Below are 201,521 nucleotides of genomic sequence, written 5' to 3'. Positions count from 1 at the left end.
CGGCGCGGACCTGCGCGACTCGGCCCTGCGCGAGTTCGCCCTCGTCACCCGCGGCCCCGAGCACGACGTGGTGGCGGTGGCCGACGAGGCCGGGCAGTTCGGCCCCAACCTCGTCTACAACACCGCCTCGCCCCGCCCCGTCGTCGGCACGCAAGGGCTCGTGCCCGCCGCCTGGGGCCGGGCGGTGGAGGCCTGGGCGGCGGTGCAGCTGCAGGAGCGCTTCCGCAAGCTCGCAAGCCCTGCCCGTGACATGCCTGCCCGCGAGATGGACCCGGTGGACTGGGCCGGCTGGATGGCGGTCCACGCGGTCGGCGAGGCGGCTGTGCAGCTGCGCTCGGCCGATCCCGACCGGGTGCGGGACCTCATCCTGTCCCCGGCCTTCGAGGTCGGCGGCTTCAAGGGGCGCGCCCTCGGCTTCCGGCCCTGGAACGGGCAGCTGCGCCAGCCCGTCTTCGTGCTCTGGCCCGGCGCCGTGGTGGCGGCCGCCCCCGTCGAGGGCTTCCTGCACAAGCGCACCGACCTCGACACGCTCGGCCTCGACGAGCCCGAGAGCGCCTGCCGGGCGATGCGCGGAGGAGACCGAGGCCCGTGATGATCCGCCCTGCCCTGCTGCTCCTGGTCTGCGCCCTGTCCTGCCTCCTGTCCTGCGCCGCCCCCGGCCCGGCCGCCGCGCACGAGGTCTTCGTCTCGAACGAGCGCGACAACACGGTCTCGGTGATCGACACCGCGACCTTCGAGGTCACCCGCACCTTCCCCGTGGGCCGGCGCCCGCGCGGCCTCGTCTTCTCCCGGGACGGGAGCCGGCTGTTCCTCTGCGCGAGCGACTCGGACGCCGTGCAGGTGATCGACCCCGCCAGCGGCCGGCTCCTGCACGACCTGCCCTCCGGCGAGGACCCGGAGCAGTTCGCCCTGGCGCCGGACGGGCGCACGCTGTTCATCGCCAACGAGAACAACGCCACCACCACGGTGGTGGACGCCCTGACCCGCAAGGTGCTCGCCCAGATCGACGTCGGCATCGAGCCCGAGGGCATGGCGGTGAGCCCCGACGGCACAATCGCGGTGACGACGTCGGAGACCACCAACATGGTCCACTGGATCGACGTGCCGAGCCTGACGGCCGTCGACGCGACGCCGGTGGGCCAGCGCCCGCGCCACGCCGAGTTCAGCGCCGACGGCCGCCGGCTCTGGGTGTCCTCGGAGATCGGCGGGACGGTCTCGGTGATCGACGTGGCGAGCCGGCAGGTGGTCCACACCATCGCGTTCGCGATCAAGGGGGTGTCGGGCGACCGCATCCAGCCGGTCGGCATCACCCTGTCGCGGGACGGGGGCCGCGCCTTCGTGGCGCTCGGGCCCTCGGACCGGGTGGCGGTGGTCGACACCGCGAGCTTCGCGGTTCTGAACTACATCCTGGTGGGGCGCCGGGTCTGGCACCTGGCGCTCACCCCGGAGGGCGACCGGCTGCTCACCACGAACGGCGTCTCGGGGGACGTGACGGTGATCGACGTGGCGAGCCAGCGGGCGATCAAGTCGATCAAGGTCGGGCGCTTCCCCTGGGGCGCCGCAGTGCGGCCGGACGGAAAGGCCGGGGACGACAAGCCCGCGGACGACAAGCCTACGGATGACAAGTCGGCCGGGGCGGAGCGGTGAGCCGGGGCGGACGGCTCCGTCCCTGCGGGGCGCACCCACCAGCCCCGTCATTCCAGGGCGCCGCAGGCGAGCCCGGAATCCAGGGGCGCCGACAGCGCCGGATCGGGCACCCGCGGCGGGTCTGGATCCCGGGCTCCGCTGCGCGGCCCCGGGATGACGGAGGGCGGGAGCGGGGAGCGATGCGGATCGTCGGGGGCCGCGGTTCGGCGGGCTGGGGGGCGTTTCTGCGGGCCCTCGTCCTGCTCCTGCTCGCCGCCCTCCCCGCCCGGGCCGGCACCCTCGACCGGGCGGCCCTGGAGCGGTTCTTCCCGGCCCCCCTCGTGGTGGGCGAGCGCGACGAGGCGCTGCCGGTCTGGCCGATCCTGAAGCAGGAGGCGGGCTCCTACGAGGTGTTCGCCTACGCCTTCGAATCCGGCGACTTCGCCCGCATCCCGGGCTTCGGCGGCACGCCCCCGAACCTGCTGGTGGCGCTGGCGCCGGACGGCAGCTTCCGCGACGCGCGGGTGCTCTCGCACCACGAGCCGGTCTTCCTCGAAGGCCTCGGCGAGGGGCCGCTCTTCGCCTTCGTGGAGCAGTATGCGGGCCTCTCGGCGCGCCGCGCCATCCGGGTCGGGCGGCCGAACGCCCGGGCGAACGGGGCCTCGCCGCAGGGCGTGGTCGACGGCGTCTCGATGGCGACCGCCTCCACGCGGGTGATCAACGAGACGATCCTGGCCTCGGCGCTGGCCGTCGCCCGGGCGAAGCTCGGCTTCGGCGCGGCCGCCAGCGCCGGCCTCCGGGTCGAGGCCAGGCCGGATTACGCGCCGCTCTCCGTGGCCGAGCTCGCGCGGCGCGGCTGGCTGAAGCGCTTCACGGTGACGAACGGCGAGGCCGACCGGGCCTTCGCGGGTACCGCCCTCGCGGGCATCGACGGCGGCCCGGCGGACGAGCCGCTGACCGACCTCACCTTCGCCTACCTCAACGTGCCGACGATCGGCCGCAACCTGCTCGGGGACGCCGCCTTCGCGCGGGTGATGCGCGAGCTCGGCCCCGGCGACCACGCGGTGCTGGTGATCACCGCCGGGCGCCTGAACCCGCTGGGGGAGGATTTCGTGCTGGGCTCGATCCCCGACCGGCTCGGCATCACCCAGGGCGGCCTGCAGGTGAACGCCCGCGACATGGCGATCGAGCGCCGCGGGATCGAGGAACTGCCCAAGGCGCTGGCGGAGGGCCCCTGGACGATCCTCAAGGTGGTGCAGCAGGCGGGCTTCGACCCCGCCGCGCCCTGGAGCCTCACCGTGAAGGTGGCGCGCGAGCGCGGCCAGATCTTCCCCGAGCGGGCCACCCGCGAGTTCTCCGCGGACTACGCCCTGCCGGCCGACCTGTTCACCCGCGAGGCGCCGGAGGCCGGGCCGAGCTGGGTCGATTCCTGGCGCCCCCGGGCGGCGGAGCTCGGAATCCTCGCCGCCATGCTCGGCGTGCTGGTGCCGGTGCTGGTGCGCCAGCGGGGCCTCGTGGCCGACAAGCCCCGCTTCGGCGCGTTCCGGCTGGCGTTCCTCGCCCTCACCCTCGGCTTCGTCGGCTGGTACGCGCAGGCGCAGCTCTCGATCGTGACCCTCGTCGGCCTCGTGCGGGCGGCGACGCAGACCCACGACCTCAGCTTCCTCCTCTACGATCCGCCCTCGCTCCTGCTCTGGGCCTTCGTGCTGGCGACCCTCGTGGTCTGGGGCCGGGGCACCTTCTGCGGCTGGCTCTGCCCGTTCGGCGCCCTGCAGGAACTCGCCGCCTGGGCGGCGCGGCCCCTGCGCCTGCGCCAGCGCGTCGTCCCGCCCCGGATCGACCGGCCCCTGCGGGGCCTCAAATACGCGGTGCTCGCCGTAATCCTCGGGGCCGCAGCGCTCGGCTCGCCCCTCGCCGACACCTTCAGCGAGGTCGAGCCGTTCAAGACCGCCATCACGCTCTACTTCGTGCGCGCCTGGCCGTTCGTGCTCTACGGGGCCGGGCTGATCCTCCTCAACCTCTTCGTCTACAAGGGCTTCTGCCGCTACCTCTGCCCCCTCGGGGCGGGCCTCGCGGTGCTCGGCCGGCTGCGCCTGTTCGACTGGATCCCCCGCCGGGCCGAGTGCGGCTCCCCCTGCCAGCTCTGCCGGGTGCGCTGCCGCTACGACGCGATCGTGCCCTCGGGCCGGATCGACTACGCCGAGTGCTTCCAGTGCATGGACTGCGTGACGATCATCCACGATCCCGCGCAGTGCGTGCCGCAGGTGATCGCCCGCCGGCGGGGGCGCGCGCTCGCGGTCGCGGAGGCCGCCGAATGACCGGCGCCCCGGGACCTTTTCGCCTCCGCCCCGCCCCGGAGCGGCGCCGGCTCCTCCTCGGGGCGGCCGGCGGCCTCGCCGCCCTCGGCCTGGGGCGGGCGGGCTTCGCGGCGCTCGCCCGGGCGCGCGGGCTCGTCGCCCGCACCCGCGCCGGCACGGCGCTCGGCACCACGGTCGCGCTGACCGTCGCCGGCCCGAGCGCCGCGGCGGCCGAGGCCGCCCTCGACGATGCGATGCGGGCGGTGCGGGCCGTCGAGGGGGCCCTGAGCCTGCAGCGGCCCGACAGCGCGCTGGCCCGGCTCAACCGGGACGGCCGCCTCGACGCGCCGGACCCGCTGCTCGACGAGGCGCTGGGCTTCGCCCTCGACCTCGCCGCGGCGAGCGGCGGCGCCTTCGACCCGACCGTGCAGCCCCTCTGGCCCCTCTGGGCCGAGGCCGCCGCCCGGGGGACGCGCCCGGACCCGGCCGCCCTCGCGGCGGCGCGCGCGCGGATCGGCTGGGGGCGGGTGCGGCGGGAGCCCGGCCGGATCTTCCTGGAGCCCGGCACCGCGCTCACCCTGAACGGGATCGCGCAGGGGCTCGCCGCCGACCGGGCGATGGCGGCGCTGACCCCCCACGCCATCGCGGACGCCTTCCTCGACACCGGCGAGTTCGGGGCGCGGGGGGCGCACGCCGACGGCAGCCCCTGGCGCCTCGGCATCGCCGACCCGCGCCGGCCGGGCCGGATCGCCGAGGTGCTCGACCCCTTCACGGGCTTCGCCGCGACGTCGGGCGACTACGCCACCGCCTTCTCGGCCGATTTTTCTGACCACCACATCTTCGATCCGGCCACCGGCCGCTCGCCCCGGGCGCTCGCGGCCGTGACGGTGCGGGCGGGGAGCGGCCTCCTCGCCGACGGCCTCTCCACCGCCGCGATGGTGCTGGGGCCCGAGGCCGGGGCGCGGCTCGTCGCGCGCTATCCGGGCGCCACCGCGACGTTCACTCTCAAGGCCTGCAACCTCAAGGCCTGACGGCGGGCATCGGGCCCGCTGTTGCAACCGGACGCTCGGCGCGACATACTTCGCCCCAAACTGAATGGCGGGCGATCGAATCCGCGCGGACATGGGAGGCGCGGCGTGGCGCACAGCACGCAGACGCGTGCGCATCGCTGCGGCGCGGTGACGATCTGGACCGATGCGGAGGCGGCCGAGGACGCCGCCGGGGCCGTGGCCCTGGCGCTCGCCGGGCGCGACATCGGCCAGCTCCTGGTGTTCTTCTCGCGCGACTACGGCCCCGAGGCCGTCAACGCCGCGCTCACCGCCCGCCTGCCCGGGACCGAGATCGCCGGCTGCACCACCTCGGGCGGCATCACGCCGGGCGGCGGCATCGACCGCGGCCTCGTGGCCCTCGCCTTCCCGCGGGCGGGCTTCCGCATCGTCTCGACGCTCCTCGGCGGCATCGGCGAGCACGACGTGGAGCGCACCGCCTCCGCGGTCCGGGCGCTGCGCCGCGGCCTCGACGCGGCCTGCCCCGACGGCGAGGACGAATGCCGCTTCGCCCTGTCGCTCATCGACGGGCTCACCAACGCCGAGGAGACGGTGGTCTCGGCGATCGCCTGGGCTCTCGACGGCATCCCCCTGGTCGGCGGCTCGGCCGGCGACGACCTCAACTTCCGCGACACGGTTCTGATCTGGGGCGGCGCCGTCCACCGCAACGCGGCGGTGCTGCTCCTCGTGCAGACGAGCTTCCCGATCCAGATCTTCAAGAGCGACAACTTCGCGCCGACGCCCAAGAAGTTCGTGGTCACCCGCTCCGACGAGGGCGAGCGGCGCGTGCACGAGCTGAACGCCGAGCCGGCCGCCCGCGAATACGCCATGTCGGTCGGCCTCGACCCCGAGAGCCTCTCGCCGATGAGCTTCGCGGCCTACCCGCTCGCGGTGAAGATCGGCGGCGAGTACTTCTGCCGCTCGATCCGCTACCTCAACGAGGACGGCTCCTTGAGCTTCTTCTGCGCCATCGACGAGGGCGTGGTGCTGACGCTCGCCGAGCCCCGCGGCATCGTGGAGACCACGCAGGCCGAGCTCGACCGGCTCGACGACGAGCTCGGCGGGATCGACCTCGTGATCGGCTTCGACTGCGTGCTGCGCCGCCTCGACGCCGAGATGCGCCAGGTCCGGCAGGGCATCTGCGACCTCTACCGGCGCTTCAACGTCGTCGGCTTCGAGACCTACGGCGAGCAGTACCGCTCGCTGCACCTCAACCAGACCTTCACGGGGGTCGCCATCGGCCGGGCCGGCGGCCGATGAGCCTCGGCGCGGCCCCCGACGCGCCCGACCTCGCGCGCCGCATCGAGAAGCTCGAGCGCATCAACGCCTCGCTGATGGCCCACGTGGAACGGACCATGGACCAGCAGGGCGGCGCCTACGCCCTGTTCCAGACCGCGATCATGCTCGACGGGCAGGTCCGCGCCCGCACCCGCGAGCTGACCGCCCTGATGGAGGCGCTGGAGCGCTCGAACGCCGCCCTCGTCGCGGCCAAGGAGGAGGCCGAGACCGCCAACCGCTCGAAGACCCGCTTCCTCGCCGCCGCCGGCCACGACCTGCTCCAGCCCCTCAACGCCGCCCGGCTCTCGGTCTCGGCCCTCTCGGGGCTGGCGCTGGGGCAGGAGGCGCAGGCGATCACCGGCCAGGTGGAGCGGGGCCTGCAGACCATCGAGGACCTCATCAAGGCCCTCCTCGACATCTCGAAGCTCGATGCCGGCATCGTCCGCCCGGCGGTGGCGCCGGTGCGCCTGCGCGACCTCGTCTCCGGCCTCGCGGCGAGCTTCCTGCCCTTCGCGGCCCGCAAGGACCTGCGCCTCGTCACCCGCGTCCCCGACCTCGTGGTGGCGAGCGACGTGGTGCTGCTCTACCGCATCCTCCAGAACCTCGTGTCGAACGCCGTGCGCTACACCGAGCGGGGCGGCATCCTGGTCGCCGCGCAGGCCCGCGGGGACGCCTGCCGCATCGCCGTCATCGACACCGGCCGCGGCATCCCGGAGCACGAGCGCGAGCTCGTGTTCGACGAGTTCCACCGCGGCGCCGCGAGCCCCGAGGACGGCGAGGTCGGCCTCGGCCTCGGCCTGTCGATCGTCCGCCGCATGGCGGCGGCCCTCGACCACCCCCTGGACCTCGCCTCGCGGGTCGGCCACGGCACCCGCGTGAGCCTGACCCTGCCGGTCCTCGACGGGGCGCCGGACGCGGTGAGCCCGGCTGCCCCCGTCACCACCACGCTCACGGGCGCCCGGGTCTTCGTCGTCGAGAACGACCCCGCCACCGCGGAGGCCCTGCGCCGGCTGCTGCGCAACTGGGACGCGGAGGTCCACGCCTTCCGCAGCCTCGCCGAGATGACCGCGAGCCTCGACGGCGGGGCCGCCGAGCCGCACCTGATGATCGTGGACTACCACCTCGACCACGGGCTGTGCGGCCTCGACGCGGTCCACCACATGCGGCGCGTGCGCGGCCGCCCGGTCCCCGCCATCGTGGCGACCGCCGATTACGGCCCGGCCATCGAGGGCGAGGTCCAGGCGCTCGGCTGCGAGCTCATGCTCAAGCCGATCAAGCCCGCCCAGCTGCGCGCGCTCCTCGCCTACATGCTGGCCTGAGGGCCGGCCTCCCCGGCCCCGGCCGAGCAAGCTCTCGTCCGCGCAACCTCACCTATACAACCTGGGATGTACAATGCATCAGCATACGTGTGCTGGTTGATCCCCTCCCTTAAAGCGCCATTAACTGCCAATAACGTAGGTGAATGCTGTGAAGGGTTCGCGACGACGGGTGTCGCGGCGCCGAGATCCGGACCTGACCATGCCTGCGAGCGTTCTTGCCGAGCTCGATACGCTCCCGGAGGCGCACGATTGCGAGGCCGGGCACGTGCCGGCCGAGCTGCGGGCCCTCAACGGGACCCGGGGGACCCTGGTGCTCGCGCCGGACGGGCGGATCCTGCGGGCGAACAACCGCTTCCTGCGCTGGTTCGGCTACGAGCTCGGCGACCTCGCCGGGCAGCCCCACGCGAGGCTCTGCCACCCCGAGGACCGCGCCGCGGCCGAGGACCTCTGGGCCGCCGTCGCCGCCGGCGCGGCGCACACGGTCCGCTGCCGGCGCCTGCGCCGGGACGGGTCCGAGATCTGGCTGCGGGCGACCTACACGCCGCTCGCCGGCGCGGACGGCCGCGTCGAGGAGGTGGTGGTGCTCGCGAGCGACATCTCCGCGACCCAGCTCCAGGCGGCGGCCGACCGAGGGCAGGTCGAGGCGATCAACGCCTCGCAGGCGGTGGTCCACTTCGCCCTCGACGGCACCATCCTGGACGCCAACGCGCTGTTCCTGCAGGTGATGGGCTACGCCCGCGAGGAGGTGGTGGGGCGCCACCACCGCATGTTCGTCGAGCCCGACTACGCGGAGAGCGACGAGTACCGGGCCTTCTGGGAGAGCCTCGGCTCGGGCCGCTACCAGGCGGCGGAGTACGTGCGCCGGGCCCGGGACGGGCGCGAGGTCTGGCTGCAGGCCATCTACACGCCGGTGCTGGACCTCGCCGGCCGCCCCTTCAAGGTCATCAAGCTCGCCACCGACATCACCCGCGAGCGCCTGCGGCAGGCCGACTTCCAGTGGCAGGTGGCGGCGATCCACAAGTCGCACTGCATCGCGACCTTCGACCTGCACGGCACGATCCTGGAGGCCAACGAGCGCTACCTCGCCGCCCTCGGGTACCGCCTGGAGGAGATCGCGGGGCGCCACCACCGGATGTTCGTCGACGGCGCCTTCGCGCACGGCGCCGAGTACGCCGCCTTCTGGCGGGCCCTCGAGGGGGGCGAGCACCAGAGCGGGCAGTACCGCCGGATCGGCCGGGACGGCCGGGAGGTCTGGCTGCAGGCGAGCTACAACCCGATCTTCGACATGAGCGGGCGCCCGGTCCGGGTCGTCACCTACGCGACCCCGATCACCGACGAGAAGCTCCGGCAGGCGGAGCAGCAGGGCCAGATCGCGGCGATCCACAAGGCGCAATGCGTCATGGCCTTCGCCCTCGACGGCACCATCCTGGACGCCAACGACAACGTCCTCGACGCGACGGGCTACCGGCTCGCCGACGTGCGCGGGCGCCACCACAGCCTGTTCGTCGAGCCGGAGGTCGCCGGGAGCCCGGCCTACGCGGCCTTCTGGGCGGCGCTCGCCCGGGGCACGTACCAGTCCGGCGAGTTCAAGCGGATCGGCCGGGACGGCCGGGAGATCTGGCTGCAGGCGAGCTACAACCCGGTCTTCGACATGAGCGGGCGGCCGCTCAAGATCGTGAAGTACGCCACCGACGTGACGCGGGAGAAGCTGCGGCAGGCCGACCACGAGGGCCAGGTCGCGGCGATCGCCAAGTCCCAGGGGGTGGTGACGCTCGCCCTCGACGGCACCATCCTCGACGTCAACGAGAACTTCCTCGCGACCCTCGGCTACGGCCTCGCGGAGATCCGCGGGTGCCACCACCGGATGCTGGTGGAGCCGAGCGTCGCGGCCAGCGCCGAGTACGCCGCCTTCTGGGAGACCCTGCGCGCCGGGCGCTTCCACACCGGCATGTACAAGCGGCTCGGCAAGGACGGCCGCGAGATCTGGATCCGCGCCTCCTACAACCCGATCCTCGACCTGAACGGGCGCCCCTACAAGGTCATCAAGTTCGCCACCGACGTGACCGCCGACGTGAGCCTCGCGGAGGCCTTCGAGGACGCCAAGCGCCAGGCCCAGCACGACGCCGCCACCGCCCTGCCGAACCGGCTGCGGCTCGCGAGCTTCATGGCCGCGGCCCTCGCCGCGCCCGGCGCGCGCCTCGCGGTGCTCTACCTCGACCTCGACCGCTTCAAGCCGATCAACGACAGCTTCGGCCACCACGTCGGCGACCGGGTGCTCGGCGAGATCGCCGACCGCCTGCGCCGGGCCCTGCGCAGCGACCAGATCGTCGCCCGCGTCGGCGGCGACGAGTTCGTGGTGGCTGCCCCCGACCTCGCCGAGGACGAGATCGAGCCGTTCTGCCAGCACCTCGTCGCGGCCGTCGGCCAGCCGATCGTCACCGAGGGCGGCGAGATCAAGGTCGGGATCTCGATCGGCATCTCGGTCTCGCCGAACGACGGGACCACGCCGGACGAACTGATGCGCTGCGCCGACACCGCGCTCTACCGATCGAAGCAGAACGGGCGGGGCACCTACAGCTTCTTCGCCCCGGAGATGAACGACCGGATCGTCTCCTCCCGGACGCTCGCCGACGACATGCGCCGCGGGATCGCCGCCGGGGAGTTCTTCCTCGAGTACCAGCCGCGCTTCGGCACCCGGGGGCAGCGCGTGAACAGCGTCGAGGCGCTGGTGCGCTGGTCGCACCCCGAGCGCGGGCGCATCAGCCCGGCCGACTTCATCCCGCTGGCCGAGCGCAGCGGCCTCATCGTGCCGCTCGGGACCTGGATCCTGCGGACCGCCTGCCGGGCGGCCGCGGCCTGGCCCGGGATCGGCGTCTCGGTGAACGTCTCGCCGATCCAGTTCCGCGACGGCCACCTCGTGGAGATCGTCACCGCGGCCCTCTCGGAGGCGGGCCTCGCGCCGGAGCGCCTCGAGATCGAGATCACCGAGGGCGTGCTGATGGAGGATGCCGAGCGGGCGCGCCGCCTGCTGGGCGAGCTCAAGGCGCTCGGCGTCAGGCTCGCGATGGACGATTTCGGCACCGGCTACTCCTCGCTGAGCTACCTGCGCAGCTTCCCCTTCGACGTGATCAAGATCGACCGGCAGTTCATCGCCGACATCGAGCACCGCGAGGGCGGGCGGGCGGTGGTGCAGGCCATCCTCGGGCTCGGCCGGGCGCTGGGCCTCTCCGTCACCGCCGAGGGCGTCGAGACGGTCGGCCAGCTCGCCATGCTGACCCTCGACCAGTGCAGCGAGGTCCAGGGCTACCTCCTCGCCCGGCCGATGCCGGACGAGAAGGTATCCGAGCTGCTGGCGCGCTCGGCCGACCTTGCGGCGGCCGAACCGCCCATCCGGGCCTGCGCCTGAGGGCCCCGCGCCCGCCCGCCGCATCTCCGGAGGCCGCACGCTCGCGTTGCATCGCGCGCGGGATGCGCGCAACTCTCAGCGGGTTCGTCCGCTGCGGAGGGCCCGATGACCGGCTTGCGGCCAGACCTGCGCCGAGACGCGCACCCGGACCTGCGCCGAGACGCGCACCCGGACCCGCGGCGGGATGCCCGGGCAGTCGGCCTCTCGCACCACATCCTGCCGACCGCCGGCACCATGATCGGGGTCTGCACCACACTGATCGGCCTCGTGAAGATCGTCGAGGCCCGCTCGGGCCCGAGCCACGTCGACGAGTACGCCGCCCTCGCCGCCATCCTGTTCCTGGCGAGCGCGGCCTCGTCCTACCTGTCGATGCGCCTGACGGCCGAGCACCGCTTCGCCCTGCGCCTGGAGCGCTCGGCCGACATCTGCTTCGTGGCCGGCCTGATCGGCCTGTCCCTGATCGCGATCCTGTTCGCCTACGAGACCATCTGATCCCGCCGTTCGATCGCTCTTGATCCGTATTGTAAAGACTTCGTTAAGGTTGAGATTGCGCTGTAGTCTTGACTGTTTTTCCTTGCGACCGAGAACAAGGAGACGAAACGAACATTGGATTCGGAACATGAGCGATCTACATCGATCTGAACCGTCGATGCCTGGTTCGGACAGGCTCGATCTCGCGGCCGGCCTCGTCTCGGCCTACGTCGCCGGCAACGCGCTGCCGGCCGCCGAACTGTCCCCGCTGCTGCGCCGGGTCCACGCGGCCCTCACCGCCCTCGACGGCACGGCGTCGACCGAACCGCCGGCCGCGCGGCCCGGGCCGGCCGAGATCCAGCGGTCGATCGGCCACGAGGCGCTGATCAGCTTCGAGGATGGGCGGCCCTACAAGGCGCTGCGGCGGCACTTGACGCTCCGCGGCCTGACCCCGGAGGGCTACCGCGCGAAGTACGGCCTGCCGGCCGACTACCCGATGACGGCCGCGAGCTATTCCGAGCAGCGCGCCGCGCTGGCGCGCCGGCAGGGGCTCGGCCGCAAGCACCGGGCGCCCGCCCAACGCCGGTCGGCGCCCGGCCGGGCGCCGTAGGACGCCCGGGGGCCTCCCGCACGGCTCCCGATCATCGGGCGGTCCTCCCCCCGCGCACGACGGCGCGGGAGGTTCGCGCGTGGGTCCCTAGTACGGATTCCCGTAGTACGGGCGGCGGGCGGGGCGCTCGTAGCTGCGCACCGGCCGCTCGTAGCGCGGATAGGTCTGGACGTAGGGGTCGAGGCGAGGGTCGCGGTAGTTGCCGTTGTTGACCCCCGCCGAGCGGTCGTTGCCGCTCAGCGCGGCATAGGGCGAGAGGCCGCTGCCGCCATCGCCGCCCCCGCCCCCGCCCCCGCCGCCCCAGGCCAGGGCCGCGCCGGAGAGCCCGAGGAGCAGGGCGGGCACGAGGGCCGTGCGGATCATCGTCTTGTTCATGGTGACCTCATCTGGCGGCCCAGCGGCCGTGCGCTGAGCGAACGGCCGGTCGGAACCGCGGGTTCCCTGACCTTCCCGCGCGCGGTCCGCGCGAGGGTCGATGCCGGTGAAATGGGGCGCCGGGGGCCGCTCCGGAACGCCGCCCGACCCGATGCCGCACCGCTCCGACCCGGACCCCGCGCGCGGGGCCGCCGCATCGTCCAGGATCTGCGAGGCGGCCGCAGCCGGGCTCAGTAGTTTTCGGGGCGCACGGACTGGTCGATCAATACAACCAAAGATTGCAATAATGGTTCCGGGATGCCTGAATGCCGCTGCGGGCACATCAAAAGGGGGCCGGGCATGCAACGAATGGACGAACGCGACGCGACAGACCTCGGGCGGCTGGCGACGTTCTTGGTACAGGCGAGCCTCGCCAAGGCGGTGGCGCCGAGCCCCGCCCTCGTCGCCCGCCTGCGCAGCCTCGAGCGGCGGGCGCTCGCCCTGCAGGCCGGGCCGCAGATCCTGCAGGTCCTCGCGTCCGGCCGCCGCCTCCTCGGCGACGCGGTCGCGGTGCCCGCGGTGCCGCGAAGCCGCCGCGCGCGGGGAGCCGGTGCGCCGCACCCGGCCCGGGGCTACGGCGAGGTCTCGGAGACGGCCTAGCGCACCGGGACCCGCGCCCTGCCCTCAGGGCACGCCCTCGGACTGCGCCGCCTGGCCCAGCCAGGCCCTCAGCTTCGCCGGCAGGGACCAGACTGCCTCCGGTCGCGGCGGCGGGGCCGCGCTCCGCGCGCCGTCCAGCCGGTCCTGCGCGTCGTCCAGGCCGAGCGGGTCCGCCTTGCGGCCGATGGCCAGGGCGCCTTCGAGGACGCGGATGCCCTCGTCGAAGGTGGCGTGGATCGGCAGCGGACCGTCGAGGTCGATGTGGGAGCGGATGAAGGCCGCCCGCCGCGCCTCGACCGCCGGGATGTCCGCGCAGGCGAGCCGGGTGACGAACGGGAGCAGGCGCTGGCGCTGCGCGTCGCTCGCCTCGTCGTTCAGGTAGAGCGCCAAGCGGCAGATCGGCCGCGAGAAGCAGGGCGGCATCGCGAGCGACGACTTGATCGGCCGGTAGGGGTAGCCGTGCGCCACCACCGCCGCCTCGTTGATGCACGTCCCGCCGTCAGGGCCCGGGAAGGGATGGGAGCCGCGCTTCAGCGTCCAGTTCAGGATTGGGTCGAAGTTGCTCATTGGCCACCTCGTGGTGAACCCCCGAGCAACCAAGCTCAACCCGCCGGCCCGCCCCTGTCAACTGTCTTCGTGGCCCCGCGCGACGCTCAGATCCGCGCGCCGTCGTCCCTCGGCGGCTTGCCGCAGCGGAAGCGGGCGACGCGCCAGCGGTCGTGGGTGTTCTGCCACTCCGCCATCTGGGGCTGGGCCACCGAGAGGCATTGCTGCGGGGTCGTCACCTCTTCGTTGAAGTAGTGGACCCGCGTGACGCAGTGCGTCGGGTTCGCGGCGAGGCACGTCAGGAAAAAGAGTCCGTAGAGCAACGGAAGATCCTCCGCGGCGTCAGATGGCGCGTCCTCCCCGCCTCCCCTGCCCCGCCCGGGTTCCGGGCGAGGCCTTCCGCGCCCCCCGGAGGGCTGCGGCTGACCCCTGGCGGAGCAAGGGTCGTGCCGGGCCAACCGGCGCGGCGGCCGCCGGGATCCGCCGCGTCGCCGGCGTGCGACGCGGCGCCCCGTCTCAGCGGGCGGCGGCGGCCTCGGCCACCACCTTGACGGCGGCCGGCGCGGCGGTCGCCGGCGCCAGGGGCTGCGGCGTGGTGGTCAGCTCGCCCGCCCGGCGGACCTGCTGCGTGGCCCGCGCCTGCTCGCGGTAGAGCGGGGGCGTGAGGTGGAACACCTCGTCCGCCCGGGCGGCATCCGCCGCGAAGACAGCCGATCCGATCAGGAGCAGGGTGAGGAGAGAAGCAGGGCGCATGGTCGATCTCCGAACTGGCCGCGGGACGCCGGCCGTTGAGGGGATTGAACCACGTTTTTGTGCGCTGCGATCTGCGCGTTTTGCAACGCACCATAGTGCAGAAGTGCGTCTGCCGCGCTGTTATGTTGCATTCGCTCGAAGCGCGCGAGGTTGTTGCGAAGCTCTCAGTCATGCGTCGGGCGGATGACTAGAAAATCTTGGCGGCGAACCAAAATTTTTTGCAGTGCAGTATGCTTCCCAGGTCTGCCCGGCGCGGCTCCGAGACCGGAAGCAAAGCGCCGATCGGCCCGTGTGCCAAACGGCACGACGGCCGGGGTCCGGCACCCCCAGATCATCCTCGTACAAGAACACACGGTCTGCCGCCCCGACGACGGAGACCGCGCTCGACGATCGGATCCAGTCATGACCCGCCTTGCTTCCACGGCCGCCGCGACGGCCCTCACCCTCGGCCTGTTCGGCGCGCTCGCGACCTCGGCCTTCGCGCAGAGCTACACCGCCCCCGCCGGCATCCCGGCCGTCACCGCGCCCGGCGGCCTCGCGGGCACCCCCCGCTTCGAGGCCCGGACCGGCGACCGGGACACCCTGACGACGGGCTCGCTCCGCGCCGCCCGCGGCCCGGCCTACCGCCTGTCCGGCCCGCATGCCGGCGGCCCGGCCGGCGATCTCCCGCGCGAGTAGTCTGCGGCGGACATCGCGCGCAGACGGAACCGAAGCACCCCGGGCGCCCGCGCCCGGGGTTTTTCGTGCGGCCCGGAGGCGGGTTCGCGGCTACGCCTTTTCGCCAGCCTTCGCGGCGGGCCGGACAATGCCAACATCGGGGCGAACGCCGGGCGGGGCCCGCGTCGCACGCCGCGCCGGATCCGCGGCGGACGGTCCGGGACGCAGAAGGGGGCGATCGTGGGAGAGTACGAAGGCGATCCGCTCTCCCGCAGCAACGCGCACTTCGCGAACCCGGCCGGCGCCGATCTGTTCGACAGGCTCGAGGCCTACGCGGCGTGGACGCGCGGCAGGGTGGCGAGCGGCCACTTCCCCTACGCCAGGACGCTGACGTCGCCGCCCGAGCCCGTGGCGAGCATCGGCTACCTCGGCGGCTCGCCGCGGACCGGCATCAACCTCGCGGTTCAGGACTACCTCGGCCTGACGGCGCACGAGGCGATCCGGGAGGCCGCGGTCCGGACGATCCGGGACTTCGGGATCCACAGCGCCGGGTCCGCCATGCTCCTCGGCAACAACCCCTACTCGCTGAAGCTCGAGGCCGACCTGGCCGACCTCGTTCAGATGGACCACGTCCTCCTGTTCCCTACCGGATGGGGCGCGGGCTACGGGCTCATCCGCGGGCTGATCCGCGAGCGGGACCACGTCGTCCTCGACGCCCTGGTCCAGGGTGGCCTCCAGGAGGGGGCGGCGGCCGCCACGCGCAACGTCCACCGCTTCCGGCACCTGAGCAGCGCCCACGCGCGGGAGATCCTGCAGGCTATCCGGGAGACGGACCGGGAGAACGCGATCCTGGTGGTGACCCAGGGCCTCTCCGCGATGGATTCGGACATCCCCGACCTCAGGAGCCTCCTCGACGCCTGCCGCGCCTACGGCGCGCGGCTCGTGGTGGACGTGGCCCACGATCTCGGCGCACTGGGTCCCGGCGGCACGGGCACGCTGGGCACGCAGGGGCTGCTCGGGCAGGTCGACCTCGTGGTCGGCTCCTTCTCGAAGACCTTCGCGTCGAACGGCGGCTTCGTGGCCACGAACGACGCGCGGGCGAAGGACTTCCTGCGCTGGTTCGCGGGCCCGCACGCCTTCTCCAGCGCCCTCTCGCCCCTGCAATGCGCCGTCGTCAGCCGGGCGGTCGAGATCGTGCGGTCGGATGCCGGCCGTGCCCTGCGCCTGCAGCTCGTCTCCGGCAGCAAGCTGTTCCGGCAGGAGCTCGCCCGGCGGGGCTGCACGGTGCTCGGGTCGCCCTCCGCGATCGTGCCGGTGCTGATCGGCCGGGAAGCCGCGGCCCGGGTCGCCGGCAGGCACCTGAACGCGAGCGGCACCGTCGCGAACACCCTCGAATTCCCGGCGGTCGGCCTCGGGCGGGCCCGGTTCCGCTGCCAGCTGATGGCCACGCACAGCGGGGCCCAGCTGGGCGCCGCCGCGGAGGCGATCGCGGGCGCGATCGCCGTCGCGACGGCGGGGAGCAGAGGGCAGGGCCTCTTCCCGGAGGCGGCGTTCACGGATTGAGGGCGCCCCCGCGGGCGGGCGCTCGCCGCGAGCCCCTCAGCTCGGCTGCTCCTCGACCTCCTCGAGATCGGCCTCGGGGATGGGCTCGGGCGGCTGCGGCGTGGGCGGGTTCGGCGGCGGGTCCCCCTCCGGGGTCAGGGGGCCGGGCATCGGGTCGCTGTCGGGCTCCGGCGTATCGGCTGGGCTCATCGTTTCCTCCTGTGGCGGAGGATCACGCGCGAGGCCGGCCTCTGTTCCGCCGGGCTTCACCCGGATCGCCGGGCGTCGCCAGGATCGGCGGCCTCAGGCGATCAGGCGGATCAGCAACCCGATCAGCACGATCGCGCCGAGGCAGCGCCGCCAGGGATTGACCCCGCGCAGCAGCTCGTCGCCGGCCCAGACCGCCAGCGCGATCCAGGACGCGATCGCGGCCCACCGGCCGACCGCCGTGTCCGGGCCGGCGAGCCAGGCGACGGCCTGGGCGAGGCCGAACAACCACAGGGGCGCGTTCGGCCACTGGCCGATGACGATGCGCCCGCTCGTGCGGTCGCGGAAGAACCAGGTGAGGGCCGCGCGCAGCATCGCAGGAGACAAGGGTGAGGGTGGGGGGACGACGCGGTATACCGCGTGCAGCGCGGGCGCCAAGCGGACCCCCGGCGCCGTGGGGGCGCCCGCGGCAGGCCGGAGCGCGTGGCGGGAACCCGGCCGCTACCGGGCCGCGGCCGTGGTCGGGGCCCTCCGGGACGTCTTGCGGCTCACCTTGTTCAGGACCCGGGAGATCTGCTCGGCGGAATACGGCTTGTGGAGGAGCTCGAAGCCGTGGGCGCCCTCCTCCGCCAGGATGTGGCTGTAGCCCGAGGCCAGCACCACGGGCAGGTCGGGAAGGCGTCGGCGCAGCGCCCTGGCGAGGGCGACGCCGCCCATGCCCGGCATGACCGCGTCCGAGAACACCGCATCGAACCCGGCGCCGTCGTCGCCGAGCCGCTCCAGGGCCTCCTCCGCGTTGGCGGCCAGTGCCGTCTCGTAGCCGAGATCCTCCAGGATCTGCGTGGCGAAGCGACCGACCTCCACGTTGTCCTCGACGACGAGCACGCGCCGCCCCTCGCCCCAGGCGAGCTCGCCGGCGTCCTCGGGCACCGGTTCCTCGACGGGGTCCACCTCCGGCAGGTACAGGGTGAAGGTCGTGCCCCGTCCGAGGGTGCTGGCCACGTCGACGTCGCCGCCCGACTGCTTGGCGAAGCCGATGACCTGCGAGAGGCCGAGGCCCGTACCCTTGCCGACCTCCTTCGTGGTGAAGAACGGCTCGAAGATGCGCCCCAGCAGCTCGGGATCGATGCCGGTGCCCGTATCGGTGACGCTGACGGCCGCGAACGCGTTGCGGGACGGGCTGTGGCCGCGGATGGCCGGCATCGCCGCCTCGGAGGCGAGCCGCAGGGTGAGCGTCCCCTCGCCCTCCATCGCGTCGCGGGCGTTGATGGCCATGTTGACGAGCGCCGTCTCGAACTGGCTGGCGTCGGCGCAGATGAAGCAGGGGCGCTCCGGCACGTCGGCGACGACCTGGATTCGGGCGCCGGTGACGGTGTCGACCATCTCCGCCACGGCCCGGAGCCGGGCGCCGACATCGAAGGTCTCGGGCTTGAGGGCCTGGCGCCGGGCGAAGGCCAGGAGCTGGCCCGTCAGTCTGGCGGCCCGGTCGACCGTGTCGGACACCGCGTCCATGTAGCGGGCGCGCCGCTCAGCCGGGAGGTTCGGCCGGCGCAGGAAGTCCACCGACGAGCGGATGATGGTCAGCAGGTTGTTGAAGTCGTGGGCCACGCCGCCCGTCAGCTGCCCCACCGCCTCCATCTTCTGCGACTGCCGCAGCGCCTCCTCGGCCTGGGCGAGGCTGACCTCGCGGGCGCGCTTCTCGGTGACGTCGCGGGCGACGCAGTAGAGCTGCCCGTCCACCGGCACCGCCGTCCACGACAGGGTCCGATAGCTGTCGTCGCGGGTGCGGAAGCGGTTCTCGAAGGCCAGCGTGGTCTGGCCTGCCGCGAGCCGCCGCACCTCGGCCCGGGTCTGGGCGCGGTCGTCCGGGTGCTCCAGCCATTCGGACGTGCGGCCGACGACGTCCTGCGCCTCCCAGCCCAGGGTCACGGTCCAGGCCGGGTTGACCGCCAGCCAGACGCCGTCGGCGTCGGCCACGCCGAGCATGTCGTGGCTGACCTGCCAGATCCGGTCGCGCTCGGCGGTGCGGGCGGCCACCGCGCGTTCCAGCTCCTCGTTGGCACGGCGCAGGACGTCGGCCGCCTCGCGCCGCACCCGGGCGAGCTGCAGGTTGGCACCGACGCGCGCGATGAGCTCGCGGGCCGAGAACGGCTTCGTGAGATAGTCGTCGGCGCCCGCGTCGAGGCCCTCGACCTTGGCCTCGTCGCCGGCCCGCGCCGAGAGCATCACCACGGGCAGGTCGTGCAAGCTCGCGTCGGCCCGCACCGCGGCGAGCAGGCCGAAGCCGTCGAGGCGGGGCATCATCACGTCGGTGAGCAGCAGGTCCGGTCGCGCCGCCCGGGCGGCGGCGAGCGCCGCCTCGCCGTCCGCCACGGCCTGGACCGCGTAGCCCTTCGCGGCGAGCAGGCGTGCGACGTGCTCGCGCATGTCGGCGTTGTCGTCGGCCAGCAGGACGCGGCCCGTGGAGGAGGGCTCGTGGCGGACCGGATCGGCGTCGAGGATCAGATCCTCCGCCCCGGCACCGCCGTCGATCCAGCGGCGGGCCTCGGCGACGAAGGCCTCGACCCGCGCCGCGGTCAGGCTCGGCGTGAAGGCCTCGCCCCCCGTGCCGACGCCCTCCTGCCAGAGGGGCAGCGCGACGCGGAACGCGCTGCCCCGGCCCGGCTCGCTCTCCACCCCGATGGTGCCCTGGTGCAGGCGGACCATGTCCTGCACGAGCGCGAGGCCGATCCCGGAGCCCTCGAAGGTCCGCCCCTGGGCGCCCTCGACCCGGTGGAACCGGTCGAACAGCCGCGGCAGCTCCCCGGCCGGGATGCCCGTCCCGGTGTCCGCGACGGTGAGCACGGCGCAGGCGCCGTCCCGCTCCACCCGCACGGTGATCCCGCCGTCCAACGTGAACTTGAAGGCATTGGAGAGGAGATTGAGGACCACCTTCTCCCACATCTCCGGGTCGAGCGGCACGAGGGCGTCGAGGGGCGGGCAGTCGACGGTCAGCGTCAGGTTCGCCTGCTCGCAGAGCGACCGGAAGTTGCCGGCGAGCTCGGCGGTGAAGCGCGGCAGGTCGGTGAGGCGGAAGGCGGCCCGGGTGCGGCCGGCCTCGACGCGCGAGAAGTCGAGGAGGCCGTTCACGAGGCGCAGCAGCCTGAGGCCGTTGCGGTGGGCGACGGTCGCGAGCGCCCGGTTGTCGGGCAGGACCCCGGCCGGCGGCTTGGCGAGGATCTCCTCCAACGGGCTGAGCATCAGCGTCAGCGGCGTGCGGAACTCGTGGCTGACGTTGGAGAAGAAGGCGGTCTTGGCGCGGTCGAGCTCCGCCAGCCGCTCGGCCCGGGCCCGCTCCTCCTGGTAGGCGAGCGCGTTGGTGACGGCAGCGCTCAGGTTGGAGGCGACCTGCTCGCAGAAGGCCTGATAGCGCTCGTCGAACCGCAGCCGCGGGCTGATGCCGATGACCGCGATGCCGCTGGTGCGGCCGCCCTTCCCGGCCGTGATGGGCATGACCCGCGCCTGGGTGACCGGCTCCGGCCAAGGTCCCCCCGGCAGGCCGGGCATCCGGGCGTCGAGCCCTTCGAGCAGCACGGGCATCCCGTCGGCGGCCACCCGGCCGAGGGACCACGGGTCGTCGGCGCCGCCGGCCGCCAGGGCGAGGTGGGGCGCCGCTTCCGCCAGGCCGACCTGACCCGCCAGGCCGACCTGACCCGCCAGGGTCAGGCGGTCGCCGCCCGCATCGAAGGTGTAGAGCAGGGCGAAGGGAACGTCGTGCGGGTCGGCGGTCAGCACCTCCGCGGCGACGGCGTAGGCCTCCTCCGTCGACTTCGCCTCGATGGACCGGGCGGCGAGATCGCGCAGCAGCCGCGTGCGGCGGTCGGCCAGCACCCGCAGCGTGGTTTCGGCGACCGCGGTGAAGATGCCCTCGACGCGGCCCTGCTCGCCGCGGATCGGGCTGTAAGAGTAGTAGAAGTAGCACTCCTCGACGTAGCCGAAGCGGTTCAGCGGCAGGAGCTGGTCGTCCGACCACGTCGCCTCGCCCGTCTCGAAGACGGCGTCGAACATCGGGCCGATGATGTCCCAGATCTCGGCCCAGACCTCGGTGCCGGCGCGTCCGAAGGACCAGGGGTGCTTGTCGCCGACGACCGGCCGCCACGCGTCGTTGTAGATCAGCGCCCGCTCGGGTCCGTAGTACAGCACCACGGGGAAGCGCGTGGTCAGGCAGATGCTCACCGCCGAGCGCAGCGCCTGCGACCAGCCCTCCACCGGCCCGAACGCCGTCTGCGACCAGTCCATGGACCGCATGAGGGCGCCCATCTCGCCGCCGCCGGCCATGAAGCCGGTATCGACCGCCGCCCCGGCGGCCTCGATCCGGACGCCGGCCTGCAGCAGCAACTCCCGGAGCCTGGCATTCTCGAGCGCCAGGTCGCGCGCGGGGTCTTGCGCGAAATCTTGCGCGGGGTCTTGCGCCAAGTCTTGCGCGGGGTCTCGGCTGGCGCCTGTCGCGCGCACGGAGGGAGGCACGGTGTCGGACAAGGGGTCCCGGTGGAGGCTCATCGGGTTGGCAACGCGGCCGGTATCGTTCCGGATACGAACGAAACTAAGGCCGGGCCCGCGGACCGGGGGGCCCGTCCGACGCCGGCCCTCGCGCCCTGGATCGCGCCTAGCGTCTACGGCGCCCCGACGCAGTTCGCGTAGAAGGTGACGGTCGCGGGCCAGTCGGAGAAGACGCCGATCACGCCGACGTCGCGGTAGAGCACATCGAGAAGCGACAGCATGTCGCCGTCGCGGTCGACGAGCGGCCGGATGGAGCGATAGTAGGAGCCGCCGCCGGCCTTCAGGGGGCCTGACCGCTCCAGCGACCACCCGATCAGGTCGAGGCCGGCCTTCCGGGCCTCGATCGCGTAGGTCGACGGCCTGATCGTCCCGTCCGGGCCGACCGTGACCAGCATCGAGAGCGTCGGCGCCAGGATCCGTACGCCCCGGCCGGCGATCTCCGCCATCGTGGGCCGCCACGTCTCTGGTCTCATGGTGTCGAAGGCCGGGTCGGTGTCGCCGCGCTCGTCGAGGAACACGGCCTGCCGGCCGAAGTCCGGCTCCCGCTCGATCCAGTAGAGGATGTCCCGGAGCTGAAAGCTCTGGGCGAACACCTCGGAGGCCGGCACCCCGGCCTGCCGGAAGGCGTCGATCATCGCCTGGGCGTACTGATCCTGACTGAAATCGCCGTCGAACGGCATCGCCACCTCGGGCTTCTTCAACTCGACGGTGAATTTCCGCCCGAGCGATCGCACCAGCGCGATGTACTCCTCGAGCGTCATCAGCGTGCCGGTCGTCGCGTAGAGGTCGGTGCGCCACCGCGGCGTCGCGTTCATGTAGCCCTCGAGCGTGGTCGCACTCGGGTCGGACGCGTCCATCTTGCCGTTGAGCGCCTTGAACTCCGCGAGCGTGAGGTCGCTCGTGCAGCAGCGCGCCTCCGCCTTGCGGCCGGTCGCCGGGTCGGCCGGCGTGAAGGGCGTCGTGCACTTCGCCGCGAGCGCCGGCCGCGCCAGGATGTCCGTCGTGGTGTGCAGGTCGCACTGGGCGTGCCGGCAGACCAATCGGCGATCCTTCGTGAAGGCGACGTCGCACTCGATGATGCCGGCGCCCATCCGGGCCGCCGCCATCACGCCCTCGCCGGTGTGCTCGGGAAACTGGAGCGGGGCGCCGCGATGCGAGATGGAGAACGCGCGGGTCGTGTAGGTCCTGTCCGTCCCGCAGGCCTTGAGGCGCTCCTTGGCGGGCCCCTCCCGCATGCTGTCGACGAGGTAGAACGGGCGGGGACCGAGCTGCGCGGGCGCGCCGCCCTGCGCGTGCGCGCCGGCCCCGGCGAGCGCCAGGAGGGCGGTCGCGCCGATCCTCAGCCGAGCCGTGGTTCGCATGGCCATCCTCCTCCGGGCATGCCGCTTAGCGGCCGGGTGTGACGGCGACGCGAAGGGCGGCCCGATCCCGGCCCGTCGGGCCGCAGGGTCCGCCGTCGCGAGGGGCTTCGTCAAACGGCGCGAAAGATCGACAACATATTGTCGTATTGACATCTCACTGTCTGTCGGTACGTTGCGGGGCATGCCACAGGTCCCCTCCCCGCCCTCGACCGACTCGCATCGGGCGAGGCTTGCCCTGACCGGGCTCATCATCGAGGTGTTTCGCCTGAACGGCGACCTGCTCGCCGCGGGCGACGCCCTCGTCGGCGACCTCGGCCTGACCAGCGCGCGCTGGCAGGTGCTCGGCGCCGTCGCCCTGTCGCCGGTGCCGCTGCCCGTCGCCCACATCGCCCGCAACATGGGCCTGACCCGGCAGGCGGTGCAGCGCGTCGTCGACGACATGCGCGCGGAGGGCCTCGTCCGGCTGGAGCCCAACCCCCACCACCGCCGCGCCGCGCTCGTGGCGATGACCGGGCGGGGCGCGGACGCCTACCGCGAGGCGAGCGATCGCCAGGCGGTCTGGGCGGCCGGTCTCGCGGCGGGACTGGCGCCGGAGGCCGTCGAGGCCGCCGGCACGCTGCTGCGCGAGCTGCAGCGCCGGCTCGACGCGGCGGAGCCCTCCCCCGCCATCCCCACCGCTTCCACCCCGCGAGGAGCCTGAGCCGTGCCGAAGTTCATCGAGATGGCCGACACCGTGACGCTGGCCGACCAGCTGGCCGATGCGGGGGACGGCCCCGTCATGCTGTTCAACGTCCTCACCGCCCCGCCCGAGGACACGGACCGGCTCCTGGAGGCCTGGGCGGCCGACGCCGCCCTGATGAAGCGCCAGCCCGGCTTCATCGCGACCCAGCTCCATCGCGGCATCGCGGGCAGCAACGTCTTCCTGAACCACGCCGTCTGGGAGTCGGTCGCCCGGTTCCGGGCCGCCTTCGCCGATCCGGCGTTCCAGGCGCGGCTCGCGGCCTATCCCGACACCGTCGCGGTCAGCCCGCACCTGTTCCGGCCCGTGGCGGTGCCGGGCATCTGCATCGCCTGAGCGGCGGCCGCGACCTGTCGAAACGGGCGCCGATGTGCGTTCGGCGGGGCAGCCCGAGCGTCGCCGTCGCGCTAGGATGCCCGGGCGTCGGGGTTGGGGCGATCATGACCACGGATCGATCGGAGGGCGCGGGGCCGCGCCGCGTCCTCGTGCTGGGGGCCACCGGCACGATCGGGCGGGCGACCGTGCGGGCGCTGGTGTCGCGCGGCCACGAGGTCGTCTGCCTCGTCCGGCGCCCGGCCGGCACCGCGACCCAAGCGGGCGCGGCGGAGCCGCCGCGCGGTCCCGCGGGGGCCGCCGAGCGGATCGTCGATCTCACCGATCCGTCGTCGGTGGCGCGCGACGGTGTCCGCGGTGAGCCGTTCGACGTCCTGGTGTCGTGCCTCGCCTCGCGCACCGGACTGCCCGAGGACGCCTGGGCGATCGATTACGGCGCGCAGGTGAGCGCCCTGCACGCGAGCCGGGCGGCCGGCGTGCGGCATGTCGTGCTTCTGTCGGCGATCTGCGTCCAGAAGCCGGTCCTGGCCTTCCAGCACGCCAAGCTCGCCTTCGAGGCGGTGCTGATCGCCTCGGGGCTCGACTACACGATCGTTCGGCCGACCGCCTTCTTCAAATCGCTCTCGGGACAGATCGAGCGCCTGAAGCGCGGCAAGCCGTTCCTGGTCTTCGGCGACGGAACGCTGACGGCCTGCAAGCCCATCAGCGACGACGACCTGGGCGGCTACCTGGCGGACTGCCTCGACGACGGCGAGCGGCGCAACCGCGTGCTGCCGATCGGCGGACCGGGCGCGGCGATCACGCCGCGGGCGCAGGGCGAGCGGCTCTTCGCCCTCCTGGGGCGCGAACCGCGCTTCAGGCACGTTCCGGTGGCGATGCTGGACGTGATCGTCACCGTCCTGGCGACGCTCGGGCGATGGGTGCCCGCCCTCGCAGCCAAGGCCGAACTCGCCCGGATTGGCCGCTACTACGCGACCGAGTCCATGCTCGTGCTCGACCCGGCGACCGGGCGATACGACGCGCAGGCCACCCCCTCGACGGGCTCGGAGACGCTGTTCGACTACTATGCCCGCGTGATCCGCGGCGAGGCGGTCGCCGAGCGCGGCGACCACGCGGTGTTCTGATGCGGGCGATCTTCCGCGCGGCGCAGGCCCGCTGTCCCGAGACCAATCACGACGATGTCGCTGGGTCCGGGTTCGGGCACGAACTCGACGTGAGTCCGGCAGGCGTCGCGGTCGATCGGCCCATCGCCGCGCGGGTCGAGGAAAGCCCACACCGTCCCGCGATCGAGCCAATCAGGCGGTTCGACTGTCCCTTGCGATCCACGCGCTGCGGAATGCTGATCGAACGGCGCTCAGAGCAGATCCGCGAGAGCCGGATTGTGCTTCACCGGCGTGAATTCGATGATCTCGTAACGCACAAGCTGCTTCTGGCAAAAGGGATCGGCATCCAAGATGTGCTGGAGGTCGGACCGCGATATTTGACCGCGAACGATGATAATGCCTCCGTCGCGTGGCACCTTGGGGCCGGATGCCAAGAAGATACCCTTCTGATAGTAGATCTCCAGGTATTCACGATGCACTTGTGTCGCGGCCTCGATTTCCGCCAAGGGCCGTTCGTAAATCAGGTTGACTACAAACATCGCCTCCTCCCTTACGGCTAGCGCACCAGGTTGACGGTCACGTTCTTGGTCTGCGTGAAGCTGTCGAGCATCCCCGACAGCGAGAACTCCCGACCGAGCCCGCTCTGCTTGTAGCCGCCGTAGGAGTGGCCGGGGAGTTGCCCGCCGCCCTGGTTGATCTGAACCCAACCGGCCTCGACGTCGCGCGCGGCCCGAAGCGCGCGTCCGATGTCGTGGGTCCAGATGTAGGCCGCGAGGCCATAATGGCTGTCGTTGGCCATGCGGATGACAGCGTCCTCGTCGTCCCACGGGATCGCGACGAGAACGGGCCCGAAGATTTCTTCGCGCGCGAGGCGCCAGTCGTTGTCCGCCTGGGCGAAGGCCGTCGGACGCATGAAGTAGCCGCGACTCAGGGGGCCGTCCGTGTCGGGAAGCCCGCCCATGACGAGGCGTGAGCCGGGCTGGCGCAATCCGTCCTCGACGTAGCCGCAGACCTTGCGGAACTGTCGCTCGTTGATGATGGCGCCGATGTCGCTCGCCTCGTCGAGCGGGTCCCCGATGGTCAGCCGGGCAGCCTTGGCCGCGAGCTTCTCCAGAAAGCCGTCGTAGATCGAGCGGTGGAGGAACAGGCGCGATCCGGCGGTGCAGGACTGGCTCTGGCGCGTGAAGCGCATCGCCGTGACGATGCCCTCGACGACCCAGTCCTCGTCGGCGTCCGGGAAGACGATCGACGGGCTCTTGCCGCCGAGCTCCAGCGAGACGGGGAGGATGCGCTTGGCGGCCGCCTCCATCACGAGCTTGCCGACCCCCGTGGAGCCCGTGAAGGACAGCTTCGACACCCGAGGATGATGGAGCAACGGGCTGCCGCATTCCGGCCCCGTGCCGGCGAGCATGTTCACGACGCCGGGCGGCAGGTGCGCCTGGCAGATCTCCGCGAGCATGAGCACCGCCAGCGGCGCATCCTCGGCCGTCTTCATCACGATGGTGTTGCCGGCGCAGAGGGCCGGCGCGATCTTCACGCTCGCCAGGATGAACGGGGCGTTCCAGGGGATCACCGCCGCCACGACGCCCAGGGGCTCGCGCTGCGTGTAGCTCAGAATGTCGTGAGCCAGGGGAAGCGTCTCGCCCTTCATCTCGCTCGCAAGGCCGCCGAAGTAGCGGAACATCTCGGCAGCCGTTCGCACCTCGGGACGGGCCTGGGTGCGCAGCGCGTTGCCGGTCTCCTCGGCGATGGTGCGGGCGAGCGCCTCCTGCCGGGCCTCGATGTCGTCGGCGATCCGCATCATCAGGCGGCCCCGCTCGCGCGGCGGCAGCTTGCGCCAGGACGCGAAGGCCGACAGGGCCGCATCGACGGCGCGATCGACGTCGGCGCCGCCGCCGCGCGGCACCTCGGCGATCGGCTCGCGGCGCGCCGGATTCTCGACCGTGATGGTTTCGCCCGACGCGGCCCAGACCCACTCGCCCCCGATCAGCATCGGCTGGCGACGGATGTCCTGGCGCGTCGTGGAAGCTGCGCTGTCCGGCATCGTCTTCTCCCGTGATGGTCCGGACGAAGCCTCGGTCGCGGCTTGTCCGGTGAGCGCTTCGGCCCGTTGCGTCAGGATGGCTCGCTCGCACTGCGCATCTGCGCGACCAGGTCCGCGAAGACGCGGCCGCCGGTCGTGAGATGCTCGTGCATCGCGAGGCTCGCCGCTTCGGCGTCGCCGCCCACGATGGCCGTCACGATCGCATCGTGATCGCGATAGGATTGCTGCATCCGCCCAGGCTTCTGGAACGGATAGCGGCGGTAGACCCGCAGCCGCGCCCGCGCGTCCTTGATGCTGGCTTCCAGATAGGCATTGCAGGCGCCGCGGTAGATCAGCTCGTGCAACTCGGTGTTGACGATGTCGTAGCCCTGCTGATCGTCGAGGAACCCCTCGCTGCGCGCGTGGACCTCCGTCAGTTGTCGACGCAGCTCCGGCGGCATCCGGATGGCCGCAAGCCTTGCGGCCATACCCTCGAGTTCCGTCATGACCTCGAACATGGCGACGATCTGCTCGGCGCTCATGATCGCCACGGTGGCGCCCCGCCGCTGCCTGAGATCGACGAGGCCGCGCGAGGCGAGCTGGATCAGGGCCTCGCGCACGGGTGTCTTCGAGACCTGGAACCGCTCGGACAGGTGGCGCTCCTCAAGCTTCATGCCCGGGGCCAGGGCCCCGGAATCGATCTCGGCGCGGATCCAGTTCGCGATCTCGCCCGTCCGGTTGAGCTTCTGCACCGCCACCGTGTTCCTCGAGCCCCGGCTTCCAGCCCGTCCGTCCCGTTGCTCGCCCATCCCTCACCCGGGTCGGGCGCTTCGACGTCGGCCGACCCTACATATTTTTTTGGCGTTGACGAATATTTTTTTTCGTCTGAAAAAGATGCGAGTTGGTTTCCTCGGGGATCCCTCGCGATGTCAGCTGACGCTTCCGGCGAGCTTCCGACCCTCACGATCGAGGAGGCCGTCGCGCGCATCCGCCTCAATCGTCCGCACCAGCACAACCGCTTCGAGCCCGCCGATGTCGCGGCCATCGCGGCCATGCTCGAACGCCTCGAACGCGACCGGAGCGTCCGCGTCCTCGTGGTGACGGCGAGCGGGCCGAGCTTCAGCGCGGGGTTCAATATCGGGGCGATCGGCAGCGCGGGTTCGTTCGAGCAGGCCTTCGCCTTCAACCGGCTCTGCGACCAGCTCGAAGACCTGCGGATGCCGACGATCTGCGCGCTCAACGGCAGCGTCTACGGCGGGGCCACGGATTTCGCCCTGGCCTGCGACCTGCGGATCGGCGTGCGGGGATCACATATGATGATGCCGCCGGCCCGCCTTGGGATCCAGTACGGCTACGGCGGCCTGCGCCGCTACGTGGAGCGGCTCGGCCTCTCGGCTGCCAAGCGCCTGATCCTGGCCGGGGAGACGATCGATGCGGAGACGATGCTGCGCATCGGTTTCCTCGACGAGCTCCTCGCCCCCGATGTCCAGGCCGAGCGCGTCGACGCGCTCGCCGCGTCGGTGAGGGCGCGGGCGCCGGATGCCGTCCGTGGGCTCAAGGCGTCCCTGAACGCCATCGCCCGCGGAACCGCCGATCCGAACGAGGTCCACGACCGCTTCGTCGCGGCCTTCACGACGCGCAACGCCCAAGAGGGCTTGCGGGCGTGGAAGGAGAAGCGTCCGCCGCTCTTCGCGGACGACTGACCCCGCCTCGCGAGGTCCCGCGCCCGCCGCAACGCCGGCGTCCCGCGAGCACGGGGAACCCGAAGCGACATCAGAACGGGCGCAGGCCCGCCTTCAGGGAGGTCGAAATGCCAGGAACGATCCGTGTCGCGGTCGCAGCCGCGGCCGTGATGATGCACGGCGCCACGAGTCCGCGGGCGGCGGACGCGCCGGTGCGCATCGGGGTGCTGAACGATCAGTCCGGGCTCTACAGCGAGTTCGGGGGCATCGGCTCGGTCGAGGCCGCCAGGATGGCGGTCGCCGATTTCGGCGGTACCGTGCTCGGCCGTTCGATCGAGGTGCTGTCGGCGGACCATCAGAACAAGACGGATGTCGGCGCGGGCATCGCCCGCCGGTGGTTCGACCAGGACAACGTCCTGGCGATCGCGGACCTGACGAACTCGGCGATCGCCATCGCCGTCCAGAACATGGCCAGGGAGCGCGGGCGGATCACCCTGGCGTCGGGGCCCGGAACGACGCGCCTGACCAACGAGGATTGCTCGCCCACCGGCTTCCATTGGCCCTGGGACACCTATTCGCAGGCTGTCGGGACGTCCCGCGCCGTGATCCAGGAGGGGGGTAAGACTTGGTTCCTGATCGGCGCCGACTACGCGTTCGGGCATCAGATGGCGGCCGACCTCACGAAGACGATCACCGAGAACAACGCGACGGTGATCGGCCAGGTGCGTCATCCGACGGCGACGCCGGATTTCTCCTCCTTCCTGCTGCAGGCCCAGGGGTCCAGGGCCCAGATCATCGGGCTCGCCAATGGCGGCGTCGACACGACGAATGCGGTGAAGCAGGCGGGCGAGTTCGGCATCGCCCAGGGCGGGCAGCGGATCGTCGGTCTCGCCACCATGATCAGCGACGTGCACGCCCTCGGCCTGAAGGCCGCGCAGGGGCTCGTCGCGACGACCGCGTATTACTGGGACCGCAACGACGCCAGCCGCACCTTCGGGAAGCGCTACATGGCGGTGACGGGCCGCATGCCCGACATGATCCAGGCCGGCGTCTACTCGTCGGTCCTGCATTACCTCAAGGCGATGCAGGCGGCCGGCACCGACGACGGGAAAGTCGTGGCCGAGACCATGCGCGAGATGCCGGTCAACGACTTCTTCGTGACGAACGGGACGGTGCGCGTCGATGGGCGCATGGAGCACGACATGTACCTGATCCAGGTGAAGGCGCCTGAGGAGTCGAAGGGACCCTGGGATTACTATCGCGTCCTGAGAACGATTCCTGCCGCCGAGGCGACCATGCCCCTGGCGGAAAGCAAGTGTCCCCTCGTCAAGAAGTAAGACACCGCGGATCAGGAGCGTCGCCATGACGAATATCGCCTTCATCGGTCTCGGGAACATGGGCCTGCCCATGAGCCGCCGCCTCATCGAGGCCGGTCACCGGGTTGCCGGGTACGATCGGGCAGCGGAGGCCTGCAAGCGCTTCGCGGCGCAGGGCGGACGGGCCGCCGCCAGCCTCGCCGAGGCCGTGGCCGATGCCGAATGCGTCATCACGATGCTGCCGACCGGCAGGCACGTCCGAGCCGTCTACGAGGCGGAGGGCGGCATCCTGGCCTCGGCACCCCGCGACGCCCTCCTGATCGACAGCTCGACCATCGACATCGAGAGTGCCCGGGCCGTCAGCGGTGCCGCCGCGGCGACAGGCTTTGCCATGGTGGATGCCCCCGTCTCCGGGGCGGTTCCCGCCGCCGAGGCCGGTCGGCTGACCTTCATGGTCGGCGGCAGCGCGGAGGCGTACGGCCGCGCCCGGCCCATCCTCGACCCGATGGGGGCGAACTTCTTCCACGTCGGCGGAGCAGGCCTGGGACAGGCTCTCAAGATCTGCAACAACATGATGGCCGGGATGAGCATGGTCGCCCTCTCCGAGGCGATCACGCTCGGGGAGAGGCTCGGTCTCGATCACCAGACCCTCTACGACGTGATGGTGAAATCCTCGGGCAACTGCTGGGCTCTGGAGAAGTACTGCCCGGTGCCCGGCCCGGTGCCGACCTCGCCCGCCAACCACGCGTATGCCCCGGGCTTCGCCCTCGCGATGATGCTCAAGGACATGCGCCTGGCGCAGCAGGCCGCCGGCGGCGTCGATGCCGCGACGCCGCTCGCGGGCGCAGCCGTCGCGCTCTACCAGATGGCCGCCGCGAGCGGCTACGCCGACCGGGATTTCAGCGCGATCTTCAAGCTCATCTCCGGCCGGGGCGACCAGCCGGGCGCCGGGGCGACGCACACTCCGGGTTGAGGGCCCCGCGATCCGCGAAGCTTCGCGGTCGGCCTGGGCCCGGCCGCACGTCCCGAACGGCGGGTTGAGACACCGATGTCAGACAACCTCTACGACTATCTGTTTCTCCCCGCACGGCACCCGGACGCCTTGGTGCTTCGAGCCGAGGACGGGACGCGATGGACGCGCGCGGGGGTCGAAGACCTCGCGGGTCGCTTCGCCACCCACCTGGGGCGCTCGGGCGTCGGCACGGGAGACCGGGTCGCCGTACAGGTCGAGAAGTCGCCCGAGGCCGTGTGCCTGTACCTCGCCTGCCTCAAGCTCGGGGCGATCTACGTTCCGCTCAACACCGCCTACACCGAGCCCGAGGCGCGTCAGATCCTCGGCGATGCGGGGCCCGCCGCCTTCGTCGGCGGGCGCGGGAGCGTGTCGGCCCTGACGCAGGCAGGTCTTCTGGAGGGGTGCGCAACCTTCGATCTGGACGCCAGGGGCGGCGGCAGTCTCCGCGAGGCCGCCAGGGGGATGACGCCCATGGCGTCGGCCGTCCCGCGCCAGGGCGGGGACGTCGCCGCCATCCTCTACACCTCCGGAACGACGGGGCGGCCCAAGGGCGCCATGCTGACCCACGCGAACCTGACCTTCTCGGCCGAATCGCTCGTCTCGCTCTGGGGCATGCGCGCCGACGACGTCCTGCTGCACGCGCTGCCGATCTTCCATGCCCACGGCCTCTTCATCGCCATCAACACGGCGCTGCGTGTCGGGGCCGGCATGGTGTTCCTCAGCCGGTTCACGCCCGAAGCCGTGATCGCGCAGATGCCATGCGCCACGGTCTTCATGGGCGTTCCGACGTTCTACGCCCGCCTCCTGGCCGACCCGCGCCTGGACGCCGCGCTCTGTGCCGGCATGCGCCTGTTCACCAGCGGATCGGCGCCGCTCCCGTCGGCGGTCCACGACGCCTTCCGGGCGCGGACCGGCCAGACGATCCTCGAGCGCTACGGCCTGACGGAGACGACGATCGTCGCCTCGAACCCGCTCGATGGCCCCCGCCTGCCCGGCACCGTCGGATACGCGCTGCCCGGCGTCGACGTGCAGGTGCGCGACAAGGACGGCAACGCGTCACCGGCCGACACGGTCGGCGAACTCGTCGTTCGGGGGCCGAACGTGTTCGGCGGCTACTGGGGCCTGCCGGATGCTTACGCGGCCGCCATGACCAGCGACGGTTCCTTCCGGACGGGGGATCTCGCGACCATCGCGCCGGACGGACGGATCGCGATCGTCGGACGCGCCAAGGACATGATCATCTCCGGCGGGTACAACGTCTACCCGCAGGAGATCGAAGCGGCCCTGAACCGGATCGAGGCGGTCCAGGATAGTGCCGTGTTCGGCGCACCCCACCCGGATTTCGGGGAGGGCGTCGTGGCGGTGGTCGAGCCGGAGGCCGGTCGAACCGCCCCCGCGCCGGAGGCCATCGTGGCGCAGCTTGCGCGGGAGCTCGCCCGCTACAAGCTGCCCAAGATCGTCGTGTCGATGCCCACGCTTCCGCGCAACGCGCTCGGCAAGGTCCAGAAGAACGAGCTCCGGCAGATCTACAGAGCTGCCTTCGACAAGGATGCGGCCATGGGCTGATCCTCCGGGATATCGGCGGATCGCAGGCACGGTGGCGGCCGGCACATCTTCGGTTCGGGGAGGGACTGATGCGGAGGTTCGTAGGCGCGAGCTTCGGCTCTCTGGACAGCTTCGGTCTTGCCGAGGCGGATGTTCCGCAGCCGGCGGCGGGCGAGGTCCGCATCCGGGTCGAGGCGGCCGCTCTCGGCTTCGTCGACGGCTTGATCGTACAGGGACGATATCAGATCCGGCCGCCGCTTCCCTACGTGCCGGGCGGCGAGATCGCCGGCGTCGTCGATGCCATCGGCCCGGGCGTCGAGACCGTCTCCCCGGGGGAGCGGGTCGTCACGTGGCAGCTCGGGGGCGGCCTTGCCGAGTCTGTCTGCGTCGACGCCGGCACCGTCGACCCGATTCCCGCCGGGTTGGCCCCTGCGACGGCTGCCGCCATGCTGGTCGATTATCAGACCGCACGGTACGCCCTCGTCGAGCGGGCGCGATTGTGCCGGGGCGAGCGGGTCCTCGTCCTCGGCGCCATGGGCGGGGTCGGCTCCGCAGCCCTTCAGCTCGCGGTGCGGGCCGGAGCGCTCGTGATTGCGGCCGCGTCCACGGCGGAGAAGCGCGACGCGGCGCGTCGGCTCGGCGCGCACCACGTCATCGACTCGAGCGCGCCCGACATGCGCGCGCAGCTCCAGGCCTGCGCGCCCGGGGGCGTGGTCGATGTCGTCGTCGATCCTGTCGGCGGAGCAGGCTTCGAGGCGATGTTCCGGTCCCTCGCCAAGGAGGGCCGACACTTGGTGATCGGCTTTGCGGGCGGAGACATTCCCGCTCTCCCGACGAATCTGGCGCTCCTGAAGAGCGCCGCTCTCGTCGGCGTGGAGATCCGGCACTACCTCGCGTCGCAGCCCGACAAAGCCCGTGCCGACCGCATGGCGCTGTTGAACGATGTGGCTGCCGGAGCACTCGAGGGGCCGCGCCTCGCGATCTACGCGCTCGACCGCGCCCGGGATGCTCTGGCGGCGACTTGGGCGCGGGACAGGTTCGGGAAGGTCGTCGTGCTCCCCGGCGACTGACCATGCGGGTACGACGGCAGACGACGGTCGCCTGAACCCTGCAAGGTCCTCGCTGCCGGAGCCTCGTTCCAGACCGCCGGACCCGCACGACGGCGATCGAGAGCGACGTCGGTCTGTTCGAGCGCAAGCCATCCTGCAGGCCGCGTGGCCCTGCACGCACGACCTGGCCGGTGCGGCATCGAAGAGGACAGCACCCAGAACAGCATCACGTTTGCTGATTGCGTCTATCAATTATGCTTGTTTGGCCATCGTATCTTTAAGGTCTAGGCTGTCCACCAAAGGCTATCGCTCCTCGCTCCTGCATCTGAAGGGCGTCGAGATCGGTGTATAACGCCGGAGGAAACATGCTGGACCTTGCTGCTGCACCTGCGGCTCGAAGCCGTCGATAGGTTGCGCCCATGCAGCCGAATTGGATCGTCCTCTCCCTGACGCTTGCCTACATGGCGGCGATGGGCCTGATCAGCTTCTCGGCCCGACGCTATGCCAAGAGTGCGGGGAGCTTCACGTCCGGGGGCACGCGCTATCCGGCGTTCCTGATCGGCTTCCTGCTGATGTCGGAGTTCATCGGCACGGCGACCAGCGTCGGCACCACGCAGACGGCCTACAAGGTCGGCATATCGGCGGCCTGGAACGTCCTCGCGCTCGCCATCGGCTTCGTGCTCTACGCCATCCTGCTGGCGCCCCGCTTCAAGCAGCTCGGCGAGAATACGATCTCGGGGGCGTTGGCCCAGGCCTACGGTCGACCGACCAAGCTCGCCACCTCGATCATCATGATCTTCGCGCTGCAGATCGTGGCGGTATCGACCTACGCGGGCGGCGGGACGATCCTGGCAGGGCTCCTCAACGTCGATCGAACCAGCGCCATCGTCATCACGGGCGCGATCGCGACGCTGTACGTGAGCGTCGGCGGCATGCGCTCGGTGATCTACACCAACGTCCTGCATGCTCTCGTCAAATATGTCGGCATCGCAACCGCCGTCGTGTTCGGGCTCACGCAAGTCGGCGGGTTCTCTGCCCTGAAGGCACGCGTTCCCGAGCAGATGCTCGCCGTGGATACGGTCGGCTGGCCGCAGATCTTCGCCTGGCTGGTGGCCGGCATCGGAGCGGTCTTCTCGACGCAATACGTGATCCAGGCGATCAACACCGTCGAGGACGAGCGCACGGCGCGACGGGCGAGCTTCTACTGCGCCCTGCTGCTCGTCCCGTTCGGCATCTGCGCTGCCCTGGTCGGTGTCTGCGCGGCGGCGATCCTGCCTGGCATCCCGGCGATTCAGGCTCTGCCAGGTTTGATCGCCCGGATGGACGACCTGCTCGCCGCCGTCGTCGTGGCGGGATTGGCCGGATCGCTCTTCGGGACGATCTCGGCCCTCAGCATCGGTGCCGCCACGCTCCTGTACAAGGACTTCTACCTCTCGCGCTTCCGCACGGACGAGAAGGCGTCGTCCCTCCGGTTCGTCCGGATCATGACGATCCTCGTCGGCCTGATCCCCATCCCGCTGGCGATCTTCGCGCCGGACATCCTGAAGGTGACGTTCCTGGCGAAATCCCTGCGGGCGACCCTCGCGGTGCTGGTCATCTTCGCCTTCTACGCACCGCGTTTCGGAAGTCCGCGGGCGGCAGTCGTCAGCATCCTCGCCTCCCTCGTCCTGACCATCGGCTGGTTCCTGGCCGGGGACCCGATGGGGATCGACAATGCCTATGTGGCGCTCGTGATCCCTCTCCTCGTCATGACGTTCGCGCAGGTCGGGAAGGGCGACGTGGCCCACACGAAGGCGGCGGCACCGTCCTGAGGCGATCGGACGGCCTGCTGCGCCCTCGCCGGTGGCGGCGAATTGGCGCCCCGTAATCCGTGTGGTAATTCGAGACGATGTCCGAAGCTCTCGAGATTGCCCACGGCGATTTCGGCCGGGTGGCCCTGCTCGACATGGACCGCGGCCTTGTCCGGCACGCGCATCACCACTGTCACGTCCTGCTGAAGGTCGAGGGCGACGACACGCAGTTTCTCGTCGGCGAGCGCGTCGTCCGCCTCACCGACGAGCAGGCGGTCCTCGTCAACGCCTGGGAAACGCACGCCTACCTGCACGATCCGGCGCGCGACAAGGCGATGATCCTCGCGCTCTACATCGAGCCGGCGTGGCTCGGATCGTTCCGCGACAACTGGGCGGCGAGCGGCGCTCCGGGCTTCTTCGAGCAGCCGGTCGGCCTCATCACGGCCCGGATCAGGCGGCTCGCCCGGGATCTCGCGGCCGAGATGGTCTACGCGCCGGACTCGCACCACATCCGCGAGACCCTGCTGCCCGGGCTGATGATTGCCCTGATCGAGCAATTCACGGCGTGGCGAGAGGCCGGATCCGCGTTGCGGGGGGCGAGCCGCCACCGCGACTGGCGCGTCCAGCGGGCCATCGCCCGGCTTCGGGCCGAGCCCGGGACCGAGACCGGCATCGACGCGCTCGCGCGCGAGGTCGGGCTCTCGCGGGCCCATTTCTACCGCCTGTTCGAGCAGACGACCGGCGCCTCGCCGAACGTCTTCAAGAACGCCATCCGGGTCGAGCGGGCGGTCCGGACCATCGTCGGCACCGATCAGGGCCTGACGGACCTCTCCCTCGGCCTCGGCTTCTCCACGCCCGCGCATTTCTCGCGCTTCTTCCGCGACCATGTCGGCGTCCCGCCGAGCGTCTTCCGCAGCATCGCGCGCCGCGGCGCGCTTCCAGGCGCCTGAGGGCCTCCGCGCCCCCGGGCGCCGCTTTATGAGACGTCTGGGTAAGTCGTGAGACGCGGCGGGATCCTCCGCCGTACGCGACGCGATGCATCCTCCTCGAACCGGGCCCGCAAGAGCCCCGGGCGAGGAAGCGAACGTTGGGCATCGAGCACATCCCGTTCGTCGGACGGTCGGTCGAGCGCGTCGAGGATGCGGGCCTGCTGTCGGGGCGCGGGCGCTACATCGACGATCTGGGCACGAAGCCGGGCACGCTGCACGCGGCGATCCTGCGCTCGCCCCACGCGCACGCCGACATCCGCGCGATCGAGTCCGCCGCGGCGCTGGCGCTGCCGGGCGTGGCGGCCGTCCTCACCGGGCGCGACCTCCTCGAGATCACCGCGGGCCTCGTCCCGGCCGTGCGCGCGGCCGTGGACGCCCGCGCCATCGCGGTCGACCGGGTCCGCTACGTCGGCGAGCCGGTCGCCCTGGTGCTGGCGCGGGACCGCTACCTCGCCGAGGACGGCTGCGACCTGATCGAGGTCGACTACCGGCCGCGCCCCGCGGTGGTCGATCCGCTGGCCGCCCTGGCGGGCGATGCGCCGGTGCTCCACGAGGGCGTCGGCGCGAACGCGGTGAGCGACCGCTCCTTCCGCTACGGCGACCCCGAGGCGGCGCTCGCGCGGGCACCCCGCACCCTGTCGGTGACGGTCCGCTACCCGCGCAACACCGGCTCGCCGATGGAGACCTACGGCGTCGTCGCCGAGTACGACCCCACCGACGACAGCTACGACGTGCTCGCCAACTTCCAGGGGCCGTTCAGCATCCACGCCGTGGTCGCCCGCGCCCTCAAGGTGCCGGGCAACCGCCTGCGCCTGCGCACCCCGCCCGATTCCGGAGGCAGCTTCGGCGTCAAGCAGGGGGTCGCACCCTACGCCGTCCTGATGGCGGCGGCCGCCCGCAAGGTCGGCCGTCCGGTGAAGTGGATCGAGGACCGCCTGGAGCACCTCGCCGCCTCGGTCTCGGCCACCAACCGCGTGACGACGCTCACGGCTGCCTTCGACGATGCGGGCCGGGTCGAGGCGCTCGACTGGGATCAGGTCGAGGATTGCGGCGCCTACCTGCGCGCCCCCGAGCCCGCCACGCTCTACCGGATGCACGGCAACATGACCGGCGCCTACGCGATCCGGAACGTGCGGATGCGCAACCGGGTGGTGCTGACCAACAAGACGCCGACCGGGCTCGTGCGCGGCTTCGGCGGCCCCCAGGTCTACTATCCCCTGGAGCGGCTGATGCAGCGCATCGCCGAAACCCTCGGCCTCGACCCGCTGGAGGTGATCCGCCGCAACCTGATCGCGGCCGACGCCTTCCCCTACCGCACCGCGACCGGCGCGCTCTACGATTCCGGCGACTACCAGCGGGCGCTCGACGTCGCCGCCCGGGACGGCGGCCTCGCCGACCTCGTCCGCCGCCGTGCGCAGGCCCGCGCCGAGGGGCGGCTCTACGGGATCGGCTACACCGCGGCGGTCGAGCCCAGCGTCTCGAACATGGGCTACATCACCACCGTCCTCACCGCCGCCGAGCGCGCCAAGGCCGGACCGAAGAACGGGGCGCAGGCCACCGCCACGATCACCCTCGACCCGGTCGGCTCGGTGACCGTTCAGGTCGCCTCCGTGCCGCAGGGCCAGGGCCACCGCACGGTGCTGGCGCAGGTGGTCGCCGACGTGTTCGGCATCGGCCTCGACCAGGTCCGGGTCACCGCCGACCTCGACACCGCCAAGGACGCGTGGTCGATCGCCTCCGGCAACTATTCGAGCCGCTTCGCCGCCGCGGTCGCGGGCGTGGCGCACCAGGCCGCCCTGAGGCTGCGAGACAAGCTCGCCGCGGTGGCGGCGGCCCAGCTCAACGTGCGCGCGGACGACCTCGTCTTCGCCGGGGGGCGGGTCAGCGCGCGGGCGAACCCGGACGCCGCGATGCCCTTCTCGCGGGTCGCGGCGACCGCGCACTGGTCGCCGGGTCTTCTCCCCGACATGGACGGCGCGCCGATCCGCGAGACGGCGTTCTGGACGCCGCCGCAGCTCACGGCCCCGGACGAGGCCGACGCGATCAACTCGTCCCTCTGCCACGGCTTCATCTTCGATTTCTGCGGGGTGGAGGTCGATCCGGTCACCGGCAAGCTGCGGATCGACCGCTACGTCACGATGCACGATTGCGGCCGCATCCTGCACCCCGGCATGGTCGAGGGGCAGGTGCACGGCGGCTTCGCGCAGGCACTCGGGGCGGCCGTCTACGAGGAGCTCAGCTACGGGGAGGACGGCGCCTTCCTGTCCGGGACCCTCGCCGACTACCTGCTCCCGACCGCGACCGAGATGCCGGAGCTCACGGTCCTCCACATCGAGAGCCCGTCCCCCTTCACGCCGCTCGGTGCCAAGGGCGTCGGCGAGGGCAACTGCATGTCGACGCCGGTCTGCCTCGCCAACGCGGTGGCGGACGCGCTCTCCCTCGACGCGATCGACCTGCCGCTGACCCCGGCCAAGCTCGCCGCGCTCGCGGCCGGCCGCGAGGAGCCGGCCCCGCCGGCCGGGCTCGCCGGGCCGCGCCACCCCTCGCGGGCCGCGAAGCCCGGCGACCGCACGATGCGCGGCGAGGGCGAGGCGCGCGTCGCGGCGCCGCCCGAGACCGTCTGGGCGATGCTGCTCGACCCCGAGGTCCTGACCTCGGTGATCCCGGGCGCCCACGGCGTGCGCAGGCTCTCGGACACGCACTTCACCGCCGAGGTCACCCTCGGCGTCGGCCCCGTGAAGGGCCGCTACAAGGCCGACATCCGCCTCTCCGACCTCGAGGCGCCGCGCGCGGCGACGCTCGCCGGCACGGTCACCGGCGCGCTCGGCAACGGCGGCGGCTCGGGCCGCATCACCCTGGACCCCGCCGAGGGCGGCGGGACGCGGATCGGCTACACCTACGAGGCCGCGGTCGGCGGCAAGGTCGCGGCGGTGGGCGGGCGCCTGCTCGACGGGGCCGCCCGCGTGATCATCGGCGGCTTCTTCTCGGCCCTCGCGCGGCGCGCGAGCGGGAGCGTGGCCGCTCCGGGCCTGCTGCGCCGCCTCCTCGCCCGCCTGGGGATCTCGGCATGAAGCCCGCCCCCTTCAGCTACCTGCGCGCCGCGAGCCTCGACGAGGCGCTCGACGCGCTCGCGCAGCACGGCGACGAGGCCCGCATCGTGGCGGGCGGCCAGTCGCTCCTGCCCATGCTCAACATGCGGCTGACGAAGCCCGCCGTGCTCGTCGACGTGATGCGGGTCGAGGCCCTGCGCGAACCGAAGCCCGAGCGCGGCGCGCTCGTGATCCCGGCGGGCGTGCGGCAGGCGATCCTGCTCGACCGGCCCGGCCTCGCCGACGACCTGCCCCTGCTCGCCGCGGCGCTCCCCTGGGTCGGGCACGTCCAGACCCGGGCGCGGGGCACCCTGTGCGGCTCGGTCGCCCACGCCGATCCGAGCGCCGAGATCCCCCTCTGCCTCGTGGCGCTGGAAGGCGAGGTCCGGCTCCGCGCGCGCAGGCGCCGCCGGTCCCTGCGCGCCGAGGACTTCTTCACCGGCATGATGGTGACCGAGCGCGGCGACGACGAGATGATCGAGGCGATCGCCTACCCGACCCGCGCCGCCGGGACCGGCTACGCCTTCGCCGAGGTCGGCCGCCGCCACGGCGACTTCGCCATCGTGGCCTGCGCGGCCGTGGTGGATGCCCGGCGAATGCGCCTCGCGGTCGGCGGCGTCGCGGACCGGCCGACGGCCCGGGACTTCCCCCCGCTCGACGGCTCCGCCCTCGACGACGCCCTCAACGCCTTCGCCTGGGAACTCGGCGCGGGCGAGGATCTCCACGCCACCGCCCGGTACCGCCGCGACCTCGTGCGCCAGCTCGGCCGCAGGGTGCTGGAGACGGCGAGACAGGACAGCCTTCGATGCCGCAGCTAGACGCCGGCGCACGCCACCGCGTGCGCTTCACCCTGAACGGCGCGCCCGCCGAGGTCGAGGTCGAGCCGCGCACGCTCCTCACCGACGCCCTGCGCCACGGCCTCGGGCTCACCGGCACGCATGTCGGCTGCGAGCACGGCGTCTGCGGCTCCTGCACGGTTTCGATCGACGGCGTGCCGGCCCGCGCCTGCCTGACGCTGGCGGTCGGGGTCGAGGGCTGCGCCTTGCGCACCGTGGAGGGGCTGGCGCCCGAGCCCGGCCGCCTCGGCGTGCTCCAGGAAGCCTTCCGGCGCCACCACGCCCTGCAATGCGGCTTCTGCACCGCCGGGATCCTGATGTCGCTGGACGCCTACCTGCGCCTGCGCCCGCGGGCGGGGCGCGCCGAGCTCACCGAGGTCATCGGCGGCCATCTCTGCCGCTGCACCGGCTACGCCCCGATCGTCGCGGCGGCGCTCGAAGCCGCCGCGACCCTGCGCGGGGACGATCCGTCCGAACCGGCGGTCCAGGCGGCGAACGAGAGGGAGAAGGCCCATGCTTGACCTCGGCACGAGCTTCCTCGCGAGCGTCTCGCGCGATCCCGCCGCCCTCGCCATCGTGGACGGCGAGACCCGGCTGACCTACGCGGCCTGGTACGACCTGATCTCCGCCGCGGTCGCGGGGCTCGACCGCCTCGGGCTGGGGCCCGGCGACCACCTCGTCACCGTCCTGCAGAACCGGCTGGAGGCGGCGACGCTGCACTGGGCCTGCCAGTTCGCCGGCCTCGTGCTGACGCCGATCAACTGGCGGGCGAAGCCCGAGGAGATCGACTTCGCGATCGAGAATTCCGACGCCCGGGCGCTCGTCTACGAGGAGGTCTCGGCGGCGGCCGTCCGCGCCAGCGCCGCCGCCCGGGCGCTGCCGCGGATCGCGGTGGGCCACGCCACGGGCTCGGGCGCCGTCGCCTTCGCGGACCTCGCCAGGCCCGGGGCGGCGCCGGCGAGGCCCCGCGTCGACGCGGACGCCACCTCGCTGATGCTCTACACCTCGGGGACGACGGCCAGGCCCAAGGGCGTGCCGCGCCGCCACCGCGCCGAGCGCGCCGCCGCCCTCGCCCACGTGGCGCAGAACCTCTACGCGCGCGGCGAGCGGACGCTCGGCGTCATGCCGCTCTACCACACGATGGGCGTGCGCTCGCTGCTGGCCATGTCGCTGATCGGCGGCGCCTTCGTCTGCCTGCCGCGCTTCGACGTGGCCGGGGCGCTCCGCCTGATCGCCGCCGAGCGCGTGACGAACCTCTACCTCGTGCCCACCCTCTACCACGACCTCGTGCACCACCCGGACTTCGCGCGGACGGACACCGCCTCGGTGCGCAAGCTCGGCTTCGCCGGCGCGCCGATGACCGACGGCCTGCTCGCCAGGCTGACCGAGGCGTTCCGCCCCGACCTGTTCGTCAACCATTACGGCTCGTCGGAGGTCTACACCTTCACGATCAACCAGGACGCCGCGAAGAAGCCGGGCTCCGCCGGCCGCGCCGGCCTCAACACCATGGTGCGCGTGGTGCCGCTCGGCGCCGCGGACCCGGAGGCGGTCGCCGCCCCCGGCGAGGAGGGCGAGATCGCGGTGATCGCGAGCGGCGACGAGGCCTTCGAGGGCTACTGGCGCCGCCCCGAGGCGGACGCCAAGGCGTTCCGCGACGGCTGGTACCTCTCCGGGGACACCGGCTTCGCGGACGCGGACGGCGACATCTTCGTCACGGGCCGCGTCGACGACATGATCATCACCGGCGGCGAGAACGTCTCGCCGGTCGAGATCGAGAGCTGCCTCTCCCTCCACCCCGCCGTCTCGGAGGTGGCCGTGGTGGGCCTGCCCGACGAGCGCTGGGGCAAGCTCGTCACCGCCTTCGTCAAGCGCCGCGACGGCACAGACGGGCCCGCCCTCGACGCCCATTGCCGCGCGGTCGGACTGGCGAGCCACAAGCTGCCCCGCGCCTACGTCTTCGTGGCCGAGATCCCGAAATCGCCGGTGGGCAAGCTCCTGCGCCGGCAGCTCGTGGCGGGCGAGTACGAGCGCGAGGCCGCCGGTGAGCCGCCGGCCGCCGCCTGACTTGGCCTGAACCCTTCCCAACCCCTTCCGAGAAGAGAGTGCCGATGACCGACGATCCCCGCCTGACGAACCTCGACGGCTTCCGCGTCGAGATCGATCCCGCCCGCGAGCGCGCCGACGTGATCCTGTGCCGGCCGCCGATGAACGTGATCGCGATGCCCCAGCGCGACGAGATCCGCCGGGTCTTCGAGGCGCTCGACGAGGATCCGCGCGTGCGCGTGATCGTGTTGCGGGCCGAGGGCGAGCACTTCTCGTCGGGCGGCTACATCAAGGGCTTCCTGGAGGCCTCGCCCGAGCACGTCTCGAAGCTCGCCTGGAACATCGCCGCGCCCGCCCGCTGCGCGAAGCCCGTGATCGCGGCCAACCGCGGCTACACCTTCGGCGTGGGCTTCGAGATCTCGCTCGCCTGCGACTTCCGCATCGTCTCCGAGACCTGCCGCTACGCGCTGCCCGAGCAGAAGCTCGGCCAGATCCCGGGCTCGGGCGGCTCGGCCCGCCTCCAGAAGATCGTCGGCATCACCCGCACCAAGGACATCGTGATGCGCTCCCGCCGCATCCCCGGCCGGCAGGCGCTCGAATGGGGCATCGCCACCGAGTGCGTGGCCGACGCGGACCTGGAGAAGGCGGTCGACGCCCTCGTCGAGGAGCTGCGGGCCTTCTCGCCGATCGCGCAGCGCACCGCCAAGAAGCTCCTCAACGACACCGAGGATTCGAGCCTCGCGATCGCCATCGAGCTCGAGGGCCACTGCTACAGCCGCCTGCGCCAGTCGGACGACTTCCGCGAGGGCGTCGAGGCCTTCCACGAGAAGCGCGAGCCGAAGTTCCAGGGCCGCTAGCCCACGCACCGCGAACCGACCGCCACGCCGGCTCCAAGACCGGCGGGCGGTGCAGGCTGGGCCGACGCCCGAGGGAGACGAAGCATGGACGCCACGACGACACTGGCCGCCCCCGCGGCCCTGCCGAAGCCCACGACGCGCCAGACCGCAACGGCGGCGCTCGCCTCGCTGTTCGGCTGGGGCCTCGACCTGTTCGACCTGTTCATCCTGCTCTACGTGGCACCGGTCGTCGGGGCCCTGTTCTTCCCGGCCGACAAGCCGATGCTGTCGCTCGCCGGCGCCTACGCTTCCTTCGCGGTGACGCTGCTGATCCGCCCGCTCGGGTCGGCCCTGTTCGGCACCTACGCCGACCGCTTCGGGCGGCGACGCGCCCTGATGGTGGCGGTGATCGGCGTCGGCCTCTCGACGGCCGCCTTCGGGCTCCTGCCGACCGTCGGCCAGATCGGCTGGGCCGCCACCGCGATCTTCCTCGCCTTCCGCCTGATCCAGGGCATCTTCGTCGGCGGCGTGGTCGCCGCCTCGCACACGATCGGCACCGAGTCGGTGCCCGAGCGCTGGCGCGGCCTGATGTCCGGCTCGGTCGGCGGCGGCGGTGCGGCGATCGGTGGCCTGCTCGCCTCGCTCGTCTTCTCCGTGGTCTCGCTGCTGGCGCCCGGGGAGGCCTTCGCGGCCTGGGGCTGGCGGGTGATGTTCTTCTCCGGCCTCCTCACCTCGGTCGTCGGGCTGATCTTGTTCCGCAACCTCGAGGAATCGCCGATCTTCCGGCAGCTCCAGGCCGCGAAGGCGGCCAAGCGCGCCGACACCGCGGCGGTCGTCTCGCCGGTCCGTGCGTTGTTCTCCGCCGAGCATGCCCGCAGCTTCGCCCTCGCGGTGCTGCTCTCGTTCGGCGGCGGCGCGGCCTACTACCTGACCTCCGGCTACCTCCCGACCATCCTGAAGCTCGTGAACGGCCTGCCCAACGCCACCGCATCGCTGATGCTGATCGGCGCGAGCCTCGCCGCGGCGGTCGGGGCCTGCGGCATGGGCGAGCTGAGCCAGCATATCGGCCGCAGGCGGAGCTTCCTTCTCATGGGAGCGGTGCGCCTCGTGGGCTTCCCCGTGCTGTTCCTGGCGCTCGGCCGGACGACCGATCCGGTCTGGATCGGGATCTACGCCCTGCTCCTGGCCTTCATCGCGAATGCGAGCTACGGGCCGCTCCTGATCTTCCTCAATGAGACCTTCCCGACGGCCTTGCGCGCCACCGGCACGGGCCTCAGCTGGAACATCGGCTTCGCGCTGGGCGGGATGCTCCCCACCCTCGTCTCCCTCACCGCCGACGGGCCGGGGCAGATCACCCTGGTGCTCGCGATCTTCTCGACCCTGGTGACGGTGGTCTACCTGATCGGCGCGGTGATGGTGCCGGAGACGCGGGGCAACCTCGAGCGCGGGTGAAGGTCCTCGATGCCGGATAACGCGTTCTGGGGTTTCTCCCTCGAACTCTACGGCCGGCCGGGCGTCGCGGCGGCCTGTCTCGCCCTGCAGGACGAGGCAGGCGCCGACGTCAACCTCGTCCTCTACCTGCTCTGGTGCGCGGTGACCGGCCGCGTTCTGGATGAAGCGGCGATCGCGACGGCGGACGCGCGGATCGCGCCGTGGCGCGCAGGCGTCGTCGAATCGCTGCGCGCCGTCCGGCGCGCGCTGAAGGCCGACCCGCTCCGGGAATTCGGATCCGAGGCCTTTCGCGGGCGGGTCAAGGCGGTCGAGCTCGAGGCCGAGCGCCTCGTCCAGGACGCGCTGTTTCGCGACGCTCCCGCGCCCGGGTCACCCGAAGGGCGGTCGACGGTCGCGAGGGACCACCTTCGCCTCTATGCCCGGCATCTCGGGCGGCACTTTCCCGAGGCGGAGCTCGCGGTCCTGCTCGGCGCGCTCGCGAAGGCCTGATGCCCGGACCACGGCACCCGGATCGCCGTCGATCCTCGCGGCGCAAACATGGGCGCGGCCGTGCCCGGTGACGGAGCAGGGAGGCGCGCCTCCTCTCCGCGTCGGGGGTTTCGCGCGATCGCGGGCCGTGAACGTCACTCCGGTTCGCTCTGCCAGCGCCGCACGCAGCCTGCCTCGATCTCGAACAGATCGAGGATGCGGCCCAGCGTGTGGTCGACCATCGCGGCGATGCTCGCCGGGCGTGCATAAAAGGCCGGGACCGGCGGCGCGATGATCGCCCCCATCTCGGAGAGCGCCGTCATCGTGCGGAGATGCCCGGTATGGAGCGGCGTCTCGCGCAGCATCAGGACGAGACGTCGACGCTCCTTCAGCACCACGTCGGCCGCGCGCGTCAGCAGGCCGGTGGTGGTGCCGGCGGCGATCTCCGACATGCTGCGCACCGAGCAGGGTGCCACGACCATGCCGCGGGTGCGGAACGAGCCGGAGGAGATCGCGGCACCGATGTCGGTCTGCGCGTAGGTCTTGGCGGCAAGGGCCCGCACGTCGGCGACCTTGAGGTCGGTCTCGTGGGCGAGGGTCACCTCGGCGGAGCGCGACATCACCAGGTGGGCCGGGATGTCGAGGTCGCGCAGGATCTCGAGCAGGCGGATCCCGTAGATCACGCCCGAGGCGCCGGAGATGCCGATCACCAGGGGCAGATTGCGGCTCACGCGCCCGGACCCTCGACGGGCCGCGGCGCCGGCCGGCAGCCGCCTCGCCCGGCCTGCGCGAAGGGCCCGTCGAGGCCGTCGATCCGGTGATGCGCGCTGCCGTCCATGGTCGTTTCCCCGCCCTCGCTCGCGGTTCCACCGCGCCCCGGGCGCCGGGCGGGCGGCTTGCGGCGATCGTAGGGGCGTCCCGATGGCGCTGTCGAATAAGGATGGTTGATGGACGCAATCAGCGGGACTGCAGGCCGGGGGCGCTCCGGGGGCGTGCGGGCTAGCCCGGTCAGGCCCCCGTCACGATGTGCGCCTGCAGTGCCTCCGCGGCCGCCGAGAGCGCCTCGGACAGCATCTCGATGAAGCGCAGGGCCGCCGTGCTCAGGGGATGCTTCGGGTGGTGGATGATGACGAGCTGGCGCGTGATGCGCGGCGCGACGATGCGGTAGGCCCTGAGGGTGCCCTCGGCGAGCTGCCGGCTCACGGCGACGCTGGGCAGGACCGTGAAGCAGCCCGAGCGCGCCACGAAGTCGGCGATGGCCGGCGGCAGGTCGAGCTCGAGCTTCGGGGCCAGCGCGATGTCCTCCAGGCCGACGCGCCGGTCGAGCTCGAGCCGCAGGCCGTGCCGCTGCGAGGGCAGGATCAGGTCGAGCTGCGGGAGATCGCGCATGCGGACCGGAACCGGGATCGGCAGCGGCGTGTCCCGGCCGCCGACCACCACCATCTCCTCGTCGAGCAGGGGGTCGACCAGCAGCCCGAGGCGGCGCGGCGGCTTGTTGATCACCGCGAAGTCGAGGCTGCCGTTGCCGACGCCCTCGATGAAGGTGCTGCTGTAGCCGTCCGCCAGCGACAGCTCGACCTGCGGATAGGCCTCGGAGAAGCGGGCGAGGACGCCCGGGACGACGCTCATCGCGAGCGAGGACAGGATGCCGACGGTGACGCGGCCGGACACGCTCTTGGACAGCCGCGCCATCGCCGCCCGGGCCTCGGCGACGTCCCGCAGGATCGGCTGGACGAGCTGGTGCAGCGTCCGGCCGGCGGCGGTCGGCACCATCGCCTTCGGCTGGCGGTCGAACAGGCGCTGGTCGAGCTCCCGCTCCAGCTTGGCGATCTGCATGCTGAGGGCCGGCTGCACCACATTCATGCGTTGTGCCGCGCGGGTGACGCTGCCCTCCTCGAACAAGGCGACGAAGTAGGAGATCTGACGCAGGTCCAACGCTCGTGCCTCCCGGGTCCGGCTCTGCGGCCGCACCCTCCTGGACTGGACCATGCCGGTGCCGACGAGGCAATTCAGACTGTCTGATCTCGGGCATCAGCAATCTTTATTTTGGCGCGCTTCGCGAACGCCCTAACCAGGGAGGAAAGACGCCGCCGAGCGGCGAACGGGAGGACATCATGAGCGACCCGGTTCCCGTGCGGTCCCTGCGCGACTGGCTCGACCGCCTCGGCGGGAGCGGACGCCTCAGCGTCGCGCGCCCCGGCATCGGCCTGCGCCACGAGGCGGCGGCGGTCGCCAACCGGCTGGACGGGCGTACCGCCACGCTGTTCCCGCGGCCGGGCGGCCAGCGCGGCACCATCGTCTCGGGTCTCGTCTCCAGTCGCGCCTGGATGGCCGAGGCGCTGGGCACGCACGAGGACCGCCTGATCACGCATTTCCAGCGCGCCTGCGCCGAGCCGCTGCCGTGGCGCGAGCGCGAGACGGGGCCCGCTCAGGCGGTGGTGCATCGCGGCGCCATCGACATCCTGCGCCTGCTGCCGGTGCCGACGCTGAACGAGCACGACAGCGGCCCCTACATCTCGGCCGGGCTGATGATCTCGCGCGACCCGGAGACCGGCGCGCAGAACGTCGCCATCCTGCGCTGCCAGATCAGCGGGCCGGACCGCATCGGCGTCCTCGTCCTGCCGCGCCACACCGACAACTTCTACCGCAAGGCCGAGGCCGCCGGCCGCGGCCTGGAGGTCGCCCTCGTGGTCGGGGTGGATCCGGCCTGCCTGCTCGCCTCGCAGGCGATCGTGCCGCTCGGCCACGACGAACTGGAGATCGCCGGCGCGCTCACCGGCGCCCCTCTCGACGTGGTGAAGTGCCTGACGAACGACGTGCGGGTGCCGGCCGAGGCGGAGATCGTGATCGAGGGCCGGATCCTGCCGGAGGTGCGCGAGCCGGAAGGGCCCTTCGGCGAGTTCCCGCAATATTACGGCGAGCGCGCCAGGCGCCATGTCATGGCGGTCGACGCGGTGACCCACCGCGAGAACCCGATCTTCCACATGATCGTCGGCGGCGGCCTGGAGCATCTCCTCCTCGGCGCGATCCCGCGCGAGGCCACGATCCTCGCCTCCCTCCAGCGCAACTTTCCCGGCGTCGAGGACGTCCACCTCTCGCTCGGCGGCGTCGGGCGCTACCACCTCTACGTCAAGTTGCGGAAGTCGCAGGAGGGCGAGGCCAAGAACGTGCTGCTCGGCGCCTTCGCGGCCCACTACGACATCAAGCACGCGGTCGTGGTGGACACGGACGTGGACATCCACGATCCGCAGGAGGTCGAGTGGGCGGTCTCGACCCGCTTCCAGGCCGACCGCGACCTCGTGGTGATCGCCGGCAGCCAGGGCTCGAAGCTCGACCCCTCGGCGCGGGAGGGGGTCGGCGCGAAGATGGGCCTCGACGCCACCGCGCCTCTCGACGCGCCTCCGATGAAGTTCACGCGCATCCGCGTGCCGGGCGAGGCCGAGGTGGACCTCGCGGCCGTGATCGTGCCCGAGGCCGACTGGCGCGCGGCGGCGGGCTGCTGACAGGCATGGGGAGCCTGCCCGATTCCGTCGACGTGCTGATCGTCGGCGGCGGCTCCGCCGGCTGCGTCCTGGCGAACCGCCTGTCCGCCGATCCGAGGCGCCGCGTCCTTCTGGTGGAGGCCGGGATCGACACCCCGCCCGGCGCCGTGCCGGAGGCGATCCGCGACAGCTACCCCATGCCGCTCTTCCACGGCGACACCTACATCTGGCCCGGCCTCGACGCGACGGTGACGCGCGGGCCGGACGGGCGAGCCCGGCGCCGGCTCTACGAGCAGGGCCGCGTGATGGGCGGCTCGTCGAGCATCAACGTCCAGTCCGCCAATCGTGGGCTGCCGCGCGACTACGATGCCTGGGCCGAGGCCGGCTGCCGCGGCTGGGCCTGGGACGACGTCCTGCCCTACTTCCGCAGGCTCGAGACCGACCGCGACTGCGACGGCCCCCTGCATGGGACGTCCGGCCCCCTGCCGATCCGGCGCCTGCTCGAGCCTTCCTGGCCGCCCTTCGCGCACGCCGCGTTCCGGGCCTTCGAGGCCTGCGGCCTTCCGCGGCGGATCGACCAGAACGGCGAGTTCTCGGACGGCCTGTTCCCGCCGGCCTTCTCGAACCGCGACGATGCCCGCGTCTCCGCGGCGGAGGCCTACCTCGATGCCGGGGTGCGGGCCCGATCGAACCTGATCATCGCGGCGCGCACCGAGGTCGCGGGCCTCCACCTTCACGGTCGGCGCGTCACCGGCGCGTGCCTGCGCGCGCCCGACGGGACTGAACGGGCCGTATCGGCCGGCCGCACCGTGGTCTGCGCCGGCGCCCTGCGCTCTCCGGCCCTCCTGCTACGGGCCGGGATCGGCCCGGCCGACCACCTGCGCGCCTGCGGGATCGCGGTGGCGGCCGACCGTCCGGGCGTCGGCGCCAACCTGCGCGACCATCCGGCCCTGACGCTCGCGCAGGTCCTCCCGCCCGGCCTGCGGCTTCACACGCGCCAGCGGCGGGCGAGCTTCCTGGCGATGCGCTACTCGTCCGGGCTGCCCGGCGGCAGCGCCTCGGACATGTACGTCACGGTCTCCGCCCGGGCCGGCTGGCACGCCCTGGGCGCCTGCCTCGGCCTGCACTTCCTCTGGGTGAACCAGCCGCACTCCGTGGGGTCGCTGCGGCTCGACCCGGCCGATCCGGCGGGCAACCCGGCGATCGACCTCGACCTCCTGTCCGATCCGCGCGACGCGGCCCGCCTCGCGGACGGCGTCCGCCGGGTCGTGGCGCTCGCGGTCTCGCCTCACCTCAACCCGAACCCCGCCGAGATCTTCCCGGCGAGCTTTACGCCGGCGATCCGGCGGCTGAGCCGGGTCGGCCGGCGCAACGCCCTGGTCACGGCGGCCCTCGCACGCCTCCTCGACGGGCCGCGCCCCCTGCGGCGGCTGATGCTGCGCAGCTTCACCGGTGGCCGCGACCTCGCCCGGATCGTCGACGACGACGCGGCGCTGGCGGACTTCGTGCGGGCGAGCGTCTTCGGGGTCTGGCACGCGAGCGGAACCTGCCGGATGGGCGATCCCGCCGATCCCGGCGCCGTGGTCGACCCGGCCGGAAGCGTCATCGGGATCGACGGATTGACGGTCGCGGACGCCTCGGTCATGCCGCGCCTGCCGAGCGCCAACACCAACGTTCCGACCCTGATGATCGCCGAGAAGATCGCCGATGGCATCCGAGCCCCGTGAGGCCGGAGGATCCGCCTCCGGCTTCCTCGACCTTGGTGCGCAGCACCTCGAATACCGGCGCGGCACTCCGCGCTCCGGGCGATCCCCCACGATCGTGCTCCTCCACGAGGGCCTCGGCTCGGCCGAGGGGTGGTGGCCGTTCGCCGACGCGCTCGCCGAGGCGTCGGGGTGCCTGGTCTTCGCCTATTCCCGGGTGGGCTACGGGCGATCGAGCCCCGTCACCCTGCCCCGGCCCATCGACTACCTGGAGCGCGAGGCGGCGGAGGTTCTCCCGCGCGTGCTCGACGCGGCCGGCATCCGCGACTGCATCCTCGTCGGCCACTCGGACGGCGCGACGATCGCCGCCCTCGCGGCGGCCTTCGGCGACCCCCGCATACACGCCGCCGCCCTGATCGCGCCGCACGTCGTGGTGGAGGCCGTGACGCTCGAGGGCGTCAGGCGTGCCGTCGAGGCGTACGAGACGGGCGACCTCAGGCGGCGCCTGGCATCGCAGCACCGGGACGTGGACGGCGCCTTCCGGGGGTGGAGCGACGCGTGGCTCGACCCCCGGCGGCGCGCATGGGATGTCCGGACGGCCTTGCGGCCCCTGACCGTGCCCCTCCTCCTCCTGCAGGGCGAGAACGACCGCTACGGCAGCGCGCTGCAGATCGAGGCCGTAACCAGGTCCTGCCCCCATGCGGAGGCTCATCACCTTCCTGAACTGGGTCATTCTCCCCAGGAGCAGGATCCCGCGCGCGTCATCGATCTGATCCTGAGCTTTCTGCTCAAAAGAGAAATATTGCCCCAAGATTGAGAACTGCCGCGGAAGTCCCCGTGTGTTAGGGTGTGAACCGAATCAAGCCGTTGCGGGCTTTGCCGTTTTGTAATTCCAGGCGGCCGTTTCGCGGCCTGGAGATAGCGATGGCGGACCTGTTCTGGCTTTCGGATGAGCCGTGGCGGTGATGGCCCCGTTCACGGCGAGCCGTTCGACTTCCCGACGTTGTTCGAGTTCGCGCCAGAGCACGAGGCTGCCTTCGATGCGCGTGTCGCGGCGCTGCGCGCCACCCGCGAGTGGACCTTCGTCGAGCGCGCGGTCGACATCCGGCTGACCCGCGACACGCCGGGCTGATCCAATGCTGACGACTGCCCTCGAACCGAGCGACGATCTGCTGCTGCCACGGCTGCGGCTCGGCGAGGAGGCGGCTTTCCGGATTCTCGTGCGGCGGCATCACGTGCGCCTCGTGGCGCGCAGCGCGCACCTGCCGCCGGACGCGGCAGAGGAGGCGGTGCAGGACGCCTGGATCGCGGTGATGCGCAACATCGCGAGCTTCGAGGCGCGCTCGTCCCTGTGTGTGGTTGCCCACGCCGGATGGCGCGCGGACGGATCGGAACAGCGGAATGGCTGACGCGATGCCCTTGCCGGGCGAGGAATCCGAGTGGCTGGAGGCCGACGGACTCGGCGGCTTCGCGTCGGGCACGGTGCCGGGCGTTCGGACGCGCCGCTACCACGCGCTCCTGCTCACGGCGGCGCATCCGCCGACCGCGCGGACGGTGCTCGTCAACGGCATCGAGGCGTGGGTCGAGACAGCGGCCGGACACACCGATCTCAGCACCCAGCGTTACTGTCCGGACGTGATCCATCCGCGCGGCTTCGAGCGGATGGTTGCCTTCACCCACGTGCCCTGGCCGTCCTGGACGTTCCGGCTCGCGGACGGCACCGAGATCACCCAGGAGCTTCTGGTCGATCCCGACGCCTGCGACACGCTGTTGCGATGGCGGCGGATCTCGGGCGTCGGTCCCTGCACGCTCGTCGTCGTGCCGCTTCTCTCGGGACGGGACTATCACGGCCTGCAATCGGCGAATCCGGCCTTCGACTTCACGCCACAGATCGGCGGCGCAGAGGTCGGAACCTGCGTCACGTGGCGCCCCTACCCGGATCGACCCGCGATCTCCGCCCTGACCACCGGCACCTATCGCCATGCGCCGGACTGGTACCACCAGTTCCTCTACGCCGCGGAGCAGGCGCGCGGGCTCGACTGCGTCGAGGATCTCGCCGCGCCCGGCAGCTTCCGCTTCGATCTCACGGAGGCGGAGCCGGCGCTGATGCTGCTGCGCGCGGGCGAGAGCGCGCCGGTCCGCGTCCGGGCCCTGGCCGACCGGATGGTCGCCGCGGCGCGGCTTGCGCGGGTCGGTCCGGATCTCCGGCGCAGCGCCGGGAGCTACCGGGTCGACCGGGGCCGTGGCAGCACCCTGGTGGCGGGCTTCCCCTGGTTCACGGATTGGGGCCGCGACACCTTCATCGCCCTGCGCGGCCTGCTGCTGGCGACGGGCGATCTCGAAACCGCCGAGGCCATCCTCACGGCCTGGGCCGGGGCGGTGAGCGCGGGCATGATGCCCAATCGCTTCCCCGATTCCGGCGAGCAGCCGGACTACAATTCCGTCGACGCCTCGCTCTGGTACGTGGTCGCCGTGCACGACTTCCTGGCAGCCTCGGGAGCGGCCCGGCGCACCGTCCGTTCCGAGCCGACGCTGCGGGCAGCCTGCCTGGCGATCCTCGACGGCTACGCCGCCGGCACCCGCTTCGGCATCCGCAGCGATGCGGATGGCCTGATCGCGGCCGGACAGCCCGGCATGCAGCTCACCTGGATGGACGCCAGGGTCGGCGATTGGGTCGTTACGCCCCGCATCGGCAAGCCGGTCGAGATCCAGGCCCTCTGGATCAACGCCCTCCATATCGCGGCCACGCTCTGGGAACCGCGCTTCTCCGGGATCGAGGCGATCGCGCGGGCGAGCTTCGCGCGGCGGTTTCCCAACCCGGCTGGCGGCCTGTTCGACGTCGTCGACGTCGATCACGTCCCCGGCACGCACGATGCAGCTTTGCGTCCGAACCAGATCTTCGGTGTCGGCGGGCTGCCGTTCCCGCTTCTGACCGGCGAGATCGCCAAGTCCGTCGTCGACGCGGTCGAGGCCAAGCTCCTGACCCCGCTCGGCCTGCGCAGCCTGTCGCCGGACGATCCAGCCTATGTCGGTCGTTACGGGGGCGAGGCACGGGCGCGAGACGGAGCCTATCACCAGGGTACGGTCTGGCCCTGGCTGCTCGGCCCCTTCGTCGATGCGTGGCTCTCCGTACGGGGCCGCAGCGAGGCGGCTCTGCGGGAGGGGCGGGCACGCTTCCCGCCGCCGCTGGAGCACCACCTCGGCGAGGCCGGGCTCGGCCATGTCAGCGAGGTGGCCGACGGCGACGCCCCCCACCGGCCCGGCGGCTGCCCCTTCCAGGCGTGGTCGCTCGGCGAGTATATCCGGATCCGCCGGATGCTCGGCCTCGAAGCGTTCTGAGGAAGGCCGTGATGCCTGAAGACCGGAACCCATCCTCCCTGTTCGAGACCGAGGAGGGGCGCCGCCTTCGGAACTGCGCCGCGGAGGGCTGGCATCGCTGGGGGCCGTACCTCTCCGAGCGGCAATGGGGAACGGTCCGCGAGGATTACAGCCGGGACGGCACCGCCTGGGACTACCTGCCCCATGACCACGCGCGCTCGCGTGCCTATCGCTGGGGCGAGGACGGCATCGCCGGGTTCAGCGACGACAAGCAGCTCTGGTGCCTCGCGCTGGCCCTCTGGAACGGGCATGATCCCATCCTCAAGGAGCGGATGTTCGGTCTGACCAACGCGGAGGGCAATCACGGCGAGGACGTGAAGGAACTCTACTGGTTCCTCGACAGCACACCGACGCATTCGTACATGCGGATGCTCTACCGGTATCCGCACGCGGCGTTTCCCTACGCCGACCTCGTCGCCGAGAACCGGCGGCGCAAGGGCCGCGACATGCCCGAGTACGAGCTCGCCGACACCGGTGTGCTGGCGGAGAACCGCTGCTTCGACGTCACGGTCGAGTACGCCAAGGCCGCGCCCGAGGACGTGCTGATGCGGGTCTCGGTCGTCAATCGCGGACCGGAGCCGGCCGAGATCCACGTCCTGCCCCACCTGTGGTCACGCAACACGTGGTCTTGGCGCCCGGATGCCAAGCGGCCGCTCCTGCGCCGCGTCGACGGTTCCTGCGTGGAGGCGACCCGGGCGGCGGGCCCCCGGCGGCTGTTTACGGCGCTTCAGCCGGCCGAGTTCCTGTTCTGCGAGAACGAGACCAACGCCGCTCGCCTCTTCGGTGCAGGTGGATCGTACCACCCCAAGGACGCGATCAACGACGACGTGGTGGCAGGGACCCGTCGGACCGTGAACCCGCTGCACGAGGGCACCAAATGCGCGGCGCTGAGCCGTCACAGCCTAGCGCCCGGCGCGACGATCGTCCTGCGTTACCGGTTGAGTCCGGCCGATGCGCCGAGCCTCGATGACGCGGGCTTCGAGGCGTTGTTCGCGCGCCGGATTGCGGAGGCCGACGCGTTCTACGCCGTCCTTCAGCAGGACATGACCGACCCCGACGCGCGCCTCGTCCAGCGCCAGGCGTTCGCCGGCATGCTCTGGTCGAAGCAGTTCTACCACTTCGACGTGCGCCGTTGGCTGATGGGCGACCCGACGCAGCCGGAGCCCCCGCCGGAGCGGCGGCGCGAACGGAACAGCGATTGGGCGCACCTCAACAACGCCGACATCGTTTCGATGCCCGACACCTGGGAATATCCCTGGTACGCGGCCTGGGACCTCGCCTTCCACTGCGTGACCTTCGCGCTGATCGACCCGGACTTCGCCAAGGGTCAGCTCGTGCTGCTGACGCGCGAGTGGTACATGCATCCCAACGGCCAGCTGCCGGCCTACGAGTGGGCCTTCGGCGACGTCAACCCGCCGGTGCATGCCTGGGCGGCTTTGCGCGTCTACCAGATGGATGCCGCCCTCACGGGGCGACCCGACCGGACCTTCCTGGAACGGGTGTTCCACAAGCTGATGCTGAACTTCACTTGGTGGGTGAACCGGAAGGACGCGGACGGACGTAACGTCTTCCAGGGCGGCTTTCTCGGGCTCGACAACATCGGCATCTTCGACCGCTCCGCGCCGCTGCCGACCGGCGGCACCATCGACCAGGCCGACGGCACCGCCTGGATGGCGATGTACACGCTCAACCTGATGCGGATCGCCCTCGAACTGGCCGCGGAGGACCCGGTCTACGAGGACATTGCGACTAAGTTCTTCGAGCACTTCCTCTACATCGCGGAGGCTATGACCGACATCGGCGGCAGCGGGGTCGGGCTCTGGGACGAGGCGGACGAGTTCTTCTACGACGTCCTGAACCTGCCGGACGGCCGGATGCTGCCGCTGCGCGTGCGCTCGCTGGTCGGATTGATCCCGCTCTGCGCCGTCGAGGTGCTCGACATCGCGTTGCGTGACCGCTTCCCCGGCTTCGCGCGTCGGGCCGAGTGGATGCTGCGCAACCGTCCAGATCTCGCCGCCCTGGTCTCGCATTGGAGCCAGGGTGCCGGCGAGGGACCGCCGCCCGGCCAGGACGGCGACCGGATGCTTCTGTCGCTGCTGCGCCGGCACCGCATGAAGGCGCTGCTGGCGCGCATGCTCGACGAGACCGAGTTGCTGTCCGACCATGGCGTACGCTCCCTTTCGAAAGCGCACGCCGCGCGTCCCTTCGTCCTCGACTGGGGCGGCGCGCGCTACGCCGTGGACTACGAGCCCGCCGAGTCGACGACGACCACGTTCGGCGGCAACTCGAACTGGCGCGGCCCGGTCTGGATGCCGATCAACGTCCTCCTGATCGAGGCTCTCGACCGTTTCGGGACGTTCTACGGGGACGACACCCGCTTCGAGTGCCCGACCGGATCCGGTCGCTACCTCAGCCTGCCGGACATCGCCGACGAGCTGAGCCGTCGGCTCTGCCGGCTGTTCCTGCGCGGCCCGGACGGCCGCCGGCCGGTGCTCGCGTCGTACGGCGCCCTCGCCGACGATCCCTGCCTGCGCGATTGCGTCCCGTTCCACGAATACTTCGACGGCGATACGGGCGCAGGGCTCGGAGCGATGCATCAGACCGGATGGACGGGCCTGGTGGCGCTGCTTCTCAGGCCCGGACGACTCGCCGCCCTACCGACCACCCGTGCCATCAGGTCCTGACGGTCGAAGGCCCCCGGGCGACGTCTTGGCCGGCGGGGGAGAGACCGCGTCACTGATGTCGTCCATCACGAGCTGATTGAGCGCGCAGATGAACGAGGACCGCCGGTAGCCGTCGTGACGCGAGAGCGCGTTGTCGAAGGCGCGCACGTTCCAGAACGGGTCGTTGCCGAGGGTGATCGGGGCGATGCCGGTCAGCGGCAGCCCGTGCTGGAACCGCACCGCGGGCGCGCCCTGGCCGTCGATCCCCGGCTCGGGCGGGGCGAGATCCGCGCTGTCCCATCCGAGACCGCCCTGCGCGGCGCGGCGGCGACGGGCGCGGCTCAGCCAGCGGTCGGCGCGCGGACAGTCGATGTCCGCATCCGCCAGCGCCCCATAGGAATGCCGCGCTTCGGTCGCCATAGCCGCGAGCCCCAGCATCTCGTGCGTGGTTCCGAACGGGGCTGCCGAGGGCTGCGCGTCGGCGAGCACGCCCGCGGCCGGCCGCGGCGGGTCGAGATTGCCGATCGTGTGGGATTCCTCGGGCAGGCTTACCTGGAACGGAAACGTCGCGGCGAGGTGCGAGAGCGCGCGCAGGGGCAACGTCCGCACGCCGTCGAGGAAGTCGGGCTCCCGCGGGGCTGCGCAGCTCATGCCGCGTGGCGGCACGCGCTCGAAGCGTGCGGCCGTGCGGTCCAGAAAGCCCGCGGCGGGTCGGAAGTCGAACTTGAAGGTCGGGAACAGGTCGTGGGTCGCCCAATCGTAATCGACGCCCGCACCGAACATCGCGTTCGTGCCGGCGAGAACGGCGCCTGTCAACGAGCCTGACGCGTGCGGATCAAGGCGTGGAGATCGTGCGGACACGCCGTCGGCCGCCTCACACGAGGGGGGGGCAGCACCGCTGTCCGAATGCTAAAAATCCGAAGCCGCGTTTCACCAGGAATACCTGGTGGTGGACGCAGTCACCTGCGAACCCGTCTCCAGCCGGGATTTTCGCGGTTTGCGCGAAGAAAACCGGGAATTGGCGATACGCGCTGCTCCTGCTGGTTCCTAGTTGTACCGGAAAGCGTCTGTGTTGCAATCACTTGAGGGTCATCCGACCGTGTTGGAACTGGGATTGCGCCGCTGAGAAACCGGGAACGAAGTGCTCCTGAACCGGGAATTTGGAGGCCCGAGCCGTGAAGCTGAACACGAGCCAGCTCGCGTACCAGCGATCGTGCATCGCCGATCCAGCTTGACGTAACGACGTCCGACGGGCAGTTTCCCGTCCGTTGTGTGGCTCGTATCGGATCTTCGGAGTCACACGAGGGCAATTCCGGCTTCGCGGTCGGGCAGTTCCCTGACTATTCCGAATCACTCGGCGCTCATGCGTTTGGGTGGGTGGAAGACGTCGGCGCTGCTCAGTCCGTGCGGAATCCCCATGACTCCCTCTGTTATCCTGCCCACCGCTCGCGTTCGGACGCGCTCAGCGCGTGTGCCGCAGCCTGACACAATCTCGACAGGCGGTGCCGCAGGCGCGCCGCTTCCCCTCCAGATAGTCTACCGTGCACCCGCAACGCTCAAGCCGGCCAGCCGGAAACTGCGCCAGCGCGGCCGTGGCCAAATCGAGCAACTTGCGGTCAACATACGCCGCTTCGGCTGCCTCGTGCCGATCCTCATCCAACCGGACGGCACCATCCTCGACGGCCATGCCATCTGGGAAGCCGCGAAGCTAATCGGCTTGGCCGAGGTGCCTACCGTCAGCATCGCCGATCTCACCGAGGCCGAGGCGAGCGCGCTGCGCATCTCGCTCAACCGCATCCAGGAACTCTCGAGCTGGGATGAAGTCGCACTCAAGTGCGAAATCGAGCTCCTGTCCGCGCTCGATTTCGGGCTGGTGGGTCACATTGGCTTTTCCACGCCGCAGATCGACGTCATCCTGTCGCCGCCCGTTAAGGCGCCAAAGCTTGATCCTGACGATCGCCCACCTCCCGCCTCCGGACCCGTTGTCTCCCGGCTGGGTGATCTCTGGCTTTTCCAGGGCGGCCATCGCCTCCTGTGTGCGGATGCGTGCGCGGCGAGCAGCTACATCGCTCTGATGGCTGGCGCGAAGGCGCGGCTGGCCGCCTGCGACATGCCCTACAACGTGCCCATCCGGGGCCATGTTTCAGGTCAGCCCGGAGCACGTGAGTTCGCCATGGCCTCGGGCGAGATGAGCGCCGAGGGGTTCGCGAACTTTCTGCGCACGATCTTCAGCCTCTGCGCGGCTCACTCCCTCGACGGCGCCCTGCACCTTCAGTTCATGGACTGGCGGCATGTGGCCGAGATGATGGCTGCGGGGACCACGGTCTACGGCGAGTTGAAGAACCTCTGCGTCTGGACCAAGGACAATGCCGGGATGGGCTCGCTCTGGCGCTCCCAGCACGAGCTCTGCTTCGTCTGGAAGGTCGGGCAGGCCGCCCACGTGAACAACGTCGAGCTGGGGCGTCACGGCCGCCATCGCAGCAATGTCTGGTCCTATCCCGGCGCCAACACGGATGCACGGAGCAAAGCGGAGGCGGGGGGCCATCCTACTCCGAAATGCGTCGCCATGATCGTCGATGCGATCCTCGACGTCACGCATCGCGGTGAGATTGTGCTCGATCCCACACTCGGCTCGGGCACGACGCTGGTGGCTGCTCACCGCACCGGACGGCGCGGATACGGGCTGGAGATCGATCCCTGCTACGTCGATACGGCTGTCCGTCGCCTCGAGCGGCTGACCGGAGTACCGGCGCGCCACGCTGCAACCGGTCTGACCTTCACGGAGACGGCGGCTGCCCGAAGCCGCGAGGATGATAGCGAGGTTGCGGATGCCGCGATCGCGCCCGCGGACGCGGCGTGAGGGCGGCCATGACGGAGCAGCAGGAGCGGGGCGGCGCGAGCCGCCCCTCGGACGGCTACACTGTCGGCTACTGCCGACCGCCGGCCGAACACCAATTCCGCCAAGGCGAGCCCTCGCGCAACCCTGCCGGTCGGCGCGGCAAGCGCCGTCCGGTCACCCCACCCAGCGAGCTGCCGGATTTTCTGGATGGCCAGGTGACGGTCGGCGTGGCCGGGAAACCGACGCTCATGACGCGCGACGAGGCGATCGACCACGCGCTGTTCCAGGAGGCGATAAAGGGCAACGTCCAGGCCTCGCGGCGCCTCGACGAGCGGCGGGCCGAGCGCGAGCGACGACAGCAGGCGGCGCGCTCGAGCTCGACCAACCCATCCGCCGCAGTCAGCAGTGAGGACGAGGCGCTGATCGCCGAAGCCTTGCAGCGGCGCAGCCATGCCTCAGCGGGAACAGCAGGCACAGCGCTGGGGAATGGGGTGAGCGGCCGGGGCGACCACGAACCGCTTGGGCTGGATGAAACACCGCAGGCCAACGAAGGCGCGGAGCAGCAAAGGGGCCCTGGCCATGTGTGAGCGCCCTCGCCTCTTGCAAGCACTCCTGCGCACCGACTTCCTCGCTTTCCTGCAGAAATGCTTCGTCACCCTCGAACCCGGCGTGCCCTATCAGCACAACTGGCACCTCGAGGCGATCGCCGAGTCCTTGCGGCAGATCACGGACGGGGAAACGCGGCGCCTCATCGTCAACGTGCCGCCGCGCTCGGGCAAGTCGATCGTCATCAGCATCGCCTATACCGCTTGGGTGCTCGGGCATGATCCGACGCGGCGCATCATCTGCGTCTCCTACTCCGAGGCGCTCGCCAAGGCGCATCACGCGGCCTTCCGCACCCTCGTCACCAGCCCCTGGTACCGCGCGCTGTTCCCCGCCTTCGCCATCCAGCGCGGAGGAGACCGGGAGACCGAGACGGTGACCACCGCTCGGGGTTATCGCTTCGCGGTTTCGCTCTCGGGATCCGTCCTCGGGCGCGGCGCCGACCTCATCATCGGTGATGATCCGATGAGTCCGGAGGCAGCGCTCTCGGAGGCGGTACGTCTCCGCCAAACCCAGCTCTGGATGAGCGCGCATCGCACGCGACTGAACAACAAGCGCACAGGCGCAATCGTGCTGGTGATGCAGCGCCTGCACGAGGCTGACCTCGTCGGGCATGTGATGCAGGAGGAGGCCTGGGAGCACCTCGTCATCCCGGCCACTGCCGAGGCGCGCACAAGCTACAAGGTCAGCCGTCAGCCAGGCGACCTTTATGTGCGGGAGGCCGGCGAGGTTCTGTTGCCGGAGCGTGAGCCTGCCGCGATTCTGGCAGAGACGCGTCGAGCGCTCGGCAGCCGGTACTACGCGGCGCAATACCAGCAGGATCCGGTGCCGCCTGACGGCAATTTGATCGAGCGGGGCTGGTTGCGCAGCTTTGCGGACGAGGCGGCGTTGGGTGAATTCGACTACGTGATCGCGAGCTGGGACACGGCCTCGACGATTGCTGAAACGAGCGACTATTCGGTCGGGCAGCTCTGGGGCGTGATCGGAGAAGACTTCTACCTGCTGCACGTCGAGCGCCTGAAGGTCGCTGCCCCGACCCTGCGAGCCGAGATCCTGAAGATGCACGAGGATGAGTACCTCCGGGTGCACCGGACGCTGATCGAGAATACGGGTCACGGACGGGCAATTGCGGACGAGCTGTGGGCGTCGGGTCGGCTGCGACCTGAAATGCGCACGGCCTCACGCGACAAGCGGGCACGGCTGGAGGCGGTGGCACATCTGTTTGAGGCGGGCCGGGTGCATCTTCCGCAGGACGCCGCGTGGCGCGAGGCATACGAGCGCGAGCTTCTGTCGTTTCCGGTCGGGCGGCACGACGACCAGGTGGATGCGACGAGCCAGGCGCTGCTCTACCTCGAGTGGCGACTTCGCGGGGCAAGGGCGCAGGAGCGGCGAAATCTGACGCGACGCGAGGTCCGGCCTCGCATCATTTCCCGCACCTCCAATCCGGGCTGATCGCTCCCCGTCAGCATGGGGTGATACGAACTTCGCACATTGGGCTGCGGCCGCTCCTGCGCCAACCGCGCCACGACAAGCAAGCGCGGCTTCTGGCGCAGTCGGCTCGCTTCGAAGCCGGGCAGGTTCGATAGCCTGTGGAAGCACCCTCGCTCGCAACCGACCTGTCGGAGCTTCTCGCCTTCCCGAACGGACGGCATGACGATCAGGTCGATGCGACGAGCCAAGCGCTGGACTACCTCACGAGCCGCAGCGTGCCCCCTCCCCCGCTCACACGTCGCAACCCCGTACGCTGCGAGGTCAGCGCGCGCCGCTAAGCCTCGGCGGCATGCGCCTTGCCCAGCAGCCAGTCGAGGACGGGCAGCAGCGCCTCCAATCGGCCAGGCTCGGCCCAGACCGACGCCTTGACGTTGGGCCGGCGCGTCAGGCCACTCTCCGGCAGGCCATACCCGATCGCGTTCAGGCGCTCGAGCAACTCAGTCCGTGTGACCTCGTCGCCGATCGCCGGCTTGCCAGCCAGGTATTGGAAGTTCACCGCGAGTGCGCCGTCACCCCAGATGCTGATCGGAAGCAGCTTCTGACCGGCGACCAGGATCACCGGCGTCCAAGCCGGAAGCTGGCCCTCCCCGTACCCCTCGCCCAGCCTACGCGCGTGGGCCCATGCCATGATGGTCCGGGCGCCCCGCACCGCCTCCTCACCAACCCGCTCGAGCTCCGCCAGCAGCGAGGCTTCGTCCCAGCGCCGCTTGACGCCCGCCCCCGTGGTTCGCCGCCTGCATGCGCTGGACGCCTCCGTCTGCCCGATGACGAGCGGAACCAGCGTGCGCAGCCCCTGCCCTTCGTACTGGCGCAACTCCACCGCCAGAACCTCGGCCGGCTGCATCTGCCGGTTGAGAAACTCCACCACCCTACGCAGCTCCAGCGGGATGCGGTCGGCCACGAACAGGAGCCGTACACGGCCCGCCTGCAGGTTCGTCCGCACACCGTTCCAGAAGGCGTCGGTGTCGCCCTCCGGGCCAATCAGCTCACGGAGCGCGACAGCGGCATCCTGTCCCTCCGCGTCGCAGCGAGCAGACAGGCGAGCCTGCAGGGCTTCCACCGGCCAGTGCAGGATCGCGTTGGCAGCATAGTCGAGCATCTGTCCGACGACCTCGCGCCGGATGCGCGTGTCCGTACTGCGCTTCACCTCGACCAGGGTCGGGATGCCGTCCTGATCGAGGAAGAGATGGTCGAGCGACCAGCGATCGCCAGCGCCCTCCTCGGCGGCGATGCCCTGCTCGCGTGCGACGAGCAGGAAGCGCCGCGGCTCCGCGGCGTCGATCTGGTCGCCGGCGAGCAGGGCCGGGAAGGCGGCGAGCAGGCGCTGGAAGTGATCCTCGGTGGCAAAGCTTGCGGCCTGCATGGGCACGAGGGTGGCCTCATCGCGCAGGAGGAACACGCCTGGGTCTGCCATGGAGCTGGTCTCCGCGAGGGCGCGGCGCCCTCCCCCGGTCGTGTCGCTCGGGTCGCGGCCGTAGTCCAGCGGAATATCCTATTTCAGGATAATTTCTGTGGCGCCGTTCACTCGATGTGAGCCGACCATATCCTGAAATGGGATTATCCTAAAATCGCTTGAAGCGTCTTGCGCCGTCGGCCCGGGTGCATGCGCAAGACCCTCCGTACCACTGATCACGCGCGCCTCGTCGAGGTGCTGAAGCAGGCGCGGCTGCGTCAGGATCTGACTCAGCAGGTGGTCGCGGACCGACTCGGTGTACCGCAGTCGTTCGTGGCCAAGTACGAGGGCGGGGAGCGTCGCCTCGACGTGATCGAGTTCATCGCGGTTGCTCAGGCGATCGAGGTCGACCCGATCGAGCTCTTGCAACAAGTCGTGGGCGGCGCGTGAGCGTTTAGGCGTGCTGACAGTTCTTCTGCTTGCTCAGCTAGGTGACGAGTAGACGTTGGTGTCAGGAGGGAAAGCGGACCTTCTGCTTCGCGCCCATTTCGGTCATTGAGCGGGCTGTCCCGAGATCCCGTAAGCGGACGCTAAAGATTGCGATCGGCCATTCGCATAAGGGTACGTTAGGGAACGACGCGGATTTGCGCGGCTGCGTGTACCAATTGTGCGTCCTAGGTGTTTAGTCCCGAGGTGAGATGGGTTGGATCGTGTCTGAAGCGGTCTGGATCGTCTGCCCAGGCTCGGCAAGTCGCCTCGTATGGCGTGAGGCCGCTTAGGGTTTTGGGCTGCCGGGCGAAGTTGTACGCATCTAGGAAGGCGGCGAGGTGTTCCCCCAGTTGGTCGTGGCTGTCGTAGTGGTACCGTTTGACGGTCGCGTCCTTGAGGGTCCGGTTCATGCGCTCGACCTGGCCATTGGTCCACGGGTGGTTTGGCTTGGTGAGCCGATGCTCAATGCCGTGCGCCCGGCAGATCTGGTCGAAGCGGTTGACGCGATACCGATGTCCCGCATCGCATCTGCTCGGCACCCTCCCCCACAAAGGGGGAGGGTTACTGTTGTGCCTCACATCGGCGGGGTCAGGCCGTCCTTGCCGACCGCCACGAGCTTGCCGTCGAGCTTGTCTCCGGCCTTATCGACCACCGCGAAGACCTTCGCGCCGGGCTTGAGGGCGCTGTTGTCCGCCGGCTCGAACGCGACGATCGGGGCCAAGGATGGGACGACGATCTGCTTCGTACCGTCCTTGCCGAAACCGACGGTGAGAGTCCGCTCGCCGCCCGTCGTCGCATCGGCCTTCACCGTACCGTTGGTCATCGCGCTCTTCACCTTCGAGCCGCCCGATGTCTCGGCCTTCACGGTGCCGTTGGTCATCGCGCTCTTCACCTTGGACCCGGCGCTGGCCGTGTGGTCGGTGATCGCATCCCAGGCGTAGTGGCCCTCGCCGGTGCCGCGCATCGCCTCGGGGAACAGCACAACTTCGAGGGCGGTCATCGGGTTCTCGCCCTTGGTGGCGGTCCCGATGAAGGTGCCTTCCTTAATCTGGTCGAGACTCGACGGCACGACCGCCACGACTTTGGCGCCGGTGAGCGCGATGGTCTCGGTGCCGGTCTCGGTTTTCAGGGTGAGGGAGCTAGCATCGACCTTGTCGATCGTGCCGCGGACGCGCTCCAGGGCGGAGGCGGCCGAGACGCCGGCCAAGGTGAGAAGACCGGCGGCGGCGAAGCGGGCGAACCCGGTAAGGGATTGCAGCATGAGGTGTTCTCTTCTGGTCGTTATGGGAATGAAGGCCGGGGGGGCTGGCCGAGGATCACATCCGCGGGAGACCGTCTTTGCCGACGGCTACGCGGGTGGTAGTGAGGCCACCCTCGGTTTTGGCGGCATCCTGAGTAAGGACCCATCGTTGGTTCGTGGAAGTCAGTCGTTCGCACTTCAATGGCACACCTATCGATGATAGACCTCAGTCGAGGCATTTTTTGAAGTACAGCTGCCGAATAGATTCCATAGCTCGGTAAGTGTCATCCGATCTGAACGTCATCATCTCCGGACCATCCGGGACACGACCAAAGGAACCTGTCGAGAGATCAATAACGAATCCCCTCTCGCCGCTGTATAGTCCATCGCGGTTCTTCACGTTGACCGATCCGCATATGACTGAACCTTCGCTGCGGCGGAGGGCCGTGATCTTCGCATCTGGGCTTTTCAAGTTCCGTCCGACCAACTCGATGACCGTGCGAGTAGCCGCTTGGCCAATGATGGCGTCAGACCCATCATCAACGCTTTGGGCCTGGACCCCAGATAGGCTGAGCGTCAGCTCAGCAAGGGATAAGATGAGCGCTAATCGGAACATACGAACAACAATTTATCATTGTAAACAAGCATTATTCACTCCGATGAGATTTGTACATCGGAGTGAATCAGTACAATATTTTTCAGCCGAACTTGATCTATTCGGCTCCCTTTTTAGCATTATTCTCTTTACTCTTCTGCGTATGAAGCTTCCTATTTACTTCGAAATCTGAAGACGCAGATGTTTGATTGTTTTGATTGCTCCGCGTCTCTTCAGCCTTAGGCTGAGGCTTCGACTGTGCCCAAGTGGTGGTCGGCATGCCTCCGACAGCGATCAGCGTCATGAGAGCAGCCGAGCCATTTCGAATATACGACATAGACGTTTCCTCCATTATTTAGTCTGAGGAAACGAACTTCCAAGATCGTTGTTCCAAAAACAACCTACTGTATGGACTTAAATATAAGATATTATTAATCAATGTTAGATTCTGAATACAGCCGATCGACAGTATTTTGGTTGCTTGATCGCGACCTCTGTGCAAGGTCAGGGGGCTAGAGTTGTGCCCGGGTGCGTTGCGACGGGTTAGCGGCTGAAGCGTTGAGGGGTGAAGGAGTCGCTGATGCCTTCACCGTTGTCGATGAATCTGCGCGAGCGCGTGGTGGCAGCCGTGGCCGAGGGCGCCTCGTTCCATCGGGCCGCGGCGCGGTTCGGGGTGAGCGTGTCGAGCGCCAGCCGCTGATCGGCGCGCTTTGCGCAGGAGGGCCACGTCGCGCCCATGCCGACGCACGGCGACGACAGCCTGCCAGCCATCGAGGCGCACGCGGATCTGATCCTGTCGCTCTACGAGGTGCGACCTGCGATCTTCCTGCACGAACTGCGCGATGCCCTGTCTGAGCACGGCGTGGCCACCAGCACGAGCGGCCTGTCGCGCTTCTTCGCCCGTCACACCATCACGCGCAAAAAGGGGCGCTTCACGCCGCCGAGCAGGAGCGGGCGGACGTGAGGACAGCCCGCCACGCTTGGTTCGACGCCTTGCCCGATTTCGACCCAGACCGGCTGGTGTTCCTCGACGAGACCACGGCCACGACCGACATGGCCCGCCGCTATGGACGGGCGCCGCGGGGCGAGCGGTGCCGACTGGCCTTGCCACAGGGCCACTACAAAACAACCACCGTTCCATGCGCGCCAGTGGCCTGTGCGCGATCGACCTCGCTGACGGCGCGACCAACGGACAGCGCTTCCGCGCCTATGTCACCGACACCCTGGTCCCGGTGCTCAAGCCCGGCGACACGGTGATCCTCGACAACCTCTCAGCCCACAAGGTCGCGGGCGTGCGCGAGGCGATCGAGGCGGCAGGCGCCCGGCTGCTCTACCTTCCGGCCTACAGTCCCGACTCCAATCCGATCGAGCAGATCTTCGCCAAGCTGAAGGCCCTGCTGCGCACCGCGGCGGCCCGCACCGTTCCCGAACTGTGGGCCGCCATCCGGGATGCCATCGCTCGCTTCACCGCCCAGGAATGCCGGAACTGCCTCGCAGCGGCCGGATACGACAACGACTTGGCCGTCGCTACGTGAGCGGGCACGGCTCTAACCTCGAACTGCGGCCTCAGCGCCGCTACAATCATTGCCGTTTTATACGCCTATATGAAACGCTTCCTCATCGCACTCTGATGGCGAGTTCTTGACGAGCTTGCTCCTTGATCCGCTCCAGGGTCGCCGGGCTATCGATCTTGTGACGAAGGCTCTCCTCCATGTGTCCGGAAAACGGCCGGTGAGAGGCCCATCGATCTCGGATCATCTTGTGAACGATGCCACCGAAGGCTAAGGGAAGCTTAGCAGTACGAAGAGTGCCGAGACGCGTACTACGCTTAATGATAGATCCCGTTAGAGCAGGCTTCCGATCCTTCGATTTACGTTTGGCCACTTCGATCGCTCCAGAATGCACGGCGGACATCCGCGGATGGCGGACGTTTCAGCCATAGCCTCCCTAGTCCGCTCAGTTGATCGAGCTTGGTTTGGCCCTTAACAGCAAATCAGCTGTAAAGCATTGTCCGTAATGACAAAACACGCTAAGGTATTCCTCATAAATTTATTAAATATTCATGAAGAACATAGAACTGAAGTTATAGAGCTATAATTACGCGTTGAACCACTTTTTGTTGCTTTGCGCCCTTCGCGCTGAAGGCGCGAAGGACAGTTTGGTGGTATATGATCGCGCCGATCTGACTAACTATTCTTAGTCTTGGTAGTCCGAGAGTCCTGAGTGGCGTTGCCGTCTGCTGCGGGGTCTGCGCCTGGGATAGCCGCATTCGGCGTCGAACCAGCCTTGTCATTCGAATGCATCTTATCGGCTTCTTTGCTCGCCGATGAACTGTTTCGAGATGTCGGCTGGTCACTCTGTGCCATTGCCGATCCTGTGATTGCAGCGCAGAGCGTAGCCGCAAGTACCAATGCCGAAAATCGCATCTGTTTCTCCCATCGTTATGCTCGAATAAACAGCCTTCGTGCGTACTTGTTCGGGGAATAACAGCTTTCTCCATATAATTCCGGGATTATTATTTTGAAATTATAAAGATGTGTCAGTATTTTATGGCCGTTCACAGAATCATCACAAATTATTTGTTGAAGTTTTAGAAATTAAGCCGGCCACCAGTTTTTCCTGGACATTAACCGCAAAACAATCTGGGTTTCGTTTGTGAAGATCTATACCACCATGCTCACAATCCTCGGGCTACGACGGCAATGTCCAGATGTGCGGCAAGCCGCTCCCGAATTGGCACGCAGCAGCGGCCGGGTAGGAGATCGAGGATGCAGCCGCGCTTCAGTTCGCACACAAGCGCACGGTAGCGTGAGCCGCGCTGCCGCGCCCAGTCGTTGATGCCGGCCACGCGCGGCGGCGAGGGTGGCGATTGAGGGCGCCATCAGGCCTGTAGCGGTGTCATCGCGGGGAAAACACGCCAGGGATGATCGTGCCGCTCTGGCCGAAAAGATCCTGGGCCCGCGTGCAGCTGCCCGGAACGTCCTGCTGATAAGCGGCCAGATAGGAACGCGCCTGAAGCAACAGGACATCGCGGTCTAGTTCAGCCGGATCGACGCCCATCGCCTGCACCGCCCCTTTGAAGCGATCCTGATCGGTCCTGAGCTTTTCGCAGTGCAGATTTACGAAGCCCACTAGCCCAGCGAGCTTGGCCGCGTTGCGCTTGGAGGTGGGGATGTCCGGCGCCTCTTGGGCGCGCAAGGTGGCCGTACCGAGACATAGGATGGTAGCCCACAGAAGGGTGTGGCGGTGCATAGCGGTGCTCCTTTTGGCCCGGCATCTGTGTCACCGGTCGATGCAGTTCTGTAGGTAGCGTGCTCGGGCGTGCTCCATGGCGGTGAAGTCAGCCATGCTCGCCGGGTTGCGCAGTTCCGGGTCGTCGGGAAGCCGCCCGAAGAAGCGCGTCTCCGGATCGAAGACGAACGGGCGCGCGCCGGTATAGGCGCCCATGCGGTTCCGAACCTCGACGGCACCACAGATCGCGCCTTGCCGGCCGCGTCGAAGCTCGCTCACTCTGGCGTCTGTGCTACGCAATGCCTGCCCAACCGAAGCGAGGATGGCCTGAGCATGCTCCTGTCCGATGGTCGCGCCCGATCCATCGACGATGCTCTGAGCGCGGACAGGTTGAGCGCACGCGGCGAGGACGGCCCCGACGAGCAGGCGAAGGGCGATCGCGCTGGTCGCTCGCGATCGCGAGATGGATGGCGGCCCTGCTCGCTCATGGTCGCGCCCTACGACCACAGCGCCCGGTGACGCCTGCCTCATGCTCCAGCGCCCTGGCGGCAGCGGCCACCGAGGTTCTTGTAGCGGATGCTGCGCAAACCCGCTTCGAACCAAACCGTACCCGGCTTCCGGGGATCGTAGCCGTAGAGATTGATCTGCATGTCGCCTTCCGGGGCGCGGATCGTGGCAGGACTGCTTGAGCCATCGAAGGCCCAATGCGGCGATGGCACGTTCGCACCTCCGAAATCGATTTGGCTCCCATCCTGCTCGCGCTGGAAGAGCAGCGAGACGACCGGCGCTGACTGCACACCCTCGATGCGAAAGTAGAAGCCGACGAGGGGCGTCTGGTCGGCGAAGTTGTTGAATTCGCAGTACAGGGTCGATGTCGACGTCCGGGGCGCTGTGATCGTGGGCCTGGCTTGCGTCGTGACCGTTTCCGTTCCTGATCGGTCTGACCGGACCATGAATGCGACTATCAGCGCTGCGAGGATCACAATCGAGGCGATCGAACCGAACAGGATGTGTTTCACGGGAGAGCGCCGCGGTTCGCCCACGCCGGCGATCCCATCACGCTCAAACGAGAGCGGCGGAAACCTGACAAGCTATTGATCATCAGAGGGGGAGGCGCCCTGCAGCGACACACATGTGCGGACCATGTCACTCAGCGTCAGCTGCTTCGTATCGCCGACATTGGCGGTCTCTTCCAGGCAATGCATGAAGTATTCTCGCGTCAGTTCGGGCGACAGGGCGCTCATAGCTTTACCCATGCGGTTCGTAAAATCGATCTTGTCGGACATCGAAGCCCGCGGCCATGTGGACGCTAAATCGTCTATCTTCAAACGCGCCCAAGCTGGACTCGACAAGATGATTGATGAGTATATTAAAATTGCCATAAATCTTGCCATCGGTTCGCCTCGCTCACTCCAGTGTCGCCAACGTATACTAATTGCCTGTCAAAACTTATTGGAAGACGCTGTGTCGATTCAGTGTTGAGCTCTAATTTACGCTGTTGTTTTGTGGCTGCGTCCGCGTCGATGGATAGACGATGTTGAGGCAACATAGATCCGGATCTTATTCGGGTGGATCTCCACCTTTCGGAGCGGCCCGGGTCAGGTGCCGAAAGGCCCTGGAATCCTTTTGCTCAGACCCTCAACTCGATGTGCGATTGAGCGACTTGGATGAGGTCGACCAAAGTCTCAACGCCAAGTTTTACCCGAATTTTCGACGTCACACTGATAAGCCTGCGATATTTGATCGGTAAGATCGCGGCAATTTCATCGTAGGACCTGCCTCGACCGATCAACGACAAGATCTGCAGCTCTCGCGGCGTCAGATTTGCAAAAGGCTTAAGGCGCTCTCGCGTGTCGAGCATCGCGATCTTCGTGGCAATCTCGTGTGGCAGGTATCCGCGCCCGGCCTGAACAGTCGCGAGCGCCTCCAGCAGCGTCGTGATGGGCGAGTGCTTGAGCGCGAAGCCGCGGGCGCCGACCTTGAGCGCGTGCGCGATGATGATGGGGTCGTCAGTCTCGCTGAATACCAGGATGTGCGAGGCTGGGTTCGAGGCACGCATCTGACGGATCAGGGTCAGGCCGGATAGGCCGTCCTCCTCGAAGTACAAATCCGTCACGACCAGTCGTGGCTTATGGCTATGGAAGACGGCATAGCCGGTGACGATGTCGCTCGCCTCGAGCACGTTGGCGATGCCAATATCTTTCGCGAGCCGGCGGAAGCCCTCGAAGATGACCGGGTGATCGTCGATGACGAGCAGGGTGTCCTGCTTACGTGGAGCGGCTCGCTTGGTACGTGGGGTCATCTCCATCACCGCGGTCATGGCGCCCTCCTGCTTTCACTCCGGCTCTCATCGATCGGTCGCACGTCGTGCTCGGTGAGATCGGCCAGGGCCGCCTCGTGGCCGAGGCCGCGGTTTCGCGTGTTGAAGTAGTGTTGGCACATCTCTCCGTAGAGGCGCTTGTGCCGACCGTGGCGAGCCGCGATCTGCCCGAGCCCATCGATCAGGGCACGATAGCTCTCGCCCTTGCCGACCTCCGCGAGCATCTGCCCGAGCTGGACCGTGCGGTTGGCGATCATGCGTGGATCCTCGATGAACCCGCCCGCGGCGCCATTCAGAGCTGTGCGCATCGCCCGAACCGGTTCCGTGTCGGCCGGTAGGGGGTGACCGGCCTCGCGGCCCGCGAGCCACCGGGCCGGGTCGGTGCCGTCGGTGGGGGTGAGCCAAGCCGGCAGTTCGGTCTCCGAGGTTCGAGCCACCACCACCGCTTGATCCGCGTTCTCGGCCTGGCTGCCGCGATCGCAGGCCGACACCATCAGCACGGCGAGGAGGGCGAGAACCGGTCTCATCGCGATGTTCCCGGCTCGGCATGACGAGCCAGCGTCGGCGCGTCGGCCGCTTGGGGCAAAGCTACGATCGAGCGCGGGCCTTCGGCGACGGAAATACGGCCGGTGACCGTCAGGCTTTCGAGATCGACGATTGACACGTCGTCCGAGAACCAGTTGGCGACGTAGGCGCGGCTGCCCAGGATCGCCACGCCCTCAGGGTATTTGCCGACCGGGATGGTTGCTACGACCTTGAGGGCTTCGGCGTCGATCACCGAGACTGCGGCGGCGTGCTGGTCGGTGACGATGACGCGGCCCCCGTCTGCGCTGACGGCTACCCCGTACGGGCTCGGCCCAGCTGGCATGGTCGCGAGGATCTGGCCTCCGGCCGTGTCGATCACCGTCATGTCGTTGCTGCGGACGTTGGCGACGTAGAGCCGGTGGCGGACGGGATCGAAGGCGAGGGCGAAGGGCCCGTCGCCGACGGGCAGGCCGGAGATGCGTTCCATCCGGTCGGTATCGACCACACCGACGGAACGGTTCTCCCGCTCGGCGACGTAGAGCCGTCCACCCTTGCCGAGGACGAGGTTGGTGGGATCGCGCCCGACGGCGACCTCATCCTCGACCGCCCCGGTCGCGGTCGAGAGGCGCACAACCCGATTGCCCGACCAGTCGCCGACATATATTGCCCGCCCGTCCGGCTCGACCGCCAACCCGAAAGCCTGACCGGCGAACGGCAGGCGGCGCGTCGCCCCATCCGGCTCGATCACCGTGATCGCGTGCCCATCCGGATGGCTGACGTAGAGGCGGCCGCGGGCGTCGGTCGCCACGACGGCCGGAGCGGGCGCCACGGCGAGCGCGGCCGACACGGCTCCGCCCTCGATCCGCGCGACCTGCGCCCCCTGTTGGCTCACGATCGCCAGGTTCCCGGCACCGGCAGATGTGCCGAAGGCCACCCCAGCCACCATCAAACACATCAGAGCCGAGCACCGGCGCATCCCCCGCAGATGGCGGGATGCGATCCGAGGAACATTCATTGCGTCGCCCCTCCCTCCACCTTGGCCTTCAGGCCCTTCAGCCCGTCGGCGAAGTAGCGGTTCATCGCCTCCTTGCCGGCCGCGTCGGAGAGTTCCTCGGGCGGCTCGTTGCCGGTGTCGCCGCGATAGAAGCGGCCCAACCACTCAACCTTCGACCCATCGCCGTCCGGCGTCACGGTCACGGTCGCCGAGTACGATGAGACCGGCAGCGCCTTCAGGTCCGGATCGGACATCCGGTAGGAGTAAGTCCGCGCCTCCGCCTTCCACTCGTCGAGCCCCTCGACCAGCGTGCCGCCCTTCTTTAGCGTTACCTTACGTACGCCGCCTTCGGCATCGCCGCCGGTAGCCTCGACCTTCGCGACGTCGGGGTGCCATCCGCCGATGCCGCCGAACGGGCCGACCACCTTCCAGACTGCGTCCGGGCTCGCTCGGATCGTGACCGTCTGATCGACCTTCTGCGGGGTCGGCCCATGGGCCAGGGCCGCGCCGGTCGCGAGGACGAACAGGATCGAGGGGACGATTCGACGCATGGTCAGGTACTCCGGGGACGCGGGACGAGAAGGCGGACTGGATTGCCGAGCGCGGACAGCGGCGCGGCGAGCAGCACGCCGAGCACGAGGAGCAGCGCGGCGGCACCGAGGAACGGCCGGGGATCGATCCGTCCAGGCAGGGGCCGGGGTGTCGCCGCGGCGAACAGCGGCGTGGGCAGACCGTCGGGTCCGTCGAGATGCACGTAGGCGAGGCCTGTGGCCGCCGCGAGGGTCTTCAGGTAGCCCTCGCGCACCGATGACAGATGCTCGGTTCCGTGCGCGGCGGCCGCACCAAACGGGGCATTGCGCGGCTCGTAGCCCTCTCGCGTCGCCGCATCCTCCGGGGGCGGCCCGAAGCGGTTCTCCTGCTGGACGTCGGCCTCGGCGTAGAAGCCGCGCTCGCGGCCGCGGTCGTCGAATTTGGGAATTGGTGATAGCCCGTACCCACCGGCGCCGACGATCAGGCCGCGCACCGCGCCCGGCTTCGCGTCGAAGGTCGGCGCCCGCCCGGCGGGCTGCGGCGGCGTCTCCTGACCGTCGGTGATGAACAGCAGGTCGACACCGAGGTCGGCTGCCATCGCGATGGCACGGTCGAGGCCGGCGGCGATGCGGCTGTCGCCTTCCCAGGCCATGCGCCAGTCGAGGGCCGACAGCTCCCCATCGAGCGGCGTGAAGTCGGCGCAGACTTCGACCGGCGTGAACAGCAGGAACGGGCGTCGCTCGGTGAACAGGCCGAGCGCCATCCGCGAGCCGCAGGGCAGGTCCGCCACGAGGCGGCGCAGCGCTGCCTTGACCGTCTCCAGACGGCTCTCAGGGTGACCGTCGACCGCGTAGTCACGGGTGTTCATCGATCCGGTGATGTCGACGACGGCGAGCACGGCGACGCCGGTGCGTGTCACCGGCAGCGGCGGGATCACCAGTGCCACGAGGGCAAGCGCGAGGGCGAGGGCGAGGGCCTGGAACCGGCGTCCGCGCAGGTTGTGCGCCAGGGGCAGACGGACGGTCATGGTCCCCCCTTCGGCTGGCCGGGAATGTCGGTCCAGATCTTCTTGGGATCGGCCTGCAACTCCTCGCCCTCCTTGCGCTCGAATTCCGGGTAGTCCCGGATCAGGCGCGAGGCGACATCGAGATTGAACTTGGCGTCCCAGAAGTCGGGCCGATCGTGCAGGGCGCGGCGGTAGTCTTGACGGGCGAGCGTGACCTGCGGTCCGGCCTTGTCGAGCTCGCTGCGGGTGATGAGCGTGAAGGCGTCGCGCACCCGCGCGTTGGCGACGAGGTAGCGTGCGCGCGCGGCGGCCTCAGGAGTGTTTGCCCGATCGAGGGCCGCGATCAGCGGCTCTGTTTCCCCGAGCCGATCACGCTGGGCGAGGAACCGAACGCGAGCCACCAGGACGGGAGCCGGCGCGTCCAGGCCGACCTCGAGGTCATTCTTGGCGTCGAGGGCCGCGATCGTGCCGTTGGCTCGCTCAGCCCGCCACGCCGCGACGCCGAAGCCGCCGGACGCGAGAGCGAGCACGATCGGCAAGGCGAGGAGCAGGTTCGAACGCGTGCCGATCCAGGCGCGGCGCAACACGTCTCCGGGATGCCGGGGCGCTGTCATGCAGCCCTCCGCGACGCACTCCGTACCGAAGACGCGGCCGCGTGCGGTATCGTGGATCCGCGGCGACTCGACAGATCTGCCTCGGCGAGCGCGGCTGCGACGAGGATCGCGAGGCTCAAGCTGGCCAACGTGTACGCGATCCAGGTCAGATCGTGCCGAGGGCGGACCTCGGTGTACGGGATCGGGTCGCGCTCCAGCGCCTCGATCTGCGCGATCGCGTCGGCGACCGCCTGCGGCCCCTCCGCCTCGAAGGCGCGGTAGGGCACGCCGAGGCTCCTGAAGAACAGGTCGAGGTGGCGCTCCGGGGCGGCCTGCGGGGTGTCCTCACCGGCCGGCCGGTCGTGGATCGACGGCGCGCCCTTGGTGCGCAGGAACAGCCAGTACAGGTTCGGCCGCAGCTTGGCGGAGGCGGCGCGGAGCTGGTCCTGCACCCGCGGGTCGATCACGGCAGCGCCGTCGGAGATGAACAGCAGCACCCGGGAGCCGCTGCCCTCCGGCCCGAACTGCGACAGCGCCATGGCGAGGCCACGGGCGACGTTGGTGTAGTCGAGGCCCGGCCGATCGATGGCTGCCACCGCCGCCCGCACCGCGTCGTGTCGGTCGGTCATCGGCATCACCAGCATCGGAGCGGTCGAGAAGGCCGTGACCGCGAACAGGTCGTGGCTGCGGGCCCCGACGAAGCCCGCGAGCAGGCGCCGGGACGCGGCCGCCTTCGATTCCTCCGCGCCCGAGGGTTGCCGCCCCGCGAAAGTCTCGTTCATGCTGCCCGAGCGGTCGATCAGCATGGAGACCTGCGCGCCGATGCCGATCCGGGTGATGCGCTCACCGACCCGATAGGGGCCTGCGAGCGCCAGGATGAGGCCGCCGAGCGCGAGGATGCCCGCCGTCGTCAAAGTACGGTTGATCCAGCGGGATACAGGATCGTGGGGAACAGCGGAGACGGCTGGGATCGCTGCCGTACGGCGGCCGGATGCGACAAGTGGGATCAGGGCAAGCGGCAGCAACCACAAGACCCAGGGGGTTGCGACTCCAAATCCGGTGAACCAAGCGATCAGTGGGGAGGTCGCGCCCATCTCAAGCCGCCCGCTCCACGGCCGCGAGGCGGCGCACGCTCGCCTCGACCTCGGCCCATGGCCACGCGACCTGAGCGGTAACTGTATCGCGGCCGAAGAACGCTTGGCGCGAGGCGGCGAAGAAACGGGCTAGCGCGGCACCCTCACCCTGAAACGCCGGGTGCCGGGCGAGAAACGCGGGTAGGTCGTCGGCGAGCACACGGCGCCCGTCGGTCTCGTCGAGGCCACGATGGATGAGGCGCAGAGCCTCACGGTATCCGCCGTCGCCATCACGCCCGAGGCGGTGCAGCGCTCTGGTGGCCCGGGTGAACGGACGCTTGCGCCGATGGCCGAACCAGGCCCGATCGTAGGCCAGCGCGGCCAGGGACAGGATGGCCAGGACGAGGCAGAGCAGCGAGGCCTGCAGGAGTGGCGCGGGATCGAGCCGCCCACCACGCCCGTCCGGACGCAGGTACTCGGCCGGGTCGTCGTGCTGAGGCGGCTGGATCTCGCGCAGGGACGACATGCCGAGCGACCAGCCCGGGACCTCGGCCTTGGCCGACGTCGTGCCACCCGCGGTCTGGCTCTCCAGGACCACGGAGAAACCCGGCACAGCGACCTGGCGCGTGTCGAGGGCCGCGTAGAAGGTCTGGTAGGTCAGGCGCAAGCGGATCCGGCCCGGCGCCTCCTCCACGTCGATGGCGCGCAGGTCGAGCCAGTACGTCACTGGTCCCGGCTGCGGCAGGGACGCCTTCTGCAATCTGAAGCCCTGATCGGTGGCGATGTCGACCTGGGTATGCACGAGGTCACCGAGGAAGTAGCCGAACGGCCGCGAGACGCGCACCTCGACGTCGCGGATCTGAGCCGTCGCAGCTCCTTGATGCAGGATAACGAGAAACAGGACGAGGAGGACGGAGGCGGGCAAACGCATGGTCACCTCGTCAGCAGGTGACGGCTGAGGAGGTCCGCGTCGAACCGGTCGGAGAGGACGAACGGGGTTCGCGCCCCAGCCGCTACCGCGGCGGTCCTCAGGCGCTCACGGCGCGCATGCTCCTGCTCGATCCAGCGCCGTCGAAGGCTCGGCCGCAGAAACACGAGGCGGCGGCCGGCGCCCTCGAGGTCGTCGAGTTCGGCCAGGCCCCATTCCGGCAGCCGCTCATCCTCGGCGCTGTCGGCAAGGAGCACCGGCACGGTGTCGTGGAGGGCCAGGGACGCGAACACCCGCGCGATGAAGGCGTCGGGCCAGCGGAAATCCGAGAGGACGAAGACGAGCTTCGGCCGGCCGATCAGCTGATGTGCGGCGTCCAGCATTCCCGTGGCACTGGTACTCACGCCACTAAGACGCCCCAGGCGGTCGGCGATCGAAAGCGCCGGACCACGACGCCGTGTGGCGGGTAAGTACAGATCTGCCCGAATCGCTTGATCACAGCCGATCAGGCCAAAGCCGTCGCCGATCCGGGTCGCCGAGGCGGCTAACCCGGCACAGAGATCGCGGGCGAGTGTCATCCGATCGGCCGTGCCCCGGTAGCGCATCGAGGCGGACAGATCGACGAGCGCCCAGACCTCCACGGTGGTGCGCGTCTCGAAGCGCCGGACGTGAATCCCCTCGAACGGGTCGCGGAGCGTCGCGCGGATGTCGATCCTGCGGGCATCCGGCAGGGTCAGGAACGGGACCTGATCGCGGTAGGTGCCGAGCCCGCCGGCGTCCCGCCCGCGATGGGCACCGACCCGGCTGCCGCGCGGTCGCCAGCGCGGCAGGTAGACGATCTCGGCGGAGGGCCGCCCGGTCACGGCGCCGGCACCGTCTCGAACACCGCCCGGCACAGGGCCGGCACGATCTCGGCCCGGCGGATCTCGTATATCGGCTCGAGGAAGACGCGGTGCGCCATCACCTCGGGAAAGACCGCCCGCACATCCTCAGGCACGAGCCAGTCCCGTCCTTCCAGCCAGGCGCGGACCCGGGCGGCCCGCACCAGGAAGGCGACGCCGCGCGGCGAGGCCCCGCCCTGCACGAGACCATCCATCTCGACGTCGGGCAGGCGGATGCCGGCCTCGGCCGGCCGCACCAGGGCTTCCCAAAGCGCGACCACGTAGGCCTCGATCTCGGGCGCGGCCTGGATCGCGTGCTGGATCGCCGCGCTGATGCCGCCGATGCCGGCATGGTCGAGGACGCCCGCGGTCACAGTCTCGATGAGCCGGTCGGTGTCGTGGAAGCGGGGATCGAACACCAGGGCGCGCCGCGCCGCGGGGTCGCCGGGGGCCTCCAGGCCGATCTCCATCAGGAAGCGGTCCCGGGCGGCGGCCGGCAGCTCGAAGGTCTCCTCGCGCTCGACCCGGTTGCGGTCGGCGAAGACCTGCAGGTTCGGGAACCGGTACTCTCGGTTGAAGGCCGTGACCGTACGCTCGGCCATGATCCGCAGCAGCAGCGCGTGCACCTGCGGGCGCGCCCGGTTGATCTCGTTGAAGAAGAAGACCGACAGGTCCTCGGCGCGCCGCAGCACCGGCCCGGGCTCGACCCGCGGCCGCCCGTCGTCGCCGAGATAGGTGTGGTAGATCAGGTCGGTCGGCATCATGTCGACCGTGCCCTCGACCCGCTCGTAGGCGCCGCCCAGCGCCCGGGCGACTGCCCGCAGAAGGGTGGTCTTGCCGACGCCGACATCGCCCTCCAGCATGACGTGGCCGCGGGCGAAGATGGCGATGGTCGCGAGGCGGATCGCCCGCTCCTGGCCGATCACGGCCTTGGCGATCTCGGCCTCGAAGCGCGCGGCCGCCGCCCGCCAGTCGGTGAGCATCGCGTCGCCGCAGCGGGGATTGTTCATGGTGGGGACTCGGGCGCGCTGAGGACCTGCACGGATCCGCGCGGGACGGGATCCGTGCAGGTGAAGAAGCTACTTCGCAGAGATCTTGCTGACGTCGTACTCGAATTTGCCGGTCTTCTGGGCATTGGCGATGCGCTGCTTGTTGCGCTCCTCCATTTGCTTGATGGACTCGGCCTGCTTGTTGACCTCCTTCGGGTCGTGCTTCGGATCGTACTTGGATCCGGCGATTTTCTCGGGGAAGCCGGGCTTCGGCTCCCAACAATTACCCGGTGCCTTGCAGGTCTGGCCGTCATACGCGAGGGCCGGCACCGCCAGGATCGTCCCCGCGGCCACAACCGCCGCCGTGATCATCATGCGCATCGTCAGGCTCCTTCTCTCCCTGGGTGGCCGGTCAGGCCGTTCGACCGCGTCCGGACTGGGCGCAGCATCGCGCGAACGCTCATTCCGTCAGCGGCTTGCACTGCCCGGGCGCGTCCTTGGCGAAGGTCTCGCCCTCCTTGAAGGGCGTGTAGGTCTTCTTCTGCTCGTCCGTGAGCCAAGCCGCGTCCTTCACCGGGCCCGTATAGAGATGCCGGATCCAGGCAATGACCTGCAGCATCTCGTCCGGATTGAGATCCTCGTTGTGCGGGCCCATCATGCCGTTGGCACCGCCCCACAGGGTGGAGAACAGGCCGACGTCTTCGGTGTTGGCCGGGTAGGTCCAGTAGTTGTCGTTGAGGCCGGGCCCGACCTTGCCCTCGGCGAGATGGCCGTGGCAGCCCGAGCACGAGGTCAGAAACAGGCTCTCGCCGTTGCGCAGGCAGGACTTGTCGTCGATGTAGACGTTCTTGCCGGTCTGGAAGAAGGTCTGGACGGCCTTGGTATCGCGCCCGCCGGGCTTGCCCTCGTTTGTGTCCATCACCTCGCCGGTGATCGTGTTGTGGAACTGGATGCCGGTCTGAGCCCCCGCTTGCGGTTGAGCCAGGACGACCCCGCCGACCGATACGGTCGCGAGACACAGACCGATCAGGACTGGAAAATACGGCTTGTAGTGGGACATGCGTGGTCCGAGACTCTGATGATGACGGGGGGCGTGCAGGCGAAGGCGGCTAATTCGTCGCCGCGACGGGCACGCCGTCCTGCTTGAGGATCGCCGCGATCTCCGGCTTCGCCTTCGTGATGGCCGCGTCGAGGGCGTCCTTCAGGGTCGGGTCGTCCTTGCGCACGCCCATCGCCTGGTCGAACATCTGCGGCATGGGACGTCCGTCGCTGCTCACCGTGTCGTTGGGCACGAGGGTGATGCGCAGGGGCACGGTTGAGGCCTTGACGTAGCGCGCCACGTCCGGGGCGAAGGCCACACCGACGTCGGCCTTGTCGTTGGCGACCTCGCTGACGATCCGGGCCGGATCGATCTGCGTGTACTGGTTGCGCGGCGATCGGAAGTTCACCAGCGAGTAGAGGTAGGCCATGTCCTCCTCGTAGCGGCCGATATCCTTGAGCATCGCCTCGCCCGGGGAGCCGAACGGCACCACCATGTGGTCGACGCTCTTCAGCCGCGGGTCGGACCACGACTTCACGTCGAGATCCTTGTCGGCGCGCGTGATGAAGACGTAGCCGCTGCGATAATACGGCTTGGTGGTCAGCACCCGCGGATCGTCGCTGTCGAGACCGACGACGACGTCGCAGATCTTTTTCTCCAGACCGTCCCGCACGAGGTAGATCGCCGGCTTGTCGAGCCAGACGAAGACCGGCTTCTTGCCCATTGCGTCTGCTACGGCGGTGGCGACCCGGTTCTCCAGTCCGGAACCGTCGCGCATCGAGAGCGGCGGCTGCTTGGCGGAGGCGCAGATGCGAAGGGACGCGGGGTCTGCCGGCGGGGCGGCGGGGGCTTTGCCCTGATCCGACTGGATGGCCTGGGCCTCCGATTCCTGGGCGATCCCCGGGACGTAGGCGAGGGCGAGGGCTGCGGCGCAGGTTGCCGCACGCAGGATCGATCGGCCGATCAGCGGCATCTGTTTCATTCCCTGATCTGATTCTTGTTCGGGTGCCGCGGTGCCGGACCATGGCGTGGTCCGGACGAAACCTCGTTCGAGGGTAGGGTCTGCCGACCCACAAGCCGGCAGACCCCGGAGCGTTCTTACTTCGCAGCAGCCTGCTGGTACTCGCCGACGTTCGGGTCGTCGTACGGGCCCTTACCGTCGAGCGAGAACACCATCACGCCGCCGCCCATCTGGGTGTAGTTGGCGAGCTTCTTGAAGGCGCCGACCGCGCCGAGGCCGGCGGTCGGATCCTGCAGGTCGAAGACGAGCCCGACGCCCGGCCAGCCGCCGACGCCGTAGTAGATGGCGACGTACTGCGTGCCCTTGTGGGAGTAGGTCATCGGGTAGCCGATGGCGCCCGACGGCAGCTTGAACTTCCAGAGGAGATCGCCGTTGTCGGAGTCCCGCGCCTTGATGTAGCCGTCGAGGGTTCCGTATAGGACGATGTTGCCGGCGGTGGCGGTGGTGCCGCCCCAGACCGCGAAGCGCTCCATCTTCTCCCAGTTGAACTTGCCCGTGATCGCGTTGTAGCTCTTGATCTGGCCAAGTCCCTCGTAGTTCTGCCGGTCACCCTTAGGGCCGGGATACATGTTCAGCGTCGCGCCGACGAAGAACTGACCCGCCCGGTAGGGCAGCATGAAGGGCTCCCAATCCATGCAGATGTGGTTGATGCCCATGAAGAAGGCTTCACGCTTCGGGTCGTACGAATCGTGGCCCTGGTTGTGGTAGCCCATCGCCGAGGGGCAGATGTCCTTGGCGAGGTGGTCCATCCGGGTGCCGTATTCCGGATCACGGACCGGGGTGCCGGACTTCAGGTCGACCGACTTGAACACGTTGACGGTGTCGTCGATCTTGTTGGCCGAGACGAGCGTCCCGTCCGTCCGGTCGAGGGTGTAGACGATGCCGTTGCGGTCCGGGTGGGTGAGGAGCTTCCTCATCTTCCCGTCCTTGTCCTTCTGCTCGGAGAGCATCATCACGTTGACGCCGGCATAGTCCCACTCGTCGTGGGGCGTCTTCTGGTAGCCGAACTTGGCTTCACCTGTATCGGCGTCGCGGCCGAAGATCGTCATGGTCCACTTGTTGTCGCCGGGACGCATCGTCTCGTTCCACGGCGCCGGGTTGCCGGTGCCGAAGTAGATCAGGTTCGTGCCGGGGTCGTAGGCGTACCAGCCCCAGTTGGTGCCGCCGCCGATCTTCCAGGCGTCGCCCTCCCAGGTCGAGGTGCCGAGGCCCTTCTGGCCGTAATGAGCGTTGTGGATATTGAAGTCCTTGGCGAGCAGCAGGTCCTGGTCCGGACCGGTCGCGTAGGCGCGCCAGACCTGGGCGCCGGTCTTCACGTCGTAGGCGGTGAGGTAGCCGCGCACGCCGAGCTCGGCGCCCGAGGAGCCGATGATCACCTTGTCCTTCACCACGTAGGGGGCGATCGTCAGCGTCGAGCCGACCTTGATGTCGGAGTTCTCCACTTTCCAGACCGTCTCGCCGGTCTGCGCGTTGAGGGCGGCGACGTTGCCGTCGAGCTGCGTCTTCAGGATCAGCGCCGGCGTCTTGCCGTCGCCGGGCCAGTAGGCCAGCCCGCGGTTGACGAGGTCGCAGCAGGCGACCGAGCGGGCGGCAGGGTTCTGCTTCGGCTTGTCCTGCCACAGGATGTGGCCCGGATCGTCGAGGCCGAGGGCGAAGGTGTTGTTGGGGAACGAGGTGTGGATGTACATCTTGCCGTCGACAACCAGCGGCGCGCCCTCGTGACCGTTGAGCAGGCCGGTCGAGAAGGTCCAGGCCGGCTTGAGCTGCTTGACGTTCGATTTGTTGATCTGCGTCAGGTCGCTGAAGTTGTTCGAGTCGTAGTTCTTGCCGGGCATTACCCAATTCTCGTCGCTCTTCGACTGCTCGATGAGCTTGTCGTTGGCAACAGCCATGCTCGCCATGGCGACCGGCGCCATCGCCAGGATCGCCAGGGTCGAGACCGAACGCGTGAGCCTTCTCGTCCTCATCATGCATCTCCTCACCGAGCCGTCCGGCCTCGCGGCTTCGCGGCCGTTGTCATTGTTGCTATGCGAGATAAACTTGAGAATACCTCGCCGGATGCGAAATTTTCAGAAATACATAAGGACAGTATTTCTTATGAAACATTTATTACATCCGTTTGTGCTCTCGACTCCTATCAAACAATGCTTGGCATGTCTCTAGGAATTCAGAGTTTTAGAAGCAGGATGATTTGGCAATGCAAAGCGGCGCGATTAGACGCATGGCGTCTGCTTGACCGCCGCTTATTGCCCGTCACGAATGGCCGGCCGACAGTACCGCGGCGCTCAGGAGGTCGTGATGAAATTTGCTCGGTTGCGGTGCCCAAGGCGGCACAGCTTTCTGCTTCAAGCCGTGGCGCTGATCACAACATTGTCCGCATTTGGCTCTGCTGCCGCCGAGCCATTCCGTCTGGCGGCCCTGTATCCACACGATGAGCGGCGTGATCTGACGAGCGCCGATTTTGAGCGCTACAAGGGCGCTGGAATGCTGTGGTGTCACCGGCCCGATGGCGTTCCGCAGAAGGCTGCCGCGGCGTGGCTGATCGCCGATCCATCGATCGTCGTGCTGAACGCCCATAACTTCCGTGATCGGAAGCTCGGAGTGACTCGATCAATCTCGGACTGCTACTTCCAAATCGCCGGGCGCAACTATGATTTCGTGCCTAGCAGCCTCCTACTCGGGACTGCGGCAAACGCACGCAGCCTGCACATTACCGACGACTGGGCGATCTTGCGGCTGACACAGCCAGCAGATGCCATTCCTCAACCTCTACCGGATCCCCATGATCTGCCGACCGGCGATGTGTCGCTGCCCGTCACCATAGTCTCGCCTGCGGGGCACGAGAATTACCGCGGCGCAACAAGCCTCGAGCATTGCATGATCCGCCGGATCGATCCGCCCAGCGAGGACGGGATCCGTCGAGTCCGACACGACTGCAACGACGGCTACGGTGGTTCAGGCTCGGGCTTGTTCGACGAGGCAGGTCGCCTCATTGCCATGCAGAGCGCTTCATCAGTGATGAACGCCAAGCGCGCCTTCGATCCCGAATTCCACTACGGTTCGGCTCTAATATTCGAAGGTCAGTTACTCTCGACCCTGCGCAAAGAAGCAGGCGCCCCGCTCCTTCCTTAATGAGCTTATTATGCCATAAACGATAATTTTAGATGAATATTTTAGTCACCGCACTGATGGTTAGAGAAAAACTCTCGATCGTAATTATCTATGATATTCAAATCCTGTCGCATGCGGCAAGCACCCGTATCAAATCGAGTTCACTGAAATAGTGGTAAAAACAGGCAGATCTCACGATCGCGAGTAGGCCAGAACATCAAAGGACCATAACAACGAGGTGATTGGCAATGCAGCCCCCCGGCTAATGGGTAGCATCGACTGTACATTTTCTTGTCCGGCGATCTGATACAAATCAAAATATCGACTTGCTCTCGGCCAGAGCACGGCCAGTGCGACAGCAGACCGGATTGATCTATAGTAACGAAAAAAGGGACGGGCTTACAACCCATCCCCTTAAGTCTGTCAAAACAAACAGCTCAGTTGAAAGTATCAATCTCAGCCGACTCGTAGCTGGTGACTTCCATGCCGACGCAAATTTCCTGAACGATTGGAGCAGTCCAAGCCATAATGATCTCCATGATTGACGACTGCCATCACTTAAGGACCGCGACGAGGCCTGCCAATAGGATCTAGAATTATTTTTCATTTAGAGTTCCTCTCGAAGCCGTTTTTAACGCGTGGATAGGAGACGGCGAGACCACCCCTTTCCGATGGTTTGTAAGTCGAATTTGTACTGCTGCTTCCGCGGGTGTCGGCCAAATTGGGTTCAGGCGGCAATGATTGCTGCCTTCCAGATGTGTTCGTGGCGCAGCAGTGCCCAAACGGCGAGGGTCATCTTCGCTGTCAGCGCAACGGCGGCTGTATTGGTATGCGCCCGCGCCAGCAGGCGTCGCAGCTACAAGTCGATCCGTGCACCGTTTTTGCGTAGGGGTCGGCATCGTGGCCGAGACTCACTGTTCTATTCCCCGAACTACTCAAAAATACAACTAAAAGTAGTGTAGATGTTAATGTCAGAAAACCGATCGTTTTACCGACAAATGCTGGCCATGTATGTTGCACCCGCCGAGGCTGCCGGATTCTGTCGAAAAACCGCGTCGGAAATTCAAACGTCGAGAAAACGTATCCGTCGGCAGCCCGCACGAGAACGCTGCGATGTCCGGTTTAGCGCCTCGCGCAACCGAAAGCCGCCAGACCGCTTTCGGCCAAACTACGTCACCCCGGATTGCCATCGCGCGCAAAACCGGACGTTCGGCTTGGCGCCCATACCGGACATTCGAGCCGGAGTGGCGTCCCCTCGGAGGGGGGCATTCAGCAGCAGGCTGCCTCGCACTGTGGGCGCGAGAAAGGCCTTCGTGGGTCGCCCGGGAGGCAACTTCCTCTATCCCTTTGACAACGAGAGTTCGGAAGCGTTCGTCTTTGCTTCTTGTAGCAGTCGAGCGGCGAGAGCCGTGCAAGCCCACATCACGTACGGGCGCCGCCTACTCAGCTTGCGTCCTCCCGACCGCAGCAGCCCTCGCCTGTGAAGAGAGGCGATTGTGCGCATCTGATCGCTGCTCACCGCCGTTAGAGAACCTGCTTCGGCGAGTTGAAACAGCATGGCTCTCTGACAAGGCGTCAGGTCTTGTAATGAGGACGTCCTACCCGAGAGCCAAGGTCGCATTTTGCTTTGGTCCAAATCACCAGCGATAAATCAGGCTGCCGATGACCCTCGCCGGCTGGTTGAAATTGCAGAAGCCGAACGAGCAGGTCGTGTAGTTCCGGTCGAAAATATTGTAGGCATTGATCTGCGCTCGGAAGCCCTTGTATTTCGGGTCCAGGGCCGCGAAGTCGTAGGCTAGCAGCGCGTCGTAGAGCGTTACGGCCGTATTGCGCACCGTGTTCTGATCGTCGGCGAAGCTCGTCCCGATGAAGCGAATGCCGCCGCCGATCTGCAGACCGCGCAGCGGCGACGAGGGGGGGAAGGCATACGTCAGGAACGAGGCATAGGTGTCCGCCGGAATGCCCGAGACGCGATTGCCGTTGAGGGACTCGCCGGCGAACGAGGTCGAGTTCACGAACCGGATGTCGACGTGGGTGTAGGCAATCGTCAGGTTCGTACCCGGCGCGATGTTGGCTGTGGCCTCGGCCTCGAAACCCTTCGAGCGTACGGCGCCGCCGGCAGTCTGGAACGCGATGTTGGTCGCGTCGGGGATCAGGATGTTCGACTGGTTGATCTCGAAGCCCGCGAACGCAGCCTGGATGTTGGTGCCGGGGATCAGGTACTTCACCCCCGCCTCAATCTGATCGCCGGTGGCCGGCCTGAACGCTTGGCCGTTCCTGTCCAAGCCGACCTGCGGCGTGAAGGTCGTGGCGTAGCTGGCGTAGGGCACGATGCCCGGTGCCAGAACGTAGCCCAGGCCGACGCGGCCGGTGAAGGCAGAATTGTCCTGGCGGGAGACCGCGCTGTCAGGTGTGGCGTAGCTGTTCTGGAAAACCCAATCGTGGCGCCCGTTCAGCGTCAGGATGAAATCGCCGAACTTGGCCTGGTCCTGCAGGTAGACGCCGATCTGGTCCTGGCTCTGGCGCGAAGCAGGTCCTAGGTCCGGCGTCGCGATGAACTGTTGGCCATAGTTCCGCGTGACGAGGTTCAGGTCCGGGGCCAGACCGAAACCGAAGCGCTGGCTCAGGCTGTACCGGGCGTAGTCGACGCCGCCGACCACGGTGTGGGCGATGGGGCCGGTGGCGAAGCGCGCCTCGAGCTGATTGTCCAGCGTCTGCTGCACCAAGCCCGCGCGGATGTAGCCCGTGTCACGCGTACCGATCGTGCGCGCTTCGTTGATGTTATTGATGTCGACGTACTTGCCCACGAGGAACAGTCCGTAGTGCCGGAAGTTCTGGCGGAAAATGAGATCCGGCGTGAACTTGTGCTCGAAGGCGTAGCCGACCCGGTACTGCGTCTGATCGAGACCGATGAAGCGCGGGTCACCCTGGTAGAAGTTGGTCACTCGGAAGCCCGGGTCGTTGTAGAAGAACGTCGCCGCTGGCGTGTTGGTGACCTGGAACTCGCTCAGGAACGTGAAGGTGGTGTCGGCTGACGGCTTCCAGGTGAAGGCGGGCGCGAGGTAGAGTTGGTCGTCGGTGGTGCCTAGGCCGATGAAGGTGCCGGCTTCCCGCCGCAGGCCGGTGAGGCGGTAGGCCAGGGTGCCATCCGAGCCCGGGACGGGGCCGCCGACATCGAAGTTGCCCTGGAAGCGGTCGAAGTTGCCGGCCTGGAACTGCACCTCGCCGAAGGGCACGAAGACCGGACGCTTGGTCGTAATGTCGAGGATGCCGCCGGGCGATCCCAGGCCGTAGAGGCCGGAGGCGGGGCCGCGCAGGATGGTTAGTGCCTCCGCGCCGTAGGGCTCGCTCTTCGGATAGGAGAAGCCGCTGCCGATCACGCGCAGACCATCGCGGTAGATGCCCTGGTTGGTGAGCACGTCGAAGCCGCGGATGAAGATCTGGTCGAAGCGCGGGTCGAAGCCCGACCGGGCGCTGATGGCGCCGGGGACGTAGTTGATCGCGTCGGTGAAGGTCTGGACGTTGCGGTCGTTGAGCTGCTCGCGGGTGAGGACGGAGACCGACTGCGGCACCTCGATCAGGGGGGTGTTGGTCTTCGTAGCGGTCGTGGCCACCCGAGCGACGTAGCCAGTAACACCAGAGGGACCGCCCCCGCCACCGCTCGTAGCAGCCGTACCGCCATCGCCCCCGCTGAGATTGACGCCGCTCGGTTCGCCCTGACCCGTGGCGACACCTTCGACCGCAATCTCGTTCAAACGGACTGCGGTATCTTGGGCAACGGCACCGGCGGCTGCAAACGGGGCAAGGGCAACAGCGGCCGCGAAGCGAGTGGAAGGGCGCAAGCGGGGCATAGGGAAACCTCAGACACGTACTCTTACGATCTGGAACTTTCCTGACCGGCCAAGCTTGATCTGACAATCGAAAATTCGCATTAATCCCAGTGAGTTAGAAGCGTTAAAATCTGAGGACCGGTTCCGCGGCGATTGTGGCTGATTGAACACAAGCGCCCTCACCGCGGCCGCAGCTCTCCTTGGTTCAACCGGGCGGCGGTCTGAGCCTCCACGAAGTTCTGCTTCTTTGGTTTCATTGCTAGGAGCAGACCAGTTGCCATCGGCCAGCATCGGCCGCCGCGAGGACCTAGGTGAACGTCTAAGTTGGGTTGGTTCTCTGCCGGTCCGCTTCCGAGCGGTAAAGGCGTTGGAGCGGACGTCGCGGTCCCGCCCGCCCACGTACCTTTTCGTACCGTTGGCGGTCAGCTTGAATGACTGTCGTGGTTAAGTGAGGCTATGCGGCACCGGGGCCGCTCCAAGGAGCGCAAGTGGCGTCTGAGAGCATTACTCTTCGTCCTGCCCATGAGAGTGACGTGCCTGCTCTCGTCCGGCTCTTGCGGCGCTCGTGGCTTGTCACCTGGGCTCCTGAACTTCCGTTCGAGGCGGTGCAGGCCTTCGCCTCGTTCGACCCCGCGCGGTTGCACGCTGAGAACGAGTGGCGAAGCTTCATCGTCGCTGTTCGTGACGATGTGCTGGTCGGGATGATGCACGTCGAGGCCGATCAAATTGCCGGCTTGCACGTCGATCACGCCTACTGGAATGGGGGTGTTGGATCGAAGCTGCTCAATGCGGCCGAACGGCAAGTCGCGCATGTTCATCCTGTGGTGCGACTGGAGGTGCGTGGGTTCAACACCCGAGCACGCGCGTTCTATGCTCGTCATGGTTGGATAGAGGTACGCAGCTATCCCGGCATGGAGTGCGGAAGCCCTGTTGAGAATATTGAGATGACGAAACGCGTCCAAGTCTAAGTCAACGCGTCCGGAGACTGGCCCAAGCCGATGTTGTTGGAACGTCGATGAATGGCCGCTTCAGGGAAGCGCCAACGACGGTCCGGAGGACTGGCATGGGTCGGGAGCAGGTGGGCTGCTCAGGGTGGTTATCTGCCAGTCCGCTTCCGCTCAATTCTGCAGCGTAAGCGGACAGTCGAGGGTTCGTGTCAGGCCGCTGCCCAGGCAACCGCATCAGCGCCGGCTGGCAGGAGCTTTGGGCAGGGTCGACGTATGCACGGCTTCCACGAGGTCAGGGCCGTCCTTGCCGCGGACGCGGCAGGTCCCGCCTCGGACCGGGCGCCCTTCACAGGGCGGAGACGGAGAGCCCCGTCCGCACCGCCGAAGCTGTAGCGTGAATGGGTCGGGCAACGGTGCCGTGGGGAACCGGCATCGCACCGGCAGATTGGATCTCCGAACCGGTGCCGAAACCGGCAGGAGGAACGCGATGCCGACGGATACCGAGAAGCACCGCGCGCTGCTGAGCGCTCTCAGGAACGCGCAGGGCAAGGGGGACGGCTCCTTCGAGCGGGCCGTGACCGATGCCTTCGAGCATGTCTTCGAGCACCTGGGCCGCCTCAACGACCACGTGTCGCAGGGTGGCCCCGATGGTGGCGACCCCCACCTCAAGCCCGGCGAGTCTCCGACCCTACGATAGGGGACGGGCCCGGCGGTAGGTTCGATCCGCCGCGTGGGTTCAAGGCTTGGTCGAAGCACCTTCGCCCGGCGTCGGCTCGGCGCCGGCCGCGGCCGGCTTGGGACCCTGGGCGGAGGAAAGCCGGCTGGCCCTGCCGAGGTCCGCCAGCGCGCCGATCATGCCCAGAAGCGCCCGACGCTCCGGCGTCCCGTGCCTGGAGGCAAGGAACGTCGGGCGCTCCGGGAGGGCGTACCGCCGGACGAGCCGTTCGGCTCGTGGGCAACGAACACGTCCTCGACGTTCTCCCCACGGCAAAGGAACTGCCGGTCGCCGTTCGACGAGGCGTATACCTGGGCTCGGACGACGGTCATGATGGCGGGCCGGGGGAAAGGGCGACGTCGCGTTGGGGGACGCGTACGCGCAATCCAAGTCCTGCCGGCTCCCCGTGTTCCCATCCCCGGCACTCGTCTAAGAGGCTCCGGCGCCGTTCGCATGCGCCTGCCATGACAGATGGTCCGGAGGACATCACGCGGTCACCTACGCTATTGGTAGGCATGCGTCGCTTCCCGCCTGAACGAATTGTCTGTCTCACCGAGGAAACCGTCGAGACCCTGTACCTGCTGGGCGAGCAGGACCGGATCGTCGGCGTTTCCGGCTACGCCGTCCGCCCGCCGCAGGTGCGTCGCGAGAAGCCCCGGGTTTCGGCCTTTACCAGCGCCGACATCCCCAAGATCCTCGCACTCGCACCGGACTTGGTCATGGCCTTCTCGGACATGCAGGCCGGCATCGTGGCCGACCTCGCCCGGGCCGGTGTCGCAGTCCATCTCTTCAACCAGCGGGACGTGGCCGGCATCATCGCCATGATCCGGACGGTGGGCGCCCTCGTCGGTGCGGGAGACAGCGCCGAGGCGCTGGCTCGTGGTTACGAGGAACGGCTGGCGACGGTCGCCGGACAAGCGCGCGGAGGTCCACGACCCCGGGTGTACTTCGAGGAATGGGACGGGCCGCTGATTTCCGGCATCGGGTGGGTGTCCGAGCTCGTAGGCATCGCGGGCGGTGACGACGTCTTCCCCGACCTCGCCAAGGAGCCGGCGGCCAAGAACCGCATCGTTACGCCGGAGGCGGTGTTGGCCGCCGCGCCGGAGGTCATCCTTGCATCCTGGTGCGGGAAGAAGGTGGCGTCGTCCCGCATCGCGTCGCGGCCCGGTTGGACGTCGATGCCGGCGGTCGTGGAGGGACGGATTGTCGAGATCAAGTCGCCGCTCATCCTACAGCCAGGACCGGCGGCGCTCACCGATGGGCTCGACGCGATCCTGCAGGCCCTTGCCCCCCGATAAGTCGTCGAACCGCGCCGAACTAGGTCGACGTTCATGGGCATGGGAATGGGCCATGACATGCTCGTGCAGGTTCCGCCGTCGATTTGGGATCGTGCCTGCCGACGGCGTGTGACCACCCGGCGGCCCAAACGGTCCGGCGGCGGCTTACCGAAACGAGGTCGAGCGTGACACCTCCTCCCAGGTAGTGATCTCGGCCTGCAGGGCGGTCATTTTGTCGACCACGAGTTGGGGCGCGTCCTCGCCGAGGTAGAGGGGCACGGGCGGGTGTTCGGCCGCCACCAGCGTAAGGAGCGCCTGTGCCGCCCGCGCCGGATCGCCCGGCTGGTTGCCGTTCTTGGCCTGCCGTGCCAACCGGATCGGGTCCATCACCGCATCGTGGTCGGGGATGCTGCGCGGCGTGCGCGCCATCGAGCGACCGGCCCAGTCGGTCCGAAACTGGTCGGGCGCCAGCGCCGTCACCCAGATGCCGAGGTGCCTCACTTCCTTGGCGAGCGCCTCGGAGATGCCCTCCAGCGCGAACTTGCTCCCGCAGTAGTAGGTGATGCCGGGCATGGTGATGAAGCCACCCATCGAGGTGACGTTGACGATGTGTCCTGACCGGCGCGCCCGCATGCCTGGAAGCACGGCCTTCGCCATGGCCACCGCGCCGTAGACGTTGGCGTCGAACTGGCGTCGCAGCTCTTCGAGCGAGGATTCTTCCATCACGCCCTCGTGGCCGTAGCCGGCATTGTTGCGCGAACGCGTCAGCGGGCCCGACGATATCCAGTGCCTGGGACCGGCGAGGGGCCACCAGGCCAACTGTCACGGTTCTCGTATCCATCGGAAGCCCCGCTCCCGGACGTGATCGGTCCTGCACCCGTGTTCGGGCATAGTCTGCCCGCGCATGGTGGTCGCTTCCGTGCAGGCGACGTGCCGCGGCTCAATGCTCTCCGGCTGTCGCACCATGTCTCGACGGACGCAGGCGTTCGCTCAGGGATGTCCTGGCGGACGGCCTGCTGCCTCAAGGATGAGGTCGGCGACGGCCTGCGGCTGCGAGATCAGGGACAGATGGCTCGCCTTGAGCTCCACAGTCCGCGCGTTCATCCGCTTGGCCATGAACCGTTCAAGGTCCGGGTCGATGGTCCGGTCCTCGGTCGACACCGCGTAGAAGCTCGGCTTCGACCGCCAGGCCGCCTGGGTCGTCTTGCCCATCAGCAGGGCCTTGCGAAAGGGCTGCTGGACCGCGAACAGCACCCTGGCCTTGTCCACCGGTAGGTCGCCGGCGAAGTCGTTCAGGAAGGCTGCTTCGCTGAGGCGCCCTTCATCTCCGTCGAATACGATCCCCGCCGAGGCGGGTGGCGTCGGGTAGGCTTTCGCCAGAGCCGTATAATCCTCGTTCGCGTCCGGCGCGCGCGCTGCGACGTAGACCAACGCCGACACCTTCGGGTCGACGCCGACCTCGGTCACGATCATCCCGGAGAACGAGTGACCGACCAGCACGGTCGGTCCCTCCTGCCGGGCCAGCACGAGCCGCGCGGAGGTGAGCGCCTCCTCGAAGGAGGTCAGCGGGTTCTGCACCGAGGTCACGTTCAAGCCCGCCGCCTGCAGCCGCGGGATCACCTCCGACCAGCACGAGCCATCGGCGAAGAGCCCGTGCACCAGCACGACGTTGCGGGCTCGCGGAAGATCCTCGGCCGACGCGGTTCCGAGAAGCAGCGCGGCAGCCGCGGTGGCGACCAGGGAACGGTTCACGCTTCGACGGCTCATCATGGCGGGTGTCTCCGATCCGGGATACTGGTGCAGGACTTGCCGTCCATATTCGTCGTCGACGCGGCGAGGATACGTCCAATGCTCGCCGGTGCTCGCCCATGAACGAGCCCCTGCTGCCCTGGTCTCCGATCAGTAGGCCAACCTCGCGCAGCGCCCGAAGGTGAAGGCAACATGCCGTCGAGCGAGAGGGCGGCTCAGTCGTGCTGCTCGCATCCGCAACCCGGTGCATGCGCGCCGCCGGGCCAGCGCGAGGTCCGGATCACGCTGCAGAAGTTCCCCTTGCGGAAGGCCGGCTCCTTATCGGCGATCACGTCGGCCTTGACGTTGCCGAAGGTGGTGTCCGGCTTGTGCCGGATGCCATCGTAGAAGGCCTGGATGATGTCTTCCTTGAAGTCGGGCGTGCGGGGGAAGGCCGAGACGACCGCCTCCCGCTCGGCGTCCGAATACTCGGCATAGGTCAGGCCGAGGACGTCCATCTCGACGCCGGCCGTGACCAGCGCGACAACCGGGTGCATGTGCACCGGGATGCCGGACGTGGTGTGGAGCGCGATGGCGGTCCAAACCGTGTAGACGTCCGCCTCCGCCACGTCGTGCGCCTTCAGGAAGTCGCGAGCCGCGTTGGCCCCGTCCACCTCGAAGCGCTCCTCGGCACTCCTGTAATCCGGCATCAGCCCGAGGTCGTGGAACATTGCGCCCGCGTAGAGCAACTCGCGGTCGAAGCTCAGCCCGCGATGGACGCCGGCGAGCGCGCCGAACTGATAGACCCGGCTCGAATGGTTGAAGAGCAGTTCGGTCTCGGTGTCGCGGACGAATTCGGTGATCGCCTTGGCGAGAGCGCTGTCGGGAACGGCAGCTTCGGACTGGATGCTCACGTCGGATCTCCTTTGCGTCGAGTGTCACGATGAGCTACGGAGCTTTGCGGATGTCGGCAATTGCCTTGTCACGATGATTCCTGCCATCGTGCGCGCATCTTCAGCCATGGAGCCAGCATGGTCCCCCGATCCGTCGCCGTCCTGGCGCTTCCCGGTGTTCAGCTCCTCGACGTGGCCGGCCCGCTTGACGTCTTCGCCGAGGCGAACGCCCAGAGCGGTCGGGAGGTCTACGACCTAGCCATCGTCGGGACGGAGCCTGGCCACGTCACCACCTCGTCCGGGCGCGGCTTGGTTGCGGATCTGGTTGCGCCTAGTGCCGAGCCGACGCGGCTCGACACCCTCTTGGTCGCAGGCGCACCCCGGATACAGGAACTGCAGGTCAGGGCCGATCTCCTGGACTGGCTCAGGCGGGCCGCGGCTGGCTGCCGGCGCTACGGCTCGGTCTGCAGCGGGGCCTTCCTGCTAGGGCATGCGGGCCTACTGGACGCCCGCCGGGTGACGACGCACTGGGCCGTGGCGGAGGCGCTGGCGGAGCGGTTCCCTGAAGCAACGGTCGAGCCTGACGCAATTTGCCTGTTCGACGGGCCTCTTCGAACCGCGGCCGGGGTCACGGCCGGGCTCGATCTCGCCCTGGCGCTCGTGGAGGAGGACCTGGGTGCAGAGATCGCACGCCAGGTCGCGGCTCAGCTCGTCATGTTCTTCAAGCGCGGCGGCGGCCAGATGCAATTTAGCCGTCGAGGCGTCAGCGCCCCGGTCGGCCGGTCGGCCCTGCAGGAGGTGCAGCGTTGGGTGGCCAAGCGCCCAGCCGAAGATCACAGCGTCGACCGCCTCGCCGAGCGGGCGGGGATGAGCCCACGCCACTTCGCGCGCCTGTTCAGGGCTGAGACTGGTCTCACTCCTGCTGCCTACGTGGAGAATGTCCGGATCGAGGCCGTCCGCCGCCTTCTCGAGAGCGACGATGCCGCTCTGAAGCAGGTTGCGGGTGCCTGTGGATTCCACGACGCCGACACGCTCCGGCGCGCCTTCATGCGCCGGGTCGGCACGACGCCGGCCGAATACCGGCGTCGGCACGCACTCGGCTGATAGGGGACTGATTGCCGAGTCAGCTGTGCGCAGCCGCTTCATCGCTGCGGCTACCCGGAAGCAGACCAGCTGCTTTCGGCCAGGATCGGCCGCCTCTGGTCGCCCGGATGAACGTCTCTGATGGGTGGGTTTCTGCCTGTCCGCTTCCGAGCAGCAGAGGCATCAGAACGGACGTCGCGCTCCAGCCTACTCAAGACTGCAGTTCTGTTCGGGCGGAAGGTTAGTTCGAACGGAGCCCGAGAGCCGTCGCGTAGGCTAGAATCGACAACAGAAGGAGGGTGGCCAGAGCGTCCCACAAGCCGTCGGCAATGAGCGCGCCGAGCAGGCCGACGAGCGTGGCGACGCCAAGGAGGATGGGGGCGGTCCAAGTCCGGACCGGTCGCCTCCCATGAGACCTCATTTCGAACCGACCCCGGGCAGGTTGGACACGCCAGTGGCGACGAGGTGCGCGCGCGGCGCCGCCGCACGCCTGCGGGCGAGCCAGAGATAGATGCCGCTGCCCAGCATGACAATCGTCGCGATATCGAGGAGCGCCCAGACGATCTTCAACGGCAAGCCGCCGTAATCGCCGAAGTGGAGGGGTTGAGACAGGAACAACCCCTGCACATACCAAGGCATCTCGCGCATGTCGGTCAGTTGGCCGGTACCAGCATCGATGAGCGCGGGCTTGAGCAGCCGCCCGGTCAGAGGCGTGTTGCCTGCCATGAAGACCGCGTAGTGATTGTTGCTGGAAAAGGCGGTGCCGGGGAAGGCGATGAGCTGGGGGCGCATCCCCGGCGCGGCCGCCTTCGCCGTAGCCACGGCGGCATCAAGCGAAACGAGCTTCTCCGGTCGCGTCAGGTCACGATAGGAAGCCGTCATCTCCGCCAGCTGACCGAACTGCCAGAGCTTGAGCATCAGATCGGCCCAGGTGTTGATGGTGCCGGTCGCTCCCACCACCAAGGCCCAGACGATCGTCGCAGCGCCGATCAGGTTGTGCCAGTCAAGCCACTTGATGCGGGCACTACGCATCTTGCGCACGGTCCCGAAGTCCAGCTTCTTCATGAAAGGTCCGTAGAGAACCACCCCGGAGATCACCGCGACGACGAAGAGTAGTCCCATCACGCCCAGGAACAGCTTACCGCCCAGGCCGAGAAACATGTCCGTATGAAGCTTCAGCAGGAAGTTCATCGGGCCTGCACCCGGTTGCGCGTCGGTCAGCACCTGCGCCGTGCGGCGATCGAGGTTGACGAAGCTGTCGCCCGGGACCTTCTGCAGGTTCGCGGCGAGGCCGACCAGCATGGTGTCGGGTTCGTCCTTCTCGAAGAAGACGAACTGCACGACCTGGCCTGGCTTCCTCGCCGTGGCCGCGTCCACCAACCGATCGAGCGGGAGTGATGGGGTGCCGACCGCGAGTTCCGGGACCGCCGGCTCGTACCCGAGCAGGTGATCGAGTTCGTGGTGGAAAATCAGCGGCAGGCCCGTCAGACACAGCATCAACAGGAACACCATGCTGATCAGGCTCGTCCAGGTATGGACGGCTGACCAGATCCGGAAGGCGCGCAGCCGCGGGGCTTCGGCGGTCATCAGAATTCGCTCCACTGCGTTGGCTACTTCATGGCGAGAACCTGGGTGAGGTTCAGAAATCGAGCTGTGCCGAGAGCAGGTAGGTCCGCGGCGTTCCGAGCGATAGCAGCCCGGAGAAGGCGGTGGAGTTCCAGTAGTTCGTGTTGGCTACGTTCACGACGTCCGCGCGCAGGGTGATCGGCTTGCCCCATGATCCGAGAAACGTGTAGCGCAGGCCGACATCGAAGCGCGTCCAGTCGGGGATGCTCTGCGTGTTGCCCTGATCATAATATTGCCTGGCCGTGTAGATCACGCGACCCGTCGCGGTCAGCCCCGGCAGCAGCCATGACGGCAGGTCGTACTCCCCGTAGAGGTTGAACGTGAGGTCGGGCACGCCGGGCGCGACGTTGCCGTCGAACGCGCCACCCGCCGTCCTCACGAGGCGCCCGTCGATCGCTGAGACGCCGCCGAGCAGGCGGATGCCTGGCACGGGCTCGCCGAAGACGTTGAACTCGATGCCGCGGTTGCGCTGGAGCCCGTCCGAGGAGAACGCGAACGTGACCGGATTGAGCACAGCATTCGGCCGATTGATCTCGAACAAGGCGAGGCTCGCGCCGAACGAGCCGAAATCGTACTTGAGGCCGATCTCCTTCTGGTCGGCAACGATCGGCGGCAGTACGGTGCTGGGAACGATCGGCGATACCGGCGGAGCAACCAGGGCTTCGACGTAGTTGCCGTAGACCGAGAGGCGCTCGGTCGGCTTCACGACAAGCGCGACCGCTGGTGATACGGCCGTATCGTTGTAGCTTGAGGTGGCAAGGCCGAAGGTCGGGGTGCCGGGCGTGAAGTTGAAGGCCTTTCCGGCGAGTTGCTGGACCCGCGCGCCTACCGTGAGGGACACGCGGTCGTCGAGGGACGAGAACGTGTCGGCGATGGCGATGCTCCGGTAGGTCTGCGACGTGCCGCGCGCATTGCCGATATTCCGGTCTACGATCGGCGGAACCGCGATCGGCACGGGGCCGTAGATGTTCGACAGCGCGGGACTGGGCAGGAACTGCACCGCAACCGGATAGCTTACCTCGTTCCAGTAGCCTGTGACTGCGAGCGAGGCGTTGTGCCGGATCGGTCCGGTATCGAAGCGAGTGCGCACACCGGTTTCGGCCGTGTAGGTCGTGTTATCGAACTTCTGCCGGACGAAGGTGTTCGAGAAAGTCCCCGCCGAAGACAGCAGGGTCTTAAAGTTTCCAACGTCATCCTCGTTGATCACGCCGGATCCGAAGGCGGCGTAGACGGTCGTATCGTCGGTCACATCGTACTCGAACCGGGTCGCGCCCAGGAACGAGCGCGTCTTCTGGTATTCGCCGGGTTGTTCGAGGTTGCGTGAAAGCCGTGGTGCCCTCGGGATCGTGAAACCCGGCGCCACGAACAGGAAGCTGCGGTTTCGATCGTAGGTCAGGTCCTGATAGGCGAAATCGAAGGAGGCTCGGAAGCGATCGCCGCGATAGTCGACCGCCAGGGAGCCGAAGCCGAGCTCCAGGCGCTCCTTGTCGATCGCCGTCTCCCCCTTCTGGTAGACACCGTTGGCGCGCACGCCCCACTCCCCTCGATCTCCGAAGCGCCGCCCGACATCGACCGCGACGCCGGCCTGGCCCTGCGAGATGAAGAAGGGGGTCACTCGGGTCAGCGGCTCGTCATAAGCGCGCTTGGGGATGATGTTGATACTGCCGCCGACGCCCCCGTTCGGGGCAGCGCCGTTGATCAAGGCGCTCGGCCCTTTCAGAACCTCGACGCGCTCCGCGTTGAAGATGAAGGGCCGCCGGAAATCGACGATACCGAACAAGCCGTCGAAGCCGAAATCCGCCGGTTGAAGAATGAAGCCGCGGATCGTGACCGACGACCCGTAGCCGTCGCTGAGCGAGCCGATCGGCCTCACCGAGGGATCGTTCTCGACCACATCAAGGAGGCTCTTCGCCTGCTGGTCGCGAATCAGCTTTTCGGTATAGCCCGCCACATTGAACGGCGTGTTGAACACGTCGCGATTGCCGAGAACCCCGAGGCGCGTGCCCGAGCCGACTTGGCCACCCGCGTAGGGCGCCGGGGGCTGGCCCACCGTGCCGGTGGGCGGAGGCCGGCCGCTGGCGCCCGGACCGGGCAAGCCGGCGCCGTGCCGATTGCTGTCGACTCGTTGGCCGGAAACGGAGATCTCGTCCAGCTGAACGGAAACTTGCGCCTGCGCCGCCTGCGGCCAACATAGGGCCGCAAGGGCGGTTCCAATCAGCCGTCGCGTACCGGGTACAGGTGACGCACTCATCGAAGGCCTCGGCGACGCAGTTGTTGGCCGGACCGTACTTCTTGAAGGCTTCACCCAAAATCGATGCGGATGGTCTTCTGTGCAGTATCTGCGCGGAAACAGGCGATTTCTGGCCGGGTGTTGCGCATTTGCACTCTGAAATTATTCTATTTATTAGCTGTTGCGCCTTGAGCCTGGTCTCTCTGATCAGTAACGTGAGGCACGGCGATTGTTGCCTGATCTCGATGCGCTGGCAGAGGGCATCGCCTGCACGGCCGATGTGGTCGGTTTAGCCGATGTCGGGATCGGTTCGGACATGTTGGCACTGGTCGGCTCGAGCGCATTGCCGAACTGCACGAGCCTGCCGGATTTGGCCGCCATCCTCCCCACATGCTTCACACCCGACAAGACTGCCGGCATTCTCGGAGGCAACCTCGCGCGCGTGGCCAAGACCTGCCTCCCGGCTTGATGAGCAGCTGACCGGTTGCTTTTGGGAAGCGCTGAGAGACTCAGAAGAGGCTGGGTTGGGTCGATAGGAGGCCGTCCGCCTTTCCGGCCTGCCTCCTCCGAAGCGGTCGTTCCGCTTTCGGCCAGCATCAGCCGCGGCGGATCGCGCGCGTGAGCGTCTCAGAAGGGTGGATTTCTGCCGGTCTCCATTCGGGTGCAGAACCGGAAAAGCGGACGGACTGCCAATGGCTGAAATTGGCCGAAACCCGCCGGTCTGCTTCGGAGACGAACAATCGGAAAAGGAGACAGCCTCCTAACGACCCAACCCAGTCATTGCTGTGAGGAAGCAGAGCTCCATAAAGCAGCCATCCGGTGCGTGCATCAGCACCGGATGGCTGCTGGTCTGGGAAAGCGGTATTAGGTCGACCGGCATTGAGCGCCGGGGCTCGCCTATGCCGAAGCCGACTTGAGATGGCTTCAGGCGCCGCGGGCTTGGTCCGGATGACGCCCTTCCGCAAACTCCTCGACGATCTTGGCGCAGAACGCTGGCAGGTCCTTAGGGTTGCGACTGGTGACGAGGCCCTTGTCGACCACCACCTCCGCGTCGACCCATTCCCCGCCCGCGTTGCGGATGTCGGTCTTCACGGTCGGGAACGACGTCAGCTTGCGCCCCTTCACAACGTCGGCCTCCACCAACGTCCAGGGCCCGTGGCAGATGACGCCAACCGGCTTGGCCTGCTGAAAGAAGTCCCGGACGAATCCGACCACGGCCGCGCTGCCCCGGAGCTTGTCGGCCCCCACGCTGCCGCCGGGGATGACGAGACCGTCAAAGTCTGAGGCGGACAAGCCGTCGATGACCTTGTCGACCGGATACTTTCCAGCCGGGTCGAGGTCGTTGTTGACCGTCTCGGCCTCACCCGCCTCAAGCCCGACCACCATTACCGTCGCGCCGGCCGCGAGCAGCGCGTCGCGGGGCTTTGTGAACTCCGGCTCCTCCGTTCCCCGGGGGGCGATCAGGATGGCGATGGTCTTGCCCTGAAGGGACATGGGTCGTTCCTTTCTGCGCGATGTGGGAAGGGGTGGGCTCAAGCCGGGATGCTCTCGGGCGAGGCGGTGTTCTCGGCGGTCACGCCGTTCTCCCGGTGGCGGAAGTCGCTCAGCGCCCGGTAGACCTGGAGCCGCGCCCGCATCACCGAGCCCAGCGGGCGGTGCGCCGCGAGGCTGTGCGCCGGACGGAAGGTCATCACCTCGTCGAAGTAACGCACCCGCTCGGGGGAGTAGGCGTCCTGCCGAGGTAGGCGGATCGTCGCCACCGTGCGGTACGGGCTGATCGAGACCGGCCAATCGACCGACGCGTCCTCAATGGGCTGGCGCTCGGCATCCGCCCAGAGCTGCGCCTTGAGCTCGAACACCACGTCGTCGTCCCGGAAGAATGCGACCGCAGCGTGCCGGAAGCCGTCCTCGTCCCCGTGCGGGTCGAGGCGCCATTCGGCGAGGTTCCGCTGCGCCTGCGTCGCGGGCACCGCGCCGAGCTTGGCCACGTAGTCGCCGAACCGCATCGGCGCCTGGCTGAAGTAGCTGTCCGCCAGTGGGTGGCTGTAGGGATGGCCGAAGAAGTCGGCCATGGCACTCTCGGTGCCGAAGGCGTAGAGCACCTTGTTGAGCGTGCGGGCGCCGGCCGAGACGGCGCTCTTTAGGCCCTCCGGCATTCCGGTCGACTTGCCGATCACCGTGCCGTCCCGCAGGAAGCCTGCCGCCGTGCCCGACGGGAAGGTCGTGCCGGTGGCGAGCACGAAGTCCTGGGTCTCCACATCGTGCCCGGGAAGCTTCTCGCCGGGCACGCCGAACACCTTGATCGACATGCCCCGGTGGGTGGACACCCGGTCGCCGAGGGTCTCGCCGGGACCCTGGGCGAAACGTACGGCCACCTTGTGCGTACCCGGGGTCGCGAACAGGCCTTGGGCCAGTTCCGGCGGCAGGCCGGCGGCAACCGTCAACTCGCCCGTGACGCAGGCCGAGCTCTTGGCGTGGCTAGCGCGCACGGCATGGTGCTCGCGCTTCTCCACCGTCTGCGACTGCTGGGTCATACCTTGAATGATGCCGTCGATGGTCTCCTGCTCGTTCGGGGCGGGCTGCTCGATGTCGGGCGCGAAACGCAGGTAGGTCATGCTCGTCCTTCACTTTCCGTCTCGCCCCCGGGCCAGGCGCAGAGAGGCTGCCGAGCTTCATCGAATGCGCGCCTTTCAGAAGCGGCACCGTTCAAGGCATGAGGCCACACGGTCGGGAATGCGCGTCCGGGCGGACCGTCGTCCTGACAAACGCCAGCCGGCTCGGACGTTCCCAACGGGTCGTTCACGGGCAATTGAGCGGCGCGCAATCCGGAACGCCGATCCGTCAGGCATGTTCTGGCCCGAGATGAACGACGAAGGACGACGAACCTTGCAAGCACCTGTCCGCTACAGCGCCGACGTCGAGGATGTGAAGCCCGACGAGGATCGGACCATCGAGCAGCTCAACGCAACCTTCGACACAATTCTGGAGACCGTCGCGAACGATTCCGGCCATGCGGTGCGCTCGGTCCACGCCAAGTCACACGGCATCCTGGAAGGCGTACTGCGCATCGACGCGGGGCTGCCTCCTGAACTTGCGCAAGGGCTGTTCGCGACGGCGGGCGAGCACAAGGTCTACCTGCGGATGTCGACCAATGCCGGCGACATCCTGCCCGATGCCGTCTCCCTGCCGCGGGGCCTCGCCATGAAGGTCCTGGACGTGTCCGGCGAGCGCCTGCCGGACGCGGAGGGAGCGACGCAGGATTTCGTTATGGTCAACGGCCCGGTTTTCCAGGCGCCGAACGCCGAGAAATTCCTCGGCAGCCTCAAGCTGCTGGCCAAGACCACCGACCGCATCGAGGGCGTGAAGGTCGCCGCCTCAATCGTGCTGAGCGGGGTCAACAAGGCGCTCACGGCGGTCGGCATCGAGAGCCCGACGCTGGGCTCGCTCGGTGGCGCGCCGAACGTCGATCCGCTCGGCGAGACCTACTACAGGGTCACCCCGTTCCGCTACGGCGACCACATCGCGAAGTTCTCGGTGGCGCCCGTGTCTCCCGCTCTCAGGGCGCTAACCGGCACCGAGGTCGACGCCTCCGGCCGCCCTGACGCGATCCGCGAGACCGTGCAGTCGGAGATGGCCGGAATCGAGGGGATCTGGGAGTTCCGGGTTCAGCTATGCCGCGACCTGGAGCGTCAGCCGGTCGAGGACCCGACGGTGGAGTGGAGGGAGGACGAAGCACCGTTCCAGCGGGTTGGGATTGTCCGGGTTCAGCCGCAGGACAGTTGGGACCCCGCCCGGGTCCAGGCGGTGGACGAGGAGATGCGCTTCAGCGTGTGGACCGGCCTCGCAGCGCACCGACCTCTCGGCAACATCAACCGCGCCCGCAACGCCCCCTACAGGCATTCGGCCGAGTTCCGCGAGCGGTTCAACCGCTGCCCGATCCACGAGCCGGGCGCGGTGAGCTGAAGCGACATCCTGAAATTGCAACTGCTGTAGGTATCGGGATCGGACGCGACGGCGATGTCTGCTTCATCGCTAATCCGCTCGAAGGCGGATCAGCGGAAATTCACCCCGAGCAGCCCTTCTGCTCCCGACCCAACCCAGCCGTTGGGCATGCCGGTTGCTCTTCTCCAAAGCAGTCCTTTGTCTCCGCGTTTGCAGCTGCAGATCGGGGCGTGCTTCTGCCAATCCGCAGCCGATCAGCGCAGCTACCGAAGAACACCTTGCTGGTCCGACCGGTCTTAATCGATTCTGTTGAAAAACTCGGGTGTTGCGACCTTAATCGTAAGGTGATTCACTCCTGTCGAGAGACGGGGATCGAAGCAGATGATGGGACCTCGGCAAGTCGAGCAGGGTGCTCTGTTCTACGAGTTTTCGCTCGACACACACGTCCCCGCCGACCATCTGCTGCGCGCCATCGAGCGCTTCGTTGACCTGTCGAGTCTACGGGCGCATCTGCAACCGTTCTACAGCTCGACGGGCCGGCCCTCGGTCGACCCCGAGCTGCTGATCCGCATGCTGCTCATCGGCTACTGCTTCGGCATCCGCTCCGAGCGCCGCCTCTGCGAGGAGGCTCACCTCGACCTCGCTTACCGCTGGTTCTGCCGGCTCGGGCTCGACAGCCGGGTGCCGGACCATTCGACCTTCTCCAAGAACCGCCATGGCCGCTTCCGCGACAGCGAACTGCTGCGGCGCCTGTTCGAGACCGTGCTCGCCCGCTGCATCGCCGAGGGGCTCGTGGGCGGAGAGGGCTTCGCGGTCGACGCCAGCCTGATCAAGGCCGATGCCAACCGGCAGAAGGGTGTCGAGGGTACGAACGGCCTGCCACTCGAGAGCGTCAGCCGCGCCGCCTGGGAGTACCTGGCCGTGCTCGACGACGCCGCGTTCGGAGCCGCGACGCCGGTCGTGCCTAAACTTGTTTCCCCCGCCGACCCCGCCGCGCGCTGGACCGGCGCGGACGGCGGGCTGGCCTACTTCGCCTACGCGGCCAACTACCTGATCGACCTCGACCACGCGGTCATCGTGGACGTCGAGCCGACCACCGCAATCCGGCAGGCCGAGGTCACGGCCGCCAAGCGCATGATCGTGCGCTCGCGCGAGCACTTCGGCCTCTACCCAGCCCGGCTCGCCGGCGACAGCGGTTACGGATCGGCCGCGATGCTAGGCTGGCTTGTCCACGAGCAGGGCATCGAGCCGCACATCCCCGTCTTCGACAAGTCCGAGCGCCGAGACGGTACCTTCAGCCGATCAGCCTTCACCTACGACCCTGGCGCTGATGCCTACACCTGCCCAGCCGGCAAGCAGTTGCGGCAACGTCAGAAGGTCTACAGGTCACCGCCCCCGCTCGTCGACGCAGACGGGATGCTGCGATACCGCGCGAGCAAGCACGACTGTGAAGCTTGCGCGCTGAAGCCACGATGCTGCCCCAACGCATCCGCCCGCAAGATTCCCCGCTCGATCCACGAGGGCGCCCGGCAGATGGCGCGCGACCTTTGCGCTTCGGAGGCGGGCCGTACCTCGCGGCGGGAGCGCAAGAAGGTGGAGATGCTGTTTGCTCACCTCAAGCGGATCCTGAAGCTCGATCGGCTTCAGTTGCGGGGGCCGGCCGGGGCCAGCGACGAGTTCCACCTTGCGGCCGCCGCCCAGAACCTGCGGAAGCTGGCCAAGCTGATCCCGCTGGGGCAGCCGAGACTAGAGGCTGTTACGGACCTGCTGGTGCGCCAGTTTCTGGGGGATGCAGTCCCGTCGCGCCTACCCGTCCGATGTCAGCGATGAAGAATGGGCCTTGGTCGCCCCTTACCTGACGCTTTTGCCCGAGACCGCCGCCCAGCGCGAGCACAGCCTGCGGGACGTGTTCAACGGGCTGCGCTACGTGGTGCGCTATGGCGTGGCTTGGCGTGCGATGCCTCACGACCTGCCGCCCTGGCACGCCGTGTACGATCAGGCCCAACGCTGGCTGCGGGCCGGCTGCTTCGAGAACCTGGTCCACGACCTGCGCGCCGTGTTGCGCCTAGCGGCAGGCCGGGCCGAGGAGCCCTCCGCTGTCGTGCTCGATAGCCGCACCTTGCGTTCGACGCCCGAGAGTGGCGCCCGCGCGGCTTGGGACGGACACAAGCGCACCCGTGGCTCGAAGCTGCACGCGGCCGTCGATACGCTCGGCCAAGTGCTGGCGCTGCACGTCACGCCCGCCAATGCCGATGACCGCGCTGCTGTAGCGGCGCTGGCCGACGCCGTGCAGGAGGCGACCGGTGACAGCGTCGACCTCGCCTAGGTCGACCAGGGCTACACAGGCGAGCGTGCGGCGAAGGCAGCGGCCGATCACGGCATCGCTCTGGAGGTCGTGAAGCTACCTGAGGCCAAGCGCGGCTTCGTCTTGCTCCCGCGACGGTGGGTGGTCGAGCGCGCCTTCGCCTGGATGGCCCGCTTCCGCCGCTTGGCCCGCGACTACGAGCGTCTACCTGCCACCTTGGCCGGATTGCACCTCGTCGCCTTCAGCGTCCTACTGCTCCGCAGGGCGGCCGACTTCGCAGCAGTTCGTAACAGCCTCTAGCCTGATCGGCCGGGGGAACCCCTCGGCCAACCCCCCCGATCAAACCTCGATCCAGGCCGACCGCGAGTTTTTCAACGAAATCAGGCGGAAGCAGTCGTAACGGCGGCCGTGCAGCTCTCGAAAGCAGGTGTTGCCAACGGCCAAACCAAGCAGTGTGCTACCTACCTCAGCTGCTCCGCGTCCGTTGTTGCGATCTCTAAATTGGACATCGATATGGAACACAAGTTTTGTGGATCGACGACGGGTCTTACCGTCCATTGAGGTTCCATCTCGTCCAATCTGTCCCCGCACTCAGGTGAAGTAACTGCTGGTGACCTGCTGGCGTGTGACGCCGTTCAACTCCACCGTGCCACCGCCCGAGAGTGTCAGCAGCGCGTTGCCGTCAGCGGCCGAACTCACACGATAGCTCTGTCCCTGCAAATCGATGCGGTCCCCCTCGCTCTGTCGGAACCCCAGGACCAAGTCGCGACCGGAGTTCCTGTCGAACACGTATCGGTCCGCCCCCGCACCGCCAGAGAGCATATCGTCGCCAAGATCTCCGTACAGGATGTCGTTGCCCTGATCACCGAAGAGCACGTCGTTGCCTTGGCCCCCGAACAACACATCGTCGCCTTGACCGCCGTAAAGCGTATCTGTGCTCTGGTTGCCGAACAGGATGTCATTGCCGAGATTGCCGAAAATCAGGTCAGCCCCGTCGCCGCCATAGGCCGTGTCCGAGCCCGAGACCGATTTTATGAGGTCGTTGTAGACGCTTCCCTGCACATTCTCTGAACTGTCCGTGCCGTTGATGAGATACTGATGATTCGGGTCCAGCCGGTATATGGTCACATCTTCCGGATTGGTGTGGAGCCAGTACTTGACGTCATGACCCCTGATGTAGTGGTTTGGGTTGTTTACGCCATCATCATTGTCGTAGACCGGCAAGAACCCTGTTTGGGTGAGCTCGCCGGTCACGGTCGTCGTGTGATGGCCCTCCGTATTCCAGACCATGCGTATGATATCGCCCGGCTGCGTGAGCGTAGACCAATCCTGAACCGGATTTGTGGATTGGGTGCCGCGATAGGCAATTCTCCAGAAGCCGCCCTCGACGTTCATGTCCGGATCGTTCGAATAATTGGCATAAGGCATCACTGCCCCGGCAGCGGCGGCCACGTTGTCCGCGATCCAGTTGCAGTTGTTCACGTTCGAAATCTGGGGATAGACGCTTGCAAAAAGCGCCGCGGACTGAACGATGTCGCTGGGGTTCAGAGCGTTGCTCATGAAATGGCTGCCCTGCACGGCGGGCTGCGACGTCCAGATGTTGTACGTGCGGTAGATCTGGCCTGCGCTCGCGCTTCCGGTCACCGGCACGCTGAAAGCCGCCGTGTTCATCATGCTGTTGCCGATGAACATCGTGATGCGGCCGATGTCGGCAGCCGAGACCGTCGTCGTTTCCGTCAGTCTCCTGCCGTCGAGGAGCCAATAGGAATCCAAGGCATTGCTGCCGGTGCCCCAATAGGATGTTTCGATTGTACCAGGGCCGCCGTTAGGCTGGTTCTGATGCAGCGTCGAGAGTTGATACTCGCTGAACCCTTGAGGTGCCTCAAGACCGAACGACTGCCTGAGCATCTGCGCCAGGGTTATGGTGGAACCTGGATTGCCGACGACCGCGGTCGGGAGCGAGTCTGGAATGAACTGCGAAGCCACGGATGCAGAGTTCGGTTGAGAGAGCATCGTTTGCGGTCCCGGCGAAACACAGTTTGAGGTTGTGCCCGAGAATTCTAAACAACAAGAAACAGTCCGTCCACCCATGCGGCCTCGTCTTTTAAAGCTTCCGTGCCGCAGCGGCCGTGTTGCTTGAGGTGTTGCCTCAGGAATCGTAGTTGCTGCTCGCTCCGAACGTCGCGCGCGCGGCGCCTCGTCGCTGCGCCTCCTCAGGGCGGCAGGCCAGGGTTCCTGCCGCAGGGGGACATTTCAGCTCTCTACCTCTCGCTCGGGCAGCGCCAAGTAGATCAAGACTCCCAGCACACTCATGGCGAACCGAAACGCGGCCTCCTGACCGTTCCAGGTCTTCGACAGAAACATCGAAAACCATTCGCCGCCGATGCCCAGGAAGCCGCCCTGCCAGACCAGGAAGCCGATGCTGAGGCCTGCGATGGCGGGGGCCTTCGCCTGCGCAAAGCGTGCCGCTGGGGCACTCAGCCGAACGACCATCAGCGCGACGCCAAGACATGACAGCAACGCTGCCAACATCTCACCTGTGACGATGAACATGAATGCCGCCCGCTGCAGCATGGAGTTTTGGATAGCGCGATCTTGAATCTGCGCGCCGGATTCGACCGTATCCATCGACAGAACGTGACGCAGGAATTCGTAGTTCGAGTCTGGATTGACGATATTGTTATACGCGGAGAGGGCGCATGTGAGCGCGACAGCAGCAACCAGTATGATCTTTGACAGGCGAAGGACGGTCATTGCATGCGGGCCCGTGGCAGGTGTGAGGCGATGATCGACGTCGATACGCCTATCTCAGATTGATGCCCAACTCACCTCAGTTCCTTGGTCCATTCCTTTGTCAATCCGAGGACTGATGCGCTGCGACCGCTGCAGGTTTCCGGCTCAGTCAACTCAGCCAAAGGCGATGCTACCGCATAGATTGGCGATCGATGGGCACAGAAAGGCATAGATAGGCCTGAATAAATAACGTCAGCTGGACTGGCCCTAAATAAAAAGCCATATATCGGCTGATGGATTACGGCCTTGAACCGAGCGCAAAGTTGATTTTGCACCTTCCGTTTGAGAAGCGGTGGAGTCAGCCTGTTCCTTCACGTTCAGGCGGCTGCGGAACCCCTTGAGGGTGTCCGACCTCTCTCGCGGGCTTTGCGTCGCGAGGCCGCGTTTCGGGGGGCCCGCCGAGCGCGACACCAAACTGTCTGCAGCGCTTGCCGAATTTCGTTGCCCATGCTCGGATTTAATCCCCATCGCGACGTGTGAGCCGACACGTCGCGGCGGAAAGCCGTACCCCATCTCCTTCTCATGCAAGTCGAAGCGGACCGGGTCAGCCGGACGCTTTGCAGGAAAGAGATTGAGGAAGACCATGAAGATCCGTTCCGCCGCCATGCTCGCTACCATCGTCCTCGGTGTTGCCGCCCCGACGGCATCCGCGCTAGCGTTCACCTACGATGCCCCGCGCGGGCGCTACATGGCGATCAGCCCCTACGAGCTCGACGCCCCCGGCGGCTTCGGCGCCTTCGAGAACCGCAACCCCGCGACCTGCCGCATGAGCTCAGCCGCCGAGGGGAACGCCAACCAGCAGAACTTCCCGGTCAAGCAGTACGGCCAGACCGCTGGCGGCAACCGCTGCTGATCGGCGGGCCCGATGAAGGTGTTCAACTACGTCATGATCGGGATATTCGCCTGCGGCGTGGCAGCCGTCGCCATCGGCTCTGGCTGGCGGCTGCTCGGTCCTTGAGGCACGGAAGGTGGCGCGGAGGCACTGCTTCGCGCATGAACATCGGATCCGGCGGCCCTGCGGAAGGCGCGCCCGGACAAGCGGCCGCCCATCACCGGTCGGCCGTCCCTCCATCGTCTCTATGGACGGAACATACGACGCAGGCCCTTCGGGTTCGGGCGCGCGGCGTGCTTGATCCGCGGCCGCGCGACCGAACAAATGGGGCATGGCCCGAAAGCGTAACTACCTGACGACCGACATCCTGGCCGATACCCTGCATCGGCTCGGCATCGGAGCGCCTGAGGTCGATCGCGAGGCCCTGCGCCTTCGCATGGGCTTGCCCGAGCATGACGGTTTCGTCGAGGACGAGGCGGTCGCAGCCGCTCTCCGGAATGGCGACGCACGACGCGCCTTCGCCGAGACGGGCGTCGCTGCCCTTCGTTCAACCATCCCGGCGCTGCGGTCCGAGCCTGGGCGCGACTGCGACCTCGTTTGGCGGTTGCGGGTGAGCCTCCCGCTCCTGAACGACGGCCGCCTCGATCTCTGGCTCGACGTTCCGCCCGGCGAGGCGGCGGCGGAGATCTTGGAGGAGATGGCGTTGGGCAACGACCCGGCCCGACGCTTGGACGACCTGCGCGCGGCTCTTGCCGCGACCGCCGGACAGCGCGAAGGCACGTTGCGCCGGACGGTCGCCCGGCTGTGGTGATGATGACCGCGCCCGTGATGCTCGCCGTCGTCAATTTGCTCGTCCTGCCTGCCCTGCAGGTGCAGGTGGCCCTCGCGCTCCTCGGCGTTCGGCTCGTGTTCTGTCTCCTGACGCTGCCCGTCGAACTCGACGCGAGCTTCCGCCGGGCCCTGCCAATCCTGGAGACGGGCCGTTTCCTCGACGCCGGCGACATGCTCGGCGCCCGCACCGTCCTGCGCGCCGCGGCCCTCACCTACGTCGCCTCGTCCCTCGTGGCGCTCGTGAACATCGCCCGCCTCCGGCGACTCCTTCCGTTCTGAAACCTGCAAGGCGCCGCCGAATTCCTGCTCTGCTCCCTAACCCCGCCTTGATCGGGAGGGGGTCGCGCCGGCTTTCGCCCCGATGGTCAGGCTGTCCGGCTTGCCAGGACTTTGTCGATCCGGCGTCCGTCCATGTCGACAACCTCGAAGCGCCACCCGCCAGTCTCGAAGGCATCACCCGCAGTCGGGATCCGACCCAACTGGAAGATCATGTACCCGGCCAATGTGTAGAATTCGTCCGAGACCGGATCCTCGGATAAGGCAAGCCGCTCGAACGCCTCGCGGGCCGACATCATGCCGTCGATCAGGAGTAAGCCGTCCGGACGCTCGACGACGTCGGGCTCCTCACCCACTTCCGGGATGTCACCCGCGATGGCCTCCAGCAGGTCAGTCTGCGTGACGATGCCCTCCAGGCTGCCGTACTCGTCGACGACCACGGCCATCCGCATCGGCTGGCTCTGAAAGGTCTCCAGCACCGCCAGGATGGTCATGCTCTCGTGCACGACGATAGGCGGCTGAGTGGCGGCGGCGATGTCGATGGCCCTGCCATCGAGCACTTGGTCGAGCAGGTCTTGCTTGCGCACCACGCCGACAAGTTCGTCCACCGCGCCTCGGCTGACCACGACCTGGGCGTGGTCGAACGCGCGCATGGCTCTGAGAACCGCGTCGGTCGGGTCGTCGGCGTCGACCCATTCGACCTCGTGGCGCGGGGTCATGATGTCCCGGACTTTGCGCTCGCCGATGGCGAAGATGCGCTCCACCGCTTCCTGCTGCACCTCGCGGATCAGGCCCGCCTCCTGGCTTGCCTGGATGAGCAGGTTGAGTTCGGCCGTGGAGTGAAGCGAACCCTCGCCGTGCCCAGGCTTGAGGCCGAACACACGCAGCACACCGTTACCGAGCCCGTTCAGCAACAGGATCGCCGGCCGGAACAGGAGCAGAAACAGGCCCAGCGGCCGGACGACCGCGAGAGCGGTGCGCTCGCTCCGCTGCAGGGCCAGGCTTTTGGGGGCCAGTTCACCGAGCACGATGTGCAGGGCGGTGATGATCGAGAAGGCGATCACGATCGCGACCGTGTGGGATGCGACAGTCCCCAAGCCCAGTGGCAGCCAATCCAGCGCCGGCTCGATTAGGTGCGCGAGGGCCGGCTCGCCGATCCAGCCGAGTGCCAGGGAGGACAGGGTGATGCCGAACTGGGTTGCGGCCAGATAGGCGTCGAGCCGATCCGTCGCCCGCTGGAGGGCTGTCGCGTTCGTCCGCCGTTCGGCGACCAACTCGGCAACGCGGCTGCGGCGCACCGAGACCAGAGCAAACTCGGCCGCCACGAAGAACCCGTTGGCGAACACCAGGATCAGGACCGCGAACAGTCCCAGCGCCGTCGACCACGCATCGTCGGAAATGGACGTGACCCTTCTCGAATGGACGCCCCGGCCTACCAGCTCGGACGGTCCGGTGCCAAACACGTGCGGTCAGCGACCTCGACAGGGTGATGCTGGATGCGAAGCGGCAGGCTGGATCTGGCCGAAAGTCGCCGGTCCGCTTCGGAGGTGGCCGGACGGAAAAGCGGACGGCCTCCTACCGGCCCACAATAACCGCTCCGCACAGCCACGAGTGCCAACCGAAAGCAGACAAATCTGGCTCGGGCCGGGTGAGTCCGCCCAAGCCGCCCCGAAAACTCGGTGAGACGAAACGGCGGGATAAGCACCATCCCTACCTCTTCACCGTAAAACAGAAGTGCGAGGCGCCACGGGTCTATGCCGTTCTGACATCACCGCCAGAGGAAGCTTTGGCGGCAGTTCAAAGCATGGCAGTCGAGGGGGCGGCGGTTGAGATCGCTGGGCAGTTGACGAGCCGCATGGCACGCGCATTGAAACTACGGCCGGGCGAGTTCCGGTTGAGCTAACCGATACGCCTACGCCTGGGACACAGCCATGCTCACACAATCGATCATCGGAATGGCCCGGCGCCGCTGGCAGGCTGAGCGGCCATTTGAGGGGCACACCAAAGAAAGCCTCATCCGCAAAATCCAGAGTTCCGCGATCCGGGAGGACGTGAAGGAGCAGATCCGACGCGAGCTGCAGTTCCGCGATCAGCGTGGGCTTTGGAGCTGAGCCCCCCTGGCATTGCGTAAGCTACCGTCGCTTCAGCCGAAGCTCGCCGATCCGTATGTTCGAACGGTATAATCGCCAAAGAAAAAGCCTACGCCGATGCCGGTAACGCTGGCACTCTTGTCAACGACCAGCGGTCCGTCCTTCATGACGTAGATGTCCGGCCGCAGGTTGACCACGACATTCTTGATGATGTGCAGCCCACCGCAGTAGGTGCCCAGGTTGAGATCCCATGTCGTGCTAACCACGCTGCTAGAGCATTTTCCATCTACTCCGGTTCGTATCCCGCGGCGGCGAAGTAGTTGGCGCACTCGGCTGGCGTGAAGGCGTCGAGGAGATCGCCGACCACCATCCAGAGCCGATCGACCGTGCGCTCGGCTGCCTTGCGCAGCAGCGACTTGAGCTTGGCGAAGGCCATCTCGATGGGGTTGAAGTCGGGCGAGTAGGGCGGCAGGAACTGGAGCCGTGCTCCGCGTGCTTCGATGGCCGCCTGGATCGCTGCGCCCTTATGAGCGGGCAGGTTGTCGAGGATGACCACGTCGCCGGGCGTGAGAGTCGGGGCGAGCACCTGCTCGACGTAGGCGAGGAACCAGTCTCGCGTCATCGGTCCGTCGAGGACCATCGGTGCGCTCATCCCCGTCAGGCGCAGGCCCGCCACGAAGGTGGTCGTGAGCCAATGGCCATGCGGGATGCCCGAGCGCAGGCGCTGACCGCGGGCGCAGCGTCCGCGCAGGCGCGCCATGCGCGTGGACAGGCCGGTCTCGTCGATGAAGATCAGGCGCTCGGGATCGAGGTCGGGCTGAGCCTCGAACCACGCCGTGCGCGCGGCCGCCACGTCGGGACGATCCTGCTCGGTCGCGTGCGCCGACCTTTTTTCCACGTCACGCCTTGGCGCGCGAAGAACCGCCACAGCGTGCCCAACCCGGCCGACACGCTGCGCTCGGCACGCAGACGCTCCTGCATCTGGGCGAGCGTGATGTCGTCCTTCTCGTCGATCAGCGCGAGCAGGAAGGCGGCGTGGGCATCAAGCTTGGAGCCGGGTGGGCGGCCCTGGGGCTGCGCCCGCGTCTCTCCCGTCGTCGTCGCGTGCGCGGCCCAGCGGATCACCGTGGCGATGCCGACCCGATAGCGCAGGGCCGCAGCCCGGCGTGACACACCCGCGCTCACAGCGTCCAGGACGCGAACACGCAGATCGTGACTGTAGGCGCGGGCCATGGCGACCTCCCTGACAGAGCCTCAGGGATCAACGCTCGCCCTGCCACAACGACTCACAGATCGTGGAAAACGCTCTAGCTTGTGAGCCTTCCCATTCGCGCTGTAACAGCAGCGCATAAACGGAAGCCATCGGCGAACCTTCAATTCGGAAATAGAAGCCGACGAGCGGCGTCTGGTCGGCGAAGTTGGTGAACTCGCAGTAGAGCGTCGGCGCTCCCGGCGACGGTGAGGGCTGCACGCGATTGGTCGATACCATACTTGAGCCCCGTGACGGGGTAGGAATGGTTGCAGACCGGTCGAACCGAACGAGAGCTGCAACCGCGAGTCCAGTCAAAGCTGTAGCAGCGATGACCGAGGCGCCGAGCGTTCGTATCATGATAGGTCTCGACGACCGAACGATTCACCTTGCGCCGGCAAGCGCGGCATGCCGGAGTAGCTCGATGTCAATGGGTCGCAGATCGCAGACTATTCTTCATTCTGCCCTGGCTGGGCATGCAAAGAGATGCAAGTGCGCACCATGTCGCTCAACGTCAATTCCTTCGTGTCGCCGATATTCGCCGTTTCCTCTAAGCATTTCATGAAGTAGCGGTCGTCTAGATCCGGATCCAGCGTGCGCATCGTGTTGCCCATGCGGTTCGAGAAATCGATCTTATCGGCCGCGGGGGCGCCGGACCATAGCGAGGCCCGATCGTCCATCTTCAGTCGCGCCCAGGCCGGCGACGATATAAGAACAGCATAAGAGCAGAAGATCAGTAGCGCACACCGCATATTGCTTTTTCCTCGCTGGAAGCGCGACAATGTAAGCGCTGCGCTTGGTTTAATGGCGTCAATTCGACACCTTGCGCCGCCGGATCGTCAATCCATGAATGATCTCTGCGACGAAGTGCCGTTGGTGGCTGTCTGCTACCCCCTGGTTGGCAAGGCTTGAAGCATCAGAAGTACAACTCAGATGAAGAGCATCTCGACATCGGCGCTTGTCAGCGAGCGCAACAGCTGCACGCGTCAGTACGGACAATATACGATAGACAGCCTGAACAATAAGCTTTGCTGTCCAAACGTCAGAGAGTCGATAAAGGACTACATCCGTGCGGAACTGCAGTCACGAATCAGGGTAAAGCGACGACGTATCAATTCCCCATGACAAAATTTTGATAGTCGCTAAACCAGAGTTCGTCTGTAATGACTCTGCGGACTGCCGTTCGGATCGATGGGGTTCGAAGGTTGTGAAGCATGCTGTCATCGCTGTAGCCAGCGAAGGGCCGCTCCGACTTCCATCGGTTACGGACGATCGCGGGCATCGAAGGCTTTGTAGTAGGCTTCCCTATCCACCTATGGTTCGAAGTCGTCCTGTCGTGCTGCCTTATGATTTTGTGCGTCATGGCGGGCATCCGCAGAAATCCCTGTCTGATCACTGACGAAGATGCTCAAACATGAGATCCAGCCACCCCTCGCAGCTCAGAAACCCGCCGCCGGCCCTTATCGGTTCTTAGTCCTGGTGGTGCGGGAGTCCTGGGTAGCGTTGCCATCCTCGGTTGGATTGGCCCCGGGTATGGACGAGTTCGGCGTCGACCCAGTCGTTTCACCAGAACGCATCTTGTCGGTCTCTTTAGATGGCAAGGCACTGTTACTCGGGGGCTTGGCCTGATCCTGAGCCGAGGCTGATCCGGCGAAAGCGACGCATAGCGTCGCTGCGAGGATGATGGGGGTGGCTCGCATGCGTCCTGCTCCTTTTGTCGTTTGGGTAGAACCGCCCCATCCCTCACTTGTTCATTTTCTTAGGCGCAATTGCGCAAAGATGTTTCATATTATTATAAATTATTATCAAAATAAATTAACAGATTTGCTATTTGAATGGTTTCGTATACATGCGTCCTGCGAGCCCAGCGGCCTTCATCAAGATCAATCACCCCCCTCGCGGTAATTGACTGCATAAATTTCGCTGATCCTGAGAAATTGATCTGGGCGTTAGCGTTAGGGATCGCCTGTGCGCACCTGCAAGGAAGGCTTCCGCAATTCATGGCCCGAACTGCCTCCATCCTGTACCTGTTCGCACTGACGATCGGCCTGTCCGATGCTCGCGCTCAGAGCGTCGACGATGGATCGGACAGGATCATTGGGCAGGCGGCCACTCGCACCGTCATCGCGTTAATCGCTCGGCACCTGAACAGCCCCGATGCTAAGATTACCGCACTGCGCCGGAGTACGGGCTCGTTCGTCTGTGGCTCCGTCAACGTTAAGAACCGCGACGACCTTTACAGCGGTGAACGCGGCTTCGTGATCGACCTTTCTGATGCTAGTTTTGGTCGGGTTCCCGACGGCCCGGAACTCCTGACCTTTAGGCCGGGCGAGGCGTATCAAGAAATGGAGCGCGTGCGGCAATTATATTTCAAGATATGTTTAGACTGATTTGTGGTGCGTTAGAATAAACTTCAAAGTTTTTGAGCCATTTCAGAAAGTCGGCCATTGCAAAAATCCTTATCAAATGAACGATTATGTGATCGTCGGGTGCAAATTACAAATATTTGCGACTTACACTCGGATTATTTAGGTTTTCATGAGCTAAGACACCGGATGTAGCGGCATTAAGGGAAGCATTTTGCAATTATTTACTTGAATAAATTCGCGATCGGTAAATAAAAATAACAATCGTCACGAAGTTACCGAGCGCAAATCTCTCAGCTTGGCTCCGGACAAGCGAGGTAAGGAAGCTGACAGGCGGGAACGAATTCTAACAAGCTATAGCACATCTATAGGGCCGAGAGGACGGGGAACCGGTCCGCTTCGACTTTCGGCAGGAGATGCATGACCGAGCGCGCATACTCGTAGCGGGCGACCGCGATCTGATCCGCCCAGACCGGCAGGGGACGCGCCATGATCTCCGTGACGTCGAGCCCCTGCTCGAAACCAGCTTCGATCGCGGCGTCGACGGCGTCCAGCCAGGCGAGCGTCTGATCGATGCCGCGGCGCCCGACCTCCGCCGGACCATGCCCCGGAACGAGCAAGCGAGCCGGGACGTCGGCGACCGTTCGCAGGGCGGCGCGCCAGCGCGGCAGATCTGCATCGGGCGTGGTGGCAGCGCGGTCGAGAAAGACGAGGTCGCCCGGGAACAGCAGGCCGGAGGATTCCTCGAATAGGCAGAGATCCTCCCGGGTGTGCCCGGAGAGGCGCAGCAGGCGGAAGCGCCGGCCCCCTACCTCCTCAACGCCTGCCTGTGCCTCGACCGCGGGCTTGGGCACGCCAGTTCCCCGCATCCAGTCCCCCGCGACCCGGTACATCCCGCTCGCGAGGTCGTTGCCGAACCGCGCGAGGTCGGCCCGCAAGCCAGGTCCCGCCCAGAGCACAGCGTCCGGAAAGGCTGTGGCGCCGAGGCTGTGGTCGGCGTGGAAATGCGTGAGATAGACGCGGACGACCGGCTTGCCGGTGAGGTCCCGCGCCAGGGTGTCGAGAGCCGTGCCGTAGCGATGCGAGGGGCCCGCATCGATGAGGACGCAACCCTCGCGCGTGTCGAGCATGGTGACGTTGGCGATGGCACCGCCATTCTCGGCGGTGATTGCTTCCTGGACGCCGTAGATCGTCCAGACGCCCTCGGCGATCCGGACGGGATTAAGGACATAGTAGCGCGGGGCCGCCGCCACGGGAATCGGGCCGCAGGCCGCCGCGGCAGCCGAGAGCGCGAGGGCAAGGCCGGTGCGGCGCGTGAGATCGCGGGATCGTTGTTGTGCCATCACGGCCTCCCTTCCGCTTGCGCGGCTCGTGCGTCCGCCGGAGGCACCAGGGCCCGGGCGCGGAAGTCGTTGCCAGCCGTGTTGCGCGCGGCGACGGTCAGAGCCCTGGCCCCACGCCCCGAAAGCAACAGCGTCAATGTTGGATCGTCGGCGATCGCTTCGGAGAGGGTGAGGCCGGCGAGATGGCGGCCAGAGTCGTCCGAGATCGCCAGGGTCTCGACGATAAAGAGCGGTACGTTGGCGATCATTCCGTTATCCATCGGGTGGGTCATGCGCAGGCGCAGCCGAAGATTGTCGCCCTCGTCCCAGACCCTGCCGCGCATCCGGCCGAGATTCTTCCAGTCCACCTTCTTCTCGACCACGGGCGGAACGGAGCAGCCGCCACCGGCCGCGTCGAGGTAGCGCCCACCGACATGCCAAAGCCCATCCAGGCGCGCGGCGGCGCGGATCGGCGTGCCCTGCTCGATCTTCATGCGGAAGGCGACGAAGGCCTGCGCGGCGGCGGGGGCGAGGCGCAGGGTAAGGGGGAACGGATTGAGATCGGCGATGACGAGGAGTTCCTCGACCGAGCCGAGCGCCCGGGCATCGACCGTGACGGGCACCTGCGTCTGGTCCTCGGTGACCGGGGGCAGCGCGACGGTGACGCGGTCGTCGAAGATCGCTGGCAGGCCGCCGAGATAGCGCTCGGCCATGCTTGCCCACAGGGGCGAGCCGAGGGGATCGCGCGTAGTGCTGGCGTTCGGCTGCGGCTGGCCGGCGGTGGTGCGGATGAGGCGCGGTGCGGCGGGGTTCGGCGCTGGCATGGCTCGGCCTCAGGGCGTGGCGGCAAGGGGCGGGACCGGGGGCGGCTCGGCCGGTACGAGCGGGCGGTCGGCCTCGCTCCACCCGTCCGTGCCCTCGGCGAACCAGTAGACGCGCCGGTAGCCGAGATCGGCGGCCCGGCGCACGGCGTTCCAGGACATCCAGCAATCGGCCATGCAGAAGAAAACGAGCGGATGGTCACGGTCGCCGCCGCTCAACCGGTCGAGCCAGGTCGCGAGGTAGGCGGACAGGCGCGGCTCGATCGTGCCGCGGCCGGTCTCGGGCAGCCAGACCGCGCCCGGAATGGTCTCCCGGCGGTCGACCGCCCGCCAGGCGCCGCTGCCCGGGTCGAAGCCGCCGCGCTGGGGCATCACGTCGATCAGCGCCGCGCCCGCGGCCCGGAGGCGGTCGACGTCCGGCAACTCGACCCGAGTGCCGCCGATCACCGCACGGGTCACCGGCGCGCGATAGTTGCGCAGGCGCAAGCCGGTCCGGAGATCCATGTCGGATGGGTCCTGCGCGGCGGCTCCGGTCTGCTCGGCCCGTGCGGGCGCAGGGCCGAGGACGAGGAGGGCGAGGAGCAGGGCAGTCCTCACGGTCTGCGTCCCAGCATACGCCGCAGCGTGTCGTCCCGGTCGACGAAGTGGTGCTTCAGGGCAGCCGCCACGTGGAGCGCGACGAGCCCCACGAGCATCAGCGCGAGCCCGTCGTGCAGCGCAGCCGCGCCCGCGTAGAGCATCTCGGGCCGCGTCGCGAAGGGCTGCGGAATCAGGAGGACGCCGAACACCGAGAGGGCGCGCGGATAGGCGAGCGAGCGCGCGATGCCCGAGAGCGGCATCAGCAGCGTCGCGGCGATCAGTGCGGCGTGCACGGTGCGGGCGGCGAGGCGCTCCCACGGGGCGTGCCGCGCGGATGAGGCCGGCATGCCCTCGCGCCAGCGCCAGAGGGCGCGCACGACGATCAGCACGAGCAGGACGACCCCCACGGACTTGTGCAGGCGAATGGCCATTCCCCGGACCGCGCCCTCGGGCAGCTCCTGTAGCCGGAACCCATAGGCCAGCATGCCCAGGATCCCGAGTGCGACGGTCCAATGCAGCAATCGCGTCGGAAGGCTCAGGCGGCCGGGCGGCGGGTCGGCGATCACCGCTGCAGCGCCCGCAGGTGCGGGAACTCGCGCTTGGCCGTGAGGATGCGGCAATCGCGGTCGTCCTCCGTGTTCGGGCAGCGGATCTCGACGCCGTCCGGGTAGTGGCTGAGATTCTCGCAGGTCGCGAGGAAGCGGCTCGTACCGTCCGCCAGCGCGTCGGCCTGCAGGGCGCTCACGGTGCATTCCGTCCGCAGCATCAGCAGGCGCCGCACCTGGTACTCCTTGATGCCCTCGGCTCCGGCCGGGCCCGAGGCCGCGACGCCCGCGAGCAGGAGCAGCGCCGCGCGCACCATGACCGCAGCCGGTCCCGCTCACTTCGCCTGGTTCTCGACGTAGGTCCGGATCGCCCAGATCGCCTCCTGGCTAAGGATCCCCTCGAAGGGCGGCATCCGGTAGCGGTCGTCCTTCTTCGCGCCGTGCAGGACGCGGGTGATGAACCAGCCGTCACCGGCCTCCCCTGCCTCGACCTCGCGCAGATCCGGCGCCATGCCGCCCGACTTCGCGTCGAGCCCGTGGCAGCGTGCGCAGTTCTGGTTGTAGCCGTTGGCGCCGATTTCGATGGCCCGCGCGTTGCCCTCGTAGGGGTTCGCGGTGCGGATGTCGTCGCCGAGCGCCGGCAGACCCGTAGTATCAACGGGCTGCGGCGCCGCGTCGCCGTGAGCGAGGGCTTCGAGCGACGGCGGGAGGACGAGCGGGAGCGCGAGCGCGAGCGTTCTCAGGAGCTTGATCATGGAAACATCGGCCTGTGCGGGAGGGACGGCGTCAGCGCGCGGGATCGAGCCAGACGCGCCAGGTTTCGGAGCCGCTGACCTGAAGCGAGTAGGTGCCAGGCGTCTCGATGACGTAGGTGGCGCTGCCGCCACCCCCGATGTGCAGGTTCTGCACGATGCCACCCTGCGCGTCCTTGAGGTACATGACGAAGATCGGGCCGTCGCTTTCGTAGCGCAGCACGGTCGGGCCCTGCACCGCGAACGGCTCGGTCTGCGCGGTGAGGCGACCCTGGAAGCGGGGCGGCGCGAGGATCCCGGCGAGCCGGTCGTAGCAGCGCAGGCGCTCGCCCTCCTCGGCCACGGCCCTGCACCTGGCGAAGGCAGGGCGGACACTGCCCTCTGCGGGCTCCATGGCCCATGCGTCCTGCGACCCGAGGCCGGCGACCGCGAGGCCCAGCAGGCAGCGCCATCTCACTGATCCGCACCGGCTGCGGCGGGAGGCTCCGCTTCCGGGTAGGTCTCCCAGACCGGCTTGCCGTGCTGCCAATGCTCCGGACAACCCCTGCAGCCCTTCATCCAGGCATCCTGGAAGATTGCGAAGCGGATCTTGGCGCCGTCCATCAGGGCGTCGGCCAGGTTGGCCTCGTAGAACTTGGTCTCCTGCAGGTCGGTGTCGACGAATTTCGCGCCGACGAACTGCGCCCGCTTGGCCTGGACCATCTCCAGGTCGGCGACCGTGAAATCGGCTCCGCTAAAATCGGCGCCGGCGGCCCGGGCGTGGTCGAGGTTCGCACCGACGAACGATGCGCCGCGCGCCCTCAGGCCCTGTAGAAAGGCGATCTGCAGGCGGGCCCCGCCGAGGTTGGCGCGATCGAGGACGGCGCCGCGCAGGTTCGAGCCGCGCAGGTCTGCCCTGGCGAGGTTGGCGCCCGTGAGGTCGGCACCCCCGAGGTCGGCGTTCTTCAGATCGGCGTGGCGCAGGTCGGCCCCCGGACAGGACGTCTTCGGGGCGATGGTGCAGCCATTGATTACCCAGGGGTCGGGACGCTCCTCCCGGTTGACGATCACCGTCTGGGCCGCCGCGCCGGGCGGGCCGCCGAGGCATGCGGTGAGGAGGGCCGCGAGGGTGCCGGACAGGAAGAGCCCGGAAAGAGCGCGCGCAGCAGGAGCCGGCATCGGACGGGTCTCGGTTGTGGTGGTGGGGACGAGCGGGCCCAAGCCCGGGCCCGCTCGCAGGGCGCTGCCTCAGGCTCTCACTGGGCGGAGGCGGTGTCGGTCGGCACCTCGAACACCCAGAACGAGCCGCCCTGGCTGACGAGCTTGGTCTGGTCGGCCATATCGCCGCCCCACAGCGGCACCGCGCCGCCGTAGCCCGAGGCGATGCCGATGTACTGTTTGCCGCCGTCCTCCCAGGTCATCGGCACCGAGACCACGCCGGACCCGGTCTGGAAGGCCCAGAGCTCCCTGCCGGACTTCGCATCGAAGGCCTTCACGTAGCCGTCGGAGGTGCCCTGAAAGACGAGGCCGCCCTTCGTGGTCATGCTGCCGCCCCACAGCGGCATGTGCTCCAGGTGCTCCCACACGATCTTGCCGGTCTTCGGATCGATCGCCCGCAGCGCGCCGACGTGGGTGTCGAACTTGCGGTGGATCCGGAAGCCCTGACCGAGATAGGCGGAGCCCGCCTTGTAGGTCACGTTCTCGGTCCAGTAGTCCTCTGTCCAGTCGTTCGACGGGATGTAGAAAAGGCCTGTCTGCTGGCTGTAGGACATCGGGCTCCAGTTCTTACCGCCGAGGAAGTTCGGTGTCACGACGATGGACTTGCCCTTGCTCTGTCCGGCCTCGGGGGCCGGCGGCCGCTGGCCCTCGTTCTCGATCGGCCGGCCGGTCTTGAGGTCGTAGCCCTTGGCCCAGGTGATGTCCTTCACGAACGGATAGGCGGCGATCAGCGCCTCGGGCTTATTGATCTTGCCGTCGCGCGCCGTGAGCTTGTCGATGTCCGTCAGGATGAAGAAGCCATTGCGGTCGGCGTGGGCGCCGGCACGGATCTTCTTACCGTCCTTCTCAAGGTCGAACAGGATGATCTCGTTGTTGCCCGAGTAGTCCCAGGCGTCGTTGGGGGTGTGTTGGAAGAAGCCCACCGGCTCGCCGTTCGAGGGGTCTATGTAGACCTGGCCCGAGGTGAAGAGGCTGTCGCCGGGCGAGCGGTAATGGTGATTCCAGGGCGCCGGGTTGCCGGTGCCGATGATGAAGGTGTTGGTTTTCTCGTCGTAGACACCGGTCTGCCAGGGAGCGCCGCCGCCGTGGTTCCAGGCCTCGACCTTCTTGCCGTCCTTGTCCGGCCAGGAGGGGGCCTTGGCGTCGCCCGTGGGCGTCGAGTCTTTGCCGTTCAGGCGACCCATGTGGCCCTCGACCATGGGCCGCATCCAGATCTCCTCGCCGGTCTCGGGATCGCGGGCGTAGAGCTTGCCCAGTGCGCCGAACTCGTCGCCCGAGTTGCCGTGGATCAGGAGAACCTTGCCGGTCTTCTGGTCCTTGATGATGTTCGGCGCGCCGGTGTAGGCGTAGCCGGCGCCGTGATCATCGAACTTCTTGTTCCAAACCACTTTGCCGGTCTTCGCGTCGAGAGCGACCATCGAGGCGTCGAGGGTGCCGAAGTAGATTTTGTTGCCGTAGATTGCAGCACCTCGGCTCACGACGTCGCAGCAGGGGCGTATGTCGTCGGGCAGGCGGGCAGCGTAAGACCAGATCTTCTTCCCCGTCTTTGCGTCGAGTGCGAAGATGCGCGAGTAGGATGCGGTGATGTAGATGATGCCGTCGTGGACGAGAGCCTGGCCCTCCTGGCCACGTTGCTTCTCGTCGCCGAACGAGAACGACCACTTCGGCTTCAACAGGCCGACATTATCGGTATTGATCTTATCGAGCGATGAGTATCTCTGAGCCTTTACGCCCATACCATACATCAGCACATCGTTGTTGGTCTGCTGATCATTAAGGATGTCCTCCCAGGCAACCGGCTTTGGCTCGTTCGCATCCTTGGAGGCGGCCTGGCTGGACAATGCCAGCGTCAAGGCCAGCAGGGACGATGCCGTTGCGAGGAGGTGCCGGCGTGGAGATGCCGTCGCTGTCGGATGTGCCATGCGTCTCTCCCTATCGATCCGGTTTTGCTGATGGACCGCGTTGTTGCGAGAGGCGCGATTGCGGGCAGACGACCTCTCATGACGAACTATGAGTGGAAACATGATCGAAGCCGACATGGACCTTGGTACAATTGAAATATTATTTTCTTATTATTTTAGATTTTATCATGTATTCAGTGCCTAATCATCCGGGTTAATTACAGCAAATGCCATAAGAATTATATTTGACTCGACTTTATTGACGACTGCAATTGGCCCTGGAAGTCTCATGGCGCTACCGTGTGCACCCGAGGGCCAGCCGTGCGCCTTTTACTCGTCGACGACCATGCTTTGTTTCGGGATGCGATCCGCTGCGTCCTCCAAATGGGCTTGCCGGCAGCCTCGATCGAGGAGGCTGCTTCAATCGAAGATGCCGCACGTGCGCTCGCACGCCGACCAGACACCGATCTTATCCTCCTCGACCTTTCGATGAATGGCATCCGGGGCTTCGAGGGCTACTTCAGCATTCGGGCCCGTCACCCGCGGATCCCGATCTTGATCTGCTCCGGCCTGGATGATGCGCGGATCATTCGCGAGGCGCTCGCGCTCGGGGCAGCGGGTTTCGTGCCAAAGACGTCGAGCCGGACAGTCTACCTAGAGGCGGTAGCCCTGGCGCTCACGGGCGATATTTTTGTACCCGACACGGTGCGCGCAAGACTGTTCGCCGACCCGCGCACGGCCTCGCCCGCCTTTGCACGAATGTCGACGCTCTCGCACGCGCAAATGAACGTCTTGATTCTACTTAAGCAGGGCCTCAGCAATAGAGAGATCGCCGCGAGCCTTGGCATTGGTATGTCGATGGTAAAGACGCACGCGACCGAGATCATGCGCAAACTCGGAGTCCACAGCCGGACCCAAGCGGTCATCTTCGCATCCGCTCTGGATTTTGAACGCATCGGCGCGAGCTGCTGACTTCTAAGTAATAATTGCGTCCGTCAGGGGCGCCAGAGACGTACTGTCGCCGCACTCCGTCCAACTTAAACATGGCGCGTAGCCGCTTTTGGCTGAGTGGTGCGGGCAGGCCGCGACGGGGTCGTGAGATCGTCATCGACATCACCCAGAGCTGGGCCGGCGAGGACGAGCACGACAGCAAGATCTCGCCTATTGATCTCTCGGTGGAGCGTGCAGACAACCACCTGATGGCAGCCCACGAGGCACTATTGGAGGCCGAGGATCCGCACCTGCAACTCCTGGCCGAGGTGCTATTGCTAAAGATCGGCCGCAAGCTGGCGCGGCCAGCCGAGGCCGAGCAGGGCAAGTTTACGAAGTGATGATCTGGATGCCTCTTTAAAGCAGTAGTCTGCTTCCTGAAATTCAGGGCGACGATTCGAATGACCGGAATGGGCGCGCTGCTGTCGGGCTGCATTTGAAGCCCCGCAGCACTGAAGCCGAGGGGCCAAACGCTCAAATCTCAGTTCCTTCGGCCAGGGTCAGAGCATCCTCGACGTCGACGCCGAGGTACCTGACCGTGCTCTCGATCTTGGTATGGCCGAGCAGGATCTGCACGGCACGCAGGTTGCCGGTCCGCTTGTAGATCAACGACGCCTTCGTGCGACGAAGGGAATGGGTTCCGTAGTCCTCGCTGCGCAGCCCGATGCCCGTGACCCACTCATCGACCAAGCGCGCATACTGTCTGGTGCTGATGTGAGTGACGCCGTCGAGCCGGCTCGGGAAGGCATAGTCGTTGAGCGCTCCACCCCTTGCCTCCAGCCATGCAAGGATGCTGGTACGGGCGGGTTCGAGCAATTCGAATTGCACCGGCCGGCCAGTCTTACGCTGGATCACGATGGCGTGGCTACGGACGCGACCACCGCTGACAAGATCGCCAATCTTGAGCTTGACGATGTCGCAGCCGCGCAGCTTGCTGTCGATGGCGAGGTCGAACATCGCCCGGTCGCGCGTGCGCCGTTCGCGGTCGAGCCAGAACCGGATGGCCCAGACCTGCTGAGGTTTGAGGGCGCGCTTGGCGCCGAGCTTGCGGCCGGCGTTCCAGGCCGGCCGTCCTTTGGTGGCCGGATCATACGCGGAGTGTTCCATTTTCTGTCTCCATGCCGGCCCACGCCGACAAGGCGAAGAGACACCCGAACCGATGGCCCTGAGATGAGGGCAAGCATATGCGGACGTTCCGCAGGCGATCCGACGCAGTCACTCGTGCGCGGCCGTGCGGATCCCGAAAGCGGACCCATGTTTAGCTGCCACTATGGCGGTGATGCGCCCATATCAGCCATTCAATGGCCGTTGCCGGCATCCCAGAAGCGGACAACGCCTCAGGCCGGATGATAAGGCCCGGATGCGCCATGTGCCGCCCCCTGGGCCGACAGGCGCAGAACTGGCGCTTGCGGCCATGTTCAAACCTTCGGCGTAAGTCCTACCGGCAGCGTAGCCTTTCAGGCGGTGCTACCTTACAGACAGCGTCGCCAGCCTTGTCGGAGTGGCACCGCCCACGATCAGCGCCACGGCTGCGCGGAACTTGCCAGACACATCGATGTACCGCAGCAAGCGGATGCGGTCGGTATCCAGCCATACCAGTGCAACAGCTTCCCAGGTTGTGGGACGGGGCCTTGGTTATCTTCTCCTGGTTCCTGCAGGAACCGAGGACCGAGCGGCCACCCTGATTTGTAACAATCGCTCCCATCAACCGCGGTCGCTGCTATGCTGGCCTTGGAATCAGCCAACCGTGCTCGTCCCTGTAGGGAGAAAACAATGCTCAAAACGCTCATCCCGGGCGCTCTGCTCGCCGCCATTCTGGTCGCGCCAGCCTCAGCCGTTCCGCTGGCCGTGTTTCCCGTGCCCGATACCAACGTCATGCAGATCTACGGCGGCTGTGGGCCCTACGGCCATCGCGGTCCTTACGGTGGCTGTCGCCCAGGCGGGCAGAGAGGGGGCTACTTCGGTCGCGCCTGCCCACGCGGCTTCCACCTTGGCCGGGGTGGCCGACGGTGCTGGCCTAACTGACCAAGGCAAGCGCACCTACTCAGCAGGTGGCGAGAACGGCTGAGAGCCGGCGGCTCCGTTCTTCATCGGTGCCCGACCGCCACCTGTCCTTTTGCGCCCGCTGGACTCCTCTAAGATGCACACTCCTGTGTCACAGCTGCTCCAGGCATCACGGGATCGAGGGTCAGCGCTGCGGGTGAGATGGGCGGCAGCCCTCTGGCTGCCGCTGCTTCTCGGCGTGGCCCAACCGGCGTTTGCTGCTGAGCGCACGCGCCTCACCGTCTACACCGCGCTCGAGCCTGAGCAGCACGCTCCCTTCAAGCAGGCCATTGAGGCGGCCGTTCCCGAGGTCGAGGTCGCCTGGGTCTGGCATCAGACCGGCGTGCTGACCGACCGGATCCTTGCCGAGCGCGACCATATGCAGGCCGACATGGTGCTCGGGCTAGCTGCCACGAGCCTGATCGCCTTCAAGAAGCTCGGCCTCCTCCTACCCTACGCGCCGGCTGGTGCCGACACCCTCCGACGACCCTTCAGGGATCCGAGCGTGCCCTACGCGTGGACCGGAATGGACGCCTACCTGGGCGTGATCTGCCTGAACAGCGATCTCGCCCAACGCGACGGTATCCTCACCCCGACGCGCTGGCGAGATCTTCTCAGGCCTGAGTGGAAGGGTCGCCTGCTTCTTCCCGGTCCCGCCATGACCGGAACGGGTTATCTCCTCGTCGCGAACTGGATCCAGACCATGGGCGAGGCGGCAGCCTGGTCGTTCATGGACGCACTCGATCAGAACGTCGCCGCTTATCTGGCCACGGGTTCGGGCCCCTGTGAGGAAACGGCCGCCGGGCGCTCCCTGGCGGGCCTGACCTACGACATGCGAGCCGCGCAGCTGAAGGAGGATGGAGCGCCGATTCAGATCCTCGTGCCCATCGATGGCGTCGGTTGGGAACTGGAGGCCTTCGCGATTGTGGCTGGCTCACCGCACACGGCGCTCGCAAAGCGCGTCGCGGATTGGGCAGCAAGCCGCGCCGCCAATGAGCTCTACGCGCAGACCTTCGCGATCGTCGCTCACCCGGAGGTTTCCAACCCGCCCTCGACCTACCCGCCTCACATCGAGGCCCGGATGGCACGGAATGATCTAGCCTGGATGGCCGAGAACCGGGAGCGGGTTCTCGCGGAGTGGACGCGCCGCTACGGGGCGAAGGTTCTGTCAAAACAGTGAGGCTGCCTCTTCCGCTCCAAGGCGAGGCAGACACCAGCCATCGACCCCACGTAATAATTCGCGCAATCCAGCCGAAAGGCCAAGCTCGTACGAGTACCTCCACACGACGGTTCTCGAGGACCGCAAAAGGGGGGTCACATGGCCAACACCATTTTCCGGATTACTGTCGCGGGCGCTCTGATGCTGAGCGCGCCTCACTTGCCTTCGTTGACGGCTCAGGCAGCGACTACAGCACTTACGAAAATTGCCGGCGCACCGAAGCTAATCCGGTCGTGCCCGCCGCAATGGGCTGCCGTCCCCCGCACGTGCATCGCGTAACTGCCAAATAGGCCTCTGTAGACTTTCCCGTGAGGAGGCCTAGCTCCTCTCTCCTCCGGCCATCGGTAGGAGCGCGCCGCCGCGTCACGGCGGACCGAGCGGAGTCGAACTTTGCGCATCGCGACACTCACAGCCGCCCTCCTGCTGACCCTCGGCTCGACGGCGGCCACCACCCCTGCGGGCGCCATGCCCGCCGGCTCGGCGATCGCCGTCGCGGGGACCTCCGACATCATCACGACAGTCCGGAAGAAGCGCTCGTCGCGCCGGGTAGGAGCGGTCCGCGGCCAAGCTGGCGGCTTCCGAAACGTCACCCGCGGGGCGATCGGCGGCGACAGCGGCGGCAATGCCGTGACGGGCAGCAACGCGGCGCCGAGCGGCAAGTAGGCCGTCGGGGCCGGATCAGTCGTGGAACCACTCGTACCGCCGCGCCTGGTAGGCCGCCTCGGCTGCGTCTGGTTGTACGATCGAGCTCGGACGTGGACCTCGCCCTTGCACCGCGATCACGTCCACGACCAGCAGCAAGAGCAGCAGGCTGAGCTTCCGACGTGACATGGCTGCACTCCGGTGTGAGCGTGACCATGTGCGGACCGGTGATGGGCGACTGTGATGCGCGTCACGGAGAAACGACGAGCCTCACACGTTCGGTCGGGTAGCCGTTCTGAGCCTTTGACATCCTCCAGGGTGTCGTTGCCGAGACGGCTGCGAGGCACAGCTGGGCTCGGGGGAGAGCCTCCAGCGTCCGCATTGGGGTTCTTGGATTGCTCTAGCGACCGCGGGGATTATGTTCAGTGGCCGCGAAGCGCTGACCCGTAGGAGTCGAGCAGATGGCCTTCTTCATCGGCATTGGCGGCCCCTGGATCGTGCTCATGGCACTCGATCTCCTGGCCACGAAGCGCGATCTCGCTAGCTCACCGCTCAGCCATCGGGAGACAAGGCAGGAGCGCCTTGAACGCTTGCTGCGCCGGCGCGAGGTCGCTCCGCGAGCGGTACGAGCGGGCTGAATGCCCGAAACGCATGCTGCGCTTAGAGTGAGCCGGGCATGGCCGACCACGTCTTCGACCTTGATCGCATCGTCGCTCCACCCATCGATATGGGGGCGGTCGCTGCGGCCGCTGAGGCGTACCTCGCTGATCCGACCACGCGGCAGTACCCGATCGGGGCAGCCTTCACGCTGGATCTCGCCGCGACCGTATCGGCTGATCCGGAGGCACAAGTTTGCTTGGCCCAGCCAGACCTCTCAGCCTCCGAGAAACTGCTCACGTTGCGCACCGTGTTCCTTATGGCACTCCTGAGCCAGCGCACCCTGTATCAGTGAGCAGTCCGATGCTGACTGTCGACGCTGTTCTCCGTCATCATGGGACCGTGGCCGCCTTTGGCTCAGGAGGCGAAAGGGACGCGGTTTGAGCACTGAGGCAGCAGCCCTAGCTCCCTCTGGCGCGACGACCAGCACGCCGCCGCTGTCGGAGCACCTTCCGACCTGCGAGTGGCTTGCCCGTCATCACGCAGCCGGACTGACCTGACCGGTATTTTGGACCGAGCTGAGTGAGAGGCTACTGCATGGCCGCTGCCATGGGTAGCCGGAAGGCCAGATCCGGGTAGCTGACAGGCGCGGGCGGCCGATAGCCCAGTGACGAATGCGGCCGGACGCGGTTGTAGGTTGTTTGCCACAGCCCGATCACGATCTGCGCCTCCCTCAACGAGTAGAAGATCTCCTGACGTAGGCACTCGTCCTTCAGTTTGCCGTTGAAGCTTTCGCAGTACCCGTTCTCCCACGGCGAGCCTGGCGCGATGTACCGGATCTTCGGCCCTGTTTTGGCGACCCATTTACGCAACGCCTTCGAGATCATCTCCGGGCCATTGTCGCAGCGGATGTGCTCTGGGATGCCGTGCAGGCACATGGCGTCGGCCAGCGCCTCGATCACACCCATGCTGTTGATGCGCCGCGCCACCTTCAGCGCGAGGCACGCCCGGCTGTGCTCATCGATCAGCGTCAGGATGCGCAGGCTCCGACCGTCGTGAGTCCGAGCCTGCACAAAGTCGGAGCTCCAGACGTGGTTGCGGGAGAGCGGACGCAGCCGCACGCAAGAGCCGTCGTTCAGCCAGAGGCGGCTGCGGGGTCTATGTCGGCTGGGGACCTTCAGCCCCTCGCGACGCCAGATACGCTGAACCCGGTCCTTGCCCACCTGCCAGCCCGCTGCCTGTAGAAGCGCGGTGACGCGGCGGTAGCCGTAGCGCCCATGCTCGGACGCCAAGGCGATGATGGCGCGGGTCAGCCCATCCTTGTCGGCCGGCAGGGTGGGCACGTAACGCTGTGTGCCCCGATGCTGGCCGACGATCCGGCAGGCGTGACGTTCCGAGAGGCCGTACTTCTCTTGGATGGCCGCCACCGCCCGCCGGCGTCGTTCGGGGGCTACAAGTTTCCCGAGGCGACGTCCGCCAGCACTTGCTTTTCCAAGGACAGATCGGCCACGAGCCGGCGCAACCGAGCGTTCTCGCGCTCCAGATCCCTCATCTTCCTGGCCTGATCGATCTGGAGGCCGCCGTACTCCTTGCGCCAGCGGTAATAGCTCTGCTCGGAGATCTCCGTCTCCTTGCACGCCAGCGACAAACTCTTGCCCTGAGCCGTCTGCACCTCGATCTGGCGCAGCTTCAGCACGACCTGCTCCGCGCTCGTCTTCTGTCCTCGCCGCATGTCTGACTCCTTCGGTCCTAGCTGATCCTCTCAATCAGCCCGGTCCAAAGCCAGCCGGTCAGGTCACTCCAGCCCCGCCGGGATGTTGCGGCCCGCCTCCAGGGACGAGAGGGGCAGCGTCGGCGACAGGAGCACGTCGTGGCGACTGAAGAAGCCGACCATCCGGTCTCGCAGGGCGTAGCGCGCGAACACGGTCTCGTAATAGGCGCGCATCTCCTGCGCGAGGGCGGCGTCGAGCACGTCGGCGCGACCCGCGGCGGGCATCCAGAACAACAACTCACCAGCAACCCGATCGACGCCCTAAAGCTTTGGAACTGTGTGCGTCAGGGTCTTAGAAGCTCCTTCGCCAGAACGTAGCATTAACTGACTACGTCTAAACAGAGGGAGATAAGACTCATGATCGACCAAAGAGACGTTCATCTGATCCATCTGATTGTAATTATTGTATATTACCGATAAGAGCGGTAAGCATCGAAGCCCCTGGCGGGGCTCGGTAGTTTCCAGAAAAAATCTTGGAGTAGGTGGCCAATTCCAAGATAAGCCATTTTGAAACGGAAGTTGTCGCTTATCATTTCCGTTAAGCATCGCCCCAGTAAGATCACGCGACAACGGTCGATCGAGCCCATTCTCTGTCATTGGTATTTCGTAGGGACTAACTCTGCTAGCCTCATCGATACACGTTCGAATGGTTGAAGCAGCGACACTGTCGCTAGCCGCGGCAATCCAGACCCCTTCGAACGCGACCCCATCAGACTTAAGACGCTTCTCTGTACCGTATTTCTCTCGCAAACTTTGGAGCAAGCTTAACCCTGGCATCTGGCCCGGTTCGAGAGCAACAGTGCGCATCACTGCAACGAGTTTGTCGGGATTGCTTGGGTCCTCATTAAAAAGGGCAAACGTCTCTCGTCCATCTTCTCTTACCAGCATCAATCCAGAAGCGTATGGCTGAATTTTAGTATCGCTCGATATGATGCTTGGCCTCTGAAGGCGCATGACCCGGTTAACATCCATGTGCTTCCGTACGATCTGCTCAGCTTCGGCAAAACTCATGCCCAGCCGCAGGCCGACAACATCAATCGCAGGTGCGTTTTTCGCCCTATCTATCTCTTGCAGCAACTTTTGCTGTTCACGCCGTTCCCGGTCCTTTCGCAACAGATCCTTCTGAACTTGCGCGCTGACGGGGAGCGCGATGGTGCACAAAATCACTCCAAGCCATACCTTGTTGGGCATCTTGTCACACACCTCTTGCGTAAAATACAACGTAGTGATGATGTATGATGCTCTGTATTTGATAAGACTTACGGCTGAGATAAGCGCGATGTCGATGAAGCAGTTGTGCGGATGTTTAAAATTTTTGTACTATCATAAAGCAAATATCCAGCTCTTCCGCCTGCAGCCTGTATCGACAGAACTTCTCCGCATTGATCTGTGAGAAAGTCGGACCGGAAATAATCCGCGTCATAAAGACGGCCGACTATCCCGTAGCACCCTGGAGCTTTGCTGAGTCGCGCTCTATGAACAGGATCCGGAGCCCAGATCATTACTATCTGAGATGCGAGAAAGTCTTGAGTTCCATATTTCTCTAGAGCTGAGCGTCGAACATCACGATCCATGCTGGCGCTATTTTTTCCATCCATGTTCATGCCGACATTGGTCGCTCGTTTAAGAAAGATGATTTTACGATCCTGTGGATTGTATGCCAATAGGTATCTCTCATAAATATCGTCAACCTTGCCGAAATCAATCTGGAGAAATTTCGGCATAGCAGAGTCGACGCCAGCGACCGGGTCGCGATTGGTCAAATCCGCGCTGGCCCACTCTAATCCAGGAAGACTGGAGACTAGCATTTTTGCAGCTTCGTCGACGTCCATCCCAAGTTTTACTCCCTGAATGTCATACTTATACCCGTTTGGCCTCGCTGGAGTCGCCAGATTGTGCGTAAGGAAAGTTTTTACGCTTTCGGCTGCACCGAATGTTACATTTGGGGAAGTTCCGGCCTCGACTGAAACTGCCTTTGGAAGAAGGCCGAAAAGTAGAATTTTTTCACCGCTTTTGGCATCTAAAATCTCTGGGGTAACAATGTCGAATTCAGCAGTCAACCTGCCGTCATCGCTACCGAGTTTCGGCATCCCGGTTGCCGTTAAATGCAGATCAAACCAGTGTGGACTGGGTTCCATTAATGCAATCACTGTAAAATCTTTTCCAGCAGGAAGTAAGATTTGACCAAGGGCGTTTGGACGTCGGTTGCGAGCCAATTCCAAAGCGTAAGAATTAGTATTAACAGGCGACAGGCTAGCCCAACCATCAAATGCCTTGGTCAAGTCAACCGATATAGACTGATTATTTTGTCTCCAAGACTGTATATTTGATATACGAATTCGATTAGGAAGCATCCCGCTACGCTCAATAAACATTTTTCTGTACTGTTCTATGTCTTCTCCGTTCGGAGCCGTATCGGTTTGTAAAAGCGTGGAGCTGAGAAGGCGAGGCCAGGTCGTGCGAAACCGCATCCCGTTATCGCCACGACCGCTAAGCACAGTACGCTCGATCATTCGCCTCAGGTTGAGGCTCGTGGTCATAAAAACTTGGTTGGCGACGAGCGTCGGATCCAGACGCGCCGCAAGCAAGCGTGGGTATTCTGGGTCGAGAAGGGGAGTAAATGAGGCGCTCTGGCCCTCGGTCGGTATTTGTGGCGACCGCGTGTTTGGACGTCCTAGTATGTCAGCATCTGGGGGATTTGGAAGGATTGCAAGTACAGTGGTTGGGTCCCAGTCGCCTACAAGGCGAAGGTCAACGAGCTTTGCGTCAGCATAATATGTGTTATTTTCATTGCGTAACCTGCTGATTTCGAATCGCGTGACGAGAAAAATACGGCCGAAATTGCGAGATCCATCGAGGGCGTTGCGCTGCCCTTGCTGCACTTGAATCTGACGAAACGCACGAGCATCCTTCTCTGATAGAGACCATGCCTTCGGATATTTCAACGGCGCTGTGATAACGAGGGAACGAGGACCACGAGTATCTGAAAAGCCGCCATTGCTCCAGCTGTGATCTCCTAACACAAAACTTTGCGACGCTGAGTCATACCGGATTGCTGAGAAACCCTGGACGTAAGCAAACCGTGTCGGAGCACGTGAACCAAAATCCTCAAGCTCTTTCGAAAACTCTCTTATGAAGCCTTTTTTGGAGTCTGATATTTGAAATTCGTCGTCACCAAGCCAACTGTCTTCTCCGTTAGTGGAGCCTGTAAAGCGCTCGAGGCTGAATATTGTTCTTTTGTTAGCGTACCTACGCCATACTTCACGGTCCATCAAAGGAAGATAAGAATGAGGATTGTTTTTTGCGTCTGCTGGTTCAGCTTTGAGCGCGAGCATCAATCTTAAATCTAGCATGCGTTCTGGAGCTTGGAACTGAGACAAGCTTGCGACGACTGGGGCGGTATAAATGTAACCGCCATCAGTTCGAAGTCTTGATGGATTGAATGCAATTGATCCCGCCTGCTGCCGTGCAGGGCCATGGTGCCTCTGTTGCGCTTCGACCGAGGTGTCTGCAATTATCAGGGCGATTAAGGCGAAATACCAAATTCTCATCTCAATCCTCAAAGCAGCTTAGCAACGCAAGCACAAAAACATACTGTTTACAAGGGCCCATTTTGGGTTTTCGGAACCTCAATAGGATAAAAATCTATGTGGACGATCTGTCATCGCTGACAGCGGGTCGTGAAGCGAATGTGCACTCCATCACAACTGGAGTGCACCATGGCCAAATCCGGGAAGCATAGGCAAAGCGACTACAACGAACGCTTCAAGACGGCCGGCAAGGCTCGCGTCACCATCACCCTAAGTGACCGTCTAGATGTTTGATCCCAGGGTTTGATGGTGCACTCTTCACGTTGGAGTGGAGGGACGCGCTATGGGCCAGGTTCTTCACGGCAACGCCACGACGACTGAGGCGATCCGTCGAACGATCCAGCATAGTCAAGCGAGCCTGAGGGCACTCTCGAAGCGCTACGGGATCAACCAGAAGACGGTTGCCAAGTGGCGGCAGCGTACCTCGGTCGCCGACCAGCGCACGGGGCCCAAGGATCCGCATTCCACGGTGCTGTCACCCGAGGACGAGGCGGTGGTGGTCGCCTTTCGTCGTCACACGCTCCTGCCGCTCGACGACTGCCTCTACGCGCTCCAGGCCACGATCCCGCACCTGACCCGCTCGTCGCTGCATCGCTGCCTGCAGCGCCACGGGATCAGCCGATTGCTAGAGGTCGACGGCGACAAGCCCAAGCGCTCGCGCTTCAAGGCCTATCCGCTCGGCTATTTCCACATCGATCTGGCTGAGGTCCACACGGCGGAAGGGCGGCTCTACCTGCTCGTCGCCATCGACCGCACGACCAAGTTCGCCTTCGTCGAGCTGCACGAGAAGGCGACCCGGCGGGTTGCGGGTGACTTCCTCCGCCATCTCATCGAGGCGGTGCCCTACAAGGTGCACACGGTGCTCACTGACAATGGCACCCACTTCACGACACCCGGCAACGTTGCCTCGGCCGCCTCCATCATCAAGGAGGCGATTGCAGCTGGCGAGACCTTTCGAGCCCACAGCTTCGAGTCCGCCTGTGCCCGCAACGATATCGACCATCGCCTGACCAAGCCGCGGCACCCCTGGACGAATGGGCAGGTCGAGCGAATGAACCGCACGATCAAGGACGCGACGGTCAAGCGCTACCACTACGACAGCCACGAGCAGCTCCGCGCTCACCTAGCCGACTTCGTCAGCGCCTACAACTTCGCACGCCGCCTGAAGACCCTGCGGGGTCTCACGCCCTACGAGGCCATCTGCAAAGCATGGTCCGCAGAGCCCGGTCGCTTCAGGTCAAACCCGCTCCACCAAATGCCGGGACCAAACATCTAGACACCAGGTCGGCGAAGAAGGCTGCGATGCCCGCTGGCCCGCGGACCGGGGAGCCTCCCGCCGGGATCACCTGTCCGTCTTCACTATAGAGCCTGCTCGGCGCCGCGGTGTCGCCGACGTTGAAGGTCCGGTCCCACTGGTCGGCAATCGCTTGACCTCGCGCACTCATCGTCTCTCCTTCTGGTTCCCGCGCGAGGCCGGCTGCGGGCCTCGCGCCGATGTCGTCCCCGTTGCAGTTGCAGGCGGGAGCCAGCTCCTCGTCCCCCGCCCGCGACAAGGGCCACCCGCCCAAACTAGGTCCTCTAAGGTCTTCGAGACGCTCTCACCAGCACAAGGCTGCCTTGCAGACGACCCTCGCCGACCGCCGCCGGTAAACGGGCCTTACGAGGGCCCAAGAAGGGTCATGAGCTTGCTTCACGGCGACGTCCGCTTCTCCGGATAGATATCCGAACGCAGACTGACCACTTTCGGCAACCATCGGTCGCGAGGCCGCCCAACGCACTACCTTGAAGCGGACGCTCCCAAAGCCTGCTTTGGGTCAGGAGCTTCCGATGGCAGGGGATAAAAAGGTGAGGTTTCGTACCGTCCGCGCCCACCTGCACATTCGACTGGACTGCCGGAGCGAACGGAGCGTGTGTGGTCCCTGAGACGACGCAGCCGCTAGAGGCAAGGCTGCGCTCGTTTGAGCCGACAGCAGTGGGGTAGCATCCGGACAGACCACACAACGACCGATGGCTTTCTCAGTCTTGGGACCGTCTCTCCGACCACTTGCACATCGCCTCGCCGGCCGACCTCGCGTCGCTGGCGGGGTCGGGGTCGTGGCAGGGCCTGTCCTGCCGCTGACGGAGACCCCGACCCATGACCACGATCTCGCTTACCCGGACCGAGGCGGGTATCCTGCACGCCGCCGCCGCGGGCGAGGGACGCCTACACTTCGCTCCAGCCATGAAGCCGGCCAGCCGCAAACGGCTCGTCGGGCGCTTCCTGCGCGACGCGCTCGTCACCCCGTCGAACGAGCAGGACGGACAGCATCGCCTTACCCCGGCGGGCTACCAGGCCATCGGCCTCACCCCACCCGAGCAATGCAGCGCGGCGAGCCGCCCGAACAAGCGGGAGCTGGTGCTGACGTTGCTGGCCCGCAACGAAGGGGCGACGCTCGCTGAGCTGATCGCGGCGACGGGTTGGCTGCCGCACACCACCCGCGCCGTCCTCTCGCGGATCCGGTCGGGAGGACAACCATTGGCCAAGGCAGCGCGCCCGGACGCGGCTACGGCCTACCGCATCCTGCCGGCCCCACCTGCCACCCGTACCTGCTCGCGGCGCAAGAAGGAGACCCCAACGCCTACGGCGACGGTGGGCATAGGGGCTGAGCGGCAGGACAGCGCGCCGACGCAGGCGACGGCCTGATGACGCGGCACCGCCCAGTCACCGAGGGCGAGGCGGACCGCGTGTCTGCCTCGCTCGAGGCGCTCGCCGGGATGGACGCGGCGGCGCTCGAACGACGCTGGCGTCAGATCTTCGGTACGGCCCCGCCTCCCGGCCTACAACCCGCGCAGCGTGCGCGGGTAATCGCATACCGTTTGCAAGCCCTCGCCTACGGCGACCTCGACCGCGATACCACGCGAGCCCTCGATCGGCTCGCGCAAGCACGGAGCCAGGCGAACCAGGGAGGTGAGGCTGGGTCGATCCGCGTGTCGGTGCCGGTGCCAGACCGGCGCGGGCACACCCCAGGCGTGACGCTCTCGCGCGAATGGGCGGGGGTGATGCACACCGTGCAGGTGCTGGAGCAGGGATATGCCTGGAACGGAGCGACCTACGACAGCCTGTCCCGGGTGGCGCAGCTCATCACCGGCACCAAGTGGAACGGACCCCGCTTCTTCGGCCTGCGAGCCAAGACTACCGGCGATCGGGAGACACCAGCGGGGAGGATGGAGGCATGAGCGCCCGTCCACCCAAACCGCGGCAGGCCCCCCCCGGCACCCGGCCGACGCTGCGTTGCGCGATATATACCCGGGTCTCGACCGAGCACGGGCTGGACCAGGAGTTCAACTCCCTCGACAACCAGCGCGAGGCGGCAGAAGCCTACATCAAGAGCCAGGCGCACGAGGGCTGGCGCCTGCTGCCGGCCTGCTACGACGACGGTGGCTTCTCCGGCGGGTCGCTAGAACGCCCCGCCCTGCAGCGGCTGCTGGACGAGGTGCGGGCGCGGCGCATCGACGTGATCGTCGTCTACAAGGTCGACCGCCTCACCCGAGCCCTGTCGGACTTTGCCAAGCTCGTCGAACTGTTCGACGGGCACGGCGTGTCGTTCGTGTCGGTGACCCAAGCGTTCAACACCACCACCAGCATGGGCCGGCTGACGCTGAACGTACTGCTGTCCTTCGCCCAGTTCGAGCGTGAGGTCACCGGCGAGCGCATCCGGGATAAGATCGCCGCGAGCAAGCGCAAGGGGCTGTGGATGGGCGGCGTCGTGCCGCTCGGCTACCGGGTCGAGGATCGTGCACTGCACGTCTTCGAGGAGCAGGCTGAGCTCGTGCGGGCGATCTTCGCGGGCTATCTGACCCACGGTACGGTAGCGGCGCTGAAGCAGCACCTCGACGCCCGTGGCATCACGCTGCCAGCCCGCCGCGATGGAGCCGAGCGAGAGACCGGTGGGGGGCCATTCTCGCGCGGGCATCTCTACAAGCTTCTCGGCAATCCCCTCTACGCCGGGCAGCTCCGGCACAAGGGGCAGGTGCACGCCGGTCAGCAACCCGCGATCGTCGACGAGGCGACGTGGCAGGCGGTGCAAGACCGGCTCGCCGCGAACCACCATCAGCATCGTCGCAGCCGCGCTGGGAGCGGGCATCTCCTCGCTGGGCGCCTACGCGATGCGGGGGGCGAGGCGATGGTGCCGAGTCACGCCCGAAAGGGTGCGGTGCGCTACCGCTACTACGTCGCCCGCTCGGTTGGCTTGGACGACAAGCGAGTGCGCCTGCCCGCCGCACCGATCGAGGCGGTGGTCGTGGAGGCTCTGCGGGATCTCGCGTTACCGAGTCCGACAGCGCTCGATGCTGCTGCCCTGGTCACCGCTGAACTCGAGGCAGTCACGGTCCATCCCGATCACCTCGTGCTGCAGCTCACCGCGAACCGCCTGCCGCTCACCCTCCCCTTCGCGCATCAAACTCAACGCCGCCGCCGGGCGATCGTCGTGCCGCCGGGCCGCGAGGGCGATCGGCTGCGGGCGATGAAGGCGGAGGACCGCACCCGCATCTTGGCCGGCATTGCTGCGGGCCGGACCTGGATGGGGGATCTCGTGGCCGGGCGGAGCGAAGGTATCGATGCCATTGCCGAGGCCGAGCAGCGCAGCGCGCGCTCGGTGCGCATGACGCTGTCGCTCGCCCTGCTCTCCCCCCGCATCGTCCGGGCGATCGTCGAGGCGCGGCTGCCCCGGGGCATCGGCGTGCGCCATCTCTACGAGCTGCCCCCCAGCTGGGACGCGCAGGAACGCATCCTCGGTCTCTGACATCCGGCCGTCCCGCCGGAGCATCCCTGCGGCCGACGCGGATCCGCCCCGAGCGATCAGACGATCGACCGAACCAGCATCCCGATCAGCACCACGGCTCCTGAGCAGCACCGCCACGGGTTGACCCCGCGGAGCATCTCATCGCCCGCCCTGACTGCGAGGGCGATCCAGGATGCGAGCTCCGCCCACCGCCCGGTGGCGGTCCGCTCCCCGCAATCCAGGCGATGGCCTGCGCGAGGCCGAACAGCCATAGTGGCGAGCTCGGCCACTGGCCGATGGCGATGCGCCGGCTGGTGCGGTCGCAGAAGAACCAGTCGAGGGCCGCGCGCACCATCGCAGGAAACGGGAATGAGGCCTGTGGAGACCGGGTGCAGAATGGCCAGTGATCCGGCCCTAGAGACGCGGCAGAGACGCGCCTGATGCAGGACGTCAGAGCTAAGCTACTGATATACCGGGGACTTCGGCGACCGCCAGGATCACGCGGTCTACGCGAGAATCCTTGGTGGAGCTGAGGGGATTCGAACCCTCTTGCGCAATATCCAGTCAGATCAACGACTTATCCTCAGACGGACACAATTCAGTGTACCGTCGTGGTGTACCAGTGAGCGTGTTGAGCGTCGATATGCGGCAAACGAGCGGCGGAGCCGCTGACGCTTACTCCTCATAGTCCGCGATACGCGTGCTCACGGACTGAAAGTGCAGACTGGCATGGGGTCCTGCCCCGGCTAATCCACTCAATTTGCTCCGGCGGAAGCCTCCCGATTAGGGCAACCGGTACCGATGCAACCCGTTGCACAGTTGACCTAAATCGCGGCCCTGTACGACCGGCCAATTTTATCCGTCATATGTGGCTGAACGGCTGGAACCGGCACTCTATGGGATGCAACTGGACCTTATCTTGGTCGGACGCAATCGCCTCGGCATCTCAAACATGACTTCGGCGAGCGAGAAACGGCCGCTCGGGAGCATTGACTTGGCATAATATCGGCTCAGCTGTAACGCCATACGAGTGCTCAAGGGATCTCGATGCTGAGCAGACACAACTTGATCTAACCAATGTCTGGCAGTCGGATCGCATTTGAAGGATGCACTCCAGCTTCTTGCGAGCCGATCGATGGATAGCTTCGGCTCTTTTCGCCTTGCTGCGCTGCAGACCCTCCGCACAATTCTGTCCCGGTTTCTGCTACTCGCTCGTACTATCGCGGACCCGCCGTCCGAACGGATGCGATATCCGAGGTAGTCGATTCCTCGGGCAAGCCACTTAACTCCTGCTGTCTTCAGCTCCAGAGCACCAACAGCCGAAGCTTTAAAGGCTTCGGTCAGGACGTCACATGCTGAGGCGACATCGTCCTGGGCAGACCCGAGTACGAGAATGTTGTCCGCATAGGTGACAAGCAGGACCGACGCCGGAAGACGCCCGTCTGATACCTCATTCAGCACCAATGCGATCAACAACTCGGCGGCATACGGAGATGCTGCCGAGCCTTGGGGCAAGCCCTGCTGGAACTTCTTGGAGAGCGAGTTGGTGGGTTGCTTCGAGTTATATGGAAGCGTCCTATGATGGAGCTTCATTTCAGTGGAGACTATAGACGTCTCCACGACCCTTTCCGGTATGCCCGGAAGGAGCTTGGGGAGCTTCTTCTCATCGAACGAGCCGAAGCAGCTTTTGATGTCGAGTTCTGCCGCGCATCGGAAGCCTCTCGACGTAATTTCGCGTCCGATGTCTCCTATGGCGGCATTGACGCCACCACGAAGCATATATTGCCTTGGATGTAGCCGAGATGTGAGGCAATCCAGAACGCGTTTGACCATGGCCTGTCGGACTTTGTGTCCAAAGCCGAATGCGCACACATAGCGAATGCCGCCGCTGGGTTTCTTGAGCTCTTCGCAGGAAACGTACTCGAATGAAGGCTGCCAGAGATCGAGCTGGTCAGCGATGGCAATCACCGCAACCGCAGAAACACGGTTGTCAAATCCATGATGGCCACGCGCATCTTTTCGCCGCCTACGATCAAGCTTTTGGTTCTCTCGGTCGACCGCATAAATGCGACTGCTGCGGCTTCCGAGATAGACGCTGCAGAGATAGTAGGCCTTGTTCCATTCTTTCTCTAGGATATGCTTCGTGATCCGTTTGACCAATCTTTGCTCAGCGCCTCGGGCACGTCTGATGACTGCCTTTGCTTGGCGCTCAGCGTTAGCAACTGCATCAGCCGGCGTGTAGCCGGGCTGGACCACATTGGTAGGCATATCTTTTTTCCCACTCTGCTAGACGACTGGCAGCGGGGAGTGGGACACCCAAACTGCCAGTCGTCCGCTTTCTCGGCGGCCAAACCGACAAAGCACAGCCTTCAGACTGTGCTGACACCATAAGCGAGATCCAGATTTTGTCAAATACTCGTATGGTTAACTCTAGGTATTGCCGTGAGTCGGAGTCGATATGACCATCAGGCGGTACAGAATGTATGCATCTCAGATGTGATACAAAATGTGTTTACTGCCGTTGGAGCGATTTGGCTCAGAGCACACCTTGTCGATCCACCTCGAGGAGAGTTGATGCCGAGCGAGGCGCCCTGGGGCACGCTGGAACCGCCGGTCGAGGCTTGTCAGCCGAAGGCGAAGTCGCCGCCTGAAACCATCAGTGGACGATCGTCCTCATTGACCCCGTCCAGTAACGGCGGCCTCCGGGTCGAACAGGCGCGGAAGATGAAAGATCTGGAGTGTGAGAACGCTCGGTTGCGGCGGCTTGTGGCTGACCTGTACCTGGAAAAGCAGGCGCTGGCGGACGTCGCATCGGGAGACTTGTAGTCCCCGAGCGACGCAGGCAGCCGGTCGACGGCACCCGGGAGAGGCAAGGCCTATCGGAACGCTACGCCTGCCGGATCATTGTCCAGCGCCGCGGCACGCAGCGCCATGTGCCCTGCGTGTTGGCCGACGAGGATGCGCTGGCCCAGACCATCATCACCGTAGCGTCCGAGTACGGGCGCTACGGCTACCGACGTGTCACCGCCTGCTGCAGGCAGACAGCTGGCAGGTAGGCAAGGATCAGGTTCAGCGCATCTGGCGTCGCGAGGGGCTCAAGGTCCCCAGGAGCACCGACCGCGCAGCCACCTCTGGCTGAACGACGGTTCCCGCGTGCGACTACGGCCGCTCCACTGCAATTACGTCCGGAGCTTCGACTTCGTGCAGGCCGAGGCGCACGATGGGCGAAGCGTTCGCATCCTGACGCTCACCGACAAGCACACCCGCGCCTGTCAGCTTCCGAGATCTGGCCTTTCGGCTGCACATGGCAGCGGACATTCAGTAGCCTCTCACTCGGCTCGGTCCAAAATACCGGTCAAATCGACTGCATCTTGCGGATCATCTAGGGCAACAATCCTGGGCTCATGTATCGCCCATGAAGCGGAACCACTACGCAAACATTGGGAATTAAAGTGTTAAACTGGATCGCATGTCGATCCGCAGCTAGACCCCAGGCAGGGAAGTCAGCCGAGCGGCTTGGACACTGCGCATCTGCGAACGCAGCGTGGGGATGCAGAGGGCAGACCGCGCGCAACGGTTTTGGTGCAACGGGTTGCACGAACGGCAGAGATTGGCCGAAAGGCGGCTGGTCCGGTTCAAGGCTTAGGGCGCGGGCGAGCGGACATTCTGCGCGGCTCAGGTGAATGCCTCAGAGTGACCCATTCCAGGCATCGGGAATGTCAGCTTTTGGGCGGCCAGCGCGGGGCTATGAACCCTCGGAGGGGTTGACTGGGGGTGTTGAGCTCCACCGCGGTTTTTCGCCCTTTTGGCGCATTCCGAGGGGTTTGCTTGAGTGTCCTTTTTAGACCGTTGCGCTTTGGCCTAGCGAGCACGCCGCTGCCAACCCCCACTTGTTCTTGTTTCGTTCACGGTGTAAAACAGCGGGATCACGTGGGATGCGGGGTTAGCGCTCTGCACGGTCCAACTCACCCCGAAAGGAGCTCGGGACAGGGGGCGGCGATCGTATCGTCTGGGTTGTCAGCGTCCTTGCACCAAGCCAGTCTCGGCCGCAGCGAACGACACCTGAGGTCGTTGCATTAGCCGTTGGGAGGGTAGGTGACAAACACCATTATCCGCGTCGCGATCCACGACCTGACCAAAACCCAGGGGGCCTTCGTCGTTAAGCACGGAAAAAGCGATCTGAAAATTACTCAGACGATGCAACGCGTGATCGACGACCTCACCGCTCTCTACGCCAAGCGGACCTCGAAATCTTACGGGAAATTCGCGGTCGATGAAGATCGATTTCCGACCGAGAAGCACCTCAGCGCCTACCTCAAGGTCCAGCCCAGTGACTTCACGACGCTGACGCACAAGATGATGGAAACGCTGAAAGCTCAGGCGGGCTACAAGGGCGCTGCCACGGGCGGCCACGTCTTCTTCGCTCACTTTGAGCGCGAAGAACGGCAGTACCTCCTCATCGCGATCGTCAACGAGAAACTCGGCGCGTCGATGACGAGCGACCTCGATGTCCAGGATGTCCGCCATCTCGACATGGACGGTTTTCGGTTCGCGGGCCGCATCAACATGACCGGCTGGGCCAACGGCGAGGAGCGCTACATCGGCTTCTTGAAGGGCAAGCGCGAGGTCTCCGAGTACTTCAAGGAATTCCTCGGCTGTGACACCACGGTCCAGAACCGCCGCGACACGGCCGAGCTCGTCCAGGCGCTGATGGCATTCGCCATCGATGAAGGCATGGACACCCCGAGCAAGGACGATTTCCTCGCCCGCGCGAAAACCATCTGCGAGCGTTCGGCCAAAGCTCAGGAGGAACTCAGCTTCGAGGCGCTGGCCAACGAACTGAGCCCGCAGGATCCCGAGAGGCTGATGACCGTTCTGGCCGATCCCGATCTGCGCCTCAACGACGGCTTCGTGCCTGATCGCCGCGCCCTCGGACCACTGATCAAATTCAAGGGCAAGACCCCGACCTGGAGCATCGAGTTCAATCGCGACGCGATCACCCGCGGAAACGTGCGGTTCAACGCTGAGGACAATACCCTCACGTTGACCGGCCTGCCCGAGGATCTCACAGCGCAGCTGCGCGCTGAGTTCAGCCAAGATGGCTAGGATCACATTCGACCAGCTGACCCTGCTGTATCGTCATATCGCCTTCGATCAGAACGGCGATCAGGGAAGGCTGTCGATTGCGACCCCAGAAGTCCTGGAGGTCATCCAACTCATCGAAGATAACCAGGATGTCGCTGTTGACGCAGACATCGTCGTGCTCGACGACGACGTGCTTCAAGTCGGTCACATCGTATCAGTCCGCGTCGGCCCACCCCGGACTGCGCTCGGCACCCTCGTTCGCGACTTCGATGGGTTGCTCGATACCCCGGAAGCGCGGGTCAAAGAACCGCGCGCCTACTTCGTCGTCGACGGCGGTATCACACCGGACATCGATCCCTGTCCCGAGCGCTTAGCGACCTATCGCAAGGTCCTCGAGTTCACGAAGCTCGTTGGCGAAGCAGCGGCCTATATCGATCAATTCAAAAGGGAATTGATCTTCGTCAAGGATGGCAAGTTCAGCGTTCCGCTGGCGTATAAGGCCGCCGACTTGGACCGTGTGAGTGTCTCCGACGCCGACGCCATTCTCAGCGCGTGCGCCGACGAGATTCACCGAGACCAGAAGCTCGCGATCCTCGCCGAAGCCGTCATCGGGATCTGCGCGTCTCAGCCGGTCGCAGTCCGGTTTCGCCACCTCATCGCAAACCTCGGTTCGGTGAACGAGGAAGTGCGAAACGGCTATCAGCTGTTCGCGTCCAGCTTCTCGTACTCAAAGATCCGCAACGAAATCGAAGCCGCACGCATCGATTATCTCAACAAGATCCACAAAACGATTATCGATATCCAGACGCAGTTGCTCGGTATCCCGGTCGCGACGGTCATCGTCGCCTCGCAGCTGAAAGTCATATCCGCCTGCGGCGTCGAGTTCTGGACCAACTTCGCCGTCGTCGTGGGCGCATGGATCTTCGTCGCGCTCTTGGCGATCGCCATCGGAAACCAATGGGCGACGCTGGCGTCCATATCCGACGATATCGCGCGCCAAAAAACCAAATTTGAGCGGGACTTTGCGGCGCTCAGCGATCAGTTCGATACGATTTTCGTTACCCTCGCCGGTCGGATAAAATGGCAGCGAAGGTTTCTGGGGTTTGTTGGCGTGCTCGCAGTCTTCGGGGCAGCGGTGGCCACATTCGTTGCGTATCAAGTGACCAAAGTTCCGTACATGAGCTGTTGGTCGGGTGAGGTCTCGGCGTCGGCACCAACACCGATCCCGCCGGCTGTGACGCCTGTCGCACCGGCTCCGACGCCTCCGTCGCCTGTCTCGCCAGCCAACACACCGACGAACGCGTCGCCGCCTAAGCAAAGCCCGCCACCCGATCCGGCTCCGCCAACGCCCGCCAAGCCTAAAATGGCTCCCACGCCGCGGGTCCACCCACAGCCGTAAGTGGTTTGCGCTGTCAGAAGCACCAGGGGAGGAGAGGACACTCCGTGTCCCCGCAGTTCGGCTGATCGCTCGGTAGAACTGATCGCATAGGAGCGGCCCGCTCCAGGGACCGACACGGCGACGGTCAGCCGAAACTGAATGTTCGCTACTGGGCGGTCAGCTGGTGTCCGTTCATGGCGCATCTGAGACTTGCCATCCGGCTGAAGGCGACGTCCGCTTCGGCGATGGTTGGCAAATGGCCGAGATGGGCGCGAAGCCGATCATCCGCCTTTCCTGCGGCGAGTTGCTATCGCACTTTGAGGAGGAGCCGGCCTGACCGGGAGTTCAGCGTCCCCTGCCCGCTTGTACGACGGCTCGCTTGCGCACGGCATCGCGTGCAACGCGTTCCAGGGAGGCAGCTCGGATGCAGGCGGCCACGCGATGCCACGGAACGGCGGGAGTCATTCTTACTGGTTGGCGTGACTGCCGGTACTGTTCAGCATGCCCGGTCCGGTTAGACGCCCCTATGGCTCCGCAAAAGACCGGATCGCTCGGGGCTCTCCCGCCACAAGATGCTGCAAGCGGTCTGGTAGGCGAAGAATACCAGCCGATGGTACGGCAGGTGGTCGTGGATCTACCATGTCGACAGGGCGACGCAGAATGCAGACCGCGCGCAACGGTTTTGATGCAACGGGTTGCACGGACGGCAGAGATTGGCCGAAAGCGGAATGGCTGCTTCGGAGCAGGTGTGCCGGAAAAGCGGACGGCCTCCTCCTGACCCAACTCGGACGCATAGGCAGCTGTCTGCGCTACCGGAAAGCAGACAGTTTCCACTTTGGGCGCCGACCTTGCTCAGGCGGCCCGACGACCAAGCGGCTTGCCACGACGGGATACGCCGAGCCCCTTGCGGGCATCGCATTTCAATCCGTGACTGTGCCAGCCGTCAGATTGGCCATGCTGCCAGCCCCGATGACATCCGTGGGCGGAGGCGGAGCCTACCCACGAGGCGGCCAACAGTCCTACAACGATAGCGAGTGCGCGCATCAAGATGTCCCTTCCAGTCCAAAAGACACAGCGTCAGAAGCGGCCCGCCAGCGTCAGGCGAACGGCGGTCGGTTCGACAGGATGGAAATGGCGGTCGGCCACCCCATCAGCGCCCTCACCCGGCAGGCGGGACACGTAGTAGTAGGTGATCTGATCGGCCTTGGCGTTTGTTAGGTTCAGTACGTCGAGCGAGAGGCTTATCCCGTTGTCGAAGTTGTAGCCGATCCGCCCATTGAGGAGTGCGGTGGGCTTGGAACGCACGGAGTTGTCTTCGATCAACGGGCGCGGACCGAAGTAACGGAACCGCAGACTGCCAAACCAGCCTAGGCCTTCGCCAAAGGTTATGCCGGCCGATGCAATGGTAGTGGGGGCCTCCGGCACGCGTTGGCCCACCGGGTCGCGATCAGAGAAGCGGGCATTGGTGACAGTCAGGTCGCCTTCCAGCGCCAGCCATGGCGTCACCGCGTAGTGGTTGCTCCACTCGATGCCGAAGCGGCGGGTTGGGCGGCTCGGCTCGGTGGTGCCGGTGTCGCCCTGGAACAGGTTCTCGGAGGCAAAATCCAGCCGGAACAAGGCCAGTGAGGTTTCCAGTCCGGCGATGCTGCGGTTGCGGATGCCGACCTCGTAGCCGGTCGACGGCACGAGGAACGGCGAGCGCGAGACGTTGAACAGCGGGCTGACCGGATCAACGGTCGCCGTCACACCCCGGGCATCGTTCGAATGGAAGCCGCCCCCGTAGTTTAGGTACAGCTCGGTATCGAGCCACGGCCCGAACACAGCGCCGAGCTTCGGATTGACGATCCCGTCCCGGGCCTTGCCCGAGTTAGCCGGCGTGTCTGAACGGACATCGGCGTAGTAGCTGTCCGCACGGAAGCCGACGCTCGTGCGGAACCAGTCGGTCCAGCGCACCCGGTTCTCGTAGTAGATCGCCGCGCTCGCTTCCAGTACGCGGTCATCGAGCACCGTCGAGCGATACTGGCGGGCCGTAGTGTTGAAGAGCCCGACACGGATGTCATCGGTGCGCGTCTGGAACCCGATCTCGTTCTCCATCGGCAATCCGAACAGATCGCCGAGGAACACCCGTGAGACCTCGCCGCCGCCGAGCACACGGCTGTCGCGCTGGCGGAACTGGTCACCGTTGATGGGGTCGTTCAGGAAGTAAGTGAAGTTGTTCCAGAGGTTCATCTGGTAGCGGATCACGTAGGCCGAGGCCCTCGTGACACCTCCCGCGTCCGATTGGCTCCACCGCCCCGATAGTGAGAAGCGGCCGGTGTCACCGCCATCGGTCGGGTCGAGGGTGCCGTAGCGGCCGATGATCCCCTCGCTGACCGCTCGTTCCGCGATCTGGTTGGTCGCGTTCCACTTGGCCCAGTAGGCCATGCCGGTGACGGCGAAGCCGTCGAGAGACGTTCCCTGGCTGTACCGGACCACGCCATTGAGCTTGCGCAGGGCGTCGGGCACCACCCAGGGGCCGTCATAGGTCTGCGCCTCGCCGGCCATGAGCAGATTGCCCTCCCCGAGAGGCACCGACGCGGCCGAGAGCGCCCGCTTGAGCCCGAAGCTGCCGAAGGTGGTAAGCGCGATGTTGCGGTTGAGCTTGTCCAGATAGTCGATCCGCACCGAACCGGCCGAGGCGAAGTCGCCGTCGCGTACGAAGTAAGGACCCTTGTGGAATTCTACCGCGCCGACAAGCTCGGGGATCAGGAAGTTGAGGTCGGCATAGCCCTGACCGTGGGCATGGGTGCGCATGTTCACCGGCATGCCATCGACATGGATCGCGATGTCAGTACCGTGGTCGAGGTTGAAGCCCCGTAGGAAGTACTGGTTGGCTTTGCCTTCGCCGGAGTGCTGCGTAATGATCAGCCCCGGCACCTCTTCCAGCACCTCGCCGGGGCGGGTGACCGGGCGGCTGTTGATCTGGGCTCCGGTAATGATGCCCGCACTCGCGGCATCGACCGGGCGTTGGCCGCCGCCAATATCCGTGACCCCGCCGACATAGGCCGCGCTGGCGTTGGGGGTCGCTGTGAACGTGGCGGCCGGCGCCTCCGCCACCACTGAAATCTCCGAAAGGGCAATGGTGCCAGCGGCCTCGGTCGCCGCTGGGCCAGCCCAGGCTTGGGACACCACCGCTAGAGCGCAGGCGGAACTGAGCAGGATCCGTTGATGCGCACGGAGAGAGGGCGACAGGGTAGAGCGGGACAACGGCGTTCCGGAGGCAGGACCAGGACGTACTCCTCGCACGTCCTGCGTATGCAAAACATACGCAAAGTTCACACCGTGGGCTGTGGCCGGCAGTCCTCAGGGCTCTGCGTTTTCGCCGTGGCCATGGCTGGGAACGACCGAACTGCCGTTCTCAGGGAGGAGATGCAGGTGACCGTAGCGCACCCCGCGCTGGGTAATGACGCTATCGGTATAGGCCCGCATCGCCGTGACCGGCCCGCGCAGCACAGCGACTTCGAGGCAATCGTCGCCGGTCAAATGCACATGCATGCTAGCGATGGAAACGCCGTGATGGTGACCCTCGTCGGTCAGGCGGCGTGCCAAGTCGCGGATGCTGTGATTGTAGACATAGCTCAACGCCCCGTAGCAAGGAGCTGACCCGGCAGCCTCTGCCCGCTGGGGAGCAACCGCATCACGGACAAGGTCCCGGACAGCCTCGGACCGACTGCCATAGCCGCGTTGAACGCAGAGGCGATCAATGGCGAGCAGCAACTCGTCGTCAATCGTAATCGTGATGCGCTGCATGCCGGTCTCGTTGGCTGATCGGTGCCTTTGGTAAGGGCATGAAGAAGCGGTGGAAAGCCAAAGAGCCTACATCGTGACGTCCGCTTGTATGCCCGCACCGCTTGGAAGCAGACCAGCCGAAAACCACCCACCCCAGTTATCCCGACGGGCCTACCGGTGAGACTGACGCTGGCCGGAAGCGGTCCATCTGTTTTGATGGGGTACTTTTCAGAAATCGAACGTATCTCGAACAGCGCCCGCCCGGCGTACTGGCGATTGGCCTGTCGTCACAAGCTCGTCTGAACCCTTCGCCCTTTCGCGATGGAAACCCGATAATCAACACCTGCAGAGCTCCCACGAACTCTGTGTAACTAACTCCAATCACTCATCGCCATACGGATGGACGAGTTTCGCTGATCGCCCGTAAATCATCCGATAAATCGATCAAAACGTTCGATACGTTCCGTTGGTATGATCGATTGCCCGCGGCCATGATCGGGGCAGATCCAGCCCACGATGTGTTCGCACTATGTCCGCAGCAACCTCTTGCATGCCGCACAAGCTTGACCCGCGTCCCGTCCTGCCGGGCCTGATCCTATGCCTTGCGGTGACAGGCGCCGCCCTCGCTCTGGAGGAGGCCGAGGAGTATCTCTTTGGCCGGGCCTGGCTGGAGGCTCTCGTTCTCGCCATCGTGCTGGGCACGGCCGTCCGCACAGCTTGGAGCCCGGGTCAGCGCTACGTTCGCGGGATCGCGTTCGGTGCCAAGACCGTCCTGGAGATCGCCGTCGTCCTGCTCGGCGCCTCGCTGAGCCTGAGTACGCTACTGGCGGCGGGGCCCGGGCTGCTCATCGGCATCGCAGGGGTGGTAGCCCTCGCCATCGCCGGGAGTTACGGCATCGGCCGGGCCCTCGGGCTGGCCCCGCGCCTCGCCATCCTCGTCGCCTGCGGCAACTCGATCTGCGGAAACTCGGCGATCGCGGCGGCGGCCCCGGTGATAGGCGCGGACGGCGAGGACGTCGCCTCGTCCATCGCGTTCACCGCCGTGCTCGGAGTCCTCGTCGTCCTCGGCCTGCCCCTGCTCGTGCCGCTGCTCGGGCTCTCGCCGATGCAGTACGGCGTGCTCGCGGGGCTTACGGTCTATGCCGTGCCGCAGGTGTTGGCTGCTACGGCTCCGGTGGCGGCTCTCAGCGTTCAGGTCGGAACCCTGGTTAAGCTGGTCCGCGTGTTGATGCTCGGGCCGGTGGTGCTGGCCCTCTCGCTGGCGGTGAGCCGGCTGCGGGCGGCAACGGATGCGACCGTCCCTTCCCAGATGGTCGACGAGGGCCCCGCCCCTAGCCGAGTGCCGCTGCACCGGCTGGTGCCGTGGTTCATCCTCGCCTTCCTGACCCTGGCGGGGCTCCGCTCGGCGGGGCTTATTCCCGAGGCGGCCGTGCACCCCATGGCCGCGACGGCGAACGGGCTGACCATCGTGTCGATGGCGGCCCTCGGCCTAGGGGTCGATGTGCGCAGCGTCGTCAAGGCGGGACCCCGCGTCACCCTGGCGGTCGTCGCCTCGCTCGCCGCTCTGACCGCCGTGAGCCTCGGGTTGATCCGCCTGCTCGGCATCGCCTGAGAGCAGCCTGCCACTCGGCACATCCGAGTGCGTTGGACCCCAACCTTCTTCGAGAGAAACACCCGATGTCGAGCTTGGCTGAGCGGATGGCGCGCCTGATCGTTCATGGGGAGTACCCCTACAACGCCGAACCACCGCTATCCCGCCTACGGACCAGTTACCGGACCAGGGCGGACGATTTTTATGTCCGCTCCCACGGCGACCTGCCGGAGATCGACGCCGCTACATGGCGCCTGTCCGTCGATGGCGAGGGCATCGGCCCCCTCGATCTGTCCCTGGCAGATCTGCGCGCGCGTTTCCCCGAGGCGACCGTCACGGCCACGATGCAGTGCGCCGGCAACCGCCGCGCCGATATGCGGGCGGTGGCGCCGGTCTCGGGCGATCCCTGGGACGGTGGCGCCATCGGTACGGCGGACTGGACGGGTATCCGCCTCGGCGACGTCCTGAGGGCGGCAGGGGTGACGCCGGGAGCGGATCTCCATGTGGCCTTCGAGAGTCACGACGTGGTCGACGGCCGGCCCTACGGCGTCTCGATTCCCCTGGCCAAGGCGCTCGCCGACGAGACGATGCTGGCCTTCGCCATGAACGGGGCCCCGCTGCTGCCCGAGCACGGCTTCCCGGCCCGTGTCGTCGTGCCGGGCTTCGCGGGAGTGCGCAGCTCGAAATGGCTGCGGCGCATCACGGTGCAGGACCATCCGTCGGCCAGCTCGATGCAAGCCGATGACTACAAGCTGTTTCCGCCGGACGTGACAGCCGAGACCGCCGACCCGGCCCGAGGCCACACCATCGAGACGATGCCGCTCAACGCGGCGATCTGTGAGCCCCCGCGCGGGGCCCGGCTCACAGCGGGCGAGACCCCCGTCCGTGGGTACGCCATCGCGGGAGACCGGGCGGTCGTGCGGGTCGATGTCTCGGGCGATGGCGGGCGTTCCTGGCGCCAGGCCACGCTGGAACACGAGGCCGGCACACCCTTCGCCTGGACGTTCTGGGAGATCGTGCTGGACCTTCCGTCCGGCGAACACGAACTCGCGGTGCGCGCCTGGGACTCGGCCGGGCAGACACAGCCCGCGCAGCCGGACGACACGTGGAACTTCAAGGGCTACCTCAGCGCCTCGTGGCACCGTGTGCGGGTCGAGGTCGCCTGAGTTGCGAAGCCGGTCAGGAGGCAGCGTGGATCATGGCGAGCAGCGCATCGGCGGCGCGGCTGCGGTAACGCTCCTTGTGGCGCAGGACTTGGAAGGTCCGCGTCGGCAGTTCGAAGGGCACGGCGACGAGTGCGCCGGTCCGCAGCGCGGGTCCGACAACCGCTTCGGACAGTACGCTCGCGCCGGCCCCCGCCAGGACCGCGGCGAGGACGGCCTCGTTCGACGGCAGTTCCAGGGCAACGGCGAGCACATCCGGCGCGATACCCAAAGCAACGAGCGCCGCCTCGAAGGCGGAGCGGGTGCCCGATCCGGGCTCCCGCAGCACCCAGGAGGCCGACGCAAGGTCGGCTGATTTCGGCCGCGCGCATCCGGCCAACGGGTGGCCGGGCGAGACCACAAGCACCAGCCGGTCCTCGGCGATCGGCGTGCTCCCCAGGCTGGCGTCGTCGATCGCGCCTTCCACAAAAGCGAGTTCCGCGGTCCCCGCTCGCACCGCCTCGGCGGCCTCTGCCGTGTTCCCGATGCCGAGCCGCAGGGCGATGTCCGGGTAAGCCGCCCGGAAGGCGACGAGGTGCCGGGGGAGCCAGTGGCTTGCGATGGTTTGGCTCGCTCGAACGGCCAGCGTGCCGCGCCGCAGGCCGCTGAGGTCCGCCAGCACCAGTTCGGCCGCCTGGGCGCGGACGAGCACGGCGCGAGCTTCACCGAGAAAGACGCGGCCTGCCTCGGTCAACTCGATGCCCCGGCCGACCCGGTGGAACAGCTTGACGGCGTGTCGGGTCTCCAGCGCGTTGACGGCGGCGCTGACCGCCGACTGGACGAGATTCAAAGCCTCGGCTGCCCGGGTGACATGCTGGCGCTCGGCCACCGCCACGAAGATCCGCAACTGGTCGAGGGTCATGGCGTCTTGGGCTCAGCAGGGCCTGGGCTGACGGGGGAGAGGTAAGGCGGGGCCGTCGCGTCTCTATGCACACCCGACGCGCGCGTCACCGCGCACCGTCGCGTTGGCCCGAGATCTGCGCATCGACCGCCTGGGCGATCCGGAGCAGCCGCGCTTCGTCCGTGCGGGCGGTCACCACGTAAGACATGCCCGAATCGATCCACGAGAAGGCCGCCACGTCGTCCGCGCGGGCATAGCGAAACACGCCGCGCCCACCGGAGGGCCCGGCCCGGCTGTAGAGGGTCAAACGGGTGCCCCGGTCGTCGTCGTACATCAGCATGGCCGCCAGCCCGTCCCCGGCGGGGAGCAGGCGGCCGCCCATCAGCCGGAAACCCTGCGCCTGCAGATCCGGCACGGTGACAGGCCGCCCCAGTCGCGCGGTGAGCCACTGCACAAGGTCGGACGAGCCGTCGGCACGAACCTCGACCGGATGGGCGGCCTCGACCACGTAGGTGCGGAAGGCGGAGACGGCCGCCTGGGTCATCGATTCGGCGGGGGCGCCCGGGCCCGGCACGGAGCCGCGCCCGGCCCACCCGGCCACGCCGCCGAAAGCGAGCAGGAGTGCCGCCGCCACGTTCGTCCACCAGAGCGGGATGCCCATTCGGCGCGGAGCCGCGAGGTTCGCAATGCGCAGGCGGACGGGGATCGGCTCCTCCGCCACGGGCGCGAGCCGCGCCCGCAGGCGGTCCCGCACCTCCCGATCGGCGGCGACCCGGGCGGCCGCCTCCGGATGCGCGGCGAGCCACGCCTCGACGGCGGCACGGCGGCCCGGATCGAGCCGTCCATCCACGAGGGCGTGCAGGTCGTCCTCGCCGACGGGACGCGGGTCGGACGCGGTCATTTCACCCTCCGCAGATGCCCGGTGACGATCGTGGGGGCCAGATCGAGAAAGGCGCGCATCCGCCCCCGGGCCCGGCTGAGGCGCGACATCACCGTGCCGACGGGGACCGCGAGCACGGCGGCGACCTCGGCATAGGACATGTCCTCGACCGCGACGAGGAGCAGGACAGATCGCTGCTCCTCGGGAAGCGCGGCGATCCCATCAAGCACGTCCCGCGCGCCCAAAGCCGCCTCGGGATCGGCCCCCACGTCGGCGATCGTGTCCAGCGCCTCCACGCCGACCTCGATGCCCCGGCGGCGGCGGACGCCTTCGAGGTAGCGGTTGCGCAGGATCGCGAACAGCCACGCCCGCAGATCGCCCTTGCGGCGCTGCGGCCACGCGCGGATCGCCCGTTCCAGCGTGTCCTGAACGAGGTCGTCGGCCGCCTCACGCTGGCGCAGCAGCGCGGTCGCGTAGCGGCGCAGGGCCGGTATCTGCGGTTCGATCAGGACGGCGAGATCGTCCAAGGCGGTCTCCGGATCGGAGCGGTGGCCATGCTCGCGCCGCCACTCGGACAAGAGATGCCTGAAACGCCGGATCTATTCCGGGTTTCCATGTCAAAATCCGATCACGCATCCGTGATCGGCATGCCCGGTGCCGCGGGGAATATCTAGGCCCCGTCGGCATCTCTCACCGCGTGACCTCGACACTGCGGAAGACACCATGCGCGGAGCACCGACGGCGATCCTCATCACCCTGCTCATGGCCGGGGGTGCCTTGAGCGGCGGCATGATGATGCGCGCCGGGCATGCGGAGAGCGCCCCCGGCGGCTTCGATGCGATGATGGCCCAATCGATGGCCAGGATGCACGCGGACATGGCGGTGGCGCCGTCCGGCGACCCCGACCGGGACTTCGCCGCGATGATGATCCCGCACCATCAGGGCGCGATCGAGATGGCGAAGGCTGAACTCGCCTATGGCCGCGATCCGGTCCTGCGCCGGCTCGCGCAGGGCATCATCGTCGAGCAGGCGCAGGAGATCGAAGTCATGCGCCGCGCCCTGGCCGAGCGGCCGGTCACGCAAGCCGCGCCGCAGCAAATCCCGGCCCCTCACCATCACTGAGCGGATCGCCGCTCGCCATCCCACTCGTTAGCGCGAAGAGACCTTACGATGCGACACGTCATTCCGGCGGCCCTGCTGCTCGCCCTCCTCGGCGGAACCGCCCTCGCGGGTCAGGCACCGGGGTCCGCCTCGGCGCCGGACGTGCCGATCGGCCCCCGCGACCGGTTCTATACCTCGGACCAGTTCTCCAACACGGTCTCGGTGATCGATCCCACCGCCAACAAACTCCTCGGCGTGATCCGCCTCGGCGACACGACGCCCGCGAACCTGAGCCCGCTCTATCGCGGCCAACTCCTCGTCCATGGGATGGGCTTCTCGCCCGACCGCAAGACCCTGCTCGCCGTCTCGATCGGCTCGAACTCGATCAGCTTCATCGACACCGCCACCAACACGGTGCGCCACACGACCTATGTCGGCCGCTCGCCACACGAGGCGTTCTTCACACCGGATGGGCGCGAAGTTTGGGTGAGCGTACGCGGCGAGGACTACGTCGCGATCCTCGACGCAGGGACCGGCAAGGAGACCGGCCGGATAACCGTGCCGAACGGGCCCGGCATGACGATCTTCTCGCCCGACGGACGCTACGGCTACGTCTGTTCCAGCTTCAGCCCCGAGACGGTCGCCATCGATGTGAAGAGCCGCGAGATCGTCGGGCGGATTAAGCAGGAGAGCCCGTTCTGCCCCGACATCGCGGCGACGCCGGACGGCAAGCAGGTGTGGTTCACCCTCAAGGACGTCGGCCGTGTCCAGGTGTTCGAGGCCACGCCGCCCTTCAAGGTGCTCAAGACCATCGAGACGGGCCCGATCACCAACCACGTCAACATCGCGCGCACGAAGGCCGGGCAGTTCGCCTACGTGACGATCGGCGGCCTGAACGAAGTGAAGGTGTTCCGCACCGACGACTTCACGCAGGTCGCGACTATCCCCACCGGTGCGCTTCCCCACGGCCTCTGGCCCTCAGGCGACGGATCGCGGATCTATGTCGGCCTGGAGAATGCCGATGCGGTCGCGGTGATCGGCACGGGCAGCAACGCCGTCATCGCCACGATCCCGATCGGCCAGGGGCCTCAGGGCGTCGCCTACGTTCCGGAAGCGGTGCCGGCGGGGGCCGGCGCGCCGAACCTCCAGCCGCTGGGCGTGGCGGGCCAATCGAGCACGCTGACGCTGGCCGGGCCGGACGGCAAAACGGCCACGCAGGTGACGCTGTTCGACCAGGGCGTGTTGCAAACCCTGCAAGCGGCGGTGACCGGCCTCACGCCGAAGAAGCCCTACGTCCTGGCCCTGTCTGCTGATCCGAAGGGCACCGGGACCGTGGAGCCGCTCGCGGCCTTCATGACGAACCCGGCGGGCGCGGCCATCGTCAACGCCGTCGGCCCGATCCGGCAGGTGACGCAGATCGCCGATGCGGCCGCCCGGCGCAGCCTCGTCATCGTCGAGGGCAAGCCCGGCGAGACCGGCGCGACGGTCCAGACGCAGGCGCCGCAGTGACGAGAGGAGGGGCGGTCGCAGGACCGCCCCCCCATTTCGAGCCTCAATAGGTGTCGGTGAGGTAGGCGGCGATGGCCTTGGCCTGCGCCTCGTCGATCGGCGCGTGGTAGACCTTGACCATCTTGGTCACCTCGGACTCCCAGAAGGCCGCGCCTTTGCCCGGCGGCTGCATGGCGATGTAGTCCGGCGAGTGGCAGACGAGGCAGTTCGCCTGGGCCGCCTCGAAGCCCTCCGCGTGTGTGCCGGCCTTCGGCGCCCGCAGGGTCGCGGTCGGCTCCGGCACCTCGTAGGATTTCGGCGCGGCGAGGGCTGTGCCGGCCGCGAGGGCGAGGGCCGCCGTCAGGGCGAGGGTGATGCGGGTCATTCTCGTCACTCCCTCAGGCCGCGCGCACGCGGGTGGTCTCGACCACGTTGCGCAGGTACCCGGCCGGGTTCCAGCGCGGCTCCGTCGGCTGGCTCACCCCGTCGTTGCCCGTGGCCCGCACCCGGATCGCGTGCGCCCCCGGCGTCAGGTCGACAGCGAGGGTCCAGGGCCGGAAGGCGTGGGGGCCGAGATCCTGCCCGAGTTGCGCCTCCGTCCAGGTCTTGCCGTCATCGGTGGAGACCGCCACCGATCTGATCCCGGAACCACCGTCGAAGGCGATGCCGCGCAAGGGCGTGCGCCCGACCTTCACGTCCGCCCCGTCGGTCAGGTTGGTGAGGAAGGAGCGCACGGTGAAGCGGTTGATCGGCACCGTCTTGTCCGCCGCCTTGCCGGGTTGCGTGCAGGCGCAGTCGTTGTCGGGGATGCGATAGGCCTTCTGCATCCAGAAGCCGTCGAAGGGTTTGTCGAGCACGCTGATGCTTTCCAGGTGCTTGACCCAGTAGGTGCCGTAGAAGCCCGGCACGACGAGGCGCAGGGGATAGCCGTTGAGCCAGGGCAGGTCCTGCCCGTTCATGCCCCAGGCGAGCATCACCTGCCCATCGCGGGCGTGGTCGAGCTTGAGCGACTTGGCGAAGTCCGGCGTCTCGGGGATCACGGGGCCGTCGAGGCCGGTGAAGGCGACCTCGACGGCGCCCGCTTTCACCCCGGCCTTGTCGAGCACCGCCTTCAGCGGAACGCCGGTCCAGCGGGCGCAGCCCATCGCGCCGTTGGCGAGCTGCCCCCCGGCCATGCGCGGTTCGAAGAAGCCGCGAGAGTTGCCCGAGCACTGGTTGACCGCGACGATCTCCGTCGTCGGCATCGCCTTCAAGTCGGCGAGCGAGAGCGAGATCTCCTTCTCGACATGCCCCTTGATCGCGACCCGGTAGGTCTCGGGATCGATCTCGGTCGGGATGTCGGCGAGATGGTAGCGGACGAAGAACGCGTCGTTGGGCGTGATCGCGCCCTCGTCGAACACCGGGAACGGGGTCTCCAGCTGCGGCGGGCGCGCGGTCATCTGGAGCAGCGGGCGCTTGCCCGGATAGGCCACCAGGGGCCGTTCGCCGTTGCCGAAGGGCAGCGTGGCTGTCTCACCCGCGAGCGCCCGCAGCGGAGCGAGGCTGCCGCCGCCGAGGCCCGCCAGGGCCGTGAGGCCCGCGCGCCTGATGAGATCCCGTCTGTCGAGCATGCGAAAGTCCTCCCGTCCGCGCGCGGCTCCGGTGGCCGGGCCCGCGCTGTGCGGAGGAGGAGACGCATGGCGCCCCCGGTCTATTCGCGGCGGATCGAAATAAATTCCGTCTTCGCCCCTCAGCCGGCGCAGGGGCGCTCCGGGAAGCCGCTAGCCCGGTCCAGGGCGATGCGCAGGCGGTCGGTCGTGTCCGGCGCGGTGAGCAGGGTAGCAGCCTCGGCCAGCAGGGCGAACCGCTCGGTCGGCACCGTCTCGGACAGGAGGACGTAGTGGCGTCCCTCGCTGCCCCAGCGGGCCAGACGCAGGCCGCGGCTGCTTTCCGCGATTGCCAGACCGGCCTGGGCAGGCGCCGGCCCGCTCCAGAGGGCCAAGCGGCAGCCATGGCGCCCCTCGTATCCGGCCAGGCGACCGGCCGGACCGTCGTTAGGGGACAGGTAGACCAAGCGGAAGCCGGCTACCCCGAGATCGAGGGGGAAGCCACGCAAGCCACCCGCGAGCCGCACGTCGTTCGCGGGCGAGCCCGCCGCCCTCCAGGCGGCGAAGGCCGCACGCGCGGGGTCGGCCGGGGGCCGGGACGCCATCACCAGCCACCCGGCACCGACGAGGACGGCCAAGGCCGCAGCGCAGGCCCATCCGAGGGATGCGCGAGCGATGGACGCGCGCCGGGGCTGCACGACCGCCGCCTTCACGCCCTGCTTCAGCCGGGTCAGGGTCGCGACCCGCGCAGCCAGGACCGGGTCCCGGGCTAGCGACTCCGCGACCTCGTGCCGGCTCCGCGCATCGAGCTCCCCATCGACATAGGCATTAAGGGTCTCCCAGCGCATCACGGCACCTCGCTCCCATCGGATGACCCGGCGATCCGGTGCAGCATGATCCTCCTCGCCCTGTGCAGTCGGCTCATGACCGTGCCAATGGGAATACCGAGCCGTTCGGCGGTCTCCCGGTAGCTCAAGCCTTCGACATCCACGCAAGTCACGACAGACCGGCAGGGTGCATCGAGGGCGGCGAAGGCTTGGCGCACGGCGATGGCCTCGATCAGGCGGTCGTCGAACCCCTCGTCGGGCCAATCGAGGAGATCGTCCTCGTTGCGGATGCGGGACCGGCGGATCCGGTCGATCCAGGCGTGGCGCACGATCTGGAACAGGTAGGCGCGGGCCGCGCGAGGCTCACGGGGAGTCGTCCGCGTGGAGAGCGCCTTGAGAGCGCTCTGCTGCATCAGGTCACGTGCGGCGTCAGGCTCGCGCGTCAGGGTCAACGCGTAGCGATACAGGCGCGGCCATGCGTCGACGAGGTGCTGACCGATGGACCGCATCCTGAGGCGTCATCCTCCCTGCACTCCATAGCACAACGATACATGGCACACCGACTCGCGACGTTCGTCGGTGACCGTGGATGACCGGAGGCCTCACATCACAGCAATGCTGATCGATGCGTTGCTGCCGCCGAACAATCGATGCCAAGCTTGCATGTCTGCTCTCAGGCATCGTGAGGATGCGGTTGTATGACCGGGATGGGCGCAAAGCCGATCGTCCGCTTTCCTGCGGCGAGTTGCTCTCGCCCTTTGAGGAGGAGCCGGCCTGGCCGGGAGGTTCAGCGCTCCCTGCCCGCTTGTACGACGGCTCGCTTGCGCACAGGCATCGCGTGCAACGCGTTGCACGGAGGCAGATCGGATGCGGGCGGCCACGCGATGCCACGGAACGGCGGGAAACCCTCGTACTGATCGGCGTGACCGCCAGCACCGTTCAGCATGCCCGGTCCGGTTAAACGTCCTTGTGGCTCCGCGAAGGACCGGATTGATCGCTCTGGCTTGTCCCGCCATGAAATATTAAAGGCAGTCTGATAGGCGAAGAACACCAACCGATGGTACGAAAGGTGGTCGTGGATCCACCACGCAAAACGCATCCAGTCGCCCGGTTCACGCACTCGATCCAGCAACCAGGGCACCACAACGCACGCGCACGCCCCTGCGTTGCCATTCCTATCCCGGACGTCCCAAATATGATCGGCAAAGGTGTTCTCGTTGGAGGCACATTTCAGCCGCCGCCTGCTGCCGAAGCCATTGAGTTCCGGCGAGCGGTAACCCGAGCGGATGTGGATGCGCCCGAAAGTGTCCTGTATCGGTTCAAGAAGGTGCTCGCAAAGCTGGCGGCCAGTGTGAACGGCTAAATCGACGTCGCTTGGCACATTGCGGATGCCATAGAATGCGCCGATTTCACTGTGCAGAAAGTCTCGCAGGAAGAATGATTTTGAAAGTCTAATTCTACCTAGATTTTCTAGATGCCAGAATTTGTTGATCATCTCTCCGATCCTTTGCCAATCGAGAGATGATTGTACCGTTTCTTTGGCATCTAATCAAATTATACATAACCAGCAAGCGCTTAGGCTGCGTCATCTCTCGTGTGAAGATGCCTAAGACAAAGGCCTGGAAAGCTGATCTTCTCGTTTTCTGCCGCTAGCGTGGCGGGGCGAAGCCCCGATCCGTAGTGGCTTTCCGTGCCTCCGCCCGACCAACCCCCCAACGCGCGAACACGGTCCGCCGAGATGTCCGCCTCTCGAAGCGCGTCTCGGTAGTTGTGCCGGAAAGAGTGGAAACTAGTCCGCGGCGCCTTGGCGCCTGCTTTCGCAAGGAAGTGTGCGAACCACTTCGAAAGGTTGTCGCTGATGTAGCCCGACGCCTTGGCTGCCCTAAGCTCGGGGAAAAGTCTCACCTCGCCCCGTGTGGCTACCTCACGATGATAGGTCAGCAATCCGCAGCGGACCAACTCAGGATGTATGGGCAGTATGCGCTCGCCAGCCGCAGTCTTGACGCGTCTCGTCCCGGCGTCGTCGGATCGGACGACGATTACGTCAACGCCGTCCCGGTTCTCAATATCTTCCACGTGAAGCTGGCAAATCTCGTTCATTCGCATGCCGGTGAACAGCGAGATCAGCGGCACCCAGAAGCGACCGCGGCGGATCAAGTTCGGTCCCAGCTTGGCGTAACCCCCCTCATCGTCGAGGCAGCCCCGGTACAGCGGCGCGTCGAAGATCTTGATGAGCTGCGCCGTCGAGAACGGCCGCCTCCGATCCTTGGCGGCCACCCCATCCGATCCGACTGAGAAGTGCTTGGCGGGGTTGTCGTCTCGCCAACCACGCGAGATGGCAAATTCCATGAGGGCGGAGAAGGCAGCCAGGTAGGAAGATGCTGTGAGGCGGTTCACCGGCTCGAGCCCAGATGCCGCGGCCATCTCCGCTGCCTCGACCGAGCTCAACCCGGGGAAGCGTTTGCTCGCATTGGTGGGCAACTTGGTCAGGAGATCGACCAAACCTCCGACATCACCACGCCCGATCGCCTTTATGTCTCTGCCTCCGCCAAATACTTCCTCGAATAGGCGGGCTTGAGCCTCGCCCTTAAGCTTCGATTTAGGGGAGAGCTTCGCCCGAGCGGGCTCAGCCTTGTGCCTCCTGATAAGCTCAGAGAGGCTGACGATCCGTGCAACGGGTTGCACCAGAGGCATGCCGTCGGCACGGACTTCGGCGAACAGATCGTCGCCCGCCCGCTTAGAGTAATCTCCGGTAGCTTCTCGTAATGCGCGCCGGGTCTGCTCGAGCATTCCTCTTCGCAGCAGCTCAGCGAGGTCCAGTAGCTCGCGCGCCCTCGGATCTATTTCGAAGCCATGCTGGATGAGGAGGCGTCGCGCCGCATCCTGCGATTGCCTCAGGCAATCCTCATCGTCATGGTCGTTGAGGATAGCTTCCTGATGCTCCAAGTCCTCGCGGACCTCCGAGGGTAAGAGGTGCGGCTTGAGCATAGAGGGCGTGCGAACCCGTTTCCGTTCGGCTTCGTGAAACCATTCAAGAGCCATGGACTGCATCTCGGAGCGGGAGAGTGCTCTGATAGGCGACGGGGCAAGGCGCCGCCGTGCAGCGTCGATCTCGGCATCGATCCGAATGCATTCAAAACGCAGGAGGCGCCGGGCCTCCGCGGGGTCACGGGTTTTCAGGGACTTCCGAAACTCCCGCTGCTTGATAAGCCCGGCGGCTCGAATGGCATCCGGGACCTTGACCCGCACGTACCAAATGCCGCCGCGCAGCTGCAAACGAGGATCTTTTCTGGCCACGGGTTCGAGAGCCCTGGTGTACCACTCTGGTGTACCAGGCTACGCCCAAAGCCCGCTATCGGGCAATGGGTTATTGCTATCCCAACAGGTTAGAAAAACCTGGTGGAGCTGAGGGGATTCGAACCCCTGACCTCCGCAGTGCGATTGCGGCGCTCTCCCATCTGAGCTACAGCCCCGTCGAGGCGCCGGCCTTGTAGGCTTGGGCGCCTCGCCCTGTCAATTCCCGAATCTCGCGTCGCGGCACCCCAGCGCGGGAGGCCCGGTCGCGAGGCGCCCGAGGACATCAGAACCGCGCATGTACGCCCTCTTCTGGCTCATCAACACGATCATCCAGCTCTACATCTACGTGCTGATCGCGAGCGCCGTGCTGAGCTGGCTCGTGGCCTTCAACGTCGTGAACGTGCGCAACCCCATCGTGGCTCAGATCGGCGAGGTGCTCTACCGGCTGACGGAGCCCGTGCTGCGGCCGATCCGCAACATCCTGCCGAACCTCGGCGGCGTCGACATCTCGCCCGTGATCCTGATCCTCATCCTGCTCTTCGTGCAGAAGCTGATCACCGTCGATCTCGCGCAGGCGATGATCTGACCCTCCGGTCGCCCGCCGCCCGAACCGCCACCAGGACGACCCGCCCGCCATGAAGACCAATCCCGGCCGCTTCTTCGAGGATTTCCGCCTCGGCGAGACCATCCGCCACGCGACGCCCCGCACCGTGAGCACCGGCGACGTCGCCCTCTACACCGCCCTCTACGGGCCGCGCTTCGCCGTGCAGTCCTCGGACGCCTTCGCGCGGGCGATCGGCTACCCGCGGAGCCCGCTCGACGACCTCCTCACCTTCCACGTGGTGTTCGGCAAGACGGTGCCGGACATCTCGCTCAACGCGCTCGCCAATCTCGGCTACGCCGAGGGCGGCTTCCGGCGTCCGGTCTACCCGGGCGAGACCCTCTCCACCGTCTCCGAGGTGATCGGCCTCAAGGAGAGCTCCAACCGGCAGACGGGCGTCGTCTACGTGCGCTCGGTAGGCTCGGACGAGCGCGGCGAGACCGTGCTGAGCTATTGCCGCTGGGTGCTGGTGCGCAAGCGCGACCCCGAGGCCGCGATCGCCGAGGAGCGCGTGCCGAGCCTCGCCAAGGTGGTGGACCCGGCCGACCTCGCGGGCGCCCTGCCCCGGATCGACCCGGCCGCCTACGACCTCGACCTCGCCGGCAGCCCCCACCGCTTCGGCGACTATGCCAAGGGCGAGCGCATCGACCACGTCGACGGCATGACCGTCGAGGAGGCCGAGCACCAGATCGCCACCCGCCTGTTCCAGAACACCGCCAAGGTGCACTTCGACGCCCACGCCACCAAGGAGACGCGGTTCGGCCGGCGGCTGATCTACGGCGGCCACGTCATCTCGCTCGCCCGGGCGCTCAGCTTCAACGGGCTCGCCAACGCCTTCGCGCTGGCGGGCATCAACGCCGGGCGCCACGTCGCGCCGCTGTTTGCGGGCGACACCGTCTATGCCTGGAGCGAGGTGCTCGACACCGCGGATGCCGGGCGCGACGACGTCGGCCTGCTGCGCCTGCGCACGGTGGCCACGAAGAACCAGCCCTGCGGCGCCCACCCGGACAGGCAGGGCGACGGCCCGGGAGACGCCTACGACCCGGCCGTGATCCTCGATCTCGACTACTGGGCCTTCATGCCGAAATGAGGCGCCCTACCCCACCCCGATCAGGCCGGCCACGGCCTGCCGGAGGGGGTTGGCGGGGTCGGCGAGCAGGCGCAGCGCCATCGCGCAGGCGATGGTGACGAGGAGCGGCCGGATCAGCCGGGCGCCGAGGCGCACGGCGAGGACCGAGCCGATCTGCGCGCCCGTGAAGGCGCCCACCGCCATGGCGAGGCCGATGGGCCAGACCACGTGGCCGCCGAGGGCGAACAGGCCGAGGCTGCCGAGGTTGCTCGCGGCGTTGGCGAGCTTGGTGTGGGCGGTCGCCCGCACCACACCGAGGCCGAGGAGCGTCACGAAGCCGATCATGTAGAACGAGCCGGCGCCGGGCCCGAACACCCCGTCGTAGAAGCCGATCGCGGGGGCGAAGGTCAGCGCGAAGGTGCCCGGCCCGATCCGGGCGGTGGCGTCCTCGTTGCTCATCCGCCGCGCGGTGGCGAAGTAGACGGCGATGCCCACGAGGAGCATCGGCACCGCCGCGTTGAGGAAGTTCCGCGGCAGCAGGCTGACGCAGAGCGCGCCGAGGATCGAGGCCGCCCCCGCGGCGGCCGCCGCCGGCACCGCCTCCCGCCAGCGGATCAGCCCGCGCCGGGCGAAGGCGACGGTGGCCGAGGTGGAGCCGGCGCTGCCCTGCAGCTTGTTGGTGCCGAGCGCGCTGACCGGGTCGAGGCCCGCGAGCAACAGGGCCGGCATGGTGATGAGCCCGCCGCCGCCCGCGATGGCGTCGACGCACCCCGCCGCCACCGCGACCCCGAACAGGGCCGCGATCAGCCCGACATCGACACCGAAGATCATCACCCGTCCCGTCCGCGCCAGCCCGCATGGTTCGCCGGCATCGATGCGCGCCCCCGGGGCGCAGGTTCGCCGGGGCGCGGAACCCTGCGGCGGGACCCCCCGTGGGATCGTCACGGCACGACGCGGGACCCGCGCCGTCGCCGGGACGATCCCGTCAGTTGCGAACGACGACCTTGGTGCCGATCCGCGCGCGGTCGTAGAGGTCGACCACGTCCTTGTTCGTCATGCGGATGCAGCCGGAGGACACCGCGGCGCCCATCGTCTCCGGCTCGTTCGAGCCGTGGATGCGGTAGAGCGAGGAGCCGAGGTAGAGGGCGCGGGCGCCGAGGGGGTTGTCCTGGCCGCCCGCCATATAGCGGGGCAGGTCCGGGCGGCGGGCGAGCATCTGCGCCGGCGGGCGCCAGGCCGGCCACTCCTTCTTCATGGTGACCGTCTTCACGCCCGACCACGAGAAGCCCTGGCGGCCGACCCCGACGCCGTAGCGGATCGCGGCCCCGCCCCCGAGCACGTAGTAGAGCCGGCGCTGGCTCGTGGACACCACGATGGTGCCGGCCTTCTCCGAGCCCGTCCAGGCCACCGTCTCGCGAGGGATCGCCTGCGTCCGGAAGATGTTCATGAAGTCGGCGATCGGCCCGCTGTCGAACGGGTTGGCGGCCCGGGCGGGGGCGGCGCCGAGCGCGAGGCCCGCGGTGAGAATCGCGGCCGCTGCGATGCGACGGTTCGACATGGGCTCCTCCTGGTCGGGGCTGCGGCGGGGCGCGGTCCGGCGGCATCGGGGCCGCTCCGACCTTGCGCGGTCTCGCCGCTGACGGCCATCCGGTCCGGGCAGGCTTGGCCGCGGGCTGCCGCCCGGTCAACCCGCTGGGGACAGCGGCGGTCAGCCTGTGGGATTCCCGCAACGCTTGTCTTGACATTTCGATTCGGGCTCGCGGCGATCGCGCGAATCCACCGTCCCGCGGCGCTCGACAGGATGTCGCAGGCGATTGCGCGCCTCGGCCCGCGTCCCTACTGTCAGGCTCGTGACGTCAGCACCCGCGATAGATCGTCGGCGCAACAATGCCGCGCATCGGCGCGCCGCCGGGCATCCGGGCCGCGTGCGCCTCGGCGTGCTCGCGGGCCTGCTCGCCCTGCTTCTGCTCGTCCTCGCCGGGATGCCGGATGACCGCTACGGCGACCTGCCGCCCCGGTCCCAGGGGCTGTCCGCCCTCACGGCCCCCCCGGCCGCGGCGCGCGCCGTCGCCGTGCTGACCGCGCCCGATGCCGAGGATCCGCCCGGCGACGACCGCCGCCTCGCGCCCGATCCCGCGCCCTCGGAGCGGATCCCCGCCCGGGCCGGCTTCCCGCCCGCCGCCGCGGATCCCCTCGTTGCCGCGCCCGCCACCCTCCCCGAGCGCCCGCCCAAGGCCGCCTGAGCTGGCTGCCTGAGCAGGGCACCCGCGCCGTGCTGCCGGATTGCGGCGGCACCGCCGCGGCGCGATGCGGGTCCCCTTGCGTGCGCTTTTGTCGGCCTCTTGCCAGCCCCCCTGCCGGAAGCGATCCTCCGTCCCACTCCACGCAGGGGTGCGGCCGCGGGATCGCCCCATTGCGCCCGATGATGTCCGCCCGGCCGCCGCGCGCAGCCGGCGTGCAGGGCGGTCCCCGGATCCCGCGCCGCGCGCCGGTCCGGTCCTTGCCACGGCAGCCGCGCCCGACGGTGCGGCCATGCATCCTTCAGAAATCCGGACGGGCCGCCCGAACCCGTCGCACCCACATGCGTGCCGCAGGAGCAGAGTGATCGTGAGCCCCCAGACCCGCCCCGCCCGAAGCGCACGGCCCGCCCTGACCGGCGCGACCGCGCTCAGCCTGGGCCTCGTGATGGTCGCCCTCTCGGCCTGCAACCAGAAACAGCAGGCGGCCGCCCCGGTTCCGGCGGCGGTGCCGGAGGTCAGTGTCGTCACGGTGGCGCCGCAGCCGATCCCCTACGTCCGCGACCTGCCGGGCCGCGTCGCGCCGATGCGCATCGCCGAGGTGCGCTCGCGCGTCTCCGGCCTCGTGGTGCGCCGCCTGTTCGAGCAGGGCAGCCAGGTCAAGGAGGGCGACGTCCTCTACAAGATCGACCCGGCCCCCTACGCGGTGGAGCTCGCCAGCGCCGAGGCGGCGCTGGCCCGGCAGGAGGCGGCGCTGGTCCTCGCCAACCAGCAGGCGGAGCGCCTCGAGACGCTGCTCAGCAAGCAGACCGCGAGCCAGGCCCAGTACGACACCGCCTACGCGGGCAGGAAGCAGGCCGAGGCGGAGGTCGCCGGCGCCAAGGCCGCCCGCGACCGGGCCAAGCTCAACCTCAGCTGGACCGACGTGCGGGCGCCCATCTCCGGCCGCATCGGCCGCGCGCTCCTCACCGAAGGCACCCTGATCGAGCAGGGCGCCACCGGCGTGCTGGCGACGATCCAGCAGCTCGACCCGATCTACGTCGACATCACCCAGTCGGTGGGCGAGCTGAACAAGCTGCGGCGCGACCTCGCCAGCGGCGAGCTGGCGCGGCTCGAGAACGACGCCGCCAACGTCCACCTGATCATGGACGACGGCGCCCTCTACCCGCTCGCCGGCCGCCTGCTGTTCTCGGACGTCACCGCCGACCCGAGCACCGGCCAGGTCACCCTGCGCGTGCAGTTCCCGAACCCGCACGACGAGCTCTTCCCCGGCATGTACGTCCGCGCGCGCATCAAGCAGGGCATCGATTCCGACGCCATCGCGGTGCCCCAGCAGGCGGTCCAGCGCACCAATGACGGCCGGGCCGAAGTCTGGGTGGTGCGGGCCGACGACAAGGCCATGCTCCAGCCCGTCGAGGTCGGCCCCGTGGTCGGCGAGAACTGGCTGATCCGCGACGGCCTGAAGGCGGGCGAGCGGGTCATCGTCGAGGGCTTCCAGAAGATCAACGCCGGGATGCAGGTGAAGCCCCTCGACCCGGCGCCGGCCCAGGACCCGGCCGAGGGCAAGCCCCGCGACCCCGATGCCGAGGCCGACGCCGCGCCGCAATCGACGGCCCAGGCCCGCACCCGCTGATCCGGCAAGCTGCGCCGGCCGCGGGGCGAGACCCCCGCGGCCCCCAGACCTTGAGCCTCCAGGCCACCGAGAAAGTCCGCTAGAGCCCCATGGCACGCTTCTTCATCGACCGCCCGGTCTTCGCCTGGGTCGTCGCCCTGTTCATCTGCCTGGGCGGCGCGCTCGCCATCCCCAACCTGCCGGTCGCCCAGTACCCGGTGATCGCGCCGCCCTCGATCGCCCTATCGACCGCCTATCCGGGCGCCTCGGTGGAGAGCCTCTACACGGGCACGACCCGCCTCATCGAGGACGAGCTGAACGGCGCGGCCAACATCATGAGCTTCGAGTCGACCACCGACTCGTTCGGCTCGATCAACATCACCGCGACCTTCCTGCCCGGCACCGACCCGGCGCTGGCCTCCGTCGAGGTGCAGAACCGCCTCAAGCGTGTCGAGGCCCGCCTGCCCGCGGAGGTGCGCCAGCAGGGCATCCTGGTTGAGGAGGCCTCGGCCGCGACCCTCAACATCATCACCCTCGTCTCCACCGACGGATCGATGGACGAGATCGGGCTCGGCGACTTCCTGATCCGCAACGTCATCAACGAGATCCGCCGCATCCCGGGCGTCGGGCGCGCGACCCTCTACTCGACGGAGCGCAGCCTTCGCGTCTGGGTCGACCCCGACAAGCTCCGGGGCCTCTCCCTCAACGCCGACGACGTCACCGACGCCATCCGCAACCAGAACATCCAGATCGCCTCGGGCGCCGTCGGCGCGCAGCCGAGCCCGGTCGGCCAGGCGACCTTCGCGCCGATCATCGTTAAGGGCCAGCTCAACACGGTGGAGGATTTCGGCGCAATCGTGCTGCGGGCGAACTCCGACGGCTCGAACGTGCGCCTGCGCGACGTCGCCCGGATCGAGCTCGGCGGCGACGCCTACCAGTTCTCGACGCGGCTCAACGGCGGGGAGGCTGCTGGCATCTCGGTGACGCTCGCCCCGGACGGCAACGCGCTGGAGACCGCCAAGGCCATCCGCGCCAAGATGGAGGAGCTGTCCCAGTTCTTCCCCGCCAACCTCAAGTGGGACATCCCATACGACATCACCCCGGCCGTGAAGGCCTCCATCGAGAAGGTGATGCACACCCTCATCGAGGCGGTGGTGCTGGTCTTCCTCGTGATGTTCCTGTTCCTGCAGAACATCCGCTACACCCTCATCCCGACGATCGTGGTGCCGATCGCCCTGATGGGCACCGTCACCGTGATGCTGCTCGCCGGCTTCTCGGTGAACGTGCTCACCATGTTCGGCATGGTGCTGGCCATCGGCATCCTCGTCGACGACGCCATCGTGGTCGTCGAGAACGTCGAGCGCATCATGAACGAGGAGGGCCTCTCCCCGAAGGAGGCCACCCGCAAGGCGATGGACCAGATCACGGGGGCCATCATCGGCATCACGCTGGTGCTCGTCGCGGTGTTCATCCCGATGGCGTTCTTCCCCGGCTCGGTCGGCATCATCTACCGCCAGTTCTCGATCGCGATGGTGACCTCGATCGCCTTCTCGGCGCTGCTCGCCCTTTCGCTGACCCCGGCGCTCTGCGCGACGCTGCTGAAGCCGATCGAGAAGGGCCACGGCCACGCCAAGGGCGGCGTATTCGGCTGGTTCAACCGCTTCGTCGACCGCGAGACCGCCCGCTACGGCCGCGGCACCACGTGGATGATCCGCAAGTCCGGCCGCGTGATGCTCGTCTACCTCGCCCTCGTGGCGGGCACGGCCTACGCCTTCCTGCGCCTGCCCGAGGGCTTCCTGCCGGTGGAGGACCAGGGCTTCTTCACGGTGGACATCCAGACGCCGTCCGGCGCCTCGTTCAACCGGACGCAGACGGCGGTGCGCAAGGTCGAGGAGCACCTGCTGGCGCAGCCCGGCGTCGCCACCGTGACGATCCTCAACGGCTTCTCGTTCTCGGGCCAGGGCCCGAACCTGTCCCAGGCCTTCGTCACCCTGAAGCCCTGGTCGGAGCGCAACGCGGCGAACTCGGCCGCCGCCCTCGTCGCCGGCACCAACGCGGCGCTCGCGGGCTACCGCGACGCGATCATCGACGCGCAGGAGCCGCCGCCGGTGGACAACCTCGGCAACGCGGCGGGCTTCTCCTTCCGCCTCCAGGACCGGGCCCAGCGGGGCTACGCGGCCCTGGTGGCGGCTGAGGCGCAGCTCCTGGCGCTCGCCAAGAAGAGCCCCATCCTCCAGAAGATGAAGATCGAGGGCCTGCCGGCCACGGCGCAGGCCGAGTTGATCATCGACCGCGAGAAGGCCGCGGCGCTGGGGGTGAAGTTCGAGGACATCAACGACACGATCCAGGTCAACCTCGGCTCGGTCTACACCAACGACTTCCCGAACCGGGGCAAGATGCAGCGCGTCTACGTCCAGGCCGAGCAGCTCCAGCGCATGCAGGCGGCGGACCTCCTGAACTACGCGGTGAAGAACGCGCAGGGCACGATGGTGCCGCTCTCCTCCATCGCCGAGGTCAAGTGGAGCATGGGGCCGAGCCAGATCGTCGGCTTCAACGGCTACCAGTCGGTGCGCTTCACCGGCGAGCCGAACCCCGGCTACACGTCGGGCGACGCGATCGCCGAGATGGAGCGGCTGGTCACCCAGCTCCCGAAGGGCTTCGGCTACACCTGGACCGGCCAGTCCCTGCAGGAGAAGCAGGCGGGCTCCCAGGCCTCGCTGCTCCTCGCCCTGTCGGTGCTGATCGTGTTCCTGTGCCTCGCCGCCCTCTACGAGAGCTGGGCGATCCCGTTCTCGGTGCTGCTCGTGATCCCGCTCGGGGTGATCGGCTCGGTGGCGGCCGTGTACCTGCGGGGGCTCCCGAACGACGTCTACTTCAAGATCGGGCTCATCACGATCATCGGCCTCTCGGCCAAGAACGCGATCCTGATCGTGGAGTTCGCCCGCGACCTCTGGAAGCCCGGGACGAACATCATCGCGGCGACCGTGCAGGCCGCGACCCTGCGCTTCCGCCCCATCGTGATGACCTCGCTCGCCTTCATCTTCGGCGTGGTGCCGCTCGCCATCGCGACGGGGGCCGCCTCGAAGAGCCAGCAGGCGATCGGCACCGGGGTGATGGGCGGCATGATCTCGGCGACCGTGCTCGCGGTGTTCTTCGTGCCGGTCTTCTTCGTGGTGGTGATGCGGATCTTCCGCAGGCGGGACGTCCAGGCGGGGATGGAGGCGGAAGCCGAGCCCGCCGCTGCCGCGGGGCCGGAGCCGCACCAGGTGCCGGCGGAGTAGCCGGGACGCCCCCGAACGACGAGCCCGGAGAACCCGTACCCCTCAGGCCGCCAGCCTGTCCGGCGCGTCCTCCGCGGCGATGCGGAACTGGGCGAGCAGCGCCTCCGGGAAGCCCGCCAGGGCGGCCTCGGCGGCTTCCCGGGCGCGGGCCTCCTCGGCCTCGCGCTCCAGGCGCTCCTGCTCCTCGCGGAAGCTCGCCAGGATGGCCTCCGGCAGGGCGTCGAGGACGGCGTCGAAGGGGCTCGACGCCTCGTCCGGCTCCGCGACGGGATCGGCCAGCATGCGCTCCGCCATGAGCCGCTCGGCCTCGCGGCCCTGCGCGTCCCGCCACTCCGCCTCGAGCGCCTCGGTGGCGCGGCGGGCGGTCTCGCGCGCCGCGGCCTCCTCGGCGATGGCGCGGGCGACCTCCCGGGCCTCGTCCCGGGCCGCCTCGGCCTCGTAGCGGGCGAGCAGCGCCGTCACGGCCTGCATGTCGCCGAAGGGCATGTCCTCGCAGGCCGAGAGCGAGCGCTCGATCATCCGCCGCGACAGGCCCGCCCCGGAGAGCCCCGTCGTGCCCTCCCGGGCCTCCCGCCAGGCGGTCAGCGCCGCCGTGAAGGCGGGCAGGAGGGCGGCGGCGAGGCCGCCCCGCTGGTGCAGGGTGGCGATCCCGCGCGGCTCGCGCAGCAGCCCGGCGATGCGGGCGCCGTCGAGGCCGGTGAGCTCCGCGTAGGCCGCCTCCACGAAGGGCATCTGGCCCGACAGGATCGCCCGCAGGATCAGGCCGGCGTTGAGCTCCCCGAGGCCGCGCAGGTGGCGCACCACCCGGGCCTGGGCGGCGGCGCCGGCGCCGTCGCAGAGGTCGAGCACCGTGCGCTCCCCGGCCTCCCGGCTCATCCGCGCGCCGCGCTCGGGCGAGAGCCAGCCGCAGGCCGCGGCGAAGTCCGCGAGCGTCCGGGCGAGGCGTGCGCCCACCGCGTGCCGGACCTCGATCGGCAGGTCCGCCCGCGCCAGCAGCGCCTCGCGGAGCGCGGCGTCGCCGCCGTGGCGCTCGACCATCCGCAGGAGGCGGCCGGTGGTGATGTTCGCGGTCGGGTTGGCGGCGAGGACGCACAGCGTCCCGACGCCGCCGATCTCGGCGAGCGCCCCCGCCACCGCGTGCGAGAGATGGTGGCGGCCCGCGATCATCGCCCGCACCGCCTCGCCGCCCATCGCGGCGGCGTCGACGAGGTCGGCGTCGGTGAGGACCGGCGAGCGGGCGAGGACGAGGCCCGCGATCTCGGGCTGGTCGGAGGCGAGCGCCACCACGAGGGCGCGGGGCGCCCGCGCCGAGGCCGCGCAGGCCTCGGCCAGCGCTCCGCGCACCACCGGGGCGGGATCGTCCAGGAGGGCGAACAAGGCGGTCTTGGCCTCCCAGGCCTCCTCCGGGCCGAGCCCGCCGTAGAGGAAGGCACGGGCGAGCGCCGCGGCCGATTCCGCCCGCTGCCCCGCGGAGCTGGCCTGGGTGGAGGCCAGGAACTGGCGGATGATCATGGGCCGCTCCGGATCGCGAAGAGGGACAGGTCAAGGGGTTTGGCGGCGATGCCCGCACGGGCGGCCGCGAGCTCGGGCGGCCGCCGCGGGGGCAGCGGCGCGTTGACGAGGGCGAGCCCGGCCGCCGGGATCGCGGCCTGTGCGGCGTAGGGGCCGGGATCGGTTCCGGCCTCCGGCGCGGGCGTGGCCCCTTCGGTGGGTGCCGGCTCCTGCGCGGAGCGCGGGAAGTAGGTCGGGGCCTCCCGGGCGGGCGCGGCGGCGCGCCCCTGGAACAGGCGGGAGACGCCCTCCGAGAGGGCCCCCTGGCGCCGGTCGGTCTGGAAGAGGGCGCGCAGGCCGCCCCCGTCGACGGCCGCGTAGGCCGAGGCCGCCTGCGGCAGGCTCGCCTCGCCCTGGGCGAGGCCGGTCACGTCGCTGGCGCCGCGCGCCGCGCCGGCCGCCGCAGCGGGGGCCGCCGCCAGCACGGCGTAGAGCTCGGCCGCGCCGCGCGGCCGGCCGCTGCGGTCGTAGAACAGGCCCCGGTTGGCGGCCGCCGCCTCGGGCAGGTCCAGGGCGGCGGCGCGCTCGGGGCTCGCCTGCGCGGCGGCGGCCAGCGCCACGGCGCCCTTCGCGCCGAGCACGTGGGCGGCGTAGAGGTCGCCACCGGTCGGCTCGCGGCCGAGGGCGGCCGACAGCGCCTCGCGGTTCTTCTGGGTGAGGGCGCCCGCCAGGGTCGCCGAGATCCGGGGGTCGCGCCGCAGGTCGAGGATCGCCTGGCGGGTGGCGGGGTCGGCCACCGCGTAGGTGCCGTCGGGCCGGGCCGTGACCGCGTCCGCGTAGGCCTGCAGCCCGAGCCGCGGCCCGGCGGTCTTCAGGGTGCCGAGCCAGGTCTGCTCGATGAACTGGAACAGCCCGGTGGCCGAGGAGGTGCCGGCCTTCGCGGCGGGATCGAGCGCGGATTCGCGCTGCGCGGTGGCGAGCAGGTAGTCGAAGCCGACGCCGCTGGTGCGCGCGCCGTCGCGGATCGCCTCGACCACCCCGGCGGGCGCGCGGCCCGCGGCGGCCGGAACCGGCGCCGCGGCCTCGCGCGTGGTGCTCCCTGGTGTGGTGAACAGAAACATGCGCCGCCCGGTCCGCTGCGCCGCCGGGAATCTCCGGACGGCGCGGGGCGCGCGCCGACGCTGCCCCGATGACCCGGATTCTGTTCTGATTATGGTAAAGAAAGCTTGAAATCCGGCTCGCCCCGCCGGGCGTCCGGTGGACCCCGACATGCCTCAGGACCGAACCCGACCGGCGCCCGGGGAGGCGCCCGCACCGCTGCGCGCGGTCCTGATCCTCGCCGCCGGAGGACCGGCCGAGGCCGCGCGGGCCGACGCTCTCGTGGCCCCTCCCGGTCTCCCGGGCTCCCTTCCGCCCGGCCCGCCCCTCTACGCCCGCCTCGCCCCGGATCTCGCCGGGCTGGAGGCCGCCCTCGCCCACGGATGCGACGGGATCCTGCTCGGCGGGGTCGAAGATCCGCGCGTCCTCGCCCGGATCGGCGCGCGGCTCGCGGTGCACGAGGCGCAAGCCGGGCTGCCGGACGGGTGTCTGCGCCTCCTCGTCAGCGTGGAGACCCCCCGGGGCGTCCTCGCCCTGCCGGCGCTGGCGGCGGCGAGCCCCCGGCTCGCCGGGCTCGGCTGGGACGCGCAGGCCCTCGCGGCCCGGCTCGGCCTCGCCGGGGCGGAGGCGCTGGATGGCATCGATCCAGCGCCCCTCGCCGCGGCGCGCGGCGCCCTCGTCCTCGCCGCGGCGGCGGCCGGCGTGCCGGCCCTCGACAGCGCCCTCCCCCGGGATCTCGGCGACGCGCATCTCGCGGAGCGCGTCGCGCGGGCCCGGCGGGACGGCTTTTCGGGCGTCTTCGCGCGGGACGCGGCGGGCATCCGCGCCGCGGCCGCGGGCTTTTCCTGATGCGCCTCAGGCTCCCTGGCCGCCGCCCTTCGGCCGATGCATCGCGAAGCGGGACTCCGGGGTCACGGCGAAGTAGTCGAAGTAGCCGCCGCGCATGATCGGGCGCATCGCCCCCGTGTCGACGAGGCCGTCGACGACGAAGCGGTCGTCGACGTAGACGGACACCACCTGCCCGATCACCAGGAAGTTCGTGGGCTCGCGGCCATCCAGGCCGACGAGGGGGATCGTCTGCACCCAGCGGCACTCGATGGCGGCCGGAGCCGCGGCGACCCGGGGCGGGCGCACCCGGGCGGAGGGCGCCGTGGTGAGGCCCGCCGCCGCGAACTCGCTCTCGCCCCGCGGCAGGGGTGCCGAGGTGGCGTTCATCGCCTCGCGCAGATCGTAGGTCGCGAGGTTGCAGACGAACTCGCCCCCCTCCTCCGCGAAGGTCATGGCGTCCTTCCGCCCCGAGGACGAGAAGGCCACCATGTCGTCGGCCACCGCATTGAAGAACGAGTAGGGCGCGAGGTTGAGCCGGCCCGCGCGGTCCATGGCGCTGATCCAGCCGATCGGCCGCGGCGCCACCAGGGCCTTCAGGGGGTTGTGCGGCAGGGTGCGGTTCTCGGGATCGTAATGCATGGGCTCCGGGCCGGTTCGGGTGTCCGGCCCTCAGATAGGCCGCGCCGGCCGCATCGTCAGCCCGCCGCGGCGGCCTCGCTTCCCCGCGCGAGAGCCCGGGGCGCCCTAGAGGGTGGTGACGATCTCGGACAGGTCCGGCCGCGGCCGGTCGGCCGGGGCCTCGGCCGGGCGGCCGATGTGGATGAAGCCCGCCATGCGCTCCCGCGGGGCGAGGCCGAGCGCGTCGAGGACCCGGCGGTCGTAGGCGTACCACTCGGTGAGCCAGGCGCTGGCGTAGCCGAGGGCGTTGGCGGCGACGACGAGGTTCATGGCGGCCGCGCCGGCCGAGAGCACCTGCTCCCATTCCGGGATCTTGGCGTGGGGGCCTGCGCGCGACACCACCGCGATGACCAGCGGCGCCTGGGCGAGGCGGTTGCGCTCGATCGCGAGGCGGGCCTCGTCGGCCTCGGGGTTGTCCGCCCGGTAGGCCGCCGCGATGGTCTCACCGACCCGCGCGCGCGCCTCGCCGGCGATCACCAGGAAGCGCCAGGGCGCGAGCTTGCCGTGGTCCGGCACCCGGGAGGCGATGCGCAGGATCGTGTCGATGTCCTCGGGCCCGGGGCCGGGCGCCTCCAGGCGCGGGGGCGCCACCGAGCGGCGGCTGCGGAGGAGGTCGAGGGTCTCGGTCATCGGGGCTCGCTTCGAACGGGGGGCGCGGGCGCGCGCGGCCTTGCGGCCGCCACGGTCGCGGTCCAGACGGAGGGCAGGTGGCCCCTGCGCGGGCGTTTGGCAATCGGTCGGAGGAAGGCGATGCGACGCGGTCTGCTGGCGATGGGCGCGACGCCGACGGCCGCGGCGGCTCTCCTTATGCCTGCGGCGGCTTGGGCCCAGGCCGATCCGGTGCCGAACCGCCTCGGCGCCGGGCTGCCCTCACCTTCGATCACCGGGCCGATCCTGCCGAGCCCCGCGCCCGCCGCCCCCGCGGAGGGCGAGGCGGCGCTCGCCCTGAGCGCGGTGCTCTCCGGCGGCGGTCAGCCCCTGCGCTCGGGCCTCGCCTGGCGGGTCTACGAGGAGCGCCAGGACGGCGCCCGGCCCGCCATCGTCGCGCGCTCGAGCGAGCCCGAGCCGAGCTTCCGCTTGGCGCCCGGCCCCTACGTCGCCACCGTCACCTACGGCTACGCCACGGCCTCGAAGCGGGTGGTGATGGCCGGGCAGCCGGTGGGCGAGCAGCTGCGGGTCAGCGCGGGCGCCCTCAAGCTCTCGGGCGCCATCGGCGATACCCGGATCGCCCCCGGCCAGCTCTCCTTCTCGGTCTTCGTGCCCATCGGGACGAACTCGGAGGGACGGCTCGTGCGCAGCGGCGTGAAGGCCGGCGAGCTCCTGCGGCTCCCTGAGGGCACCTATCACGTGGTCTCGACCTACGGGGAGTCGAACGCGATCCAGCGGGCCGACCTGAAGGTCGAGAACGGCAAGGTCACCGACGCGACCCTCAACCACCGGGCCGCCACCGTCACCCTCAAGCTCGTGGCCGCCCCCGGCGCCGAGGCCTTCGCGGGGACCGCCTTCTCGGTCCTGACGCCCGGCGGCGACACCATCCGCGAGGCGATCGGCGCCTTTCCGCAGGTAACGCTGGCGGAGGGCGACTACGTGCTGATCGCCCGCCACGACGGTCAGGTCTACACCCGCGAGTTCAAGGTCGAGAGCGGGATGGACCGGGACATCGAGGTCGTCGCGAAGTCCTGAGGAGCCCGCTCGGCCGGCGCCCCGCAGGCGTGGGTCACCGCCGCCACCGGGCTCCCCCCTGCTGCGCGCTCCGGGCCGTCCGGGCCCGTCACAGGGGCAGCTCGATCCGGCAGCTCACGCCGTCCGCACCGAACACGAACCGGGTCTGCGCGCGCAGCGTGTACTGAAGGGCCTTCTCGATCAGCTCCCGGCCGTAGCCGGACCGCTCCGGGTCGGCCGCCTTCATGTCGACGCCGCTCTCCTGCCAGTCGAGCACCAGGCGGGACTTGCCGTCCGCGTCCGGCTGGACGGTCCAGGTGATCGCGAGGCTGCCCCTCGGCTCGCCGAGCGCTCCGTGCTTGACCGCGTTGGTGGTCAGCTCGTGGAGCGCCAGCGCCAGGGTCTGGGTCTGGTCGAAGCGCAGGGTGACGGGCGGCCCCGAGACCGAGACGTTCTCGTCGGCCTCGCCCCCGTGCGCCCGTAGCTCCAGGGAGACGAGGTCGAGGAGGCCGATGCCCTCCCCCTTCGAGAGGCCGAACAGGCTCTGGACCCGCCCGAGGGCCCGCAGCCGGTCCACGTAGCCGCCGAGGGCCTCGCTCGGTCCGAGCGTCTGCCGGGCGATCGACTGGACGACGGCGAGGAGGTTGCGGGTGCGGTGCTGCAGCTCGGCCACCAGGATGCGCTGGCGCATCTCGGCGCGGGTCAGGGAGGTGACGTCCACGAAGGTCACCACCACGCCCTCGGCCTGCTGGTCCGCGCCGCGGTAGGGGGCGAGGCGCACGAGGTAGTGGGCGTCCTCGTCGGGCAGGTCGATCTGCCGCTCGATGGTGTGCTCCGACCCCATGATCTCGGCGACGTCCGCCGCGAGGTGCGGCAGGCTGAGCCGCCCGGCGAGATCGGTGATCGGCCGGCCGCGATCGTTCGGCAGGATGTTGAACACCTTGGTCACCGCGGGCGTGAAGCTGCGGATGATCAGGTCGGCATCGAGGAAGACGGTCGCGACGTCGGTGCTCTCGAACAGGTTCTGGAGGTCGCTGTTCGCGCGGTCGAGCGCCTCGACCTTGCCGTTCAGCTCCGCGTTGACGGTGTTCAGCTCCTCGTTGACCGACTGCAGCTCCTCCTTGGAGGCCTCGAGTTCCTCGTTCGTCGACTGGAGCTCCTCGTTGACCGAGACGAGCTCCTCGTTGGACGACTTCAGCTCCTCCAGGGCGGTCTCGTACTCCTCGATCAGGGATTGGAGGCGCTCCCGCGACTCGCGCAGCTCCCGTTCGAGCTGCGCGGTGGCCCCGTCGGCCACGAGGGCGTTGCGCGACAGCGCCGCCTCGCGGGTCAGCGCCGGACCCTCGTCGGCGAACAGGACCAGGAACAGGGGCTCGTCCTGCTGGCGCTCGCCGATCGGGTCCACCGTCACGGTGACGAGCTGCACCCGGCCGTCGTCGCCCTCGACGACGAGGCCCTCGCGCACCACCGTGCGGTTCGTCTCGATCGATTCCCGGAAGGCGGTGCGCAGCTCGAGGCGCAGGCCCTTGCGGGCGAGGGTCACGAGCTGGCGGGTCGGCAGGCCCGGGGCCGGCTCCAGGTACTTGCCCGTGCGGGCCGAGTAGTAGACCACGTCGCCGTCGCGGTTCGCTACCACGTGGGGGGGCGCGTAGCGCTCAAGCACCTGCGTCTCCACCGCCTGGCGCAGGGCGATCATGCCGGTGGCGCCCGGCCGCGGGCGGATGTCGAGGATGCCGGCATTCTGGCGCAGGCTGCTCACCACCAGGGGCACGCGCACGACCGGCGCGCTCTCGGCGCGGCTGCGGAAGATGCGGTGCTTCTTGTCGAGGGGCGTGAACAGCTCAGCGAACTGGCTCACGTTCTCGGACATGCCGAGGAACAGGTAGCCGCTGGGCCGCAAGGCGTAGTGGAAGGTCGGCAGGACCTGGTTCTGCACGTCGAGGCCGAAGTAGATCAGCAGGTTGCGGCAGGAGACGAGGTCGAGCCGCGAGAACGGCGGGTCGCGGATCACGCTGTGGGGCGAGAAGATGCACAGGTCCCGCACGTCCTTGGTCAGCACGAAGCTGCCGCCGTCCGCGACGAAGAACCGCCGCCGGCGCTCCGGCGAGACGGTGTCGAGGAGCTGCTCCGGGTAGCGCCCGGACCGCGCGACGGTGAGCGCGTGCTCGTCGATGTCGGTGGCGAAGACCTGGACGCGAGGCGGGTCCGGCAGCCCGTCCATATGCTCGCGCAGCAGGATCGCCACCGAGTAGACCTCCTCGCCCGTGGCGCAGCCCGGCACCCACACCCGCACGGTGTCGTCGGGCTCGCGCCCCTCGAACAGGCGCGGGATCACGAGTTCCGCCAGGCTCGCGAAGGCCTCCGCGTCCCGGAAGAAGTTGGTGACCTTGATGAGGAGGTCGCGGAAGAGGGCGCCGACCTCGGCGGGGTCCTGCCGCAGGCGCGCCACGTAGGCGTCGACCGTGTCCACCTGCTGGATCTGCATGCGCCGCTGGACACGGCGCAGGAAGGCCTTGGACTTGTAACCCGCGAAGTCGTGCCCAACCTGGTTGCGCAGGATCGTGTAGATCTCCGTCCGGGCCGCGTCGAGGGCGTGGCCCGGATCGTTCTGGTCCTCCACGCGGGGCAGCCCGTCGGTGGCCTTGAGGCCGCGCGCGAAGGCGGCGAGCTTCTCGCCCATCTCCCCGGCCGGCACGCAGAAGTCGACGAAGCCCGTGGAGATCGCGCTGTCGGGCATGTCCGGGTGCTGGGGGCCGTAGCCGTTCCGGACCTGGGCCAGGGTGACGCCGCCGCGCTCCTTGATGGCCTTGATGCCCAGCGTCCCGTCCGAGTCCCCGCCCGAGAGGATCACGCCGCCCGCGTACTCGCCCTGGTCCTGCCCGAGCGCGCTCAGGAAGATGTCGATGGGCTTGCGCTCGCGCCGGCTGGTGCCCGGCCGGCGGATCTTGAGGCGGCCGGCCTCGATCCCGAGGAGCGCGTTGGCGGGCAGCACGTAGACGCAGTTCTCGCCGATCACCGCGTCGTGGGTCACCACCTGCACGCTGAGGTCGGTGAAGCGCGTCACGATCTCGTGGAGCAGGCTCTCCCGCTCCGGGCTCAGGTGGGTGACGATGACGATGGCGAAGCCCGGGGATTTCGGGATGCCCCGGAAGAACCCTTCGAGCGCCTCGACGCCGCCGGCCGAGGCGCCGACGCCGATGATGGGGAACTGCGGCTTCCTGCTCAAGACACCCGATCCCGGACCCGAACGCGCGGTCGTCCGGGCGGGCCGCGTCCGGCAACCGCGAGGACCGCCCCGGGGAGCCGCCCGCGCCGGGACGATGCGGGCCGAGGATACACCATATCCCGCCCCGTCTGGCCACCGGTCCGTGGGACCGGTCAGGCGAAGCGCCGGGCCCCCGCTGCGCAGGCGGCCACCGCGACGGCCGAGCCGAGCATCGCCGGCTCGACCGCCTCGCCGAGGATGACGCCCGCCGCGAGCAGGCCCAGGAAGGGCTGCAGGAGCTGGAGCTGGCCCACCGCCGCGATGCCGCCCCGGGCGAGCCCCCGGTACCAGAACACGAAGCCGATCAGCATGCTGAACAGCGAGACGTAGGCGAGGCCGGCGAGCGCGGCCGCGGGCGGCGCCCCGGCATCGGGCCTCAGCCAGAGGGCGAGCGGCAGGGTCGCGGGCAGCGCGAGCACGCCCGCCCAGCCGATCACCTGCCAGCCCCCGAGGCGGCGCGCGAGGCGTCCGCCCTCCGCGTAGCCGAGGCCGCAGGCCAGGATCGCGAGGAGCATGAGGGCGTCCCCCGCCCCGAGGCCGTCGCCGCCCGTCTGCCCGTGCAGCGCGAAGGCAGCCGTCACCGCGCTGCCGAGCCCTGCGAGCAGCCAGAATGCCGGGGCCGGCCGCTCGCCCGCCCGCAGCGCCCCGAACAGCGCGGTGGCGAGGGGCAGGAGGCCGACGAACACCGTGGCGTGCGCCGCGCTGATGCTGCGCAGGGCGAGCGCGGTGAGGAGCGGGAAGCCGAGGACGACCCCGAGCGTCACCACCGCGAGGGCGCCGAGGTCGTCCCGGCCGGGCGGCCTCTGGCGCAGGAGGAGGAGGGCCCCGCCCGCCGCGAGCCCGGCGAGGGCGGCACGCGCGGCGGTGAGGAAGAGCGCGTCGAAGCCCGTGAGCGCGAGGCGGGTCGCCACGAGGGAGCCGCTGAAGATCGCGACGCCCGCGAGGCCGTCGAGGAGGGCGCGGGTGTCCCGCGTGGCGCTCGCCATGGCCGGCCGCCGGCGCCTCAGCCGAAGGGCAGGATCAGGGGCAGCGCGAGGGCGGCGCCGGCGGCGAGGAGCACCGCGTCGGCGGCCCGGCGCGCGAGCCAGCCCGGGCCGGGGCGCGGTGCGGCGGGGCTTGCGGGACGGGAGCGGTCGAGGGCGGTCATGGCGGAGCCTCTTCGTGATGGGACATCGGGACGGGCGCCGTTCTGAGCCGGCGGCGGCTTTCCGGACAGGGACGGATCCGGTACGATCGCTCCGAACTGTCCGGTACCTCGATCGGTACGGTGGAGGGTCCGATGAGCGGAGCGGCGTTGGCGGGGCGGACCCGGGTCGAGACCGTGATGGCCGCGATCGAGGGGCGCATCGCCGGCCGCGCCCTGGCGCCGGGGGCGCGCCTGCCCTCGATCCGGGGCTTTGCCGAGACCATGGGCGTCTCGAAGTCGACGGTGGTGGAGGCCTACGACCGGCTCACCGCCGAGGGCGCCATCGTCTCGCGGCCGGGCTCCGGCTTCTACGTGGCGGGCCGGCCCCAGCCCCTCAGCCTCGCGGCGATCGGGCCGCGGCTCGACCGGGAGATCGACCCGCTCTGGATCGCCCGGCACTCCTTCGAGGCCGGCGAGGCGGTGCTGAAGCCCGGCTGCGGCTGGATGCCCGCCGCCTGGATGCCGGAGGCGGCCCTGCGCCGGTCGCTCCGGGCCCTCGCCCGCGAGCCCGTCGAGCGCCTCGCGGCCTACGACGTGCCGCAGGGGCTGCCCCCCTTGCGCGGCCTCCTCGCCCGGCGCCTCGCCGAGCGCGGCATCCCGGCCCATCCGGACCAGCTCGTGCTGATGGACTCGGCCACCCACGCCCTCGACCTGATCGCGCGCCTGCTGCTGGAGCCGGGCGACGCGGTGCTGGTGGACGACCCCTGCTACTTCAACTTCCACGCGCTGCTGCGGGCGCACCGGGCGCGGGTCGTGGGGGTGCCGTTCGGGCCGGACGGGCCCGACCTCGCGGCCTTCGAGCTGGCGCTCCGCGAGCACCGGCCGCGCTTCTACCTGACGAATTCCGGGCTCCACAACCCGACCGGCGTGACCCTCAAGCCCGCCACCGTCCACCGGGTGCTGCGCCTCGCCGAGGCCCACGACACCCTGATCGTCGAGGACGACCTCTACGCCGACTTCGAGATGGAGCCGGGCCCGCGGCTCGCGGGCTTCGACGGGCTGGAGCGGGTGATCCACGTCGGCGGCTTCTCGAAGACGCTGTCGGCGGCGGCCCGCATCGGCGTCATCGCCATCCGGCCCGACTGGGTGGAGCGCCTCGTCGACCTCAAGCTCGCGGTCAGCCTCGGCAGCGGCCACCTCGCGGCGGGGCTGATCCACCGCTTCCTCGCGGACGGCGGCTACCGGCACCACCTCGACGGGATCCGGGCGCGCCTCGCCGAGACCCGGGGCAGCGTGGTCCGCCGCCTGCAGGGCGCGGGCCTGTCGGTGCCGCTGGTGCCGGCCGCGGGCATGTTCCTGTGGGCCCGCCTGCCGGACGGGGCCGACGCCACGGTGGTGGCCCGCCGGGCGCTGGCCGAGGGCGTCGTCCTCGCCCCCGGCAACGCCTTCAGCCAGAGCCGCTCGGCCGCCGGCCACCTCCGCTTCAACGTCGCCCAGTGCACCGATCCGCGCATCTTCACGGTGCTGGAGCGGGCGATGGCCGGGTGAGGCGAGGCCCCTACGGCGCCGGCTGCTCGCCGTGGTGGGAATCGAGCACGGCCTCCGTCGTCGGGCGCGTCTCGGCGACCGCCTCGGCCCGGGCGACGTCCGGCGAGGTCGCCTCGGTGCGCAGCTCCGCCAGCGCCTCGTCGAGGGGCAGCGTCCGGCTCTGCTGGCTGCCGAGGCGCCGGATCGAGACGGTGCGCTCCTCGCCCTCCTTGCGGCCGACGACGAGGATCACCGGCACCTTGGCGAGCGAGTGCTCGCGGACCTTGTAGTTGATTTTTTCGTTTCTCAGGTCCGCTTCGACCCGCAGGCCGTGGCGGCGGGCGGCCGCGACGACCTCCCGCGCGTAGGGGTCGGCATCGCCGGTGATCGTCGCCACCACGACCTGGGTCGGAGCGAGCCAGAGCGGAAAGTGGCCCGCGAAGTGCTCGATCAGGATGCCGGTGAAGCGCTCCATCGAGCCGCAGATCGCCCGGTGCACCATCACGGGCGGCACCTTCTGGCTCTCGGCGTCCACGTAGAAGGCGCCGAACCGCTCGGGCAGGTTGAAGTCCACCTGCGTGGTGCCGCACTGCCAGTCGCGGCCGATCGCGTCGCGCAGCACGTACTCGAACTTCGGCCCGTAGAAGGCGCCCTCGCCGGGGTTCACGGCCGTCTTGATGCGCCCGCCCGACTGCTCCTCGATCTGGGCGAGCACCCGGGTCATCACGGCCTCGGCGTGGTCCCAGAGGGCGTCCGAGCCGACGCGCTTCTCGGGCCGCGTCGAGAGCTTCACGAGGATCTCGTCGAAGCCGAAATCCGCGTAGGTCGAGAGGATCAGGTCGTTGATCTTCAGGCACTCGTCGGCGAGCTGGTCCTCGGTGCAGAAGATGTGCGCGTCGTCCTGCGTGAAGCCGCGCACCCGCATCAGCCCGTGCATGGCGCCGGAGGGCTCGTAGCGGTGCACCACGCCGAATTCCGCCATGCGCAGGGGCAGATCGCGGTAGGACTTGAGGCCGTGCTTGAAGATCTGCACGTGCCCCGGGCAGTTCATGGGCTTCAGCGCGAACCAGCGCTTGTCCTCGGCCTCCTCGCCGGCCGACTGGGCCGCGAACATGTTCTCGCGGTACCAGCCCCAGTGGCCCGAGGTCTCCCAGAGCGACTTGTCGAGGATCTGCGGGGCGTTGACCTCGGCGTAGTCTTGCCTGAGACGGCGGCGCATGTAGGCGATCAGCTCCTGGAACACCGTCCAGCCCTTGGCGTGCCAGAACACGACGCCGGGCCCCTCCTCCTGGAAGTGGAACAGGTCCATCTCGCGGCCGAGGCGCCGGTGGTCGCGGCGCTCCGCCTCCTCCAGGCGATGCAGGTAGGCGTCGAGGTCCTCCTTCGAGGCCCAGGCGGTGCCGTAGATACGGGTCAGCATCGGGTTGTCGGCGTTGCCCCGCCAGTAGGCGCCCGCGACCTTCATGAGCTTGAAGGCCGCGCCGACCTTGGCCGTCGAGGTCATGTGCGGGCCCCGGCAGAGGTCGAACCAGTCGCCCTGCCGGTAGACCTTGAGGTCCTCGCCTTCGGGGATGGCGTCGACGAGCTCGACCTTGAAGCCCTCCCCGCGCTCGGCGAACAGCGCCCGCACGTCCGCGCGCGTCCACACCTCCTTGGTGAAGGGCGCGTTGCGGGCGATGATCTCGCGCATCCGCGCCTCGATCACCGGGAAGTCCTCGGGGGTGAACGGCGTCTCGCGCCAGAAATCGTAGTAGAACCCGTTCTCGATCACCGGGCCGATCGTCACCTGCGTCTCCGGCCACAGGCTCTGGACCGCCTCGGCGAGCACGTGCGCGCAATCGTGCCGGATCAGCTCCAGGCTGCGCGGGTCGGTCCGGTCGAGGAACTCGATCCGGCCGTCCGCCTCGATCGGGTCGGCGAGGTCGCGCACGCTGCCGTCGAGGGCCATCGCGACCGTGCGCTTGGCGAGCGACTTGCCGATGCCCTCCACGATCGCCCGCCCGGTGGTGCCCGTCTCGTAGCTGCGCACGCTGCCGTCGGGAAAGGTCAGGTCGGGCATGGGTCGTCTCCGGGGCTCACTCCTGCGAACGCGGCAGGTAAGCGGGGGATGGGCTGGCCGCACGGGCGGGCCCCGCGCGCCGCGCCGTGTAGACCGATTCTGGGCAGGGGGAAACCTGGCGGGGGGAACCGGTGCGGCCACGGCGAGGCGGCCCGCCGCCGGTTCGGCGCGGGGGACGGGGCCTTCGGGGGTGGACGCGGGACGCCGCGAAACCACTCACTGTGTTGTCATGTGCCGGTTTCCCGGCGTCCCGCGGGCCCGACCCTCTCGGGCCGGTTCCGCCTGTCGCGTCACGGTGTCTTTCCGGCTGCGCGGACTTCGGCTCATGGCAGCTCACCCCCGCGCGGGACGCGCGGGCGCCGACTTATCCGGGCTCGAGGCCCCCGACCGCCTCGTAGTGGGCGGACGGGCCGATGGTCTGCGGGTGCCCCAGGGTCCCGGGTCCGGCGCGTCCGCGCCTACCCGTCCGAGACACCCTGCGTCCGGCGCGCCGCCCGGGGCGATGGCGAAACCGGGCCATCGACGCGGGCACCGTCTCCTCCTCCCCTCAGCCCCCGGCCCGGTCCGCCGAAGGCCTCCCCGGCGGGAGGCGAGCGGGGGCATTGAGAGCACGGATTAGGAAATAAGTCAAGAACGAAGTGCGAACTGTCGGGTGAGCGCGGGCGGTGCGCGCTTCGCCCGGTGACGCTGACGCGGGGGTGCCGGGCGCCTTCGCAGGCTGGGCGGGAGGCGCATCTGATGCTCGGTACCGTCCGGTGACGACCCATTCCGGACTTGGAAATAAGGCCGACACAACGACCGAAAATAGCCCGCTTAGGCAGTTAGCTATACTGATTTCAAGAAGAGTCGCACGATACCGTAATAATCCGAGAAGGGGAATGCCCAAATGAGCGACTCAAACCAATATATAGTCTGGCGGCCCGAGGAAACGAGGGGTTTGGGCTCGGGGCCTAGCTCACCAATCCCGACGATCGGCTCCGCCGCCTCCGCAGTCGATCAGTATCGGATTGTTTCCCTCGCCTCCACAAACCTTCCTGAACTCGGGGCCGCATTCACCGACGTCGATGCTTTGGCGGCGCTAACGAAAATTGCGGAGGGAGGCATCACGAATGTCGCCGATCTCGAGGCCGCCGAAACAGCACTGCAAGCGCTCCTACTGCACGACATTGTCTACCCACTCATCCCTGCCCCGAAGGTCGATTTCGGAAACGGGCTGATCAGCTACCGCCGACCCGATGGGGGACGCAGGTCCCAATTGGCGTTTGACCTCATCAATTCGATAGGCGGTCGGGACTACCTCGTCGCACCCGAGTTCCTGACAGCAGAAGGGGGCATCGTGCAAGCGTCCACGATGGATGGCAGTTCGTCGATCGGCAGGACTCTCGAAGCTATCTCCAGAAATGGCTACAGGGACGCCTTGGCGAACGAGGCAATCAACGTCGCTGCTGAGACCCATGGCATACCGGCTTATTTAGCCAGCAAGCAGATACAGCACTCACGTCGAGGAGACGGATTCCAGAAGCGCTTCTACGGGCGGCTCCAGACGTCATGGGCCAAGGCCACAGCCGACATTCCTCCGATCGTGTGCTCTTTCAGCCTTCCGCCGCTACTCGCAGTGGTACTGGATCGTGCGAACAATCGAGAAGACCTCGCGTTGGTTATAGACGAGCTTCGCCAGGAGCTTGCTGATGCAAGGGCTGAACTCCGAGACTTCAACCTATCGATCACTCGGACCTCGACCCAGGCCGTGATCGAGGCCCGAGTTCGCCGATTGGACGCGTCGTTCGATGCTATCATCCCCGAGTCCCGCCTCTCTCCCGCCGAGTGTCGCAAGCGTCGCCTCCTCAGCTTTCAAGGCTTGGCTCGCCCCCTGTTCAAGCTCGCGATGGGCTACGCGACAAAGGGTGGCGCATCGCTGGCAGACGGACTGAATGCTGCGGCCGGGGCGCGGGACCTCATCATCGAGAGCAAAGCCCTCATCGACAGGACTGTCACGGCACGGTCGTTCGTTGGGCTGATGCAGACTGAGTCGCTTCAGGCGCTTGTCCAGGAACACCTGACGGATGCTGAAATTGCTGCAATCGAGAAATCTCTTCGAGATCGCCAGAGCTGACCGCTCGGCCGTCACTCAATCGTGTTCGTACTGGTAAAGGCCATCATTGTGATCGTGGCTGGATTGGCGGCGGTCGACCCGCAGCGGGGCATCCCAGAGTGAACGGCGGTTCAGTATCCGTTGAATGCGACCAATGCGCGAATGACCGCTACCCACCCTCAGCGGACCGAATCAGCCTCAGGTCCGACCCGTGCGCCTCTATCGATCCAAGAGACCGCGGGCCGCTCACGGCGGCCTCTCGCGCGGACGCGTTGCGGGGGCCTGCGGTGGCCGCTACCCTGCCATCCGGTGGTGACGAGGGCGCCCGTGGCCGAGGTGACGATTCCCGACATCGACGAAGCGCTGGAGATGCGCCTGCGCGCACGCGCGTCCCGCCACGGCCGCTCGGTGGAGGAGGAGGCGCGCGACATCCTGCGGGTCGCACTGGCCACGGGCGAGCCCGTAGTGAACGACCTCGGCCGGACGATCCATGCGCGCTTCGCGACCCTCGGCGGCGTCGATCTGCCCGAGGTGCCGCGCGGCCCGATCCGGGAGCCCGCGGACTTCGACGGGTGATCGTCCTCGACACGAACGTCATCTCGGAGTTGATGCGCGCGGCGCCCGATCCCGCGGCGATGGGCTGGCTCGCCCGGCAGCCGCGCGACAGCCTCTTCACCACCGCCCTCAACCAGGCGGAGATCTTCTACGGCCTCGGCCTGCTGCCGGCAGGGCAGCGCCGGGACGGCCTGGTCGCGGCGGCCCGGGCGATCTTCGGCGTCGATCTGGCCGGGCACGTCCTGCCGTTCGATGGGGACGCCGCCATGGCGTACGCGGAGATCGCGGCCCTCCGGCGGCGGTCGGGGCACCCGATCAGCCAGATCGACGGACAGATCGCCGCCATCGCCGCCACCTGGGGCGCGGGGCTCGCAACCCGCAACGGCCGCGACTTCACGGGCTGCGGACTGACCGTCGTGAATCCCTGGACCGAGCGCTGACGCGGCGGCGCTAGTCCACCGCCTCGCAGGCGAAGGGCGAGGGCGGGGCGTTGACGCCGCGCCAGCGGCCGTAGGCCCAGGGGCGGTGCCAGCGGGCCCGGGCCGGCGGCGCCTCGGGCACGAGGTCGATGCCGTGGGTGCCGAAGGGGCCGCAGCGGCAGATCCGGGCGAGCCCCATCCAGGCGCCCGGCCAGACGCCGTGGCGCTGGATCGCCTCGTCCGTGTAGGCCGAGCAGCTCGGCCAGTGCCGGCACTGGCGGCCGACGAGGCCCGACAGGGTGAGCTGGTAGCCGCGGATGGCGAGGTGGGCGCCCCGGCGGAGCACGGGGCGGCTCAGGCCGCGCGGCGGGCGGCGATCTGGTCGAGGGCGTCGACCACCGCGTCGAAGGTCAGGAGCGTCGAGGCGTGGCGGGCCTTGAAGTCGCGCACCGGCTCCAGCACCGCGAGGTCGGCCCAGCGGCCCGACGGCGGGGGCGCGCCCTCCTTCAGCATGGCCCGCATCGCGGCCCGGACGCCGCGCAGCTCCTCCGGGCTCGCGCCGACGACGTGGCGGGCCATCAGCGAGGAGGAGGCCTGGCCCAGCGCACAGGCCTTCACCTCGTGGGCGAAGGCCCCCACCGTCCCGTCCGGGGCGAGGCTCAGGTCCACCGTCACGGTGGAGCCGCACAGGCGCGAATGGGCGGTCGCCGAGGCATCGGGCTCGGCCAAGCGGCCGAGGTGGGGGATGTCGGCGGCGAGTTCGAGGATGCGGCGGTTGTAGATGTCGTCCAGCATGGCGGTCCTGGCGGGGCCGGCGACCGGGCCCCTCGGGTCTGATGCGCTCGCCACGCATTGCGCGGAGGCGCGAGAACGACGATATAGGCCGGATCGTGCCGTTTCGCGAGGAGGCGGCCCCGCAGGCCAGGGTCGCGCCCGTGCCCGCGGGCACCGCGGTCACCTCTCTTGTCACGCCAGGGCGACCGACGGTCAGACGTCGGTCGGACCTGGGCCGGGACGGTCCGACGATGTACGCAAAGCCCGACAGCACCGCGATGACGACCCGTATCGCCAGGGCGGGAGATGCCATGGATGCCGCGCTCAAATCCCTGTCCTACCGCATGACCGAGCCGTCGGCCGAGGAGGCGCTGCGCCTCGACGTCATGCGCAATGACAACGAGCAGCGGGCCGCCCGCGTTGCCGAGACTCCCGCCGCGACACCGGCCGAGATCGCGCCGGAGCCCGCTTCGGCGAGCCGCGTGCCCGAGGGCCTGGCGCTCGGGCGCCCGAGCCGCGAGGAGGCCGAGGCCGCGGTGCGCACGCTGCTGCGCTGGGCCGGCGACGACCCGGCCCGCGAGGGCCTGCTCGACACCCCGGCCCGCGTCGTGAAGGCCTACGACCAGCTCTTCGGCGGCTACCGGCAGGATGCCGACGCGCTCCTCGCGCGGGTCTTCGAGGAGGTCGAGGGCTATTCCGACATCGTGCTCGTGCGCGACATCCCGTTCTACTCCCACTGCGAGCACCACATGGTGCCGTTCATGGGGCTCGCCCACATCGCCTATTATCCCACGAAGGGCGTGGTCGGGCTCTCGAAGCTCGCCCGGGTGGTCGACACCTTCTCGCGCCGCCTGCAGACGCAGGAGACCATGACGGCGCAGATCGCCGACGTGATCGAGAGCATCCTCAAGCCCCGCGGCGTCGCCGTGCTGGTGGAGGCCGAGCACCTCTGCATGGCCATGCGCGGCGTGCAGAAGGCCGGCGTCTCGACCATCACCACGCAGTTCCGCGGCGTCTTCCGGGACGACCCGAACGAGCAGGTCCGCTTCCTCACCCTCGTGCGCGGCGGCAAGGCCTGAGCGGTCCGATGAGCGGGCCCGCAACGCCCCCAGCGGCGACCTTCGTGGCGCCCTTCGGCCTGCCGGGCGCGCGCGCCGCGGTCGAGGAGGGCACCGACTTCACGCCCCGCTTCGACGCGAACGGGCTCGTGGCCTGCATCGCCGTCGACGCCGCGGACGGGCGCGTCCTGATGCTCGCCCACATGAACGCCGAGTCCCTCGCCCGCACCCTCGCGACCGGCGAGGCCTGGTACTGGTCGCGCTCGCGCGCCGAGCTCTGGCACAAGGGCGCCACCAGCGGGCAGGTGCAGCGGGTCGTGGAGATGCGGGTGGATTGCGACCAGGACGCGCTGCTGATCCGGGTCGCGGTGGGCGGCGACGGGGGCTGCTGCCACACCGGCCGGCGCGCCTGCTTCTACCGGAGCGTCGAGGTCGATCCCGAGAGCGGCCGCGCCGTCCTGAGCAAGGCCGACCCGTGAGCTGGGACGGCCCCGCCTTCGGGGCGGTCGCCGCCTATCGCGAGCCCTTCGCGCCCGGCGCCGTGGAGCCCCTGCGGCCGCCGCGCCCCCGCGGGCCCCGGATCGGCCTGGCGCTGGGCGGCGGCTCGGCCCGGGGCTGGTCCCATATCGGGGTGGTCGCGGCGCTGGAGGAGGCCGGCATCCACCCGGAGGTGGTGGCGGGCTGCTCGATCGGCGCCGTGGTGGGCGGCTGCTACGCGGCCGGCAAGCTGCCGCTCCTGCGCGACTTCGCCCTCTCGCTCACCAAGCGGCGGGTGATGGGCCTCCTCGACCTGCGCCTCTCGGGCTCCGGGCTGATCGGCGGCGACCGCCTGCGGCGGCGCCTCCTGCGCGACCTCGGCGAGCGCCGCATCGAGGGGCTGCCGGTGCGCTTCGCGAGCGTCGCCACCGAGCTCGGCACCGGCCACGAGGTCTGGCTGACGCGGGGCGGCCTCGTCGAGGCCCTGCGGGCCTCCTACGCGCTGCCCGGCATCTTCCCGCCCGTGCGCCTCGGCGACCGGCTCCTGATGGACGGCACCCTCGTCAACCCGGTGCCGGTGACGCTCGCCCGGGCCATGGGGGCCGACCTCGTGATCTGCGTGAACCTCAACTGCGACCCGCGGGTGCGCGGCGGCACGGTGATCGAGCCTGACGCGGCGGACCCGGTGGTGCGGGCGGTGGCGGGCGCCGCGGAGGCGCGCCGCCGCTGGGGCCTGCTGCGCCGCCTGCCCGGGCGGCGGGCGCCGGAACGACCCCTTCCGGGAGCGCCCGGCATCGCGCGGGTGATGTTCGACGCCTTCAACATCACCCAGGACCGCATCTCCCGGGCGCGCCTGGAGCGCGACCCGCCGGACGTGGCGGTGAGCCCGCGGCTCGAGGGCATGGGCCTGTTCGAGTTCCACCGCGCCGCCGAGGCGATCGAGCTCGGCTACCAGGCGGCCCGTGCCGCCCTGCCGCGGATCCGCGCCGTGCTGGAGGGCGCCGCCGCGCGGGCCTGAGCCCCGCGCGGGCGCGGGTTCCCCTCAGGCCATCGTGATGTAGTCGCGCATCGCCTGGTGCTCCGCCTCGACGGTGGCGATGCGGCGCTTGACGACGTCGCCGATCGAGATCAGCCCCACGAGCTTGCCGTCGTCGCAGACGGGGACGTGCCGGAAGCGCCCCTCGGTCATCATCTGCATCACCTCCTCGATGGTGGTGGTGCGGCTGCAGGTGACGACCTTGGCGGTCATGTGGGCCGAGATCGGCGCGTCGAAGGTGCCGCCGCCGAGGCGGGCCAGCACCCGCATGATGTCGCGCTCCGAGAGCACGCCGGCGACGTGGCCGTCCGCATCCACGACCACGAGGGCGCCGATGCTGTTCTTGGCGAGCAGGTGGATCGCCTCGTCGAGGGTTCGCTCGGGGGTCACCGTGACGACGGAGCCGCCCTTCTCGGCGAGGATGCGTGCGACGGTCATGTCTGTCCCTCCCTGGACATGCGGAGCGCGCCGTCAGCCCCGGCGCACGGGGTGCAGGGTCGGCCGGGTTGTATCCGGCTCGTTTCCAGTGGGGCGAGTGTGTGGTGCCCGGGCGGCCATGGCAAGCGCGGCAGAGGGGGCAACCGGCAGGATCGCGCCGGTTTTTTTACGCCGAGCCCCCGCCCTGCCCCCGGGCGGACGCGCGCGCCGGCCGAGCGGGAGGGCAGCCTGGTGCCGGGTCGCCGTCTCAGGCGGCGGGGCGACGGTCCACGAAGGGAAACAGCAGGAAGCCCACGATGAAGCCGCCGAGATGCGCGTCCCAGGCCACGGCGGCGCTCTCGGCCCCGAGCGGCAGCGCGATCACCCCGAACAGCAGGTTGGTGACGAGCCAGATCGCCAGGAACGCCACCGCCGTGCGGTTGCGCAGCAGCTCGGGGATCGTCTCCAGGGGCTGGCGCGGCGGAAGCTGCCAGGGCTGGCCGCCAAAGGCTGAGGCGGGCCGCTGGAACACGAAGCGGGCCGCGGCCGCCATCAGGGCCGAGACGCCGGCCGAGGCGCCGATCAGGGGGGCGACGCTCAGGGGGTCGATCGCGAGGTGCAGGGCCGCGCCCGCCACCGCGCCGGCGAGGCCGATCGCGCCGTAGCGCCAGGCCCCGCAGCGCCGGGCCACCGGCGAGCCGAAGGCCGCGAGCCAGACGCTGTTGAAGATCACGTGCAACCAGGAGCCGTGCAGGAGCGCGTAGGTGGCGAAGGTCCAGGGGCTCGTGCCCGGCTCGGCCACGAGGTAGCGGGCGAAGGCCTCGCGGGCGGCGTCGAGGCCCGGGTCCGCGCCGAGGCGGGCGGCCCGCACCACCTCGTCGGCCCGGGCGGGGTCGAGGGCCGCCGTGATCCGCCCCGGGACCAGGGCGAGGTCGAGGACCACCCGCACGTCCCAGCTGTCCGGCAGCAGAAAGGCGCGCACGGCCTGGATGGCCATCAGCAGCCCGATCGACGCCGTGACGATGCCCGGCATGTTGAAGACGGGCACGCGGCTCTGGCGGGGCAAGTCGGGCGAGGCATCCATGGGCCCACCATGTCGGCTAGGCCTCGGGGCCGGCAAGCCCTTAGGCTGCGCGAAATGCTCGCAAGGCCCCGGCCGATGGGGCCCGGACCGCCGCCGCGGGGTGGCGGCGCAGCGGGCGTCGTCAACAGGATCTTAACCTTAAAAATGGGTTGCCCGCGCGCCCGGCCGGTCTTGAGCATAGGTTGTGCTGCGGTTTCCAAATCGTTTCCGGTGAATGGCCCGCAGGGAGGCAGGCCGTTCCGAACCGGGACGAGGCCGATGCGCCGCGCGCACCGATCCGGGACGACGATGAAGCATCCGACCAGCCGTCTGCTCCACGCCTACTGGGACCGCCTGCGGGGCGAGCGCGCCGCGCCCGAGCGTTCGGAGATCGAGCCCGGCGAGATCCGTCAGGCGCTCGCCGACAGCCTGATCCTCGAGATCGACATGGCGTCCCGCGCCGCGCACCTGCGCCTCGCGGGGACGCGGGTCTGCGCCCTGTTCGGCCGCGAGCTGAAGGGCGCGCCCTTCGGGGCCCTGTGGGGAACGGGCGAGGCCGATCCCTGGCGCCTGATCGAGATCGTGGCCGGCGACACGGTGGGCGTGGTGGCGGGCCTGCGCGCCACGACCGCCGCCGGCGAGGCCGCGGACCTCGAACTGCTCCTCCTGCCCCTGCGCCACCGCGGACGCACGCAGGCGCGCCTCCTCGGCGCGCTCAGCCCGATCCTCGTGCCGTCCTGGCTCGGCCTGCGGCCGGTGAGCGGCCTCGCCACCACCTCCCTGCGGGTGCTGGGCGGCCTCGATCTGCCCGCGCGGACCGTCGGCGGCCTGCCGGTGCCGCCGCCCGCCAACGACGCCGCGCCCCTGCGGCGCGGCCACCTGCTCGTGCATCGCGGCGGCCGGGCCTGAGGCCGAATTGGCACGGCCCGCAGAATGCAGGCGCGATCATCGCCCGCTAAAAAGGCTTTCGTAACGCGCTTACACCTAGAAACGGGGGGAGTTCACTTCTCGGCAGATCACGTCAGGCATGACCGCGGCCGCAGCAACCCTCCGGATAAGCCCGGTGCACCTGATGCGCGCCTCCGATCAGCGGCGCCATCAGCGGGTCAAGGTCGCGCTGCTCGGCCGCTACATGCTCGCCGACCGCCGCGAGTTCCCCTGCCAGACCGTCGACATGTCGCCGGGCGGGGTCTGCCTGACCTGCGCGGTGGCGGGCGAGATCGGCGAGCGCGTGGTGCTCTACCTGGAGCAGATCGGCCGCATCGAGGGCACCATCGCCCGCCACACCCCCGGCGGCTTCGCGGTCCAGCTCACCGCCACGCCGCGCAAGCGGGACAAGATCGCCTCGCAGCTCACCTGGTTCGCCAACCGCGAGAGCCTCGGCCTGCCCGAGGGGCGCGCCCACGAGCGCATCACCCCGATCCAGTCGGCCGTGGTCCTGCGCCTCGACGGCGGCCGCGAGATCAACGCCCGCATCATCGACATCTCGATGTCGGGCGTCGCGCTGGCCTGCGCCAACACCCCGCCGATCGGCGCGACGGTCACGGTCGGCCGCACGCCCGGGCGCCTCGTGCGCTACTTCGAGGGCGGCTTCGGCGTGCAGTTCCTGCTCCCGATCTCGCCCGACCGCTTCCACGACGGCATGACGCTCTGAGCCCAGGCGCGGCGCGGACCGCGCCCGCGCGGGAGATCCGCACGAAGAACCCCGGGGGCCCGTCGCGCGGCCCGCGGGGTTTTTCGTGCCCCCGTCCCCGACAGGGTTAGGGCTTCCCGAATCGGCGCCCGAAAATCCTTACGACCGCCGCAGCGGCCGGTTCGGCCTGTTGGCAGCGGGGCGGATGCCGGCGCCGAATCGATAAAATTGCGCGCATCCGCTTCAGCGCCGAACAGGCGGGCCGGCGGCATCGTGACCCCACGAGACGGGGACGACCACGATGTGCACGGCGACGAACAGGGGCAGGGGGCGGACGGTCCGCGGGAGCGGCGCGGTGCTCGGCCTCGCGGCTCTCGGACTGCTCGCGGCGCTCCTCGGGGCGGCGCCCGCCGCCGCGCAGGCGGCCCCGCAGGCCTACGCCGCCCTCCCCCCGGCCTCGAGCCCGGCGGTCTCCCTCGGCGAGGCGCGGCCGATCCTGGCCTGGATCGCGTTCTGCCAGGGCTACGCGGCGGAATGCGCGGTCGACCGCAACGAGCCCGCCCGCATCGCCCTGACGCCGTCTGCCTGGAGCACGATCGTCTCGGTCAACCGGCGGGTGAACCGCTCGCTCCGGGCGATGACCGACCAGGATCACTGGAACGTGCCGGACCGCTGGGACCTCGCCGAGGACGGCATCGGCGACTGCGAGGACTTCCAGCTCCTCAAGCGCCACCTGCTCGTCGCCGCCGGCCTGCCCCGCCGGGCCATGCGGATGACCGTGGTCATCGACGAGCGCGGCGAGGGCCACGCGGTTCTGACGCTGATCACCGACCGGGGCGACTACGTCCTCGACAACAAGACCAACGCGATCCTGCCCTGGAGCCAGACCGGCTACACCTTCATCAAGCGCGAGAGCCAGGACGCGGTCGCCTGGGCCTCGCTGGGCGGCGTCACCTCGCCGACCGTGACGGCCAACCGCTGAGGGCCGCTCAGGCCGCCCGCGGCGCGACGCTGGGATGCAGGCGGTCGATGACCGTCTCGACCCGGCGGATGAAGCCCGACAGGTGGGGTGCCACGCCCTGGAGCCGGGCGAGGTCGCGCAGCAGGATGTCGAGGGCCACGCTCTGGTCGGCGGCGGTGCCGAAACCCTTCGCGTAGGCCTCCACGGCGTGCTCCGCGAGGCCGATGGCGCCGACCCGGCCGTCCTCGGCGAGGGCGCGGATGACCTGGTGGATGGCGGGGTGGTTCACGGTGTCGGCTCCCTGGGCGCGAGCGATTCGGGGTTCGAACCGCAGGGCGAATCGTGCACTGCGTTGCGCACGATGCTCTTTCCCAAGCCGGCGAAACGGGCAAGATGGAATCGCTCGAAAGTTCCGGCCGATTCTGCATGGCTGCCCTGCGCGAACCCGGTTGCCTGCATGCATCACCGTCCCGGAATGGAACCGGTCGCGCGCTGCCGCGTTAACTCAGCCTTTATTTTCGATTGAGCTGCGCCCGGGGCCGTGTCAGCTTTGCCGCCTGATCATCGGGCGGCGAGGCTTGAGTGATGCGGCAGGCGGTTCTCGGAGGGTTCGTCCGCGCATCCGCGATCGAGCCCAAATACATCGGGCCCATGCACATTGCGGGCCGGGCGCTCGGCGGGCTGCAGCGCGCCGCGACCCTCGCCCTCGTCGGCAGCATCCTGATGCTCGGCGGCGCCAGCACCCACGCCCGCACCGGCCCGCTCCTGCCCGAGGACGGATCGGTGGTCGAGACGGGGCCGGCGGTGAAGCCGGTGGCCGCCTGGAACGAGTTCTGCGCCCGGATGCCGGCCGAGTGCACCGTGGACACCCGCGAGCCCGCCACCATCGCCCTCAACGCGGCGGTGTGGCGGACCCTGACGAGCGTGAACCGCCGGGTGAACGGGCGCATCAAGCCGATCACCGACCAGGCGCACTGGGGCGTGCTCGACCGCTGGGACTACCCGGACGACGGGTTCGGCGACTGCGAGGACTACCAGCTTCTCAAGCGCCGCATGCTGGTGGAGCGGGGCCTGCCCCGGCGGGCGCTGCGCATGACGGTGGTGATCGACGACATCGGCGAGGGCCATGCGGTGCTGATGGTGCGCACCGACAAGGGCGACTTCATCCTCGACAACAAGACGAACAGCGTCCTGTCCTGGCGCGCCACCGGCTACGCCTACATCAAGCGCGAGGGCCAGGACGGCCCCCGCTGGGTCACGCTCAACGGCGGGCCCTCGCCCATCGTGACGGCGAACCGCTGAGGACGGGGCTCAGGCGCCGACGATCAGCGCCGCGAGGTCGAGCGCGACCCGGCCGGACAGCAGGCTCCAGCCGCAGGCGATCACGGTCGCCAGCATCACGAACGGGATGGGGCGGCCCTCGATGCGCCGGCCCCGCACGGTGTTGCGCAGGATGATGAAGGGGGCCGTGAAGGCCAGCATCGGCAGGGCCGCCGCCGCCTCGACCCAGCCCCGCTCGAGGAGGCTGAAGCTCGCCCGGCGCGTCGTGAACAGCTCGAAGGCGCTGGCGATCAGCCCCGAGAGGGCGAGCCCGATGCAGAGCGTCTGGATCTGGTCGAGGGCCGAAGGGGACAAGGCCATGGCGCCTGCGCTCCACCGTTAACGGAAGGTGAAGCGCAGTCTGGCGCAGGATTTACGGAACGTTAAGCGTTTGCTGCCGCGAGGGTTAACCCGTGCACAGGCGCGCGAGGGCCCCGCCGAGCGGGCTCAGTCCTCGAGGTCGATGTCGAGGATTGCCATGCGGAAGACGAAGGAATCGTCGCCGTCCTCCTTGTCGTCGGAGATCACGCCGATCGACTCGTCGCCGATGAACACCTCGGCGGAATCGGCCGACTTCATGCCGACGATGCGGATGTTCGTGTTGGAGAACTTGCGGCGCAGGTAACCCTGCAGGTTCGCGATCTCGGTCTTGGTCACGCTGTCTCGCCTCTCGCACGCTGGTGGGCCTAGCCCGGGCGCGGCCGCCTCGCGAGGCGGCGCAGCCGCCCGTCCGAGGCGCCCGATCCGCCGGGGACCCTGAGATCGGGGCGGGCCGGGGCGCCCGCCGGTTCGGGGTCCCGCTTGCCACGCCGCTCCCGGGGGAGCAAGCGCCGGGCGCCCGTGCGGCCGGATCCGCTTGCCCGTCAGATCCCCTCGCCCGTCAGATGCCTTCGCCCACGTGGATGAACGGGTCCATGCTGACGAGCTGGTCCATGGCGCGCGCAGGCTCGGCGCAGCCCGCGGTGCCGACCACCCGGGCCGGAACGCCGACGACCGTCGTGTGGGCCGGCACCGGCCGCAGGACGACGGAGCCCGCCGCGACCCGGGCGCACTCGCCCACCTCGATGTTGCCGAGGATCTTGGCGCCTGCCCCGATCATCACGCCGCGGCGGATCTTGGGGTGGCGGTCGCTGCCCTGCTTGCCGGTGCCCCCGAGGGTCACGGCGTGCAGGATCGAAACGTCGTCGTCGATCACCGCGGTCGAGCCCACCACGAGGCCGGTGGCGTGGTCGAGGAAGATGCCGCGGCCGATCCGGGCGGCCGGGTGGATGTCGCACTGGAAGACTTCCGACGAGCGGCTCTGCAGGTAGAGCGCGAGGTCGCGCCGGCCGTGCCCCCAGTACCAGTGGGCGAGGCGGTGCGCCTGGATCGCGTGGAAGCCCTTGAAGTAGAGCACCGGCTCGATCGTCCGGGCGGTGGCGGGGTCGCGGTCCATCACCGCGACGATGTCGGCCCGCATGGCGCCGCCGATCCGGGGGTCATCCTGCATGGCCTCGTAGAAGCCGTGCGCCACGAGCTCGGTCGGAAGCGAGGCGTGGCCGAGGCGGGCCGCGACCCTGTGCGCCACGGCGGCCTCGAGGGTCGCGTGGTTGAGGATCGTCGCCACGATGAAGGAGGCGAGCTGCGGCTCCTCGTTCATCACCTGCTCGGCCTCGGCGCGCAGGCGCGCCCAGACAGGATCGCAGACGGCGAGGGCCTCGCCCGCGGCGTGGCTGAGGGGGGACGGGCTGGCGGACATCGATCCTCCTCGATGGTCTCCTGCGCGCGGCCGGACCGGCCGGGCCGCGCACGAGCCTGACGGAGTACCGTGAAAAATCCGGTTCTCCCAAACCGCCCCGCGGTCGCAAGGGCGATCCCCGCGGAGCGGGTCCGGCGAACGGGATCGTCTTGCCGCAGCGCAGCGACCAGAGATTGGGTCCGGTCCGGCGCGCGATCAAGGGGCCGGCACGCGGGGCACCCGGCCATCCGGGACAGATCGGGCCCGCCCTCGCGGGGTCTTGCCCGATCCGCGGGCCTCAGGCGCTCCGGCGCACCTCGGCGGCGCCGAAGCGGGCGCCGATCGCCGCCGTCAGGCGGTCGACCATCACCTCCACGGGGATGCCGGAGGTGTCCACCACGGCCGAGGCGCGGCCGTAGAGGGGCTCGCGGCTCGCCAGCACCGCGCGCAGCTCCTGCATGGCGGTGGCGTGGTCGCCGGTCGGGGCGAGCTGGCCCTGGTCGCGCACCCGCTGCATGTGCTCCTCCGGCTGCGCGCGCAGCCAGACCGTGAAGAAGGCCTGCAGCAGCAGGTCGTAGGTCAGCGGCTCGGCCACGATGCCGCCGCCCGTGGCGAGGATCAGCGGGCCCGGATGCTCGGTGAGGCGGCGCAGCGCCGCCTGCTCCAGGCGCCGGTAGCCCTCCTGCCCGTAGATCGCGAAGATCTCCTTCACGGACAGGGCGTTCTCGCGCTCGATCTCGTCGTTCAGCTCCACGAAGGTCCAGCCGAGGCGCTCGGCGACGAGCCGGCCGAGCGTCGACTTGCCGGCCCCGCGCAGGCCGACCAGGGCCACCCGGGGGCGCGGCGCCGAGCCGTCCGCGGGGGCGTGGCCCGACAGGATGCCCTTGGCGGCGGCGATCTGCTCCGGCCCCGCCTTGGCCAGCAGGTCGCGCACCACGGGCCAGTCCGGCGGCGCGTCCTGCCCGGCGATCAGGTCGTCGAGGCGCACGCCCATGGCGTTCGCCACCCGGCGTAGCAGGATGATCGAGACGTTGCCCTGCCCGCCTTCGAGCTGCGCGATGTAGCGCTCGGACAGGCCGGACGTCTGCGACAGCAGCTTGCGCGAGAGGCCGCGGACGGTGCGCGCGTGACGGACCCGGCGACCGAGATCCGTCAGAAAGAGCGATTCCTGTTCCCCCGCGCCGGCCATGGCGTCGTCCATCATCCGTGGTTCGAGGCGGGACGCAGGGTCCCGCAGGGCATGCCTAGGCGCCGGAACGACTCCGTGCGGTGCGGTCTCTTACTAGAGGTTGACGCTTTCGTCTCCACGCGGATCCGTCACGGCACGAATGTGCGGGCGCCTGTGAACGAAGAACCGCCACGGCAACGGGCCTCACCGTCGCCGCAGAGCCTTCCGTTTCCAGGATCCCGCCTCCGGACGCCCGCCCCGCGGCCGCCCCTAGCATGGAACCTGCCAAACCCCCGGCGGTCGCGTCCGATGGACCTCGCGTCGCCAGCCTGGGGTCGCCGGCGCGGCGGCCCTACTGGGCCGGCGGAAGCGCCGACGCCTCGAGGACCGGGGCGGTGGCCCGGCGGGCGGGCGCGGCCGGCTGGGCGGCGGCCAGGACCGTCGCGGCGGGGCGGCGGGGCGGCAGCGGCACCTCGACGGAATCCGCGGCCGCGGCCTGCGCGGTGCCGGCGGGCGCCGCCTGGGCGGGCTCGGCGGCGAGGCTCGCCACCGCAAGGGTCCCTGCCGAGGTCCCTGCCGAGGTCCCTGCCAGGGCCGACGGGCGGCGGGGCGGCAGCGGCACCTCCACGGCCTCGCCGGCACCGGCCTGCGGGGCGGCAACGGCCGGGGCCGCGGCCTCCGGCGCGAGGCTCGCCACCTGCACGACGGCGCCGCTGAGGGCCCCGGGCCGGCGGGGCGGCAGGGGCACCTCGACCGCCTCGGTCGGCGTCGCCGCGGCGGTCGGCGCGTAGGCGAGCGCGGTGTTGGCCACGGCCACGTTCGGGTCGCCCGCCGCGGGGCGCAGGGCGAACATCGACGCGAAGGCGGAGGCCGAGGCGGCGACCGGGGCCACAACCTCGGCCACCTCGGTGGCGATGCCCTGGCGCTTGGCCGCGTAGTAGTAGCCCTTGTTGTAGTAGTTGTAGGCCTGGGCGAGGTTGCCCTTGGCGGTGCGGTAGGCGCCGGCCAGGTAGGCGACGCCGTAGCGCAGGTTCGTCTCGGGGTCGTAGAGGCCCGCCGCGTCGCCCCGGTAGCCCATGCCCTTGGCGGTGGCGTGCTTGATCTGCATCAGCCCCAGCGCGCTGCCGCCCTTGGCGCCGGGATTGTAGTTGCTCTCGCGCTTCACGACCTGGTGCACGAAGCTTGCCGGCACGCCGTTCGCCTTGGCCTGCTGCTCGATCAGCGCGTCGATGTTGTCCCGGGCCGCCTGCGCGAAGGCCGGGATCGGCGCGGCCGCGAGGGCGGCAGCGAGCAGCACGGAACGCCGATTCATGCGCGAGACCCGAGGTTGTGTTTCTTCTTCGGGCGCCAGACGGCGGTCCAATTGAGGCCGGAAAGCGGCCCGGCGCCCCCGGCCCGCGGGTACGGCCGCGCTTGGCGGCCCGCTGTGCCATCAAGGACACAGGACGAGGCGAGGGGATATCGCGGACGCGGGAGCCGGGACGGCGCGCGGCGGGGGCGGTCAGGCCCCGAGGATCACCGTGTCGACGGCCTGGGCGAAGCCGTCCGAATCGTTGTCGGCCGTCACCGCACCGGCCGCCGCCTGCACGGCCGCGTCGGCATTGCCCATGGCGATGGCGAGGCCGGCGCGGGCGAACATCGCCCGGTCGTTGCCGGCATCGCCCAGCACGGCGATGCGCTCCGGCGCGAGGCCGAGACGGTCGGCCATGAAGGTCACGAAGCTGCCCTTGTCGAGGCCCGGCGGCGTCACGTCGAGGTAGTAGGCCTGCGAGCGATGGACGGCGGCGCGGTCCCCGAGGGCCGCCGCGAGCGCGCCCTCGCAGGCCGCCAGATGCGCGAAGTCCGCGCTGACGCCGACGATCTTCGAGGCCTGCGCGAGCAGCGGGCCGAGATCCCCGGTCACCGACGGCTCGGCCTGGAGCGTGCGCCGCTCGACGTCGGTGTAGGGCGCCTCCGGGTCCCGCAGCCACCAGGCGCCGCGGGCGAAGACCCAGACGTCGAGGCGGGCGGCGGCGAGCCGCTCGGCCGCCTCCCGGGCGGTCGCCTCGGGGATCAGGGTCTCGGCGAGCACGCAGAAGTCCGGGCCGACCACCGTGGCGCCGTTGAAGGCCCCCATCGGCAGGCGCAGGTCCAGCGCCTCGGCGATCGGGCGCAGCCCGGCCGGCGGCCGGCTGGAGGCCACCGTGAAGCCGATCCCGGCCTCGCCGAGGCGGCGCACCGCGGCGCGGACCCCGGGCGTCACCCGCTTGTCGGTGGTCACGAGCGTTCCGTCGACGTCCGAGATGACGAGGGCGATGTTGCGGGCGATGTCGCGGCTCACGGGTCCTCCCGGTCCAGGCCGAGGCGGCGCACGATCTCGGCGGCCACCGCCTCGGGCGGCGGCTCGATGCTCACGGTCAGGGCGTGCTCGTCCGGCCCCGGCGGCTCGAGGACGGCGAACTGGCTGTCGAGGAGGGTCGGCGCCATGAAGTGGCCCCGGCGCTCCGCGAGCCGCCCCGCGATCAGCGCGCGGCTCCCGGCGAGGTGCACGATGCGGACGTCGGGGCTGCCCCCCGTGAGCACGTCGCGGTAGGCCCGGCGCAGCGCGGAGCAGACGATCACCCCGGGCGTCCCCGTCTCCAGCCGCTGGCGGATCCAGACCGCGATGGAGCGCAGCCAGGGGCCCCGGTCCTCGTCGTCGAGGGCGAGGCCGGCATGCATCTTGGCGACGTGCTCCGGGCTGTGGAAGCTGTCGCCGTCGACGAAGACCCAGCCGAGGCGCTCGGCGACGAGGGCCGCCACGGTGCTCTTGCCGCAGCCCGAGACGCCCATCACCACGAGGACCCGGGGCCTGCGCGCGGTCGGGGTCGGGCTGTCCGGTTCGGCGTCCAACGCTCGCGGCTCCCTGCGGCCCGGCTTCCGGCCCGGAAGCGCCGCCTTCGATAGCCCCCCGGGCGCCGCTTGGCGAGGGCGTGCCGCGGGGGAGACGCGCTGATCCGGCGCGGGTCGCCATGATTTGTGCACCGGCCAAGCTTAAGAAGGCGGGACGCGATTCGGGAGGATGCCCGCGTGACGACCTTCTCCGTCTCCTGGACCAACGCCGCGCAGGCCGGCGCCAACGCCGACGTCATCCAGCGCTGCGTCGAGGCCGCCGCGCAGGATTGGGGCCGCGTCCTGCAGGGCTTCGGCAACATCGAGATCAGCCTGACGGTCGGCGACGCGGGCGGCGCCATCGCCACCGGCGCGGCCTCCTTCAGCCGCGGCGCGGGCGGGCAGCTCGTGGCGATGCCGGTGACCGAGGTGCTGGGCGGCGGCGACCCGAACGGCGCCGACCCCGACATCGAGATCACCCTCAACCCCGCCTACGTGAACACCCTGTTCTACGACCCGACCGGGACCGCGCCGCTGCCGGGCTCTGCGGTCGATGCCGTCACGGTGTTCCGCCACGAGATCGGCCACGGCCTCGGGCTCCTCGACCTCTCGGGCTCGACCTACGACGCCTTCGTGCGCACCAGCGGCGCGTCCGCGACCTTCGCGGGGCCGAACGCCCGGGCCGCCAACGGCGGGGCGGACGTGCCGCTCGCCGGGGCCGACAACACCGGCCACGTCGGCGTCACCGACCTGATGAGCCCGGTCCTCGCGTCCGGGTCGCGCCGCGCCATCTCGGACATCGACCTCGGCCTCCTGCAGGATGTCGGCATGCCGATCGGCACGGCGCGGGCCGACAGCCTCACCCTCGGCGGCCTCGGCGACACCTTCGTGGCGGGCGCGGGCCGCGACACGATCGCGGGCGGGGCGGGCGCCGACCTGATCTTCGGCAACCAGGACGCCGACACCCTGTTCGGCAACCTCGACGCCGACACGCTCTACGGCGGGCAGGGCGACGACGCCCTCTACGGCGGGCAGGGCGACGACGCGGTGCTCGGCAACATCGGGGACGACATCCTGTTCGGCAACATCGGCACGGACCAGGTCTTCGGCGGCCAGGGCAACGACACGCTCTACGGCGGCCAGGGCGACGACGTGCTCTCGGGCGACCTCGGCAACGACGTGCTCTCAGGCGACCTCGGCGCGGACCGCTTCGTGTTCGGAGCGAATTCCGGCGCCGACCTGATCCTCGGCTTCAGCCAGGCGCAGGGCGACCGCCTCGTGCTCGGCGGCCAGACCTACACGCTCGGAAGCGCCGCCAACGGCGACGCCCTGCTCACGCTGTCGGGCGGCGGCACCGTCCAGCTCGCGGGCGTCCAGGCGTCCGGCGTCGGCGCGGGCTTCTTCGCCTGAGAGCCTGTTTGAGGCGTTACTCCAACGCCTTACCTCATCCTGAGGTGCCGCGTCAGCGGCCTCGAAGGAGGGCTCCAGGGATCGCGCGGCTTCTGGACGGCTCCTTCGAGGCTGCTTCGCAGCACCTCAGGATGAGGGGGATGGGCTGGACAACCG

At 68.3% G+C, this 201,521-nt stretch carries 186 protein-coding genes, 1 tRNA gene and 8 pseudogenes; 92 read left to right on the top strand and 103 right to left on the bottom strand.

Annotation, left to right across the window (positions count from 1 at the left end):
* The 9 genes and pseudogenes from ACLBXP_RS18830 to ACLBXP_RS18790 form a co-directional block, all read left to right on the top strand.
* A pseudogene (locus ACLBXP_RS18830) lies at positions 1–592 on the top strand (ABC transporter substrate-binding protein); the annotation flags it as partial.
* On the top strand, positions 592–1,647 hold the full coding sequence (locus ACLBXP_RS18825) for a YVTN family beta-propeller repeat protein (protein ID WP_447669278.1): 1,056 nt from the start codon (positions 592–594) through the stop codon (positions 1,645–1,647). The pseudogene ACLBXP_RS18830 and the gene ACLBXP_RS18825, both read left to right, overlap by 1 nt.
* A 179-nt stretch (positions 1,648–1,826) precedes the next feature.
* Positions 1,827–3,944 (top strand): 4Fe-4S binding protein, encoded by a 2,118-nt coding sequence (locus tag ACLBXP_RS18820; protein WP_447669277.1) that lies wholly within the window; start codon positions 1,827–1,829, stop codon positions 3,942–3,944.
* Entirely contained in the window at positions 3,941–4,954 is a 1,014-nt protein-coding gene (locus tag ACLBXP_RS18815) for an FAD:protein FMN transferase (RefSeq protein WP_447669276.1), read from the top strand. The genes ACLBXP_RS18820 and ACLBXP_RS18815 overlap by 4 nt, the downstream gene beginning before the upstream one ends.
* Before the next feature lie 105 nt (positions 4,955–5,059).
* Positions 5,060–6,229 carry an FIST N-terminal domain-containing protein gene (locus ACLBXP_RS18810; protein ID WP_447669275.1) on the top strand — a complete coding sequence of 390 codons (1,170 nt, stop codon included), beginning with the start codon at positions 5,060–5,062 and terminating at the stop codon, positions 6,227–6,229.
* On the top strand, positions 6,226–7,566 hold the full coding sequence (locus ACLBXP_RS18805) for an ATP-binding response regulator (protein WP_447669274.1): 1,341 nt from the start codon (positions 6,226–6,228) through the stop codon (positions 7,564–7,566). Before ACLBXP_RS18810 ends, ACLBXP_RS18805 begins: the two co-directional genes overlap by 4 nt.
* Before the next feature lie 199 nt (positions 7,567–7,765).
* Positions 7,766–10,972, top strand: a complete 3,207-nt coding sequence (locus ACLBXP_RS18800; protein WP_447669273.1) for a PAS domain-containing protein — start codon at positions 7,766–7,768, stop codon at positions 10,970–10,972.
* A gap of 105 nt (positions 10,973–11,077) precedes the next feature.
* On the top strand, positions 11,078–11,464 hold the full coding sequence (locus ACLBXP_RS18795) for a hypothetical protein (protein WP_447669272.1): 387 nt from the start codon (positions 11,078–11,080) through the stop codon (positions 11,462–11,464).
* 157 nt (positions 11,465–11,621) lie between these two features.
* Positions 11,622–12,053, top strand: a complete 432-nt coding sequence (locus ACLBXP_RS18790) for a MucR family transcriptional regulator (RefSeq protein WP_447669271.1) — start codon at positions 11,622–11,624, stop codon at positions 12,051–12,053.
* 87 nt (positions 12,054–12,140) lie between these two features.
* On the opposite strand, the gene ACLBXP_RS18785 is transcribed toward ACLBXP_RS18790, so the two are convergent.
* A complete protein-coding gene (locus tag ACLBXP_RS18785; protein WP_447669270.1) occupies positions 12,141–12,428 on the bottom strand; it encodes a hypothetical protein in 288 nt (95 codons plus the stop codon).
* 348 nt (positions 12,429–12,776) lie between these two features.
* Here ACLBXP_RS18785 and ACLBXP_RS18780 point away from each other — a divergent pair, with 348 nt between their 5' ends.
* Positions 12,777–13,067, top strand: coding sequence for a hypothetical protein (locus tag ACLBXP_RS18780; protein WP_447669269.1), 291 nt, complete (start codon positions 12,777–12,779; stop codon positions 13,065–13,067).
* Positions 13,068–13,091: 24 nt separating this feature from the next.
* Here ACLBXP_RS18780 and ACLBXP_RS18775 read toward each other — a convergent pair whose 3' ends face one another.
* From ACLBXP_RS18775 to ACLBXP_RS18765, 3 genes are all read right to left on the bottom strand, one after another.
* Positions 13,092–13,634, bottom strand: coding sequence for a hypothetical protein (locus ACLBXP_RS18775; protein WP_447669268.1), 543 nt, complete (start codon positions 13,632–13,634; stop codon positions 13,092–13,094).
* A gap of 86 nt (positions 13,635–13,720) precedes the next feature.
* Complete coding sequence (locus ACLBXP_RS18770) at positions 13,721–13,936, bottom strand: hypothetical protein (protein WP_447669267.1); 216 nt, start codon at positions 13,934–13,936, stop codon at positions 13,721–13,723.
* 193 nt (positions 13,937–14,129) lie between these two features.
* A complete protein-coding gene (locus tag ACLBXP_RS18765; RefSeq protein WP_447669266.1) occupies positions 14,130–14,366 on the bottom strand; it encodes a hypothetical protein in 237 nt (78 codons plus the stop codon).
* A gap of 402 nt (positions 14,367–14,768) precedes the next feature.
* Here ACLBXP_RS18765 and ACLBXP_RS18760 point away from each other — a divergent pair, with 402 nt between their 5' ends.
* Positions 14,769–15,044 carry a hypothetical protein gene (locus ACLBXP_RS18760; RefSeq protein ID WP_447669265.1) on the top strand — a complete coding sequence of 92 codons (276 nt, stop codon included), beginning with the start codon at positions 14,769–14,771 and terminating at the stop codon, positions 15,042–15,044.
* 219 nt (positions 15,045–15,263) lie between these two features.
* Positions 15,264–16,586 carry an aminotransferase class I/II-fold pyridoxal phosphate-dependent enzyme gene (locus ACLBXP_RS18755; protein ID WP_447669264.1) on the top strand — a complete coding sequence of 441 codons (1,323 nt, stop codon included), beginning with the start codon at positions 15,264–15,266 and terminating at the stop codon, positions 16,584–16,586.
* Between the two features lie 36 nt (positions 16,587–16,622).
* Here ACLBXP_RS18755 and ACLBXP_RS18750 read toward each other — a convergent pair whose 3' ends face one another.
* The 4 genes from ACLBXP_RS18750 to ACLBXP_RS18735 all read right to left on the bottom strand — a co-directional run bounded on the left by ACLBXP_RS18750 (position 16,623) and on the right by ACLBXP_RS18735 (position 22,672).
* Positions 16,623–16,775, bottom strand: coding sequence for a hypothetical protein (locus ACLBXP_RS18750; RefSeq protein WP_447669263.1), 153 nt, complete (start codon positions 16,773–16,775; stop codon positions 16,623–16,625).
* Between the two features lie 93 nt (positions 16,776–16,868).
* Positions 16,869–17,147: a hypothetical protein gene (locus tag ACLBXP_RS18745; protein ID WP_447669262.1), complete on the bottom strand. Its 279-nt coding sequence runs from the start codon at positions 17,145–17,147 to the stop codon at positions 16,869–16,871.
* A gap of 126 nt (positions 17,148–17,273) precedes the next feature.
* Positions 17,274–21,149, bottom strand: a complete 3,876-nt coding sequence (locus tag ACLBXP_RS18740) for an ATP-binding protein (protein ID WP_447669261.1) — start codon at positions 21,147–21,149, stop codon at positions 17,274–17,276.
* A 275-nt stretch (positions 21,150–21,424) separates the two neighbouring features.
* Positions 21,425–22,672 carry a glycerophosphodiester phosphodiesterase family protein gene (locus ACLBXP_RS18735; protein WP_447669260.1) on the bottom strand — a complete coding sequence of 416 codons (1,248 nt, stop codon included), beginning with the start codon at positions 22,670–22,672 and terminating at the stop codon, positions 21,425–21,427.
* A 181-nt stretch (positions 22,673–22,853) separates the two neighbouring features.
* Here ACLBXP_RS18735 and ACLBXP_RS18730 point away from each other — a divergent pair, with 181 nt between their 5' ends.
* The 3 genes from ACLBXP_RS18730 to ACLBXP_RS18720 all read left to right on the top strand — a co-directional run bounded on the left by ACLBXP_RS18730 (position 22,854) and on the right by ACLBXP_RS18720 (position 24,868).
* On the top strand, positions 22,854–23,372 hold the full coding sequence (locus ACLBXP_RS18730; RefSeq protein WP_447669259.1) for a MarR family winged helix-turn-helix transcriptional regulator: 519 nt from the start codon (positions 22,854–22,856) through the stop codon (positions 23,370–23,372).
* Positions 23,373–23,375: 3 nt separating this feature from the next.
* Positions 23,376–23,747, top strand: a complete 372-nt coding sequence (locus tag ACLBXP_RS18725; RefSeq protein ID WP_447669258.1) for an antibiotic biosynthesis monooxygenase family protein — start codon at positions 23,376–23,378, stop codon at positions 23,745–23,747.
* A 149-nt stretch (positions 23,748–23,896) separates the two neighbouring features.
* Positions 23,897–24,868 (top strand): NAD(P)H-binding protein, encoded by a 972-nt coding sequence (locus tag ACLBXP_RS18720; RefSeq protein ID WP_447669285.1) that lies wholly within the window; start codon positions 23,897–23,899, stop codon positions 24,866–24,868.
* Positions 24,869–25,098: 230 nt separating this feature from the next.
* Here ACLBXP_RS18720 and ACLBXP_RS18715 read toward each other — a convergent pair whose 3' ends face one another.
* From ACLBXP_RS18715 to ACLBXP_RS18705, 3 genes are all read right to left on the bottom strand, one after another.
* A complete protein-coding gene (locus ACLBXP_RS18715) occupies positions 25,099–25,386 on the bottom strand; it encodes a YciI family protein (RefSeq protein WP_447669257.1) in 288 nt (95 codons plus the stop codon).
* A gap of 17 nt (positions 25,387–25,403) precedes the next feature.
* Positions 25,404–26,891, bottom strand: coding sequence for an aldehyde dehydrogenase family protein (locus ACLBXP_RS18710; RefSeq protein ID WP_447669256.1), 1,488 nt, complete (start codon positions 26,889–26,891; stop codon positions 25,404–25,406).
* A gap of 71 nt (positions 26,892–26,962) precedes the next feature.
* A complete protein-coding gene (locus ACLBXP_RS18705; protein ID WP_447669255.1) occupies positions 26,963–27,628 on the bottom strand; it encodes a GntR family transcriptional regulator in 666 nt (221 codons plus the stop codon).
* A gap of 168 nt (positions 27,629–27,796) precedes the next feature.
* Between ACLBXP_RS18705 and ACLBXP_RS18700 the strand changes: the two genes are divergently transcribed.
* From ACLBXP_RS18700 to ACLBXP_RS18635, 14 genes are all read left to right on the top strand, one after another.
* Complete coding sequence (locus ACLBXP_RS18700; protein WP_447669254.1) at positions 27,797–28,573, top strand: enoyl-CoA hydratase/isomerase family protein; 777 nt, start codon at positions 27,797–27,799, stop codon at positions 28,571–28,573.
* 107 nt (positions 28,574–28,680) lie between these two features.
* Positions 28,681–29,889 carry an ABC transporter substrate-binding protein gene (locus ACLBXP_RS18695; protein WP_447669253.1) on the top strand — a complete coding sequence of 403 codons (1,209 nt, stop codon included), beginning with the start codon at positions 28,681–28,683 and terminating at the stop codon, positions 29,887–29,889.
* 25 nt (positions 29,890–29,914) lie between these two features.
* Positions 29,915–30,841: a 3-hydroxyisobutyrate dehydrogenase gene (gene mmsB / locus ACLBXP_RS18690; RefSeq protein WP_447669252.1), complete on the top strand. Its 927-nt coding sequence runs from the start codon at positions 29,915–29,917 to the stop codon at positions 30,839–30,841.
* A 75-nt stretch (positions 30,842–30,916) separates the two neighbouring features.
* Positions 30,917–32,446: an AMP-binding protein gene (locus ACLBXP_RS18685; protein WP_447669251.1), complete on the top strand. Its 1,530-nt coding sequence runs from the start codon at positions 30,917–30,919 to the stop codon at positions 32,444–32,446.
* A 68-nt stretch (positions 32,447–32,514) separates the two neighbouring features.
* The gene (locus tag ACLBXP_RS18680; protein ID WP_447669250.1) at positions 32,515–33,495 is read left to right on the top strand and encodes an NADPH:quinone oxidoreductase family protein; all 981 of its coding nucleotides are present in this window, start codon (positions 32,515–32,517) and stop codon (positions 33,493–33,495) included.
* Positions 33,496–33,893: 398 nt separating this feature from the next.
* Positions 33,894–35,285, top strand: a complete 1,392-nt coding sequence (locus tag ACLBXP_RS18675) for a sodium:solute symporter family protein (protein WP_447669249.1) — start codon at positions 33,894–33,896, stop codon at positions 35,283–35,285.
* Between the two features lie 77 nt (positions 35,286–35,362).
* Positions 35,363–36,214: a helix-turn-helix domain-containing protein gene (locus tag ACLBXP_RS18670; protein WP_447669248.1), complete on the top strand. Its 852-nt coding sequence runs from the start codon at positions 35,363–35,365 to the stop codon at positions 36,212–36,214.
* A gap of 137 nt (positions 36,215–36,351) precedes the next feature.
* Positions 36,352–39,324 (top strand): xanthine dehydrogenase family protein molybdopterin-binding subunit, encoded by a 2,973-nt coding sequence (locus tag ACLBXP_RS18665; RefSeq protein WP_447669247.1) that lies wholly within the window; start codon positions 36,352–36,354, stop codon positions 39,322–39,324.
* On the top strand, positions 39,321–40,160 hold the full coding sequence (locus tag ACLBXP_RS18660) for an FAD binding domain-containing protein (protein WP_447669246.1): 840 nt from the start codon (positions 39,321–39,323) through the stop codon (positions 40,158–40,160). The genes ACLBXP_RS18665 and ACLBXP_RS18660 overlap by 4 nt, the downstream gene beginning before the upstream one ends.
* A complete protein-coding gene (locus ACLBXP_RS18655; RefSeq protein ID WP_447669245.1) occupies positions 40,148–40,699 on the top strand; it encodes a (2Fe-2S)-binding protein in 552 nt (183 codons plus the stop codon). Before ACLBXP_RS18660 ends, ACLBXP_RS18655 begins: the two co-directional genes overlap by 13 nt.
* Complete coding sequence (locus ACLBXP_RS18650) at positions 40,692–42,242, top strand: AMP-binding protein (protein WP_447669244.1); 1,551 nt, start codon at positions 40,692–40,694, stop codon at positions 42,240–42,242. Before ACLBXP_RS18655 ends, ACLBXP_RS18650 begins: the two co-directional genes overlap by 8 nt.
* Positions 42,243–42,286: 44 nt before the next feature.
* Positions 42,287–43,078 carry an enoyl-CoA hydratase/isomerase family protein gene (locus ACLBXP_RS18645; RefSeq protein ID WP_447669243.1) on the top strand — a complete coding sequence of 264 codons (792 nt, stop codon included), beginning with the start codon at positions 42,287–42,289 and terminating at the stop codon, positions 43,076–43,078.
* A gap of 84 nt (positions 43,079–43,162) precedes the next feature.
* On the top strand, positions 43,163–44,509 hold the full coding sequence (locus tag ACLBXP_RS18640; RefSeq protein ID WP_447669242.1) for an MFS transporter: 1,347 nt from the start codon (positions 43,163–43,165) through the stop codon (positions 44,507–44,509).
* A gap of 9 nt (positions 44,510–44,518) precedes the next feature.
* A complete protein-coding gene (locus ACLBXP_RS18635) occupies positions 44,519–44,998 on the top strand; it encodes a TIGR02444 family protein (protein WP_447669241.1) in 480 nt (159 codons plus the stop codon).
* Positions 44,999–45,132: 134 nt separating this feature from the next.
* On the opposite strand, the gene ACLBXP_RS18630 is transcribed toward ACLBXP_RS18635, so the two are convergent.
* A complete protein-coding gene (locus ACLBXP_RS18630) occupies positions 45,133–45,708 on the bottom strand; it encodes a UbiX family flavin prenyltransferase (RefSeq protein ID WP_447669240.1) in 576 nt (191 codons plus the stop codon).
* Between the two features lie 277 nt (positions 45,709–45,985).
* Positions 45,986–46,912, bottom strand: coding sequence for a LysR family transcriptional regulator (locus ACLBXP_RS18625; RefSeq protein ID WP_447669239.1), 927 nt, complete (start codon positions 46,910–46,912; stop codon positions 45,986–45,988).
* A 179-nt stretch (positions 46,913–47,091) separates the two neighbouring features.
* Between ACLBXP_RS18625 and ACLBXP_RS18620 the strand changes: the two genes are divergently transcribed.
* From ACLBXP_RS18620 to ACLBXP_RS18590, 7 genes are all read left to right on the top strand, one after another.
* A complete protein-coding gene (locus tag ACLBXP_RS18620; RefSeq protein ID WP_447669238.1) occupies positions 47,092–48,480 on the top strand; it encodes a UbiD family decarboxylase in 1,389 nt (462 codons plus the stop codon).
* Between the two features lie 5 nt (positions 48,481–48,485).
* Positions 48,486–50,186, top strand: coding sequence for a GMC family oxidoreductase (locus ACLBXP_RS18615; protein ID WP_447669237.1), 1,701 nt, complete (start codon positions 48,486–48,488; stop codon positions 50,184–50,186).
* Positions 50,167–50,979 carry an alpha/beta fold hydrolase gene (locus ACLBXP_RS18610; RefSeq protein WP_447669236.1) on the top strand — a complete coding sequence of 271 codons (813 nt, stop codon included), beginning with the start codon at positions 50,167–50,169 and terminating at the stop codon, positions 50,977–50,979. Before ACLBXP_RS18615 ends, ACLBXP_RS18610 begins: the two co-directional genes overlap by 20 nt.
* Positions 50,980–51,111: 132 nt before the next feature.
* Positions 51,112–51,294, top strand: coding sequence for a hypothetical protein (locus ACLBXP_RS18605; protein WP_447669235.1), 183 nt, complete (start codon positions 51,112–51,114; stop codon positions 51,292–51,294).
* A 4-nt stretch (positions 51,295–51,298) separates the two neighbouring features.
* Complete coding sequence (locus tag ACLBXP_RS18600) at positions 51,299–51,571, top strand: RNA polymerase sigma factor (RefSeq protein ID WP_447669234.1); 273 nt, start codon at positions 51,299–51,301, stop codon at positions 51,569–51,571.
* On the top strand, positions 51,564–53,501 hold the full coding sequence (locus ACLBXP_RS18595) for an amylo-alpha-1,6-glucosidase (RefSeq protein WP_447669233.1): 1,938 nt from the start codon (positions 51,564–51,566) through the stop codon (positions 53,499–53,501). The genes ACLBXP_RS18600 and ACLBXP_RS18595 overlap by 8 nt, the downstream gene beginning before the upstream one ends.
* A gap of 11 nt (positions 53,502–53,512) precedes the next feature.
* On the top strand, positions 53,513–56,224 hold the full coding sequence (locus ACLBXP_RS18590; RefSeq protein WP_447669232.1) for an MGH1-like glycoside hydrolase domain-containing protein: 2,712 nt from the start codon (positions 53,513–53,515) through the stop codon (positions 56,222–56,224).
* Here ACLBXP_RS18590 and ACLBXP_RS18585 read toward each other — a convergent pair.
* Positions 56,195–57,019: a hypothetical protein gene (locus ACLBXP_RS18585; RefSeq protein ID WP_447669231.1), complete on the bottom strand. Its 825-nt coding sequence runs from the start codon at positions 57,017–57,019 to the stop codon at positions 56,195–56,197. The genes ACLBXP_RS18590 and ACLBXP_RS18585 overlap by 30 nt on opposite strands.
* Positions 57,020–57,674: 655 nt before the next feature.
* Here ACLBXP_RS18585 and ACLBXP_RS18580 point away from each other — a divergent pair.
* Genes ACLBXP_RS18580 through terL form a run of 3 tightly spaced genes read left to right on the top strand, consistent with a single transcriptional unit; the run spans position 57,675 to position 61,097 of the window.
* A complete protein-coding gene (locus ACLBXP_RS18580) occupies positions 57,675–59,063 on the top strand; it encodes a site-specific DNA-methyltransferase (protein ID WP_447669230.1) in 1,389 nt (462 codons plus the stop codon).
* Between the two features lie 8 nt (positions 59,064–59,071).
* Positions 59,072–59,629 (top strand): DUF5681 domain-containing protein, encoded by a 558-nt coding sequence (locus ACLBXP_RS18575; RefSeq protein WP_447669229.1) that lies wholly within the window; start codon positions 59,072–59,074, stop codon positions 59,627–59,629.
* A 13-nt stretch (positions 59,630–59,642) separates the two neighbouring features.
* Positions 59,643–61,097, top strand: a complete 1,455-nt coding sequence (gene terL / locus ACLBXP_RS18570; RefSeq protein ID WP_447669228.1) for a phage terminase large subunit — start codon at positions 59,643–59,645, stop codon at positions 61,095–61,097.
* Positions 61,098–61,410: 313 nt separating this feature from the next.
* On the opposite strand, the gene ACLBXP_RS18565 is transcribed toward terL, so the two are convergent.
* Positions 61,411–62,550 (bottom strand): hypothetical protein, encoded by a 1,140-nt coding sequence (locus ACLBXP_RS18565; protein WP_447669227.1) that lies wholly within the window; start codon positions 62,548–62,550, stop codon positions 61,411–61,413.
* A gap of 189 nt (positions 62,551–62,739) precedes the next feature.
* On the opposite strand from ACLBXP_RS18565, the gene ACLBXP_RS18560 reads away from it, so the two are divergent.
* On the top strand, positions 62,740–62,979 hold the full coding sequence (locus tag ACLBXP_RS18560) for a helix-turn-helix domain-containing protein (protein ID WP_447669226.1): 240 nt from the start codon (positions 62,740–62,742) through the stop codon (positions 62,977–62,979).
* A 224-nt stretch (positions 62,980–63,203) separates the two neighbouring features.
* Here the strand turns inward: ACLBXP_RS18560 and ACLBXP_RS18555 are convergent.
* Together ACLBXP_RS18555 and ACLBXP_RS18550 are read right to left on the bottom strand one after the other, a co-directional pair.
* Positions 63,204–63,512: pseudogene (locus ACLBXP_RS18555) on the bottom strand (integrase core domain-containing protein); the annotation flags it as partial.
* A gap of 80 nt (positions 63,513–63,592) precedes the next feature.
* Entirely contained in the window at positions 63,593–64,279 is a 687-nt protein-coding gene (locus tag ACLBXP_RS18550) for a metal ABC transporter permease (protein ID WP_447669225.1), read from the bottom strand.
* 1,154 nt (positions 64,280–65,433) lie between these two features.
* On the opposite strand from ACLBXP_RS18550, the pseudogene ACLBXP_RS18545 reads away from it, so the two are divergent.
* Positions 65,434–66,388, top strand: a pseudogene (locus tag ACLBXP_RS18545) (IS630 family transposase).
* Positions 66,389–67,751: 1,363 nt separating this feature from the next.
* Here the strand turns inward: ACLBXP_RS18545 and ACLBXP_RS18540 are convergent.
* From ACLBXP_RS18540 to ACLBXP_RS18455, 18 genes are all read right to left on the bottom strand, one after another.
* A complete protein-coding gene (locus tag ACLBXP_RS18540; protein WP_447669224.1) occupies positions 67,752–68,105 on the bottom strand; it encodes a hypothetical protein in 354 nt (117 codons plus the stop codon).
* Between the two features lie 30 nt (positions 68,106–68,135).
* Complete coding sequence (locus ACLBXP_RS18535; RefSeq protein WP_447669223.1) at positions 68,136–68,300, bottom strand: hypothetical protein; 165 nt, start codon at positions 68,298–68,300, stop codon at positions 68,136–68,138.
* 311 nt (positions 68,301–68,611) lie between these two features.
* Positions 68,612–69,103, bottom strand: coding sequence for a hypothetical protein (locus ACLBXP_RS18530; protein ID WP_447669222.1), 492 nt, complete (start codon positions 69,101–69,103; stop codon positions 68,612–68,614).
* A gap of 72 nt (positions 69,104–69,175) precedes the next feature.
* The gene (locus ACLBXP_RS18525) at positions 69,176–69,370 is read right to left on the bottom strand and encodes a hypothetical protein (protein ID WP_447669221.1); all 195 of its coding nucleotides are present in this window, start codon (positions 69,368–69,370) and stop codon (positions 69,176–69,178) included.
* Positions 69,371–69,714: 344 nt separating this feature from the next.
* On the bottom strand, positions 69,715–70,404 hold the full coding sequence (locus tag ACLBXP_RS18520; protein ID WP_447669220.1) for a response regulator transcription factor: 690 nt from the start codon (positions 70,402–70,404) through the stop codon (positions 69,715–69,717).
* A complete protein-coding gene (locus tag ACLBXP_RS18515; RefSeq protein ID WP_447669219.1) occupies positions 70,401–70,931 on the bottom strand; it encodes an MxaH protein in 531 nt (176 codons plus the stop codon). Before ACLBXP_RS18515 ends, ACLBXP_RS18520 begins: the two co-directional genes overlap by 4 nt.
* The gene (locus ACLBXP_RS18510; RefSeq protein ID WP_447669218.1) at positions 70,928–71,875 is read right to left on the bottom strand and encodes a YncE family protein; all 948 of its coding nucleotides are present in this window, start codon (positions 71,873–71,875) and stop codon (positions 70,928–70,930) included. Before ACLBXP_RS18510 ends, ACLBXP_RS18515 begins: the two co-directional genes overlap by 4 nt.
* A 65-nt stretch (positions 71,876–71,940) precedes the next feature.
* Positions 71,941–72,474 carry an SRPBCC family protein gene (locus ACLBXP_RS18505; RefSeq protein ID WP_447669217.1) on the bottom strand — a complete coding sequence of 178 codons (534 nt, stop codon included), beginning with the start codon at positions 72,472–72,474 and terminating at the stop codon, positions 71,941–71,943.
* Positions 72,475–72,476: 2 nt separating this feature from the next.
* Positions 72,477–73,481: a vWA domain-containing protein gene (locus ACLBXP_RS18500; RefSeq protein WP_447669216.1), complete on the bottom strand. Its 1,005-nt coding sequence runs from the start codon at positions 73,479–73,481 to the stop codon at positions 72,477–72,479.
* A complete protein-coding gene (locus ACLBXP_RS18495; protein WP_447669215.1) occupies positions 73,478–74,074 on the bottom strand; it encodes an MxaK protein in 597 nt (198 codons plus the stop codon). Before ACLBXP_RS18495 ends, ACLBXP_RS18500 begins: the two co-directional genes overlap by 4 nt.
* A complete protein-coding gene (locus ACLBXP_RS18490) occupies positions 74,071–75,147 on the bottom strand; it encodes a vWA domain-containing protein (RefSeq protein ID WP_447669214.1) in 1,077 nt (358 codons plus the stop codon). Before ACLBXP_RS18490 ends, ACLBXP_RS18495 begins: the two co-directional genes overlap by 4 nt.
* A gap of 1 nt (position 75,148) precedes the next feature.
* Positions 75,149–76,057, bottom strand: a complete 909-nt coding sequence (locus ACLBXP_RS18485; protein ID WP_447669213.1) for a nonribosomal peptide synthetase MxaA — start codon at positions 76,055–76,057, stop codon at positions 75,149–75,151.
* Between the two features lie 2 nt (positions 76,058–76,059).
* The gene (locus tag ACLBXP_RS18480) at positions 76,060–76,917 is read right to left on the bottom strand and encodes a DUF58 domain-containing protein (RefSeq protein WP_447669212.1); all 858 of its coding nucleotides are present in this window, start codon (positions 76,915–76,917) and stop codon (positions 76,060–76,062) included.
* Positions 76,914–77,945, bottom strand: a complete 1,032-nt coding sequence (locus ACLBXP_RS18475; RefSeq protein WP_447669211.1) for an AAA family ATPase — start codon at positions 77,943–77,945, stop codon at positions 76,914–76,916. Before ACLBXP_RS18475 ends, ACLBXP_RS18480 begins: the two co-directional genes overlap by 4 nt.
* A gap of 69 nt (positions 77,946–78,014) precedes the next feature.
* Positions 78,015–78,305, bottom strand: a complete 291-nt coding sequence (locus ACLBXP_RS18470) for a methanol dehydrogenase [cytochrome c] subunit (protein WP_447669210.1) — start codon at positions 78,303–78,305, stop codon at positions 78,015–78,017.
* Between the two features lie 79 nt (positions 78,306–78,384).
* Complete coding sequence (gene moxG / locus ACLBXP_RS18465) at positions 78,385–78,984, bottom strand: cytochrome c(L), periplasmic (protein WP_447669209.1); 600 nt, start codon at positions 78,982–78,984, stop codon at positions 78,385–78,387.
* A gap of 49 nt (positions 78,985–79,033) precedes the next feature.
* On the bottom strand, positions 79,034–79,936 hold the full coding sequence (gene moxJ, locus ACLBXP_RS18460) for a methanol oxidation system protein MoxJ (RefSeq protein WP_447669284.1): 903 nt from the start codon (positions 79,934–79,936) through the stop codon (positions 79,034–79,036).
* A 125-nt stretch (positions 79,937–80,061) separates the two neighbouring features.
* Positions 80,062–81,951 (bottom strand): methanol/ethanol family PQQ-dependent dehydrogenase, encoded by a 1,890-nt coding sequence (locus ACLBXP_RS18455; RefSeq protein WP_447669208.1) that lies wholly within the window; start codon positions 81,949–81,951, stop codon positions 80,062–80,064.
* Between the two features lie 331 nt (positions 81,952–82,282).
* Between ACLBXP_RS18455 and ACLBXP_RS18450 the strand changes: the two genes are divergently transcribed.
* The gene (locus tag ACLBXP_RS18450) at positions 82,283–83,116 is read left to right on the top strand and encodes a S1 family peptidase (RefSeq protein WP_447669207.1); all 834 of its coding nucleotides are present in this window, start codon (positions 82,283–82,285) and stop codon (positions 83,114–83,116) included.
* 416 nt (positions 83,117–83,532) lie between these two features.
* Here ACLBXP_RS18450 and pqqA read toward each other — a convergent pair whose 3' ends face one another.
* From pqqA to ACLBXP_RS18435, 3 genes and pseudogenes are all read right to left on the bottom strand, one after another.
* Positions 83,533–83,622 (bottom strand): pyrroloquinoline quinone precursor peptide PqqA, encoded by a 90-nt coding sequence (gene pqqA / locus ACLBXP_RS18445; RefSeq protein ID WP_447669206.1) that lies wholly within the window; start codon positions 83,620–83,622, stop codon positions 83,533–83,535.
* Between the two features lie 200 nt (positions 83,623–83,822).
* Positions 83,823–83,951: pseudogene (locus ACLBXP_RS18440) on the bottom strand (IS110-like element ISMmg1 family transposase); the annotation flags it as partial.
* A 781-nt stretch (positions 83,952–84,732) separates the two neighbouring features.
* Positions 84,733–86,946, bottom strand: coding sequence for a TonB-dependent siderophore receptor (locus ACLBXP_RS18435; protein WP_447669205.1), 2,214 nt, complete (start codon positions 86,944–86,946; stop codon positions 84,733–84,735).
* 467 nt (positions 86,947–87,413) lie between these two features.
* Between ACLBXP_RS18435 and ACLBXP_RS18430 the strand changes: the two genes are divergently transcribed.
* From ACLBXP_RS18430 to ACLBXP_RS18420, 3 genes are all read left to right on the top strand, one after another.
* Entirely contained in the window at positions 87,414–87,893 is a 480-nt protein-coding gene (locus ACLBXP_RS18430; protein ID WP_447669204.1) for an N-acetyltransferase family protein, read from the top strand.
* Between the two features lie 466 nt (positions 87,894–88,359).
* On the top strand, positions 88,360–88,569 hold the full coding sequence (locus ACLBXP_RS18425) for a hypothetical protein (RefSeq protein ID WP_447669203.1): 210 nt from the start codon (positions 88,360–88,362) through the stop codon (positions 88,567–88,569).
* A gap of 533 nt (positions 88,570–89,102) precedes the next feature.
* Positions 89,103–89,885: a cobalamin-binding protein gene (locus ACLBXP_RS18420; protein ID WP_447669202.1), complete on the top strand. Its 783-nt coding sequence runs from the start codon at positions 89,103–89,105 to the stop codon at positions 89,883–89,885.
* A gap of 144 nt (positions 89,886–90,029) precedes the next feature.
* Here ACLBXP_RS18420 and ACLBXP_RS18415 read toward each other — a convergent pair.
* From ACLBXP_RS18415 to ACLBXP_RS18405, 3 genes and pseudogenes are all read right to left on the bottom strand, one after another.
* Positions 90,030–90,638, bottom strand: a pseudogene (locus tag ACLBXP_RS18415) (oxidoreductase); the annotation flags it as partial.
* Between the two features lie 216 nt (positions 90,639–90,854).
* On the bottom strand, positions 90,855–91,634 hold the full coding sequence (locus ACLBXP_RS18410) for an alpha/beta fold hydrolase (RefSeq protein WP_447669201.1): 780 nt from the start codon (positions 91,632–91,634) through the stop codon (positions 90,855–90,857).
* 194 nt (positions 91,635–91,828) lie between these two features.
* The gene (locus ACLBXP_RS18405; RefSeq protein WP_447669200.1) at positions 91,829–92,506 is read right to left on the bottom strand and encodes an HD domain-containing protein; all 678 of its coding nucleotides are present in this window, start codon (positions 92,504–92,506) and stop codon (positions 91,829–91,831) included.
* 117 nt (positions 92,507–92,623) lie between these two features.
* On the opposite strand from ACLBXP_RS18405, the gene ACLBXP_RS18400 reads away from it, so the two are divergent.
* A complete protein-coding gene (locus tag ACLBXP_RS18400) occupies positions 92,624–93,589 on the top strand; it encodes a GlxA family transcriptional regulator (RefSeq protein ID WP_447669199.1) in 966 nt (321 codons plus the stop codon).
* A 396-nt stretch (positions 93,590–93,985) separates the two neighbouring features.
* Here ACLBXP_RS18400 and ACLBXP_RS18395 read toward each other — a convergent pair whose 3' ends face one another.
* Positions 93,986–95,155 (bottom strand): PepSY-associated TM helix domain-containing protein, encoded by a 1,170-nt coding sequence (locus ACLBXP_RS18395; protein ID WP_447669198.1) that lies wholly within the window; start codon positions 95,153–95,155, stop codon positions 93,986–93,988.
* A gap of 52 nt (positions 95,156–95,207) precedes the next feature.
* Positions 95,208–97,445, bottom strand: a complete 2,238-nt coding sequence (locus tag ACLBXP_RS18390; RefSeq protein WP_447669197.1) for a TonB-dependent receptor — start codon at positions 97,443–97,445, stop codon at positions 95,208–95,210.
* Between the two features lie 211 nt (positions 97,446–97,656).
* On the opposite strand from ACLBXP_RS18390, the gene ACLBXP_RS18385 reads away from it, so the two are divergent.
* Complete coding sequence (locus ACLBXP_RS18385) at positions 97,657–97,893, top strand: hypothetical protein (protein WP_447669196.1); 237 nt, start codon at positions 97,657–97,659, stop codon at positions 97,891–97,893.
* 455 nt (positions 97,894–98,348) lie between these two features.
* Here ACLBXP_RS18385 and ACLBXP_RS18380 read toward each other — a convergent pair whose 3' ends face one another.
* Both ACLBXP_RS18380 and ACLBXP_RS18375 read right to left on the bottom strand, forming a co-directional pair.
* A complete protein-coding gene (locus ACLBXP_RS18380) occupies positions 98,349–98,918 on the bottom strand; it encodes a type 1 glutamine amidotransferase domain-containing protein (protein WP_447669195.1) in 570 nt (189 codons plus the stop codon).
* Positions 98,919–98,956: 38 nt separating this feature from the next.
* On the bottom strand, positions 98,957–100,039 hold the full coding sequence (locus ACLBXP_RS18375; protein WP_447669194.1) for a catalase family protein: 1,083 nt from the start codon (positions 100,037–100,039) through the stop codon (positions 98,957–98,959).
* A gap of 232 nt (positions 100,040–100,271) precedes the next feature.
* Here ACLBXP_RS18375 and ACLBXP_RS18370 point away from each other — a divergent pair, with 232 nt between their 5' ends.
* From ACLBXP_RS18370 to ACLBXP_RS18360, 3 genes and pseudogenes are all read left to right on the top strand, one after another.
* Complete coding sequence (locus tag ACLBXP_RS18370) at positions 100,272–101,387, top strand: catalase family protein (protein ID WP_447669193.1); 1,116 nt, start codon at positions 100,272–100,274, stop codon at positions 101,385–101,387.
* A 360-nt stretch (positions 101,388–101,747) separates the two neighbouring features.
* Positions 101,748–103,106, top strand: a pseudogene (locus tag ACLBXP_RS18365) (IS1182 family transposase); the annotation flags it as partial.
* A 49-nt stretch (positions 103,107–103,155) separates the two neighbouring features.
* Positions 103,156–103,971: pseudogene (locus tag ACLBXP_RS18360) on the top strand (IS5 family transposase).
* A gap of 291 nt (positions 103,972–104,262) precedes the next feature.
* Here ACLBXP_RS18360 and ACLBXP_RS18355 read toward each other — a convergent pair.
* From ACLBXP_RS18355 to ACLBXP_RS18345, 3 genes are all read right to left on the bottom strand, one after another.
* Entirely contained in the window at positions 104,263–105,657 is a 1,395-nt protein-coding gene (locus ACLBXP_RS18355; protein ID WP_447669192.1) for a calcium-binding protein, read from the bottom strand.
* A 267-nt stretch (positions 105,658–105,924) separates the two neighbouring features.
* Positions 105,925–106,425, bottom strand: a complete 501-nt coding sequence (locus ACLBXP_RS18350) for a DUF2165 family protein (RefSeq protein ID WP_447669191.1) — start codon at positions 106,423–106,425, stop codon at positions 105,925–105,927.
* 246 nt (positions 106,426–106,671) lie between these two features.
* Positions 106,672–107,049, bottom strand: a complete 378-nt coding sequence (locus tag ACLBXP_RS18345) for a hypothetical protein (RefSeq protein ID WP_447669190.1) — start codon at positions 107,047–107,049, stop codon at positions 106,672–106,674.
* Between ACLBXP_RS18345 and ACLBXP_RS18340 the strand changes: the two genes are divergently transcribed.
* The 3 genes from ACLBXP_RS18340 (at position 107,048) to ACLBXP_RS18330 (ending at position 108,406) form a co-directional block, all read left to right on the top strand.
* The gene (locus tag ACLBXP_RS18340) at positions 107,048–107,317 is read left to right on the top strand and encodes a hypothetical protein (protein ID WP_447669189.1); all 270 of its coding nucleotides are present in this window, start codon (positions 107,048–107,050) and stop codon (positions 107,315–107,317) included. The two genes, ACLBXP_RS18345 and ACLBXP_RS18340, sit on opposite strands and share 2 nt — an antisense overlap.
* A 310-nt stretch (positions 107,318–107,627) precedes the next feature.
* On the top strand, positions 107,628–108,107 hold the full coding sequence (locus ACLBXP_RS18335) for a hypothetical protein (protein ID WP_447669188.1): 480 nt from the start codon (positions 107,628–107,630) through the stop codon (positions 108,105–108,107).
* Positions 108,107–108,406: a zinc metallopeptidase gene (locus tag ACLBXP_RS18330; RefSeq protein ID WP_447669187.1), complete on the top strand. Its 300-nt coding sequence runs from the start codon at positions 108,107–108,109 to the stop codon at positions 108,404–108,406. The genes ACLBXP_RS18335 and ACLBXP_RS18330 overlap by 1 nt, the downstream gene beginning before the upstream one ends.
* Positions 108,407–108,492: 86 nt before the next feature.
* Here the strand turns inward: ACLBXP_RS18330 and ACLBXP_RS18325 are convergent, their stop codons facing one another.
* Positions 108,493–109,758 (bottom strand): hemolysin family protein, encoded by a 1,266-nt coding sequence (locus ACLBXP_RS18325; protein ID WP_447669283.1) that lies wholly within the window; start codon positions 109,756–109,758, stop codon positions 108,493–108,495.
* Between the two features lie 576 nt (positions 109,759–110,334).
* Here ACLBXP_RS18325 and ACLBXP_RS18320 point away from each other — a divergent pair.
* The gene (locus ACLBXP_RS18320) at positions 110,335–110,514 is read left to right on the top strand and encodes a hypothetical protein (protein ID WP_447669186.1); all 180 of its coding nucleotides are present in this window, start codon (positions 110,335–110,337) and stop codon (positions 110,512–110,514) included.
* A 32-nt stretch (positions 110,515–110,546) separates the two neighbouring features.
* Here the strand turns inward: ACLBXP_RS18320 and ACLBXP_RS18315 are convergent, their stop codons facing one another.
* From ACLBXP_RS18315 to ACLBXP_RS18300, 4 genes are all read right to left on the bottom strand, one after another.
* Complete coding sequence (locus tag ACLBXP_RS18315; RefSeq protein WP_447669185.1) at positions 110,547–110,759, bottom strand: hypothetical protein; 213 nt, start codon at positions 110,757–110,759, stop codon at positions 110,547–110,549.
* Positions 110,760–110,779: 20 nt separating this feature from the next.
* Positions 110,780–111,726 (bottom strand): IS630 family transposase gene (locus tag ACLBXP_RS18310; RefSeq protein WP_447669184.1). Its coding sequence is split into 2 segments (ribosomal slippage): positions 110,780–111,381 and positions 111,381–111,726, totalling 948 coding nucleotides; the frame shifts between segments, so codons are not numbered across the junction.
* 28 nt (positions 111,727–111,754) lie between these two features.
* A complete protein-coding gene (locus tag ACLBXP_RS18305) occupies positions 111,755–111,982 on the bottom strand; it encodes a hypothetical protein (protein ID WP_447669183.1) in 228 nt (75 codons plus the stop codon).
* A gap of 209 nt (positions 111,983–112,191) precedes the next feature.
* Entirely contained in the window at positions 112,192–112,422 is a 231-nt protein-coding gene (locus ACLBXP_RS18300) for a hypothetical protein (RefSeq protein WP_447669182.1), read from the bottom strand.
* 1,320 nt (positions 112,423–113,742) lie between these two features.
* Between ACLBXP_RS18300 and ACLBXP_RS18295 the strand changes: the two genes are divergently transcribed.
* Entirely contained in the window at positions 113,743–114,132 is a 390-nt protein-coding gene (locus ACLBXP_RS18295; protein ID WP_447669181.1) for a hypothetical protein, read from the top strand.
* A 341-nt stretch (positions 114,133–114,473) separates the two neighbouring features.
* On the opposite strand, the gene ACLBXP_RS18290 is transcribed toward ACLBXP_RS18295, so the two are convergent.
* The 9 genes from ACLBXP_RS18290 to ACLBXP_RS18250 form a co-directional block, all read right to left on the bottom strand.
* A complete protein-coding gene (locus ACLBXP_RS18290) occupies positions 114,474–115,451 on the bottom strand; it encodes a quinoprotein relay system zinc metallohydrolase 1 (protein ID WP_447669180.1) in 978 nt (325 codons plus the stop codon).
* Positions 115,451–116,254 (bottom strand): quinoprotein dehydrogenase-associated SoxYZ-like carrier, encoded by an 804-nt coding sequence (locus tag ACLBXP_RS18285; protein WP_447669179.1) that lies wholly within the window; start codon positions 116,252–116,254, stop codon positions 115,451–115,453. Before ACLBXP_RS18285 ends, ACLBXP_RS18290 begins: the two co-directional genes overlap by 1 nt.
* A gap of 9 nt (positions 116,255–116,263) precedes the next feature.
* On the bottom strand, positions 116,264–116,848 hold the full coding sequence (locus ACLBXP_RS18280) for a rhodanese-like domain-containing protein (RefSeq protein WP_447669178.1): 585 nt from the start codon (positions 116,846–116,848) through the stop codon (positions 116,264–116,266).
* On the bottom strand, positions 116,845–117,396 hold the full coding sequence (locus ACLBXP_RS18275) for a cytochrome b (protein ID WP_447669177.1): 552 nt from the start codon (positions 117,394–117,396) through the stop codon (positions 116,845–116,847). Before ACLBXP_RS18275 ends, ACLBXP_RS18280 begins: the two co-directional genes overlap by 4 nt.
* Positions 117,393–117,692 carry a hypothetical protein gene (locus ACLBXP_RS18270; RefSeq protein WP_447669176.1) on the bottom strand — a complete coding sequence of 100 codons (300 nt, stop codon included), beginning with the start codon at positions 117,690–117,692 and terminating at the stop codon, positions 117,393–117,395. Before ACLBXP_RS18270 ends, ACLBXP_RS18275 begins: the two co-directional genes overlap by 4 nt.
* Positions 117,693–117,710: 18 nt before the next feature.
* The gene (pedF, locus tag ACLBXP_RS18265) at positions 117,711–118,130 is read right to left on the bottom strand and encodes a cytochrome c-550 PedF (RefSeq protein WP_447669175.1); all 420 of its coding nucleotides are present in this window, start codon (positions 118,128–118,130) and stop codon (positions 117,711–117,713) included.
* A gap of 31 nt (positions 118,131–118,161) precedes the next feature.
* Positions 118,162–118,470: a hypothetical protein gene (locus ACLBXP_RS18260; protein ID WP_447669174.1), complete on the bottom strand. Its 309-nt coding sequence runs from the start codon at positions 118,468–118,470 to the stop codon at positions 118,162–118,164.
* A 110-nt stretch (positions 118,471–118,580) separates the two neighbouring features.
* Positions 118,581–119,285: a pentapeptide repeat-containing protein gene (locus ACLBXP_RS18255; RefSeq protein WP_447669173.1), complete on the bottom strand. Its 705-nt coding sequence runs from the start codon at positions 119,283–119,285 to the stop codon at positions 118,581–118,583.
* A gap of 77 nt (positions 119,286–119,362) precedes the next feature.
* Positions 119,363–121,246 carry a methanol/ethanol family PQQ-dependent dehydrogenase gene (locus tag ACLBXP_RS18250; protein ID WP_447669172.1) on the bottom strand — a complete coding sequence of 628 codons (1,884 nt, stop codon included), beginning with the start codon at positions 121,244–121,246 and terminating at the stop codon, positions 119,363–119,365.
* 300 nt (positions 121,247–121,546) lie between these two features.
* On the opposite strand from ACLBXP_RS18250, the gene ACLBXP_RS18245 reads away from it, so the two are divergent.
* Both ACLBXP_RS18245 and ACLBXP_RS18240 read left to right on the top strand, forming a co-directional pair.
* Positions 121,547–122,197: a response regulator gene (locus tag ACLBXP_RS18245; RefSeq protein ID WP_447669171.1), complete on the top strand. Its 651-nt coding sequence runs from the start codon at positions 121,547–121,549 to the stop codon at positions 122,195–122,197.
* Positions 122,198–122,268: 71 nt separating this feature from the next.
* Entirely contained in the window at positions 122,269–122,556 is a 288-nt protein-coding gene (locus tag ACLBXP_RS18240; protein ID WP_447669170.1) for a hypothetical protein, read from the top strand.
* A gap of 133 nt (positions 122,557–122,689) precedes the next feature.
* On the opposite strand, the gene ACLBXP_RS18235 is transcribed toward ACLBXP_RS18240, so the two are convergent.
* Positions 122,690–123,322: a tyrosine-type recombinase/integrase gene (locus ACLBXP_RS18235; protein WP_447669169.1), complete on the bottom strand. Its 633-nt coding sequence runs from the start codon at positions 123,320–123,322 to the stop codon at positions 122,690–122,692.
* A gap of 666 nt (positions 123,323–123,988) precedes the next feature.
* On the opposite strand from ACLBXP_RS18235, the gene ACLBXP_RS18230 reads away from it, so the two are divergent.
* The 3 genes from ACLBXP_RS18230 (at position 123,989) to ACLBXP_RS18220 (ending at position 126,140) form a co-directional block, all read left to right on the top strand.
* Positions 123,989–124,240: a GCG_CRPN prefix-to-repeats domain-containing protein gene (locus ACLBXP_RS18230; protein WP_447669168.1), complete on the top strand. Its 252-nt coding sequence runs from the start codon at positions 123,989–123,991 to the stop codon at positions 124,238–124,240.
* Between the two features lie 175 nt (positions 124,241–124,415).
* Positions 124,416–125,438: an extracellular solute-binding protein gene (locus ACLBXP_RS18225; RefSeq protein ID WP_447669167.1), complete on the top strand. Its 1,023-nt coding sequence runs from the start codon at positions 124,416–124,418 to the stop codon at positions 125,436–125,438.
* A gap of 429 nt (positions 125,439–125,867) precedes the next feature.
* Positions 125,868–126,140 (top strand): hypothetical protein, encoded by a 273-nt coding sequence (locus tag ACLBXP_RS18220; RefSeq protein ID WP_447669166.1) that lies wholly within the window; start codon positions 125,868–125,870, stop codon positions 126,138–126,140.
* A gap of 15 nt (positions 126,141–126,155) precedes the next feature.
* On the opposite strand, the gene ACLBXP_RS18215 is transcribed toward ACLBXP_RS18220, so the two are convergent.
* Positions 126,156–126,308: a hypothetical protein gene (locus ACLBXP_RS18215; RefSeq protein WP_447669165.1), complete on the bottom strand. Its 153-nt coding sequence runs from the start codon at positions 126,306–126,308 to the stop codon at positions 126,156–126,158.
* A 272-nt stretch (positions 126,309–126,580) separates the two neighbouring features.
* Here ACLBXP_RS18215 and ACLBXP_RS18210 point away from each other — a divergent pair, with 272 nt between their 5' ends.
* Together ACLBXP_RS18210 and ACLBXP_RS18205 are read left to right on the top strand one after the other, a co-directional pair.
* Complete coding sequence (locus tag ACLBXP_RS18210; protein ID WP_447669164.1) at positions 126,581–126,757, top strand: hypothetical protein; 177 nt, start codon at positions 126,581–126,583, stop codon at positions 126,755–126,757.
* 38 nt (positions 126,758–126,795) lie between these two features.
* Positions 126,796–127,071, top strand: coding sequence for a hypothetical protein (locus tag ACLBXP_RS18205; RefSeq protein WP_447669163.1), 276 nt, complete (start codon positions 126,796–126,798; stop codon positions 127,069–127,071).
* Between the two features lie 235 nt (positions 127,072–127,306).
* On the opposite strand, the gene ACLBXP_RS18200 is transcribed toward ACLBXP_RS18205, so the two are convergent.
* The 4 genes from ACLBXP_RS18200 to ACLBXP_RS18185 all read right to left on the bottom strand — a co-directional run bounded on the left by ACLBXP_RS18200 (position 127,307) and on the right by ACLBXP_RS18185 (position 132,038).
* Positions 127,307–128,448 (bottom strand): IS3 family transposase gene (locus tag ACLBXP_RS18200; RefSeq protein ID WP_447669162.1). Its coding sequence is split into 2 segments (ribosomal slippage): positions 127,307–128,181 and positions 128,181–128,448, totalling 1,143 coding nucleotides; the frame shifts between segments, so codons are not numbered across the junction.
* A 63-nt stretch (positions 128,449–128,511) separates the two neighbouring features.
* Positions 128,512–128,712, bottom strand: coding sequence for a hypothetical protein (locus tag ACLBXP_RS18195; RefSeq protein ID WP_447669161.1), 201 nt, complete (start codon positions 128,710–128,712; stop codon positions 128,512–128,514).
* A 36-nt stretch (positions 128,713–128,748) separates the two neighbouring features.
* Positions 128,749–129,678: a hypothetical protein gene (locus tag ACLBXP_RS18190; RefSeq protein WP_447669160.1), complete on the bottom strand. Its 930-nt coding sequence runs from the start codon at positions 129,676–129,678 to the stop codon at positions 128,749–128,751.
* A 68-nt stretch (positions 129,679–129,746) separates the two neighbouring features.
* On the bottom strand, positions 129,747–132,038 hold the full coding sequence (locus tag ACLBXP_RS18185; RefSeq protein ID WP_447669159.1) for a hypothetical protein: 2,292 nt from the start codon (positions 132,036–132,038) through the stop codon (positions 129,747–129,749).
* 322 nt (positions 132,039–132,360) lie between these two features.
* Here ACLBXP_RS18185 and ACLBXP_RS18180 point away from each other — a divergent pair, with 322 nt between their 5' ends.
* The 4 genes from ACLBXP_RS18180 to ACLBXP_RS18165 all read left to right on the top strand — a co-directional run bounded on the left by ACLBXP_RS18180 (position 132,361) and on the right by ACLBXP_RS18165 (position 136,858).
* Positions 132,361–133,353, top strand: coding sequence for an IS481 family transposase (locus tag ACLBXP_RS18180; protein ID WP_447669158.1), 993 nt, complete (start codon positions 132,361–132,363; stop codon positions 133,351–133,353).
* Between the two features lie 858 nt (positions 133,354–134,211).
* Positions 134,212–134,760 (top strand): DUF3489 domain-containing protein, encoded by a 549-nt coding sequence (locus tag ACLBXP_RS18175; protein WP_447669157.1) that lies wholly within the window; start codon positions 134,212–134,214, stop codon positions 134,758–134,760.
* A complete protein-coding gene (locus ACLBXP_RS18170; protein ID WP_447669156.1) occupies positions 134,760–135,293 on the top strand; it encodes a DUF2924 domain-containing protein in 534 nt (177 codons plus the stop codon). Before ACLBXP_RS18175 ends, ACLBXP_RS18170 begins: the two co-directional genes overlap by 1 nt.
* Positions 135,290–136,858, top strand: coding sequence for a recombinase family protein (locus tag ACLBXP_RS18165; RefSeq protein ID WP_447669155.1), 1,569 nt, complete (start codon positions 135,290–135,292; stop codon positions 136,856–136,858). Before ACLBXP_RS18170 ends, ACLBXP_RS18165 begins: the two co-directional genes overlap by 4 nt.
* A gap of 873 nt (positions 136,859–137,731) precedes the next feature.
* Here ACLBXP_RS18165 and ACLBXP_RS18160 read toward each other — a convergent pair.
* On the bottom strand, positions 137,732–139,105 hold the full coding sequence (locus ACLBXP_RS18160) for a reverse transcriptase domain-containing protein (protein ID WP_447669154.1): 1,374 nt from the start codon (positions 139,103–139,105) through the stop codon (positions 137,732–137,734).
* 426 nt (positions 139,106–139,531) lie between these two features.
* Between ACLBXP_RS18160 and ACLBXP_RS18155 the strand changes: the two are divergent.
* The 3 genes and pseudogenes from ACLBXP_RS18155 to ACLBXP_RS18145 form a co-directional block, all read left to right on the top strand.
* Positions 139,532–140,110, top strand: a pseudogene (locus ACLBXP_RS18155) (IS3 family transposase); the annotation flags it as partial.
* An 822-nt stretch (positions 140,111–140,932) separates the two neighbouring features.
* A complete protein-coding gene (locus ACLBXP_RS18150) occupies positions 140,933–141,943 on the top strand; it encodes a nucleoid-associated protein (protein WP_447669153.1) in 1,011 nt (336 codons plus the stop codon).
* Complete coding sequence (locus ACLBXP_RS18145) at positions 141,936–143,321, top strand: hypothetical protein (RefSeq protein ID WP_447669152.1); 1,386 nt, start codon at positions 141,936–141,938, stop codon at positions 143,319–143,321. The genes ACLBXP_RS18150 and ACLBXP_RS18145 overlap by 8 nt, the downstream gene beginning before the upstream one ends.
* A 1,056-nt stretch (positions 143,322–144,377) precedes the next feature.
* Here the strand turns inward: ACLBXP_RS18145 and ACLBXP_RS18140 are convergent.
* Together ACLBXP_RS18140 and nikR are read right to left on the bottom strand one after the other, a co-directional pair.
* Positions 144,378–146,396, bottom strand: coding sequence for a TonB-dependent receptor (locus ACLBXP_RS18140; RefSeq protein WP_447669151.1), 2,019 nt, complete (start codon positions 146,394–146,396; stop codon positions 144,378–144,380).
* A gap of 246 nt (positions 146,397–146,642) precedes the next feature.
* Positions 146,643–147,089 (bottom strand): nickel-responsive transcriptional regulator NikR, encoded by a 447-nt coding sequence (gene nikR / locus ACLBXP_RS18135; RefSeq protein WP_447669150.1) that lies wholly within the window; start codon positions 147,087–147,089, stop codon positions 146,643–146,645.
* 529 nt (positions 147,090–147,618) lie between these two features.
* On the opposite strand from nikR, the gene ACLBXP_RS18130 reads away from it, so the two are divergent.
* Both ACLBXP_RS18130 and ACLBXP_RS18125 read left to right on the top strand, forming a co-directional pair.
* On the top strand, positions 147,619–148,680 hold the full coding sequence (locus tag ACLBXP_RS18130) for a YeiH family protein (RefSeq protein ID WP_447669149.1): 1,062 nt from the start codon (positions 147,619–147,621) through the stop codon (positions 148,678–148,680).
* A gap of 65 nt (positions 148,681–148,745) precedes the next feature.
* The gene (locus tag ACLBXP_RS18125) at positions 148,746–149,825 is read left to right on the top strand and encodes a molybdopterin-dependent oxidoreductase (protein ID WP_447669148.1); all 1,080 of its coding nucleotides are present in this window, start codon (positions 148,746–148,748) and stop codon (positions 149,823–149,825) included.
* Between the two features lie 13 nt (positions 149,826–149,838).
* Here ACLBXP_RS18125 and ACLBXP_RS18120 read toward each other — a convergent pair whose 3' ends face one another.
* The 3 genes from ACLBXP_RS18120 to ACLBXP_RS18110 all read right to left on the bottom strand — a co-directional run bounded on the left by ACLBXP_RS18120 (position 149,839) and on the right by ACLBXP_RS18110 (position 152,109).
* Positions 149,839–150,723 carry a LysR family transcriptional regulator gene (locus ACLBXP_RS18120; RefSeq protein ID WP_447669147.1) on the bottom strand — a complete coding sequence of 295 codons (885 nt, stop codon included), beginning with the start codon at positions 150,721–150,723 and terminating at the stop codon, positions 149,839–149,841.
* A gap of 85 nt (positions 150,724–150,808) precedes the next feature.
* A complete protein-coding gene (locus ACLBXP_RS18115; protein ID WP_447669146.1) occupies positions 150,809–151,603 on the bottom strand; it encodes an anti-sigma factor family protein in 795 nt (264 codons plus the stop codon).
* The gene (locus ACLBXP_RS18110; protein ID WP_447669145.1) at positions 151,600–152,109 is read right to left on the bottom strand and encodes an RNA polymerase sigma factor; all 510 of its coding nucleotides are present in this window, start codon (positions 152,107–152,109) and stop codon (positions 151,600–151,602) included. The genes ACLBXP_RS18115 and ACLBXP_RS18110 overlap by 4 nt, the downstream gene beginning before the upstream one ends.
* Positions 152,110–152,305: 196 nt before the next feature.
* Here ACLBXP_RS18110 and copM point away from each other — a divergent pair, with 196 nt between their 5' ends.
* Both copM and ACLBXP_RS18100 read left to right on the top strand, forming a co-directional pair.
* Positions 152,306–152,704: a CopM family metallochaperone gene (copM, locus tag ACLBXP_RS18105; protein WP_447669144.1), complete on the top strand. Its 399-nt coding sequence runs from the start codon at positions 152,306–152,308 to the stop codon at positions 152,702–152,704.
* A 48-nt stretch (positions 152,705–152,752) separates the two neighbouring features.
* The gene (locus tag ACLBXP_RS18100; RefSeq protein ID WP_447669143.1) at positions 152,753–154,192 is read left to right on the top strand and encodes a YncE family protein; all 1,440 of its coding nucleotides are present in this window, start codon (positions 152,753–152,755) and stop codon (positions 154,190–154,192) included.
* Positions 154,193–154,235: 43 nt separating this feature from the next.
* Here ACLBXP_RS18100 and sorB read toward each other — a convergent pair whose 3' ends face one another.
* The 7 genes from sorB to ACLBXP_RS18065 all read right to left on the bottom strand — a co-directional run bounded on the left by sorB (position 154,236) and on the right by ACLBXP_RS18065 (position 160,057).
* A complete protein-coding gene (gene sorB / locus ACLBXP_RS18095) occupies positions 154,236–154,556 on the bottom strand; it encodes a SorB family sulfite dehydrogenase c-type cytochrome subunit (protein ID WP_447669142.1) in 321 nt (106 codons plus the stop codon).
* A gap of 13 nt (positions 154,557–154,569) precedes the next feature.
* Positions 154,570–155,781, bottom strand: coding sequence for a SorA family sulfite dehydrogenase catalytic subunit (gene sorA / locus ACLBXP_RS18090; protein ID WP_447669141.1), 1,212 nt, complete (start codon positions 155,779–155,781; stop codon positions 154,570–154,572).
* A gap of 119 nt (positions 155,782–155,900) precedes the next feature.
* Positions 155,901–156,605 carry an anti-sigma factor family protein gene (locus ACLBXP_RS18085; protein ID WP_447669282.1) on the bottom strand — a complete coding sequence of 235 codons (705 nt, stop codon included), beginning with the start codon at positions 156,603–156,605 and terminating at the stop codon, positions 155,901–155,903.
* Positions 156,605–157,093, bottom strand: coding sequence for an RNA polymerase sigma factor (locus ACLBXP_RS18080; protein ID WP_447669140.1), 489 nt, complete (start codon positions 157,091–157,093; stop codon positions 156,605–156,607). The genes ACLBXP_RS18085 and ACLBXP_RS18080 overlap by 1 nt, the downstream gene beginning before the upstream one ends.
* A 278-nt stretch (positions 157,094–157,371) precedes the next feature.
* A complete protein-coding gene (locus tag ACLBXP_RS18075; RefSeq protein WP_447669139.1) occupies positions 157,372–158,079 on the bottom strand; it encodes a hypothetical protein in 708 nt (235 codons plus the stop codon).
* 80 nt (positions 158,080–158,159) lie between these two features.
* Positions 158,160–159,881 (bottom strand): DUF6538 domain-containing protein, encoded by a 1,722-nt coding sequence (locus ACLBXP_RS18070; RefSeq protein ID WP_447669138.1) that lies wholly within the window; start codon positions 159,879–159,881, stop codon positions 158,160–158,162.
* Between the two features lie 100 nt (positions 159,882–159,981).
* Positions 159,982–160,057: transfer RNA gene (locus ACLBXP_RS18065), tRNA-Ala, on the bottom strand.
* A gap of 119 nt (positions 160,058–160,176) precedes the next feature.
* Here ACLBXP_RS18065 and ACLBXP_RS18060 point away from each other — a divergent pair.
* Together ACLBXP_RS18060 and ACLBXP_RS18055 are read left to right on the top strand one after the other, a co-directional pair.
* Positions 160,177–160,467, top strand: a complete 291-nt coding sequence (locus ACLBXP_RS18060) for a YggT family protein (protein ID WP_447669137.1) — start codon at positions 160,177–160,179, stop codon at positions 160,465–160,467.
* Between the two features lie 49 nt (positions 160,468–160,516).
* Complete coding sequence (locus ACLBXP_RS18055) at positions 160,517–161,572, top strand: MaoC family dehydratase (RefSeq protein WP_447669136.1); 1,056 nt, start codon at positions 160,517–160,519, stop codon at positions 161,570–161,572.
* Positions 161,573–161,578: 6 nt separating this feature from the next.
* Here ACLBXP_RS18055 and ACLBXP_RS18050 read toward each other — a convergent pair whose 3' ends face one another.
* The gene (locus tag ACLBXP_RS18050; protein WP_447669135.1) at positions 161,579–162,382 is read right to left on the bottom strand and encodes a TSUP family transporter; all 804 of its coding nucleotides are present in this window, start codon (positions 162,380–162,382) and stop codon (positions 161,579–161,581) included.
* A gap of 154 nt (positions 162,383–162,536) precedes the next feature.
* Positions 162,537–163,109 carry a L,D-transpeptidase gene (locus ACLBXP_RS18045; protein WP_447669134.1) on the bottom strand — a complete coding sequence of 191 codons (573 nt, stop codon included), beginning with the start codon at positions 163,107–163,109 and terminating at the stop codon, positions 162,537–162,539.
* A gap of 292 nt (positions 163,110–163,401) precedes the next feature.
* On the opposite strand from ACLBXP_RS18045, the gene ACLBXP_RS18040 reads away from it, so the two are divergent.
* The 3 genes from ACLBXP_RS18040 to ACLBXP_RS18030 all read left to right on the top strand — a co-directional run bounded on the left by ACLBXP_RS18040 (position 163,402) and on the right by ACLBXP_RS18030 (position 168,681).
* Positions 163,402–163,794, top strand: coding sequence for a hypothetical protein (locus ACLBXP_RS18040; protein ID WP_447669133.1), 393 nt, complete (start codon positions 163,402–163,404; stop codon positions 163,792–163,794).
* Positions 163,795–164,236: 442 nt separating this feature from the next.
* A complete protein-coding gene (locus ACLBXP_RS18035) occupies positions 164,237–165,421 on the top strand; it encodes an efflux RND transporter periplasmic adaptor subunit (protein ID WP_447669281.1) in 1,185 nt (394 codons plus the stop codon).
* Between the two features lie 89 nt (positions 165,422–165,510).
* Positions 165,511–168,681: a multidrug efflux RND transporter permease subunit gene (locus ACLBXP_RS18030; RefSeq protein ID WP_447669132.1), complete on the top strand. Its 3,171-nt coding sequence runs from the start codon at positions 165,511–165,513 to the stop codon at positions 168,679–168,681.
* A gap of 42 nt (positions 168,682–168,723) precedes the next feature.
* Here the strand turns inward: ACLBXP_RS18030 and ACLBXP_RS18025 are convergent, their stop codons facing one another.
* The gene (locus ACLBXP_RS18025; RefSeq protein ID WP_447669131.1) at positions 168,724–170,193 is read right to left on the bottom strand and encodes a DUF2336 domain-containing protein; all 1,470 of its coding nucleotides are present in this window, start codon (positions 170,191–170,193) and stop codon (positions 168,724–168,726) included.
* Entirely contained in the window at positions 170,190–171,293 is a 1,104-nt protein-coding gene (locus ACLBXP_RS18020) for a lytic transglycosylase domain-containing protein (RefSeq protein WP_447669130.1), read from the bottom strand. The genes ACLBXP_RS18025 and ACLBXP_RS18020 overlap by 4 nt, the downstream gene beginning before the upstream one ends.
* Positions 171,294–171,441: 148 nt before the next feature.
* Between ACLBXP_RS18020 and ACLBXP_RS18015 the strand changes: the two genes are divergently transcribed.
* A complete protein-coding gene (locus ACLBXP_RS18015; RefSeq protein ID WP_447669129.1) occupies positions 171,442–172,119 on the top strand; it encodes an aldolase/citrate lyase family protein in 678 nt (225 codons plus the stop codon).
* A gap of 6 nt (positions 172,120–172,125) precedes the next feature.
* On the opposite strand, the gene ACLBXP_RS18010 is transcribed toward ACLBXP_RS18015, so the two are convergent.
* Both ACLBXP_RS18010 and ACLBXP_RS18005 read right to left on the bottom strand, forming a co-directional pair.
* Positions 172,126–172,737: a flavin reductase family protein gene (locus ACLBXP_RS18010; protein WP_447669128.1), complete on the bottom strand. Its 612-nt coding sequence runs from the start codon at positions 172,735–172,737 to the stop codon at positions 172,126–172,128.
* 105 nt (positions 172,738–172,842) lie between these two features.
* On the bottom strand, positions 172,843–173,406 hold the full coding sequence (locus ACLBXP_RS18005; RefSeq protein WP_447669127.1) for a nitroreductase family protein: 564 nt from the start codon (positions 173,404–173,406) through the stop codon (positions 172,843–172,845).
* Positions 173,407–173,526: 120 nt separating this feature from the next.
* Between ACLBXP_RS18005 and ACLBXP_RS18000 the strand changes: the two genes are divergently transcribed.
* Positions 173,527–174,459, top strand: a complete 933-nt coding sequence (locus ACLBXP_RS18000) for a hypothetical protein (protein WP_447669126.1) — start codon at positions 173,527–173,529, stop codon at positions 174,457–174,459.
* An 88-nt stretch (positions 174,460–174,547) separates the two neighbouring features.
* Here the strand turns inward: ACLBXP_RS18000 and ACLBXP_RS17995 are convergent, their stop codons facing one another.
* The 3 genes from ACLBXP_RS17995 to ACLBXP_RS17985 form a co-directional block, all read right to left on the bottom strand.
* Positions 174,548–177,664 carry a CheR family methyltransferase gene (locus tag ACLBXP_RS17995; protein WP_447669125.1) on the bottom strand — a complete coding sequence of 1,039 codons (3,117 nt, stop codon included), beginning with the start codon at positions 177,662–177,664 and terminating at the stop codon, positions 174,548–174,550.
* Between the two features lie 152 nt (positions 177,665–177,816).
* Positions 177,817–178,689 (bottom strand): DMT family transporter, encoded by an 873-nt coding sequence (locus ACLBXP_RS17990; RefSeq protein WP_447669124.1) that lies wholly within the window; start codon positions 178,687–178,689, stop codon positions 177,817–177,819.
* Between the two features lie 17 nt (positions 178,690–178,706).
* Positions 178,707–178,850 carry a hypothetical protein gene (locus ACLBXP_RS17985; RefSeq protein ID WP_447669123.1) on the bottom strand — a complete coding sequence of 48 codons (144 nt, stop codon included), beginning with the start codon at positions 178,848–178,850 and terminating at the stop codon, positions 178,707–178,709.
* 132 nt (positions 178,851–178,982) lie between these two features.
* Here ACLBXP_RS17985 and ACLBXP_RS17980 point away from each other — a divergent pair, with 132 nt between their 5' ends.
* Complete coding sequence (locus ACLBXP_RS17980) at positions 178,983–180,377, top strand: aminotransferase-like domain-containing protein (protein ID WP_447669122.1); 1,395 nt, start codon at positions 178,983–178,985, stop codon at positions 180,375–180,377.
* 10 nt (positions 180,378–180,387) lie between these two features.
* On the opposite strand, the gene thrS is transcribed toward ACLBXP_RS17980, so the two are convergent.
* Complete coding sequence (thrS, locus tag ACLBXP_RS17975) at positions 180,388–182,415, bottom strand: threonine--tRNA ligase (protein ID WP_447669121.1); 2,028 nt, start codon at positions 182,413–182,415, stop codon at positions 180,388–180,390.
* An 886-nt stretch (positions 182,416–183,301) separates the two neighbouring features.
* On the opposite strand from thrS, the gene ACLBXP_RS17970 reads away from it, so the two are divergent.
* The 3 genes from ACLBXP_RS17970 to ACLBXP_RS17960 all read left to right on the top strand — a co-directional run bounded on the left by ACLBXP_RS17970 (position 183,302) and on the right by ACLBXP_RS17960 (position 185,502).
* A complete protein-coding gene (locus tag ACLBXP_RS17970) occupies positions 183,302–184,528 on the top strand; it encodes a hypothetical protein (RefSeq protein ID WP_447669120.1) in 1,227 nt (408 codons plus the stop codon).
* A gap of 306 nt (positions 184,529–184,834) precedes the next feature.
* Entirely contained in the window at positions 184,835–185,083 is a 249-nt protein-coding gene (locus ACLBXP_RS17965) for a FitA-like ribbon-helix-helix domain-containing protein (RefSeq protein WP_447669119.1), read from the top strand.
* Positions 185,080–185,502 carry a PIN domain-containing protein gene (locus ACLBXP_RS17960; RefSeq protein ID WP_447669118.1) on the top strand — a complete coding sequence of 141 codons (423 nt, stop codon included), beginning with the start codon at positions 185,080–185,082 and terminating at the stop codon, positions 185,500–185,502. Before ACLBXP_RS17965 ends, ACLBXP_RS17960 begins: the two co-directional genes overlap by 4 nt.
* 10 nt (positions 185,503–185,512) lie before the next feature.
* Here the strand turns inward: ACLBXP_RS17960 and yidD are convergent, their stop codons facing one another.
* Complete coding sequence (gene yidD, locus ACLBXP_RS17955; protein WP_447669117.1) at positions 185,513–185,827, bottom strand: membrane protein insertion efficiency factor YidD; 315 nt, start codon at positions 185,825–185,827, stop codon at positions 185,513–185,515.
* Between the two features lie 8 nt (positions 185,828–185,835).
* Positions 185,836–186,276 carry an iron-sulfur cluster assembly scaffold protein gene (locus ACLBXP_RS17950; protein WP_447669116.1) on the bottom strand — a complete coding sequence of 147 codons (441 nt, stop codon included), beginning with the start codon at positions 186,274–186,276 and terminating at the stop codon, positions 185,836–185,838.
* Between the two features lie 230 nt (positions 186,277–186,506).
* On the opposite strand from ACLBXP_RS17950, the gene folE reads away from it, so the two are divergent.
* Genes folE through ACLBXP_RS17935 form a run of 3 tightly spaced genes read left to right on the top strand, consistent with a single transcriptional unit; the run spans position 186,507 to position 188,808 of the window.
* On the top strand, positions 186,507–187,334 hold the full coding sequence (gene folE / locus ACLBXP_RS17945; RefSeq protein ID WP_447669115.1) for a GTP cyclohydrolase I FolE: 828 nt from the start codon (positions 186,507–186,509) through the stop codon (positions 187,332–187,334).
* A gap of 8 nt (positions 187,335–187,342) precedes the next feature.
* Positions 187,343–187,792: a phosphoribosyl-AMP cyclohydrolase gene (gene hisI / locus ACLBXP_RS17940; RefSeq protein WP_447669114.1), complete on the top strand. Its 450-nt coding sequence runs from the start codon at positions 187,343–187,345 to the stop codon at positions 187,790–187,792.
* Positions 187,789–188,808: a patatin-like phospholipase family protein gene (locus tag ACLBXP_RS17935; protein ID WP_447669113.1), complete on the top strand. Its 1,020-nt coding sequence runs from the start codon at positions 187,789–187,791 to the stop codon at positions 188,806–188,808. Before hisI ends, ACLBXP_RS17935 begins: the two co-directional genes overlap by 4 nt.
* Positions 188,809–188,832: 24 nt before the next feature.
* Here the strand turns inward: ACLBXP_RS17935 and ACLBXP_RS17930 are convergent, their stop codons facing one another.
* Both ACLBXP_RS17930 and ACLBXP_RS17925 read right to left on the bottom strand, forming a co-directional pair.
* Positions 188,833–189,264: a CBS domain-containing protein gene (locus ACLBXP_RS17930; RefSeq protein WP_447669112.1), complete on the bottom strand. Its 432-nt coding sequence runs from the start codon at positions 189,262–189,264 to the stop codon at positions 188,833–188,835.
* 247 nt (positions 189,265–189,511) lie between these two features.
* A complete protein-coding gene (locus tag ACLBXP_RS17925) occupies positions 189,512–190,327 on the bottom strand; it encodes a rhomboid family intramembrane serine protease (RefSeq protein ID WP_447669111.1) in 816 nt (271 codons plus the stop codon).
* A gap of 288 nt (positions 190,328–190,615) precedes the next feature.
* On the opposite strand from ACLBXP_RS17925, the gene ACLBXP_RS17920 reads away from it, so the two are divergent.
* The 3 genes from ACLBXP_RS17920 to ACLBXP_RS17910 all read left to right on the top strand — a co-directional run bounded on the left by ACLBXP_RS17920 (position 190,616) and on the right by ACLBXP_RS17910 (position 192,921).
* On the top strand, positions 190,616–191,215 hold the full coding sequence (locus ACLBXP_RS17920) for a PAS domain-containing protein (RefSeq protein WP_447669110.1): 600 nt from the start codon (positions 190,616–190,618) through the stop codon (positions 191,213–191,215).
* Positions 191,216–191,378: 163 nt separating this feature from the next.
* Positions 191,379–191,960 carry a PilZ domain-containing protein gene (locus ACLBXP_RS17915; protein ID WP_447669109.1) on the top strand — a complete coding sequence of 194 codons (582 nt, stop codon included), beginning with the start codon at positions 191,379–191,381 and terminating at the stop codon, positions 191,958–191,960.
* 280 nt (positions 191,961–192,240) lie between these two features.
* Positions 192,241–192,921: a transglutaminase-like cysteine peptidase gene (locus ACLBXP_RS17910; protein ID WP_447669108.1), complete on the top strand. Its 681-nt coding sequence runs from the start codon at positions 192,241–192,243 to the stop codon at positions 192,919–192,921.
* A 7-nt stretch (positions 192,922–192,928) separates the two neighbouring features.
* On the opposite strand, the gene ACLBXP_RS17905 is transcribed toward ACLBXP_RS17910, so the two are convergent.
* Positions 192,929–193,189, bottom strand: coding sequence for a hypothetical protein (locus tag ACLBXP_RS17905; RefSeq protein ID WP_447669107.1), 261 nt, complete (start codon positions 193,187–193,189; stop codon positions 192,929–192,931).
* Positions 193,190–193,485: 296 nt separating this feature from the next.
* On the opposite strand from ACLBXP_RS17905, the gene ACLBXP_RS17900 reads away from it, so the two are divergent.
* Positions 193,486–194,202: a transglutaminase-like cysteine peptidase gene (locus ACLBXP_RS17900; RefSeq protein ID WP_447669106.1), complete on the top strand. Its 717-nt coding sequence runs from the start codon at positions 193,486–193,488 to the stop codon at positions 194,200–194,202.
* Positions 194,203–194,211: 9 nt separating this feature from the next.
* On the opposite strand, the gene ACLBXP_RS17895 is transcribed toward ACLBXP_RS17900, so the two are convergent.
* The 7 genes from ACLBXP_RS17895 to ACLBXP_RS17865 all read right to left on the bottom strand — a co-directional run bounded on the left by ACLBXP_RS17895 (position 194,212) and on the right by ACLBXP_RS17865 (position 199,916).
* Positions 194,212–194,541: a DUF6949 family protein gene (locus ACLBXP_RS17895; RefSeq protein ID WP_447669105.1), complete on the bottom strand. Its 330-nt coding sequence runs from the start codon at positions 194,539–194,541 to the stop codon at positions 194,212–194,214.
* Positions 194,542–194,667: 126 nt separating this feature from the next.
* Positions 194,668–194,877 carry a DUF3126 family protein gene (locus ACLBXP_RS17890; RefSeq protein WP_447669104.1) on the bottom strand — a complete coding sequence of 70 codons (210 nt, stop codon included), beginning with the start codon at positions 194,875–194,877 and terminating at the stop codon, positions 194,668–194,670.
* 223 nt (positions 194,878–195,100) lie between these two features.
* Positions 195,101–195,958: a serine O-acetyltransferase gene (gene cysE / locus ACLBXP_RS17885; protein ID WP_447669103.1), complete on the bottom strand. Its 858-nt coding sequence runs from the start codon at positions 195,956–195,958 to the stop codon at positions 195,101–195,103.
* A 277-nt stretch (positions 195,959–196,235) separates the two neighbouring features.
* Positions 196,236–197,126, bottom strand: a complete 891-nt coding sequence (locus ACLBXP_RS17880) for a helix-turn-helix transcriptional regulator (protein ID WP_447669280.1) — start codon at positions 197,124–197,126, stop codon at positions 196,236–196,238.
* A gap of 331 nt (positions 197,127–197,457) precedes the next feature.
* Positions 197,458–198,417 carry a transglycosylase SLT domain-containing protein gene (locus ACLBXP_RS17875; protein WP_447669102.1) on the bottom strand — a complete coding sequence of 320 codons (960 nt, stop codon included), beginning with the start codon at positions 198,415–198,417 and terminating at the stop codon, positions 197,458–197,460.
* 189 nt (positions 198,418–198,606) lie between these two features.
* On the bottom strand, positions 198,607–199,425 hold the full coding sequence (locus ACLBXP_RS17870; protein ID WP_447669101.1) for a Cof-type HAD-IIB family hydrolase: 819 nt from the start codon (positions 199,423–199,425) through the stop codon (positions 198,607–198,609).
* Positions 199,422–199,916, bottom strand: a complete 495-nt coding sequence (locus ACLBXP_RS17865; RefSeq protein ID WP_447669279.1) for a gluconokinase — start codon at positions 199,914–199,916, stop codon at positions 199,422–199,424. Before ACLBXP_RS17865 ends, ACLBXP_RS17870 begins: the two co-directional genes overlap by 4 nt.
* Positions 199,917–200,153: 237 nt before the next feature.
* Here ACLBXP_RS17865 and ACLBXP_RS17860 point away from each other — a divergent pair, with 237 nt between their 5' ends.
* Positions 200,154–201,365: a calcium-binding protein gene (locus tag ACLBXP_RS17860; RefSeq protein WP_447669100.1), complete on the top strand. Its 1,212-nt coding sequence runs from the start codon at positions 200,154–200,156 to the stop codon at positions 201,363–201,365.
* The last annotated feature ends 156 nt before the right edge of the window (positions 201,366–201,521 follow it).

The sequence above is a fragment of the Methylobacterium sp. A54F genome (genome assembly GCF_053346035.1).
Note: the sequence above shows the minus strand (reverse complement) of the source record. Positions and strands in the feature narration are given on the sequence as shown.

Bases quoted from the DNA above. Each gene is read 5' to 3' on its own strand.
- ACLBXP_RS18825 (WP_447669278.1), top strand. From the start codon at position 592: ATGATCCGCCCTGCCCTGCTGCTCCTGGTCTGCGCCCTGTCCTGCCTC.
- ACLBXP_RS18820 (WP_447669277.1), top strand. From the start codon at position 1,827: ATGCGGATCGTCGGGGGCCGCGGTTCGGCGGGCTGGGGGGCGTTTCTG.
- ACLBXP_RS18815 (WP_447669276.1), top strand. From the start codon at position 3,941: ATGACCGGCGCCCCGGGACCTTTTCGCCTCCGCCCCGCCCCGGAGCGG.
- ACLBXP_RS18805 (WP_447669274.1), top strand. From the start codon at position 6,226: ATGAGCCTCGGCGCGGCCCCCGACGCGCCCGACCTCGCGCGCCGCATC.
- ACLBXP_RS18800 (WP_447669273.1), top strand. From the start codon at position 7,766: ATGCCTGCGAGCGTTCTTGCCGAGCTCGATACGCTCCCGGAGGCGCAC.
- ACLBXP_RS18795 (WP_447669272.1), top strand. From the start codon at position 11,078: ATGACCGGCTTGCGGCCAGACCTGCGCCGAGACGCGCACCCGGACCTG.
- ACLBXP_RS18790 (WP_447669271.1), top strand. From the start codon at position 11,622: ATGCCTGGTTCGGACAGGCTCGATCTCGCGGCCGGCCTCGTCTCGGCC.
- ACLBXP_RS18785 (WP_447669270.1), bottom strand. From the start codon at position 12,428: ATGAACAAGACGATGATCCGCACGGCCCTCGTGCCCGCCCTGCTCCTC.
- ACLBXP_RS18780 (WP_447669269.1), top strand. From the start codon at position 12,777: ATGGACGAACGCGACGCGACAGACCTCGGGCGGCTGGCGACGTTCTTG.
- ACLBXP_RS18775 (WP_447669268.1), bottom strand. From the start codon at position 13,634: ATGAGCAACTTCGACCCAATCCTGAACTGGACGCTGAAGCGCGGCTCC.
- ACLBXP_RS18765 (WP_447669266.1), bottom strand. From the start codon at position 14,366: ATGCGCCCTGCTTCTCTCCTCACCCTGCTCCTGATCGGATCGGCTGTC.
- ACLBXP_RS18760 (WP_447669265.1), top strand. From the start codon at position 14,769: ATGACCCGCCTTGCTTCCACGGCCGCCGCGACGGCCCTCACCCTCGGC.
- ACLBXP_RS18750 (WP_447669263.1), bottom strand. From the start codon at position 16,775: ATGAGCCCAGCCGATACGCCGGAGCCCGACAGCGACCCGATGCCCGGC.
- ACLBXP_RS18745 (WP_447669262.1), bottom strand. From the start codon at position 17,147: ATGCTGCGCGCGGCCCTCACCTGGTTCTTCCGCGACCGCACGAGCGGG.
- ACLBXP_RS18735 (WP_447669260.1), bottom strand. From the start codon at position 22,672: ATGCGAACCACGGCTCGGCTGAGGATCGGCGCGACCGCCCTCCTGGCG.
- ACLBXP_RS18730 (WP_447669259.1), top strand. From the start codon at position 22,854: ATGCCACAGGTCCCCTCCCCGCCCTCGACCGACTCGCATCGGGCGAGG.
- ACLBXP_RS18715 (WP_447669257.1), bottom strand. From the start codon at position 25,386: ATGTTTGTAGTCAACCTGATTTACGAACGGCCCTTGGCGGAAATCGAG.
- ACLBXP_RS18710 (WP_447669256.1), bottom strand. From the start codon at position 26,891: ATGCCGGACAGCGCAGCTTCCACGACGCGCCAGGACATCCGTCGCCAG.
- ACLBXP_RS18700 (WP_447669254.1), top strand. From the start codon at position 27,797: ATGTCAGCTGACGCTTCCGGCGAGCTTCCGACCCTCACGATCGAGGAG.
- ACLBXP_RS18695 (WP_447669253.1), top strand. From the start codon at position 28,681: ATGCCAGGAACGATCCGTGTCGCGGTCGCAGCCGCGGCCGTGATGATG.
- mmsB (WP_447669252.1), top strand. From the start codon at position 29,915: ATGACGAATATCGCCTTCATCGGTCTCGGGAACATGGGCCTGCCCATG.
- ACLBXP_RS18685 (WP_447669251.1), top strand. From the start codon at position 30,917: ATGTCAGACAACCTCTACGACTATCTGTTTCTCCCCGCACGGCACCCG.
- ACLBXP_RS18680 (WP_447669250.1), top strand. From the start codon at position 32,515: ATGCGGAGGTTCGTAGGCGCGAGCTTCGGCTCTCTGGACAGCTTCGGT.
- ACLBXP_RS18675 (WP_447669249.1), top strand. From the start codon at position 33,894: ATGCAGCCGAATTGGATCGTCCTCTCCCTGACGCTTGCCTACATGGCG.
- ACLBXP_RS18670 (WP_447669248.1), top strand. From the start codon at position 35,363: ATGTCCGAAGCTCTCGAGATTGCCCACGGCGATTTCGGCCGGGTGGCC.
- ACLBXP_RS18660 (WP_447669246.1), top strand. From the start codon at position 39,321: ATGAAGCCCGCCCCCTTCAGCTACCTGCGCGCCGCGAGCCTCGACGAG.
- ACLBXP_RS18655 (WP_447669245.1), top strand. From the start codon at position 40,148: ATGCCGCAGCTAGACGCCGGCGCACGCCACCGCGTGCGCTTCACCCTG.
- ACLBXP_RS18650 (WP_447669244.1), top strand. From the start codon at position 40,692: ATGCTTGACCTCGGCACGAGCTTCCTCGCGAGCGTCTCGCGCGATCCC.
- ACLBXP_RS18645 (WP_447669243.1), top strand. From the start codon at position 42,287: ATGACCGACGATCCCCGCCTGACGAACCTCGACGGCTTCCGCGTCGAG.
- ACLBXP_RS18640 (WP_447669242.1), top strand. From the start codon at position 43,163: ATGGACGCCACGACGACACTGGCCGCCCCCGCGGCCCTGCCGAAGCCC.
- ACLBXP_RS18635 (WP_447669241.1), top strand. From the start codon at position 44,519: ATGCCGGATAACGCGTTCTGGGGTTTCTCCCTCGAACTCTACGGCCGG.
- ACLBXP_RS18620 (WP_447669238.1), top strand. From the start codon at position 47,092: ATGAGCGACCCGGTTCCCGTGCGGTCCCTGCGCGACTGGCTCGACCGC.
- ACLBXP_RS18615 (WP_447669237.1), top strand. From the start codon at position 48,486: ATGGGGAGCCTGCCCGATTCCGTCGACGTGCTGATCGTCGGCGGCGGC.
- ACLBXP_RS18610 (WP_447669236.1), top strand. From the start codon at position 50,167: ATGGCATCCGAGCCCCGTGAGGCCGGAGGATCCGCCTCCGGCTTCCTC.
- ACLBXP_RS18605 (WP_447669235.1), top strand. From the start codon at position 51,112: ATGAGCCGTGGCGGTGATGGCCCCGTTCACGGCGAGCCGTTCGACTTC.
- ACLBXP_RS18600 (WP_447669234.1), top strand. From the start codon at position 51,299: ATGCTGACGACTGCCCTCGAACCGAGCGACGATCTGCTGCTGCCACGG.
- ACLBXP_RS18595 (WP_447669233.1), top strand. From the start codon at position 51,564: ATGGCTGACGCGATGCCCTTGCCGGGCGAGGAATCCGAGTGGCTGGAG.
- ACLBXP_RS18590 (WP_447669232.1), top strand. From the start codon at position 53,513: ATGCCTGAAGACCGGAACCCATCCTCCCTGTTCGAGACCGAGGAGGGG.
- ACLBXP_RS18575 (WP_447669229.1), top strand. From the start codon at position 59,072: ATGACGGAGCAGCAGGAGCGGGGCGGCGCGAGCCGCCCCTCGGACGGC.
- ACLBXP_RS18565 (WP_447669227.1), bottom strand. From the start codon at position 62,550: ATGGCAGACCCAGGCGTGTTCCTCCTGCGCGATGAGGCCACCCTCGTG.
- ACLBXP_RS18560 (WP_447669226.1), top strand. From the start codon at position 62,740: ATGCGCAAGACCCTCCGTACCACTGATCACGCGCGCCTCGTCGAGGTG.
- ACLBXP_RS18550 (WP_447669225.1), bottom strand. From the start codon at position 64,279: ATGCTGCAATCCCTTACCGGGTTCGCCCGCTTCGCCGCCGCCGGTCTT.
- ACLBXP_RS18540 (WP_447669224.1), bottom strand. From the start codon at position 68,105: ATGCACCGCCACACCCTTCTGTGGGCTACCATCCTATGTCTCGGTACG.
- ACLBXP_RS18535 (WP_447669223.1), bottom strand. From the start codon at position 68,300: ATGGGCGCCTATACCGGCGCGCGCCCGTTCGTCTTCGATCCGGAGACG.
- ACLBXP_RS18525 (WP_447669221.1), bottom strand. From the start codon at position 69,370: ATGTCCGACAAGATCGATTTTACGAACCGCATGGGTAAAGCTATGAGC.
- ACLBXP_RS18520 (WP_447669220.1), bottom strand. From the start codon at position 70,404: ATGACCGCGGTGATGGAGATGACCCCACGTACCAAGCGAGCCGCTCCA.
- ACLBXP_RS18515 (WP_447669219.1), bottom strand. From the start codon at position 70,931: ATGAGACCGGTTCTCGCCCTCCTCGCCGTGCTGATGGTGTCGGCCTGC.
- ACLBXP_RS18510 (WP_447669218.1), bottom strand. From the start codon at position 71,875: ATGGTGGCTGGGGTGGCCTTCGGCACATCTGCCGGTGCCGGGAACCTG.
- ACLBXP_RS18505 (WP_447669217.1), bottom strand. From the start codon at position 72,474: ATGCGTCGAATCGTCCCCTCGATCCTGTTCGTCCTCGCGACCGGCGCG.
- ACLBXP_RS18500 (WP_447669216.1), bottom strand. From the start codon at position 73,481: ATGACCGTCCGTCTGCCCCTGGCGCACAACCTGCGCGGACGCCGGTTC.
- ACLBXP_RS18495 (WP_447669215.1), bottom strand. From the start codon at position 74,074: ATGACAGCGCCCCGGCATCCCGGAGACGTGTTGCGCCGCGCCTGGATC.
- ACLBXP_RS18490 (WP_447669214.1), bottom strand. From the start codon at position 75,147: ATGGGCGCGACCTCCCCACTGATCGCTTGGTTCACCGGATTTGGAGTC.
- ACLBXP_RS18485 (WP_447669213.1), bottom strand. From the start codon at position 76,057: ATGCGTTTGCCCGCCTCCGTCCTCCTCGTCCTGTTTCTCGTTATCCTG.
- ACLBXP_RS18475 (WP_447669211.1), bottom strand. From the start codon at position 77,945: ATGAACAATCCCCGCTGCGGCGACGCGATGCTCACCGACTGGCGGGCG.
- ACLBXP_RS18470 (WP_447669210.1), bottom strand. From the start codon at position 78,305: ATGCGCATGATGATCACGGCGGCGGTTGTGGCCGCGGGGACGATCCTG.
- moxG (WP_447669209.1), bottom strand. From the start codon at position 78,984: ATGTCCCACTACAAGCCGTATTTTCCAGTCCTGATCGGTCTGTGTCTC.
- moxJ (WP_447669284.1), bottom strand. From the start codon at position 79,936: ATGCCGCTGATCGGCCGATCGATCCTGCGTGCGGCAACCTGCGCCGCA.
- ACLBXP_RS18455 (WP_447669208.1), bottom strand. From the start codon at position 81,951: ATGAGGACGAGAAGGCTCACGCGTTCGGTCTCGACCCTGGCGATCCTG.
- ACLBXP_RS18450 (WP_447669207.1), top strand. From the start codon at position 82,283: ATGAAATTTGCTCGGTTGCGGTGCCCAAGGCGGCACAGCTTTCTGCTT.
- pqqA (WP_447669206.1), bottom strand. From the start codon at position 83,622: ATGGCTTGGACTGCTCCAATCGTTCAGGAAATTTGCGTCGGCATGGAA.
- ACLBXP_RS18435 (WP_447669205.1), bottom strand. From the start codon at position 86,946: ATGCCCCGCTTGCGCCCTTCCACTCGCTTCGCGGCCGCTGTTGCCCTT.
- ACLBXP_RS18425 (WP_447669203.1), top strand. From the start codon at position 88,360: ATGCCGACGGATACCGAGAAGCACCGCGCGCTGCTGAGCGCTCTCAGG.
- ACLBXP_RS18420 (WP_447669202.1), top strand. From the start codon at position 89,103: ATGCGTCGCTTCCCGCCTGAACGAATTGTCTGTCTCACCGAGGAAACC.
- ACLBXP_RS18410 (WP_447669201.1), bottom strand. From the start codon at position 91,634: ATGATGAGCCGTCGAAGCGTGAACCGTTCCCTGGTCGCCACCGCGGCT.
- ACLBXP_RS18400 (WP_447669199.1), top strand. From the start codon at position 92,624: ATGGTCCCCCGATCCGTCGCCGTCCTGGCGCTTCCCGGTGTTCAGCTC.
- ACLBXP_RS18395 (WP_447669198.1), bottom strand. From the start codon at position 95,155: ATGACCGCCGAAGCCCCGCGGCTGCGCGCCTTCCGGATCTGGTCAGCC.
- ACLBXP_RS18390 (WP_447669197.1), bottom strand. From the start codon at position 97,445: ATGAGTGCGTCACCTGTACCCGGTACGCGACGGCTGATTGGAACCGCC.
- ACLBXP_RS18380 (WP_447669195.1), bottom strand. From the start codon at position 98,918: ATGTCCCTTCAGGGCAAGACCATCGCCATCCTGATCGCCCCCCGGGGA.
- ACLBXP_RS18375 (WP_447669194.1), bottom strand. From the start codon at position 100,039: ATGACCTACCTGCGTTTCGCGCCCGACATCGAGCAGCCCGCCCCGAAC.
- ACLBXP_RS18370 (WP_447669193.1), top strand. From the start codon at position 100,272: ATGTTCTGGCCCGAGATGAACGACGAAGGACGACGAACCTTGCAAGCA.
- ACLBXP_RS18350 (WP_447669191.1), bottom strand. From the start codon at position 106,425: ATGACCGTCCTTCGCCTGTCAAAGATCATACTGGTTGCTGCTGTCGCG.
- ACLBXP_RS18340 (WP_447669189.1), top strand. From the start codon at position 107,048: ATGAAGATCCGTTCCGCCGCCATGCTCGCTACCATCGTCCTCGGTGTT.
- ACLBXP_RS18345 (WP_447669190.1), bottom strand. From the start codon at position 107,049: ATGGTCTTCCTCAATCTCTTTCCTGCAAAGCGTCCGGCTGACCCGGTC.
- ACLBXP_RS18335 (WP_447669188.1), top strand. From the start codon at position 107,628: ATGGCCCGAAAGCGTAACTACCTGACGACCGACATCCTGGCCGATACC.
- ACLBXP_RS18330 (WP_447669187.1), top strand. From the start codon at position 108,107: ATGATGACCGCGCCCGTGATGCTCGCCGTCGTCAATTTGCTCGTCCTG.
- ACLBXP_RS18320 (WP_447669186.1), top strand. From the start codon at position 110,335: ATGCTCACACAATCGATCATCGGAATGGCCCGGCGCCGCTGGCAGGCT.
- ACLBXP_RS18305 (WP_447669183.1), bottom strand. From the start codon at position 111,982: ATGGTATCGACCAATCGCGTGCAGCCCTCACCGTCGCCGGGAGCGCCG.
- ACLBXP_RS18300 (WP_447669182.1), bottom strand. From the start codon at position 112,422: ATGGACGATCGGGCCTCGCTATGGTCCGGCGCCCCCGCGGCCGATAAG.
- ACLBXP_RS18295 (WP_447669181.1), top strand. From the start codon at position 113,743: ATGGCCCGAACTGCCTCCATCCTGTACCTGTTCGCACTGACGATCGGC.
- ACLBXP_RS18290 (WP_447669180.1), bottom strand. From the start codon at position 115,451: ATGGCACAACAACGATCCCGCGATCTCACGCGCCGCACCGGCCTTGCC.
- ACLBXP_RS18285 (WP_447669179.1), bottom strand. From the start codon at position 116,254: ATGCCAGCGCCGAACCCCGCCGCACCGCGCCTCATCCGCACCACCGCC.
- ACLBXP_RS18270 (WP_447669176.1), bottom strand. From the start codon at position 117,692: ATGGTGCGCGCGGCGCTGCTCCTGCTCGCGGGCGTCGCGGCCTCGGGC.
- pedF (WP_447669175.1), bottom strand. From the start codon at position 118,130: ATGATCAAGCTCCTGAGAACGCTCGCGCTCGCGCTCCCGCTCGTCCTC.
- ACLBXP_RS18255 (WP_447669173.1), bottom strand. From the start codon at position 119,285: ATGCCGGCTCCTGCTGCGCGCGCTCTTTCCGGGCTCTTCCTGTCCGGC.
- ACLBXP_RS18250 (WP_447669172.1), bottom strand. From the start codon at position 121,246: ATGGCACATCCGACAGCGACGGCATCTCCACGCCGGCACCTCCTCGCA.
- ACLBXP_RS18240 (WP_447669170.1), top strand. From the start codon at position 122,269: ATGGCGCGTAGCCGCTTTTGGCTGAGTGGTGCGGGCAGGCCGCGACGG.
- ACLBXP_RS18235 (WP_447669169.1), bottom strand. From the start codon at position 123,322: ATGGAACACTCCGCGTATGATCCGGCCACCAAAGGACGGCCGGCCTGG.
- ACLBXP_RS18230 (WP_447669168.1), top strand. From the start codon at position 123,989: ATGCTCAAAACGCTCATCCCGGGCGCTCTGCTCGCCGCCATTCTGGTC.
- ACLBXP_RS18215 (WP_447669165.1), bottom strand. From the start codon at position 126,308: ATGTCACGTCGGAAGCTCAGCCTGCTGCTCTTGCTGCTGGTCGTGGAC.
- ACLBXP_RS18210 (WP_447669164.1), top strand. From the start codon at position 126,581: ATGGCCTTCTTCATCGGCATTGGCGGCCCCTGGATCGTGCTCATGGCA.
- ACLBXP_RS18205 (WP_447669163.1), top strand. From the start codon at position 126,796: ATGGCCGACCACGTCTTCGACCTTGATCGCATCGTCGCTCCACCCATC.
- ACLBXP_RS18195 (WP_447669161.1), bottom strand. From the start codon at position 128,712: ATGCCCGCCGCGGGTCGCGCCGACGTGCTCGACGCCGCCCTCGCGCAG.
- ACLBXP_RS18190 (WP_447669160.1), bottom strand. From the start codon at position 129,678: ATGCCCAACAAGGTATGGCTTGGAGTGATTTTGTGCACCATCGCGCTC.
- ACLBXP_RS18185 (WP_447669159.1), bottom strand. From the start codon at position 132,038: ATGAGAATTTGGTATTTCGCCTTAATCGCCCTGATAATTGCAGACACC.
- ACLBXP_RS18180 (WP_447669158.1), top strand. From the start codon at position 132,361: ATGGGCCAGGTTCTTCACGGCAACGCCACGACGACTGAGGCGATCCGT.
- ACLBXP_RS18175 (WP_447669157.1), top strand. From the start codon at position 134,212: ATGACCACGATCTCGCTTACCCGGACCGAGGCGGGTATCCTGCACGCC.
- ACLBXP_RS18170 (WP_447669156.1), top strand. From the start codon at position 134,760: ATGACGCGGCACCGCCCAGTCACCGAGGGCGAGGCGGACCGCGTGTCT.
- ACLBXP_RS18165 (WP_447669155.1), top strand. From the start codon at position 135,290: ATGAGCGCCCGTCCACCCAAACCGCGGCAGGCCCCCCCCGGCACCCGG.
- ACLBXP_RS18160 (WP_447669154.1), bottom strand. From the start codon at position 139,105: ATGCCTACCAATGTGGTCCAGCCCGGCTACACGCCGGCTGATGCAGTT.
- ACLBXP_RS18145 (WP_447669152.1), top strand. From the start codon at position 141,936: ATGGCTAGGATCACATTCGACCAGCTGACCCTGCTGTATCGTCATATC.
- nikR (WP_447669150.1), bottom strand. From the start codon at position 147,089: ATGCAGCGCATCACGATTACGATTGACGACGAGTTGCTGCTCGCCATT.
- ACLBXP_RS18130 (WP_447669149.1), top strand. From the start codon at position 147,619: ATGCCGCACAAGCTTGACCCGCGTCCCGTCCTGCCGGGCCTGATCCTA.
- ACLBXP_RS18125 (WP_447669148.1), top strand. From the start codon at position 148,746: ATGTCGAGCTTGGCTGAGCGGATGGCGCGCCTGATCGTTCATGGGGAG.
- ACLBXP_RS18120 (WP_447669147.1), bottom strand. From the start codon at position 150,723: ATGACCCTCGACCAGTTGCGGATCTTCGTGGCGGTGGCCGAGCGCCAG.
- ACLBXP_RS18115 (WP_447669146.1), bottom strand. From the start codon at position 151,603: ATGACCGCGTCCGACCCGCGTCCCGTCGGCGAGGACGACCTGCACGCC.
- copM (WP_447669144.1), top strand. From the start codon at position 152,306: ATGCGCGGAGCACCGACGGCGATCCTCATCACCCTGCTCATGGCCGGG.
- ACLBXP_RS18100 (WP_447669143.1), top strand. From the start codon at position 152,753: ATGCGACACGTCATTCCGGCGGCCCTGCTGCTCGCCCTCCTCGGCGGA.
- sorB (WP_447669142.1), bottom strand. From the start codon at position 154,556: ATGACCCGCATCACCCTCGCCCTGACGGCGGCCCTCGCCCTCGCGGCC.
- sorA (WP_447669141.1), bottom strand. From the start codon at position 155,781: ATGCTCGACAGACGGGATCTCATCAGGCGCGCGGGCCTCACGGCCCTG.
- ACLBXP_RS18085 (WP_447669282.1), bottom strand. From the start codon at position 156,605: ATGCGCTGGGAGACCCTTAATGCCTATGTCGATGGGGAGCTCGATGCG.
- ACLBXP_RS18080 (WP_447669140.1), bottom strand. From the start codon at position 157,093: ATGCGGTCCATCGGTCAGCACCTCGTCGACGCATGGCCGCGCCTGTAT.
- ACLBXP_RS18075 (WP_447669139.1), bottom strand. From the start codon at position 158,079: ATGATCAACAAATTCTGGCATCTAGAAAATCTAGGTAGAATTAGACTT.
- ACLBXP_RS18060 (WP_447669137.1), top strand. From the start codon at position 160,177: ATGTACGCCCTCTTCTGGCTCATCAACACGATCATCCAGCTCTACATC.
- ACLBXP_RS18055 (WP_447669136.1), top strand. From the start codon at position 160,517: ATGAAGACCAATCCCGGCCGCTTCTTCGAGGATTTCCGCCTCGGCGAG.
- ACLBXP_RS18050 (WP_447669135.1), bottom strand. From the start codon at position 162,382: ATGATCTTCGGTGTCGATGTCGGGCTGATCGCGGCCCTGTTCGGGGTC.
- ACLBXP_RS18045 (WP_447669134.1), bottom strand. From the start codon at position 163,109: ATGTCGAACCGTCGCATCGCAGCGGCCGCGATTCTCACCGCGGGCCTC.
- ACLBXP_RS18035 (WP_447669281.1), top strand. From the start codon at position 164,237: ATGGTCGCCCTCTCGGCCTGCAACCAGAAACAGCAGGCGGCCGCCCCG.
- ACLBXP_RS18030 (WP_447669132.1), top strand. From the start codon at position 165,511: ATGGCACGCTTCTTCATCGACCGCCCGGTCTTCGCCTGGGTCGTCGCC.
- ACLBXP_RS18025 (WP_447669131.1), bottom strand. From the start codon at position 170,193: ATGATCATCCGCCAGTTCCTGGCCTCCACCCAGGCCAGCTCCGCGGGG.
- ACLBXP_RS18020 (WP_447669130.1), bottom strand. From the start codon at position 171,293: ATGTTTCTGTTCACCACACCAGGGAGCACCACGCGCGAGGCCGCGGCG.
- ACLBXP_RS18015 (WP_447669129.1), top strand. From the start codon at position 171,442: ATGCCTCAGGACCGAACCCGACCGGCGCCCGGGGAGGCGCCCGCACCG.
- ACLBXP_RS18010 (WP_447669128.1), bottom strand. From the start codon at position 172,737: ATGCATTACGATCCCGAGAACCGCACCCTGCCGCACAACCCCCTGAAG.
- ACLBXP_RS18005 (WP_447669127.1), bottom strand. From the start codon at position 173,406: ATGACCGAGACCCTCGACCTCCTCCGCAGCCGCCGCTCGGTGGCGCCC.
- ACLBXP_RS18000 (WP_447669126.1), top strand. From the start codon at position 173,527: ATGCGACGCGGTCTGCTGGCGATGGGCGCGACGCCGACGGCCGCGGCG.
- ACLBXP_RS17990 (WP_447669124.1), bottom strand. From the start codon at position 178,689: ATGGCGAGCGCCACGCGGGACACCCGCGCCCTCCTCGACGGCCTCGCG.
- ACLBXP_RS17985 (WP_447669123.1), bottom strand. From the start codon at position 178,850: ATGACCGCCCTCGACCGCTCCCGTCCCGCAAGCCCCGCCGCACCGCGC.
- ACLBXP_RS17980 (WP_447669122.1), top strand. From the start codon at position 178,983: ATGAGCGGAGCGGCGTTGGCGGGGCGGACCCGGGTCGAGACCGTGATG.
- thrS (WP_447669121.1), bottom strand. From the start codon at position 182,415: ATGCCCGACCTGACCTTTCCCGACGGCAGCGTGCGCAGCTACGAGACG.
- ACLBXP_RS17970 (WP_447669120.1), top strand. From the start codon at position 183,302: ATGAGCGACTCAAACCAATATATAGTCTGGCGGCCCGAGGAAACGAGG.
- ACLBXP_RS17950 (WP_447669116.1), bottom strand. From the start codon at position 186,276: ATGCTGGACGACATCTACAACCGCCGCATCCTCGAACTCGCCGCCGAC.
- folE (WP_447669115.1), top strand. From the start codon at position 186,507: ATGTACGCAAAGCCCGACAGCACCGCGATGACGACCCGTATCGCCAGG.
- hisI (WP_447669114.1), top strand. From the start codon at position 187,343: ATGAGCGGGCCCGCAACGCCCCCAGCGGCGACCTTCGTGGCGCCCTTC.
- ACLBXP_RS17930 (WP_447669112.1), bottom strand. From the start codon at position 189,264: ATGACCGTCGCACGCATCCTCGCCGAGAAGGGCGGCTCCGTCGTCACG.
- ACLBXP_RS17925 (WP_447669111.1), bottom strand. From the start codon at position 190,327: ATGGATGCCTCGCCCGACTTGCCCCGCCAGAGCCGCGTGCCCGTCTTC.
- ACLBXP_RS17920 (WP_447669110.1), top strand. From the start codon at position 190,616: ATGAAGCATCCGACCAGCCGTCTGCTCCACGCCTACTGGGACCGCCTG.
- ACLBXP_RS17915 (WP_447669109.1), top strand. From the start codon at position 191,379: ATGCGCGCCTCCGATCAGCGGCGCCATCAGCGGGTCAAGGTCGCGCTG.
- ACLBXP_RS17910 (WP_447669108.1), top strand. From the start codon at position 192,241: ATGTGCACGGCGACGAACAGGGGCAGGGGGCGGACGGTCCGCGGGAGC.
- ACLBXP_RS17900 (WP_447669106.1), top strand. From the start codon at position 193,486: ATGCGGCAGGCGGTTCTCGGAGGGTTCGTCCGCGCATCCGCGATCGAG.
- ACLBXP_RS17895 (WP_447669105.1), bottom strand. From the start codon at position 194,541: ATGGCCTTGTCCCCTTCGGCCCTCGACCAGATCCAGACGCTCTGCATC.
- cysE (WP_447669103.1), bottom strand. From the start codon at position 195,958: ATGTCCGCCAGCCCGTCCCCCCTCAGCCACGCCGCGGGCGAGGCCCTC.
- ACLBXP_RS17880 (WP_447669280.1), bottom strand. From the start codon at position 197,126: ATGGCCGGCGCGGGGGAACAGGAATCGCTCTTTCTGACGGATCTCGGT.
- ACLBXP_RS17875 (WP_447669102.1), bottom strand. From the start codon at position 198,417: ATGAATCGGCGTTCCGTGCTGCTCGCTGCCGCCCTCGCGGCCGCGCCG.
- ACLBXP_RS17865 (WP_447669279.1), bottom strand. From the start codon at position 199,916: ATGGGCGTCTCGGGCTGCGGCAAGAGCACCGTGGCGGCCCTCGTCGCC.